Annotated in this window: 218 protein-coding genes, 4 tRNA genes, 2 pseudogenes and 1 riboswitch (1 of these 225 only partly in view); of the genes and pseudogenes, 93 read left to right on the top strand and 131 right to left on the bottom strand. The window is 57.5% G+C overall.

What is annotated here, in order from left to right:
* Positions 1 to 99: 99 nt before the first annotated feature.
* From msrQ to MKI83_RS11655, 6 genes are all read right to left on the bottom strand, one after another.
* A complete protein-coding gene (gene msrQ, locus MKI83_RS11630; RefSeq protein ID WP_241586291.1) occupies positions 100 to 726 on the bottom strand; it encodes a protein-methionine-sulfoxide reductase heme-binding subunit MsrQ in 627 nt (208 codons plus the stop codon).
* Complete coding sequence (msrP, locus tag MKI83_RS11635) at positions 726 to 1,739, bottom strand: protein-methionine-sulfoxide reductase catalytic subunit MsrP (RefSeq protein WP_241586301.1); 1,014 nt, start codon at positions 1,737 to 1,739, stop codon at positions 726 to 728. The genes msrQ and msrP overlap by 1 nt, the downstream gene beginning before the upstream one ends.
* 118 nt (positions 1,740 to 1,857) lie before the next feature.
* Complete coding sequence (gene pssA, locus MKI83_RS11640; protein WP_241586303.1) at positions 1,858 to 2,688, bottom strand: CDP-diacylglycerol--serine O-phosphatidyltransferase; 831 nt, start codon at positions 2,686 to 2,688, stop codon at positions 1,858 to 1,860.
* A 101-nt stretch (positions 2,689 to 2,789) separates the two neighbouring features.
* Positions 2,790 to 3,806, bottom strand: a complete 1,017-nt coding sequence (ilvC, locus tag MKI83_RS11645) for a ketol-acid reductoisomerase (protein WP_241587053.1) — start codon at positions 3,804 to 3,806, stop codon at positions 2,790 to 2,792.
* Positions 3,807 to 3,856: 50 nt separating this feature from the next.
* On the bottom strand, positions 3,857 to 4,348 hold the full coding sequence (gene ilvN / locus MKI83_RS11650; protein ID WP_241586311.1) for an acetolactate synthase small subunit: 492 nt from the start codon (positions 4,346 to 4,348) through the stop codon (positions 3,857 to 3,859).
* Position 4,349: 1 nt separating this feature from the next.
* On the bottom strand, positions 4,350 to 6,074 hold the full coding sequence (locus MKI83_RS11655; RefSeq protein ID WP_241587056.1) for an acetolactate synthase 3 large subunit: 1,725 nt from the start codon (positions 6,072 to 6,074) through the stop codon (positions 4,350 to 4,352).
* Between the two features lie 422 nt (positions 6,075 to 6,496).
* Here MKI83_RS11655 and MKI83_RS11660 point away from each other — a divergent pair, with 422 nt between their 5' ends.
* Entirely contained in the window at positions 6,497 to 7,228 is a 732-nt protein-coding gene (locus MKI83_RS11660) for a hypothetical protein (protein WP_241586319.1), read from the top strand.
* 83 nt (positions 7,229 to 7,311) lie between these two features.
* Positions 7,312 to 7,764, top strand: a complete 453-nt coding sequence (locus MKI83_RS11665; protein ID WP_241586321.1) for a DUF4124 domain-containing protein — start codon at positions 7,312 to 7,314, stop codon at positions 7,762 to 7,764.
* A gap of 211 nt (positions 7,765 to 7,975) precedes the next feature.
* On the opposite strand, the gene putP is transcribed toward MKI83_RS11665, so the two are convergent.
* The 7 genes from putP to MKI83_RS11700 all read right to left on the bottom strand — a co-directional run bounded on the left by putP (position 7,976) and on the right by MKI83_RS11700 (position 16,531).
* Entirely contained in the window at positions 7,976 to 9,466 is a 1,491-nt protein-coding gene (gene putP / locus MKI83_RS11670) for a sodium/proline symporter PutP (protein ID WP_241586323.1), read from the bottom strand.
* 174 nt (positions 9,467 to 9,640) lie between these two features.
* A complete protein-coding gene (putA, locus tag MKI83_RS11675; protein WP_241586325.1) occupies positions 9,641 to 12,793 on the bottom strand; it encodes a bifunctional proline dehydrogenase/L-glutamate gamma-semialdehyde dehydrogenase PutA in 3,153 nt (1,050 codons plus the stop codon).
* A 136-nt stretch (positions 12,794 to 12,929) separates the two neighbouring features.
* Entirely contained in the window at positions 12,930 to 13,943 is a 1,014-nt protein-coding gene (locus tag MKI83_RS11680) for an MBL fold metallo-hydrolase (protein ID WP_241586327.1), read from the bottom strand.
* A gap of 72 nt (positions 13,944 to 14,015) precedes the next feature.
* Complete coding sequence (locus MKI83_RS11685) at positions 14,016 to 14,954, bottom strand: glutathione S-transferase family protein (protein ID WP_241586336.1); 939 nt, start codon at positions 14,952 to 14,954, stop codon at positions 14,016 to 14,018.
* Between the two features lie 68 nt (positions 14,955 to 15,022).
* Positions 15,023 to 15,283, bottom strand: coding sequence for a GIY-YIG nuclease family protein (locus MKI83_RS11690; RefSeq protein ID WP_241586338.1), 261 nt, complete (start codon positions 15,281 to 15,283; stop codon positions 15,023 to 15,025).
* Entirely contained in the window at positions 15,274 to 15,972 is a 699-nt protein-coding gene (locus MKI83_RS11695; RefSeq protein WP_241586340.1) for a glutathione S-transferase family protein, read from the bottom strand. Before MKI83_RS11695 ends, MKI83_RS11690 begins: the two co-directional genes overlap by 10 nt.
* Positions 15,973 to 16,039: 67 nt before the next feature.
* Positions 16,040 to 16,531, bottom strand: coding sequence for a nuclear transport factor 2 family protein (locus MKI83_RS11700; RefSeq protein ID WP_241586342.1), 492 nt, complete (start codon positions 16,529 to 16,531; stop codon positions 16,040 to 16,042).
* 108 nt (positions 16,532 to 16,639) lie between these two features.
* Here MKI83_RS11700 and MKI83_RS11705 point away from each other — a divergent pair, with 108 nt between their 5' ends.
* Positions 16,640 to 17,587, top strand: a complete 948-nt coding sequence (locus MKI83_RS11705; RefSeq protein WP_245399752.1) for a GlxA family transcriptional regulator — start codon at positions 16,640 to 16,642, stop codon at positions 17,585 to 17,587.
* On the opposite strand, the gene MKI83_RS11710 is transcribed toward MKI83_RS11705, so the two are convergent.
* The 4 genes from MKI83_RS11710 to MKI83_RS11725 form a co-directional block, all read right to left on the bottom strand.
* Positions 17,584 to 18,885, bottom strand: coding sequence for a hemolysin family protein (locus MKI83_RS11710; protein ID WP_241586344.1), 1,302 nt, complete (start codon positions 18,883 to 18,885; stop codon positions 17,584 to 17,586). The genes MKI83_RS11705 and MKI83_RS11710 overlap by 4 nt on opposite strands.
* Positions 18,886 to 18,986: 101 nt before the next feature.
* Positions 18,987 to 20,888: a sulfate adenylyltransferase subunit CysN gene (gene cysN, locus MKI83_RS11715; RefSeq protein WP_241586346.1), complete on the bottom strand. Its 1,902-nt coding sequence runs from the start codon at positions 20,886 to 20,888 to the stop codon at positions 18,987 to 18,989.
* Positions 20,889 to 20,900: 12 nt separating this feature from the next.
* Positions 20,901 to 21,818: a sulfate adenylyltransferase subunit CysD gene (gene cysD, locus MKI83_RS11720; protein ID WP_241586348.1), complete on the bottom strand. Its 918-nt coding sequence runs from the start codon at positions 21,816 to 21,818 to the stop codon at positions 20,901 to 20,903.
* Between the two features lie 149 nt (positions 21,819 to 21,967).
* On the bottom strand, positions 21,968 to 22,726 hold the full coding sequence (locus tag MKI83_RS11725) for a Nif3-like dinuclear metal center hexameric protein (protein ID WP_241586358.1): 759 nt from the start codon (positions 22,724 to 22,726) through the stop codon (positions 21,968 to 21,970).
* A 118-nt stretch (positions 22,727 to 22,844) separates the two neighbouring features.
* Between MKI83_RS11725 and MKI83_RS11730 the strand changes: the two genes are divergently transcribed.
* Positions 22,845 to 23,978 (top strand): S1C family serine protease, encoded by a 1,134-nt coding sequence (locus MKI83_RS11730; protein ID WP_241586359.1) that lies wholly within the window; start codon positions 22,845 to 22,847, stop codon positions 23,976 to 23,978.
* Positions 23,979 to 24,025: 47 nt separating this feature from the next.
* Here the strand turns inward: MKI83_RS11730 and hisC are convergent, their stop codons facing one another.
* From hisC to MKI83_RS11780, 10 genes are all read right to left on the bottom strand, one after another.
* A complete protein-coding gene (gene hisC / locus MKI83_RS11735; protein WP_241586361.1) occupies positions 24,026 to 25,084 on the bottom strand; it encodes a histidinol-phosphate transaminase in 1,059 nt (352 codons plus the stop codon).
* A 55-nt stretch (positions 25,085 to 25,139) separates the two neighbouring features.
* Complete coding sequence (gene hisD, locus MKI83_RS11740; RefSeq protein ID WP_241586371.1) at positions 25,140 to 26,450, bottom strand: histidinol dehydrogenase; 1,311 nt, start codon at positions 26,448 to 26,450, stop codon at positions 25,140 to 25,142.
* 33 nt (positions 26,451 to 26,483) lie between these two features.
* Positions 26,484 to 27,110, bottom strand: a complete 627-nt coding sequence (hisG, locus tag MKI83_RS11745) for an ATP phosphoribosyltransferase (RefSeq protein WP_241586373.1) — start codon at positions 27,108 to 27,110, stop codon at positions 26,484 to 26,486.
* A 64-nt stretch (positions 27,111 to 27,174) separates the two neighbouring features.
* Positions 27,175 to 28,440: a UDP-N-acetylglucosamine 1-carboxyvinyltransferase gene (murA, locus tag MKI83_RS11750; protein WP_241586375.1), complete on the bottom strand. Its 1,266-nt coding sequence runs from the start codon at positions 28,438 to 28,440 to the stop codon at positions 27,175 to 27,177.
* Positions 28,441 to 28,450: 10 nt separating this feature from the next.
* The gene (locus MKI83_RS11755) at positions 28,451 to 28,690 is read right to left on the bottom strand and encodes a BolA family protein (protein ID WP_241586377.1); all 240 of its coding nucleotides are present in this window, start codon (positions 28,688 to 28,690) and stop codon (positions 28,451 to 28,453) included.
* Positions 28,691 to 28,779: 89 nt separating this feature from the next.
* The gene (locus tag MKI83_RS11760; RefSeq protein WP_241586379.1) at positions 28,780 to 29,067 is read right to left on the bottom strand and encodes an STAS domain-containing protein; all 288 of its coding nucleotides are present in this window, start codon (positions 29,065 to 29,067) and stop codon (positions 28,780 to 28,782) included.
* Entirely contained in the window at positions 29,067 to 29,699 is a 633-nt protein-coding gene (locus MKI83_RS11765; protein WP_241586381.1) for an MlaC/ttg2D family ABC transporter substrate-binding protein, read from the bottom strand. The genes MKI83_RS11760 and MKI83_RS11765 overlap by 1 nt, the downstream gene beginning before the upstream one ends.
* 27 nt (positions 29,700 to 29,726) lie before the next feature.
* Entirely contained in the window at positions 29,727 to 30,191 is a 465-nt protein-coding gene (gene mlaD, locus MKI83_RS11770; protein ID WP_241586383.1) for an outer membrane lipid asymmetry maintenance protein MlaD, read from the bottom strand.
* Positions 30,191 to 30,970, bottom strand: coding sequence for a lipid asymmetry maintenance ABC transporter permease subunit MlaE (gene mlaE, locus MKI83_RS11775; RefSeq protein ID WP_245399759.1), 780 nt, complete (start codon positions 30,968 to 30,970; stop codon positions 30,191 to 30,193). Before mlaE ends, mlaD begins: the two co-directional genes overlap by 1 nt.
* A gap of 13 nt (positions 30,971 to 30,983) precedes the next feature.
* On the bottom strand, positions 30,984 to 31,799 hold the full coding sequence (locus MKI83_RS11780; RefSeq protein ID WP_241586403.1) for an ATP-binding cassette domain-containing protein: 816 nt from the start codon (positions 31,797 to 31,799) through the stop codon (positions 30,984 to 30,986).
* Between the two features lie 246 nt (positions 31,800 to 32,045).
* Here MKI83_RS11780 and MKI83_RS11785 point away from each other — a divergent pair, with 246 nt between their 5' ends.
* The 11 genes from MKI83_RS11785 (at position 32,046) to mgtE (MKI83_RS11835) (ending at position 40,484) form a co-directional block, all read left to right on the top strand.
* A complete protein-coding gene (locus tag MKI83_RS11785) occupies positions 32,046 to 33,020 on the top strand; it encodes a KpsF/GutQ family sugar-phosphate isomerase (protein WP_241586405.1) in 975 nt (324 codons plus the stop codon).
* Entirely contained in the window at positions 33,020 to 33,550 is a 531-nt protein-coding gene (locus MKI83_RS11790) for a KdsC family phosphatase (RefSeq protein ID WP_241586407.1), read from the top strand. The genes MKI83_RS11785 and MKI83_RS11790 overlap by 1 nt, the downstream gene beginning before the upstream one ends.
* Before the next feature lie 7 nt (positions 33,551 to 33,557).
* A complete protein-coding gene (gene lptC, locus MKI83_RS11795; RefSeq protein WP_241586417.1) occupies positions 33,558 to 34,127 on the top strand; it encodes an LPS export ABC transporter periplasmic protein LptC in 570 nt (189 codons plus the stop codon).
* Positions 34,114 to 34,644, top strand: a complete 531-nt coding sequence (gene lptA, locus MKI83_RS11800; RefSeq protein ID WP_241586419.1) for a lipopolysaccharide transport periplasmic protein LptA — start codon at positions 34,114 to 34,116, stop codon at positions 34,642 to 34,644. The genes lptC and lptA overlap by 14 nt, the downstream gene beginning before the upstream one ends.
* Positions 34,644 to 35,369 (top strand): LPS export ABC transporter ATP-binding protein, encoded by a 726-nt coding sequence (lptB, locus tag MKI83_RS11805; protein ID WP_241586421.1) that lies wholly within the window; start codon positions 34,644 to 34,646, stop codon positions 35,367 to 35,369. The genes lptA and lptB overlap by 1 nt, the downstream gene beginning before the upstream one ends.
* 175 nt (positions 35,370 to 35,544) lie before the next feature.
* Positions 35,545 to 37,050 carry an RNA polymerase factor sigma-54 gene (locus MKI83_RS11810; RefSeq protein WP_241586423.1) on the top strand — a complete coding sequence of 502 codons (1,506 nt, stop codon included), beginning with the start codon at positions 35,545 to 35,547 and terminating at the stop codon, positions 37,048 to 37,050.
* Positions 37,051 to 37,131: 81 nt separating this feature from the next.
* Positions 37,132 to 37,440: a ribosome hibernation-promoting factor, HPF/YfiA family gene (gene hpf / locus MKI83_RS11815; protein ID WP_241586425.1), complete on the top strand. Its 309-nt coding sequence runs from the start codon at positions 37,132 to 37,134 to the stop codon at positions 37,438 to 37,440.
* 19 nt (positions 37,441 to 37,459) lie between these two features.
* Positions 37,460 to 37,924 carry a PTS IIA-like nitrogen regulatory protein PtsN gene (ptsN, locus tag MKI83_RS11820; RefSeq protein WP_241586427.1) on the top strand — a complete coding sequence of 155 codons (465 nt, stop codon included), beginning with the start codon at positions 37,460 to 37,462 and terminating at the stop codon, positions 37,922 to 37,924.
* A 1-nt stretch (position 37,925) separates the two neighbouring features.
* Positions 37,926 to 38,786: an RNase adapter RapZ gene (gene rapZ, locus MKI83_RS11825; protein WP_241586429.1), complete on the top strand. Its 861-nt coding sequence runs from the start codon at positions 37,926 to 37,928 to the stop codon at positions 38,784 to 38,786.
* A gap of 8 nt (positions 38,787 to 38,794) precedes the next feature.
* Positions 38,795 to 39,067: an HPr family phosphocarrier protein gene (locus tag MKI83_RS11830; protein ID WP_241586439.1), complete on the top strand. Its 273-nt coding sequence runs from the start codon at positions 38,795 to 38,797 to the stop codon at positions 39,065 to 39,067.
* Between the two features lie 64 nt (positions 39,068 to 39,131).
* Positions 39,132 to 40,484, top strand: a complete 1,353-nt coding sequence (mgtE, locus tag MKI83_RS11835; RefSeq protein ID WP_241586441.1) for a magnesium transporter — start codon at positions 39,132 to 39,134, stop codon at positions 40,482 to 40,484.
* Positions 40,485 to 40,563: 79 nt separating this feature from the next.
* On the opposite strand, the gene pmbA is transcribed toward mgtE (MKI83_RS11835), so the two are convergent.
* The gene (gene pmbA / locus MKI83_RS11840; RefSeq protein ID WP_241586443.1) at positions 40,564 to 41,955 is read right to left on the bottom strand and encodes a metalloprotease PmbA; all 1,392 of its coding nucleotides are present in this window, start codon (positions 41,953 to 41,955) and stop codon (positions 40,564 to 40,566) included.
* A 70-nt stretch (positions 41,956 to 42,025) separates the two neighbouring features.
* Between pmbA and yjgA the strand changes: the two genes are divergently transcribed.
* The gene (yjgA, locus tag MKI83_RS11845; RefSeq protein WP_241586445.1) at positions 42,026 to 42,544 is read left to right on the top strand and encodes a ribosome biogenesis factor YjgA; all 519 of its coding nucleotides are present in this window, start codon (positions 42,026 to 42,028) and stop codon (positions 42,542 to 42,544) included.
* A gap of 68 nt (positions 42,545 to 42,612) precedes the next feature.
* Here the strand turns inward: yjgA and tldD are convergent, their stop codons facing one another.
* The 8 genes from tldD to mreB all read right to left on the bottom strand — a co-directional run bounded on the left by tldD (position 42,613) and on the right by mreB (position 53,388).
* The gene (gene tldD, locus MKI83_RS11850) at positions 42,613 to 44,055 is read right to left on the bottom strand and encodes a metalloprotease TldD (RefSeq protein ID WP_241586455.1); all 1,443 of its coding nucleotides are present in this window, start codon (positions 44,053 to 44,055) and stop codon (positions 42,613 to 42,615) included.
* 19 nt (positions 44,056 to 44,074) lie between these two features.
* Positions 44,075 to 44,893, bottom strand: a complete 819-nt coding sequence (locus tag MKI83_RS11855; protein ID WP_241586457.1) for a carbon-nitrogen hydrolase family protein — start codon at positions 44,891 to 44,893, stop codon at positions 44,075 to 44,077.
* Complete coding sequence (locus MKI83_RS11860; protein ID WP_241586460.1) at positions 44,890 to 48,717, bottom strand: YhdP family protein; 3,828 nt, start codon at positions 48,715 to 48,717, stop codon at positions 44,890 to 44,892. The genes MKI83_RS11855 and MKI83_RS11860 overlap by 4 nt, the downstream gene beginning before the upstream one ends.
* Before the next feature lie 47 nt (positions 48,718 to 48,764).
* Complete coding sequence (rng, locus tag MKI83_RS11865) at positions 48,765 to 50,222, bottom strand: ribonuclease G (RefSeq protein WP_241586470.1); 1,458 nt, start codon at positions 50,220 to 50,222, stop codon at positions 48,765 to 48,767.
* Entirely contained in the window at positions 50,219 to 50,818 is a 600-nt protein-coding gene (locus MKI83_RS11870; protein ID WP_241586472.1) for a Maf family protein, read from the bottom strand. The genes rng and MKI83_RS11870 overlap by 4 nt, the downstream gene beginning before the upstream one ends.
* Positions 50,818 to 51,306: a rod shape-determining protein MreD gene (mreD, locus tag MKI83_RS11875; protein WP_241586475.1), complete on the bottom strand. Its 489-nt coding sequence runs from the start codon at positions 51,304 to 51,306 to the stop codon at positions 50,818 to 50,820. Before mreD ends, MKI83_RS11870 begins: the two co-directional genes overlap by 1 nt.
* Complete coding sequence (mreC, locus tag MKI83_RS11880; RefSeq protein WP_370867394.1) at positions 51,306 to 52,256, bottom strand: rod shape-determining protein MreC; 951 nt, start codon at positions 52,254 to 52,256, stop codon at positions 51,306 to 51,308. Before mreC ends, mreD begins: the two co-directional genes overlap by 1 nt.
* 94 nt (positions 52,257 to 52,350) lie before the next feature.
* On the bottom strand, positions 52,351 to 53,388 hold the full coding sequence (gene mreB / locus MKI83_RS11885) for a rod shape-determining protein MreB (RefSeq protein ID WP_241587061.1): 1,038 nt from the start codon (positions 53,386 to 53,388) through the stop codon (positions 52,351 to 52,353).
* A 201-nt stretch (positions 53,389 to 53,589) separates the two neighbouring features.
* Between mreB and gatC the strand changes: the two genes are divergently transcribed.
* The 8 genes from gatC (at position 53,590) to MKI83_RS11925 (ending at position 63,076) form a co-directional block, all read left to right on the top strand.
* Positions 53,590 to 53,877 carry an Asp-tRNA(Asn)/Glu-tRNA(Gln) amidotransferase subunit GatC gene (gatC, locus tag MKI83_RS11890; RefSeq protein WP_241586479.1) on the top strand — a complete coding sequence of 96 codons (288 nt, stop codon included), beginning with the start codon at positions 53,590 to 53,592 and terminating at the stop codon, positions 53,875 to 53,877.
* Entirely contained in the window at positions 53,877 to 55,334 is a 1,458-nt protein-coding gene (gene gatA, locus MKI83_RS11895; RefSeq protein ID WP_241586481.1) for an Asp-tRNA(Asn)/Glu-tRNA(Gln) amidotransferase subunit GatA, read from the top strand. Before gatC ends, gatA begins: the two co-directional genes overlap by 1 nt.
* 11 nt (positions 55,335 to 55,345) lie before the next feature.
* Positions 55,346 to 56,791 carry an Asp-tRNA(Asn)/Glu-tRNA(Gln) amidotransferase subunit GatB gene (gene gatB / locus MKI83_RS11900; protein WP_241586483.1) on the top strand — a complete coding sequence of 482 codons (1,446 nt, stop codon included), beginning with the start codon at positions 55,346 to 55,348 and terminating at the stop codon, positions 56,789 to 56,791.
* Between the two features lie 74 nt (positions 56,792 to 56,865).
* Positions 56,866 to 57,711: an undecaprenyl-diphosphate phosphatase gene (locus tag MKI83_RS11905; RefSeq protein ID WP_241586486.1), complete on the top strand. Its 846-nt coding sequence runs from the start codon at positions 56,866 to 56,868 to the stop codon at positions 57,709 to 57,711.
* 315 nt (positions 57,712 to 58,026) lie between these two features.
* Positions 58,027 to 60,216, top strand: coding sequence for a catalase/peroxidase HPI (gene katG, locus MKI83_RS11910; RefSeq protein ID WP_241586500.1), 2,190 nt, complete (start codon positions 58,027 to 58,029; stop codon positions 60,214 to 60,216).
* 127 nt (positions 60,217 to 60,343) lie between these two features.
* Positions 60,344 to 61,432, top strand: a complete 1,089-nt coding sequence (locus MKI83_RS11915; protein WP_241586502.1) for a calcium/sodium antiporter — start codon at positions 60,344 to 60,346, stop codon at positions 61,430 to 61,432.
* A gap of 27 nt (positions 61,433 to 61,459) precedes the next feature.
* The gene (gene pcaC, locus MKI83_RS11920; protein ID WP_241586504.1) at positions 61,460 to 61,834 is read left to right on the top strand and encodes a 4-carboxymuconolactone decarboxylase; all 375 of its coding nucleotides are present in this window, start codon (positions 61,460 to 61,462) and stop codon (positions 61,832 to 61,834) included.
* 9 nt (positions 61,835 to 61,843) lie between these two features.
* Positions 61,844 to 63,076, top strand: a complete 1,233-nt coding sequence (locus MKI83_RS11925) for a diguanylate cyclase (RefSeq protein WP_241586506.1) — start codon at positions 61,844 to 61,846, stop codon at positions 63,074 to 63,076.
* A 40-nt stretch (positions 63,077 to 63,116) separates the two neighbouring features.
* On the opposite strand, the gene MKI83_RS11930 is transcribed toward MKI83_RS11925, so the two are convergent.
* Positions 63,117 to 63,758, bottom strand: coding sequence for a LysE family translocator (locus MKI83_RS11930; RefSeq protein ID WP_241586508.1), 642 nt, complete (start codon positions 63,756 to 63,758; stop codon positions 63,117 to 63,119).
* 86 nt (positions 63,759 to 63,844) lie between these two features.
* Here MKI83_RS11930 and MKI83_RS11935 point away from each other — a divergent pair, with 86 nt between their 5' ends.
* From MKI83_RS11935 to MKI83_RS11950, 4 genes are all read left to right on the top strand, one after another.
* Positions 63,845 to 64,801 carry a 2-hydroxyacid dehydrogenase gene (locus tag MKI83_RS11935; protein WP_241586510.1) on the top strand — a complete coding sequence of 319 codons (957 nt, stop codon included), beginning with the start codon at positions 63,845 to 63,847 and terminating at the stop codon, positions 64,799 to 64,801.
* A gap of 40 nt (positions 64,802 to 64,841) precedes the next feature.
* Positions 64,842 to 65,843 carry a methyltransferase gene (locus MKI83_RS11940; protein ID WP_241586512.1) on the top strand — a complete coding sequence of 334 codons (1,002 nt, stop codon included), beginning with the start codon at positions 64,842 to 64,844 and terminating at the stop codon, positions 65,841 to 65,843.
* 48 nt (positions 65,844 to 65,891) lie between these two features.
* A riboswitch (yybP-ykoY riboswitch) is annotated at positions 65,892 to 66,066 on the top strand.
* An 8-nt stretch (positions 66,067 to 66,074) separates the two neighbouring features.
* A complete protein-coding gene (locus MKI83_RS11945; protein ID WP_241586514.1) occupies positions 66,075 to 66,641 on the top strand; it encodes a TMEM165/GDT1 family protein in 567 nt (188 codons plus the stop codon).
* A 157-nt stretch (positions 66,642 to 66,798) separates the two neighbouring features.
* Positions 66,799 to 67,242: an ester cyclase gene (locus tag MKI83_RS11950; protein ID WP_241586523.1), complete on the top strand. Its 444-nt coding sequence runs from the start codon at positions 66,799 to 66,801 to the stop codon at positions 67,240 to 67,242.
* Positions 67,243 to 67,294: 52 nt separating this feature from the next.
* Here MKI83_RS11950 and MKI83_RS11955 read toward each other — a convergent pair whose 3' ends face one another.
* Entirely contained in the window at positions 67,295 to 68,110 is an 816-nt protein-coding gene (locus MKI83_RS11955; protein WP_241586525.1) for a M48 family metallopeptidase, read from the bottom strand.
* 196 nt (positions 68,111 to 68,306) lie between these two features.
* Between MKI83_RS11955 and MKI83_RS11960 the strand changes: the two genes are divergently transcribed.
* The gene (locus MKI83_RS11960) at positions 68,307 to 70,445 is read left to right on the top strand and encodes a methyl-accepting chemotaxis protein (RefSeq protein ID WP_241586527.1); all 2,139 of its coding nucleotides are present in this window, start codon (positions 68,307 to 68,309) and stop codon (positions 70,443 to 70,445) included.
* Positions 70,446 to 70,522: 77 nt separating this feature from the next.
* Here the strand turns inward: MKI83_RS11960 and MKI83_RS11965 are convergent, their stop codons facing one another.
* Positions 70,523 to 70,798, bottom strand: coding sequence for a putative signal transducing protein (locus MKI83_RS11965; protein WP_241586529.1), 276 nt, complete (start codon positions 70,796 to 70,798; stop codon positions 70,523 to 70,525).
* A 27-nt stretch (positions 70,799 to 70,825) separates the two neighbouring features.
* Entirely contained in the window at positions 70,826 to 71,008 is a 183-nt protein-coding gene (locus tag MKI83_RS11970) for a CPXCG motif-containing cysteine-rich protein (protein ID WP_241586532.1), read from the bottom strand.
* Between the two features lie 86 nt (positions 71,009 to 71,094).
* On the opposite strand from MKI83_RS11970, the gene MKI83_RS11975 reads away from it, so the two are divergent.
* Positions 71,095 to 72,258, top strand: a complete 1,164-nt coding sequence (locus MKI83_RS11975) for a 1-acyl-sn-glycerol-3-phosphate acyltransferase (protein WP_241586535.1) — start codon at positions 71,095 to 71,097, stop codon at positions 72,256 to 72,258.
* Positions 72,259 to 72,323: 65 nt separating this feature from the next.
* Here the strand turns inward: MKI83_RS11975 and MKI83_RS11980 are convergent, their stop codons facing one another.
* Positions 72,324 to 72,599, bottom strand: coding sequence for a hypothetical protein (locus MKI83_RS11980; protein WP_241586537.1), 276 nt, complete (start codon positions 72,597 to 72,599; stop codon positions 72,324 to 72,326).
* Between the two features lie 204 nt (positions 72,600 to 72,803).
* On the opposite strand from MKI83_RS11980, the gene MKI83_RS11985 reads away from it, so the two are divergent.
* Positions 72,804 to 73,010: a hypothetical protein gene (locus MKI83_RS11985; protein ID WP_241586539.1), complete on the top strand. Its 207-nt coding sequence runs from the start codon at positions 72,804 to 72,806 to the stop codon at positions 73,008 to 73,010.
* 62 nt (positions 73,011 to 73,072) lie between these two features.
* Here the strand turns inward: MKI83_RS11985 and MKI83_RS11990 are convergent, their stop codons facing one another.
* The gene (locus MKI83_RS11990; protein ID WP_241586541.1) at positions 73,073 to 73,663 is read right to left on the bottom strand and encodes a YajG family lipoprotein; all 591 of its coding nucleotides are present in this window, start codon (positions 73,661 to 73,663) and stop codon (positions 73,073 to 73,075) included.
* Positions 73,664 to 73,685: 22 nt separating this feature from the next.
* Positions 73,686 to 74,237, bottom strand: coding sequence for a Tll0287-like domain-containing protein (locus MKI83_RS11995; protein WP_241586543.1), 552 nt, complete (start codon positions 74,235 to 74,237; stop codon positions 73,686 to 73,688).
* A gap of 161 nt (positions 74,238 to 74,398) precedes the next feature.
* Here MKI83_RS11995 and MKI83_RS12000 point away from each other — a divergent pair, with 161 nt between their 5' ends.
* Entirely contained in the window at positions 74,399 to 74,560 is a 162-nt protein-coding gene (locus MKI83_RS12000) for a hypothetical protein (protein WP_241586545.1), read from the top strand.
* Between the two features lie 374 nt (positions 74,561 to 74,934).
* Positions 74,935 to 76,422 carry a malate dehydrogenase (quinone) gene (mqo, locus tag MKI83_RS12005; RefSeq protein ID WP_241586548.1) on the top strand — a complete coding sequence of 496 codons (1,488 nt, stop codon included), beginning with the start codon at positions 74,935 to 74,937 and terminating at the stop codon, positions 76,420 to 76,422.
* A 105-nt stretch (positions 76,423 to 76,527) separates the two neighbouring features.
* Here the strand turns inward: mqo and MKI83_RS12010 are convergent, their stop codons facing one another.
* Positions 76,528 to 77,619 carry an alcohol dehydrogenase family protein gene (locus tag MKI83_RS12010; RefSeq protein WP_241586550.1) on the bottom strand — a complete coding sequence of 364 codons (1,092 nt, stop codon included), beginning with the start codon at positions 77,617 to 77,619 and terminating at the stop codon, positions 76,528 to 76,530.
* A 156-nt stretch (positions 77,620 to 77,775) separates the two neighbouring features.
* Between MKI83_RS12010 and MKI83_RS12015 the strand changes: the two genes are divergently transcribed.
* The 6 genes from MKI83_RS12015 to MKI83_RS12040 all read left to right on the top strand — a co-directional run bounded on the left by MKI83_RS12015 (position 77,776) and on the right by MKI83_RS12040 (position 85,524).
* Positions 77,776 to 78,666 carry a LysR family transcriptional regulator gene (locus MKI83_RS12015; RefSeq protein WP_241586552.1) on the top strand — a complete coding sequence of 297 codons (891 nt, stop codon included), beginning with the start codon at positions 77,776 to 77,778 and terminating at the stop codon, positions 78,664 to 78,666.
* Between the two features lie 125 nt (positions 78,667 to 78,791).
* Positions 78,792 to 81,032 carry a TonB-dependent receptor gene (locus MKI83_RS12020; protein WP_241586554.1) on the top strand — a complete coding sequence of 747 codons (2,241 nt, stop codon included), beginning with the start codon at positions 78,792 to 78,794 and terminating at the stop codon, positions 81,030 to 81,032.
* Between the two features lie 34 nt (positions 81,033 to 81,066).
* On the top strand, positions 81,067 to 81,834 hold the full coding sequence (locus MKI83_RS12025; protein ID WP_241586556.1) for an ABC transporter ATP-binding protein: 768 nt from the start codon (positions 81,067 to 81,069) through the stop codon (positions 81,832 to 81,834).
* Positions 81,835 to 81,842: 8 nt separating this feature from the next.
* Positions 81,843 to 82,739, top strand: coding sequence for an iron-siderophore ABC transporter substrate-binding protein (locus MKI83_RS12030; protein ID WP_241586558.1), 897 nt, complete (start codon positions 81,843 to 81,845; stop codon positions 82,737 to 82,739).
* Between the two features lie 5 nt (positions 82,740 to 82,744).
* Positions 82,745 to 84,718 carry a Fe(3+)-hydroxamate ABC transporter permease FhuB gene (gene fhuB / locus MKI83_RS12035; RefSeq protein ID WP_241586560.1) on the top strand — a complete coding sequence of 658 codons (1,974 nt, stop codon included), beginning with the start codon at positions 82,745 to 82,747 and terminating at the stop codon, positions 84,716 to 84,718.
* Positions 84,715 to 85,524, top strand: coding sequence for a hypothetical protein (locus MKI83_RS12040; protein ID WP_241586562.1), 810 nt, complete (start codon positions 84,715 to 84,717; stop codon positions 85,522 to 85,524). Before fhuB ends, MKI83_RS12040 begins: the two co-directional genes overlap by 4 nt.
* A 13-nt stretch (positions 85,525 to 85,537) precedes the next feature.
* On the opposite strand, the gene MKI83_RS12045 is transcribed toward MKI83_RS12040, so the two are convergent.
* From MKI83_RS12045 to MKI83_RS12110, 14 genes are all read right to left on the bottom strand, one after another.
* Positions 85,538 to 86,536: an isocitrate/isopropylmalate dehydrogenase family protein gene (locus MKI83_RS12045; protein WP_241586564.1), complete on the bottom strand. Its 999-nt coding sequence runs from the start codon at positions 86,534 to 86,536 to the stop codon at positions 85,538 to 85,540.
* Positions 86,537 to 86,595: 59 nt separating this feature from the next.
* Positions 86,596 to 87,507, bottom strand: coding sequence for a DMT family transporter (locus tag MKI83_RS12050; RefSeq protein WP_241586566.1), 912 nt, complete (start codon positions 87,505 to 87,507; stop codon positions 86,596 to 86,598).
* Positions 87,508 to 87,511: 4 nt separating this feature from the next.
* Positions 87,512 to 88,153 (bottom strand): carbonate dehydratase, encoded by a 642-nt coding sequence (can, locus tag MKI83_RS12055; protein ID WP_241586568.1) that lies wholly within the window; start codon positions 88,151 to 88,153, stop codon positions 87,512 to 87,514.
* Between the two features lie 87 nt (positions 88,154 to 88,240).
* Complete coding sequence (locus MKI83_RS12060) at positions 88,241 to 90,166, bottom strand: bifunctional metallophosphatase/5'-nucleotidase (RefSeq protein WP_241586570.1); 1,926 nt, start codon at positions 90,164 to 90,166, stop codon at positions 88,241 to 88,243.
* A gap of 114 nt (positions 90,167 to 90,280) precedes the next feature.
* Entirely contained in the window at positions 90,281 to 90,739 is a 459-nt protein-coding gene (gene rimI / locus MKI83_RS12065) for a ribosomal protein S18-alanine N-acetyltransferase (protein WP_241586580.1), read from the bottom strand.
* Positions 90,739 to 91,686 (bottom strand): hypothetical protein, encoded by a 948-nt coding sequence (locus MKI83_RS12070; RefSeq protein WP_241586590.1) that lies wholly within the window; start codon positions 91,684 to 91,686, stop codon positions 90,739 to 90,741. Before MKI83_RS12070 ends, rimI begins: the two co-directional genes overlap by 1 nt.
* Before the next feature lie 2 nt (positions 91,687 to 91,688).
* Entirely contained in the window at positions 91,689 to 93,233 is a 1,545-nt protein-coding gene (locus MKI83_RS12075) for a 2-isopropylmalate synthase (RefSeq protein ID WP_241586592.1), read from the bottom strand.
* A 166-nt stretch (positions 93,234 to 93,399) separates the two neighbouring features.
* On the bottom strand, positions 93,400 to 94,641 hold the full coding sequence (locus tag MKI83_RS12080; protein WP_241586594.1) for a saccharopine dehydrogenase family protein: 1,242 nt from the start codon (positions 94,639 to 94,641) through the stop codon (positions 93,400 to 93,402).
* A 21-nt stretch (positions 94,642 to 94,662) separates the two neighbouring features.
* On the bottom strand, positions 94,663 to 95,760 hold the full coding sequence (locus MKI83_RS12085; protein ID WP_241586596.1) for a carboxynorspermidine decarboxylase: 1,098 nt from the start codon (positions 95,758 to 95,760) through the stop codon (positions 94,663 to 94,665).
* Between the two features lie 298 nt (positions 95,761 to 96,058).
* Positions 96,059 to 98,410 carry a DUF6160 family protein gene (locus MKI83_RS12090; RefSeq protein WP_241586598.1) on the bottom strand — a complete coding sequence of 784 codons (2,352 nt, stop codon included), beginning with the start codon at positions 98,408 to 98,410 and terminating at the stop codon, positions 96,059 to 96,061.
* 12 nt (positions 98,411 to 98,422) lie between these two features.
* On the bottom strand, positions 98,423 to 99,007 hold the full coding sequence (locus MKI83_RS12095) for a DUF6160 family protein (protein ID WP_241586600.1): 585 nt from the start codon (positions 99,005 to 99,007) through the stop codon (positions 98,423 to 98,425).
* Positions 98,997 to 100,043: a DUF6160 family protein gene (locus MKI83_RS12100; RefSeq protein WP_241586602.1), complete on the bottom strand. Its 1,047-nt coding sequence runs from the start codon at positions 100,041 to 100,043 to the stop codon at positions 98,997 to 98,999. The genes MKI83_RS12095 and MKI83_RS12100 overlap by 11 nt, the downstream gene beginning before the upstream one ends.
* Positions 100,044 to 100,045: 2 nt before the next feature.
* Positions 100,046 to 101,023: a hypothetical protein gene (locus MKI83_RS12105; protein ID WP_241586604.1), complete on the bottom strand. Its 978-nt coding sequence runs from the start codon at positions 101,021 to 101,023 to the stop codon at positions 100,046 to 100,048.
* Positions 101,024 to 101,238: 215 nt separating this feature from the next.
* A complete protein-coding gene (locus MKI83_RS12110; protein ID WP_241586607.1) occupies positions 101,239 to 102,288 on the bottom strand; it encodes a hypothetical protein in 1,050 nt (349 codons plus the stop codon).
* A 274-nt stretch (positions 102,289 to 102,562) separates the two neighbouring features.
* Between MKI83_RS12110 and mksB the strand changes: the two genes are divergently transcribed.
* The 3 genes from mksB to MKI83_RS12125 are packed head-to-tail and all read left to right on the top strand — an operon-like array spanning position 102,563 to position 107,395.
* Positions 102,563 to 103,813, top strand: coding sequence for an Mks condensin complex protein MksB (gene mksB, locus MKI83_RS12115; RefSeq protein ID WP_241586609.1), 1,251 nt, complete (start codon positions 102,563 to 102,565; stop codon positions 103,811 to 103,813).
* Positions 103,803 to 104,561 carry an Mks condensin complex protein MksE gene (mksE, locus tag MKI83_RS12120; RefSeq protein WP_241586611.1) on the top strand — a complete coding sequence of 253 codons (759 nt, stop codon included), beginning with the start codon at positions 103,803 to 103,805 and terminating at the stop codon, positions 104,559 to 104,561. The genes mksB and mksE overlap by 11 nt, the downstream gene beginning before the upstream one ends.
* The gene (locus tag MKI83_RS12125) at positions 104,558 to 107,395 is read left to right on the top strand and encodes an Mks condensin complex protein MksF (RefSeq protein ID WP_241586613.1); all 2,838 of its coding nucleotides are present in this window, start codon (positions 104,558 to 104,560) and stop codon (positions 107,393 to 107,395) included. Before mksE ends, MKI83_RS12125 begins: the two co-directional genes overlap by 4 nt.
* Positions 107,396 to 107,402: 7 nt before the next feature.
* Here MKI83_RS12125 and MKI83_RS12130 read toward each other — a convergent pair whose 3' ends face one another.
* The 6 genes from MKI83_RS12130 to MKI83_RS12155 are packed head-to-tail and all read right to left on the bottom strand — an operon-like array spanning position 107,403 to position 114,569.
* Complete coding sequence (locus tag MKI83_RS12130; protein WP_241586615.1) at positions 107,403 to 107,951, bottom strand: cytochrome b; 549 nt, start codon at positions 107,949 to 107,951, stop codon at positions 107,403 to 107,405.
* A gap of 56 nt (positions 107,952 to 108,007) precedes the next feature.
* The gene (locus tag MKI83_RS12135; protein WP_241586617.1) at positions 108,008 to 108,643 is read right to left on the bottom strand and encodes a 2'-5' RNA ligase family protein; all 636 of its coding nucleotides are present in this window, start codon (positions 108,641 to 108,643) and stop codon (positions 108,008 to 108,010) included.
* Complete coding sequence (locus MKI83_RS12140; protein ID WP_241587064.1) at positions 108,636 to 109,418, bottom strand: hydroxypyruvate isomerase family protein; 783 nt, start codon at positions 109,416 to 109,418, stop codon at positions 108,636 to 108,638. The genes MKI83_RS12135 and MKI83_RS12140 overlap by 8 nt, the downstream gene beginning before the upstream one ends.
* A complete protein-coding gene (locus tag MKI83_RS12145) occupies positions 109,414 to 110,376 on the bottom strand; it encodes an NAD(P)-dependent oxidoreductase (protein WP_241587067.1) in 963 nt (320 codons plus the stop codon). Before MKI83_RS12145 ends, MKI83_RS12140 begins: the two co-directional genes overlap by 5 nt.
* A gap of 31 nt (positions 110,377 to 110,407) precedes the next feature.
* The gene (locus MKI83_RS12150) at positions 110,408 to 113,461 is read right to left on the bottom strand and encodes an efflux RND transporter permease subunit (protein ID WP_241586619.1); all 3,054 of its coding nucleotides are present in this window, start codon (positions 113,459 to 113,461) and stop codon (positions 110,408 to 110,410) included.
* 4 nt (positions 113,462 to 113,465) lie between these two features.
* Positions 113,466 to 114,569, bottom strand: coding sequence for an efflux RND transporter periplasmic adaptor subunit (locus MKI83_RS12155; RefSeq protein WP_241586621.1), 1,104 nt, complete (start codon positions 114,567 to 114,569; stop codon positions 113,466 to 113,468).
* A 124-nt stretch (positions 114,570 to 114,693) separates the two neighbouring features.
* Here MKI83_RS12155 and MKI83_RS12160 point away from each other — a divergent pair, with 124 nt between their 5' ends.
* Complete coding sequence (locus tag MKI83_RS12160; protein ID WP_241586623.1) at positions 114,694 to 115,323, top strand: TetR/AcrR family transcriptional regulator; 630 nt, start codon at positions 114,694 to 114,696, stop codon at positions 115,321 to 115,323.
* Between the two features lie 85 nt (positions 115,324 to 115,408).
* Here MKI83_RS12160 and MKI83_RS12165 read toward each other — a convergent pair whose 3' ends face one another.
* Both MKI83_RS12165 and MKI83_RS12170 read right to left on the bottom strand, forming a co-directional pair.
* Positions 115,409 to 116,596 carry a CaiB/BaiF CoA transferase family protein gene (locus MKI83_RS12165; RefSeq protein WP_241586625.1) on the bottom strand — a complete coding sequence of 396 codons (1,188 nt, stop codon included), beginning with the start codon at positions 116,594 to 116,596 and terminating at the stop codon, positions 115,409 to 115,411.
* The gene (locus MKI83_RS12170) at positions 116,593 to 118,263 is read right to left on the bottom strand and encodes an AMP-binding protein (protein WP_241586627.1); all 1,671 of its coding nucleotides are present in this window, start codon (positions 118,261 to 118,263) and stop codon (positions 116,593 to 116,595) included. The genes MKI83_RS12165 and MKI83_RS12170 overlap by 4 nt, the downstream gene beginning before the upstream one ends.
* A gap of 204 nt (positions 118,264 to 118,467) precedes the next feature.
* Between MKI83_RS12170 and MKI83_RS12175 the strand changes: the two genes are divergently transcribed.
* Together MKI83_RS12175 and MKI83_RS12180 are read left to right on the top strand one after the other, a co-directional pair.
* Positions 118,468 to 119,466: an AraC family transcriptional regulator gene (locus tag MKI83_RS12175; protein WP_241586629.1), complete on the top strand. Its 999-nt coding sequence runs from the start codon at positions 118,468 to 118,470 to the stop codon at positions 119,464 to 119,466.
* A gap of 2 nt (positions 119,467 to 119,468) precedes the next feature.
* The gene (locus MKI83_RS12180; protein WP_241586631.1) at positions 119,469 to 120,656 is read left to right on the top strand and encodes a glycerate kinase; all 1,188 of its coding nucleotides are present in this window, start codon (positions 119,469 to 119,471) and stop codon (positions 120,654 to 120,656) included.
* On the opposite strand, the gene MKI83_RS16950 is transcribed toward MKI83_RS12180, so the two are convergent.
* Entirely contained in the window at positions 120,593 to 121,423 is an 831-nt protein-coding gene (locus MKI83_RS16950) for a peroxiredoxin family protein (protein WP_241586633.1), read from the bottom strand. The two genes, MKI83_RS12180 and MKI83_RS16950, sit on opposite strands and share 64 nt — an antisense overlap.
* Positions 121,424 to 121,663: 240 nt before the next feature.
* Between MKI83_RS16950 and MKI83_RS12190 the strand changes: the two genes are divergently transcribed.
* The 4 genes from MKI83_RS12190 (at position 121,664) to MKI83_RS12205 (ending at position 125,531) form a co-directional block, all read left to right on the top strand.
* The gene (locus MKI83_RS12190; RefSeq protein ID WP_241586635.1) at positions 121,664 to 123,253 is read left to right on the top strand and encodes a GMC family oxidoreductase; all 1,590 of its coding nucleotides are present in this window, start codon (positions 121,664 to 121,666) and stop codon (positions 123,251 to 123,253) included.
* A 204-nt stretch (positions 123,254 to 123,457) separates the two neighbouring features.
* A complete protein-coding gene (gene pomA, locus MKI83_RS12195) occupies positions 123,458 to 124,228 on the top strand; it encodes a flagellar motor protein PomA (RefSeq protein ID WP_241586644.1) in 771 nt (256 codons plus the stop codon).
* 9 nt (positions 124,229 to 124,237) lie between these two features.
* Positions 124,238 to 125,119: a MotB family protein gene (locus tag MKI83_RS12200; protein ID WP_241586646.1), complete on the top strand. Its 882-nt coding sequence runs from the start codon at positions 124,238 to 124,240 to the stop codon at positions 125,117 to 125,119.
* Positions 125,120 to 125,129: 10 nt separating this feature from the next.
* Positions 125,130 to 125,531: an anti-virulence regulator CigR family protein gene (locus tag MKI83_RS12205; protein WP_241586648.1), complete on the top strand. Its 402-nt coding sequence runs from the start codon at positions 125,130 to 125,132 to the stop codon at positions 125,529 to 125,531.
* Positions 125,532 to 125,544: 13 nt separating this feature from the next.
* On the opposite strand, the gene MKI83_RS12210 is transcribed toward MKI83_RS12205, so the two are convergent.
* The 26 genes from MKI83_RS12210 to MKI83_RS12335 all read right to left on the bottom strand — a co-directional run bounded on the left by MKI83_RS12210 (position 125,545) and on the right by MKI83_RS12335 (position 153,145).
* Positions 125,545 to 126,150, bottom strand: coding sequence for a hypothetical protein (locus MKI83_RS12210; RefSeq protein ID WP_241586650.1), 606 nt, complete (start codon positions 126,148 to 126,150; stop codon positions 125,545 to 125,547).
* A gap of 135 nt (positions 126,151 to 126,285) precedes the next feature.
* Positions 126,286 to 126,885 carry an FMN-dependent NADH-azoreductase gene (locus MKI83_RS12215; protein WP_241586652.1) on the bottom strand — a complete coding sequence of 200 codons (600 nt, stop codon included), beginning with the start codon at positions 126,883 to 126,885 and terminating at the stop codon, positions 126,286 to 126,288.
* A gap of 165 nt (positions 126,886 to 127,050) precedes the next feature.
* Positions 127,051 to 128,187: a sodium ion-translocating decarboxylase subunit beta gene (locus MKI83_RS12220; RefSeq protein WP_241586654.1), complete on the bottom strand. Its 1,137-nt coding sequence runs from the start codon at positions 128,185 to 128,187 to the stop codon at positions 127,051 to 127,053.
* Positions 128,188 to 128,197: 10 nt separating this feature from the next.
* Positions 128,198 to 129,976: a sodium-extruding oxaloacetate decarboxylase subunit alpha gene (oadA, locus tag MKI83_RS12225; protein WP_241586657.1), complete on the bottom strand. Its 1,779-nt coding sequence runs from the start codon at positions 129,974 to 129,976 to the stop codon at positions 128,198 to 128,200.
* 26 nt (positions 129,977 to 130,002) lie between these two features.
* Positions 130,003 to 130,263, bottom strand: a complete 261-nt coding sequence (locus MKI83_RS12230; protein WP_241586659.1) for an OadG family protein — start codon at positions 130,261 to 130,263, stop codon at positions 130,003 to 130,005.
* 209 nt (positions 130,264 to 130,472) lie between these two features.
* Complete coding sequence (gene mgtE / locus MKI83_RS12235) at positions 130,473 to 131,906, bottom strand: magnesium transporter (RefSeq protein ID WP_241586661.1); 1,434 nt, start codon at positions 131,904 to 131,906, stop codon at positions 130,473 to 130,475.
* 150 nt (positions 131,907 to 132,056) lie between these two features.
* Positions 132,057 to 132,133, bottom strand: a tRNA-Arg gene (locus tag MKI83_RS12240).
* 144 nt (positions 132,134 to 132,277) lie between these two features.
* Positions 132,278 to 132,368, bottom strand: a tRNA-Ser gene (locus MKI83_RS12245).
* 60 nt (positions 132,369 to 132,428) lie between these two features.
* Positions 132,429 to 132,614, bottom strand: a complete 186-nt coding sequence (gene csrA / locus MKI83_RS12250; RefSeq protein WP_241586663.1) for a carbon storage regulator CsrA — start codon at positions 132,612 to 132,614, stop codon at positions 132,429 to 132,431.
* Positions 132,615 to 132,785: 171 nt separating this feature from the next.
* Positions 132,786 to 134,018, bottom strand: coding sequence for an aspartate kinase (locus tag MKI83_RS12255; protein WP_241586665.1), 1,233 nt, complete (start codon positions 134,016 to 134,018; stop codon positions 132,786 to 132,788).
* Positions 134,019 to 134,096: 78 nt separating this feature from the next.
* Entirely contained in the window at positions 134,097 to 136,715 is a 2,619-nt protein-coding gene (gene alaS / locus MKI83_RS12260; protein WP_241586667.1) for an alanine--tRNA ligase, read from the bottom strand.
* A gap of 161 nt (positions 136,716 to 136,876) precedes the next feature.
* Positions 136,877 to 137,881: a succinylglutamate desuccinylase gene (gene astE / locus MKI83_RS12265; RefSeq protein ID WP_241586669.1), complete on the bottom strand. Its 1,005-nt coding sequence runs from the start codon at positions 137,879 to 137,881 to the stop codon at positions 136,877 to 136,879.
* Between the two features lie 116 nt (positions 137,882 to 137,997).
* Positions 137,998 to 138,288, bottom strand: coding sequence for a GTPase (locus MKI83_RS12270; protein ID WP_241586671.1), 291 nt, complete (start codon positions 138,286 to 138,288; stop codon positions 137,998 to 138,000).
* Between the two features lie 17 nt (positions 138,289 to 138,305).
* Positions 138,306 to 139,652, bottom strand: a complete 1,347-nt coding sequence (gene astB, locus MKI83_RS12275; protein ID WP_241586673.1) for an N-succinylarginine dihydrolase — start codon at positions 139,650 to 139,652, stop codon at positions 138,306 to 138,308.
* Entirely contained in the window at positions 139,652 to 141,115 is a 1,464-nt protein-coding gene (gene astD, locus MKI83_RS12280; protein WP_241586675.1) for a succinylglutamate-semialdehyde dehydrogenase, read from the bottom strand. Before astD ends, astB begins: the two co-directional genes overlap by 1 nt.
* Before the next feature lie 2 nt (positions 141,116 to 141,117).
* Positions 141,118 to 142,137 carry an arginine N-succinyltransferase gene (astA, locus tag MKI83_RS12285; RefSeq protein ID WP_241586677.1) on the bottom strand — a complete coding sequence of 340 codons (1,020 nt, stop codon included), beginning with the start codon at positions 142,135 to 142,137 and terminating at the stop codon, positions 141,118 to 141,120.
* 9 nt (positions 142,138 to 142,146) lie between these two features.
* The gene (gene aruF / locus MKI83_RS12290; protein WP_241586679.1) at positions 142,147 to 143,169 is read right to left on the bottom strand and encodes an arginine/ornithine succinyltransferase subunit alpha; all 1,023 of its coding nucleotides are present in this window, start codon (positions 143,167 to 143,169) and stop codon (positions 142,147 to 142,149) included.
* A gap of 57 nt (positions 143,170 to 143,226) precedes the next feature.
* Complete coding sequence (locus MKI83_RS12295; protein ID WP_241586681.1) at positions 143,227 to 144,447, bottom strand: aspartate aminotransferase family protein; 1,221 nt, start codon at positions 144,445 to 144,447, stop codon at positions 143,227 to 143,229.
* Positions 144,448 to 144,713: 266 nt separating this feature from the next.
* Positions 144,714 to 145,700, bottom strand: coding sequence for a GlxA family transcriptional regulator (locus tag MKI83_RS12300; RefSeq protein WP_241586683.1), 987 nt, complete (start codon positions 145,698 to 145,700; stop codon positions 144,714 to 144,716).
* 4 nt (positions 145,701 to 145,704) lie between these two features.
* Entirely contained in the window at positions 145,705 to 146,469 is a 765-nt protein-coding gene (locus MKI83_RS12305) for an ABC transporter ATP-binding protein (protein WP_241586685.1), read from the bottom strand.
* Between the two features lie 14 nt (positions 146,470 to 146,483).
* Positions 146,484 to 147,617: a succinylglutamate desuccinylase/aspartoacylase family protein gene (locus MKI83_RS12310; RefSeq protein ID WP_241586687.1), complete on the bottom strand. Its 1,134-nt coding sequence runs from the start codon at positions 147,615 to 147,617 to the stop codon at positions 146,484 to 146,486.
* Between the two features lie 6 nt (positions 147,618 to 147,623).
* On the bottom strand, positions 147,624 to 148,322 hold the full coding sequence (locus MKI83_RS12315) for an ABC transporter permease (protein WP_241586689.1): 699 nt from the start codon (positions 148,320 to 148,322) through the stop codon (positions 147,624 to 147,626).
* Entirely contained in the window at positions 148,319 to 149,008 is a 690-nt protein-coding gene (locus MKI83_RS12320; protein WP_241586691.1) for an ABC transporter permease, read from the bottom strand. The genes MKI83_RS12315 and MKI83_RS12320 overlap by 4 nt, the downstream gene beginning before the upstream one ends.
* 139 nt (positions 149,009 to 149,147) lie before the next feature.
* Positions 149,148 to 149,924 carry an L-arginine-binding protein AotJ gene (gene aotJ, locus MKI83_RS12325; RefSeq protein WP_241586693.1) on the bottom strand — a complete coding sequence of 259 codons (777 nt, stop codon included), beginning with the start codon at positions 149,922 to 149,924 and terminating at the stop codon, positions 149,148 to 149,150.
* 456 nt (positions 149,925 to 150,380) lie between these two features.
* Complete coding sequence (acs, locus tag MKI83_RS12330; RefSeq protein WP_241586701.1) at positions 150,381 to 152,336, bottom strand: acetate--CoA ligase; 1,956 nt, start codon at positions 152,334 to 152,336, stop codon at positions 150,381 to 150,383.
* A gap of 68 nt (positions 152,337 to 152,404) precedes the next feature.
* Positions 152,405 to 153,145 (bottom strand): substrate-binding periplasmic protein, encoded by a 741-nt coding sequence (locus MKI83_RS12335; RefSeq protein ID WP_241586703.1) that lies wholly within the window; start codon positions 153,143 to 153,145, stop codon positions 152,405 to 152,407.
* Between the two features lie 336 nt (positions 153,146 to 153,481).
* On the opposite strand from MKI83_RS12335, the gene MKI83_RS12340 reads away from it, so the two are divergent.
* Positions 153,482 to 153,979 (top strand): hypothetical protein, encoded by a 498-nt coding sequence (locus MKI83_RS12340; protein ID WP_241586705.1) that lies wholly within the window; start codon positions 153,482 to 153,484, stop codon positions 153,977 to 153,979.
* Here the strand turns inward: MKI83_RS12340 and MKI83_RS12345 are convergent.
* The 10 genes from MKI83_RS12345 to MKI83_RS12395 form a co-directional block, all read right to left on the bottom strand.
* On the bottom strand, positions 153,969 to 155,057 hold the full coding sequence (locus tag MKI83_RS12345) for a protein-glutamate methylesterase/protein-glutamine glutaminase (protein ID WP_245399755.1): 1,089 nt from the start codon (positions 155,055 to 155,057) through the stop codon (positions 153,969 to 153,971). The two genes, MKI83_RS12340 and MKI83_RS12345, sit on opposite strands and share 11 nt — an antisense overlap.
* Positions 155,058 to 155,118: 61 nt before the next feature.
* Positions 155,119 to 155,730 (bottom strand): chemoreceptor glutamine deamidase CheD, encoded by a 612-nt coding sequence (gene cheD, locus MKI83_RS12350; RefSeq protein ID WP_241586714.1) that lies wholly within the window; start codon positions 155,728 to 155,730, stop codon positions 155,119 to 155,121.
* Complete coding sequence (locus tag MKI83_RS12355; RefSeq protein WP_241586716.1) at positions 155,727 to 156,548, bottom strand: CheR family methyltransferase; 822 nt, start codon at positions 156,546 to 156,548, stop codon at positions 155,727 to 155,729. Before MKI83_RS12355 ends, cheD begins: the two co-directional genes overlap by 4 nt.
* 128 nt (positions 156,549 to 156,676) lie before the next feature.
* A complete protein-coding gene (locus tag MKI83_RS16995) occupies positions 156,677 to 159,781 on the bottom strand; it encodes a methyl-accepting chemotaxis protein (protein WP_370867392.1) in 3,105 nt (1,034 codons plus the stop codon).
* 2 nt (positions 159,782 to 159,783) lie between these two features.
* Positions 159,784 to 160,275 carry a chemotaxis protein CheW gene (locus MKI83_RS12370; protein WP_241586718.1) on the bottom strand — a complete coding sequence of 164 codons (492 nt, stop codon included), beginning with the start codon at positions 160,273 to 160,275 and terminating at the stop codon, positions 159,784 to 159,786.
* Entirely contained in the window at positions 160,265 to 162,367 is a 2,103-nt protein-coding gene (locus tag MKI83_RS12375; protein WP_241586720.1) for a chemotaxis protein CheA, read from the bottom strand. The genes MKI83_RS12370 and MKI83_RS12375 overlap by 11 nt, the downstream gene beginning before the upstream one ends.
* Positions 162,368 to 162,411: 44 nt before the next feature.
* Positions 162,412 to 162,777 (bottom strand): response regulator, encoded by a 366-nt coding sequence (locus MKI83_RS12380; protein ID WP_241586722.1) that lies wholly within the window; start codon positions 162,775 to 162,777, stop codon positions 162,412 to 162,414.
* Positions 162,778 to 162,799: 22 nt separating this feature from the next.
* Entirely contained in the window at positions 162,800 to 164,530 is a 1,731-nt protein-coding gene (locus tag MKI83_RS12385; RefSeq protein WP_241586725.1) for an ATP-binding SpoIIE family protein phosphatase, read from the bottom strand.
* A 7-nt stretch (positions 164,531 to 164,537) separates the two neighbouring features.
* On the bottom strand, positions 164,538 to 164,822 hold the full coding sequence (locus MKI83_RS12390; RefSeq protein ID WP_241586726.1) for an STAS domain-containing protein: 285 nt from the start codon (positions 164,820 to 164,822) through the stop codon (positions 164,538 to 164,540).
* Between the two features lie 11 nt (positions 164,823 to 164,833).
* Complete coding sequence (locus tag MKI83_RS12395) at positions 164,834 to 165,991, bottom strand: methyl-accepting chemotaxis protein (protein WP_241586743.1); 1,158 nt, start codon at positions 165,989 to 165,991, stop codon at positions 164,834 to 164,836.
* Between the two features lie 417 nt (positions 165,992 to 166,408).
* Between MKI83_RS12395 and MKI83_RS12400 the strand changes: the two genes are divergently transcribed.
* Positions 166,409 to 167,692 (top strand): alpha/beta fold hydrolase family protein, encoded by a 1,284-nt coding sequence (locus tag MKI83_RS12400; protein WP_241586745.1) that lies wholly within the window; start codon positions 166,409 to 166,411, stop codon positions 167,690 to 167,692.
* Positions 167,685 to 168,467 (top strand): MlaA family lipoprotein, encoded by a 783-nt coding sequence (locus MKI83_RS12405; protein ID WP_241586747.1) that lies wholly within the window; start codon positions 167,685 to 167,687, stop codon positions 168,465 to 168,467. The genes MKI83_RS12400 and MKI83_RS12405 overlap by 8 nt, the downstream gene beginning before the upstream one ends.
* 64 nt (positions 168,468 to 168,531) lie before the next feature.
* Here MKI83_RS12405 and MKI83_RS12410 read toward each other — a convergent pair whose 3' ends face one another.
* A complete protein-coding gene (locus MKI83_RS12410; RefSeq protein WP_241586749.1) occupies positions 168,532 to 169,713 on the bottom strand; it encodes a patatin-like phospholipase family protein in 1,182 nt (393 codons plus the stop codon).
* A gap of 66 nt (positions 169,714 to 169,779) precedes the next feature.
* Positions 169,780 to 170,718, bottom strand: a complete 939-nt coding sequence (locus MKI83_RS12415; protein WP_241586751.1) for a lipid A biosynthesis lauroyl acyltransferase — start codon at positions 170,716 to 170,718, stop codon at positions 169,780 to 169,782.
* 137 nt (positions 170,719 to 170,855) lie between these two features.
* Here MKI83_RS12415 and minC point away from each other — a divergent pair, with 137 nt between their 5' ends.
* From minC to MKI83_RS12445, 6 genes are all read left to right on the top strand, one after another.
* Positions 170,856 to 171,590: a septum site-determining protein MinC gene (gene minC, locus MKI83_RS12420; protein WP_241586753.1), complete on the top strand. Its 735-nt coding sequence runs from the start codon at positions 170,856 to 170,858 to the stop codon at positions 171,588 to 171,590.
* Positions 171,591 to 171,649: 59 nt separating this feature from the next.
* Positions 171,650 to 172,465, top strand: a complete 816-nt coding sequence (gene minD, locus MKI83_RS12425; protein WP_241586762.1) for a septum site-determining protein MinD — start codon at positions 171,650 to 171,652, stop codon at positions 172,463 to 172,465.
* Entirely contained in the window at positions 172,462 to 172,716 is a 255-nt protein-coding gene (minE, locus tag MKI83_RS12430) for a cell division topological specificity factor MinE (RefSeq protein ID WP_241586764.1), read from the top strand. The genes minD and minE overlap by 4 nt, the downstream gene beginning before the upstream one ends.
* A gap of 57 nt (positions 172,717 to 172,773) precedes the next feature.
* Positions 172,774 to 173,409: an RluA family pseudouridine synthase gene (locus tag MKI83_RS12435; RefSeq protein ID WP_241586766.1), complete on the top strand. Its 636-nt coding sequence runs from the start codon at positions 172,774 to 172,776 to the stop codon at positions 173,407 to 173,409.
* Positions 173,410 to 173,519: 110 nt separating this feature from the next.
* Complete coding sequence (locus MKI83_RS12440; RefSeq protein ID WP_241586768.1) at positions 173,520 to 174,812, top strand: M18 family aminopeptidase; 1,293 nt, start codon at positions 173,520 to 173,522, stop codon at positions 174,810 to 174,812.
* 111 nt (positions 174,813 to 174,923) lie between these two features.
* Positions 174,924 to 175,835, top strand: a complete 912-nt coding sequence (locus MKI83_RS12445; protein WP_241586770.1) for an alpha/beta fold hydrolase — start codon at positions 174,924 to 174,926, stop codon at positions 175,833 to 175,835.
* A gap of 3 nt (positions 175,836 to 175,838) precedes the next feature.
* Here MKI83_RS12445 and MKI83_RS12450 read toward each other — a convergent pair whose 3' ends face one another.
* Complete coding sequence (locus MKI83_RS12450) at positions 175,839 to 176,786, bottom strand: NAD(P)H-quinone oxidoreductase (RefSeq protein ID WP_241586772.1); 948 nt, start codon at positions 176,784 to 176,786, stop codon at positions 175,839 to 175,841.
* 94 nt (positions 176,787 to 176,880) lie between these two features.
* On the opposite strand from MKI83_RS12450, the gene MKI83_RS12455 reads away from it, so the two are divergent.
* From MKI83_RS12455 to MKI83_RS12485, 7 genes and pseudogenes are all read left to right on the top strand, one after another.
* Positions 176,881 to 178,989: a carboxy terminal-processing peptidase gene (locus MKI83_RS12455; protein WP_241586774.1), complete on the top strand. Its 2,109-nt coding sequence runs from the start codon at positions 176,881 to 176,883 to the stop codon at positions 178,987 to 178,989.
* A 159-nt stretch (positions 178,990 to 179,148) separates the two neighbouring features.
* A complete protein-coding gene (locus MKI83_RS12460; RefSeq protein WP_241586776.1) occupies positions 179,149 to 180,279 on the top strand; it encodes an ABC transporter substrate-binding protein in 1,131 nt (376 codons plus the stop codon).
* A gap of 178 nt (positions 180,280 to 180,457) precedes the next feature.
* Positions 180,458 to 181,786, top strand: a pseudogene (locus tag MKI83_RS12465) (EAL domain-containing protein); the annotation flags it as partial.
* 270 nt (positions 181,787 to 182,056) lie between these two features.
* A complete protein-coding gene (locus MKI83_RS12470) occupies positions 182,057 to 183,301 on the top strand; it encodes a hypothetical protein (protein WP_241586779.1) in 1,245 nt (414 codons plus the stop codon).
* A complete protein-coding gene (locus MKI83_RS12475) occupies positions 183,298 to 183,822 on the top strand; it encodes a hypothetical protein (protein ID WP_241586781.1) in 525 nt (174 codons plus the stop codon). The genes MKI83_RS12470 and MKI83_RS12475 overlap by 4 nt, the downstream gene beginning before the upstream one ends.
* Positions 183,810 to 185,774 (top strand): hypothetical protein, encoded by a 1,965-nt coding sequence (locus MKI83_RS12480; RefSeq protein WP_241586783.1) that lies wholly within the window; start codon positions 183,810 to 183,812, stop codon positions 185,772 to 185,774. The genes MKI83_RS12475 and MKI83_RS12480 overlap by 13 nt, the downstream gene beginning before the upstream one ends.
* Positions 185,775 to 185,877: 103 nt before the next feature.
* Positions 185,878 to 186,300 (top strand): annotated as a pseudogene (locus MKI83_RS12485) (diguanylate cyclase domain-containing protein); the annotation flags it as partial.
* Here MKI83_RS12485 and MKI83_RS12490 read toward each other — a convergent pair.
* The 5 genes from MKI83_RS12490 to MKI83_RS12510 all read right to left on the bottom strand — a co-directional run bounded on the left by MKI83_RS12490 (position 186,297) and on the right by MKI83_RS12510 (position 189,610).
* Positions 186,297 to 186,662 carry a hypothetical protein gene (locus MKI83_RS12490; RefSeq protein ID WP_241586785.1) on the bottom strand — a complete coding sequence of 122 codons (366 nt, stop codon included), beginning with the start codon at positions 186,660 to 186,662 and terminating at the stop codon, positions 186,297 to 186,299. The pseudogene MKI83_RS12485 and the gene MKI83_RS12490 overlap by 4 nt on opposite strands.
* Positions 186,662 to 186,982, bottom strand: a complete 321-nt coding sequence (locus MKI83_RS12495; RefSeq protein ID WP_241586787.1) for a helix-turn-helix domain-containing protein — start codon at positions 186,980 to 186,982, stop codon at positions 186,662 to 186,664. The genes MKI83_RS12490 and MKI83_RS12495 overlap by 1 nt, the downstream gene beginning before the upstream one ends.
* Positions 186,983 to 187,402: 420 nt before the next feature.
* Positions 187,403 to 188,140: a BamJ family beta-barrel-assembly machinery protein gene (bamJ, locus tag MKI83_RS12500; protein WP_241586788.1), complete on the bottom strand. Its 738-nt coding sequence runs from the start codon at positions 188,138 to 188,140 to the stop codon at positions 187,403 to 187,405.
* Positions 188,141 to 188,259: 119 nt separating this feature from the next.
* Positions 188,260 to 188,853 carry a 2-hydroxychromene-2-carboxylate isomerase gene (locus MKI83_RS12505; protein ID WP_241586791.1) on the bottom strand — a complete coding sequence of 198 codons (594 nt, stop codon included), beginning with the start codon at positions 188,851 to 188,853 and terminating at the stop codon, positions 188,260 to 188,262.
* 22 nt (positions 188,854 to 188,875) lie between these two features.
* Entirely contained in the window at positions 188,876 to 189,610 is a 735-nt protein-coding gene (locus tag MKI83_RS12510; protein WP_241586792.1) for an SDR family oxidoreductase, read from the bottom strand.
* Between the two features lie 110 nt (positions 189,611 to 189,720).
* On the opposite strand from MKI83_RS12510, the gene MKI83_RS12515 reads away from it, so the two are divergent.
* Entirely contained in the window at positions 189,721 to 190,302 is a 582-nt protein-coding gene (locus tag MKI83_RS12515; protein ID WP_241586794.1) for a TetR/AcrR family transcriptional regulator, read from the top strand.
* A gap of 139 nt (positions 190,303 to 190,441) precedes the next feature.
* Here the strand turns inward: MKI83_RS12515 and MKI83_RS12520 are convergent, their stop codons facing one another.
* Positions 190,442 to 191,578 (bottom strand): acyl-CoA dehydrogenase family protein, encoded by a 1,137-nt coding sequence (locus MKI83_RS12520; protein WP_241586801.1) that lies wholly within the window; start codon positions 191,576 to 191,578, stop codon positions 190,442 to 190,444.
* A gap of 137 nt (positions 191,579 to 191,715) precedes the next feature.
* Between MKI83_RS12520 and MKI83_RS12525 the strand changes: the two genes are divergently transcribed.
* From MKI83_RS12525 to MKI83_RS12535, 3 genes are all read left to right on the top strand, one after another.
* Complete coding sequence (locus MKI83_RS12525; protein ID WP_241586803.1) at positions 191,716 to 192,714, top strand: GlxA family transcriptional regulator; 999 nt, start codon at positions 191,716 to 191,718, stop codon at positions 192,712 to 192,714.
* 77 nt (positions 192,715 to 192,791) lie between these two features.
* On the top strand, positions 192,792 to 193,727 hold the full coding sequence (locus tag MKI83_RS12530) for a hypothetical protein (protein ID WP_241586805.1): 936 nt from the start codon (positions 192,792 to 192,794) through the stop codon (positions 193,725 to 193,727).
* A gap of 163 nt (positions 193,728 to 193,890) precedes the next feature.
* Complete coding sequence (locus MKI83_RS12535; protein WP_241586814.1) at positions 193,891 to 194,790, top strand: bile acid:sodium symporter family protein; 900 nt, start codon at positions 193,891 to 193,893, stop codon at positions 194,788 to 194,790.
* A 68-nt stretch (positions 194,791 to 194,858) separates the two neighbouring features.
* Here the strand turns inward: MKI83_RS12535 and MKI83_RS12540 are convergent, their stop codons facing one another.
* On the bottom strand, positions 194,859 to 195,329 hold the full coding sequence (locus MKI83_RS12540) for an outer membrane lipoprotein (protein ID WP_241586825.1): 471 nt from the start codon (positions 195,327 to 195,329) through the stop codon (positions 194,859 to 194,861).
* Positions 195,330 to 195,398: 69 nt separating this feature from the next.
* Here MKI83_RS12540 and MKI83_RS12545 point away from each other — a divergent pair, with 69 nt between their 5' ends.
* A complete protein-coding gene (locus MKI83_RS12545) occupies positions 195,399 to 195,644 on the top strand; it encodes a hypothetical protein (RefSeq protein WP_241586827.1) in 246 nt (81 codons plus the stop codon).
* A complete protein-coding gene (locus MKI83_RS12550) occupies positions 195,645 to 196,034 on the top strand; it encodes a lysozyme inhibitor LprI family protein (protein ID WP_241586829.1) in 390 nt (129 codons plus the stop codon).
* A gap of 22 nt (positions 196,035 to 196,056) precedes the next feature.
* Here the strand turns inward: MKI83_RS12550 and pdxH are convergent, their stop codons facing one another.
* From pdxH to MKI83_RS12565, 3 genes are all read right to left on the bottom strand, one after another.
* Positions 196,057 to 196,704, bottom strand: a complete 648-nt coding sequence (gene pdxH / locus MKI83_RS12555; RefSeq protein ID WP_241586831.1) for a pyridoxamine 5'-phosphate oxidase — start codon at positions 196,702 to 196,704, stop codon at positions 196,057 to 196,059.
* Between the two features lie 69 nt (positions 196,705 to 196,773).
* Positions 196,774 to 197,346 carry an OmpA family protein gene (locus MKI83_RS12560; RefSeq protein WP_241586840.1) on the bottom strand — a complete coding sequence of 191 codons (573 nt, stop codon included), beginning with the start codon at positions 197,344 to 197,346 and terminating at the stop codon, positions 196,774 to 196,776.
* Positions 197,347 to 197,413: 67 nt separating this feature from the next.
* Entirely contained in the window at positions 197,414 to 198,556 is a 1,143-nt protein-coding gene (locus tag MKI83_RS12565) for a serine hydrolase domain-containing protein (RefSeq protein ID WP_241586842.1), read from the bottom strand.
* Positions 198,557 to 198,670: 114 nt separating this feature from the next.
* Here MKI83_RS12565 and MKI83_RS12570 point away from each other — a divergent pair, with 114 nt between their 5' ends.
* The gene (locus MKI83_RS12570; protein ID WP_241586843.1) at positions 198,671 to 199,495 is read left to right on the top strand and encodes an HDOD domain-containing protein; all 825 of its coding nucleotides are present in this window, start codon (positions 198,671 to 198,673) and stop codon (positions 199,493 to 199,495) included.
* A 54-nt stretch (positions 199,496 to 199,549) separates the two neighbouring features.
* Here MKI83_RS12570 and dinG read toward each other — a convergent pair whose 3' ends face one another.
* The 3 genes from dinG to MKI83_RS12585 all read right to left on the bottom strand — a co-directional run bounded on the left by dinG (position 199,550) and on the right by MKI83_RS12585 (position 203,319).
* Entirely contained in the window at positions 199,550 to 201,691 is a 2,142-nt protein-coding gene (gene dinG, locus MKI83_RS12575) for an ATP-dependent DNA helicase DinG (protein ID WP_241586845.1), read from the bottom strand.
* A gap of 39 nt (positions 201,692 to 201,730) precedes the next feature.
* On the bottom strand, positions 201,731 to 202,534 hold the full coding sequence (locus MKI83_RS12580; RefSeq protein ID WP_241586847.1) for a collagen-like protein: 804 nt from the start codon (positions 202,532 to 202,534) through the stop codon (positions 201,731 to 201,733).
* A 92-nt stretch (positions 202,535 to 202,626) separates the two neighbouring features.
* Complete coding sequence (locus MKI83_RS12585; protein ID WP_241586849.1) at positions 202,627 to 203,319, bottom strand: PA1041 family peptidoglycan-binding anchor lipoprotein; 693 nt, start codon at positions 203,317 to 203,319, stop codon at positions 202,627 to 202,629.
* A 101-nt stretch (positions 203,320 to 203,420) separates the two neighbouring features.
* On the opposite strand from MKI83_RS12585, the gene MKI83_RS12590 reads away from it, so the two are divergent.
* Positions 203,421 to 203,888 (top strand): DUF6231 family protein, encoded by a 468-nt coding sequence (locus MKI83_RS12590; RefSeq protein ID WP_241586851.1) that lies wholly within the window; start codon positions 203,421 to 203,423, stop codon positions 203,886 to 203,888.
* 3 nt (positions 203,889 to 203,891) lie between these two features.
* On the top strand, positions 203,892 to 204,377 hold the full coding sequence (locus MKI83_RS12595) for a YchJ family protein (protein ID WP_241586860.1): 486 nt from the start codon (positions 203,892 to 203,894) through the stop codon (positions 204,375 to 204,377).
* Between the two features lie 63 nt (positions 204,378 to 204,440).
* Here the strand turns inward: MKI83_RS12595 and MKI83_RS12600 are convergent, their stop codons facing one another.
* Positions 204,441 to 205,040: a hypothetical protein gene (locus MKI83_RS12600; protein ID WP_241586863.1), complete on the bottom strand. Its 600-nt coding sequence runs from the start codon at positions 205,038 to 205,040 to the stop codon at positions 204,441 to 204,443.
* Between the two features lie 159 nt (positions 205,041 to 205,199).
* Between MKI83_RS12600 and MKI83_RS12605 the strand changes: the two genes are divergently transcribed.
* The 6 genes from MKI83_RS12605 (at position 205,200) to MKI83_RS12630 (ending at position 208,661) form a co-directional block, all read left to right on the top strand.
* Positions 205,200 to 205,643, top strand: a complete 444-nt coding sequence (locus MKI83_RS12605; RefSeq protein ID WP_241586865.1) for an LEA/WHy family protein — start codon at positions 205,200 to 205,202, stop codon at positions 205,641 to 205,643.
* 3 nt (positions 205,644 to 205,646) lie between these two features.
* Positions 205,647 to 205,847: an SEC-C metal-binding domain-containing protein gene (locus MKI83_RS12610; RefSeq protein WP_241586866.1), complete on the top strand. Its 201-nt coding sequence runs from the start codon at positions 205,647 to 205,649 to the stop codon at positions 205,845 to 205,847.
* On the top strand, positions 205,837 to 206,274 hold the full coding sequence (locus MKI83_RS12615) for a DUF2489 domain-containing protein (RefSeq protein ID WP_241586868.1): 438 nt from the start codon (positions 205,837 to 205,839) through the stop codon (positions 206,272 to 206,274). Before MKI83_RS12610 ends, MKI83_RS12615 begins: the two co-directional genes overlap by 11 nt.
* 145 nt (positions 206,275 to 206,419) lie before the next feature.
* A complete protein-coding gene (glyA, locus tag MKI83_RS12620) occupies positions 206,420 to 207,676 on the top strand; it encodes a serine hydroxymethyltransferase (RefSeq protein WP_241586870.1) in 1,257 nt (418 codons plus the stop codon).
* Between the two features lie 124 nt (positions 207,677 to 207,800).
* Positions 207,801 to 208,265 (top strand): methyltransferase family protein, encoded by a 465-nt coding sequence (locus MKI83_RS12625; RefSeq protein WP_241586872.1) that lies wholly within the window; start codon positions 207,801 to 207,803, stop codon positions 208,263 to 208,265.
* Positions 208,266 to 208,292: 27 nt separating this feature from the next.
* Positions 208,293 to 208,661, top strand: a complete 369-nt coding sequence (locus MKI83_RS12630; RefSeq protein ID WP_241586874.1) for a PilZ domain-containing protein — start codon at positions 208,293 to 208,295, stop codon at positions 208,659 to 208,661.
* Between the two features lie 27 nt (positions 208,662 to 208,688).
* Here the strand turns inward: MKI83_RS12630 and radA are convergent, their stop codons facing one another.
* Positions 208,689 to 210,050, bottom strand: a complete 1,362-nt coding sequence (gene radA / locus MKI83_RS12635) for a DNA repair protein RadA (protein WP_241586882.1) — start codon at positions 210,048 to 210,050, stop codon at positions 208,689 to 208,691.
* A 116-nt stretch (positions 210,051 to 210,166) separates the two neighbouring features.
* Between radA and MKI83_RS12640 the strand changes: the two genes are divergently transcribed.
* Entirely contained in the window at positions 210,167 to 210,592 is a 426-nt protein-coding gene (locus MKI83_RS12640; RefSeq protein WP_241586883.1) for a CopD family protein, read from the top strand.
* 21 nt (positions 210,593 to 210,613) lie between these two features.
* Here the strand turns inward: MKI83_RS12640 and MKI83_RS12645 are convergent, their stop codons facing one another.
* Positions 210,614 to 211,168 (bottom strand): DJ-1 family glyoxalase III, encoded by a 555-nt coding sequence (locus tag MKI83_RS12645; protein WP_241586884.1) that lies wholly within the window; start codon positions 211,166 to 211,168, stop codon positions 210,614 to 210,616.
* Positions 211,169 to 211,362: 194 nt separating this feature from the next.
* On the opposite strand from MKI83_RS12645, the gene MKI83_RS12650 reads away from it, so the two are divergent.
* The 5 genes from MKI83_RS12650 (at position 211,363) to MKI83_RS12670 (ending at position 215,709) form a co-directional block, all read left to right on the top strand.
* Positions 211,363 to 212,655 carry an NCS2 family permease gene (locus MKI83_RS12650; RefSeq protein WP_241586885.1) on the top strand — a complete coding sequence of 431 codons (1,293 nt, stop codon included), beginning with the start codon at positions 211,363 to 211,365 and terminating at the stop codon, positions 212,653 to 212,655.
* Positions 212,655 to 213,737: a tRNA (uridine(54)-C5)-methyltransferase TrmA gene (gene trmA / locus MKI83_RS12655; protein ID WP_241586886.1), complete on the top strand. Its 1,083-nt coding sequence runs from the start codon at positions 212,655 to 212,657 to the stop codon at positions 213,735 to 213,737. Before MKI83_RS12650 ends, trmA begins: the two co-directional genes overlap by 1 nt.
* Before the next feature lie 111 nt (positions 213,738 to 213,848).
* A complete protein-coding gene (locus tag MKI83_RS12660) occupies positions 213,849 to 214,361 on the top strand; it encodes a DUF4136 domain-containing protein (RefSeq protein WP_241586887.1) in 513 nt (170 codons plus the stop codon).
* Positions 214,362 to 214,369: 8 nt separating this feature from the next.
* Positions 214,370 to 214,876 (top strand): DUF4136 domain-containing protein, encoded by a 507-nt coding sequence (locus MKI83_RS12665; RefSeq protein WP_241586888.1) that lies wholly within the window; start codon positions 214,370 to 214,372, stop codon positions 214,874 to 214,876.
* A 158-nt stretch (positions 214,877 to 215,034) separates the two neighbouring features.
* On the top strand, positions 215,035 to 215,709 hold the full coding sequence (locus MKI83_RS12670) for an SAM-dependent methyltransferase (protein WP_241586898.1): 675 nt from the start codon (positions 215,035 to 215,037) through the stop codon (positions 215,707 to 215,709).
* A 606-nt stretch (positions 215,710 to 216,315) separates the two neighbouring features.
* Here MKI83_RS12670 and MKI83_RS12675 read toward each other — a convergent pair.
* The gene (locus MKI83_RS12675) at positions 216,316 to 216,693 is read right to left on the bottom strand and encodes a DUF4345 family protein (protein WP_241586900.1); all 378 of its coding nucleotides are present in this window, start codon (positions 216,691 to 216,693) and stop codon (positions 216,316 to 216,318) included.
* Between the two features lie 142 nt (positions 216,694 to 216,835).
* Here MKI83_RS12675 and MKI83_RS12680 point away from each other — a divergent pair, with 142 nt between their 5' ends.
* Positions 216,836 to 217,276 carry a DUF411 domain-containing protein gene (locus tag MKI83_RS12680; RefSeq protein WP_241586901.1) on the top strand — a complete coding sequence of 147 codons (441 nt, stop codon included), beginning with the start codon at positions 216,836 to 216,838 and terminating at the stop codon, positions 217,274 to 217,276.
* An 86-nt stretch (positions 217,277 to 217,362) separates the two neighbouring features.
* On the opposite strand, the gene MKI83_RS12685 is transcribed toward MKI83_RS12680, so the two are convergent.
* A tRNA-Asp gene (locus MKI83_RS12685) sits at positions 217,363 to 217,439 on the bottom strand.
* A gap of 15 nt (positions 217,440 to 217,454) precedes the next feature.
* Positions 217,455 to 217,530, bottom strand: a tRNA-Val gene (locus MKI83_RS12690).
* 158 nt (positions 217,531 to 217,688) lie between these two features.
* On the opposite strand from MKI83_RS12690, the gene rdgC reads away from it, so the two are divergent.
* Positions 217,689 to 218,606: a recombination-associated protein RdgC gene (gene rdgC, locus MKI83_RS12695; RefSeq protein WP_241586904.1), complete on the top strand. Its 918-nt coding sequence runs from the start codon at positions 217,689 to 217,691 to the stop codon at positions 218,604 to 218,606.
* Between the two features lie 22 nt (positions 218,607 to 218,628).
* Here the strand turns inward: rdgC and MKI83_RS12700 are convergent, their stop codons facing one another.
* Complete coding sequence (locus MKI83_RS12700; RefSeq protein WP_241586906.1) at positions 218,629 to 219,039, bottom strand: helix-turn-helix domain-containing protein; 411 nt, start codon at positions 219,037 to 219,039, stop codon at positions 218,629 to 218,631.
* Positions 219,040 to 219,149: 110 nt separating this feature from the next.
* On the opposite strand from MKI83_RS12700, the gene tmpT reads away from it, so the two are divergent.
* A complete protein-coding gene (tmpT, locus tag MKI83_RS12705; protein WP_241586908.1) occupies positions 219,150 to 219,794 on the top strand; it encodes a thiopurine S-methyltransferase in 645 nt (214 codons plus the stop codon).
* Positions 219,795 to 219,835: 41 nt separating this feature from the next.
* Here the strand turns inward: tmpT and MKI83_RS12710 are convergent, their stop codons facing one another.
* Together MKI83_RS12710 and MKI83_RS12715 are read right to left on the bottom strand one after the other, a co-directional pair.
* Positions 219,836 to 220,162, bottom strand: a complete 327-nt coding sequence (locus tag MKI83_RS12710) for an AzlD domain-containing protein (RefSeq protein WP_241586910.1) — start codon at positions 220,160 to 220,162, stop codon at positions 219,836 to 219,838.
* Complete coding sequence (locus MKI83_RS12715; protein ID WP_241587073.1) at positions 220,159 to 220,815, bottom strand: AzlC family ABC transporter permease; 657 nt, start codon at positions 220,813 to 220,815, stop codon at positions 220,159 to 220,161. Before MKI83_RS12715 ends, MKI83_RS12710 begins: the two co-directional genes overlap by 4 nt.
* Before the next feature lie 257 nt (positions 220,816 to 221,072).
* Between MKI83_RS12715 and MKI83_RS12720 the strand changes: the two genes are divergently transcribed.
* The 3 genes from MKI83_RS12720 to MKI83_RS12730 all read left to right on the top strand — a co-directional run bounded on the left by MKI83_RS12720 (position 221,073) and on the right by MKI83_RS12730 (position 226,722).
* A complete protein-coding gene (locus tag MKI83_RS12720; protein WP_241586912.1) occupies positions 221,073 to 221,753 on the top strand; it encodes a DUF4336 domain-containing protein in 681 nt (226 codons plus the stop codon).
* A gap of 121 nt (positions 221,754 to 221,874) precedes the next feature.
* The gene (locus MKI83_RS12725) at positions 221,875 to 225,345 is read left to right on the top strand and encodes a PAS domain-containing hybrid sensor histidine kinase/response regulator (RefSeq protein ID WP_241586914.1); all 3,471 of its coding nucleotides are present in this window, start codon (positions 221,875 to 221,877) and stop codon (positions 225,343 to 225,345) included.
* Positions 225,346 to 225,456: 111 nt separating this feature from the next.
* A complete protein-coding gene (locus tag MKI83_RS12730; RefSeq protein ID WP_241586916.1) occupies positions 225,457 to 226,722 on the top strand; it encodes an MgtC/SapB family protein in 1,266 nt (421 codons plus the stop codon).
* 23 nt (positions 226,723 to 226,745) lie between these two features.
* On the opposite strand, the gene MKI83_RS12735 is transcribed toward MKI83_RS12730, so the two are convergent.
* The 3 genes from MKI83_RS12735 to MKI83_RS12745 form a co-directional block, all read right to left on the bottom strand.
* On the bottom strand, positions 226,746 to 227,150 hold the full coding sequence (locus tag MKI83_RS12735) for a tetratricopeptide repeat protein (RefSeq protein WP_241586918.1): 405 nt from the start codon (positions 227,148 to 227,150) through the stop codon (positions 226,746 to 226,748).
* A gap of 591 nt (positions 227,151 to 227,741) precedes the next feature.
* Positions 227,742 to 228,818, bottom strand: a complete 1,077-nt coding sequence (locus MKI83_RS12740; RefSeq protein ID WP_241586927.1) for an AI-2E family transporter — start codon at positions 228,816 to 228,818, stop codon at positions 227,742 to 227,744.
* Positions 228,819 to 228,833: 15 nt separating this feature from the next.
* A complete protein-coding gene (locus tag MKI83_RS12745) occupies positions 228,834 to 229,097 on the bottom strand; it encodes a sulfurtransferase TusA family protein (protein ID WP_241586929.1) in 264 nt (87 codons plus the stop codon).
* A 119-nt stretch (positions 229,098 to 229,216) separates the two neighbouring features.
* On the opposite strand from MKI83_RS12745, the gene MKI83_RS12750 reads away from it, so the two are divergent.
* Positions 229,217 to 229,821: the 5' portion of a M48 family metalloprotease gene (locus MKI83_RS12750; protein WP_241586939.1), read on the top strand. 829 nt of this gene lie beyond the right edge of the window; the window shows 605 of its 1,434 coding nt (coding positions 1–605); the start codon lies at positions 229,217 to 229,219; its stop codon lies off the right edge, out of view.

Raw genomic sequence — 229,821 nt, forward strand, 5'->3', positions numbered from 1 at the left:
CGCCACCCCACTTCGCTAAAACCGCAAGAGATTCAATCACTTGCCGCTCGCTGCGAAGAGGGGCGCATTATAGGCCCCGCAGTTTTGCCGTCAACTGTTTTATGACACTTTTTGTTTACTGACTGTTCGCAGCCCTGTGACAGCCCTCATTACCGCAGCCTTAGCGGGCAATCGCCATAACAACAAGAGTACGCCGGGCACCGCAAAGAGCAGCCAATCCCACAAATCGCTGCGCACAATCCACAGCATATGCAATAAGCCCAACGGCAAAATGAGGTAAATCAAGCGGTGCAAACTTTTCCAGCGCTTACCCAATGCACGCATGCTGCGCTGATTAGAAGTCAGCGCCAGCGGCAACAAGGCCAGCCAAGCTAAAGCACCGACCAGTACGTAAGGTCTCTCTAGCACCTCTGTCCAAAGTGCCGAAAAGTCCAAGCCCAATATAAACAGCAAAAAAGCCACGATATGCGTGCTCGCGTAAAAAAAGCACCACAAGCCCAGCTGCCGCCTTACCCGCAACCAGCCTGCCCAAGGCCAGAGTTGCTTGGCAGGCGTCATCGCCAGTGTTGCTATTAATAAGCCCAGCGCCGCTTGCCCCAGTAGCAACGTCAGCTCTTTGCCGGGATCCACTCCCAAATCAAGCCAGCCAAACGCCCCTAGTACGCCATAGAGCAAAGGCACTGCCGCCAAAGCCGCCACCAACCAGCGAAAAACAAGTATCGGCATCAGTAGTGCACCGCCAAATCCATACCGCCATACAGACTGGCGACTTCATCGGCATAGCCATTAAAAGGCTGGGTATCCATACGATTAGGGTTAAACAAGCTACTGGGGAGACGCCGCTCGCTGGCTTGACTCCAACGCGGATGACTTACCGCCGGATTTACATTGGCATAAAAGCCGTATTCGTCCGGCGCCAAGCTTTGCCAAGTCGTGCGCGGCGGCTTTTCTAGCAGCGAGATTCGCACAATCGACTTGATGCTCTTGAAACCATACTTCCACGGCACCACCAACCGCAGCGGGGCACCGTTCTGCTTTGGCAACACGCGCCCATACATCCCCACCGCCAAGATTGTTAAAGGATGCATCGCTTCATCTATGCGCAGCCCTTCTACATAGGGCCATTTGATCAAACCGAATGCCGAACGCTGGGCCGGCATTTGTTCGGGGTCGACCAAGGTTTCAAAGCGCACGTATTTGGCTTTCGCGGTTGGCTCGACACGTTTCAAAATATCTGCCAAAGGAATCCCCAGCCACGGAATCACCATTGACCACGCTTCGACACAACGTAAGCGATAAATACGCTCTTGCAGGGCATGCGGTGCCAGCAAATCCTCTAGACCAACTTTACCCGGCTTAGCGACCGCACCATCGATCAGCACAGACCAAGGCTCTGGCTGTAAGCTTTGTGCCAGCCGCGCCGGATCGCCCTTATCCGTACCGAACTCGTAGAAGTTGTTATAGCGCGCGGCATCATTGAAGGGCGTTAACGCCTCATCGGTCGCGACCGCTCGCCATTGGATGGCATCGGCCTTCTGTTGAAACCATGCCGGCGCCACTGACGCTTGCGCACCATCGGCCCGATAAGGATTAGCCAGCACCACACTTGATACCCCCACTAGCGACGCCCCTATCCCTGCCTGCAAAAAAGCACGCCGATTAAGGTAGATTTTCTCGTCGGTGACGTGATGCTCCGGCGCTGACCAACGCAGGGCACTTAAAGACGTTTTCAACAACATGGCGGTCTCCACTAATCGGCAAAGCTGTTATTGCACAGTAGACCGCTGAGACCTGTTGGCGTTACAGAAATGCAAAACGCCGCTTTAGCGCGGCGTTTTGCTGGCACAGCCCAAGGCGTTACTCGGGCTTAGGCACCGGCTTACCCTTTTTCATACCCAGCACGTATTGCACCGGGCCTGAGCAGGCGTAGACCAAGAAGACAAACAACAGCACGCGGGCTGGATCAGTAAAGACCACCGCAAAAACCAATACCGCGATTAGAATGACAAAAAAGGGAACGCGACCTTTCAAGTCGAGATCTTTAAAGCTGTAGTAGCGAATATTGCTGACCATCAACATGCCGGCCAACGCCACGATTACAGCGATCAAGAAGGCAATGTCTTTACCCTGCACATCCCACTCGTGGAAGCCCCAAACCATACCCGCCACCAACGCTGCGGCAGCAGGGCTCGCCAAACCGGTGAAATAACGCTTATCAGCGGTACCGACTTGCGTGTTAAAGCGCGCCAAACGCAGCGCCGCGCCAGCCACGTAGATAAAGGCGACCATCCAGCCCACTTTACCTAGGCTACCGAGCGCCCATTCAAAGGCGACCAAAGCTGGTGCCACACCAAATGCCACCATGTCTGACAACGAGTCGTACTCAGCACCAAAAGCACTCTGTGTATTGGTGAGGCGCGCGACACGGCCGTCCATACCATCGAGAACCATGGCAACAAAAATGGCGATGGCCGCTTGCTCAAAATTCCCGCTCATGGCGTTGATGATGGCGTAGAAACCAGAAAACAGCGCCGCGGTGGTGAACAAGTTAGGTAGCAAGTAGATGCCACGATGGCGAATTTTGCGACCTTCGGCATCGAGCTCTTCTTCGATGTGCTCGTCGATAGGCAGCAAACCTTCTAACTCATCAGGCGAGGTGTTGGGCTGCTCATTAGCACGATCGGTCATGGTGTGTTCCTTAAAAACAAAGTGCAGGCTTTGTACCAGAAAGCCCGACAAAAAAAAACGCGACCCCGAAAGGTCGCGTTATTTGACCAAGACTGGGCGAATCAGTTCTTGGTCTTGTCGACGATCTTGTTCGCCGCAATCCAAGGCATCATGGTGCGCAGCTTCTCGCCCACGACTTCGATGCCGTGTGCCGCGTTGTTACGACGGTAAGCAGTCATCGATGGATAGTTGGTTGCGCCTTCACTGATGAACATCTTGGCGTATTCGCCGTTCTGAATACGCTTGAGGGCATTACGCATGGCTTCACGCGACTGCTCGTTGATCACCTCAGGGCCGGTCACGTACTCGCCGTACTCAGCATTGTTGGAGATCGAGTAGTTCATGTTGGCGATACCGCCTTCGAACATCAGGTCAACGATCAGCTTCAGCTCGTGCAAGCACTCGAAGTAGGCCATTTCTGGCGCGTAACCGGCTTCAACCAGCGTTTCAAAACCGGCTTTAACCAGCTCAACGCAACCACCGCACAGTACAGCTTGCTCGCCGAACAGATCGGTTTCGGTTTCGTCTTTGAACGTGGTTTCGATAATGCCGGTACGACCGCCACCAACGCCAGAAGCGTAAGACAGCGCGACTTCTTTGGCCTTGCCTGAAGCGTCTTGATAGATCGCGATCAGGTCAGGAATACCGCCGCCCTTAACGAATTCAGAACGCACAGTGTGGCCCGGGGCCTTCGGCGCGATCATGATCACGTCAAGGTCTGCACGCGGCACAACTTGGTTGTAATGAATAGAGAAACCGTGAGCGAAGGCCAAGGTGGCGCCTTTCTTCAGATTAGGTTCGATCTCGTCGCGGTACAGCGCGCCCTGGAACTCGTCAGGGGTCAGGATCATCACCACGTCAGCCGAGGCAACAGCTTCAGCGACCGGCTTAACGGTCAGACCGTGTGCTTGCGCCTTAGCCACAGTCGCTGAACCAGTGCGCAGACCAACCACCACATCCACACCTGAGTCTTTCAGGTTGCAGGCGTGGGCATGGCCCTGCGAGCCGTAACCGATGATGGCGACTTTTTTGCCCTGGATAACCGACAGGTTGCAGTCTTTGTCGTAATAAACATTCAAGCCCATGGAAATTCTCCTCTTACTTGGCCATCTGGCCGCTAAATTCGTTATTAAACGCTCAAAACCTTGTCGCCACGGGCTATGCCGGTGACACCGCTGCGCACGACTTCCAAGATAGAAGCGGTGCCCACCGCTTGAATGAAGCTGTCCAGCTTATCGCTGGTGCCGGTCAGCTGCACTGTATACACACTGCTGGTTACATCAACGATCTGGCCGCGGAAGATATCCGTGGTGCGCTTGATTTCAGCTCGCTGCGCGCCGGTGGCCTTAATCTTGATCAGCATCAGTTCGCGCTCAACGTGCGCGCTCTCTGACAAGTTCACCAGCTTGACCACTTCGATCAGCTTGTTGAGCTGTTTGGTGATCTGTTCAATCACCTCATCGTGACCAATGGTGGTCAAAGTCAGACGCGAAAGACTGGGGTCTTCGGTCGGCGCCACGGTCAAAGATTCGATGTTGTAGTTACGCTGCGAGAACAAACCCACCACACGAGACAACGCACCGGGCTCGTTTTCCATCAACAGGGAAATGATATGCCGCATCTTAGGTACGCTCCGTCTTGCTCAGCCACATGTCACGCATGGAGCCGTCTTTGATTTGCATCGGGTACACGTGCTCGCTGGGGTCTACAGCCACGTTAACGAAGACCAAGCGATCTTTCAGCGCAAAGGCTTCTTCCAGCTTGGGTTTCAAATCTTCCAAACGGTCAATCTGAATACCCACGTGACCATACGCCTCGGCCAACTTAACAAAGTTAGGCAGTGACTCCATGTAGGAGTGCGAGTGACGGCTGCCGTACTGCATATCCTGCCACTGGCGCACCATGCCCAAGGTGTTGTTGTTGAGGTTGATGATTTTCACTGGCAGGCCGTACTGCAAGCAGGTCGACAGCTCTTGGATATTCATCTGGATAGAGCCTTCGCCCGTCACACAGGCAACCACTTCATCCGGATAATGCAGCTTGATCCCCATAGCCGCGGGGAACCCGAAGCCCATGGTGCCTAGGCCGCCGGAGTTGATCCAACGATTGGGCTTATCAAAGCGGTAGTACTGAGCAGCAAACATCTGGTGCTGACCCACGTCGGAAGTCACGTAGGCATCGCCTTTAGTCACTTCGTACAGAGCTTCAACCACTGCCTGCGGCTTGATCACACTGCCGTCACCCTCGTCATAGGGGAACATCTTGCGATCGCCACGCCACTCATCGATCTGCTTCCACCAGCTATTGAGCGACTCTTTGGCCGGCTTGTCGCCGGTCTCAGCCAGCACACTGTTGAGTTCGCTCAACACGGCTTCGACTGGGCCAACAATCGGGATATCGGCACGAATGGTTTTGGAAATCGAAGCCGGATCGATATCGATATGAATGATCTTGGCGTTCGGGCAGAACTTACTTGCCCCGTTGATGACACGATCATCAAAGCGCGCGCCCACCGCCACAATCACATCGGCGTGGTGCATGGCCAAGTTGGCTGCGTAGCTACCATGCATACCGAGCATGCCAAGGAACTGGCGATCTGAGCCCGGGAAACCGCCCAAACCCATCAAGGTGTTGGTCACCGGCAAGTTCAAATTTTTTGCCAGTTCAGTCAGTGGGCCTGCAGCTTGCCCCAGAATCACCCCACCGCCGGAGTAAATGATCGGACGCTTGGCGCTAACCAACAACTCAGCTGCTTTACGAATCTGACCGGAGTGGCCACGCGTAGCTGGGTTGTAAGAGCGCAGCTTGACCTTCTTCGGGTACTCGTACTCAAACTTTTGCGTCGGGTCGGTCATATCTTTAGGGATATCGACCACTACAGGACCAGGGCGACCCGACTGAGCGATGTAAAACGCTTTCTTGATCACTTCCGGAATTTCTTTCGGGTCCTTGATCATGAAGCTGTGCTTCACGATCGGCCGCGAAATACCGACCATGTCGGTTTCTTGGAAGGCATCGGTTCCCACCATAGCGCTCGGTACTTGGCCCGAAATCACCACCATGGGAATGGAATCCATATAAGCCGTTGCCACACCGGTAATCGCGTTGGTCGCGCCGGGGCCTGAGGTGACGAGCACCACGCCCGCTTTACCCGAGGCACGCGCATAGCCGTCTGCCATATGGGTGGCGGCTTGTTCATGGCGAACCAGAACGTGAGTAAGGGCTTCTTCTTTGAACAGGGCATCATAGATGTGCAGCAAGGCACCGCCCGGATAACCGTAAATGTACTCTACGCCTTCGTCGCGCAAGGAACGCACAACCATTTCAGCGCCGGATAAAAGCTCCACGTTGTTTACCTCATCTGTGCCGCCGACCATTTCGTTGGCGGCGAGATTCAACAAGTTTTTTTGCCAGACACGACAACAGAACGCTCGACATTCCGTTCGGCGTTCGCAGGCAAGTATTGGGGGAGCTCTGAAGATAACGAGAACCCGTCCAACCTATTCGCGAGGTAACGCTGAAAGGCTACGGTCGTCATGTCGGCGTGGTGTGCGCCTCGTGACCAGCCTGGTTGCGTGCGGTAAGCCCGCGAACCAGTAAGGGCTCGAATTTTGCGCAAAGCGTGCACAGCTCGTCAACCCTTAACCACGAATTAGGCGCAAATAACCCACCCAGCAACCCGGCTAGGCACCCGCCAAGCTGCCTTTGCCCCGCTTTTATGCCACAGTGCCAACCTGCGTTTGATCGCCTAACCGCACAGGACATTGTTATGAGCGCCACCTCTTGGCAAGCGTTGAGCAGCCACCCCGAAGTACACCACGCACGCTATCTTGTGCCCAACTTTGCCTCTAATAGCATTGCCATAAACACCGCTCCCCAGCAGTGGCTGGTCATCAGCCCCGGCGCCAGTGTTTTAGACGAATGGCCCGGCGCAGGCCAAGCCCCAGACCAAGCCCAAGCCCAAACCGAGAACAAGCTCGAACTCAGCATCATCCTGCCCAATAGCTTTCACTACATGGGCGTCAGCGCATGGCAAGCGCGCTACCCACAAGCCAAGCTTTATGCCAGCCGCCATGCCATTGCACGGCTGAGCAGCAAAGGTCTGCATGGCATTCACGCGCTAGAGGAACAGCAACCGCTGCTGCCGGCGAACTACAGCTTTAAAATCCCGCCAGGGCATCGTGGCGGTGACGTCTGGCTGTGCAAAACCGGCGTCGCTGAACCGCTCTGGATCACCTGCGACAGCTTCTTGAACTACGCGCGCTTTTCGCGCCAACCGGTCGCGCGCTTGCTGCAAAAAGCGCTGGATGCCGCGCCTGGTCTGAAAATTAGCCAAGTGGTGAAATGGTTCATCATGGACCAGCGCCAAGACTTCAAAGCATGGGCACTCGCGCAGCTCAGCGCTGACCAACCGCAATGGCTGATCCCCAGCCACGGTGAAGTCGCTCACCAAACGGAGCTGGCACAACACCTGCGCCAACTGTTAGAAACACGCCTGTAAGCGCTTAAAGCCGTGAACTTGCCAGCAGGCGCGCGGCTCATTTTTGGTTATAGTTGTGCCAGCACAACATAAGGAATGCCCCCATGCGTCAATTGACTCTGGCCACCGCCCTCTTCACTGGATTGATTACCGGCCTCAGCGCGAGCGTTTTTGCCGCCCCGGTCTACAAGTGGGTTGATGAGAAAGGTGTTACCCATTTCACCGCCGAGCCGCCGGCTGGACAAAACAGCCAAGAGGTCAACATCAAGGTGGCGCCGGGCAAGCCTTCAACCACCAACAGCGCTGAAGCCATAAAAGAAGCACAAAGCAACGACGACAAGCAGAAAGCCATCGACGATAAGGTCAAAGCTGACGTTGCCAAAAAAGAAAAAGAGCGCGCCGAATACTGCCAGCAAACTCGGGAGAACCTCGCCCAACTGCGCAACAACCCGCGCGTACGGGTCGAGGAAAATGGCGAACAACGTTTCCTGAGTGACGACGAACGCCAGCAGCGTATAAGCCAGGCCGAAGGCAACATCAAAGAGGTTTGCGAGTAAGCGCCAACCGCTTAAACGCAACGAACCACCCAAAGCGACCGACTCAGGTCGCTTTTTTTACGCAAAAAAAAACCGGCACTCGGGAGTGGTGTCCGAGCGCCGGTTAAACAATCGGTTGTCGTGGGGGAGACGGCACGCAACGAGACAACCCGCTCTTGCGTGCCCAGCGCCGCCGCCGTGCTTACCGGCGGCGAGCCTGCATGACGTTTGCTTAACCCAATTGACGCTGCACGCGATCGAACGTGGCGGCGGTTTCACCTTCGGCGCCACCTGTCAGCTTGCTGACCAGCACGATGGTCAGCGTGGCCAAGATGAAGCCTGGAATGATCTCGTACAGCGCAAACACGCCGCCCAAGTCTGCCAATTGCTTCCACACCACCACGGTGATGCCGCCAATCAAGATGCCAGCGACGGCACCGCTACGGTTCATCTCACGCCAGAACAGCGACAACAACACCGCTGGCCCAAACGCAGCGCCGAAGCCTGCCCACGCATAGCTGACCAACCCCAGCACGCTGCTGTCAGGATCCAGCGCCAGCACTAGCGCAATCAAAGCGATGACCACCACCGCCGCGCGCCCAACCCAAACCAACTCGTTTTGACTGGCGTCTTTGCGCAGGATGGCTTTATAGAAGTCTTCGGCCAGCGCCGAGGAACTCACCAGCAACTGTGAGTCAGCGGTGGACATAATCGCGGCCAACACGGCAGCCATCAAAATCCCCGCCACGACGGGATGGAACAAGCTGTTAGCCAGCACCATGAACACGGTTTCGCTATCACCCAAATCGTTGGGCAAATAACCAATCGCCACCCAGCCAATAAACAAAGCCGCCACTAAGGTCACGGCAGTCCAGCTCACGGCAATACGGCGGGCCAACGGCAAATCACGCTCATCCGCCACGGCTTTAAAGCGCGCCAAAATATGCGGCTGACCAAAGTAGCCCAAGCCCCAACCCAGCAACGACAAAATGGCGATCAAACCCAGCGGCTCGCCTTTGGCGTTATTGAAGAACGTCAAAAGCTCTGGATTCTTGGTCAGCATGGCGGCGTGCGCAGCCTCCCAGCCGCCCATGGCGTTGAGGGCAAACACCGGCACCAACACCAACGCCACGGCCATCAACAGGCCCTGCACAACGTCAGTCCATGCCACGGCCAAAAAACCACCGAACAGGGTGTACGAGATCACCGCCAGCGTGCCGACCACCACAGCGATGCGGTAGTCATAACCAAACACGGTCTCGAACAGCTTGCCCGCAGCGACCAAGCCAGAGCTGGCGTAGAACAAGAAGAACAGCAAGATGAAGCAGGCACAAATCACCCGCAGCAAATGGCTGTGGTCATTAAAGCGATTACTAAAGTACGCCGGCAACGTGACCGCATCGCCCGCCACGTGCGAATACACCCGCAAGCGACGTGCCACCAGCAGCCAGTTCAGCCAAGTGCCCACCAGCAAGCCGGCCGCGATCCAAGTAGCTTCGTAACCGGCGGCCAAGGCGTAGCCGGGCAAGCCCAGTAGCAACCAGCCGCTCATGTCGGAAGCGCCAGCCGACAGTGCCGCCGTGGTTGGCCCGATGGAGCGGCCACCCAAAATGTAATCGGATAAGTTAACGGTACGACGGTAGGCAATGATGCCAATGCCGAGCATGACGATCAGGTAAACGACAAAGGTCGACCCGACCACGAACAGGTTGGTCTCTTGCATTTCTTGTTCTCTTTTGTGTGCGACTGCAACGTGCCCTGCTGCCCAAAAGCAGGCAAGGCACCGTGCTGGAGCCAGTGTTTCTCGGTTTTGGCAGGTGCCGTGCACCCACCCCCTGCCCTGTCGCTTGATGGGCGATCAGGCACGCTTGGGCGTCGGATCAACGACGCTAAAGCGTTAAACCTCGCTACCCAGGGAGAGCAGCGTGGCGTTGCCGCCCACGGCCGTGGTGTTGACCGTGGTGGTTCTTTCGCTGGCAAAACGTGGCAAGTAGTTCGGGCCACCGGCCTTAGGGCCCGTGCCGGACAAGCCGCGTCCGCCAAAAGGCTGCACACCGACCACCGCACCAATTTGGTTACGGTTGATGTACAGATTACCGACCCGCGCCTGCGCTTCGATCAGGCTGGCGGTTTGTTCATTACGACTATGCACACCCAGGGTGAGGCCATAACCGGTGGCATTGATCGCTTCGATCAGTGCCGGTAGCTCTTGCGCGCGATAGCTCAACACATGCAGCACCGGGCCGAACTGTTCTTTACCTAACTGCGCCAAGCTGTCCAAGCGCAGCGCCACCGGCGCCATAAAGTGGCCATCCAGCCCTGCAGGCAACTCGGTTTGCGCCAGCACGCGGCCTTCACTGCGCGCGGCTTCAACGTAGCGCTGTAACCCTTGCAACGCCTCGCGATCAATCACCGGCCCAAGGTCACTGGCACGCACACTGGGCATACCTATCTGCAACTGCGCCATGGCACCGGCCAGTAGCGCTTCGATGCGCGGCGCAATGTCAGCCTGCACACACAGCACCCGTAACGCCGAACAACGTTGACCGGCGCTGGTAAAGGCCGACTGCACGGCATCTTTAACCACTTGCTCAGGCAAAGCGGTTGAGTCAACCAGCATGGCGTTTTGCCCGCCGGTTTCGGCAATCAGCGTGGCGATCGGCCCGTCGCGCTCAGCCAGCAAACGGTTAATCACCCGCGCCGTATCGGTCGAACCGGTGAACGCCACGCCCACCAAACGCGGGTCACGACAGAACACGCCCCCTAGCTCGGCACCGTCGCCCGGCAACAAAGCCAGTGCGCTCGTTGGCAGCCCTGCCTCAAATAACAATTCAATCGCCCGCATGGCGATTAAGCTGGTTTGCTCGGCGGGCTTGGCCAACACCGTGTTACCGGCTAACAAAGCCGCGCTGATTTGCCCCAAAAAAATCGCCAGTGGAAAGTTCCATGGGCTCACACAGGCAAACACGCCACGGCCTTCATAAAACAACTCGTTGCGCTCCCCCGTCGGTCCCGGCAGGGTGACGCGCTGCAACCGCTCGCGCGCTTGCTGGGCGTAATAGCGACAAAAATCCACCGCCTCACGCACTTCATCTATCCCGTCTTGCAGGCTCTTGCCGGCTTCGCGACAACACAGCGCCATCAACTCGGCACGGTGTTGTTCGAGCAAATCCGCCAAGCGTTCAAACACCGCCGCGCGCTCTGCCACGGGGGTGGCATTCCACGCTGGCCAAGCCGCACTCAGCGCATCCATGGCCTGCTGAGCTTGCTCGGCGCTGGCCCACTGCGCCTGCCCTGCTTGCTCACCCAAGGCATAGGGTACGGGCACCGGCTGCGCGCGACCGGCCAAGCGTTGACCGTTAATCCACGGCTGCGCTTGCCACTGCTGGAGTAACTGCTGCTCCAACGCCGCTTTTAACGGCTGCCATTGGCTGTGCACATTGAGGTTGATGCCGGCGGAGTTTTTCCGCAAACCGAACAACATCAATGGGTTAGGGATTTTCCCGTTGCCGAGGGTCGCGTGCTTGCGCAATTGCGCCACCGGATGTTGCAGGAGCGACTCGACCGGCACGCGCGGGTCAACCAACTGGTGTACGAAAGAGGAATTAGCGCCGTTTTCCAACAAACGACGCACCAAATACGGCAGCAAATCCTTATGCGCACCCACCGGTGCATAAATGCGCACCGTTTGCCCGGTTTGCTCCAGCACGGTGTCGTACAGCGCATCGCCCATGCCATGTAAACGCTGGAATTCGAAGCGTTTACCGTCACCCATCGCCTGCAAGCAAGTCACCGTGTGGGCGTTGTGAGTGGCAAATTGTGGGTAGATCACCGCTTGCGCTGCGTCGCTAAGCAAGAAGCGCGCGCAAGCCAAATAGGCGGTGTCGGTGCCTTCTTTGCGCGTATACACCGGGTATCCCGGCAGGCCGTGCACTTGCGCGTGCTTCACCTCACTGTCCCAGTACGCGCCCTTCACCAAGCGCACGGGGATTTGTCCCTGTAGCTCGCGCCCCAGCAAGGTCAGCCATTGCAATACCGGCAAGGCACGCTTGGAATACGCCTGCACCACCAAACCAAACTCGCCCCAGCCCGCGATGGCCGGGTCACGCAGGAGTTTTTCAAACAGCTGCAGCGAGATCTCGAGGCGGTCCGCCTCTTCGGCATCGATGGTGATGCCGACCGCTTGCTCGCGGGCGAACTGGGCCAACTCTCGCACGCGGGCAAACAACTCACTCAATACACGCTCTTGTTGCGCGCTTTCATAGCGCGGATGCAGCGCCGACAGCTTGATCGAGATGGATGGCCGTGGCGCTTTGCCCACCTGCGCGGCTGCGCCGACTTCGGCAATCGCGGCGCGGTAGTCAGCCAAGTACTTGTCGGCATCTTCCGCGGTGAGCGCTGCTTCGCCGAGCATATCGAAGGAGTAGGTGTAGCCTTGCTCACGACAAGCACGACCGTTTTTCAACGCCTCAGCAATGCTGCGCCCGAGCACAAACTGACGCCCCATAAGCTTCATCGCTTGGTTCATCGCCGCGCGAATCACCGGCTCGCCGGAGCGCTGCACCAAGCGCGAAATAATCCCCGCCGGCTTGCTTTCACCCACCTTGGGATTAACCACCTTGCCGGTCATCAACAAGCCCCAAGAGGCAAAATTGACCAGCACGTTATCGCTGTTGCCTAAGTGCGCATTCCAATCGGCGGTCGACAATTTATCGCGAATCAGTGCATCGGCGGTGTCGCTGTCGGGAATCCGCAGCAACGCCTCGGCCAAGCACATCAGCAAGATGCCTTCTTGGGTATCGAGGCTGTATTCACGCAACAAGGCGTCGAGGGTATCCACGGCATTGTCTTGCGCCCGCACGCGCTCAATCAGCGCCCGCGCATCGCGCTCAATGCGCAATAACCCTTCGGCACCGGGGTCAGCCAATTGCATTAATTCGGCCAGCAAGGCCTCTTCGTCGACACAATAGTGCGCACTGATCGTGGGAAAAAACGCGGCGGCCGATTGCGATAAGCAATCGCCAGATAGAACGTGAGCGGCGGTTAGCATGGGGGCCATTCCTGCACGGGCTTTATAGTTGTTATAGCCAACGCACAAAATGGCGCCGGCGGTATACCTCGATTCTCAAGGCAGCCGCCGGCTTAGGTCTTGTCAAAAACTCGGATTGTTTTGTCAGAAACTCGGATTATTCGTGGCGTTGCGGCGCGGGCAAGGCCAACTGCGCAAACGGCACCGGCAACTTGAGCGTGGCGCCTGCGGGCAAATTCTCACGCGTTACGCGCACCATGCCTTGGATATCTTGCAAACGCAGCCCTTGCGGATGGCGCGGGTCGTTACCAAAGAAGTCTTCCCAGTGCCCGAGCACCGCCATGCGCGGCTTTAGGCGTTTGAGCAACACCTGGGGGTACGCCGGCACTTGATCCCAAGCCCCAACACAGAGAATGGCCACATCCACCGGTTTGACATCGCCGAGCAATTGCGGCGGCAAGCCCAAAGGCGGTGTGCTGGCGGCATCTTGGTAATGAATGCGGTAACGCACCTCGCCGGTGGCATCCAGCAGATCAATCAAGAAGGCCACCGTCTGCCCTTCTGGCCAGCCCCACACGGTTTTGGGCAGCTCGGTTAAATCTTCATCCACGCTGCCTTGTAAAAACTTAATGCCCATAAAGTGCGGCGCGTGCTCGCTTTTCAGCGCCATGATGCGTACGCGCTTTTGCGGCGAATAAAACCACTGCCCCGCTTGGCGGCCATCGGCCATATGGCTTTGCACATCCACAATGCGCTCGCGCGCCACCGCGGCGGCCAAAATATGGCCGACGGTTTTAGAGCCGTACACCTTGGCCTTGGGCGTGTGCTGATTAAGCACATAGGGCACATCCAGCAGGTGGTCGTAATGCGCGTGCCCGACCAACAGCATGCTGACATCGTCGGCCTTGGGCATCAGCGCGTCGATTTTCGCGGTGTCAGCCTCGACCAACAGCGGCGGCTGGCCCAGCGTGGCAGGGTTGCTGAACGACGGAGCCATGGCGATGGCCTCGCCCTGCCAGCGCAGCAAATAGCCACCCACGCCCAAATATTGCAGCGATGGCGGCGCCAATGACTGCTCATCACTTAATGGCAAGTCCGCCGGATTTTGCGCACAACCGGCCAACCACAACGCACTGATCGACAGTGCCACACGCAACACAACACGCCACATAGGTTTTCTCCTTAAGACCGCCGCACAGCCTACGCAGCCGGTCTTAAGGAAGCTGCCCATCCAATGACGGGCTTAGCTGACCGGCTGTGCCCGATAGTTAAGCCGTGGGAAGTGCACGTGCAGGGTGCCAGCGCGCGGATCCTCGCGGCGTAGGCTGATTTGCTCGTGATCGGCGTGTAACAGCTCGCCGGTAACACCGTCCACGCCGTAGTCGGTCGCCGCCACACACACCTGCTGACCGACGCTGACACCCGGCAACGGCAAGAGCTCGGTCGCCGCTAATGGTGAAGGTGTTGCCTGCTGCGCGATCGTCACCGCCTCTGTCGAGGCCAAGGCCTCTGAGGCACCATGACCAAAGCCTAAAACGCGCTCGAGCCAAGCACTGACGACCTCGTCATCGCTCACCAAGGGCGCGGTAAACGGATTTTGCTTGAGGAACCACAAAGGGTGCGCCACGGCGATGTCAGCCAAGCTGGCTTGAGCAAACAAGTAGTCGCTGTCACTGCGCGCCAATTGTTGGCTAAGGCGCTGGATAAAGGTCGGCCACTGCTGCAACGCCTGCTCAAGCGGGACGCGCTGCGCACTGCCGCCGCTGAACAACCCTTGGCGATCTTTCAAAAACGCCTGCGCCATCTCAGGCGGCATGCTGGCTAAACGCGGGGCAATGGCCTCTGGCTGAAACACCAACGCCACGGCGTGCAAAAACAAGCTGCTGTCGGCCCAGCTGGCTAAGGCACTGACCGCCAGCTCGTGCCCTTCGGGGAACAACGCTGGCGTGTGTTTTTCGGCCTCTAAGCGCCGCGCAATCAACGCGGTATCGCAGTAAATATCCGCCCCTACTTGCAGCACCGGCGTTTTACGGTAGCCGCCCGTCAAGGCGGTTAAATCGGGCTTGGGCATAATCGGTGGGATCGTCACCGAGCGCCAAGAGAGCTGCTTAAAGCCCAACATCAGGCGCGCTTTTTCAGCAAACGGTGACTGTGGGTAGTGATGCAAAATCAACTCGTGCATGGCGGATATCCTTAAGCCAGAGGGCCCTTGAGCATAGCGCGTGAGTGCCCGCTCGCACACCGGCCGCGCTAGCGCGCCGCAAAAGTCTGCACCAAGGCCTCTTTGCTGGGCTTGCTCATGGCTTTAATCGCATGTTCACGCTTGAGCGCCGCCGACTTATCCGCGCAGGCTTCGCGGTACACCAGCGCCTGCGCCGGGCTGGTGGCAAAAAACCGGGCGCCACGCCCAGCTTGATGCTGGGCGAAACGCTTATCAGGATCAGAGCTAATACCGCAATACAGGGCGTTATTGGCCGCCCGGACCAAATACACGTACCACGTCACGGCCATAGGCGCGCCTGCATACGGCGGCAATACGCCACCAAACTGGGGTACTCAGGCGCCAAGGCGCTGAGTGGGGTGTCAAAGGTGCTGATAAACAAGTTGGCCAGATGACCATAAGCACAGGCATCCACGCTGCTGGGCGCGCTGCCACCGAAATACTCTGCCGAGCCTAAGATCGCCGCACAGGCGGTTAAATCGGCCCGCGCAAACTGGATCAACTCGGCGGGGCTATGCCGCCCCAAGCCTTGACCATGCAGATCACGCTTGACTTGCGCCCGTGCCACCTGTGGCACCAGCCACTTGAGCGGCAGCGGTAAATGACCAAAAAACTGCGGACACAAGCGCGACCAGCACTCGTCATCCAGCCACCGAAAGCGCACCACAATCCAATACAAGTGCTCATCCAGCAGGCGGGTTAACGCCATGTCGTGGCCCAGCTGTTCGAGGCTGCGCTGATCATCCAAGGTCAGCTTAAAACGCTCGGTTAAGGCCTGCTGAATCAAGGCCGAGTCAGCCAAGCGCTGCCCCTCGAGGTCGATCATCGGAAACTTGGCTTTAGGGGCAACGCGCGGGTCATGCAGGCTTTTGACCTGATACTCAAGCCCAGCCAACCGTAAAAAGGTTTCTAGCTTTAAGCAAAAGGCACTGGGGTTAGGTAAACCAAAAGCCGCTGGAAATTGATACAGGGTAATCATGCCAAGCTCCTTGCTATGCAGGCAGACGTACTTATCGGGCCCTCAGCCTAACAGAGTTAAACCTCGATTAACCCCTACCCTGCTGCGCCTGCCACTGCTTAAGCCCTACCATGGCCTGTGCGCTGATGGCTTTTTGCACCGGCGGTAACCAACCCAGTAACAGCCCTTTAATACCTAGCGCTTGTGCGCTCCAACGCCACAAGTTGAAGCGGTCACGGTGCTCGATGATTAAACCGTCTTTAAAACGAAACTCAGCGGCGATCCGATTGACCACTTGGTTGCCAGTTTTGCTGAACTGGTAACGCGCCACCCACTGCGCACTACCTTGCTGCGCATCGGCGTCAAGCACCTTGAATTCGAGAGAAAAATCCGCCGCGCGAGCACACAACATGCGCCACATGTCGCTGGCTTGTTGCCCCTGCAAATCAATGAAGGCCGGATCGCTAAAACGCACATCAGGGTGATAACAGCTGGCCATGGTCTCGGCATCTAACTGCGTAAAGGCCGTGTAAAAGCGCTCGATCAAAGCCGCATTAGCGTGGGTAGATGTTGCAGACATGGCAGGTTCACTCAGGCTGATTCGTTAAAGCCAGTGTGGCCTGCTTTAGCGCTGGCCTCTATTGTCGCCATAGACTAACTTGTGTTCTTTAACGCCAAATAAATCATTATGCACATTGCCTTGTGGGTCTCGCCGCACACCTTAAGCGCCAGCATTAGCCTAGTACTTGATGCCTTGCAGCTGGCCAATCAGTGCGCGGGCAAGCGACTGTTTACCTGGCGTCGCGTCAGTATCGATGGCCACCCTGTGCCATTGGACTGGTGTCAGATGGCGGTCGAGGGCGACCTTAACAGTGCGCGGGACGCTGACTTGTTGCTGATCCCCGCCATCGGCAGTCACACCCAAGCGGTGATCGCCCAAGAGCAGGCATTACTGGCGTGGCTACGCGCCAATCCTGCGCAGCCGCCCCTGCGCGCCAGCCTGTGTAGTGGTGCTTTTTTGCTGGCCGCCGCGGGGCAGCTGGATGGCCATCGCGCCACCACGCACTGGCGCTTGGCGCGTCGCTTTGCTGCGCAGTTCCCTGCGGTAGAGCTGTGCCCGCAGGCGCTGTTTTGCGCCGACGGGCAGCGTTTTAGCTCCGGTGGTGCGCAAGCCATGCTGGACCTATGCCTGCACCTGATCGCCCGCGAAGGCGGCAGCGCCTTAGCGCAGCAGGTGGCTGACTTACTGGTGTTTGATTATGGCCGTGGCAGCCAGCAGCGTTTTGATCAGCTGTTGCCCGCTACCGCCCACCAACACCCCGTGTTAGCGCTGGCCCAGCAACACCTGCAACAACATTACGCCAGCGCACTGGACCTCGCCGCGCTGGCAGCCATTTGCCACTGCTCGCCGCGAACCTTACTGCGCCACTTTCGCCAACACTTGCAGATGACGCCCAGTGCCTACCAGCAACGCCTGCGCGTTGCCGCAGCACAAAGCCTGTTGCGCCAAGGCCAGCAAAGTTTGGAACACATCGCCGCAACGGTGGGCTATCAAGAGCGCGCCAGTCTAGCCAAGGTATTCAAGCAACTCACCGGACAAACGCCGGCACAGTATCGACGCCGCGCAGCACCTTAGCTTGGCAGCTCACCGGGTTCTGCCACGACGCTCGCTAGCACCTTATCAATGCGTCGGCCGTCCATATCCACCACTTCAAAGCACCAGCCTTCACAGCGCACGCAATCACCTGTTTGTGGCAAGCGCCCAAGCAAAGCCATCACCAGACCCGCCACGGTTTGGTAATGGCCTTTGTGTTCATCCGGTAAGCTGCGCAGTTGTAAGCAATCTTTCAGCTCGGGAATGGCAATGCCGCCGTCCAGCAGCCATGAGCCATCCTCACGCTGCACGGCCCAAGCATCGTCTTGGTCCAGCGGCGCGAACTCGCCGGTCACTGCCTCAAGCAAATCGCGCAAAGTCACGACACCGATGAAGTTGTCGTACTCGCCCACCACTAAAGCCATCGATAACGAGTCTTGGCGAAAGCGCTGCAACAAGTCCAACGCCGTTTGCGTATGCGCGACCCGCACCGCAGCCCCCGCCAAAGCCCGCAAATCGGGGGTTTGCCCTTGCGCCAAACAGGCCAGCACTTGTTTGCTTTGCACGATGCCAATGATGTTATCGACACCGCCATCACACACGGGAAAGCACACATGCGGTGCCGCCACCAGCAGATTGAGGTTGTCGACTAAGGGCTTCGCTACATCCACCATCACCACATCGGCTTTGGGCACCATCAGCGCGCCGAGTTGCCGCTCGTCGAGGCGAAACACGTTGCGCACCATCGTATGCTGGTGCTGCTCGATATCGCCGCTTTGGCTGCCCTCATCCAGCAAGGCGTGAATTTCTTCCGCAATGGCGTTGGCGTCGTGAGTTTTTTCGACCCCCAACAGGCACAATACCGCCTGCGTTGAAGCGGTCAGCAGCCACACAAAAGGCCGTGTGACAAAAGCCAAACCACGCATGGGAATCGCCACACGTGTGGCAATGCGCTCTGCCTGCATTTGCCCAATGCGCTTAGGCACCAGCTCACCGATCACAATCGACACATAGGTGATGCTCACCACCACCAGCGTGGTCGCCACAATGCTAGCCGTCTTAACCGCCAAGCCTTGCGCGATTAACCACTGCGCTAAAGGCGCAGCCAGCACTGCCTCACCAAAGATGCCGTTAAGCACCCCAATCGAGGTGATGCCAATTTGCACGGTGGACATAAACTGCGTCGGTTGCTCAGCCAATTTCAGCGCGGCACTCGCCCCCGCATCACCGGCCGCGGCTTGCTTCATCAGCCGAGCACGGCGCGCCGCGACCAGCGCGATCTCAGACATCGCAAACACACCGTTGAGCACAATCAACAGCACTAAAATCAGCACTTCCACGCCAGCATTTCCTGTTTTATCTCACTCCATAGAAAAGCCGCAGCTCAGCTGCGGCTTGATCACGACTTGTCCCTGGCCAACCTTGGCCGGCAAGTGGCGCTTTACAACACGCCACGGGCCTTCAGTGCGGCCAGAACCTGCTTAACACTGTCCTCCACCGAGGTGGCTTGGGTGTCAATCACCAAGTCCGCATCCAAGGGGACGTCATATGGGAATGACTCACCGGGGATGTTGTCTTGCGCTGCCGCGTACAAACCTTGCGGATCGCGCTCGCGGCAAGCTTCTGGCGAGGCTTGTACGTACACCGTCAGCAGACGTTCGCCACCGATCACCGCCTTGGCCGCTGCACGCCCTTCAGCGTTGGGCGCAACAAAGGCACACAGGCTGATCATGCCGGCTTCGTTGAACTGCTTGGCGATACGAGCACCACGCTGCCAATTCTCGTTACGGCCGCTACGGTCTTGCTCCAAACCTTTGTTGATGTCTTTACGCAAGTTTTGACCATCCAGCACATACACCGCACGGCCCATGTCGAATAGCTTGCGCTCAACGGCGTAGGCCAGGGTGCTCTTACCGGCGCCAGACAACCCGGAGAACAATACCGTGGCCGGCTGCTGGCCAAAGCGCGCAGCACGCTCGTCTTGCGTCACGTGGGCCAACTTACCGTGATGACCACCGGTATTCTGCTTCGCCAGCGGATCAGCGACGATCATGCCGGCGGCCACGGTGACGTTGGTCAAGCGGTCAATCACGATAAACGCACCGCTGGTGCGATTTTGCGCGTAACCGTCAAAGGCAATCGGCGCATCAAGGCTGATACGCACCTTGCCGATTTCGTTCAAAGCCAGCTCGCTGCTCGGCGCTTCTTCCAGCGTATTCACGTCGACACGGTGAACAATGCTTGGGATCGAGCCCGGCACATAACTGGTGGCACGCTTGAAGTCGTACTTTTTGCCGGGGCGCATGGGTTCTTCCGCCATCCACACCAGCATGGCATCGAAGCTGTCGGCAATTTGCGGGCGATTGTCGCCATGCACCAGCATGTCGCCGCGCGAGACGTCAATTTCGTCTTCCAAGGTCAGGGTAATTGCCTGTCCGGGAATCGCCTGCTCCAGCTCACCATCTTGAGTGACGATGCTCTTGACGCGACTGCTCTTGCCCGAGGGCAGCACCACCACATCATCGCCCTTGTGCACGATGCCCGAAGCCAACGTACCGCAGAAGCCACGGAAGTTGAGGTTAGGACGGTTCACGTACTGCACCGGGAAGCGCATGTCCGTCAGATTGCGGTCGGCGGCGATTTCGACGCTTTCCAGCACTTCCATCAAAGTCGGGCCGGTGTACCACGGCGATTGCTCGCTGCGGTTGACCACGTTGTCGCCCTTGAGCGCCGACATCGGCACAAATTGGATGCCGGCTTTATCCAGCTTCAGCTGATCGGCAAAGGCCAAGTAGTCGGCTTGAATCTTGTCAAACACCGCCTGATCGAAGTTGCACAGGTCCATCTTGTTGATGGCCACAACCAAGTGCTTGATACCTAACAACGAGGCGATAAAGCTGTGGCGGCGGGTTTGGGTCTGCACGCCATAACGTGCATCCACCAGAATAATCGCCAGATCACAAGTTGACGCACCGGTCGCCATGTTGCGCGTGTACTGCTCATGCCCGGGGGTATCAGCAATGATGAACTTGCGCTTGGCCGTCGAGAAATAGCGGTACGCCACGTCGATGGTGATGCCTTGCTCGCGCTCGGCTTGCAGACCGTCGACCAGCAAGGCCAGATCGACCTCCTCGCCCGTGGTGCCGACTTTCTTCGAGTCGCGGGTGATGGCTTCCATGTGATCTTCGTAGATCATTTTGGAGTCATGCAGCAAACGACCGATCAGGGTGCTTTTACCGTCATCCACGTTGCCGCAGGTGAGAAAGCGCAGCAGCTCTTTACGTTCGTGCTGCGCCAAATAGGCAAGGATGTCCTCGCCGATCAAATCAGATTGATGAGACATGCTGAGAAATCCTTAGAAGTAACCCTGACGTTTCTTTTCTTCCATCGAGCCGGCGGCGTCGTGGTCGATCACCCGCCCTTGGCGTTCGGAAGTGCGGGTCAGGAGCATTTCCTGAATGATTTCCGGCAGCGTGGCCGCCGTCGATTCCACAGCGCCGGTCAGCGGGTAGCAACCCAGCGTACGGAAACGCACCATCTTCTTGGTGATGCGGGCTTTTTCTTCGTCCGACAAGTGCTCAAGAATGCGCTCGTCATCGATCATGATCAGCGTGCCGTTCTTCTCGATCACTTCGCGCTCGGCGGCAAAGTACAGCGGCACAATCGGGATTTGCTCCAGATAGATGTACTGCCAAATGTCCAGCTCGGTCCAGTTGGACAACGGGAACACACGGATCGATTCGCCTTTCTTGACCTTGCCGTTGTAGACATTCCACAACTCAGGACGCTGATTTTTCGGGTCCCAGCGGTGCTTGCTGTCGCGGAAGGAATACACGCGCTCTTTGGCACGCGACTTTTCTTCATCGCGGCGCGCGCCACCAAAAGCGGCGTCAAAGCCGTACTTATCCAGCGCTTGCTTCAAACCCTCGGTCTTCATCACGTCGGTGTGCTTGGCACTGCCGTAGGTGAAGGGGTTCATGTCTTGCGCCACGCCATCGGGGTTGATGTGGGTGATCAGATCAAGGCCGTACTCGCTGACCATCTGCTCGCGGAAGCGGTACATCTCTTGAAACTTGAAACGGGTATCCACGTGCATCACCGGGAAGGGCAACTTGCCGGGGAAAAACGCCTTACGCGCTAAGTGCAGCATCACCGCTGAGTCTTTACCGATGGAATACAGCATCACGGGGTTGTCGAACTCAGCCGCCACTTCACGAATGATGTGGATACTTTCGGCTTCTAGCTCTTTGAGGTGCGTCAGTTTGTCGACCATGGCCTTCTCGTTAAGCAAGCAAATTGAAGCAGGCACGCCAGTGCCAGTGTGCTGCGCACTCTAACACAGAGCGTTTCTTCTAATAAGATCGGTTTTAAGAACAAAAAGCTATTGATATATAGCCCAGCTACGGCATTCCGTACTGAGCCTCACACGGGGTTAGCGCAATCAATGAACTGATGCTCGATGGCGAAATGACGCGCTAAATACTCCCCCAGCGCTTGCACGCCATAGCGCTCGGTGGCGTGATGGCCGGCGGCAATAAAGGTCAGGTCATTTTCCCGCGCGATATGCACCGTCGGCTCTGAAATCTCGCCAGTGATAAAGGCATCCACCCCCGCAGCCAGCGCTTTGTCGATATAGCTTTGCGCTGCCCCCGTGCACCATGCCAAGCGGCGAATCGGCTGACTGCCCGCCACCAGCAGTGGCTCGCGCCCCAACACTTGGCTCAATTGCGCCGCCAGCTCGGCAGGCGTTTGCGTGCTGGCCGGCGCACCGACTAAACCGACCGAACGCGGGTTATCGGCCTCTAGCCCACCCTCAATACTCCAGCCCAACAAACGCGCCAACTGCACGTTATTGCCAAGCTCGGCATGCACATCCAACGGCAGGTGATAAGCCAACAAGCTGATGTCGTTATCCAGCAGGGCTTTTATGCGCCGCTGCTTCATGCCGGTAATACACGGATTTTCACCCTTCCAAAAATAGCCGTGGTGCACCAACAGCACATCGGCTTGCGCTGCAATCGCCGCATCGACCAAGGCTTGGCTGGCCGTAACCCCGGAAATAATTCGACTGACGTTGGGCCGACCTTCTACTTGTAAACCATTAGGGCAATAGTCATTAAAGCGTGCCGCTTCCAGCACCCGATCGGCTTCGGCAACCAACTGCGTTAGGGCAATAGCCATGCCTTGTTCCTCTAATAAAGTGTTAGGAAGTCGCGAACAACGCCCTTGGGCGAGCAATTCCGTATAATGCCGCCACCTTAATGGCCTCTGCCCAGCACGACAAGACCAAGGAACTCGCATGAAACCCATGCTTAAGGCGCTCGCCTGGCCCATCGTTTGCGGCCTTCTTACCGCCTTACTGCTCAGCCAATACCTACCGCAGTGGCTCGGCGACGATGAACAGAAAGTCGAAATCCGCCAGGTCAATCCATGGCCTGCGCTGCAAAGCGCGCCCACCAGTTACGCCCAAGCCGTGCAACAGGCCGCGCCTGCGGTGGTGAACCTGTACACCACCAAGCTGGTGGCGCGCTCGCAGCAATCACTGGCACCGATTCAAGAGTTATTCGACCACAACTTGTCGGAGCAAAAACGTCTCGAATCCAGCTTAGGCAGCGGCGTGATCATGAGCCCGCAAGGGCACATTCTCACCAACAATCATGTGATCAGCGGCGCTGAACAGGTTGTGGTCGCACTGCGCGATGGACGCGAAACCGTCGCCAAAGTCATCGGCAGCGACCCAGAGACCGACCTTGCGGTACTGCAGATCGAGCTGGATGATTTGCCCAGCATGACCTTAGGGCAGTCCGATCAGATCCGCATCGGCGATGTCGCGCTGGCCATCGGCAACCCGTTTGGCGTTGGCCAGACTGTGACCATGGGCATCATCAGCGCCACCGGCCGCCACCAACTAGGGCTCAACACTTACGAAGATTTCATCCAGACCGACGCCGCCATCAACCCCGGCAACTCCGGCGGCGCATTGGTGGATGCTTACGGCAATTTGATCGGCATTAACACGGCGATTTTCAGCAAATCCGGCGGCTCGCAAGGCATCGGCTTTGCCATCCCCACCAAACTGGCGCTGTCGGTGATGGCATCGATCGTTGAAAATGGCCGCGTGATTCGCGGCTGGCTGGGGATTGAAGTGCAGCCACTGACGCCAGAGTTGGCCGAATCGTTTGATCTTGAGCAAGCCAACGGTGTGATTGTGGCCGGCGTGTATCGCGGCAGCCCCGCGGCCAAGGCCGGCATGCAACCTGGCGATGTCCTGCTCGCGATTGCCGGCAAGAAAGTCAGCGATGGCCACATAGCCATGAACCAAATCGCCCGCAGCGAACCCGGTGAAGCCGTCACGCTGACCGTACAGCGCAACGGTGCACCATTGGATTTGACCATCACCATCGGCGTGCGGCCGCAGATTAAGCGCGAATAACCCTACGCACAGAAGGCCGCCGCTGAGTTAGCAGCAGCCTTCGCCACTTAAGCGCACAACGGCTTAAGCGCCTCCAACAATGCCTGATTTTGTTCAGGGGTACCGATGGTGATGCGCAGGTATTGATCAATCCGTGCGGCCTTGAAGTGGCGCACTATCACGCCCTGTTCGCGCAGACCTTGCGCCAACGTTGCCGCATCACGCGCGGGGTGGCTGGCAAAGATGAAGTTAGCCGCCGAAGGCACAACGTTAAAACCTAACGCAGCCAGGGCCGTTGTGACCTCATTGCGGCTTTCGATCACCTTGCTGCAGGTGTCGATAAAGTAGTCGTCGTCCGCAAACGCCGCAGCCGCGCCCACAATCGCCATCCGATCCAGCGGATAGGAGTTAAAGCTGTTCTTAACCCGCTCCAACGCTTCGATCAGCTCCGCGTGGCCGACCGCCAAGCCAACACGCAGGCCCGCCAGCGAGCGCGACTTGGACAAGGTCTGGGTGACCAGCAGATTGGGGAAGTCGTTGACCAAGCTGATCGCGCTTTGTCCGCCAAAGTCGATGTAGGCCTCATCAATCACCACCACCGACTCGCGATTAAGCTCCAGCAAACACCGAATCTCATCCAGCGCCAACAAGCGCCCTGTCGGTGCGTTAGGGTTGGCAAAGATGATGCCGCCGTTGGGCTTGGCATAGGCACTGACATCTAGGCTGAAGTCATCCGCCAGTGCCACGGTTTCATACTGAATCCCATACAGGCCGCAGTACACAGGATAAAAGCTGTAGGTGATGTCGGGGAACAGAATCGGCAAATCTTGCTTAAACAGGCCGTAAAACAGGTGTGCCAGCACCTCATCCGAGCCGTTACCGACAAACACTTGCGCAGGCTGCACGCCGTAATAGTTGGCCACAGTCTGCTTGAGCAGGTCGCTGTTTGGGTCAGGGTACAGGCGTAGGCTATCGCCAATCTCAGCCTGCATGGCGGCCAACGCTTTGGGCGATGGGCCGTAGGGGTTTTCATTAGTGTTGAGCTTTACCAGCTTGCTCAGCTTGGGTTGCTCGCCCGGCACGTACGGCACCAGGTCTTTAACCAAGGGACTCCAGAACTTACTCATCTGCCCTTACTCCTCATGATCGCTTCGCGGTAGAGGCTGCGCTCTGCCTGTTCATTCAGTTTTTAATGCGGTATTCGGCGCTGCGCGCGTGCGCGGTTAGCGATTCGCCACGCGCCAATACCGAGGCCACTTGGCCTAGGGTCGAAGCGCCGGCGGCCGAGCAATGAATGATTGAGGAGCGCTTTTGGAAGTCGTAAACCCCCAACGGCGAAGAAAAGCGCGCCGTGCCAGAAGTCGGCAACACGTGGTTAGGGCCAGCACAGTAATCGCCCAGCGCCTCAGCGGTATAACGCCCCATAAAAATGGCGCCAGCGTGACGAATCTGCGACAAGTATTGCTCAGGCTCAGCCACCGACAGCTCAAGGTGCTCTGGCGCAATACGATTAGCGACCTCAATGGCCTGCGCCATATCAGCCACCTGAATCAAGGCGCCACGGCCTTGCAGCGAGGTGCGAATGATCTCAGCACGCTCCATGGTCGGCAGCAGCTTGGCGATGCTGGCGGCGACTCGGTCTAAAAACGCCGCATCGGGGCTGACCAGAATGCTTTGGGCATCTTCGTCGTGCTCCGCTTGCGAGAACAAATCCATGGCAATCCAATCAGGATCGGTTTGCCCATCGCAGACCACTAAAATTTCCGATGGACCGGCGATCATATCGATACCAACTTGGCCAAACACATGGCGTTTAGCCGTGGCCACGTAGATGTTGCCGGGACCGACGATCTTGTCGACTCGTGGCACGCTTTCGGTGCCATAGGCCAGCGCCGCCACGGCTTGCGCGCCACCGACGGTGAACACGCGATCCACACCGGCCACACAGGCGGCGGCGAGCACCAATTCGTTCAACTCGCCGCGTGGCGTCGGCACCACCATCACCACCTCGGGCACGCCGGCCACTTTGGCGGGGATCGCATTCATCAATACTGATGACGGGTACGCCGCCTTGCCGCCAGGCACATACAAACCGGCGCGATCCAGCGGCGTGACTTGCTGCCCCAGCACCGTGCCGTCGGCCTCGGTGTACTGCCACGAATCTTGCTTTTGCTTTTCGTGATAGCTGCGCACACGCTCGGCGGCCTGCTCAAGCGCAGCACGCTGTTCGGCGCTGATGCGGGTCAAGGCCAGTTCTAAACGCTCACGCGGCAGAATCAAATCCGCCATCGCCGTGGCGCTGACGCCATCAAAACGCTGAGTAAACTCAACAACGGCCGCATCGCCGCGACGACGCACGGCATCAATGATATCCAGCACGCGCTGGTTCACATCGGCATCAGAGACACTTTCCCACGCCAGCAGATGATCCAGATGCTGCGCAAAGTCCTGGTCACTGGCATTGAGACGGCGGATAGCGAAGGTCTGGCTCATGGTCTTTCTCTGTGTTGGGACAAACGAAATCGATTACGCGCGGGCCTCAACGGCCTGACGCAAGGCGGTGATCAGGGTATCCAATTCGGCGTGCTTCATTTTCATCGACGCCTTGTTCACCACCAAGCGCGAGCTGATAGTGGCGATGAGTTCTTGCGGCTCAAGGCCGTTGGCACGCAGGGTGTTGCCGGTATCCACCACGTCGATGATCTTATCGGCCAAGCCCACTAAGGGGGCCAGCTCCATCGAGCCGTACAGCTTGATCACCTCAACTTGGCGACCCTGCTCGGCGTAATAACGACGGGCGATGTTGACGAACTTGGTGGCCACGCGCAGACGCCCTTTGGGCTCCGGTGCGCCGACTTTGCCGGCTGTCATCAACTTGCAGCGCGCAATGTTCAAATCCAGCGGCTCGTATAGCTGACCGCCGTACTCCATCAACACGTCTTTACCGGCGACGCCCAAATCGGCAGCACCGTGTTCAACGTAGGTTGGCACATCGGTAGCGCGCACGATCAACAGCTGCACATCGTCGCGCGTGGTCGGGATGATCAACTTGCGGCTTTTTTCCGGATTTTCCGCCGGCACGATGCCGGCCTCGGCCAACAGCGGCAAGGTGTCGTCGAGGATGCGGCCTTTGGATAAGGCGATGGTCAGCATGACGCAGCTCTCTTAATTCAAGCGGGTGGCAGTGTGGGCACGGCATCCCCACACCGCAAAGGAATCAACCCGGTACGCGGCGAATGGTAGCGCCCAGCAGTTGCAGTTTTTCTTCGATGCACTCGTAACCACGGTCGATGTGATAAATGCGATCGACCAAGGTATCGCCTTCAGCCACCAAGCCAGCAATCACCAGCGAGGCCGAGGCACGCAAGTCGGTGGCCATCACCGGCGCGGACTTCAACTGCGGCACACCGGTAACGATGCAAGTATTGCCCTCAACCTGCACCTTAGCGCCCATACGCACCATCTCGTAGACGTGCATAAAGCGATTCTCGAACACGGTCTCGATCACAGTACCGGTGCCTTCGGCCACGGCATTCAAGCTGACGAACTGAGCCTGCATGTCGGTGGGGAACGCAGGGTACGGTGCGGTGCGCAAGTTCACCGCTTTCGGGCGGTTACCTTTCATGTCCAAGCTGATCCAGTCGCTACCGGTATCCACCATGGCACCGGACTCTTCTAGCTTGAGCAGCACGGCCTCAAGAATGGTCGGATCGGTGTCTTTCAGCTTGACCCGTCCGCCCGTTGCGGCAGCGGCCACTAAGTAAGTGCCGGTTTCGATACGGTCAGGCATCACCATGTAGCGTCCGCCTGCCAAGCGCTTAACGCCATCCACGGTAATGGTGGCGGTGCCAGCCCCTTGAATATTGGCGCCCATGGCGATCAGGCAATTGGCCAGATCAACCACTTCAGGCTCACGTGCGGCGTTCTCAATCACGCTGCGACCGTTAGCCAAAGCGGCGGCCATCAGAATATTTTCGGTACCGGTAACGGACACGGTATCGAAGAAGTAATGCGCACCGCGCAAGCCGCCTTCAGGGGCACGGGCTTTGATGTAGCCGTCTTCGACGGAAATATCGGCACCCATGGCTTCAAGGCCACGGATGTGCAGATCCACCGGACGCGAACCAATCGCACAGCCGCCGGGCAATGCCACTTCAGCATAACCAAAGCGCGCCACCATCGGACCCAGCACCAGAATCGACGCGCGCATGGTTTTAACCAACTCATACGGAGCGACCAGCGTGGTGATGCTCGAGGTATCGACTTCGACATTAAGCTTTTCGTCGATGGTCGGCTGCACACCCATGCGACCGAACAACTCGATCATGGTGGTGATGTCGTGCAGGTGCGGCAAGTTACCGATAGTGATCGGGCCATCCGCCAGCAACGTGGCCGCCAGAATCGGCAGAGCGGAGTTCTTGGCACCAGAGATGCGAATCTCGCCGTCTAGGCGCTTACCGCCAGTAATGATCAGTTTGTCCATGCCGGAATGCTCAGTTGCGCTCGGCCCAAGCCGCGCGAGAAAAGAAATTCATGGTGACGGCGTGCATGCTGCCATCCGCGATCCAGTGATTCAGTTGGGCGTACACCCGCTGCTGCCGCTGTACAGGGCGCAAAGCGGCCAGTTCGTCACTGATCAGGTTCAGGGTGAAATTGCAGCCTTCGCCTTCCACTTCAACCTGAGTGTCGGCCAGTTGGCTTTCAAGATGACGTTTAACGTCGAGCGCTTGCATGGCGTTCCTCAACAACTGCGCCCTTGCGGGCCAAAAGAACGCTGGATAATACAGGAAAGCCGGTAGCTTGAGCCACCGGCGCGTCTTACTTAGACCAGAATCTCGCTCACTTCAGAGACGTGCGCCATCTGCTGCAAGTCCTCCGGCAGCTGCTCAATACGCAGCGTTTGCTGGCGTTTAACAGCAGCCCGCTTAAGCACCAACAACAGAGAAAGCCCGACACTGTTGGATTTCTCGATTGCTGAGCAATCCAACACCACCTCTTGGCCTGCCTCAGCGAGCAAGCGCTCAGCCTCTGCGCGCACAGCAATCACGCTGTGATGATCCAGCACACCGCTGAGCTTAAGCACGTTATTGCTTAGGCTCGCTTGTGCCATCACTGCTTGGCCTCGGCTGATTGGCGCGCACGCGACACCGTGTCAGCCCAAGAGTCGATCACCTTGTCGAGGTTATTGTTGTTGCGACGCATAGAGTCGGCGAACTGATCGCGGAACAACTTACCCACGTTAATGCCTTCAATGATCACATTGCGCAGCTTCCACTGCGCACCATCAGCCACCATGGTGTAGCTGACCTTATACAGCGCACCATTGTCGCCCTGCACTTCCATATCGACCGAAGCACGCTGGGCGGTATCACGACCATTACCGGGCAACACACGAATTGCCTGATTGTTGTAGGCCAACAAGGCATTACCGTAGAACTGCACCAAGCTGCGCTTAAACGTTTCTTCAAAACGCTGCATCTGCTCATTGGACGCGCGACCAATAAACTTAGCCGTCATCACACCGCGCGCAATACCAGGGAAATCCGTAACCGGTGACAAAATGGTATTCAGCGACTGATAGAACTGCTCAGGATCTTGCTTAAACTCATCGCGCCGCGTGTTGAGCTCACCCAGCATCTGATCCACTGTGCTTTGCACAACTTGCTGAGCCGTCGAGGCCCACGCAAAAGCAGGCAACAGCAGGGCTAAACCCAAGAAAAAAGGAGCAAAGAACTTTTTCATTATCAACTCTCTTTTACACGCTCACGGTTATTCGTCTTTATTGACCGAATTGAGCAAAAACTTGCCAATCAACTCTTCCAGCACTAACGCCGACTGGGTGTCGCGAATCGTGTCGCCATCGGCGATCAACTCTTCATCACCACCAACACTGATACCAATGTACTTCTCGCCCAACAGACCCGCGGTGAGGATCGAAGCGGTAGAGTCCAGCGGCAGGTTATTCACCTCACCCTGAATATCCATCGCCACGCGCCCCATGTAACTGTCGCGATCCAAGTCGATAGCCACCACCTTACCAATAGTGACGCCAGCCATGGTCACTTTGGCACGCGCAGCCAAACCTGAAATATTGTCGAAATAGGCATAGACCCGATAGGTGTCTTGGGTACTGGCCACGGTCAAGCCACTGACACGCAAGGCCAACAGCACCAATGCCAGCACTCCCGCCAGCAAAAACAGCCCGACACTGATTTCCAAAGTACGGGTTTTCATCAGTAATCTCCGAACATCAGAGCAGTAAGAATAAAGTCCAAGCCCAGCACAGCCAGCGAGGCATGAACCACAGTACGGGTGGTCGCGCGACTGATGCCTTCCGAAGTAGGCTCGCAGTCATAACCTTGGAACACAGCAATCCAAGTCACCACCACGGCGAACACCACACTCTTGATCACGCCGTTAAGCACGTCATCGTAGAAGTCCACCGAATTTTGCATATTGCTCCAAAAGGAGCCTTCAAAGACGCCCAGCCACTCCACAGCCACCATGCTGCCGCCCCAGATGCCGACCACGCTGAAGATGCAGGCCAGCAAAGGCATGGAAATAAAGCCTGCCCACAGGCGCGGGGCAATCACATATTTGAGCGGGTCAACGCCGATCATCTCCAAGCTAGACAGCTGCTCGGTCGATTTCATGTTGCCAATTTCAGCGGTTAACGCCGAACCGGCGCGACCGGCAAATAACAACGCCGTGACCACAGGACCAAGCTCACGCAGCAGCGTTAAAGCCACCATCTGCCCCACGGCTTGTTCTGAGCCGTAATCCGACAAAATGCTGTAGCCCTGCAGCGCCAGCACCATGCCAATAAACACCCCAGACACCACAATAATCGCCAGCGACAGCACACCGACCGAGTAAAGCTGCTGCATGAGCAATTGCAGGCGATTACCGAACGAAGCACGCCCTGCGATAGCCAAAAACAAAAACACCACCGAACGCCCCATGGCGGCCAACACATCGAGACCTGCACGCCCGAGCAAGGCAATGCGATCCAATACCGTTGTTGCTTTAGCCACGGACGCCTCCCAATAAGTCGTCAGCCAGTTTATTGGCCGGAAAATGGAAAGGCACTGGGCCGTCGGGACTGCCCTGCATAAATTGTTTAATGCGCGGATTATCTGAAGCCATCAGCTCATCAGGGGTGCCATGCCCCAACACCTGGCTATCGCCCACCACATAAATGTAGTCAGCAATGCTGGCCGTTTCGGCCAAGTCATGCGATACCACGATACTGGTGATACCCAGTGCATCGTTTAACAGGCGAATCAAGCGCACTAAAACCCCCATCGCAATGGGGTCCTGCCCAACAAAGGGCTCGTCGTACAGCAGAATTTGCGGATCCAGTGCGATCGCACGCGCCAAGGCCACACGGCGCTTCATGCCGCCAGACAGCTCGTCAGGCATTAAATCGATCGCACCACGCAGCCCCACGGCCTGCAATTTAAGCAGTACGATGTCGCGAATCATGTCATCGGGTAACTGTGTGTGCACACGCAGTGGGAAAGCGACGTTTTCAAACACACTCAGATCAGTAAACAAAGCGCCGCTTTGAAACAGCACGCCCATGCGCTTACGCAAATCGAAGAGTTCGGTGCGGGCAAGACTCGGCAGATTGCTGCCATCCACCCAAATTTCGCCGCTTTCAGCGCGCAACTGGGCGCCGATCAAACGTAACAAGGTGGTTTTCCCGCAGCCTGACGGACCCATGATGCCCGTGACTTTGCCGCGCGGAATGGCAATATCCACATTGTTGAAGATAAAACGTTCGCCGCGCCGAAAGGAAACCCCTTTTAGCTCAACCGCGTTGCGTGCGTCAGTAGCCATTCCGACTCCTTGTGAATAACCTCAAAACACCCGCCACATAACTCAACTGCTTCATTTTACTGCCTATTCCCTAGGCGCCTCGGCAGGCGGCGCGCACTATATCACCCGCCCTACTATAGGCCCAAGTCAATCGGCGCGCTTTTTGCCGAATGGCGCGCCGGCCTTGCGCGTTTTAACGCAACCGCATCCCCCTCAGCGCTTTCAAGGTATACTGCGGCGTTTTCAGCCGTGCTCCTTATTAACACCATGAGTAATCTGCACCCGCATCTTGTCTCTGCCGAACGCACCATTGGTTTAGAGCGCAACGCCATCGAACAGCTACAGCGGCAGCTGGATGATCACTTCGTGCGCGCGTGCGACATGATCCTGAATTGCAAAGGCCGTGTTGTGGTGGTCGGCATGGGCAAGTCTGGCCATATTGGCAATAAGATTGCCGCCACGCTCGCCAGCACAGGCACGCCGGCTTTTTTTGTGCACCCAGCAGAAGCCAGTCACGGCGACATGGGCATGATCACCAAAGAAGACGTGGTGATCGCGCTGTCTAATTCTGGCTCCACCAGCGAAATCGTCACCCTACTCCCGTTAATCAAGCGCCTCGGCATTGCCTTGATCAGCATCACCGGCAACCCACAATCAACACTGGCGCGTAGCGCTGACGCCGCGCTGGATGCTCGCGTTGCCGAAGAAGCCTGCCCACTCAACTTGGCCCCCACCTCATCCACAACGGCCGCTTTGGTTCTGGGTGATGCCTTAGCCATTGCGCTTCTAGAGGCGCGCGGCTTTACCGCCGAAGACTTCGCGTTTTCGCACCCTGGTGGCGCACTGGGTCGACGCTTACTGCTAAAAGTGGACGACATCATGCACAGCGGTGCACGTCTGCCTAAAGTCAGCCCGGACACCTCGATAAAAGAAGCACTTTTAGAAATGACCCGCCAAGGCCTTGGCCTGACTGCGATCATTGATGAACATGGCGACCTGCAGGGCATCTTCACCGATGGCGACCTCCGTCGCACGCTGGACAAGCCGTTGGACTTAGCCAACACCGCGATTGCCGAGGTGATGACACGTCAATGCAAAACCGCCCAACTCGGCCACTTAGCTGCCGAGGCGCTTAATATCATGGAGCAAAGCAAAATCGCCGGCCTGATCGTGGTTGATGAGCACAACAAACCCGTCGGCGCCCTCAACATGCACGACTTGCTTCGCGCTGGAGTTGTTTAATGAACCCATCACTGACCCGCCGCGCACAAGCCATTCGCCTAGCCGTTTTCGATGTCGACGGCGTCCTAACCGACGGCAAGCTGTACTTCTTACCCGATGGCAGTGAGTTTAAAACCTTCAACACGCTCGATGGTCACGGCATCAAAATGCTGATGCAGGCCGGCATTCAAACCGCCATCATCACCGGACGCAGCAGCGCCGTGGTGGAGCGTCGCGCTAAAAACCTTGGCATTCAGCACCTGTTTCAAGGGCGCGAAGATAAATTCATTGCGCTCAATGAGCTATTGGGCAGCCTCGAAGAGCCCATCAGCCTTGAGCAAGTCGCCTACCTAGGAGACGACCTGCCCGACCTAACCGCCATCCGCCGTGTAGGCTTAGGCATGGCCGTGGCCAGCGGCGATGCTTTTGTTCGTCAGCACGCCCACGGCGTCACCCAAGCCGCCGGTGGCGCCGGTGCCGCTCGTGAGTTTTGCGAGTTTATTCTTCAAGCACAGGGCAAACTGGAAGCCCTGCAGCACGCTTACCTCTGAGGACGCCATGCCACGTTACGTGCAAATTGCCCTATTAGGTTTAGCCGGTATCGGCTTACTGGCGATCGGCTACTGGAACATCAGCCCCGACAGCTTTAATAAGGCGCCAAAAACCAGCACCACTGAGCAAGACATCGACTACTACGTGGTGGGCGCAACCACGCGCGCCTTTAACGAAGACGGCAGCAAGAAATACTTCATGACCGCCACCCGCCTAGACCACCTCAAAGCCAGCGACGTAACCCTTGTTGAAGTGCCGCACCTCAAGCTATTTCGCAGCAATGAGGCCGAACCGTGGCTGGTGGATGCGCGCAAAGGCGAAGTCAGCCCCGGCGGCAAAGAGGTTGAGCTCATCGAGCAAGTTAAGATCGACCACCTCGATATCAAGCAGCAACGCACAACGCTGACCACCTCGCGTCTGACGGTTATTCCCGATAAGGATTATGCCGAAACCGCACAACCCGTTAGAATCGACGCCGCCAACGGCACCACCACCGCTACCGGCATGCGCGCTTACCTCAAGGAAAGTCGCATGCAATTGCTTTCAAATGTAAGAGGACAGCATGAAGCGCCTTGATTTCTCTGCCGGCCTATTGGGCCTGAGCCTGCTGCTGGGATGCGCACACAGCTGGGCATTACCCGCCGACCGCGAACAACCGATTCGCATCCAAGCTGACGCCGCCGAGCTAGACGACCGTCAGGGCGTTGCCGTGTACACCGGCGCTGTGGTCGTCACCCAGGGCACCCTGCAAATCACCGGCGACAAGGTCACCCTTACCCGCGACGCCACCGGTGAAGTCGACATCGTCACCGCCGTCGGCAACTTAGCGCAGTATCAACAGCAGCCCTCCAGCGACAAACAGCTGGTTAAAGCTTGGGGCCGCACGATCCAATACAAAGCCGCCAGCGAACGCATCATCCTGATCGATCAGGCCAAGGTCGTACAGGAAGGCAACACCTTCGAAGGCGAGAAGATCATTTACGACACAGCACGGCAAATCGTTAACGCCGGCCGCGCTACCGGCAACACCGTCAATACGCCGCGTCCGCGCATTGACATGGTGATTCAACCGAAGAAGAAGCAGGACAACTGATGGCGACCCTCAAAGCCCAACACTTGGCCAAGAGTTACAACAAACGCCAAGTGGTGCGTGACGTCTCAGTGGTCATTGATAGCGGCCAAGTCGTGGGCTTGCTGGGGCCCAACGGCGCCGGCAAAACGACCTGTTTCTACATGATCGTTGGCTTAGTACAGGCCGACCAAGGTCGCGTTTTGATTGATGATTTGGACGTAACGCGCCGCCCCATGCACGGCCGCGCCCGCGCCGGCATTGGCTATCTGCCGCAAGAAGCATCTATTTTTCGCAAGCTGACCGTAGCCGACAACATCATGGGCATTTTAGAAACCCGCAGCGAGCTGTCACGCAGCCAACGTCGCGACATGCTCGAAAGCCTGCTGCAGGAATTTCACATCACCCATATTCGTGACAACCTCGGCATGAGCTTGTCCGGCGGTGAACGCCGTCGTGTGGAAATCGCGCGCGCGTTAGCCACCGAGCCACGCTTCATCCTGCTGGATGAACCCTTTGCCGGCGTTGACCCAATCTCCGTTGGCGACATCAAGCAAATTATTCAGCAATTAAAAGATCGCGGTATCGGCGTTTTGATCACCGACCACAACGTGCGTGAAACCTTAGACATTTGTGAGCACGCCTACATCGTCAGCGAAGGCCGCCTGATCGCTGAAGGCACCGCCGAAGAAGTGCTCGCTAACCAGCAGGTACGCGACGTCTATCTTGGCGAAAGCTTCCGTCTGTAATCAGCGCAACACATGCTCCGCTCGGAGCATGTGAAACTTTCTTCACGTATTCCTCAAGCACGTCTAGGCAAACTGCACCTTATCGGGCATATAATTTGCTAAAGCGCACTCGCGCACGGCTTCCGCAGTTAACGCCCAATACGGCGCATGAAGACAAGGTGCTAAGCTTCCGCTCATGAAACCTACGCTCGTCCTAAAAATGGGGCAGCAGCTGACGATGACCCCGCAGCTGCAGCAAGCCATCCGCCTCCTACAACTTTCCACGCTCGATTTGCGTCAGGAAATCCAAGAAGCGTTGGAAACCAACCCCATGCTGGAAATGCCCGAAGACGGCGACGACGACTACGATCAAAACAGTGACGGTAACGACAGCGACGGTGATGACATCCAGCATCCCGAGCCGGCCAAGATTGAAGCGCTCAACAGCGACAACGCCACGCCCGACGACATCGACACCGATCAATGGGAAGACCGCATCCCCAATGAGCTACCCGTCGATACTGCATGGGAAGACATCTACCAAACCTCTGCCAGCAGCCTACCGGCCTCCAGCGATGACGATGAGTGGGACTTCACCCAGCGCACCGGTGCTGGGGTAAGCCTGCAAGGGCACCTGTTGTGGCAACTTAACCTCGCCCCGATGAATGATCGCGACCGCATGATCGCCATCACCTTGATCGACGCCATCAACAGCGACGGCTACCTCGAAGAAAGTCTGGAAGAAATCCTCAGCGCCTTCGAGCCCGAACTGGACGTTGAGCTTGATGAAGTGGAAATGGTGCTGCACCGCATCCAGCAATTTGAGCCGGTCGGCATTGCGGCGCGCGATCTCGGCGAGTGTCTTCTCCTGCAATTGCGCCAACTGCCCGAAGACACCCCGCTATTGGCCACCACTAGGCGCTTAGTCACGGACTATCTCGACGTACTCGGCAGTCGTGACTACAGCCAGCTGATGCGCCGCATGAAGCTCAGCGAAGACGAGCTCAAGGGCGTCATCACCCTCATACAAACGCTAAACCCGCGCCCAGCCGCACAAATTGCCGCCAGCGAGCCGGAATACGTCACCCCTGATGTCATCGTCACGCGCGACAATGGCCGCTGGCTGGTAGAACTCAATAGCGATGCCATGCCACGCCTGCGCGTTAACCGGCAGTACTCGTCACTGGTCAAGCGCGCCGACAGCAGCGCCGACAACAGCTACATGCGCAACAACCTGCAAGAGGCACGCTGGTTCATTAAAAGCCTGCAAAGCCGCAACGAAACCCTGATGAAAGTCGCCACGCAGATTGTTGAACAACAGCGCGGCTTTCTTGAGTACGGCGAAGAAGCCATGAAGCCCATGGTGCTCGCCGACATCGCCGAGATTGTTGGCATGCATGAATCAACCATCTCGCGCGTGACCACACAAAAGTACATGCACACCCCGCGCGGCATTTTCGAGCTGAAATATTTCTTCTCCAGCCACGTCAGTACCGCAGAAGGCGGCGAGTGTTCCTCCACCGCCATTCGCGCCATGATCAAGAAATTGGTCAGTGCTGAAAACCCGAAAAAGCCGTTGAGCGACAGCAAGATCGCTGGTCTACTGGAAGAGCAAGGCATCCAGGTCGCCCGCCGCACCATTGCCAAGTATCGAGAATCTTTGGGAATTCTCTCCTCCAGCGAGCGCAAACGGCTGGTGTAAATTTGTTGACCTGAAGCAGGCATCCGTACCGCAGTTTGACTAACCTGTTAGTAAAACCACAGGCACCAAGGAGACAGCTGTATGCAAGTCAATATCAGTGGCCACCAGCTTGAAGTTACCGAACCTCTGCGCGAATACATCCAGGAAAAACTCAAAAAACTGGAGCGACATTTCGATAAAATCACCAACGTGCAAGTCACCATGGAAGTCGAAAAACTCCGCCAGAAAGTCGAAGCCACCTTGCATATCACCGGCGGCACCATCGCCGCTAACGCCGAACACGACGACATGTACGCCGCCATCGACCTGTTAACCGACAAGCTCGACAGGCAGCTAATCAAACACAAAGAAAAACATTCCGATCGCTTACAAGGCGTCGGCACTCGTTAACTACACGACCTCATATAGCATGATTCGATTGCAGCAAATCCTGACCCCTGAACGCTCCTTAGTGAACGTTCAGGGTGGCAGCAAAAAACGCGTTCTTGAGCATATCGCCGAGCTGGTCGCCAAAGACCAGCCCGGCCTTAGCGCGGACACCATCTTTGACAGCTTAATCGCGCGCGAGCGTTTGGGCTCGACAGGCTTTGGTAACGGCATCGCCATCCCGCATTGCCGCATCGCCGGCGCGAGCGAGCCCATGAGCATGGTGCTGCACTTAAGCGACGCCATTGACTTTGACGCGCTCGACGGCGCCCCTGTTGATCTTCTGTTCGTGCTTTTAGTCCCAGAAGAAGCCACCGACGAGCACCTTGAGTTACTCAGCCAAGTCGCTGGCCTGCTCGATAAACCGGCGATTCGCCAACAATTACGCGACGCTGACAGTAACCAAGCACTGTATCAAACCATCGTTGATCTGCAGCAGGCCGCCTAATATGCGTTTAATTGTGGTCAGCGGGCGCTCTGGGTCAGGCAAAAGTACTGCCCTCAACGTGCTGGAGGACCACGGCTATTACTGTATCGACAACCTACCGGCCGGCCTGCTGATTGATCTTGCCGAGCGCACGCTGGCCAGCAATGACCTGCTCTACCCCAAAATTGCCGTTTCTATCGATGCTCGCAATCTACCGGGGCAACTGGAGCGCTTCCCAGAGCTGCTGCAAGAAGTCCGCAGTCGCAACATTCGCTGCGACGTCGTGTTTTTAGATGCCGATGATGAAACCCTACTTAAGCGTTTCTCCGAGACGCGCCGCAAGCACCCGCTTACCAGCGAGGAACGCTCCCTCGCCGAAGCCATTGCCGACGAGGGCAAAGTACTGGGCGCCATCAGCGATTTGTGCGACCTCAAAGTCGATACCACGTCACTAAATCTCTACCAGCTCAAAGACTTACTCAAGCTGCGCTTACTGGATGAGCCTGAACCGGGCACCGCTTTTCTGATAGAATCGTTTGGCTTCAAGCGTGGAGTCCCGATCGACGCCGACGTAGTGTTTGATGTGCGTTGCTTGCCTAATCCTTATTGGAAACCAGAAATACGGAGCTTTTCTGGATTAGAGCAACCGGTGATCGACTATCTCAGCGCACAGCCCGAGGTGGACGAAATGTTCACCGACATCTTCACTTATCTAAGCAAGTGGCTACCTCGCTTCGCGGCCAGTAACCGCTCGTACGTGACGGTGGCGATTGGCTGTACCGGCGGACACCACCGCTCAGTGTATTTGGCCGAGAAAACCGCCAACGCACTCAAAAACACATTACGCAATGTGCAGGTCCGTCACCGTGATTTGCACGGCTAAGGACTCGCATGCCAACAACCGACATCACCATCATCAATAAACTGGGCTTACATGCCCGTGCAGCGGCCAAGCTGGTCGGTGTGGCGGCGCAATTTAGTGCCAAGGTGAATGTCGGGCGCACGCAAGATAAATTAGTCGACGCCAAAAGTATTATGTCGGTGATGCTGCTGGCCGCCGCCAAAGGTTCGACCATTCATATCCACACTGAGGGAGACGACGCGGATCAAGCGCTGCAAGCAGTCATTGCGCTGATCAACAATCGCTTTGACGAACCCGAATAGCACTGTGACCTGACCCCATCGTCACCCGTCACATTCGCCGATTCATCACCTGTAGGGAGCTGTCATGGCCGAAGCCGATAACACCCAGCACATCGATTTAAACGCCCTTGAAGCCATGCTTGAAAGCGGCGTTTCACGTCCCGTGCGGCGACAGCTCAATAGCCTCAGCGGTGCCGACTGCGCGCACTTGCTCACTACCCTACCGCAGCGTCAACGTAATCTGTTGTGGCCGCTGATTGACGAAGACTTAAAGCCGGAAGTGCTCGCGCACTTGCCCGAAGACATTCGTCAGTACTACATCGCGCACATGGATGCCGACGAGCTGGCCGAGCTGATTGAAGAGCTCGACACCGACGACTTGGCCGACTTGCTGCAAGAGCTGCCCAAAGCCATCACCGCGCAAGTTTTACAGTCGCTCGAAGAAGAAGACCGTCAACGCGTCGAGCAAGTGATGGCCTTCGAGGAGGACAGCGCTGGCGGTTTGATGAACACCGACGTCATCAGCGTTCGCCCCACGCACACGCTGGACGTAGTACTGCGCTACCTGCGCCGGTTTGACGAGCTGCCACCGATGACCGACAGCCTGATGGTAATTAACCGTCAGGAAGACTTTATTGGCGTGCTGCCTCTGTCGCGGATTTTGATTTCCGACCCTGAGCTCAGTGTCCGCGAATTAATGGATACCGATGTCGAGGCCATCCCCGTCGACATGCCTTCGCACGAAGTAGCCGAGCTTTTCGCCCGTGACGACTTGGTATCGGCACCTGTGGTCAACGAGCACGGCAAGCTACTGGGCCGCATCACCATTGACGATGCCGTCGACGTTATGCGTGACGAAGCCGATCACTCACTGCTCGCCAGTGTTGGTCTGGATGAAGAAGAAGACACCTTCGCACCGGCCCGCAAAGCCGCCAAAGGCCGCGCCGTATGGCTGGGCATCAACCTGATCACCGCTTTTATTGCCTCCGCCGTGATTGGCTTGTTCGACGCCACCATCGAAAAAGTCGTCGCTTTGGCGATCCTAATGCCGGTCGTGGCCAGCATGGGCGGCATTGCCGGCAGTCAAACCCTGACCTTGATTATCCGCGGCATGGCCTTAGGCCAGATCAACCCCGGCAATGCCAGTTGGCTGCTACGCCGCGAGGTTATCGTCAGTTTGCTCAACGGCGTGCTGTGGGCGCTGGTGATTGCCGCCGTGGCGGTGGCTTGGTTTAAAGACCCGCTAATCGGCGTGATTATCGCCGCCGCCATTGTGATCAACCTGCTGGCGGCATCATTGGCCGGCGCATTGATTCCACAACTGCTGAAAAAGATGGATATCGACCCCGCCTTAGCCGGCGGCGTGATCCTAACCACAGTGACGGATGTGGTTGGTTTCATGGCCTTCTTGGGGCTGGCGACCGTTTTCTACGCCTAAGCAGTCAACCGTAACAAGGCGCCCTTGCCAATCACAAGGGCGCCTTTTTCATCGCCGTACAGGCTGAGACCGCGCTGGCTTAGCTCCCTGCCAGGGTCATCTGCTCAATCAAGATAGAGCCTGTGCGAATATTGCCGCGCGTGTCCACATCATTACCAATCGCGGCGACATTAGCGAAGATATCCCGCAAGTTGCCGGCAATGGTCACTTCTTGGACGGGGAACTGAATCTCGCCGTTTTCGACCCAATAGCCACCCGCGCCCCGCGAGTAGTCGCCGGTGACCATATTGACACCCTGCCCCATCAACTCAGTCACCAACAAACCGCGCCCCATTTGCTTGAGCAGCGCCTGCTGATCAGCATCGCCGTGACTAACAAACAAGTTATGCGCGCCACCGGCGTTGGCCGTGCTGGTCATCCCCAGCTTGCGGGCGGAATACACACTTAACAAATAAGACACCAACTCGCCGCCCTGCACAAAAGACTGCGCGCGCGTGGCCAAGCCGTCGTTATCGAAACTACTGCTGCCGAGCAGGCTAGGCAAATGTGGGCGCTCATCGATGTTGAGCCAATCAGGAAACAAGCGCTGCCCCAAAGCCCCTTCTAAAAACGAGCTTTTACGGTACAAATTGCCGCCCGAGATAGCTGCCAGAAAATGCCCTAACAGCCCTGCCGCCACTTCTGGTGCAAACAGCACTGGCACTTGCGCGGTAGGCACCGCACGAGCCCCCAAACGCGCCACGGTACGCTGTGCAGCTTTTTGCCCAATCGCTTGCGCACTTTGCAGGGCTTGCGACTGACGGTTGACGTCGTACCAATAGTCACGCTGCATTTGCCGCTCGCCATTCACATTGGCCTCGGCAATCATCACGCAACTCATACTGTGCCGCGTGCCTGCATAACCGCCAATAAACCCATGGCTGTTGCCATACACGCGGCAGCCTTGGAATAAATTAACGCTGGCGCCGTCAGAGTTGCTCAATCGAGGATCGACGGCAAAGGCTGCCTCCTCCATCTGCTGCGCTAATTCAATGGCTTGATCGGCGTGCAAATCCCACGCGTGGTACAGATCCAGATCCGGCAATTGCTGGGCCATCTGATTGGCATCAGCCAAGCCTGCACAAGGATCTTCTGAGGCATGCTTAGCAATCACCAGCGCCGCCTCAACGGCTTGCTTGATCGCGCTTGCCGAAGTGTCAGAGGTGCTCGCCGAGCCTTTGCGCTGCCCGCTATAAACAGTAATGGCAAAGCCCTGATCGCGGTTAAACTCCAGTGTTTCCACCTCACCTCGGCGCACATTGACCGCCAAACCTTGGTTAACCGACACCCCCACTTCACAGGCGGTGGCGCCTTGCTGCTTGGCCTGCGCCACAATCTCGGCGACCAAGCTTTGCAGGCGCGGTAGATCCTGCGGCCCTACACCCTGCGTCTCGGCAGCGTGTTCGGCGGTTTGTTGCTTATTCGACCCCATGTGTTCTCTCTCCACTGCGCGCGCGGGCTGCCTCGGCTATCATAGGCACCCAGCTTTTGGATTACCGCGCATGACTGACTATTACGACGAAGATTCCCAAGACAGCAAAAGCAAATCTCAGGTGAAACGTGAATTGCACGACCTGCAAGACTTGGGCGCGCGCTTGGTTGAGCTGGGGCCCAACGTGTGGCAGCGCCTGCCGTTGTCTGACGCCTTGCAGCGTGCCTTGGGCGAAGCGCCCAAGCACAAAGCCCACGCGGCGAAAAAACGCCACGTGCAATTTATCGGCAAGTTGCTGCGCGAGCAGGATCTGGACGAGGTATTCGCCACGCTGGAGCAGCTGGACAATGCCAGCCGCAGCTACAACGAACGTTTTCATGCCTTGGAGCGCTGGCGTGAACGCCTGCTCGAAGGCGAGGCTGCCTTGTCTGAGTTTCTCACTCAATACCCTGAGGCCGATCGTCAACAATTGCGCCAGATGATTCGTAACGCGCAAAAAGAAGCCGCCGAAAACAAGCCGCCAGCCACTAGCCGCAAGTTGTTCAAATACCTGCGCGAGCTGGATGAGCAGCAGCGCGGATTGCTCTAAGGCAACGGGGCTCCTGCTGGCGGCGGCACCGCCTGCGGGAGCCCACGGTTGACGATGCGCTAATGCGCTCAAGCCGTGCCGCCCACAGTGATCGCATCGAGCTTCAATGTCGGCTGACCTACACCGACAGGCACTGACTGACCGTCTTTTCCACACGTGCCGACACCGCTGTCCAGCTCAAGATCGGTACCGACCATGCTGATGCGATTCATCGCCTCGGGGCCATTGCCAATCAAGGTCGCGCCTTTGACCGGTGCGGTAATTTTCCCGTTCTCGATCAAATAAGCTTCGCTGGTGGAGAACACAAACTTACCGCTGGTGATATCCACCTGACCGCCACCGAGCGACTTGCAGTAAATCCCGTTTTTCACCGAGGCAATGATTTCTTCTGGATCATGCTCACCTGCAAGCATGTAGGTGTTGGTCATGCGCGGCATGGGCAAACAGGCGTAAGACTCGCGACGACCGTTACCGGTGGCCGCCACCCCCATCAAACGAGCATTCAGCTTGTCTTGCATGTAGCCCTTGAGAATGCCTTTCTCGATCAGCGGCGTGCACTGCGTTGGCGTACCTTCGTCATCACGCGTCAGCGAGCCGCGACGCTGCGCCAAGGTGCCGTCATCGACCACGCTGACCAACGGCGAAGCGACTTGCTGCCCCACGCGGCCACTGAACGCCGAGCTGCCTTTGCGGTTGAAGTCGCCTTCTAAGCCGTGTCCTACTGCTTCGTGCAGCAGCACGCCAGACCAGCCAGGTCCCATCACCACCGGCATACTGCCCGCCGGCGCGGGCTTGGCCTCAAGGTTAACCAACGCCTGACGCAACGCCTCACGGGCGTAACCCATGGCACGGTCTTCGCTCAAAAAGTAGCGGTAATCCACGCGACCGCCGCCGCCATGACCACCGCGTTCACGGCGGCCGTTTTGCTCAACAATCACGCTCACGTTAAAGCGCACCAACGGCCGCACATCGGCGGCCAAGGTGCCGTCGCTGGCCGCAATGAGGATTTGCTCCCACGTGCCGGCCAAGCTCACCGTCACTTGCTGAATACGAGGATCAAGACTGCGCGTGGCTTCATCAATGCGCTTAAGCAAAGCCACCTTATCCGCCTGACTGAGCACCTCTAGCGGATTATCCGCGGCATACAGCGCCGGTACGCTGGCCGCGGCGATCAGTTGCCCACGCGGCGTATCTTGCCCTGCGCGGCTAATGGAGCGCGCCGCATCAACCGCCTGCTCAAGTGCGGGCAAAGCGATGGCGTTGCTGTAAGCGAAGCCGGTTTTTTCACCGCTAATCGCGCGCACCCCGACGCCTTGATCGACGTTAAAGCTGCCCTCTTTGACAATACCGTCTTCCAGCACCCAGCTTTCACTGATGATGTGCTGGAAATACAAATCAGCGCCATCAACCCCCGGCGCCTGCAAACGCGCCAGCAAAGGGTTCAAGCGCTCAACATCCAGCTCACCCGGCGCCAGCAAACGCTCGGCCACGGGTAGCAACATATCCGTCATGGATAACTCCTAGAAAACATCATGAAAGACGACGATGCGTAGCCACCGGCATACGTTGTCGCATTGCCTGCTGCGCGGCCAAGTCAATCTCGGCCAGCAGGACACCGGAGCCTTGATGCTGCTCATTCAGCACCTGCCCCCAAGGATCGATAATGGCCGAGTGGCCAAACGTGTGGCGATTGGCGCTGTGCACGCCGCCCTGATTGGGGGCCAACACATAACATTGGGTTTCAATCGCCCGTGCGCGCGTCAGCACTTGCCAATGCGCGGCCCCCGTCACCGCGGTAAACGCCGACGGAATACAGATCAGCTCTGCGCCAGCCGCAGCCAGTTGGAGGTACAGCTCGGCAAAGCGCAGGTCATAGCACACCGACAACCCGACACGCCCGACCGGCGTTTGCGCCACGACGACACGATCACCGTGGGCATAATCATCGGATTCACGGTAACTACCGTGTTGGTCGGCCACATCGACATCGAACAAATGGATTTTGTCGTAACGCGCCACCACCTCGCCGTCGCTGTCGATCAACAAGCTAGCGGCGCAAGGCTTACCGGAGGTCGCGCCCTCAGGCAGCAGCGGTAACGTTCCTGCCACGAGCCAAATATCCAGCTCACGACAAATGCGTTTGAGCCACGGCACGATCATGCCTTCATCACCCGCTTCGGCAGCGGCGACACTCGCCAAATCACGTCGCCCCATCGTGGCGAAATTCTCGGGCAGCACCATGAGCTTGGCGCCTTGTTCCGCGCCCTGACGGAGCAACACTTCCGCATTGCGAAGGTTGGCCACGGTATCAGCGCCGCTGACCATTTGGATGACCGCGACCTGGCTCATGGCTTGTTCTTATCGATAAAAGGCTTCACAAACTTCACCTCGGGCTCTTGCCACGGCCCTGTGATTTGGTAGTTCACACTGGCTATTTTAGACAAGCGATCGCCCAGCAGTTTGTCGGCGATGTACAGCACGCCACCGATTTGTGGCGCCCCTGCCATCAACGCAGCCAGTGCGAGGTTATTGCTCACAGGCAGGGTGACTTGCATTTGCATGTCGACATGCTCGCGCGGCAGATCGATTTGGCCGTACAGATCCAAAAGCGCCGAGGTGCCATTGACCACCAGCGGTTTATCTTTACTCAGAGTCAGTATGCCGGTGTCGACGGCAATCTCGCCACGCAAGCGATCAAAGGCAAAACCTTTACCGAACAAGTCGCTGAAGTCGAGCTTCAAGCGGCGCGAAATGGAGCTGAAATTAAGCAGGCTAAACACGCGCAAAGCTTGGGTGCCGGACTCCACCTCCAAGAACGCGCCATTGCGCATGTCTAGCTTCAGCGCACCGCTGGAACGCTTCAAAGCCAAGAAGGCGGGTGAACCGGGCCAGGTTAGATTCGTCTCGAGTTTGAAAGACTCGGTGCGTAAGTTTTCGTGGTAATCCCAGTTTTTCAGCACATCGCCTAAGTTTTTACTCTTCAGCGTGCCTCGAAACTGCGTTTGCGTGCGGCCAGCCGCGCCAAGCCAGTCCAACTCGCCACCGACCTGCAGTCCGCGCAGGTCTGCCTTCAACTCACTGATACGTGCACCGCTGGGCACCGCACGTACACGCAGGCTGATCGCCCCTACGGGCTTACCGCCTAAATTCAGCTGTTTAAGGTCGAAATCCAGCGCTGGCAAATCTTCCGGAGACACACTCGCCAGCGGATCCTCCTGCGCCGGTGGTGCGTCGGGGTCTTGGGCCGGCAAATCCAGCCGAGCAATTCGTAGATCGAGCGGTTTATCCGGCTGAATCAGCAGTTCGCCTTGGGCTTGGGCGCTGTCGGCATTGATCGCCCAGCCTGCACCTTGCGCATTGGCCCCCAACTGCAACTGATCGAACTGCATACCACCGGCGAGTAATTGATCAACCCGTAGCTGCACGCGGCGCAACGGGTTTGCGCCAGCGGCAGCCGTGGCATCTTGACCGGCGCGCAAGCGCTCCACCACCGGGGACCACTGCGCCCAATCAATCGTTGCAAGATGACCACTAACCGCTAATCCATCCTGCGCAGGCAATTTGGCGTGCTCGCCACCCAGATTGATTTGGCCTCGTAACGGGCGACCCTCTTGCTGCACCAAGCGGGCGTAGACCTGTTCGGCATATTCCAGCCAAATCTGCCGATCTCGGCCGCCTAAACTCATTTTGAACAGTAGATCGCGCTCTTCGTCAGCGCCTTTGCCAAAGGGCGCAGGCAGCTGAACCGCCATCCCCTTGAGCCTACTTTGCACACTGATAAAGCTGTCTTGATCATTCAGGGCCAAAGTCAGGTGATACGGCAACGTACCTTGCAGCGGCAAAGGCTGCTTAATCCCCAGCCACAACGCCAGACTCTGCCACGGCAAGCTGCCACGGGCTTGCACGATTGAGCTGGCATCCCCTTGCGCGCCGGTGGCTTCGATCTTGGCGCTAAAGGGCTGTTTTAATACGCGCCCCGTTAAGGTGGGGCTACTGATACCGCGCTCGCTGTCGTACACCACCTGCCCGTTGACTGCTTCCAGCGTCAAAACTGGCTGCGGCAACTGCAACTTGGCGTCTTGCAGGTCCAGCCCAACTTTGATTTTGGCTGTCCCCGCGTTTTGAGCCAGCGGTAACGCCAGCTGCAAGTCAGCCTTAAGCGGCCCAAATAATTGCCAGCCTTGTAAGGCCTTGGCTGCTGGCGTAGGCGCTGTTTGCAATACCCGTAGCGCATGGGCCATTTGCCCACTGAGCTGCCCCTGCAACTGCAACACGGCCGATTGACCTGCAGCCGGTGCCAACACCTGCGCTTGCGCATCCTTGATGGCGACCTGAGCCAGTTCGGCCTGAGTCACGGCAACACGGGTATTGCCGTGTTCAAAGCGCACCCAACCCTCGGCTTGCGCCAAGGTGGGCCAGTCCGGGGCAAACGCAAGTTCTGCCTCCTGAACTTGTACTGAGAGCGCCAGTGCTCGCGCAGCAGACTCGCCACCGGCGTTAATGCGTCCTTGATAGGTAAAACCCACCTGCGGCGCGGCGCCGGCTTTCACCGCGCTGCTTAACCACGCACCTAACGTGTCAGAGACAATCGGCGCCTTGGGCACGTACTTCAGCGCCTGCAGCGCATCGCCATCACGCAAACCCACGCGCAAATCCAACCAATCTTCAGCATCCGCAGCCCACGCCAGATGGAGGTTAAGATCGCCGTTTAACTCGCCTTCCTCACCGCGCAACGCTAGGCGCGGACTACTCAGCAGCAAGCGCTCAGCATCCAATTGCCAGTCCAACCGTGCGCGGGCTTGGTGATACTGCCAAGGCTTGGCAAAAACCGTGTTTAGAAACAGGGTGAAATCATCACTTTCTAACCACAGGCTGCCTCCGGCGGCATTGCCAGTGACCAAGCCCGAGACACCCGCCAGCCCCGGCACCCCCTTGTAGGGTTTGAGCGCCACGGATTCGAGATTGGCCGAGAAACGCGCTTTATCGGCGAGCGCTTGGGCGCTGAGATTAAGGTCCAGATTGACGTTACGCAGCTTACCGCTGGGGGCTAACTGCGTGACCCAAGCATCTGCCGCCGCCGGCAAAGGCGCCCACGCGCGCAACAAACGAGCAATCAGATTCAGGTGCACGCGATTGGCTTGCAGGCGAATCAAGGCACTGGCGTCCATGCGATCGCCTTCGGCGCTCACTGCACCGCCGCTCCATACTTCGTCATCCAAGGTGAACGTCAGCGGGGTTATTTGTGCCCGCCAGCCTAGGCCCTGACGCGAGAAATCAGCCGCCAACTGCACGTTCTCAACCCGCCGCGCACTCTTGCCCGGTGCTGCCAAATTGATACTGTCGCCCTGCAGTCGCAAGGCCACACGCTGCGGTTGACCGGCTGCCCAGTCGAGCCAGAGTTCACTACCAAACTGAGCCTCATGCAGCTGCCAATCGCCAAGCAGGCGTTTAGGCACCCAACGTGACCAGTCACTGTTAGGCAGGCTTACATAGGCGCTGGCCGCCAAGCTTTCTAACTTGAGGGCTTTTAAGGAAGTGGATAAGGAAAAGCTCAGCGGCTGGCCATCCGGCAAATTCAAACGACCATGCAGTTGCTGACGACGCAAGCTCAGCTTAAGCCCCAGCGAGATGTTTTCTAACTGCATGGGCTCTGCATCGCGCAAGCGAATCAGTAATCGACTATCGAACACTTGTAGAGACTGCAGCTGATTCATGCGCGCCAGCAGCGCCTCGGTATCTAGATTCCCATTCCCTTTGGGCAACGTTAGCCCAGTCAGCTGCCACTGCCCATCCGGCATTTCTTGCAGGGTTAGATCCAGCTCGGCAATACCGATTTGCGCCAACACCGGCTGACGACTAAGCAGCGAATCCCACACGGCGGGCATAACGCGCAGACGCTTAAAACGCAGTTGCTCGGCACCCTCACCAAAGTGCACATCATTTAAGCGCACCACCGGTGCCCAGCCTTCCCAGTGGCCTGAAACCGCCCCAATGACTACCGGTGTTTTGAGCTGCTGACTGAGTAGCAACTCGAGGTCGTCGCGATACTCCGCCACTAAGGGGATGTATTGCCGGCCGAGGTTGACATACAAAGCCAGCAGCACGACCAACACGGCGGCTAAGGTCAAGCCGACGCGCAGGACACGTAACAGCCACTGCAAGAAACTAGACATGGGGGTCAATCCCGAATCGGTAATGTCGTGCGGTATGCGTGAGGGTATTACAGCAGAATCACGTCGTACTGCTCTTGCGAGTACAAGGTATCGACCTGAAAGGTGATCGTGCCGCCGATAAAGGTTTCAAGGTCGGCGACATTGCCCGACTCCTCATCCAGCAAGCGATCAACCACCCGCTGGCTGGCCAGCACCCGGTAAGCACACGCTTGATAAGCCCGCGATTCACGCATGATCTCGCGGAAGATCTCATAGCACACGGTTTCTGGCGTTTTCAGCATGCCGCGCCCTTGGCAGCTAGGACACGCTTCGCACAGCACTTGTTCCAAACTTTCGCGGGTACGCTTGCGGGTCATCTGCACCAGGCCGAGCTCGGTAATGCCGATGATGTTGGTTTTAGCGTGATCACGCTCGAGCAGCTTTTCCAACGTGCGCTGCACTTGGCGCTGATGCTCTTCATCTTCCATGTCGATGAAGTCAATGATGATGATGCCGCCCAAGTTGCGCAGGCGCAGTTGCCGTGCAATTGATGTAGCCGCTTCAAGATTGGTTTTGAAGATGGTCTCTTCCAGCGTGCGATGACCGACAAAACCACCGGTATTGACGTCGATGGTGGTCATGGCCTCGGTCTGATCGATGATCAAATAGCCACCGGACTTGAGCATGACCTTACGTTCCATGCCCTTTTGGATTTCATCTTCAACCCCGTACAGGTCAAAAATCGGCCGCTCACCGGGGTAATGTTCTAGCCGGTCGGCGGCCTCTGGCATCAACTCATCGACAAACTGGCTGACGCGTTGGAAGGTTTCGCGTGAATCAATGCGGATTTTTTCAATATGGGGATTAACCAAATCACGCAGGGTGCGCAGGGCTAGAGTCAAATCCTCATAAATCACCGATGGCGCAGTCGCCACCAGCATTTGCTGCGAAATTTGCTCCCACAAGCGGCGCAAATAACGAATATCCACCAGCAACTCGTCTTCACCCGCGCCTTCGGCGGCGGTACGCAAAATAAAGCCGCTTTCTTCACCAATGCCTTCTTGGGCCATGCACTGCATGACGACATTTTTCAGCCGCTCGCGCTCGGCTTCATCTTCGATTTTCAGGGAAATGCCAACGTGACTGGTTTGCGGCATATACACCAAGTAGCGCGAGGGGATCGACAAATGCGTGGTCAGGCGTGCGCCTTTAGTGCCGATCGGGTCTTTGGTGACTTGCACCACCAAACTCTGCCCTTCGCTGACCAAAGCGCTGATGTTGTCGCTGGTTTGGCCTTCTTGCGGGGTGATTTCTGAGGCATGAATAAACGCCGCACGCTCAAGCCCGATATCGATAAAGGCCGCCTGCATGCCGGGCAGCACGCGCACCACTTTGCCTTTGTAGATGTTGCCCACAATGCCGCGACGCTGGGTGCGCTCGACCAGCACCTCCTGCAACACGCCGTTTTCCACCACGGCAACCCGCGATTCCATAGGGGTAATGTTGAGGAGGATTTCTTCGCTCATGCTTGTGCTTCCTTGATCTGCCAACACGCGACGCCAAAGGCGCTGAGCATTGCTGCGGTTTCAGCCAACGGTAAACCCACGACGGCCGAGTAACTCCCGTGAATGGCTTGCACGAACACCGCGCCCAAGCCTTGAATAGCATAGCCGCCGGCTTTATCGCACGGCTCGCCAGTGTGCCAATACTGCGCTATTTCTGCCTCGCGCAGGGCTCTAAATTCCACATCACTGCACACTAATTGACTGCGCAGCGTCGTCTGATCGGCCACGGCGATGGCGCTTAGCACTTGGTGCCGCCTACCCGACAAGCGCAACAGCATAGCCCGAGCCTCAGCCTGATCGGCGGGTTTACCCAGGATCAAACCATCGACAATCACCGAGGTATCGGCGGCCAATACGCAGCGTGTGTCACCGGCCGGCAACTGGGCTAACACGGCGCGCGCTTTCTCTTGCGCCATGCGCTCTACGTACTGCTCGGCAGACTCGTTGTGGCGCGGGGTTTCATCGATATGCGGCGCCAATACAGAAAAAGGCACGCCAATTTGCGTCAGCAGCTCCTGACGTCTCGGTGAGCTTGAGGCCAACACCAGTGCCGGCATCAGTTCACCGCAAAACGGCGCTTAACGCCGCTGAGCAAACCGTACACCCATGGCCACACCAACACACTCACGGCAGCCGGCAGTAAGAACAACAATGTCGGCGGACGATTGCCCACCAAGGCATTGAGCCACAGCTGCAGCAATTGACTGATACCGAGCAGCATCAACAAAATCAGCGCCTGCTGCCATACTGGGAACATGCGTAAGCGCTGGTGCAAAAGCAGCACTAAGAAAGCTAACACCACCAAACACAGGGCGCCCTGCCCAAGCAGCTGGCCATACAACACGTCTTCACACAGCCCCAGCAACCAAGCCGTGGTCATGCCGACCTTATGCGGGGTTTGTAGGCACCAAAACACCAACACCAGCGCCGGCCACAACGGGCGCACCAGTTCGAGGCTTTTCGGCATCGGCGCCACGCTAAGCAGCAAGGCAACTGCCAAACTTAGCCACACCACCCAGCCATTGTTTGCTTTAACACCAGCCATCAGTTGTCCTCCGGAGCGGGCGCGGGAGTGGCTTCAGCACTCACAGGCGATGCTGACGCTGACTCGGCCTCATCTTGATCGGCCTTGTGTTGTGCCTCGCCGGCCTTTTCTGCGCGTTCTTCACTGCTCAGGCCGTCGCTAAACACCAACAACAAATAGCGACTGCGGTTTAACTTAGCCGTAGGCTCAGCGCGCACCACCGCAAACGGCTGACCCGAGTCGTGAATCACCTCGGTGACCAGCGCCACTGGATAACCGGCGGGAAAGCGCTGCCCCAAGCCTGAACTGACCAGCAAGTCGCCTTCGCGCACATCGGCGGTATCGGCAATGTGGCGCAACTCTAAGCGCTCGGGATTACCCGTGCCCATGGCAATGGCGCGCAAACTATTCCGGTTCACCTGCACCGGAATGTTGTGACTGCTGTCGGTGATCAGCAGTACTCGGGCGGTGTAAGGCATAACCTCCACCACTTGCCCCATCAAACCGCTGGCATCCAGCACGGGCTGACCAAGAAATACGCCATCTTGACCGCCTTTATTAATCAGCAAGCGGTGGGTAAAGGGGTTCGGGTCGACACCGATCAGCTCAGCCACCAATACGCGCTCGTCGACTAATTCGGCGGAGTTCAACAGCTCACGCAAGCGCACGTTTTGCTCAGTCAGCGAGGCCAGCTTTTGCAAACGCCGCTGCATCAACAGCGCTTCGGCCTTCAAGCGTTCGTTCTCAGCCAGCATTTCGCTGCGGCTATTGAACTGCTCGGTGACGCTATTCCATGTGCGCACGGGCAAATCTGCCAGCCAATAAAACGGGGTCAGTACCAACGCCATTTGTTGACGGGCCGGTTTAAGCGCATCGAAACGAGCATCCACCACCATCAAGGCGACAGACAAAAACGCAAACGCGAGCAATCGCGTGGTGAGCGCTGGCCCTTTGCTGAACAGTGGCTTAATGGCGAAATCTCCACAGGTAAAAAGTCAAAAGCCACAAGGGGCGTGAAGCTAAGTTCACGCGCCGCTTGTGGCTTGTAGAACGGGCGCGGCGCGCTTATTCGGTAGACAGCAAGTCCATCGAGTGCTTGTCCATCAGCTCTAGCGCCTTACCGCCGCCACGCGCAACACAGGTCAGCGGGTCTTCGGCAACGATCACCGGCAGGCCGGTTTCTTGTGCCAACAGCTTGTCCAGGTCACGCAGCAGCGCGCCACCACCGGTCAACACCAAACCGCGCTCGGCGATATCGGAGGCCAGCTCAGGCGGTGATTGCTCCAGCGCACTCTTCACCGCTTGCACGATGGTCGCCAGCGACTCTTGCAGCGCTTCGAGCACTTCATTGGAGTTCAAGGTAAAGCTGCGCGGTACGCCTTCAGCCAAGTTACGGCCACGTACGTCGATTTCACGCACTTCGCCACCGGGGAACGCGGCACCGATTTCTTGCTTGATGCGCTCAGCGGTCGATTCACCGATCAGCGAACCGTAGTTACGGCGCACGTACGTGACGATGGCTTCATCGAAGCGGTCGCCGCCGACGCGGACAGATTCGGCATACACCACGCCGTTCAGCGAGATCAGGGCGATTTCCGTGGTACCACCACCGATATCCACCACCATCGAGCCACGCGCTTCTTCTACCGGCAAGCCGGCACCGATGGCCGCCGCCATGGGCTCTTCAATCAAGAACACTTCACGCGCGCCAGCACCCAGGGCCGATTCACGAATCGCGCGACGCTCGACCTGTGTGCTTTTGCACGGCACGCAGATCAATACGCGCGGCGAAGGCTGCAGAAAGCTGTTTTCATGCACTTTATTGATGAAGTACTGCAGCATTTTCTCGCACACGCTGAAGTCGGCAATAACGCCGTCTTTCATCGGGCGGATAGCAGAAATATTGCCTGGGGTACGGCCCAGCATGCGCTTGGCATCAGTGCCCACGGCGACCACGCTTTTTTGCGTGCCGTGGTTGCGGATCGCCACGACGGACGGCTCATTGAGCACAATACCGCGGTCACGAACATAGATCAGGGTGTTAGCGGTGCCCAAGTCGATCGAGAGATCGCTGGAGAACATGCCGCGAATTTTCTTAAAAATCATGCTGAAGGCTACCGTAGGCGGTGCGAAAAAAAGTGCCGCAAACTCTAACAACGGCGGGGTTTTTGGGCAAGGCACCAATATGTTAAATTCACCGGCTTTGCGGGCTTTGCCCCTTGTCTTTGGCCTTTTTTTGACGGTCTCACCAAAGCTCGGCGGTTGTTAACCATAACCGCCCAGATCGCTGGAGTATCACCCAAGATGGCGCTACAACGCACCGACGTGGAAAAAATCGCCCACTTAGCCCGCCTCGGCTTAGGCGAGGAAGAGCTGGCCTCCACCACCGAAACACTCAATAACATTCTCGGCCTGATTGACGCCATGCAAGCGGTTGATACCACCGGTATCGAGCCCCTGGCGCACCCGCTAGAGGCCACCCAGCGCCTGCGCGAGGATGTGGTGAGCGAGCAAAACCAGCGTGATGCTTACCAAGCTATCGCTCCGGCGGTGGAGCAAGGCCTGTACCTCGTACCGAAGGTGATCGACTGATGGATCTGCATACCTTAACCCTACGCCAGATTGGTGACGGCCTGCGCGACAAGCAGTTCTCTGCCGAAGAACTGACCCGCACCTTGCTCGCCCGCATCAAGCAACAGAACAGTCGCACCAATGCTTTTATTACCGTCACCGGCGAGTCTGCGCTGGAGCAAGCGCGCGCCGCCGATGCCCGCCGCGCCAACGGTGAAAACGGCGCACTGCTTGGCGCGCCAATCGCCCACAAAGACTTGTTCTGCACCCAAGGCGTGCGCACCAGTTGCGGCTCGAAAATGCTCGACAACTTTATCGCCCCCTACAACGCCACCGCAGTCGAAAAACTCGCCAACGCCGGCTGCGTTAGCTTGGGTAAAACCAACATGGACGAGTTCGCCATGGGCTCATCCAACGCCTCCAGTTATTACGGCGCGGTGCACAACCCCTGGCAACTGGACTGCATCCCCGGCGGCTCCTCCGGCGGCTCTGCGGCGGCGATTGCCGCGCGCATGGTGCCCGCGGCCACCGGCACGGACACCGGCGGCTCGATTCGCCAGCCGGCCGCGCTGTGCGGCCTGACTGGCCTTAAGCCAACCTACGGCCGTGTATCGCGCTGGGGCATGGTGGCGTATGCCTCCAGCCTCGACCAAGGTGGCCCGATGGCACGTGACGCCTATGATTGCGCGCTGCTACTGGGCGCCATGGCCGGCTTTGACCCCAAAGACTCCACCTGCGTGGATCAGCCGGTCGACGATTACCTCGCCCAGCTCGATCAGCCCCTCAAAGGTCTGAAAATCGGCTTGCCGAAAGAGTATTTTGGCGGCGGCCTCGACAGCCGTATCGGCACCGCGACCCATGCCGCCGTGGCAGAGCTAGAAAAGCTCGGCGCCAGCGTTAAAGAAATCAGCCTGCCCAACCTGCAGCACGCCATTGCCGCGTACTACGTGATCGCGCCGGCGGAGGCTTCGTCCAACCTGTCGCGCTTTGATGGCGTGCGCTATGGCCACCGCTGCGACAACCCCAGCGACTTGAGCGATCTGTACAAGCGTTCGCGTAGCGAAGGCTTTGGCAGCGAAGTCAAACGCCGCATCATGGTCGGCACCTATGCGCTGTCCGCCGGCTACTACGACGCCTACTACATCAAAGCACAACAAATTCGTCGTCTGATCAAAAACGACTTTATCGCCGCGTTCAAAGAGGTCGATGTGATCATGGGCCCCACCACCCCCAACCCTGCGTGGGCTCTGGGCGCCAAGGGCAACGATCCTGTCGCCGAATATCTGGAAGACATCTACACCATCACCGCCAACCTCGCAGGGCTACCCGGCATTTCCATGCCCGCAGGCTTTGTCGATGGCTTGCCGGTGGGCGTGCAGTTGCTTGCCCCCTACTTCCAAGAAGGCCGCCTGTTGAATATTGCGCACCAATATCAACAAGTGACTGACTGGCACCTACAAGCCCCCACCGGATTCTGAGGAAGCACCACATGCAATGGGAAACCGTGATCGGGCTGGAAATTCACGCACAGCTCGCCACCCAATCGAAGATTTTTTCCGGCAGCGCCACCACCTTTGGTGCCGACGCCAACACCCAAGCCAGCCTGGTTGACTTGGCCATGCCCGGCACCTTGCCGGTGCTGAACAAAACCGCCGTGGAAATGGCGCTGAAGTTTGGCTTGGCCATCGATGCCGAACTGGGCATGACCAACATCTTCGCGCGTAAGAACTACTTCTACCCTGATCTCCCCAAGGGCTACCAGACCAGCCAAATGGACGACCCTGTGGTCGGCAAAGGTCATCTGGACATCACCTTGGAAGATGGCACCGTCAAGCGCATCGGCATCACCCGCGCGCACTTAGAAGAAGACGCCGGCAAAAGCCTGCACGAAGACTTCCACGGCATGAGCGGCATCGACTTAAACCGCGCCGGCACACCGCTGCTAGAAATCGTCTCCGAGCCGGATATCCGCTCGGCCAAAGAGGCGGTCGCCTACGTGAAAGCGATTCACGCACTGGTGCGCTACTTAGGCATTTGCGACGGCAACATGGCCGAAGGCTCGCTGCGCTGCGACTGCAACGTCTCGGTACGCCCCAAAGGCCAAGCCGAGTTCGGCACCCGCGCCGAGATCAAGAACGTTAACTCGTTCCGCTTTATCGAAAAGGCCATCAACCACGAAGTACAACGCCAAATCGAGCTGATCGAAGACGGCGGCAAAGTGGTGCAGGAAACCCGTCTGTACGACCCCAACAAAGACCAGACCCGCTCAATGCGCAGCAAGGAAGAAGCCAACGACTACCGTTACTTCCCCTGCCCTGATTTGCTGCCGGTGGTGCTCGACCCCGCCACGATCGAGCAACTGCGCGGCGAGCTGCCTGAGCTGCCACCACAAAAGTGCGCACGTTTCCAAAGCGCCTATGGCCTCTCGGCTTACGATGCCAGCGTGCTGTCAGCCAGCCGCGAATTGGCTGACTACTTCGAGGCGGTCAATCAGGTGTGTAACGACGCCAAATTAGCGGCCAACTGGGTCATGGGTGAGCTGTCCAGCTTGCTCAATAAAGACAACCTCGACATCGAGCAATCACCGGTTAGCGCCGCGCAACTGGGCGGCATGCTCCTGCGCATCCAAGACAACACCATCAGCGGCAAAATCGCCAAGATGGTGTTTGAAGCGATGGCCGCCGGCGAAGGCGATGCCGACCAGATCATCGAGAGCAAAGGCCTCAAGCAAGTCACTGATAGTGGCGCCATTGAAAGCATGCTCGATGACGTCTTAGCGGCCAATGCCGAGCAAGTACAGCAATACCGCGACAGCGATGAAGCCAAGCGCGGCAAAATGTTTGGCTTCTTCGTGGGCCAAGCCATGCGTGCCTCCAAAGGCAAAGCCAACCCACAACAAGTGAACGAATTACTGAAAAAGAAACTCGAAGGCTGATGCAACAGAGCCCAGCCCACCCGGCTGGGCTCTGAATTTGCGGCCCACCACGCCGCGCCTACTTGAGATTTTCCATGACCGTTGCAAGCAGTATCAGCTGGTTTGAAGCCGCCCTTCTGGGCCTGATTCAAGGCCTGACCGAATTTTTACCGATTTCCTCCAGCGCTCATCTGCGCCTACTAGGCCCTATGCTGCCTTCGGGTGCAGACCCCGGCGCTGCCTTCACCGCCATCACGCAGATTGGTACCGAGTTAGCCGTACTGATCTACTTTCGCCATGATATTTGGCGCATCGCCAACGCGTGGCTGCGCTCTTTAGGGCAACGCCAGCAAGCCCTTGAGCCCGATGCACGCATGGGCTGGCTGGTGATCTTGGGCAGTTTGCCGATCGGCATCTTGGGCCTGTTATTCCAAGACGCCATCGAAACCTATCTGCGCAATCTGTACCTCACCGCGATCATGCTGATTGTGTTCGGCATTCTGCTGGGCATTGCCGATCGCTACGCGCCACAACGCAAGCCTCTCGCCAAGCTGACATGGCGCGACGGCATTGTGTTTGGCTTTGCCCAAGCCATGGCCCTGATACCCGGCGTATCCCGCTCTGGCGGCACCATCACCGCCGGGTTAATCATGGGTTATACCCGTGAGGCTGCCGCACGCTATTCGTTTTTGCTCGCCGTGCCGGCAGTGTTTGCCTCCGGCCTGTACCAGCTTTACAAAAGCTGGGGCGTTGATGGCCCCGTCGCCGCAGGGCCTACCGCGCTGGCCACGGTAATTGCCTTTGCCGTCGGCTACGGCGTGATCGTGCTGTTCTTGCGCATTGTCAGTAGCCGTGGCTTCTGGCCTTTCGTGCTTTATCGCGTGGTCTTAGGCAGCTTCATTTTGGTGCTTCTCAGCGCCGGCGTACTGCAGCCGCTATAGTCATAGCGCCGCGATACTTGCTTGACGACTGGTATTGCGGCGGCACCGGCAAACAAATGCAGGTCATCACGCTGAGCCTGCAACAGCAACAGGTAAAGCCAATAGGCAAAACTAATAGGCGCCATGCAGGCAATCGAATACACACATCAAGCCACTCAGCGCTACCTTAACGACAAGCAGCGGATAACGCGGTCAACGTCGTAGAGCCTTTGGTCAGCCCCCAATAACGGGCCCACCCGGGACTCAGTTGTTTCAAACCTTACCCCGCCTCTCTGCTGCGCCCTGCACCGCAATCTCGCCAGAGAGGAGTCGATCATGTCCAGTAGCTCAAAATGTCCCTTTGCCCATCAGCAAGGCTCACGCACCAGCGCCAAGCCCCAATCCAATGAAGCCTGGTGGCCCGAGCGCTTAAACCTAAAGATGCTGCATCAACACTCGGCCAAATCTAACCCGATGGACGAGCACTTTGATTACGCCGAGGCCTTTAACAGCCTCGACTACACCGCATTGAAGCAAGACTTGTACGCCCTGATGACCGACTCACAAGACTGGTGGCCGGCCGATTGGGGGCACTACGGCGGCTTGTTTATTCGCATGGCATGGCACAGCGCCGGCACCTACCGCAGCTTTGACGGGCGCGGCGGTGCTAACACCGGCAACCAGCGTTTTGCCCCCATCAACAGCTGGCCCGACAACGGCAACCTCGACAAAGCCCGCCGCTTACTGTGGCCAATTAAGCAAAAATACGGCAACCAGATCAGCTGGGCCGACCTGATGATCTTGGCCGGCAACTGCGCGTTGGAGTCCATGGGTTTGAAAACCTTTGGCTTCGGCGGCGGTCGAGTCGACATCTGGGAGCCCGAAGATGACATCTACTGGGGCCAAGAAGCCACCTGGCTGGGCGATCAACGCTATGCCGGCGAGCGCGAACTTGAGCCGTCATTAGCGGCCGTACAAATGGGCCTGATCTACGTCAACCCAGAAGGCCCCAACGGCAACCCTGACCCCGTCGCCTCTGGCCGCGATGTGCGCGATACCTTTGCGCGCATGGGCATGAATGACGAAGAAACCGTGGCGTTAGTCGCCGGTGGTCATACCTTTGGCAAAGCCCACGGCGCGGGCGATCCCGCCTTAGTCGGCCGCGAGCCAGAAGGCGCGGCACTCGAAGAAGCCGGCCTCGGCTGGAAGAACGCCTTCGGCAGCGGCAAAGGCGTGCATACCACCACCAGCGGCATTGAAGGCGCATGGAAACCCAACCCCACCCAGTGGGATAACGGCTACTTCGACATGCTGTTTGGCTATGAGTGGGAGCTGAGCAAAAGCCCCGCCGGCGCGCACCAGTGGACCCCCAAAAACTGCAAGCCCGAACACCTGATCCCAGACGCGCACGACGCCAGCCAACAGCACCCGCCGATGATGACCACCGCAGATTTGTCACTGCGGATGGACCCCGCCTTCGAGGCGATCTCGCGGCGCTTCCATCAAGACCCGCAAGCCTTTGCCGACGCCTTTGCGCGTGCTTGGTTCAAGCTAACGCACCGCGACATGGGGCCGCGAGCGCGCTACTTAGGCCCTGAAGTGCCTAGCGAAGTCTTAGTCTGGCAAGACCCACTGCCGAACGCAGCCAGCACGGCCTTGAGCTCGGATGACATCGCGGCTTTAAAGCGTGAGTTGCTCGCCAGCGGCTTATCCACCGCCGAGTTAGTGCGCACCGCATGGGCATCCGCATCGACCTTCCGTGGCTCGGACATGCGCGGCGGTGCCAACGGCGCGCGCCTTCGCTTAGCGCCGCAAAAAGACTGGGCGGTCAATCGCCCCGCCGAACTGAGCAAGGTCTTAGCCACACTTGAAGCCCTGCAACAGCGCTTTAACCAGCGCGACGCGCAAGCCGCCCAAGTGTCGCTGGCCGACTTGATCGTGCTCGGCGGTGTGGCGGCGATTGAACACGCCGCCCAGCAAGCCGGCCACGTGATCGAAGTGCCCTTCACACCTGGGCGTGTGGATGCCAGCCAAGCGCAAACCGATGCCGAGTCGTTTGCGGTGCTTGAGCCCAAAGCCGATGGCTTCCGCAACTATCAGGCAGCCGCAATGCCCGCACCGGCCGAGCACCTGTTACTGGATCGCGCCCAGCTGCTCACCCTCACCGCGCCGGAAATGACCGTGCTGATCGGCGGTCTGCGCGCTCTCGGCGCCAACAGCGAAGACCACGGCCATGGCCTTCTCACTGCAAGCACCGGCGTGCTGAACAATGCCTTCTTCGTCAACCTGCTGGACATGCGTACCGAATGGCGCGCTAGCAGCACCCCCGGCCTGTACCACGGCGTAGACCGCCACAGCGGTGACACACGCTGGAGCGCCACCCGCGCCGACTTAGTGTTTGCCTCTAACTCGGAGCTGCGCGCGCTAGCCGAGGTGTATGCCAGCCACGGCAACGAAGGCAAGTTTGTCGCCGACTTCATCAAAGCGTGGCACAAGGTCATGCAACTCGATCGCTTCGACCTGTAAGCGACTCACGCAAGCCCCGCGCCGCTGTTTACAACGGCGCGGGGCTTGCGTCTTTGGCCCGACGCTTGAGAAAAGCGCAGCGCCTGCGGACAATGAGCTCCTCATACCGCGTTATCTGAGCTGATTGATGAACTTAACCCTTGTGTTACTGCTGGTCGCTGGCCTGGTGTTGTTGGTTGCCGGTGCCGAGGTATTAGTCCGCGGCGCCGCGCGTTTGGCGGCCACCTTTGGTATTCCACCGCTGGTCATCGGCTTGACTGTTGTCGCCTTCGGCACCAGCGCTCCTGAAACCGCTGTCAGCGTGCAAGCCGCGTGGAATGACAGTGGCGATATCGCCATCGGCAACGTAATCGGCAGCAATATCGCCAACGTGTTGTTGATCTTAGGGGCCACGGCTCTGGTGATTCCCTTGTTGGTATCAAAACAACTCATTCGCATCGATTTGCCGATCATGCTGGCCGCCAGCGTACTGGTTTATCTGTTGGGGCTCGACGGCCAACTAAGCCGCCTAGAAGGTGCCATTTTGTTTGCTGGCGTGGTGGCCTACAGCGCGTTTCAAGTGATCAAAGGCCGGCGCGACAGCGCGGCCGAGCAAGCCAATGACGATGAATTTGCCGAAGAGTTTGGCCAAGTGAGCCAAGGCCGCTGGGGCTGGCTAAAAGACGCACTGTTCATTGTGCTCGGTTTAGTAATGCTGGTCGGCGGCTCACAGTTTTTGGTCGAAGGCGCTGTGCAACTGGCACGCCTGTGGGGCTTGTCCGAGCTGGTCATCGGCCTCACTGTGGTCGCCATCGGCACCTCATTACCGGAGCTGGCCACCTCGATCATGGCTGCGTTCAAAGGCGAGCGCGACATTGCCGTGGGCAATATCGTCGGCAGCAATATTTTTAACCTGTTGTGCGTTTTGGGCTTGGCCAGCTTGGTCGCGCCCTCCCCCATTCCCGTGGCGGCCAATGCTTTATCGTTTGATTTCCCGGTGATGATTGCCGTGGCCTTTGCTTGCCTGCCGATTTTCTTCAGCGGCTACCTGATCAAACGCTGGGAAGGCGCTTTGTTTTTAGCGTTTTACGCACTCTACACCACGTATTTGATCATGCAGGCGGCCAACGCCAGCCAGCTCGAACTGTTCCAACAGAGCATGCTGCTGTTTGTCCTCCCCCTGACCGCCTTAACCCTTGCCATGGTCAGCGTACGCGCTTGGCGCCAGCAAGATTAACCACTGACTCAAACCAGGAGAGCGACGATGAGCGAGCGTGCCGAGCAAGGCCTTAACATCCGCCGCGAAGTAATGGGCGATGCGTTTGTTGAACGCGCCATCGCCAACACCACCGAATTTACTGCACCGCTGCAGCAGCTGGTGAATGAGAATGCTTGGGGCACCGTTTGGGCACGCGACGGTTTACCTCGACAGACTCGCTCGCTGATCACCATTGCCATGCTGGCGGCCCTGAAATGCCCGCAAGAGCTTAAAGGCCATGTGCGCGGCGCTCTGAATAACGGTTGCAGCGTGGAGGAAATCCGCGAAGTGCTGCTGCATGCTGCTATATATGCAGGTGTGCCGGCATCGATTGACGCCTTCCGCGCGGCACAAGAGGTTATCGACCAACACTCTGCCTAAGGACCCGCCATGGCCGCCGTTTTGGTAATCGAAGACAGCCCGCTGATCCTGAAAATTCTCGGGCATATGTTTCGCCGCACACCAGCATACGAGGCCGTGTTCTGCGCCTCGATGCTGGAGGCGGAAATCCTCCTCGATAGCGCCGAGCACTTTGTCGCTGCCGTGGTCGACCTCAACCTGCCCGACGCCCCGCACGGCGAAGCGGTGGACTTAGTACTCAAGCATCGCGTGCCGTGCATCGTGTTGTCAGGCAACCAAGATGAGCAGCGCCGCGAGGAGTTGTTACTTAAGGGCGTGGTCGATTATGTGTTCAAAGAAAGCCAGCAATCCTACGACTACGTGTTTCACCTGCTCGGCCGACTCAGCAAAAACACCCAGATTAAAATCTTGATTGCTGATGATTCCTCCGCCACGCGCACGTTCATCTCGCAATGTCTCAAGGCCCAACGCTACCAACTGCTGCAAGCGGAAAACGGCCAACAAGCTCTCGCTCTGCTGGAGCAGCATCCCGATGTGCGCCTCTTGATCACCGACTACAACATGCCGCAGATGGATGGCATTGAGCTGGTCAAACACCTGCGCCATGAGCAACAACGCAAGAAACTGTCGATCATTGCCCTATCCGCTGAAAACGAAAGCTACATCAGCGCACGCTTTATTAAGCACGGTGCCGACGATTTCCTGCGCAAGCCGTTCTTCCCCGAAGAGTTGCACATCCGCGTGATGCACTGCCTTGAGCGGCAAGAGCTGATTGAGCAGCTGTACCAGTTGGCGCACTGCGACGCGCTCACGGGGCTGTTTAATCGCCGGCATTTTTTCAATCACGCGCCGGCACTGCTCAAGCAGGCGCACGATGCGCAACAAAGCGTGTGCGTGGCCATGCTGGATATCGACTTTTTTAAGCGAGTGAACGACAACTACGGCCATGACGTGGGTGATGTGGTCATCCAACGCTTTGCCAATTTGCTACAGGAGAACTTTCAAGACGCCCTGCTCGCACGCCTTGGCGGCGAAGAGTTCGCTTTGTTAGTGCTCAACCAAAGTGCCTCCAGCCTTGCCGCCGAGCTGGATGATCTGCGCGAACAGTGCGCGTTGATCGAATACGGTCAAAGTGGCGCGCCGGAGCTTTCTTACAGCGCAGGCGTTTGCGCACAAGGCGCGGATATTGATGAGCTGCTTAAAGGCGCCGACGAATTACTCTACGACGCCAAACAAGCGGGGCGCGGTCGCTGCTGCTACTAGCCCGACAAACAACGAAAACCCAGACTGGGAGTACTCCGGCTTATTGCCCACGGGCATCAGCAGCACTGAGCACCAACTGCACACCCAGCCCCACCAGCACGACGCCCATCACCCGATCAAACCAATGCCCCATACGCGCAAAACCGGCGCGCACACGCGTTTGACTGAACAGCATGGCCACCAAGGTAAACCACGCCCCAGTAGCCAGCGCCAGATACACGCCATAAGCGCCTTGCACCAACACGGGGGTGTTGTGGCTGATCACCAAGGTAAACAGCGACAAAAAGAACAATGTCGCCTTAGGGTTTAAGCCGTTGGTGATGAAGCCCAAGCTAAAGCTTTGCCAAGCGCTCATCGCGTGCGCAGGCTGCTGGGCAATGTTGGCGGCCTCTGGATTGGCCTTGGCGCGTAACGCCTTGATGCCAATCCAGACCAAATACGCCGCCGCTAAATACTTCAGCACGTTAAAGGCGACAATCGACTGCGACACAATCAAGCCGATACCGAGCAATGAGTACGCCACGTGCACCAAAATACCGGCGCCCACGCCCCATGCGGTCAACAACCCAGCGCGACGGCCTTGACTGACGCTCTCACGCACCACCACGGCGAAATCCGGGCCGGGGCTGGCCACTGCCAACAAATGAACCAGCGCGACGGTGAAAAATTCTGTCCAGTACATGTTTGGCTTCCTTAACCAATGGCTTTACTGTGCGGCATCAGTCTAAACCGGCGCGCCACGCCATGTAACCCAGTCAAGGAGCCGCCATGTCGCTACCAAACGCCGCTTTTCTCGATCTGGCCAGCCTCGACTTGGGCGATCTGTCGCTTGCGCCATTGCAACAGCAATTTGCCCTGCGCACCTACGCGCAAACCGACCGCGCGCACATCGTCGAACGTTTGCAGGCCATGCACACCGCGATCGTCAACAAGGTCGAACTGGATGCCGCCACACTGGCGCAGCTGCCGGCCCTGCGACAAATCCTGATCAGTGCCACCGGCAGCAACAATGTCGACCTCGCCTATGCGCAGCAACACGGCATCTGCGTGCAAAACTGCCGCGCCTACGGCACCGCATCGGTCGCGCAACACACGCTGATGTTGATGCTCAACTTGGCCACGCGCTTCACCGCCTATCAACGCGACCTACAAGCCGGCCGCTGGCAGCAAGCGACGGGGTTCTGCTTGCTGGAGCACCCGATTGAAGAACTCGCCGGTCAGCGCTTAGGCATTCTTGGCTACGGCGAACTAGGCCAAGCCGTGGCCCGTTTAGCCGAGGCCTTCGGCATGCAAGTTTTGATTGGTGCCTTACCAGGGCGCGAACAACCAGGCCGCTTACCCCTTGCGCAACTGTTGCCGAAGGTCGATATCGTGACCCTGCACTGCCCACTGACCGCCCGTACGGAAAACCTGTTAGGTGCGGCAGAACTGGCCTTACTGCGCCAAGGCGCGCTGGTGATTAACTGCGGACGCGGCGGTCTGGTTAACGAGGCCGCCTTGGTCGCCGCGCTCGACAGCGGTCACCTAGGCGGGGCCGCGTGCGATGTGCTCAGCGTCGAGCCGCCACGCGCGGGTAATCCATTGCTGGACTGCCAACACCCTAATCTGATCATCACCCCGCACAATGCGTGGGGCAGCCGCCAAGCGCGGCAAACCATCGTCAATCAACTGGCCGAAAACGCCGCCGGCTTTTTTCAGGGCGCCGCCCCGCGCGCACTGGTGTAAGCTCGCCGCCTTTTCTGCCACCTGCTTTACGGAGTCAGCCATGGACCCTCGCAGCCAAGTATTGCTGCGCCAGCGCGAGCGCTTTATTGATCAAGACTTGCTGCTGGCCGGCTTGCCCGCCGATGACTTACTCGCCGAGCTACCCCAAGCCCATGGTTGGAGCTGGCACGCCGGCGAAGCCGCAGTGTTAAAACAACGCTTCGACCAGCGTTGCCACTTTGCCAGCACGCTCAGCGACACGCCGTACCACAGCGCCGTGCTATTTCTGCCCAAAGCACGCGAACAAGTGGACTACCTGCTACAGACCATCGCCGCGCGCTTAAACAGCGGTGCCAACCTGTATTTGGTGGGTGAAAAGCGTACCGGCATCGAGCGCGCCGCCAAGCAACTGCAAAACCTTGGCCGCGCCATCAAGCTCGACAGCGCGCGGCACTGTCAGTTGTGGCACGTCGAACTCAGCCAGCCCATCAGCGCACCGCGTGATCCGTGGCAGCAGTGGTCGCTCAGCAACCCGCCGCACACGCTGGCCATCCATAGCTTGCCTGGGGTGTTTAGTCATGGCCGACTGGATAAGGGCAGCGCCCTATTGCTGGAGCATTTAGCCGATCTGCCCGGCCATGCGTGGCTCGATTACGGCTGCGGCGCTGGCGTGATCGGTGCCAGTCTCAAGCAACGTCATCCCGCCGCCACGTTGCAATTACTGGATGTTGACGCGTTTGCCGTGGCCAGCAGTCAACGCACCTTAGAGGCCAATCAGCTTGATGCGCAGGTCATCGCCGCCGACAGCTTGGCGGGCTTCGCCAACGCCAGTTTAGATGCGGTGATCAGTAACCCACCGTTTCATCAAGGGGTCGACACGCAATATCAGGTCAGTCACGACCTGATCCGCGAGGCGCATCGGGTGCTGCGCCCAGGCGGTGAGCTACGCATCGTCGCCAACGACTTCCTGCGCTACCCGCCACTGATCGAGCAGCATTTTGCCCACTGCGAAACCTTGGCCCACGCTAACGGCTTTCGTATCTATCGCGCCATTCGCCGCTAACACAGCGCGGGGGCGCACTTGCCAGCGCGCAAGCCTAACGGCACAATGCGCGCCGTCCTGGGGGAGTAGTCGCTCTTTTGAGGCCCGCGTCAACACACTTGGCCACCTGCCATGGCGCCGGCACCCGCAACCTGTTGCGGCCTGACAAGACCCATGACATAGCAACCTATTACCCGGGGCGGGCAAGGTGGCTGTGTCATGCCGTGTCTGCCCGCCCCGCTTGGAATCGTTATGGACGCTCTGTTTGTCTCCACCGCGCTAGTGGCCCTCGCCGAGATCGGCGATAAAACCCAATTACTCGCACTGTTATTGGCCGCACGCTTTAAAAAGCCGTGGCCGATCATTGCTGGCATTGTGGTCGCTACCATACTGAATCACGCCTTGGCTGGCGTACTGGGGAACTGGCTCGCCGAACAAGTCAGCGTGCTGTGGCTCAATCTAAGCTTGGCGGCGTGCTTTCTTGCGGTGGCGGGCTGGACGTTGATCCCCGACAAGTTGGACGACGAGCCTAGCTTGCTAGATCGCTACGGCGCGTTTCTCGCCACCTTAGTCGCTTTTTTCATTGCCGAAATGGGCGACAAAACCCAAGTCGCCACCGTGATGCTAGCCGCGCAATACAGCGACCTTGTGCTGGTGATCATCGGCACGACTGGCGGCATGCTACTGGCCAACGTACCGGTGATCTGGCTCGGCAATCGCGCCGCCAACAACCTCCCGCTGCACTGGATTCGCCGTGCTGCAGCCGTGTTTTTTCTGCTCATGGCCTGCTACGCCCTGTGGCGGGCATTTAACCCATAAAGCCGACCCAGAGCGCTGCCACCGCAAGCCGTGTAAGCCATTGGCTATAGCGGTGGCAAGTTTTTACACACAGGCCAGCAAAGCGTGAAGCGCATCACAAAACGACTTTTTTAGCGTGATACAGTCCACACCCCGAACACGACACGGAGTGTCTACGATGGATCTGGAAGAACTCAAACGCCTTACTCGCCAGCATATCGACCTGTCATGGAACAAAGGCCACTTGGCGCTGATTGAGCAACGCCACGCGCTGAACTTTCAATACAAAAGCTCATTTGTCGGCCATCCACTCGACACCGCCGGCTATCAAGGCTTGGTCAACGAAATTCGCGATGCCATGACCGATCTGCAAGTTGAGATCGAAGACATCATCGCCGAAGGCCGTACCGTCGTGACGTGGTCAACCTTCATCGGCACCATCACCAAACCGGCGCTCGGCTACCCGGCCAGCGATAAGATTCTCAGTATTTCCGCCATGGCCTTTTGGCGTTACGGCCCCAGCGGCAAGCTAGAAGAGCTGTGCACGCTGTTTGATATGGAAAGCTTCCGCGCGCAATTAGGGCTTAACACCCGCCCCAATGCCGAGATTGCATTGCCCTAAGCTTTAATCGCCACAAACAAAAAACAGGGCGCCGATTGGCGCCCTGTTGCGTTTATTGCCCCCGCGCAGCCTCGTACAAGGGCAGCACTTGCGGTAGCGCTTGTTCAATACCCTGCATCCGCGTGCTGGATGAGGGGTGCGTGCTCATAAACTCCGGCCCCTGTCCGCCGCCCACTTGCCCCATCTTCTGCCACAAGGTCAGTGCGGCGCGCGGGTCAAAACCGGCGCGAGCGGCAAGCTCTAGGCCAATCAAGTCCGCTTCTTTCTCATTGGTGCGGCTATTGGGCAGGGTCAAGGCGTATTGCGCCACGGTATCGGCCAGCGCTCGGGTATCTTGGCCAAGGCCCAATAAAGCCCCGGCGGTATTCTCGGCCATCTCCAGAGCATAAGCCTTAGACATCGCTTCGCGGCCGTGCTCACGCAGCGCGTGGGCGATCTCATGCCCCACCACCGCGGCCAACTCATCGTCGGTAAGGCTCAGCTGATCGAACAACCCCGAATACACCAAAATTTTACCGCCAGGCCCACAGTTGGCATTCACCTCGGGGGCATCCACCAAGTTCACTTCCCACGCCCAGCCAGGTGCGTCGTCGCGAAAATGGCCGACTTGGGCGATTAAACGCTGCGATACGGTGCGTAAACGCTGCACTTGATCAGCACGGGAGTTCAACACGCGCTTCTGCCCTGCTTCGGCCAAGGTCTGCCGATAAGACTGCGCATACATCTGATCCACTTGTTGTGCCGACAGCAAGCCCAGCATGCTTTGCTGGCGCTCAACGCCCACCGCACCGCCACGGGTGGTATTCACCGCTTGGCAGCCCGCCACAACCAGCGCCAGTGCGGCGGGTAATAGATAGTGAAAACGCATGCTGAACTCTCAGTGATGGCAGAAAAGTTGGGCATGTTAGCCAGCGACCGCAAAGCCGGCAACGACTAACACTTGCGTACTGATCAGTTTGTGACTTTGCTTAAACCAAGCTGCCGCCATGAGTGCGGGCTAAGTTTTTCTGCATCGCCGCCGATAAGGAGCACGTCAGCCGCCTGCCCAGCGTGGAGTTCTTCCCATGAAGTTACGTTCCGTCCAGTACAGCATCGCCGCTTTGTCTGGAGTCTTAGTGCTTGCCGTGTGCGCGGCGCTAGTGCTCTTCTCGATTTACGCCAGCCAGCAGACCCAGGCTTTTGTTCAAGAAAACACCGCGCCACTGGTGCAAAAGCAACTCGAAGAGCGCCTTAGCGCCTTAGCCGATGCTCGTGCCCTGTCCATTCAGCGCACCTTAGAAGCCCCTCTGGCCATCGCCCGCGGCTTAGCGCAAGTCAACAGCCTGATGGGCACACTGGATGAGAGCGGCGGCAATGTCTTAGCCATGAGCCGCGAAGAACTAAGCGCCTTGATCAAGCAGACCACTCAAAGTAACCCCAAATTACTGGGCACCTATATCGGCTGGGAGCCAGGCGCATTTGACGGCTTAGACGAAACCTACGCCGGCATTAAAGACAACGGCTATGACGGTACCGGCCGCTTTATCCCCTGGTGGTTTAACAACAGCGACGGCAGTGTAGGCATCGACGCACTGGGCAGCCTTGAAAGCGAAAAGCTCCTCCCCACCGGCGTGCGCGAAGGCGAGTACTACCTCTGCCCTAAAGAGCGCAAAAAAGAATGCGTGATCGACCCGGCCCAATATGATGTAGCCGGCACCATGACCATGCTGGCTTCCTTCACCGTGCCCATCCTCGTCAATGGTGAATTCAAAGGCATGGCTGGCGCGGACATCGCCCTTAACTCCCTGCAAGACTTGCTGGTTAGCACCAACGCCGAACTCTACGACGGCAAAGGCAGCATGATGCTGATCGCCACCAATGGCGGACTGGTGGCCTACACCAAAGACCCGGCCAAGTTAGGCGAAAAAGCCGCCACCGTGATGGACGCCAACGAACTGGCCAACGTACAACAACTTAGCCCCGGCCAATCTTTTATCGATATCGATGAAGAGCACGATCACATCGAAGTATTCCGCCCCTTTCAAGTAGGGCAAAGCGATGCGCGTTGGGTGCTCATGATGCAGCTGCCGCTGTCGGCAGTACTGGGCGATCTGCGCAGCTACCGCGAGCAACTCAGCGACCTGCACGACAAAGACAACGCCTTTATGGTGCTGGTTGGCTTGATCGTCGCCGGAGTCGGCTTGCTGTTTGTATGGTTCGCCGCTCTCGGCATTGCCCAACCACTGCGCAAGATGGTGGATGTGCTCAACACCATGAGCCAAGGCGAAGCGGATCTGACGCAACGCCTCGCCACTGATCGCCGTGATGAACTAGGCAACATGGGACACGGCTTCAACGGTTTCTTGGTGCGCCTGCAAACCTTGATCAAACAAGTCGTCGATGCCTCGCAGCAATTCAGCGATGCCTCCGAACACACCGCCGACAACGCCATTCGCACCAGCCAAGGCGTGCAACGCCAACGCCACGGCATTGAGCAAGTCGCCGCCGCGGTGCATGAAATGGCCGCCACCGCGCAAGAGGTCGCCCGCAACGCGGCTAACGCCGCCAGCGCCGCGACGCGTGCGGATGACGCGGCCAATCAGGGCCGCGGCGTGGTGCAAGGCAACGTGCAAGCCATTCAAAGCTTGGCTGACGAGATGAGCAAAGCGGTGGATGCGGTACAAACACTGGCGAAAGACAGCGAAAACATTAACGCCATCCTCGTCACCATTCGCTCGATCGCGGAACAAACCAACTTGCTGGCGCTCAACGCCGCGATTGAGGCGGCTCGTGCCGGCGAACAAGGCCGAGGCTTTGCGGTGGTTGCTGATGAGGTGCGTAATCTGGCACAAAAGACCCAGCAAGCCACCGAAGAAATCCAGCACATGATCGAGCAGCTGCAAAGCGGCACACGCCAAGTTGTGACCGTCATGGAAAGCGGTCAACAGCGCTCCAACGCCAGTGTTACCCAAGCCAGCAAAGCCGCCGCCGCGTTGGATGAGATTACCGAAGCCGTGTCGGTCATCAGCGAGGTCAACACGCAAATTGCCGCGGCCGCTGAGGAGCAAAGCGCTGTGGCCGAGGAGATTAACCGCAATGTAATGGATATCGGCCAAGTGGCCGAAGAAGTCGCACAAGGCGCAGATGAGGCCACCGAAGCCAGCACCCACCTGACCAAGCTCGCCGAACAGCAGCGCCGTCTGATCAATCAATTCCGCGTTTAAGCCCAAACCCCTCGCTCAACCCTCCAGCTCAATCCTCTAGCTCAGCACTGGCTGAGCTAGGGGTTAAACGCCTTCAGCTAGGCTTGCCACGTCTGCGCCGCCCCTTGATCACCCTCGGTAAAACCCTCATCCGCCCAGTCAGGCGTGGCACTGAGGTATTCATCAATCAACTGCCGCGCTAACCGCGCGTCATCTCCCGGCACAGCCAAGGCCAAGATCCCCAGCGCCGGTAACTCGCCCACACCGCCGAGCAAGTCCGCGCCGTGCAAGCACACATCAAACCCACGCTGCTGCAGCATGCCCAACAACAACTGCGCCTCTAACAGGTCGGCTGGTTCATAGATCCGCTGCATTAGGTCTTCGCCCTCGCCTTCGTCCGCTTATTCATCCTCACGCTTAACCTGCACTTGGTAGCCCTGAGCATCCACCCACAGCGCCACCTCGATCGGCCGACAACACACGGAACAATCTTCAATGTAGCGCTGATCACCGCCACTGGCGTCCACCAGCAACTCAATCTGCTCGCCGCAATACGGGCAAGACAGCGCTTCTACTTCCAGCATAAGGTGCCCCTGTGTGACTTTCAGCTATGATGGCCGGTCTATTGCTGCGCCTACTTAAACTTAGCAAATACACGAGGTCTGTTTGCATGGCGGCCGATTTTGAAGCCATTCGTCCCTATCACGACCACGAAGTGGCCGACGTTCTTCAGCGCCTGCTGCACGACGATGCCTTTCTTAACGCCTTGACCCGCTATCGCTTCCCCAAACTGGCAAGCTATTGCGCACCGCTACTGCGCGCGCTGATTGCTTGGCGCTTAGGCCGTGAACTGCGCGGCATTAACTCCGTTGCCCAGCTACAAACCCGCATCGAACCCTACGTTGACCGAGTGATCGAACACGCCACCGACGGCATCAGTTATAGCGGTCTCGAACATCTGAACGACCAGCAAGCCTATTTATTCTTGGCCAATCATCGCGACATCGTGATGGACCCTGCGTTCGTTAATTACGCGGTGTACCACGCCAACTTGCCAACGCCGCGCATAGCCATTGGCGACAACCTGCTGCAAAAACCTTTTGTTAGCGACCTGATGCGCCTGAACAAGAGCTTTATCGTGCACCGCTCCATTACTGGCCGCCGCGAGAAGCTCAGCGCGTTCCAAACCTTGTCCGCCTACATCAATCATTCGATTGCTGACGGCCACTCGATTTGGATCGCCCAAGCCGAAGGCCGGGCCAAAGACGGTGACGACGCCACTGATGCGGCCATCCTCAAAATGTTTCACATGAGCCGCAAAGACCAAGCCTTTGCCGAGGTGATTGCCAGCCTCAACCTAGTCCCGGTATCGATCAGCTACGAATATGACCCATGCGATGTGGATAAAGCCCGCGAACTAGAAATCCGCGCCCGCACTGGCAGCTACCAAAAACAACCGGGCGAAGACGACCTCAGCATTGCCCGCGGCATTACCGGTCATAAAGGTCGGGTACACATTGCCTTTAGCCGCATCGATGCGCGCCAAAGCCCAGACGCCAAAGCCTTAGCCCAAGCCTGCGATCGCGCTATTTTAGGCAATTACCGCTTATTCCCCGTGCACTACTTAGCGTGGGAGCGTTGGGGCGAACGTGACGACAGCCTGCAGGTGCCCAGTGCCAGCAGCCTGTTCAGCGCGACTGAAATCAGCCGTGCTGAAAGCCAACTCAACCAGCGCCTTGCGCGCTGCTCACCCGCTGAGCAACCCTACCTACTGATGCAATACGCCACGCCCGTGCGTAATCAGTACCGCCTTAAGCTGACCCCTTCGGCATAACCACCAAGGCACAAAAAAGGGCGCCGCATGCGCCCTTTCATTCCAACCTCACCGTCATACGCCTGTCACCAGCGCGTACTGACGCCTGTGCACAACAACGCCAGCAACAAAGCCAACGCGCCGAACAGATAAAAAAAGCGGTTTAAGCGCTCGATATCGGCATCGATCTTAAACACTAAGCCGCGGGCTTCTACCAAACCTTGCAGGCGGGCGGCACGGTATTCCCGCCACTGCGTTGCCAGCCACAACCATGCGCCAGACACGGCAAAAAACAGTGCCAAACTGTTCAGCGCTAAGGCCGGCTGATCATGCAAAAAGGCCCACAACAACTGCAATGACATGATGCCCCCAAGGCATAACAAGACAGGGTGATTCAACGGGCGCGCAGTCTACGCAGTGATTTTAGAAGACTCTACCTAGAACCAGATAATTCCGACGAACGATGACCATAGAGTCAATTGTTCTAAAACCGTCAAAGAAGATTCACGCACGGCGACTATCTTTGTTGTTGGGAACCTTTATCAATCTCGCACGGAGCAGACGTTATGTTGCAAACAACAATAAGTGAACGCGACCACCTCATCGACGATTTAAGTGATGTGGATTATCTGGTGGATGAGCTGTCTTTCAACGTTCAAGACGCCCACTGGTTGGTGTATTGCGCCATGAGTCACCACGAGCACCTCGATTTACCCGAAGTTGATGAGCGCACCGGACAAGTAACACCGCAGATTTACTCGCAAGTCGCTTAAGCCGAGACCGCCGATATAAAAACGCCCAGCACAAGCTGGGCGTTTTTATTGATGAAGCCTTGTTACTGGCTCAAGATTTGACCAATCGTTTGATCCTGAAACATGCGCTCTAACGAGGCATTAAGCACCTCTGTGACCAAGCGGTTGTTGGTCGCCAGATTGGGTGCTGAACCAAAGCGATGGTTGGACGACGCACTGTAACGCCCGCTATAGCGACGCACCGCGTTTTGCACATCTGCTTTAAGCGTGGCGGTAATGTCTGCTTGCGTGACCATCAAACTGCTGTCCTTAGGCGATACATAACGGATATCGGCCAGGGTCACGGTCAACTGCGGCGCGTTATAAGCATTCGCCGACGGGGTGAAGCCCAGCAATCGAACGGCGACTTCAACCTGCTGCTGCAACTTGGGCAGAATGTCAGCCCCCGCCACGCTAATCGTGCTGCTATCTGGGTAAACGCCGCCACGAGTGCCGATTACTGGCGAGGTACGGCCATCCACGACGCGCACCACCACCGCTTGACCTTGCCCAACCGGTGCGATTTGGCTGCCACTGAGTTCTGGCTGCAGCGTCAACTGCTGAGGGCTCAAGGCACAGCCACCCAAAGCCAAAGTGGTCATTACCAGTAGTGCATTAAAAATACGACGTTTCATGCCATCTCCCTTGTCTCAAGTCTTACTCTGGTAGCGCTTTCCACAGCGTAAAAGCGCCGCGCAACTGGCCGGCAGTATACCCACGGGCTTTGTCGTGGGGGTAGCGCGCATCCAGAATCTGCTTAATTTCCGGGGTCAATGACTCGCCATGACAAGCCAAGCACGGTGGCGCAACCATGATGCCCTGCATGTAACGAAAGCGCCCTGGTTCAACCACGCTAGCACTCAAGCTGGCCGGCGCGGCGCCCTCACTCAGCGCCTTGTCAAAGGCAATCAATTGCTCAAGCTCCCAAATATCGGGGGCGTTATCTGGGTTACGCAGCTTCATCGAGGTGCGCGCCACATGCCAACCTTTACGCTGATACTGCTCGGCCAAGGCCGGCGCTAGCTGTTGGCAGTGCTGTACCGCCTCCACCGGTCCACCTTCGGCCAAAGAGGCTTTCAGGCTCGACTTTAGCGACATCATAAACGCCTCGGTGACGTCACGCGCTTCTTCCTCCAGCGCTGCGTTGTTATCAGCCAACAGCGGCAAGCTTAACAGCGCCGCCAACAAGCCCAATCCCACCTTAACCATAGCCACCTCACCGTTAGAGTTACCCACTTCAGCGTGCCTTAGCCCATGCGATGTCAGGCTGACGCAGATCAAGCATCACGGTTTTGTCATGGCCTCGTCATCGTTAGATAACGCCACCGCGCTCAAATACTCCGCAACACGACATGCCCTGAGGAGTTGTTATGTGGTTCTTCTTACGCCTTGCGTTGTTTCCGCCTCGCCAACACTTCACCCTGCACAACCTTGATGGCCGGTGCATTGCCAGCCTGACCGCGCACCAAGCCCCGTCTAGCGGCAACTGGCAGTCTAGCCACACGCCACATCCTGCCCTGCAAGCGCGCTAAACCGCGCCAGCCTCTCCACGGGGTAGCCTACCCGCCAGCACGGGCGCCAAAGCTGATCTCGTGAAAAAGTCGTAGAGGCTAGTTAAATTTCATTAATGTCTCGGTATAATCGCGCCTCGGCTAACAATGAGGACATCTCCTGCCAAGCTTAGCCGCTCGGGTAAGTCATCCAACTGCCCCGCTAGCTGCAGAGAGCTGCTTCCCCACATCCCGTTAGGGATTGCCCACATTTTTTTGCCCACACAATAAGTGCCTACGCAAAATGGATGCGTCACCCACGCTCCGTTGGTCTGTGCACGACACAATTTTGGGCAGCGCGCCCCGACCTCGGGCGTGCATAACGGTTTTTCACCTTCACGAGAGAGTGGCAAGTAATGGCGCAAAACGAGACCCAAACTGTGGATGTGATGCTGGTTGGCGCCGGCATCATGAGTGCCACCTTGGCGGTACTGCTTAAAGAGCTGGACCCCAACATTCAGCTAGAAATCGCTGAACTACGCGAAACGGGCGCGGTAGAAAGCTCCAACCCTTGGAATAACGCCGGCACCGGCCACGCCGGCCTGTGCGAGCTGAATTACACGCCCGACAGCGGCGATAAAATTGATATCAGCAAAGCGCTGCACATCAATACCCAGTTTGAAGTCTCCAAGCAGTTTTGGGCTTACCTCACCGGGCAAGAGGGCTTTGGCGAGCCGCGCAACTTTATCAACCCTGTGCCGCACATCAGTTTTGTGCGTGGCGAAAGCGACATCGACTTTCTTAAGCGCCGCCACGCGGCCTTGATTGAAAGCCATGCCTTTGCCGACATGGTCATCAGCGATGAGCGCGAAACCCTCGCCGAGTGGATGCCGCTGACCATGCCCGGTCGCGCCGCCGATGAAAAAGTCGCCGCGACACGCTACGAAAAAGGCACCGACGTTAACTTTGGCGCGGTGACTCAGCAAATGCTCAGTCATCTGAGCAAGAAAAACGGCACGCTGGTTACCTATAACCAACAAGTGACCGATCTTGAGCGCGATGGCGATGTATGGCGCGTCAGCATTAAACACACCAAGACTGGCGAGCGCCGCAATGTTAACGCCCGCTTTGTCTTTTTAGGTGCCGGTGGCGGCGCCCTGCCGCTGCTGCAAATGTCCGGCATTCCTGAAAGCAAAGGCTTTGGCGGCTTCCCCGTCAGCGGCATGTGGCTGCGCTGCGACAAGCCCGACGTGGTCGAGCAGCATCAGGCCAAGGTTTATAGCCAAGCCGAAGTGGGCGCACCGCCGATGTCGGTACCGCACCTCGATACCCGCGTCGTCGACGGCCAGACTTCACTGCTGTTCGGCCCCTTTGCCGGCTTCTCGACTAAGTTCCTGCGTCACGGCTCGTTCATGGATCTGCCACTGTCGATCCGCATGAACAACCTAAAGCCAATGCTTTCCGTCGCCCGCGACAACATGGACCTGACACGCTACTTGATCAAAGAAGTCATGCAGTCTACCGATGAGCGGCTTGACGCCTTGAAGAAGTTCTACCCGCAAGCCCGCCGCGAAGACTGGCGCCTAGAGCTGGCAGGCCAGCGCGTACAAATCATCAAGAAAGATCCCAAGCAAGGCGGCATCTTGCAGTTTGGCACTGAGCTGGTGTCTTCCCAAGACGGCAGCATTGCGGCACTGCTAGGCGCCTCCCCCGGCGCGTCAGTCACCGTTTCGGTCATGCTGGAGTTGCTGGAGCGCTGCTTTAAAGAGCGCTACGACAGTGCCGAATGGACTGCCAAGCTGGCTGAGATCTTCCCCGCCCGCGAAGAAGCGCTGAAAACCGATGGCGACCTCTATCGCCAAGTGACCGCTAAGACGTGGAGCGCGCTTAAGCTCGACGCTTAACCCGCAACACAACCAGCGGGGTGAGTCTTACCTAAGCTCTCCCGCCACAACGCCCTGCCACAGCCTCGCCTTGGCAGGGCGTTTTTGTTGGTGGCTAGTGCTGAACTACTGACACTCCAACACCAACTTGCCGGTAAAGCGCTTGGCCATGAAGTCTTCTTGGGCACGGGCAATGTCGGCCAATGGGTAACTACGCGCCACCAAAGGACGGATCTCACCGCGCTCGATATAACCGATTAAGTTGCGGAACACCTCTTTAGGCTGATACGTGCAACCGAAAAAGGTCAGATCTTTCAGGTACAGGGTACGTACATCTAACTCCACCAGCGGCCCGGCGATGGCGCCGGACACGGCGTAGCGCCCGCCACGACGAAGCACATCGAGCAAACGCGGCCATTGCCCGCCTGCGACCAAATCAACCACCACGTCAACGCTATCGCGCGGCAGATTGGCCAACGCATGCTCGGTGCGGGCGATCACTTCATCGGCGCCCAAACGCTTTAGCTCGTCAGCTTTCTCGGCGGCACACACTGCCATCACATAAGCGCCTCTGCGCTTAGCCAACTGCACCGCCGCCGAGCCAACACCGCCGGAAGCACCGGTAATCAACACCCGCTCCCCAGCCGCCACCTGAGCTCGGTGCAACAGGTTTTCTGCCGTGGAGTACGCGCAAGGGAATGAGGCAAGCTCAACGTCGCTCAGCGTGCTGTTAATCGCAAACGCCTCACTGGCGCGCACACAGCAATACTGCGCGAAGCTGCCATCAAACTCAGACCCCAAGGTCACCAAGTCAAAGGGTTCACCGCTAGGCGCCTCTTGCATGCTACGCAGCAAGACACGCTCACCTAAACGCGCCGCGCTCACGCCCGCGCCTAGGGCCACGATCTGGCCACAGCAATCGCAGCCTTGTATGCGCGGCAACTGTAGCGGAGTACCGGCCCAACCGGCATCCGCTTGAGCAGCGTCACTTTGTCTCGAATCGATCTCACTGGTAGCCCCGGTGACCGACTTGGAATACCAACCGATGCGCGTATTAATGTCGGTGTTATTCACCCCCGCCGCTGCCACGCGGATCAACACTTCGCCCGGCCCCGGCTGCGGTACGGGCAAGTCTTGGCGGTAGCGCAGGTTTTCTAGGCCGCCATGTCCGACTAGCTGCACGCCGTTCATGTGACTGGGCAAGGTTGGGGTCGTCATGCTGAGCTCCTAGGCTGGCCATCAATTGCATTAGGCCTAACACCTTAAAAGCCCTAGCAAGTTCACTCAAACGAATTTACTTGTCTCAATGATTTACCAAAACAAAATAACTCACCTATTCTGTGCACCTGCCGTTACCTGCAACGAGGCCCGCGCATGGACAGTTTGCTCGATCTAGATTTGCTGAAAACCTTTGCCACGGTGGTGGAGCAAGGTGAGCTGAAAAAAGCCGCAGCGGTACTCTTTCGCTCGCAAGCGGCCATTAGCATGCAGCTCAAACGCCTAGAGCAGCAGACCGGCGTGCGGGTGCTGGAGCGCAGCAACCAAGGCATTCACCTCACCCCCAGTGGCGAAACCCTCCTACGCCATGCGGAAAAACTATTGCGCGCCAATAACGCCGCCTTAGCCGCGCTCAAGCAACAACACTTAACCGGCACCTTGCGCGTGGGCATCCCGACCGATTATGCCCACGATTTTTTGCGCCACTTCATGCCCATCCTAAGTCGCGAACTCCCCAACTTAGAGCCACGTATCACCTGCCAGCGCAGCCGCACACTGCGCCAACTGGTCAACCGTGGCGAGTTGGATATCGCTATTGTCTCAGGCGAGAGTGGCTTTACTGACCACGCCTTACTCTGGCGTGAACAGCTGGTGTGGGCTGTCGGCAAAGAGGCCGACCAAGAGACCCACAACCCGCTACCGCTGGCCACCTTCGACAGTGACTGCATCATGCGCGACCTGACGCAAAGCACCCTCAAGCACGCCAACATCGCCTACCACACCGTGTTCACCAGCCCTGAGCTGGACAACATTGCGGCGGCGGTCAATGCCGGTATTGCGATTGCCTTATTGCCGCAGTCAATGCTGGACCTGTCACAGGCGCGCCCGCTGACCGCCTCGCCCTTTGGCCAAGGGCTTAACCTAGACATGCACATGATCGCCTCGCCCATTGTTGACGCCACACTGCTTCCCAAACTGGCCGATTGCTTGCGCCGTGCCGGCTCGCGACTCAATAACGCACTGCCGGTTATGCCGATGGCCGGCTAAACGCCGGCTCAGGCCACCGCGCCGATGCGCCATTATTTGCACGACAGACTCAACATCGATGTTGATATTCATTATCAATTGCATTAAGTTTCGCATCCTTCTTAAGACCACCAGGGATCGATCTCATGCAGTACCTGTCTGCTGTGCGCAAACCGCCTTTTGCTCTTAGCCTGCTTGCGGGCATTTGTTTGTCATCCGTCGCCAGTGCTGCCACACAACTGGATGAAGTTGTTGTGGTCGGCGCACGTACGCCCACCCAAATCAGCGAACTGCCGGGCACGGTGTGGGTGGTTGAAGAAGAGCAAATTCAGCAACAAGCCAAAGCCGGCGTCCCCCTCAAAGAAGCGTTGGGGCAGTTAATTCCCGGCTTAGACATTGGTGCGCAAGGCCGTACCAACAATGGCCAGAACCTGCGTGGCCGCAGTGTGCTGGTGATGATCGACGGCGTATCGCTGAACAGCGCACGCGGCATCAGCCGCCAGTTCGACTCGATCGACCCGTTCAACATCGCCCGTATCGAGGTGCTGTCCGGCGCTAACGCCCTTTACGGTGGCGGCGCCACCGGCGGCATCATCAATATTGTGACCAAGAAAGGTCAGCCAGGCAGCGCCCAGTATGAAAGCCAAGTCGGCCTGCGTAGCGGCTTTGAGACCAGCGAAGACCTCGACTGGAGCGCCGCCCAAGCCATCTCGGGCGGCACTGATAACGTGTTTGGCCGCTTGTCGGTGGCCTATCAGCAGAACGGCGCCGCCTACGATGGCAGCGGCGATCGCGTGCTGATGGACATCACCCAGACCGACCTGCAGTACAACCGAGCCACCGACATCATGGGCAATCTGGATATTTTGCTGCCCAACGGCCACAGCCTGAACTTAGGCGCGCAAATTTATGACTCTGGCTACAACGGGGATGACGGCCTGTATTTAGGGCAAAACTTTAGCGCCCTGCGCACCGGCCAAGGCTTTGGTGTTGAGGATGGCTGGGATAGCGATCTCGACCCAGAAACCAACCGTCAGATGTACAACGCCACCTACCATATCCCCGAAATCCTCGGCCATAGCGCCTACATCCAGGCGTATTACCGTCGGGAAGAAATGGCCTTTAACCCCTTCCCCAGCGTGCGTTTTTCCGGCACCAACGTGAACCCGTTCCAGTCGTATTACTCGGCCTCGCAGCAAGACACCGATGCCTTCGGCGTCAAGCTGGCGCTAAATAAATCATGGGATCGCTTCGACCTCACCTACGGTGTGGACGCAGACAAAGAAAGCTTTGACTCCAGCCAAACCCTGTTCGACCTGAACAAGGCCGCACAAAGCGGTGGCCTGACCGCCGACAAATACGCCTCGGTGGGCCGCTACCCCGGCATCGACATCAAGAGCGTGTCCGCCTTCTCCCAAGCCAGCTTTAAAGCCACCGACAAGCTGACCCTGTCGGCCGGCATTCGCCACCAGAAGATGGAAACCGAAGTCGATGACTTTATCGGCGCGCAACAACAGGTCGCCATTGCTGCTGGTAAAGCCATGGGCGTTAACTTTTTGGGCCTCAGCGCCGACGCCATCCCCGGTGGTGCAAAAGACTACGACGTTACCCTGTATAACGCCGGCGCGGTGTACAAGCTAAACGACCAACAGCAGACCTGGCTGAACTACTCCGAAGGCTTCGAGCTGCCCGATCCGGCCAAATACTATGGCTTAGGTAGCTACACCCTGGATGGTTCTGGCCACTGGGTACTCAACAAAGGCGTCAGCGTCGACGACTCGCCACTGGACGGCATCAAAACCAAGCAAGTGGAATGGGGCTACCGCTACAACGACGGCACCTTGGATGCGCAAACCGCCCTGTTCTACAGCTGGAGCGACAAGAGCATCACCTACGACAGCACGACCTTGGCGGTGCAGCAGCTGGATGACAAAAAGCGCAACTACGGCGTAGAGGCACAAGTCAGCTATTGGCTCAGCGATGCATGGCAAATCGGCGCTAACGGCTTGGCCATGCGCTCGCAGCAAAAGGTGGATGGCAGCTGGGACAAGCAAGAAGTAACCAGCGCCAGCCCGTCGAAAGCCGGTGCCTTTATTGGCTGGAATAACGACACGCAAAGTGTGCGCTTACAAGGTGTGCGCAGCTTCAACTTGAGCGACGAGAAGAGCAACACCATCGACGGCTACGCCCTGTTCGATCTGCTGGCCACGCAACAGCTACCCGTGGGCAACCTCACCGCCGGCATCCAAAACCTTATGGACAAGGACTACACCACCGTGTGGGGCCAACGTGCGCAGGTGTTCTACGGTGCTTTAGCGCCAGCCGGGTTGTTTGACTACCACGGTCGCGGCCGCACCTACAGCCTGACCTACAACGTGTCGTTCTAAGAGGCCAAGCCCCAGCTTGCTGGGGCTACGCATTATGTTTGAACTGGATCAGGTCTGTTTTCGCGCTGGTCAGCGCACGCTTCTTGCGCCGCTGACCCTAGCGCTGCGCGCAGGGCAAATCACGGGTTTGCTCGGCCACAACGGCTCGGGCAAATCTACTTTGCTCAAGCTGTTGGCGCGCCAGCAATCCGCCCACAGCGGCACCGTGCGCTTTGCGCAGCGACCACTGGACGCTTGGCCGGCGCGCGCCTTTGCCCGCCAAGTGGCGTATTTGCCACAGCACCCCCCCTTAACCGATGGTCTGCGCGTGCATGAGTTAGTCGCCATGGGTCGCTACCCGTGGCACGGCGCGCTCGGGCGCTTTAGTGCCGACGACCGTCAGCATGTCGAGCAAGCCATTGAGCGCACCGGACTGACCGCCTTACGCCAAGCCTCGGTCAATCAGCTGTCTGGCGGCGAACGCCAGCGCGCGTGGCTGGCCATGTTATTGGCGCAAAACAGCCGCTTTTTACTGCTCGACGAACCGACCTCGGCGCTCGACGTGGCGCACCAGCTGCAAGTGCTCGAACTGATTCGCCAACTGTGCGATGAGCGCGAGTTAGGCGTGGTCATCGTCTTGCACGACATCAACCTGGCCAGCCGGATTTGCGATGACATCATCGCCCTGCGTCACGGCCAGCTGGTGTTTCAAGGCAGTCCGCGCGAGCTGTTACAGCCACAACAGCTCACCCAGCTGTATGGCGTACCGATGCAAACCCTACCCGCTCCCGGCTACGCCTTGCCGCTGGCCTATATCGAATGAGAGTGATCATGTTGTCTTTGTTGTATCGCCTTGCCGCCGGTTTCGCCTTGTGCTTGAGCACCAGCGCGCACGCCGCCACCTTTGAGCATGAGGCCGGAGAAGTCACCTTCGAGCAAACGCCCAGCCGCATCGTCACGCTGGAGTGGAGTTTGGCCGAAATCGCCATCGACCTTGGAGTGCCACCCATCGCCATGGCGGAAGTCGAGGGTTATCAGCAGTGGGTGGTGGAGCCGAGCCTACCCGCCAGCGTGCAAGACTTGGGTTCACGTCGCGAGCCCAACCTAGAAAAGCTGCAAGCGCTTAAACCCGAACTGATATTGGTGCCGCACGACTACACCCCTCTGCTGGACAAGCTGCAAGCCATCGCACCGGTGATGGTGCTGTCGATCTACACCGAAGACCGCCAGCCTTGGCAGCGCGCCACCCAGATCACCCGCACCTTAGGTGACGTGTTAGGCAAAAGCGCCGAAGCTAACGCGCTGATCGCCCACACCGAGGCACAGCTAGCCCACTACCGCGAGCAACTAGCGCCCGTGCGCACCCCCGTGGCATTGATCAACATCACCGACGCACGCCATGTGCGCGTGCACGGCGGACAAGGGCTTTATCAAGCAACGCTGGATCAGCTCGGACTAACCAATGCCTGGCAAGGCCAAGCCAATTACTGGGGCTTTGCCACCCAAGGGATTGAACAGCTGCAGGTCAGCGACGGCACGACGCTGTTTTATTTCCAGCCGGTCGCCGATAAAACCTTAGAAATCATGACGCAAAGCCCTCTCTGGCGTGCGCGTGACTTTGCCCGTGACCAGCGCGTGCACAGCCTAGAGCCCGTCTGGGCGTTTGGCGGCCTGCATGCTGGCGAACGCTTGGCACGTTTGCTCACACACGCGTTGACCTCTGAATAACGCCGATGAATACCCGCGCTCGTCTACCGCTGTACGCAGCCACGCTCACGGCGCTGTGCTTCGCCCTCGTCAGTTGGCAACTCAGCCAAACCCTGCCGTGGCAAGAATGGTGGCACAGCGCGCAACAACCCAACCCCGATGACTACCGCCAGCTGCTGCTGTGGTACAGCCTGCTGCCGCGCCTGTGTGCCAGCCTGCTGGCTGGGGCGGGGTTAGCCTTATCCGGAATCGTGTTACAGCAGGTGCTGCGCAACCCGATTGCCTCCCCCAGCACGTTAGGCATCGCCGGTGGCGCGCAGTTAGCCATGGCCGCGGGCGGCCTGTTTTTACCGGCGCAGCTGGCGCCACCTACGGAGTGGCTGGCCATGCTCGGCGGCCTTGCCGCGCTAAGCTTGGTGCTGACGCTGGCGTGGGGTAAGCAGCTATCACCCCTCGCGGTGATTCTGGCCGGTCTGGTGGTGGGGCTGTACTGCGGTGCCTTAAACGGCGCGTTGATTTTGCTGCATGAACAGCGCTTAAGCGGCCTGTTCTTGTGGGGTGCCGGCTCGCTCAATCAGCAAGACTGGCAGGCGGTGCAGTTTCTCTGGCCACGCTTGCTGATCGGCGCGAGCCTGTTGGCACTCTTGGCGCGCCCGCTCAGCCTGCTCAGCCTGCAAGACGCGCAAGCGCAAAGCCTTGGCGTGCCGCTGCTGTGGCTGCGTTTGGCGGCGCTGCTGTGTGCGGTATGGCTCTGCGCCTGCGTCATCAGCAGTCTGGGTGTGTTTGCCTTTATCGGCCTAGCGGGGCCGGCCATGGCCCGTCTACTCGGCGCGCGCAAGCTTTGGCAACAACTGCTGTGGGCGCCGGCCTGCGGCGCACTGCTGCTAACGTTGACCGACCAACTGCTGCAATGGGGCGAACCACGCGGTCTTGGCTGGCTCCCCACTGGCGCGGCCACCGCACTGATCGGTGCCCCGCTGTTGCTGTGGCTGCTGCCTAAGGTGCGCGCCCTGCGCGAAACCGACGAGAACGCCAGCATCAGCCAACGCCAGCACCCCGGTCGCTGGCCGCGTTACATCGGCGTACTGCTGCTACTCAGCGTCGTGGCAGCCCTGCTAATCGGCCGTGGGCAAAGCGAATGGTTAGCGCTCGACCTACCCACCCTGCAACAACTGTTGCCTTGGCGCTTACCCCGCGTACTGGGCGCCTTGGCCGCCGGCATCTTGCTCGCCTTGGCTGGCTGCGTACTGCAACGCTTGGCGCACAACCCACTGGCCAGCCCCGAGGTACTGGGCATCAGCGCCGGTAGCGCGCTGGGCTTAATCGCGTTGGTGTTGCTCGTGCCCAACCCCGCCCGTGGTTGGCAGTTGTTGGCGGCGGCGTGTGGTGCGGCGCTGAGTTTGGCCTTGCTGCTGCACTTATCGCGGCGTGCGCAGTATTCACCCCAACGCCTGCTGCTGGCCGGTATTGCCTTGGCAGCCCTGCTCGACGCCATCCTGCATCTGTTATTAGCCAGTGGCGACCCGCGTTTGATGCCGCTGCTGTATTGGTTGGCCGGCTCGACGTACTACACCAGCATCGGGCAGTCGCTGGCGTTGCTCGCCTTGGCGGGACTGTTAGCGCTGCTGTGCTGGGCCGGCAGCCGCTGGTTAAACCTACTCAGCCTTGGCGCCGAAACGGCGCAAGGGCTGGGGCTTAACCTCGCCAAAGCCCGCCTCGGCCTGTTGACCTTGGCCGCCACCTTGACGGCGGGTGCCACATTACTCATCGGCCCGCTGAGCTTTATCGGCCTGATGGCCCCGCACATGGCGCGCCTGCTTGGCGCGCAACAAGTGCGCGCACAGTTACTGCTCAGCGCCCTGATTGGCGCGCTGTTAATGGTGTTGGCGGACTGGCTAGGGCGCAACCTGCTCTACCCCTTCCAGTTACCGGCGGGTCTGTTGGCCACCTTGGTCGGCGGACTGTACTTTTTATTTGGCTTAAGACGCAGTGGCCAATGATCAACTTCAGTGAACGCTTTCAAGCCTTATTGCCCAACGATGCGCACGTACAAGACGAGCTCAGCGCCCTGCTCACGCCTTGCGCCAAGCCAGTCGACAGCCCCAGCGCAGCTTGGCTTGCACTGCAGCAAGATCACCGCGCCCTGTGGCAGTTTTGTACGCCGCTGCGCGAGGCCTTGGGTATCTCACAGCGCACCGTGCTGGTGAGCTTGCTGCACAAACACTACTGCCAGCAGCAGTTTGGCCCCCGTGCCGCGCAGGCGCTGCTCGATCAGCCATGGCCGGCGTTTGAGGACAACGAACAGGTTCACCTCAGCCACGACCAGCGCCAACTGTGCTGGCACAGCGACCAGCCAATCGCACCGGCCGCCGCCCAAACAAGCCTAAGCGCCTTGATGTCGCAGATCCCTGAACAGCTGAATGTGCAGTACCGCACTTGGCGCGCGCTGGGCATCGGCCCCGGCGTGTATTGGAGCAATGCGGCACTCAGCTTAGTGATGCCGTGGAACCTGCTCTTAGGTCATGTGCGCGAGAGTGAGCAGCTTGGCCAGCTCAGTCAGGCGTTTCTGACCGGCTTTGGTGAGAAGTTAGCCGCACAACTGCAATGGATTGGCGTGCGCCAGCACGGCCTGCGTCACTGGCTGCCCAAGCGCCAAGGTTGCTGCCTGCAATATCAATGCACGCAAGGCGAAGGCCAATGCGGCACGTGTTCGCTGCGCAGCAAAGATGAATTTCTCACATTAATCGCCCAACACTATGGCGCGATTGAAGAGGACAGCAGCCCGCTGGCCACACCGGCGGGCTGACAAAAAACAGCGCTTATTCCAGCGCCGCCAACACCCCCAAGGTGATCTTGCGCGTGGTTTGACCGGCAAAATCGACGCGCCGCTCTTTGCCTAAAAAGCGCTCGACAGCTTGTTCGATGCGCTCAGCCTCATCATTCAAGCCCCAGTGATGGCGCAACAACAACGCGGCGCTCAAGATCGCCGCCAGCGGATTGGCGCGCCCCGTGCCGGCAATATCCGGCGCCGAACCGTGCACCGGCTCGGCCAGCGCGCAACCGTTACCCCAATTCAATGAAGGCGCCAGCCCCAAGCCACCGGCCCAATGCGCGGCTAAGTCCGACAGAATGTCGCCGAACAAATTGGTGGTCAGAATCAGATCAAAGCGCTCAGGCGCTTCAGCCAGCTGCAAGGCCGCCACATCCACCAAACGCTCATCGACGATCGGCGCAAAGCCTGCATCCGCCAGCACCGCTTTACAGGTGTCGCGGAACAAGCCGCACGTCAGCGGCAGCACATTGGCTTTATGCACTAAGGTGATGCGCCACGCGCCGCGCTCTTTGGCCACTTTCACCGCTCGCTCGGCCAACGCCAAGCACGCATCGCGGGTGATGACTCGTTCAGCCACCGCCACGCCATCCCGATCCAAACGCTCACGCCCGCTGTACAGGCACTCGCTGTTCTCGCGCAGAATCAGCAGGTCAACACCGCGCTTGGGCGATACCAACGGACGGCTGCGTACCGGTCTTACGTTCACTGTTAACTGCAAACGCTGACGCAGCGTGACGATGGCACTGCGGTAACCGGCCACGGCGTGCATGGGTGACTGCACAGCACCAAACAACCCAGCGCCACAACGTTTCATGGTTTCAAGCGTTGCTTGCGGCACCGCCTCGCCAGTGCGCTGAAAGCAGCCCCAGCCGGCGTCTGCTTCTTCGAGGACCAACTGCGGCAAGACCGCTTGCAATACCGTGACCGCGGCCTCGGTGACTTCGCTGCCGATGCCGTCACCGGGAATCACACATAAGCGCTGCATGCTACCTCCTGCTGGTTAAGCTGTGACGCTAACAGGCTCAGGCCCATTCAGCCAGCACGCTAGTGAGCAGCGCTGCGCTGCCCCCACCACAAGCCAAACAAGATCAGGCCACCGCCACAGGCGTGCGCCCAGGTGACTTGCTCGTCCAGCAGCCACACGGCCAACACGGCGGTGAACACGGGCATCAGGTAGTTGAACACTGCCGCTGTGTTGGCACCGAGCACGCGCACGCCTTGGTTCCAACCAAAATACGCCAGCAACGAGGCAAACACGGCGGTGTAGGCAATGCCGGCCAGATTACCCACGGTGAGGGCAAAACCGCCTACCTGCTGCCACTCCCACCAATACAAGGGCAACAAGGGCGGCGCACCAATCAATACCAGCGCCGCCAATAACAGCATGGGGCTAAAGCCTTGCAGGTGCGCTGCCCAGCGCTTGAGCAATACGCTGTACAAGCCCCAATCCAGCACAGCGAGCAACATCAACACATCACCCTGATTGAATTGCAGCGCCCATAAACGTTGCCAACTGCCGGCGCTGATTAACCACAGCAAGCCCAGCAAAGCCACCAGCGTGCCCAACACGTTGCGCCGCGTCGGCCAGCTATTGAGCAGCCAGCCGCTCAAGGCAAACACCGCCACCGGCAAGGTGGTGTTGACGAGGGTGATATTGATCGCGGTGGTGGATACCGCCGCGTGATACAGAATGGTGTTAAAGGTGCTGATGCCCAACACGCCCAGCACCACTAAGCGCCAGCCACCTTGGCGCAACCGCGCACGTTCGCGCCACAAAAGCGGTGCGGTCAGCGGGATCAAGATTAGAAAAGCCCCCGCCCAGCGCCAAAACGACATCGCCATGGGTGGCACACTGCCTGCCAGCGCGCGCGCCACCAAGGCATTACCGGCCCAACTTAAAATCGCCAGCAATAGCCACAGCGCCGCACGGTGCTGCGGCGTCAACCCAAGGGGCACGGGGTTATTGGCCTAACGGCAAGACACGGTATTGCGGCGGTAGTTGTTGCTGGCCACTGATGGTGACATTGAGGTTTTTCAGATGACCATCTTTGATGCCATAGATAAAACCGTGGATCGACAGCGACTGCCCACGATGCCACGCGTTTTGCACAATGCTGGTGTGACTAACGTGCGCCACCTGATGGATCACGTTGAGTTCGCACAGGCGATCAACTTGTGCTTCTTCATCAGGCAGATTTTTTAGCTCATCGGTGTGCTCGTAATACACATCGCGAATATTGCGCAGCCAGCAATCGATCAAGCCCAGTTGGCGGTTTTTCATCGCGGCCCGCACACCACCGCAACCGTAGTGGCCGGTGACCATGATGTGTTTGACCTTGAGCACTTCGACGGCAAACTGAATCACCGACAGGCAGTTGATGTCCGTGTGCAGGACCACGTTGGCAACGTTGCGGTGTACAAACAGCTCGCCTGGCAGCAAGCCAACAATTTCATTGGCCGGTACCCGCGAGTCGGAGCAGCCAATCCATAAATACTCTGGCGCTTGCTGGCGAGAGAGCTTTTCAAAAAACTGCGGATCCTCTTCCTTGATCGCTTCGGCCCAACGAAGGTTGTTGTCGAACAGCTCCTGCAGGTCACTCATAGTCTCGCTCCGCCTCAAATTGCCGCCACATTTTGCCGCCCACTCTAGGCAGCTGCTGCGGCTCTGACAAGCCGCAGCAGCGCGAAGTCACACCCGACGCTTACGACGCCACCACCATAGCAGCAACAGCACCACCAGCAACGGCACGCCAAGGGTCACACTCCACTGTAGCGCACCGGCATTACGCAGCAGGCTGGTAGGGTTAAAACTGGCGTGACGAATCATGCGCAGCTCATTGGCCGCGTCATCGTCGGCAATATCCGCCAAGCCATCGCCATTGCTATCGGGCAGCCCGCGAACATGATCAAGCAGCGCTTGCCACTCTTTGTATTCCTGCACACCAGCCCGCTTGGCATCGGCATCAATCAGTGCCGCTTTGACGTCAGCCAGGGGCTGCCCTTGCGCATCTTTGGGCACCACACTGAGTAGCCCCTTGGAGATATCAGGAATCAACCAGGTAAAACTGCCCACGTAGGTGGTGGCGCCAATGCTGTACAACTGCGTATTGGCCGCGCTCAAGTCCAGCGCTTGATAGCCTTGTTGCGGGTTGCCCAGCCACACCTCTTCGACCCGATCAAACGGCACGCGATACGGGTTATAGGTGAACTTAAGGCCGGACAGGCGCGGGTAGTAACTGTCGTCGCGCATTTGATAGGCCACGAGCAGCACTTCCAGCACGCTCTTGATTTCCTGCGCGCTGACGTAGGCTTTCATCAGAGGGTAACCCGGCGCATCGTCGGTCTCGCCAATGCCCAGCGGCGCAATGCGGAATAGATCCGAGACACTTTGCACGCCGTGCGCCCCCTGCATCACATCATCGCGAATGGTGCCGTTACCGGTGAAGGCGATATCGCTCTGCGTGGCGTGGCGAATGGCGTCGGTGACCAAGTTGCCCAGCAACTGATCATCGTAGGCACGGGTTAAGGTGCGCGGTGTTTGCGCTAACGCTTGCTCAAACTGGTAGCCCTTAGGCGCCAACATCTGCTCGGTAACCACTTGCTTGAACTGCTCAACGTCGGCCGTGACAGCCGCCTTACCGGCCAACTTGTCGTTGATCGGGTGCAAGGTGTACGCCTGCACTTGCGGCCCGTTGTCGGTCAGGCGCATGCGCAGCTCGCCCAAGTGCTGAATCTCTGAACCGGCTTGCATCACCGGCGTTTTGCCATTCACCAAAATCGGCCGCGGCAGCGCCGTGTGCGAATGCCCGCCGACCACGATATCGATCCCCGGCACCTGTTCAACCAGCTCCACTTCTTCGCCACGCCAACTGCCATTGGCCTCCTGCTTAACCCCCATGTGCGAGAGCAGAATCACCACGTCGACTTTTTCCACTTCGCGCAGTTGCTGCACCATGGCGCGCGCCACTTCCACCGGCTTGGCAAAGCTCAAAGGCTTGGTCATAGGGCTGACCTGTACCGCCCCTTCGCCGAGCAAACCGAACAGACCAAAACGAATACCACCGCGCTCCAGCACCTTGTACGGCTTGATCAAGCCGGCATCGTAGTGTGCTTTTAAGCGGTCATCGTCGGGGCTTGCCGGATCAAAGCGCATGTTGCTGGAGAGTAACTGCGGCAGGCGATCACCCTGCGCTTTCGCCGCCGCGCTGATCATCGTCGCTAAGCCTTGAGGGCGAAAATCGAACTCGTGATTGCCCAGCACGGCAGCGTCGTAGCCCAGCTCCGCCATCAAGCGCAGCTCGCCACCGAGATCACGGGTAACCGTGTGAAACAGCGTGCCCATGGTGAAGTCGCCGCCATCCAGCAGCAGCACCGGCTCATCACCCATCGCCGCGCGGCGCTCATCGAGTAAGGTTGCCAAGCGCGCGACCCCGCCGACGGTGCTGTCATCGTTGACTGTCGCAGGGGTGAACTCATTATTCGGGCCAAAGCCCAACAAGCGCGACTGCCAATCGTTGGTGTGCAAAATGGTGAAGGTTTTATCGGCGGCGTGCAGCGTAGCGGCCAGTGGTAAACACAGGCTTAGACACAGCGCAGAGAGTGCAGGCAGGCGCATGGGCGATCCTTGTTATAAGAATAAAGCGCCAGTGTACTCAGTGATGCCGCGCGCTGCGCTAGGTAATTCGGTCAGCGCGGGTGGCAAATTCGGCCAAGTGTTGCTGGCCTGCTCTCAGTCGTCGAGCAAGGTGTAGGCCATGACCAAGGCGTCTTCGCGGCCATCCGCGGCGGGGTAATAATCGCGCCGGCGACCAATCTCATTAAAGCCAAAGCGCTCGTACAAACGGTAGGCCGGTGCGTTGGATTCGCGCACTTCGAGATAACAGGTCAGACACTCTTGCGCCTGGGCGCGCGCCATCAGGTGCTCTAACAGTTTCAAGCCAAGGCCCTGGCCTTGGTTCTCGGGCTTGACGGTGATGTTGAGCAAGTGCGCCTCATCCAGCACACGATTGATCACCCCGTGACCAATTTGCTGTGCGCCTAAAAACATCAGCCAGCCTTCGTAGCCGGTTTTTAGGCAGTCGGCAAAGATGCCACGTGTCCAGGGGTGGGAGAACGCCGCAAACTCAATGGCCACCACTGCATCTAAATCCGCCGCAGTCATCGGGCGGAAACTCAGGCCATCGGTCATTACGCGTGTTCCGTGTGAAAGGTCGATAACGCCGCCCAAGTGGCGCGTTTCAGATCGCTGTTACCCAGTAGCTGTTCAAGCTCTGGCAGGCATAACGCCGGCACCGCCAGAATGCTACCAACGCTTAAGTCGTGCACCGGCGCATCCCCGCCCTGCACACAGGCTAGACGCGGGGCTGCACCGATCAACCACAGCCGCGTTAAGGGCTGCCCCAAATGGCGCGACTCGGTAAGGATGGTCAAATAATCACGGGCGGCGCCGGCATCGCGCGGCAAGTTGCCTTGCTTATCCAGCGGCCAATGTACGGTCTCACGATCCCAGTGCGGGGCACTCGCCCCGACGGCCAACAGCAAATCGTTCAACAAGCGATAGGCCGGATCGCGCTGCCCCAAGGGCTCGCCCAGCGGCAAACTAAGCCAAACTCCCAAATCACCACAGCGAGCAAACTGCACAGTAAAACGCGGGTTAGTCGCACTCGCGGTTTGCGCTTGAGCCGAGACAGCGCCTGAACCAGCCGGACTGCTAACCGGCTCAATCAAGGCTTGCGCGTCCAGCTCGCCACTCGCGCTGACCGCAGGTTTAGTCGAGGGTGTTGCCACCACAGGTGCCGCTGACGTGGGCGCCACTGCAGATGGCTTGGCTGATGTGGCAGGCGCAGGGCTTTGTAACTCTTGGCGCACGGCGGCCAACGGGTTAGCACTCGCCTTGGCTGCTGACGCCGCAGGCGTCGTAGCCGATGCGGCTGATTCAGCCGACTCAGCCGTCGATGACGCAGAGGACACAGAAGGCGCAGCCGGCTTGCGCGCGGCTGAGGTAGCCGGCTCAGCCGTGCTGGCCAGCGCCAGCAAGTCAGCTGACGATGGGGCCGCACCCGGAATTACCCCGCGCGGCACCCAACTGGCAATCTGCATGGCCTCAAGGTAGGCCAAACGCTGCGCTTGCTGCATGGTTAAACGTCTGCACCTTGCGGGTGGGCTTTTTCCATGCCGGACTGCATCAGGTTGAGCGCATTGATATAGGCCTTGGCTGACGCCACGACGATGTCGGTGTCGGCACCATTACCATTCACAATGCGCCCGCCTTTCTCCAAACGCACCGTCACTTCGCCTTGCGAGTCGGTGCCTTGGGTGATGGCGTTGACCGAATACAGCTGCAACGTAGCACCGCTGTTGACCAGCGACTCAATCGCGCGGAAGGAGGCATCCACCGGGCCGCTACCTTCGGCATCGGCCTTGCTTTCGTGGCCGTCCACACTCAGCACGATGTGCGCGTGCGGTACTTCGCCGGTTTTTGAGGCCACCTCCAGATAGGCCAGCTTGAAGTGTTCTTCAACCTCGGCCAGCGTGTCAGAAACCAGCGCTTGCAAATCTTCATCGAAGATTTCGTGCTTTTTATCGGCCAGCTCTTTGAAGCGCGCGAAGGCGGCGTTCAATTCAGCTTCACCGGCCAGCTGAATACCAAGCTCTTCAAGGCGCGTGCGGAAAGCGTTACGCCCGGAATGCTTGCCCATGACCATTTTATTGGTGTGCCAGCCGACATCCTGCGCACTCATGATCTCGTAGGTTTCACGGTGCTTGAGTACGCCGTCTTGGTGAATGCCCGACTCATGCGCAAAAGCGTTGGCGCCGACGATGGCCTTGTTCGGCTGCACAGGGAAGCCGGTTATACCGCTGACCAAGCGCGAGGTACTGAGGATATGCGGGGTGTCGATATTGGTGTGCACGTTGAGCAAGTCTTTGCGCGTCTTGATCGCCATGACCACTTCTTCCAACGAGGCATTACCCGCGCGCTCGCCCAAGCCATTGATGGTGCATTCGATCTGCCGCGCACCAGCGACCACCGCCGCCAACGAGTTGGCCACCGCGAGGCCTAAGTCGTTATGGCAGTGCACCGAGAACACCGCCTTATCGGCGTTGGGGATGCGCGCTAAGAGCTGCGCCATGGTCTCGGCGTATTGATGCGGAATCGCGTAGCCGACGGTGTCTGGAATATTGATCGTGGTCGCGCCCGCATCGATAGCGGCTTCAATGATGCGACAGAGAAAATCCAGCTCGCTGCGGCCGGCGTCTTCGCAGGAGAACTCGACGTTATCGGTATGACTGCGCGCGCGCTTGACCGCATGAATCGCTTGGGCAATCACCTGATCAGGCTGCATGCGCAGCTTGTACTGCATGTGAATCGGGCTGGTGGCGATAAAGGTGTGAATGCGCCCGGAGTTGGCGTTTTTCAGCGCTTCGGCGGCACGATCGATATCGGCATCCACGGCGCGAGCCAGCGAGCAAATGGTGCTGTCTTTGATGGTGTCAGCAATCGCCTTGACTGCCTCAAAGTCGCCGGGACTGGCAATCGCAAAGCCGGCTTCGATCACGTCCACGCGCATACGCTCTAGGGCTTTGGCAATGCGCAGCTTTTCTTCCTTGGTCATGGAAGCGCCGGGGCTTTGCTCACCATCACGCAGGGTGGTATCAAAAATAATGACGCGATCGCTGCTCATAGAAGCTCCTCACAGGGCAGGCCTTGCAGCCTGACAAATTGTTATAAACCGATTGTCGCGTGAAATGCCCCACGGGTGAAGCCTGATCTACGCCGCGCCGCCAAGACAGCGACTAAAAGCAAAACGGCTCCACCGAGGGAGCCGTTTGCGTGCGACAGGCCGTTAATCAGAACTGATCCCACGGCAAATCACGAGTGCCTTCTTTAATACGCGTGGGCAAGCCCATGGTATCGAGCAAGGCGAGGAACGGCTTGGCCGGCAGCTGTTCAACGTTTTGCATCTGCTGGGCATCCCACTCGCCACGCGCAACCAACAGCGCCGCGGCAACCGGCGGCACGCCCGCGGTGTAGGAAATCCCTTGGCTCGCTGTTTCAGCATACGCCTCGGCATGATCGGCCACGTTGTAGACCAACAGCTCACGCGGCTGGCCGTCTTTTTGCCCTTTGATCACATCACCAATGCAGGTTTTGCCGCTGTAGGTGGGCGCTAACGAGGCCGGATCCGGCAGCACCGCTTTCACCACTTTCAAAGGCACCACGCTTAAGCCTTCAGCGGTGGTAACCGGCTTTTCAGACAACAGACCGAGGTTTTTCAGCACCGTAAACACGTTGATGTAGTGCTCGCCAAAGCCCATCCAGAAACGCACATTGGGCACGTTGAGGTGCTTGGACAACGAATGCACTTCGTCGTGACCGGTCAGGTACAGGCTTTGCTCGCCCACCACGGGCAAGTCATCGGTACGCTTGACCTCAAACATGCTGTTGGGCGTCCACTGGCTGTTCTGCCAGCTCCATACCGTGCCGGTGAACTCGCGGAAGTTAATTTCCGGGTCAAAATTGGTCGCAAAATATTTACCGTGCGAACCGGCATTCACATCGAGGATGTCGATCGACTCGATGCTGTCAAAATGTTCTTGCTGAGCCAACGCGGCATAGGCGTTGACGACACCCGGATCAAAGCCCACGCCCAAAATGGCGGTGATGCCTTTGTCTTTGCATTCATCCAGATGCTTCCACTCGTAGTTGGCATACCACGGCGGGGTTTCACAAATCTTGCTCGGGTCTTCATGGATGGCGGTGTCGAGGTAAGCCGCACCGGTATCGATGCAAGCGCGCAGCACTGACATGTTCAAGAAGGCGGAGCCAACGTTAATCACGATCTGCGATTGAGTCTCACGGATCAGCGCACTGGTCGCGGCAATATCCAGCGCATCCAAGGCATACGCCTTGATTTCGCCCGGCTGCTTGAGGCTGCCTTTGGCGTTGATACTGTCGATGATGGCCTGGCACTTGGAGATGTTACGCGACGCGATAGCAATACGACCGAGTTCGTCGTTGTGCTGCGCGCACTTATGGGCCACCACCTTGGCGACACCTCCGGCACCAATGATAAGAACGTTCTTCTTCATTTATCTCCCCTGCTGTCAGCGTTAAGACAGGCTGGACAGGTAGTCATTAAAGGTAAATTCACGCACCACTTCGACTGTGCCGTCGAGCTGACGCACTGCAATGGCCGGCATTTTTACGCCGTTAAACCAATTCTTTTTCACCATGGTGTAACCCGCCGCATCAATAAACGACAGGCGATCACCAATGGCCAACGGGCGATCAAAATTGAACTCGCCAAAAATATCGCCCGCCAAGCACGACTTACCGCACACCATATAGCGGTGCTCGCCCTCGCACGGCGCCATCTTGGCGTCTTGGCGGTAAATCAACAGGTCCAGCATGTGCGCTTCGATGGAGCTATCCACCACGGCCAGATGCTTGCCATTGTAGAGGGTGTCGAGCACGGTCACTTCCAGCGAGCTACTCAGGGTGATGGCCGCTTCGCCTGGCTCCAAGTACACCTGCACGCCGTACTGCTCGGAGAACTGTTTTAAGCGTGCACAAAACTGATCGACCGGATAATCGTCGCCGGTAAAGTGAATACCGCCGCCCAAACTCACCCAGCTGACTTTATGCAGCAGATGGCCAAAGCGTTGTTCGATGGTGCCGAGCATTTGGTCAAACAAAGCGAAATCGCCGTTCTCACAATTATTGTGGAACATGAAGCCTGAGACCTTCTCGATCACTGCTTCGATCTTGCTGGCATCCCACTCGCCCAAGCGACTGTATGGCCGCGCCGGGTCGGCAATGATGAACTCGGAGCTGGACACCTGCGGGTTCACCCGCAAACCGCGAATCTTATCGGCGGTGGCGGCTTCGTAACGCTCTAGCTGGCCAATGGTGTTGAAGATGATCTTGTCGCAGTTCTCGACCATTTCGTCGATTTCATCGTCGGCCCACGCCACGCTGTAGGCATGGGTCTCGCCGGCAAACTTCTGGCGCCCCAACTTCAACTCAAACAACGAGCTGGACGTGGTGCCGTCCATGTACTCCTGCATCAGGTCAAACACCGACCACGTGGCAAAGCACTTCAGCGCCAGCAAGGCTTTAGCACCGGATTGTTCGCGCACGTAACGGATCTTTTCCAAGTTGCGCAAAAGCTTTTGCTTATCGATGAGGTAGTAAGGCGTTTTGATCATGACGGTACCCTGTTCGGCCAACCGGTCCGGCCCTGACAGGCCATAAAAAATGAAAGGGGCGAATTGTGCCTATCTCAGCGCAGATGCGTAAGCCTCTTTTCGCTCTTTACGCAGCAAATCGACTGTTTTCGGCGTCTATTTGACCAAGGGCATTCTGCGCAAGACATTGCACTACCCTACCGACTTGCGGCTGAGGATAAAAAACCTAAGTGACAAAATGCACAACGCCCACCATGGCAATGGTAGGCGTTGAAGATCACGCAGCGACGGGTTGCGACGAGCGCAACCGGCTGCACACTCAGTTAATCGGCGTGGCCGTCATATTGGCGCTGATATCGGCGTTTTGCAGCTTCACCCCGTACATGGACGTCACCGCACCACCGGTTGGGTGAACGTGCTGCACACGATCAATGTTGATCTCTTTAAAGTGCACCCGGCCATTGACCGCAAAACCCAGCGGGTCGGGGTTCACGTATTGGCCGGTGGTTTTGTTCTTCACCTTGGTCGGTGCCACGTCGAGGTTTAAATCGACGTTAAAGCCATAGGCGTTGGTGCCGTTAGTACCGCCGGTGTTATTGCCGCCGTTGGCCGTCGAGGCATTGCCGTCGGCGGTGTGCAAGTTATCCACCACCAACTGACTGCCCGTGCCATTACCGCCACTGCGACTGGTTTCCCAGATGATCTGATTGCGCTTCTCATCGCCGACGACAACGTTGGCTGTGGAGCTAGCGCCCTTGACCCAGACGTTTTTCAGCTTAGCGGTAATGCCTTCATTGCCACGATCTTCCCAGCGCCCGCCGCTGGCCGAACACGTGCCAGGATTGGTGCCGGTGCCGCCGACACACAGCGCCCCCGCGCCGCCCGAGCTAACCGCCAATGTCGAGCCAAGCTCATAACGCTTGAGCACCAAACGCCCCAAACTGGTGCCGGTGGTTTTGTTACCCCAGCGCACGTCGTTCACATCCAGTTTGGACCAGTACTCACCTTTATTGAGCTCGATGCCATTGTTGGTCACGTCCACCGAGCCATTACGAAAATGCATCTCATAGTTAGTGCCCGACAACCACAAGCCCTTGCCAGTCTCATCCACCGTTAACGCCGCACGCGCATCGGTGATAAACAAATCAGCGTTGTAACGCACACCATTGCCGCTGGAGCCACCGGCCAATAAGGTGAAGTGGCCGTTTAAGGTGAAGTCATACGCGGGGAAGATTTCCGCCAATACTAGAAGCTCGGTACCGCCTTGCAGCGGCGCGGTGGGCGAGCCCACGCGCAAGCCATCAAAGCTGTAGCTGCCGACCACGTTATTCAAGCCAATCCGCAAACCGTCAAAGTGACCGTTGTAATTACCTTTGCTGGGATCGGTATTGCCACTGGTGCCGGCATAGCAACCACTGCTAACACCGCCCGTGCCGCAACCTTTGGTTAAGTCCAAGGTAAAGGTGCCGGTGCCGTTGGTTTTAAGACCGCTAAACCACATGCTATTGCCGTTGTCGGTCACTACCGCCGAGCTATTGGCCATGTTCCACGACACATCGGCCGTTACCCCTTGCGCCGCTGACGTGGTGGCACCGCCTGGGCGTAATTTGAGCCAGTTTTTCAGGGAGCCCTGATCAACAAAGTTCAAATCCAAACCTAAGCTGCCGAGCTTCTGATTGGTGGGATTACCCATGATCAAACCACCGAAGGTGGTGTTCAAATTAAGATCGGCAAACGCCAGCTGCGCGTAAGGGCCACGCGCATCGCTGGCCAAATCCAAGGTAATCCCGCTGTTACTGATGATGGTGCCGGAGAAGTTCTCCGCGCGCAGAATGCCAGTATCTTGGTACTGGAACAGGCTGTTGCTGAAGCTGATATTGGGCTTGATCCGCAGTCCATCACCGCTGGCACCGCCACCGGCGATGCGAATACTGCCGCCTAGGCTTAAGTCCATGCTCAAGCTACCAAAGCTGCGCGTGGCATTAGGGTCACGGGTATCGGGCGTAGACGGGGTAACGGCGGTGGCAGGGTCGTTCTGCGCCAAATCCATGCGGATACCGTTGATTTGCCCGACAAAACGCGACGTACCCAAGTTGAGCTGTATTTCGCTACCGCTGCCACCGTTGATCACGTCGATATAGGCCGCATTGAGGTAAGCATCCAAGCTCACCCCATCAACAATCAGATCATGGCCATTATCGCGGTAATACAAGGTCGCACTGGTCAAGCTTAAACGGCTGCCATCCAAGTCAATGCCGCTCACCCCACTGGAGCCGCCGCCTTTGACTTTCAGCGTCGAGCCTAAGGTGTAAAACGCATTCACCGCACCAAAGCTATTACTGCTACCGGCCATGGTGATACTCGCCACGCTGGCTTTCTTGGCGGTGGATTGGCTTTGCATCACAACACGACCGTCGACCACATCCACGGTGCGCGTGGTCGTGGTTTGACTGCCAGCACGCGGGTCGCTACCGACACTGACGTTATTCAAGTTCAGACTTTGGCCATCTTGGCTGTAGCTGATCTTGCTCGCCGTTACACCCGAGGACACCGTCTCAAGGCTGATCCCCGCCTGACCACTGACATCAGCCAGCGCGTCATCATCCAACGCCTGCATGGCCAAGGCACTGTTAGCCATCAGCACGGAAATCGTCAGTATCGTTTTACGCATGCTCATAGCCCTTTAGTTTTTCGGGAAGATCAGCACGTTGCCCTGCACTCTCACCGTACCGTCGATCTGGCCGGAGAAAATATTGGTCTGCTGAAAGCTTGGCGCGTAGGTCTTGTTGTTTTGCCAGCCGCCTTGGTTGGCGACCGCCACACTGAAGGTAGTATTTTTAAACTTCATCTCGTTCGGCAGGCCCAGCTCCAGCACGTCTTGATTGAACGCCGCACCATCACCACCGAAACCGCTATTAATCAGGCGGGTACGAAGGGTTAAGCCTTCAAAGCTGAAGATACCCTTGATGTTATCCAGTACGAACCAGCCGCCGTTGGCCTCACTGCGAATACCCAAGCGCAAACCACACACCTCGATTTGCCCATTACGCCCGCAGCTGCGTTGATCGGCCGTCCATTGCGCCTGATTAGCCGTGGTCGGAGTTGACCAAAGCACCCCGCCGTTTTTGTTAACGCTGAACTCACCGGATAAGTACACGCCGCCTTGGCCTTCAACTTGGCTTAAGCCTTCATCATCCAAGGCCTGCATTTCCGCCCATACCGGCAACGCCGCGCAGGCCAAGGCTATCGCGCATAGCTTAGAGATCATGGCTGGATACCTTTAAGTAGTTAAAGCTCAGGCCAGAGATTTCATTGCGACCGAAGTTATAGCCGCCGGTGGGCACCGCCGTCGCCGAGGCGCGGGTGCCGCCAAAGTTCAGGTTATCGATCAAAATATTGGTACGTGGCGCATTGGCATAGAAGTCGGCAGCGACTTGGTTGCGCGTGGTGCTGTTGCTGATGCCGGCCACAGGGTTAGGCAGCTCTAAAACAAATTGGCCGTTGGACGTGACGTCAAACAACAAAGGCTGCGACTTGCCATAACCTAACGCGTACTGGGCGTAGGTATTGGTGAAATAAATCGTGCGCGCGGCCTGCTCTTGCGCACTCGTGCAGCCCGATGTGCCGGTGGCACACGAGAGAATCTCTAGGGTTTTGGCGTATAGATTAATCCGCGCCTCGCCGACTAACTGTTGCCGCGCGGTATCGCCCCACAAGCGCAGATAGGAGCCATCCATGGTCAGCTCGGTGAAATCCATATTGATCACATCGGTACGACTGCCGGTGACGTTAAAGTCAAAACGCACCCCGGCATCGACCTTCTCGGTACTGCGCATGGAGCAGTTATTGCCCGCTGCAGCAAAACCAGACACACACGCCTGGCCGCCCGCACCAAAAATCTTCGACGGCGCGGCAAAACTCAGCACCGACAGATTGGTCGGCAAGGTTTGCACCAACTGGCCGTCATCGCGGAAGGTTTTGAGGTTCTCGCCTTTGACTAAGTCCAGCGTCCACGGGTAGCTCAGGCGCCCGATATCCACCGGATTAAGGTTGCTGCCCTTATTACTACCCGTTGCGCCGACATACAGCTCTTTCACCGAGATCGGTACGTTCTGCCCCGTCGAGTTGGTGATGTCATTGATGGTGATGGTGGCGTTGGTGCCGTCGTACAAAAAATCCTCAATCACCAGACCAAAGCCTGCGCCAGTGACACTGGCGAGGGACTCGTCATCCAGTGCTTTGAGTTCGGCCTGAGCCCACAGCGGCAGCATTAACAGCACTGCCAACGATGTTCGTTTCTGCATCATTAACACCCTTTGGTTGGTGTACCGAGGCAAGTATCCACACGCGGGATACCTTCAAACGCTTCTTGAAAGCTGGTGCGAATTGCCGCGCTACCATCAGCATTGCGCGGCAAATTCATAAAAGCTCCAGCTAAGGCTTGCACAAACTGACTGGTGTCTTGCTGATCACGCCACTGCACATTTTGCGTCTGCATCGACAAAAACACCCCTTTGGCTGCATCGGTAAACAACTGACTATTGGGGTCCAGCTTGCCGACGGGGAATGAGCCGTAATTAGTCAAAGGGAAGCAGGTCCCCGTACCTAACAAGGCACAGTTGCTCGATGAAAACAGCCCTAACAAAAAGTTATCGAAGCCCGAACCCGCTGGAATACTCAGCTTTTGCCCATCAACCATACCGATATACTGGGCACGAACCGGGTCTGGATCACCACCGGGATTGGTGACCAGTTGCGCAGCGGCCGAGAAGTCACTGTTAGCGTAAGCACCGCCGACGATGCCTTTGGCGCCATGACAAATCAGGTCGTACCAGGCGCAGCTAATCTGCGAAGCCAAATAACTGCCCTTACCGTAAATATCCACCGCCACGTTGCCGGTAATACGCTTGATATCGCCAGACAAGTGGCCCTTGGCCTCACCAAACCCCATGCGCACACCCACAACCTTGCTGCCGGAGTAGGCGATCTCAAGATAAGGATCTTTGATCTTGAACGGAGTAATCGCGCCGGTGGCATCATTCACCGAGCCCAACGCAAAGTTATCAATCGCAATATCAGCGGTGCCTGCGGCCTCACCTGAGCGCGAGTAATTTCCCAACTCGAGCTTTTTGATATTGAGCTGCGTATCGACATCCAAACCCAAGTTCAAGCGGGTAAAGGTCAGTCCGTTGTGACTGTCCGTGGTCAAATTCATAAACGCCTGCCCCGTCACCTCCGACAACTTGTCATCTGACAAGGCCACTAGCTCTGCCTGCGCAGACACACATGCACCCAGCAAAACACCAGTAACAACGGACAACAGGGCTGATTTCTTCACTTGGCCACCACTAACATCGGTCAAAGTTTGTTCACCCTGCCACGTTAACGGTCTACAACCTCGCTGACAGCCAACCCTAGGTAGGGCACACCCAATGACCCGCCCCCTCACACCAAAACAGCGCCGGCGAGTGTTACCGCACACCGCGAAGGCGTAACACTTCAACAACCACCCTGTGCCGAGCTGCCGTTGGAGGCACCAAAGCAGGTATCCGCACGGGGGATGCCATTAAGCGCTTGACCAAAATCCAGCTGAATCGGCGCTTTGAGCTGGCCATTGGCATCTAGGTACTTAGGCAAGTTCATAAACGCGCCGACGATCGCATTGACATCCGGCTGACCGCTGCTGCCTTTCCAGGTCACTGCTTCGGTTTGCATAGAGATGAACATGTCGCGCACCGCGCCATCCATGCCGCCACGGGTGAGGTCGCCCACCGGTAACGTTTGGAATTGATTGAGGCCAAAACAGGTCGCGATACCGAGAATGGCGCAATTTTGCGATGAAAACCCGCCTAACAAAGCATCCGTCCAGCCGCCAGCACAGCCGCTCACACACTCCATGCCACTGCCATTGCGAATACCTGAGTGCGTGGCCCGTACCGGATCAACCGCGCCATTGGGCGACACCAGCTCTGCATTGGCCTCAATCACGCTAGAGCGGTACACCCCTGCCAAAAAGAGAAGAAACCGTTGCCCCGCATCCGCCTTGTCATAGATGGCTTGCGCTGTCCCTTTGATGAACACCGGCACATTGCCGGTCAAACGATTGATCTCGCCCGAGAGCTGGCCTTTGGCCTCGCCAAAGCCTACTCGCACACCGATCATCTTGCTGCCGCGATAAGCCACTTCGAGGTAAGGATCTTTAATGCGAAACGGATTTATCTCGCCCGTGGCATCGTTGACGGTACCGAGGGCGAAGGCATTGATGTCCAAGTCGGCGGTATTCGCCGACTCGCCATTGCGCTCATACAAGCCCAACTGCAACTTACGGGTGTTCATTTGGGTCTCGATATCCAGCCCAAAATTGATGCGAGTAAAGTCGGTGCCGCCAGCTGAGTGCGTGCTGAGATTAATAAACGCCTGTCCGTGCACATCAGACAGCTCGTCATCCACCAGCTCGGTCATCGCCGCATAAGAGGGGCTGGTCAGCAGCGTCGCAGATAACAGCGAGACACAACTAAGCGCGAAAAAGCGGGCACGCAGGGGCAACATAAGCAGTTCCTATTGTTGTTCTTGTGTTGTTCTTATTAGTCAGGTTGACCGCACACAGGGAACTGCTTACTTCTCCCGTGACTTCAGACTGCCGCAGTCACCCCGCTGACAGAACCGACCATAAAGCCAGCCCTCAAATACACCGCGCGGTTTACTAATCCGCCAGCCGTTACCGGCGCTACCGAGGGTGACAATGTTCACGCACAGACCAACGCCACTTGGCCCAGCGCGGCTTTGCAGTAGAATCCCCGCTTTGCGTTAACAGGCTGTTGCCATGATTGACCCCAAACGCGTGCTTCGCGCCTTAGCCGAGCACTGGAATATGCTGGAGCCTTTGTGCGACCACTTCGACCAAGGCACCTTGAGCCTGAGCGAGTTGCGCACGCGCCTTGGCGCTCAACTGGGCGACCACGAGCCACAAGCGATCACCGCGCTCATTGACCAGTGGCTCAAGCTCGACATTTTGATTGCGGTGGCCAAAAGCCCCAATCGCTTCGAGCTCAACGCGCAAATCCACGACTTTCTCGCCTACCTACGCAAAGAGCACCGCCTTGGCCTGTGCCTTGAAATCGAGGCCTACCTGCGTCACCTCGAACGTCTAGGGCAGTACATTGAAAGCGCGTTTGCCGCACGCGATGCGCAAGAGCTGGCACGCCAATTACGCCTGCTGGACATGCGCGTGCGTGACGTACTGAAGAAGCTCGGCAACGACGAACAAGCCCTGATCGGCGTGGCCGAGCGCGCCAAAACCAGCGACCGGCAAATCCCCCTGCGCCAGCGCTATGCCGAGGTATTGGCGACGTGGGACGAATACGTCGAGCCGATGATTCACTTGGTCAGCGCCAGTGGCCCGTTTGAAACCGGCATGCGTCAGGTCGAGAACACTTTGCTCAAGCTGTATGGCGAACAACAACGCCTCGGCACCTTGGTAGAAGACGACCTGATTCTGCGCGCCCAAGCACGCATCCTTGAGATGCAAGGCGCCGCCCAGCTCACCCTGCGCAAAGCCCGCGACCTGCTGTTGCCGCTGCGCGAAGAAGCGCGCCGGCACAACGCCGTCACTCGCGGAGCCGCACTGGCGCTATCGGCAATCCGTAAGCGCGGCCTAGACGCCGTACCGCAGGCAGCGCTGCCGCTGTTTACCCGTCCACAAAGCACCTTTTTAGGCAGCAGCAGCCAAGTTGAAAGCTATGTGTTTGCTTTGGCGCGCTTTGAAGCCAAGCCGGCCACCTTCCCCAAGGCAAGCCAGCGCCAGAGCCGCCCTGCCACGCGCGCACCGCTCACCGTCAAGGAAATGCTCGGCCGCGCCGAAGAGGCCTTGCCCGTGCCCGATTTGATGCAGTGGCTGATCGAGCACGAGCGCGAAGCCGGCAGTGATGAGCTGCTGTATTGGTTCTCGCGCTTAGCCCGTGACAGCCGTTTTAAGCGCGAACGCCTGCCCCGCGCCGCCTACCACACCCGTGAGCACCAGATCAGCCTGTGCTCGTACCAGTTGACCGAAAGCGAGACACCGTATGTCCGTTGATATTGCTGAACTGAGCTTGCTCGCGCCGATTTTTCGCGAGCTGTTTAAGGGCTACCACATCAGCCACCGCGACCATGAGCTGTTCGCCCAACTGAACAACCTGCAAGACGATTACCGCGCACTGTTTAAAGCCTTAGGCTTTGAGCTGGTGTGCGACCACCGTGGCTTTTACTACTTTGTGCCCGAACAAAGCGGCGCGCAGGTGAATAAAACCGCGCAACGCCTCGCCCTGTTTACCTTTATCGTGGTCGAGCACTTAGCCGATCAAAACCGTGACCCGCTGGCCGTCCTCGATGGCGGCAGCTTAGGCCGCGATGAGTTACCGGCGCTGTTTGATAAGTACCGCGAGCTGTTCTTGCAGGCGGAAATCATCAGCTTTGAAGAGTTGGACGAAAAAATCCTGCGTCGCTTGATTCAGCTGGGCTTCGCCCGCGAAGACAACGGCGTGTACCACTTCCTGCCGCCCATGCACCGCTTCCTCGATGTTTGCCTGAGCGTGCAACAAGACCGCGACTTGGCCGCCAGTTTAACCAGCGACTTACCCCTGCCTGCGCCCGTCATCAGCGACGACGAAGCGCTCGAGGACGACGCCCTCGATACTGCCAGCGCGGCGAGCGAGCCAGCCCCCACGCCAGCTGCCAGCAACGCAGACAATGCCGATGACGATGACGATGACGACGAATTAGCCCGCGCCATGGCAGAAGAACGTGCAGCCCAAGCGCTCGCCGCTGAGGAGGACAACGCATGAACCCCCGTTACGGCATCCGCCGTTTTGCCCTGCTCAACACCGCCGGCTACAGCCTAGGCGTATTTCCGCTGGAAAAGCCGTTATCGATTTACGGTGCCAACAACTTGGGCAAATCGGCGTCGATCAACGCCTTGCAGTTCCCGATTTTGGCGCGCATGTCCGACATGAGCTTTGGCAAGTACAGCCTTGAGCAGTCGCGCAAGTTCTACTTCGCCAGCGACACCAGCTACATCTTGGTGGAGCTGGAACTAGCCCACGGCCGCCATGTGATTGGTGTGGCCGGGCGCGGCCCCGGTGGCGGCTTTGGCCATCAGTTTTTTGTCTATCAAGGCGATCTGGATCTGGCGCATTACCAGAAAAACGGCACCTGCCTGCGCCAGCGCGAGTTGTTCGCCAACCTTGAGCGCGAAGGCATTGTCGCCCACGAGGTTAAACCTGAAGAGCTGCGCCGCTTGCTGGTCGGCGGCCACACCTCGATTCCGCTCGACCTGACGCTGATCCCGCTGCGCTCAACCAGCGAGCAAAGCCTGAAAACCTTCCGCGCGCTGTTTATCAACCTGCTGCACATGCGTGAAATCACCGCCGCCAAGCTCAAGCAACTGTTTCTGGATGCCTTTGAGCACAGCCTGCGCTCCGGCAGCGTCGACTACATTGCCGCCTGCGAAGAGGCTTTTCGCGATGTGCGCCGCATGGAGCAGGACTACCACGCACTGGTCACCGCCGGCCCCTTGATTGATGCACTCGCCGCCGGCGTGACTCAGCGCGACGTGCTGCGTGGGCGACTGCACAAGCTATCGCCCCTGCTCGATGTGTTGCTATCGAGCTGGCACGACTACGCCGACGCACGCAAAGAAGAACTGCTTGGCCTGCACGATCACCACCGCCAACAGCAAGACAGTCTGCAACAAGAACAACGCGGCACCACCGCCGAGCTGATGCGTTTGGAGCGCGATATTGCCGTGCTTGAACAGTGGCACGGCGACTATGAAGCACTGCAACAGCGCTTTGCCCTCGTCAACGACACCGCACAACTTGAACAGCAATTGCTCGCTGCCAAAGATGTTCACGATGACTTGGCTGGCGCCATTGCCCAGTCGCGTCAGTTCACCAGCGCCGACCTCGACGCCCGCGTGCGCGAGCTGGATAAACGCTTGAAAGAAGTCCGCGGCAAGCTCGAGCATGCCGACAACAACATCTATTCACGACTGCGCGAGGAGTTCACCCAAGCCGATGTCGAGCGTTTGATGCGCCTGTTCAACGGCGAGCTGTTCAGCCTGCCGCTGGCAGAAAAAGGCATCACCCTCGCGGGCGACGACTGGGTCCATAACCTTGAGCAGCTGCTCACACACTTCAGCGGCAACACCCTAACCTTGCCGGGCTTGAGCATCGATCTGTCGAGCATTGAGCCGCCGCAGCTGCAAGCTCTCTCCGACCGCACGGCGCTGCGCGACCAGAAAGATCGCCTCGAGCGCGAACTCAAACAACTGAAAACCCAGCAAGCGGTTGCCGCCGACATTGCCGCCAGCCGCGCTGAGGTCGAGCGCCTGTACCAAGCGGTACTCGAAGCGCAAAAAGCGCTGGAAGACTATCGCCGCCTGCAAAGCTTGCAGCAGCAAGCCGCCGAGCAAAGCGCGCAACTGGAGCAACTGTCTGCCGCGCGTGACGAGCGGGCGCGCACCAGCGACGCCTTTACCGAGCGCGTGCAACAGCTATCGGGCAAGATTCAGCTACTCAGTCGTCAGCTGGCGGACCTTGAGGCCAAAGAACGCACCCTCGAAGACGCCCTGCGCCGTCGGCAGATGCTACCGGCAGACTTACCGCTAGGGATTCGCTGTATCGACCCGGTGGATGACTCGCTCGACAACCTCTTGCCGCTGCTTAACGACTACCAAGACACCTGGCAGCAGCTGATGCGCATCGACCAACAAATCGATGCCCTGTACGCACAAGTGCGGCTCAAAGGTGTGGCTAAATTCGATAACGAAGAAGACCCCGAGCGCCGCCTAAAACTGCTGGTCAACGCCTACGCGCACCGCCAAGAAGAAGCCACCACGCTGGCCAAAGCGCGGCGCGCCGCGGTGACCGACATTGCCCGTACGCTGCGCAATATTCGTAACGACTACGACAACCTTGAGCACCAGCTGGGCCTGTTTAACCGCGAGATCAACCGGCGTCAGGTCTCCAACCTCGAAAGCTTCCGCATTGTGCTGGCCCCGCACCGCGAGGCGCTCAAGCACATCGACCAGATCATCCACAGCGCCAGCCAATACGAAGAAGGCGAAACCCTGTCGGTGTTCGACTTAAAAGCCAACCCCGATGAAGACGCGCGCAACGATGCCGCGCGCGACTTCCTCGCGCAGCTGGTCGCCGCCAATAACAACCAGCTTGGCCTGAAGGATTTGTTTGAGTTGGCGTTTGAGATCACCAAAGTCGGTGGCCAACCGGTGCTGCACACGGATATCGACGGCGCAGCGTCCAACGGCACCACCATGACCATCAAGGCGCTGACCAACATGTACCTGTTGCTGCACCTGATGGACCGCGAACAAGCCAGCCGTATTCGCCTGCCGTATTACTTGGATGAGGCCGCCGACATCGACGAGCGCAACCAACAAGCGCTGATCGAAACCAGCCAGCAGCTCGGCTTTGTGCCGATTCTGGCCTCGGTCAAGCCGCAAGTCTCTGCCGCCGTGGCGATCGATCTAGAGGGTGGCAGCACGCCGCAGGGGATTTATCTGGATGAGGCGGACTGGAAGTTTATCGAACGCCGCGAAGCCGCCCTCTCAGCACACACATCCGATACCACTGAACAGGCTGATTCCAGCATCACTTAACCAAGGTTTATCCGCGCAGGGGCAACATCCGCTTGAGGGTGTTGTCCTTGCGGATGGCGTGGTGCCATAGCGCAATCAGCGCATGTGCACCGATTAGCCAATAGCCCAATTTGGCCACGGTTTCGTGCCATTCGATCACCGTCTTAGCCAGCGCCTTATCCTCCCCAATCAGCACAGGAATGGCTAGGCCAAACGGCTCAATCGGCTTACCCCAACCGCTTAATGCCACCCACCCTGCCAACGGCAAGCCCAGCAAGATGGCATACAAAACCAAATGCCCGAGCTTAGCCAGCACCTGCATGCGGGGCTGCAAAGCCGGTTCAATCGCGGGGTGGGGTTGGCTAAAACGCCAGCTCATACGTAAGAGCGTCAGCGCCAAAATAGAAAAGCCGGCAAGAAAATGTGCTTGCTTCATTAAATCGCGTTCTACAGAGCCCTTAGGCCACAGGCCACGGTATTCCATCGTGAAATAAGCCACCATGACTAACAGAACGGTCAGCCAGTGCATGGCCATGCTGACACTGCCATAGCGTTTAAAGGTGTTATTGATCGACATTGCGCACTGCTCCAAAAAAGATAGCCACAGCCTATATGTACAACCTTAAATGAACCTTAAACCAAGCGCGTCAGCGGCCCACAAAACTGCCCTGGCCGATAGCCCATTAGAGCTAAATCGGTCATGAAACTCAGCGGCGCTTGGCTATCCAAAGCTTGCAAACGCCGCTCAAGCGCGGCAATGGGTAAGCGATAGCGATAAACACCTAAGGTCAGATGCGGGGTAAAGCGAAACTGATGCGCCGCCTCGCTATGCTGCGCTTTTAACTGCGTGCGCCATTGACTCACAACCTCCGGCACCTCCACCGCCACAAAGGGTGCATGAGCGAAGCTGCTTAGGTGACGCGTGCGGCACAGCACAGGCGCGTTATTCAGGCGTTTAAGCTGCTGCATTTGCTGACGCAGCTGTGCCCAGCTGCGTTCGTCCGCGTGATGCGCGCAGCGGGCGGGAAACCCCGCCACCGCTAAGGTGACATGCGCTTGACGGCGATAATGCGGGGCTAACCAAGGCGCTAAACCCGCTTGCAAACGCGCCAGATACGCCGCCACGGCTGGCTCGCGCGGCACTAACGCCCACACCGCAAACCAGCGCCGGCCTTGGTGCCAAGCGGCGGTGGGTTGCGGCCGCCACGGCGTGACCTGTCCTTCTACTAAGCGGCGCTGCCAATGCAGGCAGTCAGTCCGCTCAAGCATCGGCCCGCCATGCTGCCAGCCAGCCCAATGAATCTAAGGTAGCGCCTTGCGGGCGATACTCGGCGCTCAGCCAGCCGGTGTAGCCCACGGCATTCAAGGCCGCTTTGGCCGCAGCAAAGTCCAGTTTGCCAGTGCCGGGCTGACCACGACCGGGGTAATCGGCAAACTGTACATGGCCAATCTGCGCCCCCAATTGCTTGATGCACGCGGCGACGTCGAGCTTTTGTCGCGCCATGTGGTACAGGTCCAGCTGCGCTTTCACGTTCGGGTGTGCGGTGTGCTGCAACAGCGCTTGCAGATCATCGGGGGTGCTAACAGCAAAGCCTGGCAGGTCCAGCGGATTGATCGCCTCGGTGACCACGGCGATATCCAGCACGGCAAAGGCGGTGGCGGTTGTGTGCAGGTTGGCGGCCAAACAGGCCAGCGCGTCAGCCTCGCTGACATTGGCGACAAAACGGCCGGGCAACACGTTGACCCGTTCGGGTTTAACCACCTGCGCGTAGGCCAAAGCTTCGGCCAAGGCGGCAGCAAACGCCACTTGCTGATCCGGCACACAGGCCAACCCTGCGCCACCGGCTAACAAATCACCGGCCGGCACGTTGATCAACACCAAGGGCAGCTGCGCCGCCTGTAACGCCGCGCGCAATTCGGCAGCGGGTACGTCATAGGGGAACTGGATTTCCACCCCGTCAAAGCCTGCTTGCTTAGCGGCGGCCACACGCTCCAGCAACGGCAGCTCGGTAAACAATAGCGAGAGGTTGGCGCACAGCTTAATCATGCTCAGGGCTCCGGTGCAGGTACAGCAAAGTCGCGGGGTCTTGCTCGGCGTAGCCGTTGTCGCTGTGCCGGCGCATCAGGGTAGCGGCGGTATCTGCCATCGGCGCGCTGCTACCCTGCTCCAGACTCAGTTTTACCGCGGTATCTAAGTCTTTGCGCAAGGTGCGCACATGCCATTTAATCGGCTCAAACTCGCGCGCGGCCATTTGCGGGGCGAGGATTTGCAGCGGCTTGCTATCAGCAAACCCACCGGCTAATGCCGGCGCCAGCTGGGCGGCGTCGACACCGCAGCGCTCGGCCAGCGCCACCACTTCGGCAATCACCAAGGCATTGCAGGCCACCAGCATTTGGTTGCACACCTTGGTAACCTGCCCGGCCCCGACCTCGCCCATGCGCGTGACACGCTGGCTGAGGTGCGCAAGCAAGGGCCTGAGTGCGTCGATATCCGCCGCGGCACCACCGGCCATGACCACCAAACTGCCAGCCGCCGCGCCTTGCACGCCACCTGACACTGGCGCGTCGATCCACGGCACACCGCGCTCAGCCCACAAACGGGCAGCCATCTCGCACGTGGCGGTGGGCTCTAAACTGGAGAAATCCACCAGCCGCTGACCCGCGCGCAAATGCTGCGCTAAACCGTGCTCGGCAAACATCAACTCGCGCACGGCGTGCGTGTCCGCCAGGCACAGCATCAGCACATCACTGTGCTCGGCCAGCTCAGCCAAGCTTTGCGCATGCCGTGCGCCGGCTTGGCGCAGGGGTTCACACTTGCTGGGTGTGCGGTTAAATACCGTCAACGGCACGCCCGCAGCCAGTAACCGCTGGCACAGGGGTAAGCCCATCAGGCCGATTCCCGCAAAGCCTACTCGTAGCGTCATCGCTTGCTCTCTTGCCGTGCAACATGGCGCCCATGTTAAACGACAAACCCCAGCCTGCGCGGCTGGGGTTTGTCTGATTGCTTAAGGCAGTGACGCTATCGCAGCAGCCTTAGTGCTCCGGCTTAACGCGGAACCATGCGGCATACAGCGCTGGCAAGAACAGCAAGGTCAGCGCCGTGGCGACGATCAAGCCCCCCATGATCGCCACCGCCATCGGGCCAAAGAACACGCTGCGCGACAGCGGAATCATCGCCAGCACCGCCGCCAATGCGGTCAGCACGATGGGACGGAAGCGCCGCACGGTGGCCTCGATCGTGGCTTGATAACGGCTCAAACCGTCTTTCACATCCTGCTCGATCTGGTCGACCAGAATCACCGAGTTACGCATGATCATGCCCGACAAAGCGATGGTGCCCAGCATGGCCACAAAGCCAAACGGCTGCTGGAACAACAGCAAGAACAAGGTCACGCCGATCAAGCCCAGCGGCGCGGTGAGGAACACCATCAGCACGCGAGAGAAGCTCTTGAGCTGCATCATCAGCAAGGTCAGCACCACCACGATGAACAACGGGATCCCCGCCGCCACCGAGCCTTGGCCACGCGCGGAGTCTTCCACGGTACCACCGACACTCAGCAGATAGCCCTCCGGCAGCTTGGCTTGAATATCGCCCAAGCGACCGAGGATTTCCTTGGCCACTGTCGGCGGCTGCACATCGCTGTAGATATCGCCCCGCACGGTGACCGCCGGCAGACGATTACGACGCCAAATGATGCCTTCTTCGAAGCCGTATTCGAGCGTGGCAATTTGCGACAACGCCACGCTGCGGTTGGTCTCAGTCGGCACCGCCAAGCTCGATAACAGCTCCAGCTCACGGCGTTCTTTTTCAGGGCCGCGCAGCACGATATCGATCAGCTCGTTATCCTCACGATACTGGCTGACCGCCGCACCGGTGATGGCGCTTTGCAAGAAGTTAGACAAGCCCTGCGTACTCACGCCCAAGGCGCGCGCACGGTCTTGATCGACGTTCAGGCGAATCACCTTGCTGGGTTCTTCCCAGTCTAGGTGCACGTTGCTGACATGCGGGTTTTCCCGCACCTTGTCGGCCACTTCTCGTGCCAACGCCCGTACGGTAGCAATATGCTCGCCGGAAACTCGGAACTGCACCGGATAGCCTACCGGCGGGCCGTTCTCCAAGCGCGTCACACGGGTGCGCACATCGGGGAACTCTTCACGCAACGCATCAATCAACCACTTACGCAAACGCTCGCGGCTCTTGAGCGAGTCGGTCAGCACCACCACTTGGGCGAAGCTGGCGGCCGGCAACTGTTGATCCAACGGCAGGTAGAAGCGCGGTGAACCGGTGCCGACGTAAGCCACGTAGTTATCCACGCCTTTTTGCTCTTTGAGCATGGCTTCAAGCTTGGTTACTTGGGCTTGCGTGGCTTTCAGCGAGCTACCCTCGCTGAGTTTTAAGTCCACCATCAGCTCTAAACGCGCCGAGGCGGGGAAGAACTGTTGCTGCACAAAACGGAAGCCCACCACCGACAGCACGAACAGCACGAGGGTGATCAAGATGACCTTAAAGCGGTTCTCCACGCACCACGCCACCAAGCGGCGGAAGCGTTGGTAGAAGCCTGACGCATACGGATCGTGCTCTTTGCCATCGTGCAGCTTGGCCATATCCGGCAGCAGGCGGTCACCCAGATACGGGACAAACACCACCGCCGCGACCCACGACACCAACAGCGCAATGGTCACCACTTGGAAGATCGAGCGGGTGTATTCACCCGTGCCGGACTGCGCCGTGGCAATCGGCAAGAAGCCCGCCGCGGTGATCAAGGTGCCGGTCAGCATCGGGAACGCGGTACTGCTCCACGCGTAGCTAGCCGCCTTCATCCGACTGAAGCCTTGCTCCATTTTGATCGACATCATCTCCACCGCGATGATGGCGTCATCCACCAGCAGGCCCAGCGCCAACACCAAGGCGCCTAGCGAGATTTTGTGCAAACCGATGTTGAAGTAGTACATCAGCGCAAAGGTCATCGCCAATACCAGCGGGATGGACAACGCCACCACCAGACCGGCGCGCTTACCCAGCGAGAAGAAACTCACCAGCAAAACAATCGCCACGGCTTCGAACAACACGCGGACAAACTCACCGACGCCGGTTTTAACCGCCGCAGGCTGGTCCGACACCTTGTTCAGCGCCATCCCCACCGGCAAAGACTCTTGCAGACGGGCAAACTCGCTTTCTAGCTCAGCTCCGAGGCGCAGGATGTCGCCACCGTCTTTCATCGACACGGCAATCGCCAACGCATCCTCGCCCATAAAGCGCACGCGCGGGGCCGGCGGATCAGCAAAGCCGCGATAGACCTTGGCCACATCGGCAATGCGGAAGGTGCGCTCGCCAAAGCGGATCGGGAACTGCTCGATCTCTTCAACCGTGGAAAAACGCCCCGACACGCGCAAATGAATGCGGTCGCTGGGCGTTTCAAAATAACCCGACGAAGCCACCGCGTTTTGCTGTTCCAGCGCTTGCTGCACGGCGGTTAATGGCAAGCCAAGGGTGGCCATTTTGGTGTTGGACAGTTCAATCCAAATCTTCTCGTCTTGCAGACCGAGGATTTCCACCTTGCCAACGTTTTGCACGCGTTGCAGGTGCAGCTGCAAGCGGTCGGCGTAATCTTTCAGCACCGCGTAGTCAAAACCTTCGCCGGTCAGCGCGTAGATGTTGCCGTAGGTGGTGCCGAACTCGTCATTAAAAAACGGCCCAATCGCCTCGCTCGGCAAGGTATGGCGAATGTCATTCACCTTCTTGCGAATCTGGTACCACAGATTGGGAATGTCTTTAGAGTGCATGCTGTCGCGCGCCACAAAGGTGACTTGCGACTCGCCCGGGCGCGAGAACGAGATGATCTTGTCGAACTCGCCGGTTTCCATCAGTTTCTTTTCGATGCGCTCGGTCACTTGACGCGAGACATCTTCGGCACTGGCGCCCGGCCAAATGGTGCGCACCACCATGGCTTTAAAGGTGAAAGGCGGGTCTTCACTCTGGCCTAAGCGGTCGTAAGCAAACACGCCGGCCAAGGCCAACAGCAGCATCATGTAGCGCACCAGCTCGCGGTTACGCAGTGCCCATGCAGACAAGTTAAAACGCGACATGGACTTATTCCTCCGCTACGACAGACAGCGGGCGGTTGGCACGATCAACCGGCTTAACTTTTTGCCCGTCACGCAGCAGTTGAACGCCAGCGGCGACGACAAAGTCAGCGGCGCTTAAACCTTCCAACACTGGCACTTGGCGCTCACCAAATATGCCGACGCGCACCGCCGTCTTCTTCACCGTCGACGTCGCTTGATCCAGCACATAAACGAAAGCGGCACCGTCTTCAGCGCTCACCGCCGATAACGGCACGCCAATGCTCGCGTCATCGCCAACCAAAAAGTACACCCGCGCGCTCTGGCCTAATTCAACCGGCACCTTGTTATCAAGAAAAGCCACTCGCGCGGCGTAAGTGCGCGTGACCGGGTCTGCCGCCGGGGCCAACTCGCGCAGTTTGCCGATAAAGCGCACGCCGGGTTTAGTCCACAGTTCTACGCCCACTTCTTGGCCTAGCTTGAACGCTTCAATACCTTGTTCGGGCAGGTTAATCGCCACCTCACGTTCGCCATCGGTGGCTAGGGTGAACACCGTCTGACCGGCATTGACCACCTGACCCGACTCAACCAAGCGGCGCGCAATCACACCGTCGCTGCCGGCACGCAGCACGGCGTAATCACTCTGATTTTTGGCCACATCCAGCTCGGCGCGCATTTGCTTGGCGCGAGCGGCGGCGGCTTTATAGATGTTTTCAGCGTTCTCAAACTGCGAACGGCTGACTAACTGACGCGACACCAGCTTGCCGTAACGATCGCGCTCGGAGCGCGCCAAGTTTAAGTCAGCCTCGGCGGCCGCCAGTTGCGCCTGCGCGGCCTGCAAGCGCAGGCTGACGTCTTCGGCGTTCAACTCGGCCAGCGGTTGATCTTTCTTAACCCGCTCACCGACTTCGACCAAACGACGCGCCACTTTGCCGGCAATGCGGAAGGCCAGCTCAGGCTCATAACGCGCGCGCACTTCACCGGGATAGGTTTCCTGCACGCCACCCACCGGCTCAGGCTGCACAAACATGGCAGGGCGCACGGCTTTCTCGACCGGCTCTTGCTGACCACAGGCCGCCAGCAAAGCCCCTAGGCTAACCAGCAGCGTGAGTTTTGCGAGGGGCTGTAACATGGGCTTCAACATAAGTTCGGCTTCCCACCAATCTATCGATACCCCAGCGCACTGGGATTATTTATACTGACGAGTATACTAAGATTACGAAACTTATCAGTCCAGTATTAAAAAGCGCATGAGCATGACAAAAAAGCCACGTCAGAAGCCAGGACGGCCAAAAGATCTTGAGAAGAAGCAAGCCGTATTGGACGCGGCCAAATCGCTATTTCTCAGCCAAGGCTACGATGCCACCAGTATGGACGCTATTGCGCAAGCGGCCGGGGTTTCTAAGCTCACGCTGTACAGTCACTTCAGTGATAAAGACAACTTGTTCAGCCAGTCGGTGCGCTCGCACTGCGAAGCACAAATGCCGTCGGAGTTGTTTCGCCTCAAGCCCGATCAAGATATCGCCGAGCAGCTTGGCAGCATCGCCAAGGCCCTGGTCGCCCTCATCTACGATCCGGAAGCCGTTGCCCTGCACCGCTTAATCATTGCCGCGTCACAAAAAGACAACCGCCTTGCCCATCTGTTTTTTGATGCCGGCCCCAAGCGCATGCTGGGTGAGCTAAACAGCCTGCTGCGCGCTGCCTGCGACGCCGGTTATTTGGTGATCCCCGATACCGAGCAAGCTGCGGATGAGTTTTTTTGCTTGGTGAAAGGTTTGCGGCACATGCGCATTCTCACCGGTTGCAGCGAAGTCCCTGCCTCGCTGCACGAACTGACTCACCTTGAGAGTGCTCTGGCGTTATTTCTCAAGGCCTATCGCGCCTAACACCCATCGTTTAACGCATCGCTGTTTAACGTAACAAAGCCGCTTAAAGGCGGCTTTGTTACGTTAAGGCACCCTCAAAAGGCGTCTAACCGAACACTTTCGCCTGCTGCAAAGCGGTGATTTGCGCCGTTGAAAGCCCCAGCTCGCCAAGCACCTCTTGGCTATGCGCGCCGACGTTGACCCCGGCAAACCGCGCCGCTGGTAACGGTTCGGCAAAACGGATAGGGCAAGCCACTTGCGCTTGCGCCCCTTGCGCCTCTTGCGCCAAAGGCACTGACTGCACCAAACCGCGCGCCTTGATCTGTGGATGCTCGCAAGCCTCGGCCAGACTCAGCACCGGCTCTACACAGGCATCTATTTCGGCAAACACGCGCTGCCAGTGTGCGCCGTCTTGCTCAGCAAAGGCTTGAGCCAAGGCAATTTTAAGCTGCTGTTGCACCTCCGGCCGCTGATCCAAGCCTTGCTTGGCCAGCTCGGGCTTACCGAGGGCCGCGCACAACGGCTGCATAAACTGTGGCTCTAAGCTGCCCACGGCAAACCACTGACCGTCGCGGGCTTGGTAATAGTCGTAAAAGCTGCCGCCGTTTAACGCATGGCTTTCACGCGCAGGCTCGACGCCGGCCGCCAAGTAACCGGCGGCGCTCATGGCATTCAAACTAAAGGCGCAGTCGGTCATGCTGATATCGACAAAATCGCCTTGGCCCGTCGCTTGTCGCTTAATCACGGCCGCCAAAATGCCAACCACGCCGTGCAGCGAGCCGCCGGCCACATCCGCCACCTGCAACCCCAACGGTAACGGCCCTTGCTCGGCGCGGCCGGTATAACTACTGCTGCCAGACAAAGCGAGATAGTTAATGTCATGCCCTGCACGATCTTTATACGGCCCGGTTTGCCCGTAGCCGGTGATGGCGCAGTAGATCAGCTGCGGATTGACCACCTTGAGGGCGGCATAACCGACGCCCAACTTATCCATCACACCGGGGCGAAATTGATCCAGCACGATGTCGTAGTCTTGCACCAACCGTTTGACCAACTCGATCGCCTCGGGCTTTTTTAGGTCCAGCGCCAGTGAGCGTTTATTCCGATTCAGATAGGCATGACTGGCAGAAATCCCGCGATCATGTGGCGGCAACAGGCGCAGCAAATCCATGCGCGTGGGCGACTCAATACGCAGCACCTCAGCGCCCATATCGGCCAACATCATCGAGGCAAACGGCCCCGGTAGCAGGGTCGAGAAATCCAGTACTTTTAATCCTGCAAGCGGTGCACTCATGCCGGCTCTCCCATGCGTTGTGTGTGTTTGGCCTGCCAAAGTACCGGCTGCTCAGGCTTTAGCTCAGCGAGCGATTCGGCAAACAGGCTTTCCAGATGATTACGGCGAATTTTCAAGGTTGGCGTCATGCAACCGTTGTCGATCGTCCACGGTTGACTCACCACATAAACAAATCGTACCCGTTCATGCGCCAGCAACTGACGATTCGCATGCGCTAAATGCTCGCCCAAGCGCTGCTCAATCTCTGCCTGCGATAGTTCAGCACTGACCGGCGACAGCTCCAGCAACGCGACAGGTTGATCCATACCGCTGCCCAGCACACACACTTGTTCGACCAGCTCGCAGGCGGCAAACCACCCCTCAATGGGCGCAGGGGCCACATATTTGCCTTTGCTGGTTTTGAAGATGTCTTTAACCCGACCGGTGATTTTCAAGTAGCCGTCACTATCGAGCTCACCCTTATCGCCGGTGTGCAGCCAGCCATCGATAAGGGTTTCGGCGGTTTTTTCCGGCTCAAGGTAATAGCCCTGCATGAGCGAGCGACTGCGGAACAAAATCTCGCCAGCCTCGCTGATGCGCACTTCATTATTGGGCATGGCCTTCCCCACCGTGCCATGGCGAATATGCCCCGGCAGATTAAAGCAGCCATAGGCCATGTTCTCACTCATGCCGTAGCCCTCATTAAGGTGCAGACCTAAACGGGCGTACCACTCAAGCAAGCTCCGCGAGATCGGCGCTGCGCCGGTGACCATAATGCGCGCTGCATTCAAGCCCAGCGCCAAGCGAATCTTGCGCGCCACTAAACGCTTAATCAGTGGCAACTTAAGCAATCTATCCAACTTAGCGGGCGGCATTTTTTCCAGCACACCCTGTTGAAAGCGCGTCCAGAGGCGCGGCACGGAGAAAAACACCGTGGGCTGCACGGCACGCAAATTATCGGCAAAGGTCTCCAACGACTCAGCAAAGCTCACCGGCGCGCCACTGTAGAGACTGTTCATTTCCACCATAAAGCGCTCAGCCACGTGACTTAACGGCAGATATGAGAAAAAACGGTCATCGCCCGTGATCTGCATATGCGCCACCGCTTGCGTTGCAGCAAACGCCATGGTGCGTGGACTGTGCATTACCCCCTTCGGACTGCCTGTGGTACCCGAGGTATACACAATGGTGGCCAACGCCTCCGCTTGCTGCACGTGCAGCTGTTCCAGCGGCAACGGCGCATGTGCCTGCAGGGCACTCCAGCTGTGCGCGCAGGGTAAATCATGCTGGATAAAGCCAAGGCGCAGTACCGACTCAGGAATACCTTGCTCAATGCCTGGCTGCTCATCCAAGCGCCCCACAAAGAGCGCTTTGCACTGCGCGTGCGCCAACACATACCGCAAACCATCGGCTGATTGTGCCGGATACAAGGGCACACTGACCAAACCCGCCATCATCACGGCCAAATCGCTTATAAACCACTCGGCACAGTTTTTACCCCAAATCGCGACCCGATCACCCGGCGCGCAACCGAGCGCTAGCAACCCCGCCGCTACACGCCGAGCTTGCTGATCTACCTCAGCCCAAGTGAGTTCGTGCCACGCGCTGCCGTGCGCTTGGCGCAACCACGTTCGCTCTGGGTGTTGGGTAACTTGCTGGCGAAACTTCGCCAGGGGTAAGGTTTCCATACGGTGCCCGCCTGCGTTGCTGTGTTGTTTTTGTTCTAATGGGTTTCACGCTAAAAACACCCTGAGCCGGCCTTGCAATGTTTGAAAGGCCCGCGCTTAGGTCCATGACGTGAATCGTGATTCAGACTATGAAGCCCACGCCGTCGGCTCAATGACAGCAACGCTCAACCCCATTGACCCAATCGGTCAACCACGAGATTCGTTATGCCTGAAGCTACTGTGCCACTGCATTTTGTTCGCGCCGCCTTACGTGGCGCCGAACGTCGTGGTGTCGACAGCCATAGCCTGTTGCAACGCGCCGGCATTCGCCCGGCGCTGTTGAATGATGAGCGCTCACGCATTGCGCCCAAGCCCTACACGCGCTTGATTCAACTGCTGTGGGAGGTACTGGACGACGAATACATGGGCTTTGGCCAAAGCCTTAGTAAGCGCGGCACCTTTGGCATGATGTGTTTGACCATCATCCACTGCCGCACGTTAGAGCGTGCCCTGCTACGCGGCAGCCGCTTCTACGCGCTGTTCCCAGAAGCACCGCGCATCAGCTTACGGCTTGAGGGCGAGTTGGCGTACTTAAGCTACGAAGACACTGGCCACTTCGATCCCGATCACTTTCTCTGCGAATCCCTTCTGGTGATCTGGCACCGTTTGGGCAGCTGGTTGATTGGCCAACGTATTCCCTTACAAGCGGCGCACTTTGCCTATCCAAAGCCTGCGCACGGCGATGAATATCGCCTGCTGTTCCCCTGCCCCACTCATTTTGACCAAACCCACACCAGCTTGGTGTTTCACCGCCGTTATCTCGACATGCCGCTGCTACAAGACGAGCGCACGCTGAAGGAGTTTCTCAAACACTCGCCCGCAGACTTGCTGTCGCGCCCCGATGACGGTAGTAGCCTTCACGGCAAACTCCGGCGCTTACTGGGCCGCGACTGCCGCCATTGGCCCGACCTTGAACAAGCCGCCGAGCAGCTGCACATGAGCCCGCAAACCTTGCGCCGCCATCTGCGCGAAGAAGGCGCCAGCTTTCAGGAACTCAAAGACCAATTACGCCGCGACCTAGCCATCTACCTGCTGGAGCGCGCCGAACTCAGCCTGCAAGACATCAGCGCGCAATTGGGCTTTTCTGAACCCTCGGCCTTTCATCGCGCCTTCAAAAAATGGACCGGACAAACCCCCGGCACCTACCGCGACAGCGAGCATTAAGCATGCGCGTATTGATCGCACCGGACGCCTTCAAAGACAGCCTAAGTGCGGAGCAAGCAGCCCAAGCGATTGCCGAAGGCTGGCAGAGAGCCAGGCCTTGCGACCCACTCATCTTGCAGCCGATGGCCGACGGTGGCGAAGGCAGCCTTGAGGTATTGCTCAGCGCCTGCGGCGGCACCCGCTTACAGCACCGCGTCTGCGGGCCGCTCGGCGAGCCGGTGATGGCGCAGTGGGCGCTACTCAACGATGGCTGCGCGGTGATTGAACTGGCCCAAGCCAGTGGTATTCAGCACTTAAGCCAAGCACAGCGCGATGCATTGCACACGACCAGCTTTGGCACCGGCGAGCTGATCGCCCAGGCTTTAAACCACGGCGCCCGTTCGCTCTTGATGACCTTAGGGGGCAGCGCCTGCAACGATGGCGGCGCTGGGCTGTTGCAAGCACTCGGCGCTCGGCTACTCGATCACAACGGCGCCGAGCTGCCCCGCGGCGGTGCGGCATTAAGCGCACTGGCCAGCATTGATCTCGCGGCGGTGCCGGCAACGCTACGACACATCCCGATCCACCTCGCGTGTGATGTCGATAACCCCTTGTGTGGGCCGCGCGGTGCCAGCACGGTCTTCGGTCCACAAAAAGGCGCCAGCCCTGCGCAAGTTCAACAGCTGGAACAAGCACTGAGTCAATTTGCCCACGTGCTCAGCCACGCTTGCGGGCGTGATCTGCGTGACCACCCCGGTGCCGGCGCGGCAGGGGACAGCGCTTTTGCCTTGCTCAGCCTTTGCCCGCAAGCCAAGTTAAGCCCAGGCTTGAACCTGATTGCCGAGCGCGTTGGCTTTGCCCAGCACTTGCGTCAGTGTGACCTGCTCATCACCGGCGAAGGTCGCTTAGACGGACAAAGTTTGGCCGGCAAAACGCCGGTCGCGCTAGCACGCCTTGCGCAAGCGCAGAACATCCCCTGCATTGCGTTGTGCGGTAGCGTGGATGATGCGCAGAACGCGCTGGGCAACCACGGCATCAGCGCCGCTTTTAGCCTGTGCCAGCAGCCGCTGACCTTGGCGCAGGCGATTGCCAAGGCCGCACCGCTGCTCAGCCAACTCGCCAGCCAAGTGGCGCAGGTGTATTCCCTTCACACCACGCCCAAGCGATCAAACACCTGCAAAAACACCTCAGGCTCTGGGCGCACTCGGTAGTTATCGGTTAAGTCGAGATAGCGCACCACGCCCGCCGCATCGGTAATGATCACCGTCGGCAGCACCGTATCGCTGTCATAACCCAAGGCCTCTAAACCAGCGGGCGTACCGGCTTGGGCAAAAATATCCAACTGTTTGGCTGCCGCGCCGCCTTCATCCAGCAAAAACTGCATGGGAGCCTCAAAGCGGGCCGCCAGCTGCGCCGTGTGCGCTTGTGCTTGCGGGCTAATCAGCCGCACCTTGACCCCGCGCCGTTCTAGCTCACGGTATTGCGCAGCCACTTCTTGGATTTGCGCCATGCACAAGGGGCACCAATTACCGCGAAAGAACAGCAGCAAGTTGGCCTGCCCTTGCCAATCGGCACTGCTGATCAGCGACCCATCCACTGTGCGCAGCGAAAACGCCGGCAACGCTCGGCCAACCACCAGATGAGCATTATCCCCACGCCCTAACCATGAATACCAAAAAACGTAACCCGCCCACCCCAACAGCGCACCCACACTGACCAGTAACGGCGGCCACACGGGCAGCGCCAAGGCACTCAACACCACCCCTGCACCAATCGCCAACCAGTACCCCGGCAACAGCGCCGAAGTCCGCGCCGTTGGCTGCAAAAATAAACGCAGGAAAAAAACCAGACCCGAAGCGCACGTCAGCGCGGCCCCCAGCCAAGCTAAACCGCCGCTGAGCGACCACTGCCAGCCACTGAACAACAGCGCGAGTGGCAACACGCTCAAATACGCAGAAATATACAAACGCTTTAACACAGACCCGACTCCTTAAGCGTCATGCGCTTAGCGCAGACTCATACACAACCAACAATAATTTGATTGTTATCGAACTATAAAAACAAAGCAGCCCACCTTAAGCACGGAACACCGCCTACCCAACGGTTAAACGCCTCATCTGACATTTCGTTACATTAAGCTAGGAATTTCTGCGCTATGTTCAGTGTCGTCCTAGCTCACAGTGCAACTCATAACGCATAACAACAATCGGAGGGGAACATGGAGTTTGATTACATCATCGTCGGCGGTGGCTCTGCCGGTTGCGCACTCGCCGCCCGACTCAGTGAAGACGCCAGCGTGAATGTTCTGCTGCTGGAGGCCGGCAAAGCCGACAAATCGCCACTGATTCATTGGCCCGTTGGTGTGGTCGCCATGCTCCCGCGCCCTTTGTACAACTGGGCCTATGAAACCGTACCGCAGCCCGGCCTCAACGGTCGCCGCGGCTATCAGCCGCGCGGCAAAGCCCTCGGTGGTAGCAGCTCGCTCAATGCGATGATTTACATTCGCGGCCATCAAACCGATTACGACGACTGGGCCGCCGCCGGCAACCCAGGCTGGGGCTGGAACGATGTACTGCCCTACTTTATTAAGTCCGAAGGCAATGAACGCGGCGCTAATGCACTGCACGGTGGCGACGGCCCGCTCTCGGTATGCGACGGCCGCTCGGGTTTAGCCGTCTCCGACCGCTTCGTCGAGGCCGGCCAGCAAGCTGGCTATGCCTTCAATCCAGACTTCAACGGTGCCGAACAAGAAGGCGTCGGTCTGTACCAACTCACGCAAAAAAATGGCCGCCGCTGGAGTGCCGCACGCGCCTACCTTGGCCCCGCCGAAGCAGAAAAACGCAGCAACTTAAAGGTGATGCCAGAAAGCCACGCCATGCGCCTAGTGCTAGACGGCAAAACCTGCACCGGTGTCGAAGTGTTACAACGCGGCCGCCCTGTCACCATGAAGGCCCGCAAAGAAGTCATCCTTAGCGCCGGCGCTTTTGGCTCACCGCAATTGCTGTTGCTATCAGGCATTGGCGCCGAAGAAGAACTCACACGCCATCAGATCGCCGTGCAGCACGAGCTGCCGGGCGTGGGCCAAGGCCTGTACGACCACATCGACTACATCTTGGGCTACCAGTGCCCACGCCCCGATGTGTTTGGCATCACTGCTGGCAGCGTGTTAAAAGTCGCCAGCGAGGCCCCCAAATTCTTTGCCGGCGGCCGCGGCATGATGAGTTCCAACTTTGCCGAAGCCGGCGCGTTTCTCCGTACCGACAAGCGCTTTAAGCGCCCCGATATCCAACTGCATTTTGGCGCCGCACTGGTCGAAGATCACGCGCGCAACCTGTACCACGACTACGGCATCTCTTGCCATGTCTGCGTACTGCGGCCCAAAAGCTCGGGCAGCCTCAAACTGGCCTCCGCCAACCCGCTGGATGCACCCCTGATCGACCCCGGTTTTCTCAATGAAGAAGCCGACCTCGACGTGCTCCTCAAAGGCACGCGCATGACGCAAGAAATCATGGAGCAATCGGCACTGCGCGAATACCGCGGCCGCTCGCTGCACAAAGAGGCCTATCTCACCGACGATCAGCTGCGCGAGCGCATCCGCCAGCGCGCCGATACCGTTTATCACCCCATCGGCACCTGTCGCATGGGCAAAGACGAGCTGGCGGTGGTCGATCACGAGCTGCGCGTCAAAGGCATCAACAACCTGCGCGTGGTGGACGCCTCGATCATGCCCACCTTGATCGGCGGCAACACCAACGCGCCATCAATCATGATCGGCGAAAAAGCCGCCGACCTGATCAAAGCCAGCTAAGCACCCTTGGTGTGGCGTGCCCAGCACGCCACACAATTTCTTTATGCAAAGCGCAACGCACGCTTCTATCCTTGTAAAGAAATCAGCACCTCGACCGAAACAAGCACAGTCGGAGTGCAGCGCAACCGTTGAGCCATTACACTTGGCTCAGTCGGGCGTTGATCAACCCAGCAGATCAGCCCCTTTTCGCGTTAAGGAGTAAGTGTGGATCTCGCAACCATCGTTGGCCTTATTGGCGCCTTGGGGATCATCCTCGCCGCCATTGTTTTGGGCGGTGACCCTAATTCATTCATCGATGTCCCCTCCGTACTGATCGTTTTGGTCGGCTCACTGTTTGTGGTGATGGCCAAGTTCAGCCTTGGGCAGTTCTTGGGCGCGGTCAAAGTAGCCGCTCGCGCGTTTGCCTTTAAGCTGCCCAGCACCGAAGACACCATTGCCGAACTGGTAGAAATCGCTGGCATTGCGCGCAAAGAAGGCGTGTTGGCGCTGGAGTCCCGCGAATTCAGCTCACCGTTCTTAAAGAAAGGCATGCAGCTATTGATCGACGGTCAAAGCGCAGAAACCGTGCAAGAACTACTCAACAAAGAGCGCATGCTGACCAACCAAGAGAACAAACTCGGCGCCAAAATCTTCCGCGCGCTGGGCGACGTCGCCCCAGCCATGGGCATGATCGGTACCCTGGTCGGCCTGGTACAGATGCTGGCCAACATGTCTGACCCTGCCGCGATTGGCCCGGCGATGGCCGTAGCACTGCTGACCACCCTCTACGGTGCCATGATCGCTAACATGTTTGCCCTGCCGGTTGCCGACAAGCTTGATCTGCGTGCTGGCGATGAGTCACAAAACCAAGCCCTGTTGATCGACGCTATTTTGTCGATTCAAGAAGGCCGCAACCCACGCATCATCGAACAAATGCTGCGCGCCTACTTACCGACAGCTAAGCGCGATCTACCCGCGCCCGACGCTGGAGCCTAAGGAGCCACCATGGAAGAGCCGCAAGACGATCCACCAGCAGGCGCCCCCCTGTGGCTGGCCACCTTTGCCGACTTGATGTCGCTTTTGATGTGCTTCTTCGTCTTGCTTTTGTCGTTTGCCGAAATCGACGCGAAGAAATTCAAGCAAATCGCCGGCTCACTGCAAGTAGCCTTCGGCGTGCAGCGCGATGTTTACGCGCTGGACGTCCCGATGGGCACCAGTGCCATCTTCGATAAGTTCTCGCCAGGTAAGCCGGAAGAAACGCCGCTTGAAATCGTGCGTCAGGTCACCAGCCCCGAAGACCCCAATCTGGAGACCAACACCAGCCAAATCTTGAAAGAAAAAGAGCAACAAGAAACCGAAGAAATCACCAAGCAGATTGAGCAGCTCACCGCCAGCCTGCAGGAAGAAGTTGCCCAAGGCCGCATCACCATCGAGCAAGAGCCCAAGCGCATCATTGTACGCGTCGAGGAGAAAGGCTCGTTTCAATCGGGTTCGTCTTACGTCACCGATGCCTTCTTCGACATGCTGCTGCGCATGGCCGATGTTTTAAGTGAAATTGAAGGCACGATCACCATCGAAGGACACAGCGACAACATTCCAATCAGTACGGCCATGTTCCAATCTAACTGGGACTTATCCGCCTCGCGGGCCGCCGCTGTGGCCAACGTGCTGCTGTCGAGCGAGAAGCTCGAAGCCACGCAGTTTCGCGTGTCCGGCTTTGCCGACACCAAGCCACGCGTAGATAACGACACACCAGAAAATCGAGCGCTGAACCGCCGGGTTGAGATCATCATCGATAAAACCAACGGCGAAGGTCACGACGAAAGCAAGCAAGCACTGGGCGATGCGATTCCGGATGACTTCCGTGACAGCATCGACATGCAATAAGGAGCGCGGAATGAAACGCACCGTTATCGCCGCGCTCAGCCTTTGCCTTAGCCTTGGCGCCTATGCCGGCAACCACAAAGACAAAGAAAAAGGCAAAGACAAGCACACCGAATACACCGAGCAAACTAGCTCAACGCAACTGCCCAGCATCAACCATGAGCAGATCCGCGATATCTTGCTCGGTCAGCGCGAAGCTATTGGCCCGACCAAGGCATTGCCGCCTGGCATGCAAAAGCGCTTAAGCAAAGGCAAACCGCTGCCACCCGGCATCGCAAAACGCTTTTCACCGGATGTGTTAAGCAAACTGCCGCGCTACCCCGGCTACGACTGGGAAATGGCCGGCACTGATGTCGTCCTCGTCGAAACCGCCAGCCGCGTGATTAGCGATGTACTGTACGGTGTGTTGCAGTAGCACCAATAACGCTTTAGCTGTTGTCACGAAACAAAGCGATCAAGTGGTCAGCGATAGCGCCCTTGATCGTTTGCCGACTCAACACCGATAAGTGCTCTAAACGATCGAGTCGGATGCGGTGCAAATGCAATGACGGCAAACGCGATTCGTACTCTCGCAGATCGCCCTTGATCAGCACAGGTAAAAAAGTGTCACCGGCAGCCCGGTAACGCGCCACCAGCTCTTTTAACCCCTCGCGAAAGGGCAACTCCTTAGAACCGGCCAGACGATTCAAGCCGGGCACTTTCAAGTACAAGCCCGCATGCCCCATGGTTTCGCCGGGCATGATATGAATCCCGGTTTCCTCGACCGCCTCTTCTGGAATGTCATGCAGGGTGTCATGCCAATTTCGCTCATCCGGCAAAATGGTCAGACTGCCTCGATCCTCATCCGGCACTACAAAGCTGTATGAGGTATACAGCTTTTCAACAAAACCCGAGTAAATGCACAGCCTGTTCTCAAAACGCAGCAGAAACTCAATAGCTTCGCGACGATTGCTGATAGAGCCCAAGTCCCACTCTAAGTGCGACTCAGTCTCCAGCGCGGCCCAATCATTGGGCAGGGTTAATACAGCAGTCATAGCCTAGATTCCGGTCAGCGATATCGCTAACTGGCAATAATTGCGCCAAGCCGCTTAGGCAGCATATATAGCTAATCGCGATTAATAGCACAGCGCCACCCTGCCCCAAAATGTCACATCTCGTCCCTAACCCGCTTATATCAAGCTGGCGAGTTCAGCCTGTGCTTGGCGCACCCCCTGCGCAGCGGCCTGTTCGCCCATGCTTTGGCCTTCAGCATGGATAAACTGCACATCGTGAATACCGAGAAAGCCCAAGACAAACTTCAAGTAACCCTCTTGGTGATCGCTTGCCTGGCCCGCATGCACACCACCACGCGCCGTCAGCACCACGGCACGCTTACCGGTCAACAAGCCGACAGGGCCTTGCTCGGTGTATTTAAACGTCACCCCTGCCCGCGCCACGTGATCTAGCCACGCTTTTAAGGTGCTCGGAATACCGAAGTTGTACATCGGCACGGCCAACAGCAACACATCGGCGGCTTGTAATTCTGCGATCGCCGCATCCGAGCGTGCCAAGGCATGCTGTTGCGTGTCGCTAAGCGTGTCGCGCGGCTGAGTCCAGGCGGCTAACAGGTCTAAATCCAAGTGCGGCAGCGGCTCTTGTGCCAAATCACGCACCACCACTTGCGCATGCGGCTGCTGTGTCAACCATTGATCGGTGAAGCGCTGAGTCAACTCCCGTGACACGGAACCTTCTTGGCGGGCACTGGATTGGACAATCAGTAATTTTGACATCGGTTAATCCTCACATTGTTGGCTGTCGTGAGCAGACAATAGAGGGGGAAAAGCCGATTAAAAAGCGCAATTAATGCAATGTAACTATCAACAAAAACGATAACTCGCGTTAGTCAGAAAAAAAACAGGGCGCACAAGGCGCCCTGCTTTATGCAGCAATGAAACTTAAGAAGCGAAGGTCAATAGCACCCCTGCCGCCACCGCTGAACCAATCACACCGGCCACGTTAGGGCCCATGGCGTGCATCAGCAGGAAGTTCTGCGGGTTTGCCTCAAGACCGACCTTGTTCGACACCCGCGCCGCCATGGGCACCGCTGAAACACCGGCCGAACCAATCAGCGGGTTGATCGGCGTCTTGCTGAACTTGTTCATGATCTTCGCCATGATCACACCCGCTGCCGTGCCGCCACAGAAAGCCACCATACCCAGCACCAAGATGCCGAGGGTCTTCATGTGCAAGAACGCTTCTGCAGACAGCTTAGCGCCAACGGTTAAGCCTAAGGCAATGGTCACAATGTTGATCAAGGCATTGCGTGCGGTGTCAGCTAAACGCTCAACCACGCCAGACTCACGCAGTAAGTTACCGAAGCAGAACATACCCACCAGCGGCGCAGCATCTGGCAGTAACAAGCCAATCAGCAGACACAGCGCGATCGGGAAGATGATCTTCTCGGTTTGCGTGACGGGGCGCAGCTGCGTCATTACGATCGCGCGCTCTTCCTTCGTGGTCAGCGCGCGCATGATCGGCGGCTGCAGCAAGGGCACCAACGCCATGTAGGAGTAAGCAGCCACGGCAATCGGGCCTAGTAGGTGATCCGCCAATTTCGATGTCACGAAGATCGACGTCGGACCATCTGCACCACCGATGATTGCAATGGATGCTGCTTCCTGTAGGGTGAAGTCCATACCTGGAATGCCCAAGGATGCCAGCGCCAACGCACCCAGCAAGGTACCAAAGATGCCAAACTGCGCCGCTGCACCCAGCAATAGCGTTTTGGGGTTAGCCAACATCGGACCGAAATCCGTCATCGCTCCCACACCCATAAAGATCAGCAGCGGGAATACGCTGGTCGGCAAGCCGACTTCATACAACAAGTGCAAAAAGCCCACGCCCTCAGCCATATGGGCGCCGGGAATGTTAGCCAGCACGCCACCAAAACCGATGGGGATCAGCAGCAAAGGCTCAAAGCCCTTTTTAATCGCCAGATAAATCAAGCCCGAGCAAATGCAGAGCATGACGAGCTGGCCCCACTCGAGCTGATACAGCCCCGTGCCATGCCATAACTGTAGCAACCTATCCATACAGCCCCCCTTAAGCGATGGTCAGCAGGGTATCGCCAACGGACACGGCATCGCCGACCTTGACGTTTACACTGGCCACACTGCCGGCCTTGAAGGCACGGATTTCGGTTTCCATCTTCATCGCCTCGAGGATCATCACCAACTCACCCTCTTCGACTTCTTGGTTTGGCTGTACCAACACCTTAAAGATATTGCCGGCCAAAGGTGCAGCCTGCGGCTCACCGTCAGCGGAGGCAGCGGCTACCGGTGCAGGCGCACTGTCCGTGGTAACGCCCACGGCCTTAATGCCGCTGACATCGCCACCTTCGGCGACTTCCACCACATAGCTCTTACCGCTCACATTAACCGTGTAAACCTCGGGCTTACCGGCTTCGCGAGCAACCGTTTCTAGGCCTGTCGGCACCGGCTCGAAGGCGTCGGGGTTACCGCGATTCTCTAGGAACTTCATCCCGATCTGTGGGAACAGCGCCACGGTCAGTACGTCGTCGATGACGTCGTCAGCCAGCTTGATGCCCTTGGCCTTGGCTTCGGCGGTCACTTCTGCGGTTAGCTTATCCATTTCTGGTTCAAGCAAATCTGCAGGACGGCACGTGACGGCCTCTGCACCATCCAGCACCCGCGCTTGCAGCTCAGCGTTGTAAGGCGCAGGCGCGGCACCGTATTCGCCTTTAAGTACACCGGCGGTTTCTTTAGTGATCGACTTGTAACGCTCGCCCGTTAACACGTTGATCACCGCTTGTGTGCCAACGATCTGGGAGGTTGGTGTCACCAACGGAATAAAGCCCAGATCCTCACGCACACGAGGAATCTCGAGCAGCACTTCATCAAACTTGTCTGAAGCGCCCTGCTCACGCAGCTGGTTTTCCATATTGGTCAGCATGCCGCCAGGCACTTGCGCAACCAAAATGCGTGAATCAACACCACGCAAATTGCCTTCAAATTTGGCGTACTTCTTCCGCACATCGCGGAAATACGCGGCAACTTCTTCAAGCAGGTTGAGATCGAGACCAGTGTCGCGATCGGTACCTTGCAGCATCGCGACCACCGACTCGGTTGGCGAGTGGCCATAGGTCATCGACATCGACGAAATCGCGCTATCCACGGTATCTACACCCGCTTCAACGGCCTTCAATATAGCGGCGGTGGAGAGACCGGCGGTGGCATGGCAATGCAGCTGTACCGGAATCGACAAGCTGCCCTTCAAGCGGGATACCAACTCAAAGGCCAAGTACGGGGTCAGGATGCCCGCCATGTCTTTAATGGCCACGGAATCCGCGCCCATGTCTTCAATCTTCTTGCCCAGATCAACCCACATATCCAGCGTATGCACAGGGCTGGTGGTGTAAGAAATGGTGCCTTGGGCGTGTTTGCCCTGCTGCTTAACCGCTTTAAGCGCGGTCTCGAGGTTGCGCGGATCGTTCATGGCGTCAAATACGCGGAACACATCCACACCATTGATCGCGGCACGCTCAACAAACTTGGCCACGACGTCATCGGCATAGTGGCGGTAGCCCAGCAGGTTTTGGCCGCGCAGCAGCATTTGCTGACGCGTATTGGGCATGGCTTTTTTCAGCTGACGGATGCGATCCCATGGATCTTCGCCGAGGTAACGGATGCACGAGTCAAACGTCGCACCGCCCCAAGACTCCACCGACCAAAAGCCGATTTTATCGAGCTTGCCAGCAATCGGCAGCATGTCAGCCAAACGCATACGCGTGGCCAGAATCGATTGATGCGCGTCGCGCAGTACTAAATCCGTGATGCCAAGCGGCTTTTTCGCTTGAGTCATGAACACTTCCCCCTCAATAAAAACGATCAGCCGCGGCGAGCGCGGTGTTGGCTTACGGCAGACTGAATAACGGCAAGCAATTCAGCATCTTGTTCTGGTGCCTTGGCCGTGGCGCTGCGCATCTTTGGCGCCGCTTTAACCACAGGTGCCGGAGCGGGCAAAAAGCGCGTCACCAACAGAGACATCAGGCGGGTGGTGAAAATCAGCAGAATCAGGAAGGCAAACACAATCCCCATGCCCAATAGCATGAGTTCAAAGCCTACCAAGAGAAGCTCATTGTCAGACATGAACAGCCCCCAACGGTGACGGTGTTACAACCGCACTTCATTATTAGGTCGTGACCAAAACACACGCTTCAGTCACTCAAGAAAAACGTCAGAACCTTACCCCAGCCCCCCGCCAGTGGCAAACCTCACCGATCAATTTCCGACGTATTTGTGCAAAAAAACGACACCACCGCCCTCGAAGCGTCACTCACAGGCACTAACCCTATGATTTATAACAACATCACACTGGCTAATCCGAGGAAGATAAAAAAGCCGCCACTGTCGGTAATCGCCGTAATGATCACACTGGAGCCGATCGCTGGGTCACGCCCAAAGCGCACCTGCAGCATAGGAATCACCACGCCCATCAAGGCCGCCAGCAACAGGTTCAGGGTCATGGCCGCCGTCATCACCAGACCCAGCCAGGCACTGTCATACAGTAGCCACGCCGCCAACCCCAGCACACTGCCCCAGATCAAGCCATTGGCCAAGCTAACGCCCAATTCCTTAAACAGCAGGCGTCGTGTATGGCCCGTATCCACCTGATCCAACGCCAAGGCACGCACGATCATTGTGATCGTTTGATTACCGGAGTTACCGCCAATACCCGCGACAATCGGCATCAAGGCGGCCAACGCCACTAACTGTTCAATCGTGCCCTCGAAGGCGTCAATCACACGTGATGCGATAAAGGCGGTGACTAAATTGACAGCCAACCACGCCCAGCGGTTACGCACTGAGCGCCAGACACCCGCAAAGATATCTTCTTCTTCACGCAAACCGGCGCGATGCAGCGCTTCTTGCTGGCTTTCTTCACGAATATGGTCGAGCACATCATCGATCACCAAACGCCCCACCAAGCGCTGCTGATGATCTAGCACCGGCGCGGTAATCAGGTCATAACGTTCAAAGGCCTCAGCCGCATCGTCAGCTGCATCTTCGGGATGAAAGGTGACGGGCTCTCGCGCCATCACCTGACTGACCAACTGCTCAGGCGCACTGAGCAGTAAACGACGCAGCGGCAACACGCCAGTGAGCTGGCCCTGTTGATTGACCACAAACAGCTTATCGGTCGGCTCGGGCAAGGCCTGACTGCGGCGCAAGTCTTCGAGCACGCTCGCAAGACTCACATCCTCGCGAACGCTAGGCAGCTCAAAGTCCATCAACGCGCCCACTTGATCCTCTCGATAGGCCAATACCGAGCGCAAGCGTGCGCGGCGCTGCACATCGAGCGTTTCAAACAATTCGCGCAGCGCGGCACGCGACATGTCTTGCGCTAAGTCAGCCAAATCATCCGGCGCCAGATGTTCCGCGACCTGCTGAAGGACGGCGGTATCGACATTTTCCAGCAAGTGCTCACGCACCGCATCGGACACCTCCAACAGCACTTCGCCGTACAGCGCAGGCTGCACGTGCTGCCAAACTAACAGACGCTCATCCAATGGCAGGGCCTCAAGCACATCAGCCACGTCAGCGGGATGCAGCGGCGCTAAACGGCGCTCAAGGTCGACCAACGCCTGCCGGTGACTCAGCAGTTCGACACGATCGGTCTGCAAACCTTGTTGCCGCTGGGCGAGATCGTCTAATCGATGCAAGCGCGCCAAAGCGTCACGCACTTCATCAACTCGACTTTGTTGCGAGGGAGATACCGCAGGCTTGCTCATGCCCTGCTCCTAATCACGTAAACCCGAAAGGCGAGCAGTTTAGCGAGATGATGCTAAACCAACGCTGAATAGCTCGTATCGTGACGTGTGCAGCATGACAAAAACAGCAGACAAAGAAAAAGGCCTGCATTTCTGCAGGCCTTTCCTATTTGGTGCACCAGAGAGGATTCGAACCTCTGACCGCTCGGTTCGTAGCCGAGTACTCTATCCAGCTGAGCTACTGGTGCATTTCGTGGTGCGCATTATAGAGTGTTACGCTTCACTGTCAAGCAAATTTTTCTAGTTTTTTCAGTAACCTACGTGATTCCTGAACACTCTAAAAACTTACTCACTTTTTCACTTTAGACCTAAGCCTAAAACGAGAAAAGGGATGGCGGTGAGGGAGGGATTCGAACCCTCGACACCCTTTTGAGGTGTACTCCCTTAGCAGGGGAGCGCCTTCGGCCTCTCGGCCACCTCACCGCAACAGGGGCGCATTCTACCCATGTTTATCCCGATTGCAAAGCAAAAAAACCAACAAAATTAGTGGTTTGGTTCGCCTTCCTTTTCTTTCTGGATGCGCTGATAAATTTCTTCACGATGCACCGCAACTTCTTTCGGGGCATTAACGCCGATACGCACCTGATTGCCCTTCACGCCGAGGACAGTAATGGTGACTTCGTCACCAACCATGAGCGTTTCGCCAACTCGACGAGTCAGAATTAGCATTTCCTTATCTCCTTTCCTTTTCAGGAATATTTAGTCTGCAAAAAGTAAGTCACTCAGGTGGGCAGTTATCCCTGCCTCTTAGGAGTATTGTCTAGCCTGCGCAAAAGGAAAGCCGGCGGCCGACAAACAAAAAAGGCGCGAGCTCAATGCATCGCGCCTTTTAGGGTTGAGTTAGCCAGCCTGAACAGGGCTATCCAACTCAAAAGCAGAGTGCAGTGCACGCACGGCTAACTCTAAATATTTCTCTTCAATGACGACCGAGACTTTGATTTCAGAGGTCGAAATCAGTTGGATATTGATGCTTTCTTTAGCCAGCGCTTCAAACATCTTGCTCGCCACACCCGCATGCGAACGCATGCCAACACCCACGATCGACACCTTAGCAATGTTGGTATCGCCCACGCACTCACGCGCACCGATCTCACCTGCAGTTTTCTTTAAGATTTCCAACGCGTTGTTGTAATCATTGCGATGCACGGTGAAGGTGAAGTCGGTGGTGCCGTCTTGCGAGACGTTCTGCACAATCATGTCGACTTCAATATTAGCTGCACTCACAGGGCCCAAAATCTTAAAGGCCACGCCCGGAATATCCGGCACGCCACGAATAGTCAGCTTGGCTTCGTCGCGATTGAAAGCGATACCGGAAATGATCGGCTGTTCCATGGATTCCTCGTCATCAAGGGTAATGAGGGTGCCCAGACCCTCCTTGAAGCTGTGCAGCACGCGCAGCGGGACATTGTATTTGCCGGCGAATTCCACCGAACGAATTTGCAGCACCTTTGAACCTAAGCTGGCCATTTCCAGCATTTCTTCAAAGGTGATTTTTTCTAGGCGACGAGCTTGCGGCACGACGCGCGGATCGGTGGTGTAGACACCATCAACATCGGTGTAGATCTGGCATTCGTCGGCTTTCAACGCTGCCGCCAACGCTACGCCTGTAGTGTCCGAACCGCCACGCCCCAGCGTGGTGATGTTGCCTTGCTCGTCGACACCTTGGAAGCCAGCCACTACCACAACACGGCCTTGCGCCAGATCGGCACGAATACGCTCGTCATCAATCTTTTGGATGCGCGCTTTGGTGTGCGCACTGTCGGTCAAAATACGCACCTGATTACCGGTGTACGACACCGCCGGCACGCCACGCTTTTTCAGCGCCATCGCCAACAGACCAATAGTGACCTGCTCGCCTGTCGAGACCATGACATCCAGCTCACGCGGATCTGGTTGTTCCATCACCGATTTAGCCAATTCGATCAGGCGGTTGGTTTCGCCACTCATGGCAGAGACCACGACCACCAGATCATCGCCGGCTTCACGGAACTTCTTTAGTTTTTCAGCCACAGCTTCGATGCGATCTACCGAACCCACCGAGGTGCCGCCAAACTTCTGTACGATCAGTGCCACTGCGTATCCCCTTGCAACACGCGCCCTCCCCAGCCTTTTACAGGCGCGCTCGGCGGGCGTGGGCCGAGCGCCAGAAAATCAACCGGCGACGAACGCCGCAGCCAACGCCAAGGCGCTGGGCAACGCAGCGATATCGGTACCGCCACCTTGCGCCATGTCTGGACGGCCGCCGCCTTTACCACCAACAGCCGCCGCCGCTTGTTTCATCAAGTCGCCGGCTTTGTACTGCTTCGCTAAATCTTGCGTCACACCAGCCACCAGCACGACTTTGTCATCCAGCACGCTGCCCAACAAAATCACCGCGCTGCCCAGCTTGTTTTTGAGCTGATCAACCAAGGCCAGCAAGGCTTTGCCGTCTAGACCATCAAGCTGAGTCGCCAGCACGTTAACGCCATTAATTTGCTGGGCTTCAGCGGCCAGGTCATTACCGGCTGCGCTGGCTGCTTTGGCCTTGAGCTGCTCGAGCTCTTTTTCCAGCGCGCGGTTACGCTCCAGCAACGCAGCCAGCTTATTCAGCACGTTATCGCGCGAGCCTTTAACCAAGCTCGCCGCTTCTTTGAGCTGCTCATCGGCATTATTCAGGTAGATCAACGCCGCCGCGCCGGTGACCGCTTCAATACGGCGCACGCCAGCCGCCACGCCGCCTTCGCTCACAATCTTCAATAAGCCGATATCGCCGGTACGCTGCGCATGAATACCGCCGCACAATTCCACCGAGTAACCGCCACCCATGGTCAGTACACGCACGCTGTCACCATACTTTTCACCGAACAACGCCATAGCGCCTTTGGCTTTGGCGGTGTCGATATCGGTGACTTCGGTTTCAACCGCGCTGTTTTTGCGAATCTCAGCGTTGACCTGATCTTCCAGCGCTTTAATCTGCTCAGGCTTGATCGCCTCAAAGTGGCTGAAATCAAAGCGCAGACGCTGACTATCGACCAAGGAGCCCTTCTGCTGCACGTGCTCGCCGAGCACATTGCGTAGCGCCGCATGCAGCAAGTGGGTGGCCGAGTGGTTGAGTGCTGTCGCGCCGCGCACGCCAGCATCCACATTAGCTTTAATGCTCGCGCCAACCGCAAGGCTGCCCTGCGCGACCACGCCATGGTGCAGGTGCGCACCACCGGCTTTGGTGGTGTCGCGCACATCAAAACGCACGCCAGCACCTTGCAAGCTACCGCAGTCGCCCACTTGACCGCCTGATTCGGCATAGAACGGCGTGGCATCGAGCACCACCACCGCGTGATCGCCTTCACTCAGCTGCTCGACGGCTTGGCCGTCTTTGAACAGGGCGACAATCGTGCCGCTGCCTTCCATCGCGCTATAGCCATCAAAGCGGGTATCGGCATCGACCTTTACTAAACTGTTGTAATCCAAACCAAAGTTGCTGGCCGAACGGGCACGCTCACGCTGAGCGTCCATTTCTCGCTCAAAGCCGGCTTCGTCAATCGACAGCTCGCGCTCACGGGCGATGTCTGCGGTTAAGTCCATCGGGAAGCCGTAGGTGTCATACAGCTTGAACACCACGTCACCGGGAATGACGGCGCCTTGCAGCTCAGCCAAATCTTGCTCAAGAATCTTCAAGCCTTGCTCAAGCGTCTTGGCGAATTGCTCTTCTTCATTCTTAAGCACGCGCTCGATTTGCGCTTGTTGTTGACGCAACTCAGGGAAGGCTTCGCCCATCTCAGCCACCAACGCAGCGACGATCTGGTGGAAGAACGCACCTTTAGCGCCCAGCTTGTTACCGTGACGACACGCGCGGCGAATGATGCGGCGCAGCACATAACCACGCCCTTCGTTGGACGGAGTCACGCCATCGGCAATCAAGAAACTGCACGAGCGGATATGGTCGGCGACCACTTTCAACGAGGCCTGACTGTCATTGGCACAGCCAATCGCCTTGGCCGCGGCGCTGAGCAAGCTTTGGAACAAGTCGATCTCGTAGTTAGAGTTCACGTGCTGCAACACAGCACTGATCCGCTCCAAACCCATGCCGGTATCCACCGACGGCGCGGGCAACGGGTGCATCACGCCATCAGCCGTGCGGTTGAACTGCATGAACACGTTGTTCCAGATTTCGATATAGCGGTCGCCATCTTCTTCTGGCGAACCGGGCGGGCCGCCCCAAATGTGTTCACCGTGATCAAAGAAGATCTCAGTACACGGACCACACGGACCGGTATCACCCATAGCCCAGAAGTTATCCGAGGCATACGGCGCGCCCTTGTTGTCACCGATACGCACCATGCGTTCAGCCGGTACGCCGACTTGTTGCGTCCAGATGTCGTAGGCTTCGTCATCGCTGGCGTACACCGTGACCCACAATTTTTCTTGCGGCAGGTTTAGCCATTGGGCGCTGGTGAGAAACTCCCACGCATAGTGAATCGCGTCGCGCTTGAAATAGTCGCCGAAGCTGAAGTTGCCCAGCATTTCAAAGAAGGTGTGGTGACGGGCGGTGTAGCCGACGTTTTCCAAATCGTTGTGCTTACCGCCGGCGCGCACGCACTTCTGGCTGGTGGTGGCGCGGGTGTACGCGCGCTTTTCAAGCCCTAAGAAACAGTCTTTAAACTGATTCATCCCTGCGTTGGTGAACAGCAAGGTCGGGTCGTTAGCCGGAATCAACGAGCTGGAGGCAACGCGGGCATGGCCCTTTTCTTCAAAGAAACGCAAGAAGGCTTCGCGAATTTCAGCGCTTTTCATAAATCCTTTCCAGACAGGCACGCGCCAACGGCGGCGAAAAAACAAAGACGCGCATTATAGGCGTACTTTTACCGCCCATGCACGAGAGCCACGGGGATAACCGCTGGGTTTTACCGGCTTTTCGTCGCCTAAAGGCCAAGAAAACGGACTGAGCGGCCGCCTTACAGCGGCACGATCAACAGCCCCGCGCGCAGGCCGTTTTTAACCTTGGGGTTGGGGAAGATAATTCGCGCGCCCGGCTCTTCCACCACAAAACGCTCACCACAGTCTTCGGCCAACAAATAGCCTTCGGCCAGTTCAGTGAAGTTTTCCACGTTGTCCGCCAAGTGCAGGCGGAAAGACTCGCTGTGTTTGATCACTTCGCGCGCCACGGTATACAGCTGCATGGCTTCGCTGTCATAGCCATCAGCATCCACCTCGGCGCCACTGATCAAGGTGCGCAGCATCTGCTCCATCGCCGTCAGGTCAACGTCTTGGTTGTGGCCAAATGGACGGGCCTTGCCCAGTTCGATGGTGAACGACTCAGCCTGCAAGTGAGCTGCCGTAAAAGCAGAGAAGGTATTGGCGTGGCGGTTTTGCAGCAGCACCGTCTCGACCGCGCCGGCTTGCAAGCGCGCCAAGGCGGATGTGCGCACCGGGCGGTTTTCAACGAAAGGATACAGGGCGAATTTTTCTACGCGTGAACCACGAATCGCCGTGTGCAGGTCGTAGTGCATACGCTCGCGCTCTGCGATTTCTTCGGGTTCGGGCTGGTAAAACGCCGTGCAGTACTTTTCCAGCGCATCGGCGCGCAGCGCTTCGCTGCCTTCGGCCATCTCGTGACGACCGCTGAACAAGCGGTTTAAGTCTTCACTTAAATAGCGCTCGCCTTTGCGCATGGCGTCTAGATTGCCGAGCACGAACAACACCCGCGTGCCGACTTTGAGTTGGTTGCTGGCAATCGCCACCAAGAGGCGATCGAGCAGTTCGATGGGCGCCGTTTCGTTACCGTGAATGCCGGCCGACAGAATCAGGTCGCGACCACAGTCATCGGCCGCTGGCGGATCAACTTCCAGCACACCTTCAGCGCGCCAGATTAAGCGGGCGCCTTGGGCGTTAATTTGGATTTTTTCGCAGGGCTCGCGCCCGCCTAGGGATAGTTCGAGAAACTTGCCCAGAGACAGCATGGGGCATCCTCCTTAACGAGCGGTCAAAGCCGCCGCCGGTGGCCGCCTGCTGACGGCTAGCACCGCGCAGTGAACGCTGGGCGAGCCACGCTCAACCCAGCAGGGATAGCATGAGTTTAGTGGCTATGCGCCGGATCGTCACAGCCGCAGCCAGGCAAACAGTCGTCGCCGTCATCGGCGGCTTCCATCGCTACTTGCAAATTCAGCTGATTGACGGCTTGCGGGCGCACCACCAACACGGGGATTTGCTCTTCGCTCTCGTGGGCTTCGGCGTAAATAATCACCCCGCCTTTGCCGTCAGACTCCAACCACACGTCACGATCGTTCAGGCGTACACCTAAGCGGGCGGTATGGGTGGCTTGTTGTTCACCGTTTTGGTTTTCAAGAATAATCGGCAGGCTTTCCATGGTGGGGCTCACTTGGGTCATACGCGCTGGAAGGAATAAACCGATCCGAGGGCCAAAATCTGGGTTAGCTCATCCAGTGCACTGCGGCACTCAACCAGCAACTGCGGATCGGCAAGGTCGGCTTCACTAAGGCGGTCACGGTAATGTTTGTCGACCCACGCGACAAGGGTGTCGTGCAGCGAATCGCTCATCAGTACGTTCGGGTTAACCGCGGCTAACTCTTGCTCGTTCAGCGCCACGCGCAAACGCAGGCAAGCAGGGCCGCCGCCGTTTTGCATGCTTTGCTTGAGTTCAAACACTTTTACTTCGGCGATCGGGCCGTTGCTCGCCATTTGCGCCTGCAAATAAGCCCACACATTGGCGTTCTGACGGCACTCATCGGGCACCACCAAGAGCATGCGGCCATCCGGGCGCGACAACAGCTGGCTGTTGAACAGGTACGACTGCACCGCATCCTGCACGCTCACCTCGGCAGACGGCACGCACAGACTGGCGAATTGCCCACCGACAGCGGCCAATTTATTGCGCAGCTCGTCGAGCACCTTGTCAGTATCGAGGAAGGCTTCTTCGTGATGGAACAACAGCTCTGCATTACCCACCGCGATAACATCGTTGTGGAACACGCCTTGGTCGATCACGGCTGGATTTTGCTGGGCGTAGACCACGCCGCCTTCATTGAGCCCATGCAGACGAGCGACCGCTTGCGAGGCCTCTAAGGTTTGCCGGGCTGGATAACGCTGCGGCGCGGGGTAGCGCGGATCAAACGCGCTGCGACCGAAGACAAAAAACTCAACGCCTGCGTTGCCGTAGCCGTTGCAAAAGCGCGTGTGATTCGCTGCGCCTTCATCACCAAACTGCGCCACCGCCGGCAAAGCGGCGTGATGGGCAAAGTGGCTATCGTTGGCGAACATCGCCTGCAAAATCCGCGAGGTCAGCGGGTGCTCGATAGAACGGTGAAACTTGCAATTCAAGTTGGCTGCAGTGAAGTGCACCTTGCCGTCCGCGGTATCGGCACTGGGGCTGACGGTGGCAGCGTTGGCTGTCCACATACTGGAGGCCGACGAGCACGCCACCAACAGCGGCATAGCTTCTTTGGCCGCCTTGCTGATCACCTGTGCGTCGGTACCGCCAAAGCCTAGGGCACGCAGCGCGTTCACATCGGGGCGCTCTTGCGGCGCCAGCACGCCTTGCTGAAAACCAAGGTCTTTCAAGGCCTTCATCTTGGCCAGACCTTGCTTAGCCGCCTCACGCGGGTTGGAGGCGACTTGCGAGTTGCTTTGCGAGGCCACGTTGCCGTACGACAAACCACCGTAATTGTGCGTTGGCCCGACCAGACCATCGAAATTCACTTCAAAAGCATTCATCACAACGTCACTCCGGGAGTTAAGGTCGCAGGCAGGCTGACACTGTCAGCCTCTAACGAGGCCACGGGATAGGCGCAATAATCGGCGGCGTAATAGGCACTGGCGCGGTGATTACCCGAGGCGCCAATGCCACCAAACGGCGCGCTGCTGGCCGCGCCGGTCAGTTGTTTGTTCCAGTTCACAATGCCAGCGCGGCTTTCCAGCAAAAACTGCTCATAGCGCTCACGCGAAGGTGACAGCAAGCCAGCCGCCAAGCCAAAGCGGGTGTTGTTGGCTTCGGCAATGGCCGCATCGAAATCGGCATAGCGAATCACTTGCAGCAGCGGGCCGAAGAACTCTTCGTCTTCACGCCCTGCCACGGCGGTCACATCAATAATGCCCGGGGTCAGCAGCGCGGCGTTGACCTCTGGCTGCGTCATCGCCAGCAGGCTCGTGGCACCAGCTGCCTGCAAACGCTGCTGGGCGCTGATTAAGTCAGCCGCGGCCTTAAGCGAAATCACCGAGCCCATAAACGGGGCCGGCTCAGCGTCAAACGCGCCCACCTGGATCTGCTGCGCAACCTCAACCAAACGCGCCAACAAGCGATCGCCCCAAGCGCCTTGCGGCACCAACAAACGCCGCGCACACGTGCAGCGTTGGCCGGCCGAAATAAACGCCGACTGCACGATGGTGTAGACGGTGGCGTCTAAGTCGGGCATTTCTTCGACAATCAGCGGGTTATTGCCGCCCATCTCCAACGCGAGGATTTTTTGCGGCGCGCCGGCAAATTGCTGATGCAGGATATTGCCGGTGGTGCTGGAGCCGGTGAAGAACAAACCATCAATATCGGCATGCGCCGCTAACGCCACGCCGGTATCGCGTGCGCCTTGCACCAAGTTCAGCACGCCGTTTGGCAAGCCGGCTTCGGCCCAGCAGCGCACGGTTAACTCAGCAAAGCGCGGGGTCAACTCGCTGGGTTTAAACACCACGCAGTTACCCGCCAGCAAGGCCGGCACAATATGGCCATTCGGTAAGTGGCCAGGAAAGTTATACGGCCCAAACACCGCCACCACGCCGTGCGGTTTATGCCGCAGCACGCTTTGCGCATCGCCCAAGGGAGCGGCACGTTCACCGGTGCGCTCGCGGTAGGCGGTGATCGAAATCGCCACCTTATTGACCATGCTGGTCACTTCAGTGGCGGATTCCCACAGCGGCTTGCCGGTTTCTTCGCCAATGGCTTGGGCTAATTCGCTGGTGCGACTTTTCAACAGCTCGGCAAAACGTTCTAGATAAACAATGCGCGCCTCAACACTCAAACGAGCCCAAGCTGGGAACGCCGCACGCGCGGCTTTAACCGCCGCATCCACTTGCCCAGCACTGGCTTGCAGGCCTTGCCACAACAGGGCTTGGCTTACTGGGTTGAGCGACTGCAACGGTGCACCCTGCCCAGCCAGCCATTGGCCGGCGATGAAATGAGTCGACATGCTTAAACCTCCCGAGCGGACAGCGGTACAGCGCGTACCTGACTGCCAGCAGACAGCTGTAAACGACGGGCCGTAGCGGCATCCACCACCAAGGCCCCCGCAGCCACTTTGGCCGCTGCCGCGGTGATGCGGCAGCCCGCGCGACTGCGGTTAGAAATCAAATAAGGCTTGGCATCGGCACTTAACGAGCCCACCTGCAAGACCAACACTTGCGAGTCGCGCACGGCACGAATCTGGCTGCGCTCGCACTCAATCGCCGGGCCTGCGTCAAAAATATCGATGTAGCCCTGATAGCGGAAACCTTCGCCACGCAGCATGGCCAAGGCCGGCTCTGTCTGCGGGTGCACCTTGCCCAGCACATCGCGCGCGGCCTCGGTTAAGAAGCAGGTGTACAGCGGGAACTTGGGCATTAGCTCAGCAATAAAAGCTTTATTGCCGACGCCGGTGAGGTAATCCGCCTGCGAGAATTCCATCTTGAAGAAGTGCCGACCGAGGCTTTCCCAGAACGGTGACTTGCCTTGCTCGTCAGACATGCCGCGCATTTCTGCGATCACCTTGTCGCCGAACAACTCAGGGAACTCGGCCATAAACAAGAAGCGCGACTTAGAGATCAGTCGACCATTGAGACCAGTGCGCGCCTCCGGATGAACAAACAGCGAGCACAGCTCACTGTGGCCGGTCAGGTCGTTGGCCAGAAACAGGGTTGGAATCTGGCGATGAATGTTCAGCTCTTGCGAGGCACTCACCGTCAACCCGACCCGAAAGTTGTACCAAGGCTCGCGCAGGCCTACGGCGGCCATCAAACCACTGATACCGAGCACCTTGCCGCTGTCGTCTTCGAGCACAAACAGGTAATCGCAATCGGCTTGCTCGGCTTCGCCGGCGAAGGCTTTTTCTGCCCACGTCAGGCGCGAGCGCAAACGTTCTTCGTTGGCAGGCAGGCTGGTGACGCCAACGCCGGTGCTTTTGGCCAGCTCAATCAAGGCTGGCAGGTCGCTCATTTTGGCAGGACGAACAATCATAACTACCCCTTACACCGCGACCAGGCGAACGTTTGAGCCTTTTTCCACGCCCAAGGCTTCGGCCTCTGCGACCGACAGCGTCACTGGGCGACCCGGTGCCCAATCCAGCGTGGCAACAATGGCGCGAAAATCTTGCAAGCGCCCGTGAGAAACCAAGTACGGCCGCCCGTTGGCGCCGTGCTCGGCGATATTCACCGCCGCCAAGCGGCTCTGTGCGATCGAGCGAATGCTATCGCAGCGCGCATGCAAGGTAGGGCCGCCGTCAAAAATATCGATGTAGTGATCGGTCTCAAACCCTTCGCGCATCAAGATATCGAAATTGATCTCGGCCCCCGGATGCACTTGCCCCATGGACTCTTGCGCGGCGTCCGACAACAACGGCACGTAGATGGGGTAGCTCGGCATCAATTCGGCCAAGAAGGTGCGGCTTTTTTGCCCGCAGAGAATCTCTGCTTCTTCGTAGCTCATGTCGAAGAAGTTGCGGCCAATGGCATCCCAAAAAGGCGACTGCCCGGTTTCATCGCTGTAGCCCACGATCTCGACCACCACCGCATCGGCAAAGCGCTCGGGGTGGGTCGCGATAAACAGCAAGCGAGCGCGCGAGTTAAGCTCGGCGGCGCTGTCATCACGCTGCGCCAGTGCCGGATCGACATAAAACGAGGTCAGCAGGCTATTGCCTGTGAGGTCATGACAAATCGACAACACGTGACTTTTGTTATGAATCTTCAACTCACGCGAGGCGTGCACGAAGGTTTCATTACGAAAGCTGTAAAAGGGTTCGGAATAGCCGGCAGCGGCAACCACACCGCTGCAGCCGAGCAACTCGCCGCTATCGCTATCCTCGAGCACGAAGAAATAGCTTTCTTCGCCATTGAAGCTAACGTCCGAGGTGTACGACGCCTCAGAGGCCGCGATCTTTTCCCGCAGGCGCTCATCGTCATCCGGCAGCGACGTCACGCCGATCAAGCTGGCAGCCGCCAACTTACGGACTTGCGCCAGATCGGACAGTTGCGCAGGGCGCATTACCAGCATTGGCATTCCTCCCAAGGTGGGCAGAAGCGCACTGGCCCCTGCCCGATTAAAGCCAAATCAACCAGCGACGACCTTGGCCACCGCACGCTCTAAGCGCGCTAAGCCTTCGTCGATCTCTTCGTTTGTAATGACCAAGCTCGGCGCCAAACGCACGACGTCTGGGCTGGCTTGCAGAATCATCAAGCCTTCGGCTTCGGCGGCGTTCATAAAGTCTTTGGCGCGGCCTTGGTAAGCCGCAACCAGCGGACAGCCGATCAACAAACCCAAACCACGCACAGTGTCGAACACCGCGTACTTGGCATTGATCGCCTCAAGCCCTGCTTTAAAGCGCGCATGGCGCTCGGCAACACCGGCCAAGCACTCAGGCGTACTGACCACATCAAACACCGCCTCAGCCACGGCGCAGCCCAGCGGGTTACCGCCGTAAGTGCTGCCATGAGTGCCTACGCCAAAGTGCGCGGCAACCTCATTGGTGGTGAGGATGGCGCCAATCGGAAAACCACCGCCCAAGCTCTTAGCGCTGGAGAGGATGTCCGGCGTCACGCCGTAATGCTGGTAGGCATACAGATGGCCGCTGCGGCCCATGCCGGTTTGTACTTCATCGAACACCAGCAGCGCGTTGTGCTGATCACACAGGGCGCGGACGCCTTCCAGATACGCTTGATCGGCTGGCAGGATGCCGCTTTCGCCTTGTACAGGCTCCAGCACCACGGCGCAGGTTTTGTCCGAAATTTGTGCTTTGAGGGCGTCCAAATCATTGAACGGCACATGGCTGATGCCTTCGAGCTTAGGGCCGAAACCATCGGAATACTTAGGCTGACCACCGACTGTGACGGTAAACAAGGTACGACCGTGGAAACTGTTGGTCGCTGCGATGATCTCGCACTTCTCAGGGCCAAACTTGTCGTGCGCGTAGCGACGCGCCAGCTTGAAGGCCGCTTCGTTGGCCTCAGCCCCGGAGTTGGCAAAAAACACCTTGTCCGCAAAGGTCGCGCTGGTGAGTTTTTTCGCCAAACGCAGCGCAGGCTCGTTAGTCAGTACATTGGAAACGTGCCAAATCTTTTTCGCTTGCTCGGTCAGGGCATGCACTAAGGCGGGGTGATTGTGGCCCAGCACCGTGACGGCGATACCGCCGGCAAAGTCGATCAGTTCGCGACCGCTCTGATCCCATACTCGCGAGCCATCGCCACGCACGGGAATGAACGCCGCGGGGGCGTAATTAGGCACCATGACTTGGTCAAAATCGGCGCGTTGCACCGGCATCTCTGATACGGACATTGCTAGCTCCTGTCGCAAGCGTTGACAGTGGATTTAAAGATTGTAGGGGCTGCTCAGCGGGGGGCCTTGCCGCTATGCGACAACTTGTTACACCGCACATTTGACCCGCGCTTGGCCGCTTAATACGCACAGCCGCGCGCCATTTAACCGCAGTTCTGCCGCGCGCTGGTGTTTTTCTGCCAACGACAACAAAACGCACGTTAATGGTGCGCATTTAACTGAAAACCGCGCCCTAGGCACAGGCACGACACCGACCGAAGACCGGGTTAGCGCTCTGGCGCGACCGCTGCTACACCTTCAACGGCACCACTGGCGCGACGCTGATTGCGGTCGTCACGCGGGGTCACCCCAAAGAAGTTGCGGTAAGCACTGGAAAAGTGCGGCCCCGAGGAAAAACCACACGACAAACCAATCTGAATAATCGATTTACTGGTTTGCAGCAGCAACTTGCGCGCGCGATTCAGGCGCAGCTCCAAGTAATACTGGCTCGGCACACGGTTGAGGTATTGCTTGAAGATGCGCTCCAGCTGGCGGCGTGAGACACACACGTGCTGGGCAATTTCGTCGGTGGTCAGCGGCTCTTCAATATTGGCTTCCATCAGCATCACCGCTTGGGTGAGCTTAGGGTGCGAGGAGCCCAAACGGTTACGCAGCGGAATACGCTGACGCTCGCCGCCATCACGAATACGCTCGACCACTAATTCTTCCGACACCGAACCGGCGAGCTCGCCGCCGTATTCACGCCCCAGCAGTGCCAAGGCCACATCCAAGGTGGCCAAGCCGCCACAGGCGGTCACGCGTTGTTTTTCCCATTCAAACAAATGGGTGGTGGCAATCACCTTGGGGAAGCGCTCGGCAAAGTCATCTTGCCAGCGCCAGTGCACAGCGGTGCGCACCCCATCGAGCAAGCCCAGCTGTGCCAGCACGTAGACCCCGGCCGACACCGCGGTCAGCGGAATAGACGCCCGCGCCGCCTGACGCAGCGCATTGGCGGCCGCGCTGGCGACCTGCGCCATGGGCTCGTCGGCCAGCACGATGATGCGATCGAAGTCATCGATATTGGCTGGGATCGCCGCGAATTCGATACCGGGGAAGCTCAGCGGCGTATCCCCGCCTTCTACGGCCCACCAACTGCAATGCAGCATGGATTCCTTGCTCAGACGACCAGCCACGCGCAGCGCTTCATCGAGAAGCGCCAGCGTCAGTGGCCGCGTTGAAGGCCAAACGAGAAATCCAATACGTTTTGCAGGCATGTGCTTACTTTAGGCTACCGGAGAGAAATTGTTGCAGTCGTTCAGAACTGGGGTTGGCCAACACTTCACGCGGGCAGCCTTGTTCTTCAACGCGGCCCTGATGCAAGAAGATCAGCTGGTTCGACACTTCACGGGCAAAGCCCATTTCATGCGTAACCACCACCATGGTACGCCCCTCTTCGGCCAAGTCGCGCATCACTTTGAGCACTTCGCCAACCAGTTCCGGGTCTAGGGCTGAGGTTGGCTCGTCGAACAACATCACTTCCGGCTCAACCGCCAAGGCGCGGGCAATCGCCACCCGCTGCTGCTCGCCACCGGACATGTGCGAAGGGTAGGCGTCTTTGCGATGCGCCACGCCGACTTTGTTGAGGTAGTACTCGGCCTTTTCTAGCGCGTCTTTCTTCGACACCCCAAGCACATGCACGGGTGCTTCAATGACGTTTTCCAGCGCACTCATGTGCGACCACAAGTTGAAGTGCTGGAACACCATGGCCAAGCGCGAACGAATGCGCGCCAACTGCTTGGCATCGGCGGCTTTGAGTTCGCCGTGTTTGTTTTTGACCAGCTTGAGCTCTTCACCGTTGAGCACGATGCGCCCTTGGTAAGGCTGCTCCAGCAGATTAATACAGCGCAAGAAGGTGCTCTTGCCCGAACCACTGGAGCCGATGATGCTGGTCACATCGCCGGCTTTGGCCGTCAGGGTGACGCCCTTCAGCACCTCATGGCTGCCGTAACGCTTGTGCAGATCGTGAACTTCAAGTTTGTACATGGTCATTTCTCGCATTAATCGCTGAGCAGACGTCCGTGACGCAGCGTTGTTTCACCGGCCACTTTGGCCAACCATAAACCCGGTAAGGCATAGCGCAGACGCTCGCGGGCGTAGAGCACGCCATCGGTATGACAACACACCACACTGACGCGATCATTCACTGGGTCCACCACTTCAAAGACCGCTTCGCCGGCCTTTAGCACAGCGCCCAGCGGCTTAAGAAAACTCACCACCCCAGCATGCGGGGCAGATAAATAATCAGCACCGGCAAACGGCCGTGCTGGCGCTGCACCTGCGGCTAAAGCCGGCCACTGTCCGGCGAGCAAACCTTGCTCGGCCAGATAAGCCAATATCGCTTCGGCATCGGCCGCCGCTTGTGCAGGATCGGTATCGAGCATGCCGCGCAGCTCAAGGGTGCTGGCCACACACGCCATGTCGATAGGCTTATCGGCAAAGCGCTGCGCCAAGCGCGACCACGGCAGCGAGCAAGCCTCGTCGAATGATCCACCGCCGGAGTCCTCTGCCAGTAAGCTCATGCCGGCGCCCAAGCGGCGCGCCAGCGGCTCTACCTGCGGCCACAATGCTGGCAAGGTGTAGAGCAATAAAATCGACTCAAAATCGCAATGCAGGTCGAGCACCACATCGGCATCACAAGCGTGCGTCAGCAACAGCCGACGCAAGCCTGCTAACTCCGAACCTGCGGCGGGCAAATCGGCCAGCGCTTGGCGCATGGCTTGGCGGATCAGCGCCGTGTTGGCGGCGGCATCGCTGCTTAATTGCGGCGCGACACGCTCACCGACCAGCGCGGCCAAATCGCTAAATTCACGATTGAAATTGGCCCCACTGTGCAGCTCAAAACGCCCTTGCTGGGTGGCGTACACGGCCTGCGCCAAGCCAATCGGATTGGCCACCGGCACCAGCTCGATCGTGCCCAGCAATTGGCCGGCCGCTTCCAGCTCACGCAAGCGCTGCTTAAGCGCCCACGCCACACGCATCCCCGGCAGCTCGTCGGCATGCAGACTGGCTTGGATATAAGCCTTGCGCACGCCACTGCCGTCGCCGTCAGCCGCGGGGCCAAAGCGAAACACGCTCAGCGTGCGCTCACTGCCCAAGCTGCCCCACGGCAAGGTGTGGTCAATCCGCTGCATCGCTGCTTAGCCCCGACGCGGCGCTAAGTAGGCCAGATAGCGACCTTCTAAATATTTGAACAACCGCACCAAGCAGAACGTCAGGCACAGGTAGAACACGGCGGCGGTAATAAACGCCTCAAACGGCAAGTAATACTGCGAACTCACGGTGCGCGCGGCGCCGGTGATATCCACCAAGGTCACCAGCGAGGCCAGCGAGGTGGTGTGCAGCATCATGATCACTTCGTTGCTGTATTGCGGCAGCGCACGGCGCAGCGCCGACGGCAGCACAATCCGCCGATACATCATCATGCGTGGCATGCCGATGGCTTTAGCCGCCTCAATTTCGCCGCCTGGGGTCGCCTTCAGGCTGCCGGCCAAGATTTCCGCGGTATACGCACTGGTGTTGATGGCAAACGCTAACCAAGCACAAAAGCTGGCCTGCGATAGCCACGGCCACAAAACACTCTCGCGCACGGCTTCAAACTGCCCCAAGCCGTAGTAAATCAAAAACAGCTGCACCAGCATCGGCGTGCCGCGAATCACGTAGGTGTAGAGCCACGCGGGGAAGTTCACCGCCGGGTTCTTCGACACCCGCATCAACGCCAGCGGCACGGCCAACAGCAGGCCAATGCCCAGCGCAATCAGCAGCAGCTCAACGGTAACTTTTAAGCCACTGAAAAACAGCGGCAAGCTAGACCAGATAACATCGAAGTCGAGGATCATAGCTCTGCCGCCTTAACGCCCACGCTGTAGCGTTTTTCCAGATAGCGCAGCGCCAGCAACGACACACTGGTCAGCACCAGATAGGCCGCCGCCACCGCCAAATAAAAGGTGAAGGGCTCGCGCAGGGCATCTGCCGCTTGCTTGGCCTTGAACATCACATCCTGCAAACCCACCACCGACACCAGCGCGGTGGCCTTGGTCAGCACCAGCCAGTTATTGGTGAAACCGGGGATGGCGAAACGAATCATCTGCGGCACCAAAATACGGAAGAACACTTGCGTACCGCTTAAGCCATAAGCGACGCCTGCTTCCGCCTGCCCTTTGGGAATGGCCATGAAGGCACCCCGAAAGGTTTCCGACAGGTAGGCACCAAAAATAAAACCTAGCGTGCCAACGCCTGAGATAAACGGATTGAGGTCGATGTAGTCCTCATACCCCACCGCATAGGCCAGCTGATTGACCACCTGCTGACCGCCGTAAAACAACAGCAGAATCAACACCAGATCAGGAATGCCGCGCACCACGGTGGCGTACACCTCGCCCAAGAAGGCCACCCAACGCACCGGCGACAAACGAAACGCCGCGCCAATCAAACCCAGCACAATCGCCAAGGCGATCGACGACAAGGCCAATTGCAAGGTAAGCCAGGCGCCATCAAGCAGGCTTGCGCCATAACCATGCAGCATGGGAATGCACCTCTAGAACGGGATCGGAGAACGGGAGAAAACCCACCCTGCAAGGCTTAGCGCTCCGCTAAGACACAGGCCGACTTGGAACAAAGGATGACCGGGCGCAGCCTGCGCCCGGTATCAGATCACGTGAGGCTTATTCGCCGTACACGTTGAAGTTGAAGTACTTGTTTTGCACTTCTTGGTACTTGCCGTTAGCGCGGATACCTTCGATCGCCTTGTTGATCTTGGCCGCTAACGCTTGGTCGCCTTTACGCACGGCGATACCTGCGCCATTACCGAAGTAAGCTTCTTCGGTGAAGTCCGGACCAGCAAACGCAAAGCCTTTACCAGCGTCGGTCTTGAAGAAACCATCATCAATGTTCACCGAATCCGCCAAGGTGCCGTCCAAACGCTTGGCGGTCATGTCGAGGAAGATCTCGTTCTGGGTGCTGTAGCGCACCACTTCAACGCCGGCAGGGATGAATTTATCGGTCGCGTAACGGTCGTAGATCGAGCCGCGCTGCACGCCAATTTTCTTGCCCTTAAGGTCGACGACGGGGTCATTGACCACCACGCCTTCGGCCATCGCTAGCTTGGCGGGGGTGTGGTAGTACTTGCTGGTGAAGTCCACAGACTTGGCGCGCTCGGGCGTGATGCTCATCGATGACAGCACGGCGTCAAACTTACGCACTTTTAGCGCGGGGATCAGGCCGTCGAACTCCTGCTCGATCCACTGACACTCTACCTTCATCTCCGCACACAGCGCGTTGCCGATGTCGTAATCAAAGCCGCTGATGGCACCTTCTGGGGTCTTGAACGCAAACGGCGGGTAAGCCGCTTCGATACCAATGCGCAGAGGCTTTTCAGCCACCGCTGGCAAACTGGCTAAGGCAGACAGGGCCAAAGCGCCCAGCAACATGATTTTCTTCATCGCAACTCTCCTATTAGCTTTTATCGAATCAGGAGCGGGCTGACCAAGCGACATCAGTGAGCCCGGTCAGCAGGCACGCCTAAACAGGCACTCGGGCCTTTAGGCAGTTGCGGGGCATTTTAGCGGCGCGCTGAACAAGCGAGTTTCGTCAAAGCGACATGTATATAACTGGCAACAGAATTGTCATGACAATGCATTGACAGCCAAGCACGCCAATGCATAAGCGCGCAAGACAAGCAAACCAGAAGCTATAGCAGCATCAGTGCCAGCTTTGCGCACGCCCAGCCAATGCAAGCCTAAGCGCCAGTCACGCCGTTGTACCGCGACCTGCTCTGCGACTGGCACAGCGCGTTCGGTAACGTCTGGCGTTACCCTCCAACTGCCGCTGAAGCAGCGTGGTAACAGAAACGCAAAAGCCCAGCCGGTGATGGCTGGGCTTTTGTACTGACGCCTAATTTACGCGACTTGCATGCCTTGATGGCTATCCACCAACTGCTGCACCACCGCAGGATCAGCCAAGGTGGAAATATCCCCCAGCGCGTTGTACTCGCCGACGGCAATCTTGCGCAAAATGCGCCGCATGATTTTGCCCGAGCGGGTCTTGGGCAGCCCCGGCGCCCACTGGATCACATCCGGCGAGGCAATCGGGCCAATCTCTTTACGCACCCATTGGCGCAGCGCTTGACGCAGCGCCTCGCTGGCTTCAACCCCAGCATTCAACGTGACATAGACATAAATGCCCTGCCCCTTGATGTCATGCGGGAAGCCGACCACGGCGGCCTCGGCAACCTCCGGATGCGCCACCATGGCGCTTTCGATTTCAGCGGTGCCCATGCGGTGACCGGAGACGTTCAGCACGTCGTCCACGCGACCGGTGATCCAGTAATAGCCATCCTCGTCACGGCGCGCCCCGTCACCGGTGAAGTACATGCCCTTGAACGTCTTGAAGTAAGTCTGCACAAAACGGTCGTGATCGCCGTACACGCTACGCATTTGCCCCGGCCACGAATCGAGAATCACCAAGTTACCTTCGGCCGGCCCTTCAATCAGGTTGCCGAGGTTATCCACCAACGCGGGCTGCACGCCAAAGAATGGCCGCGTGGCCGAGCCCGGCTTGAGCGCCGTGGCCCCCGGCAGCGGGGTAATCAGAATGCCGCCGGTTTCGGTTTGCCACCACGTATCCACAATCGGGCAGCGACCTTGGCCGACCGTATCGTGATACCAGTGCCACGCCTCGGGGTTGATAGGCTCCCCCACCGAGCCGAGCAAGCGCAGACTTTTCGCACTGGCGCCTTCCACGGCCTTCTTGCCCTCGGCCATCATGGCGCGAATCGCAGTCGGTGCGGTGTAGAGAATATTGACCTGATGCTTGTCGATGATCTGGCCAATGCGCGACACATCCGGATAGTTAGGAATGCCCTCGTACAACAGCGTGGTAGCGCCGTTGGCCAGCGGGCCGTAGATCATGTAGCTGTGACCGGTAATCCAGCCGATATCCGCAGTGCACCAGTACACCTCGCCCGGTTTGTAGTCGAACACGTATTCGTGGGTCATGGCGGCGTACACCAAGTAACCGCCTGTGGTGTGCAATACGCCCTTGGGCTTACCGGTCGAACCGGAGGTATAGAGGATGAACAACGGGGCTTCGGCGTCCATTTCTTTGGGCTGACAGAAGCTGGAGGCCACCTTCATCACATCGTGGTACCAAACATCGCGATGGTTATGCCACGACACCTCACCGCCGGTGCGCTGCACCACCAGCACTTGCTTAACGCAATGGGTGCTCGGATTGGTCAGTGCCTCATCCACGTTGGACTTCATCGGCACACGCTTGCCGCCACGCACGCCTTCGTCGGCGGTGATCACCACCTTGGATTGGCTGTCGGCAATGCGACCGGCCAGTGCCTCCGGCGAGAAGCCACCAAACACCACGGTATGAATCGCACCAATGCGGGTACAAGCCAGCATCGCCACCGCGGCCTCAGGAATCATCGGCATGTAGATGGTCACCACATCGCCGCGATTCACCCCTTGGCCACGCAGCGCGTTGGCAAACTTGCACACTTGCTCGTGCAATTCTTTATAGGTGATGTGGCGATGCTCTTCGGGGTTGTCGCCCTCCCAAATAATCGCCACCTGATCACCACGGGTTTCAAGGTGACGGTCCAAGCAGTTTTGCGACACGTTTAAAGTGCCGCCCAAGTACCACTTGATATCCACATGCAAATCATCAAAAGAGGTTTGCTTAACGCGGGTAAACGGCTGAATCCAATCCAACCGCTGCGCCTGCTCGCGCCAAAAGCCTTCGGGGTTGATCACCGACTGCTGGTACATTTCCTTGTACTTATCTTGAGTGACCAGCGCTTGGGCCGCGAACTCATCACTAACGGGAAACAGGTTTGCCACGCTCATAAACACCTCGCCTTGAAGCTTTTGTTATTGCTTACTGAGTCGAGTGTGGTCGTTACCTGCGTTGCGAACTATTGGACGTTGGTCGGACTCGCCTTCGAGGCTGGCTGTGTCGGCTCACTGTAAGCGCCCTGCAAAAGGCCATCCCATAACTGCTCATAGCGGCCGTTATCATGTAACGCCTGCAGCCCCACGTTAAAAGCACGCAAAAGCTCCTCAGCACGCGGGCTCTTACGGCTAATTAACAGGTGGCCCGTCATTTCCGCCACTGGCCGCGGATTGAACTCTAAAAGGTGGCCTGCACCGGGGGCGAAGTGTCTGGCCAATAAGTCGTAGGCGACGACAGGGTCGAGCAACAAGGCATCAATACGGCCTTTCAGGAGCTTGCCGATGTTCTGCTCGTCTTCCTGCACTAACTCAACCGTTAGCACGCCGCTTTCAGTCGCCTGCCAAAAAGCCTCGGAGTAGGAGTAGCCGGCGGTTGCTCCAATTCTTAGACCGCGCAGGTCTGCCAGCTCCTGCCAATCGGGCAAGGGGTTAACTTTGCGATAAAACAACACGTACTGTTCACGCTTAAGCGCATCACTGCACAAAAAGCTCTTACTCACCTCGGCATTACATTGCCAATAAGAAGCCGCTTCGACTCGCCCTTTCAGCGCCTCGCGCTTGCCACGCTGCCACGGCATAAAGCGAAACTCGACCCAATACCCCTGTTGGGCAAAGGCCTCTTGCACCACTTGATTGACAAAGCCACCACCTAACAAATGCGCGGCAGTAAACGGCGGAAACTCTCCGGTGCTAATCTGGACCACATTGCGCTGCTGCGCTTAAGCACACACGGCGCTTAGCGCAAGAACAATCGTCAGGAGTAAACGCATCACGGCCTCCGCCACTGACCTATTACTCTAGGTATAGCAACAGAAGCTTAGCGACGAAAAAAAAGGCGACACACAAAGGTGCCGCCTGCCTCAAAGGTCATCCAGGGAATGGACAGAAACGCTTGCATCCGATGGTCAACACCACAAGATGAGCACAGTGTGCCCTCACCAGTACGTACTCACTATTGCACCTTGGTCTAAGGCAACATGCTGAAAAAAATGATCGTAGCCACGTTGGCTATTACTGCGCTGGCTTGGTGGTTTAGACCCATGCCCACCTTGCCCGCCGCCGTAGCACAGGCTGATGGCAGCTTTGAGTTAGCCGAGCACCGCATCATTCCACTGCAACCTTTCACCATCGAGGCCCGCGTACTGGGCCGCGAAGACTATCGCTTTGATCGCGGCGCGGCGCTTTCACCGACTGATCTTGCCTTGGGCTGGGGGCCGATGAGCCAGCCAGACGTGGTGGCTAATATTCGCATCCGCCAGAGCAATCGCTGGTATTACTGGTCGGTGGATAGCTTCCCCATCCCGCGCCGCGAGATAGAAACCCACAGCGCCAACATGCACATGATCCCAGCCTCAGCGCAGGTCGCCGAGCAACTGGCCAAGGTCAAATCTGGGCAAACGATTGCGCTACAAGGTCAGCTGGTGCGCGTTGAAGGGCGTGATGGGTATCGCTGGGTCAGCTCACTGACCCGCGATGATGTCGGCGATGGTGCCTGCGAGCTGGTTTACCTGCAGTCGCTACACATTGTTACTCCGTAGCCGACCCCGTTTGATGCTGCCTTAGCGCCACTTGGCGGATCAACTGCTTGGCCATTTGCCCTAGGCTGTGTTGCTCTTTCACGCCGCCCAGCGCCATGGCCTCACGCGGCATGCCATAGACCACGCAGCTGGCTTCATCCTGTGCCATGGTAAAACCGCCGCCTTGATAAATATCCAACATACCTTGCGCGCCGTCTTTACCCATGCCGGTAAACAAGGCTGCGATAGCGTGGCTGCCGGCGCTATTGGCCACCGAACGAAACAGCACATCGACCGATGGCTTGTGGCGGAATACCGGCGGCGCATCCGATAACTTGGTGACATAGAACTTACCAAAGCGCTCGACCATTAAGTGCTGGTCACCCGGGGCAATAAACACATGACCGGGCAGGATGCGTTCATCGCCCTTAGCCTCAACCACCGTGAGTTGCGTTAGGCGATTCATCCGGTCGGCGAATGAAGCGGTAAACCCCGGTGGCATATGCTGGGTAATCACCACCCCGGGGAAGTTGGGCGGCAAGGCCATCAGCACAAGTTTTAGCGCTTCTGGCCCGCCGGTGGAGGCGCCCAACGCTACCAACAGATCAGCATCCTGTCGCAGGCCGCCAGGCTTGGTTGCCTTGGGCATGACGGCTTCAACATTTAGGCTCTGCCTTACGGTAGGCAGGCGCTTGAGCAGCTTGGCCTGCGCGGCGGTGCGAATCTTATCCAGAATCAGCTCGCGATAAGCTTGCATCCCCTCGACCACGCCGAGTTTTGGCTTAGGCACAAAGTCGATAGCGCCTAGCTCCATGGCTTTAAACGTTGCCTCAGAGCCTTGCTCGGTCAAGGTTGAAATCATCACGACCGGCGTCGGCCGTGCGCGCATCAGCTTATCGAGGAAGGTCAGCCCGTCCATGCGCGGCATCTCGATATCCAACGTGATCACATCCGGCGCGTACTCATTGACCATGCTGCGTGCTTCGAACGGGTCTTTGGCGGCACCAACGAGCAGCATGTCCGGCTCTTCATTGATCATTTCGCCCAATAAGCTACGGATCAACGCCGAGTCATCGACCACTAATACTTTGATCGTCAAGATGACCTCCTCACACGTGGCGCCACACAATTTAAAGCGCCTTTAAACAATTTTCGCATCATCAAAACAAATCGATATCGCCGGCCACCGGGACCTTGCGAATGCGCATGCTGTACTCCATTTCCCGATCCAGCAAGGTCGTGTTGTTAAGGCTTTTCAGCTTTTTAACCAACACACGCCCCGTGGCCGGGAAAAAATAGACTTTGCGCGGATAGACATCGAGCATGTCCTCCGCCAGCACCGGAATGCGCTCGGTGTGCAAATACTCTTGCACAAAATCCGCATTACGCTGGCCCACATGGTTCTTGGTGATGCCGCGTAATACGTTGCCACCACCAAACACTTTAGCCTCAAAATTGTGTCGCTTGCCGCCCATTTTCAATACATGGTTAATCAGCATTTCCATGGCGTACACACCATAGCGCGCCGAGGACGACACCGGGCTTAAACCTTCATCCGTGCCGGGCAACATAAAGTGATTCATGCCGCCCACACCGGTGACGCGATCACGCAAGCACACCGATATACACGAGCCCAGCACGGTCACAATCAGCACATCGCGCTGAGTCACGTAATACTCACCGGGCAGAATCTTGACCGCGTCGGATTCAAAAAAGCGGTCAAAGTAGCTGCGCTCCGACAGTGGGCCGTTATGTTGTTCGTGCTGGCTCATCGGCGGGCCACTGGCTGATAAATAGTGCGACCAATCAAACGCACCACATCATTGGCGTGAACAAAACTCTCGGAATGCCCAGCAAAAAAACGGCCCTGCGGGGATAGCAACTGCGCCATCCGCCCTAACACTTTGTGCTGCGTGGCTTTATCAAAATAGATCATCACATTGCGGCAAAAGATCACATCAACTCCGGGCTTTATTCGCCAGTCAGTGTCGAGCAGGTTGATCTGGCGAAACTCGATCATTTGCCGCAACTCCTTCACCACGCGTACACGCCCAGCGTTGCTTTGTTTGCCGCGCAAGAAAAAAGCTTTACGTCGCTCAGCACTGACCGACTCTAAACGTGACTCGGGATATACCCCTTCACGCGCAGTCGCCAATACCTTGGTATCGATGTCTGAGGCCAATAGCTCAACCGGCACATCAAAGCGACCGAACGCTTCGGCTAAGGTCATGGCGATGGAATAAGGCTCTTCGCCGGTACTGGCCGCTGAACACCAAATACGCCACTTCTTACCCGGCTGATGGTGCTCACGCAGATATTGCGCCAGATAGTCAAAGTGGTGCTCCTCTCGAAAGAACGAGGTCAAATTGGTGGTGAGCGCATTGATAAAGTGCTCAGCCTCTTCGGCGTGACGATCGAGGTAATGAAAGTAGCTGGGGAAATCCAGCAATCTCAGCGTGCGCAAGCGCCGCACCAAACGGCTGTAGACCAGTTGATCTTTACTGGGCGCTAGGCTGATGCCAGCCATCTGATACACGCGCTGGCGCACCTGTTCAAAGTCGGCGTGGGTATAGCGAAATTCCCGTTCCATGCCTGTCTAAGATCACCTGTTTGAGGGCAATTGCGCGGTGCTACAGCACCAATAAAGGCCGTGCGCTAGGCTCAGCTCATTCCGCTGAGCCTAGCGTCAGGTCAACGCTGCGTTAGCAGCGGGGTCAATTAGAACTCCTCCCACTCATCCTCGGCGTTGCGGTTGACTTTAGGCAGCGCCCGCGACGCCGGCATAGGTTTGGCTGCATGCGCGGGCTTGGCATGAGCAAGGCTTGGCGCCGCTGCGACACGGTTATCCAGCTTAAACACACTGACGGCTTGCGACAGCATATTGGATTGCCCCTGCAGAGCCTCGGCGGAAGCCGCAGCCTGCTCAACCAAGGCGGCGTTTTGCTGAGTCATTTCATCCATCTGACTCACCGCACGGTTAACCTCCTCAATACCTGTGCTTTGCTCGGCAGAAGCCGCGGCAATGTCGGCCATGATGTCGGTCACTTTTTGAATCGACTGCACGATATCGCTCATGGTGTTACCGGCTTTGGCCACCAGTTCGTTGCCGCTTTCAACCTTCTCAACCGAGTTTTCAATCAGTGACTTAATCTCTTTTGCGGCACCGGCTGAGCGCTGCGCCAAGTTGCGTACTTCAGCCGCCACCACGGCAAAACCGCGGCCTTGCTCACCGGCACGCGCGGCTTCTACCGCGGCGTTAAGAGCCAAGATATTGGTCTGGAAGGCAATGCCGTCGATCACACCAATAATGTCGGCAATCTTGCGTGCCGATTCATTAATGGCGCTCATGGTGAGCACGACCTTCTGCACCACGTCACCACCGGCCACCGCTACTTGCGAGGCGTTCATGGCGAGAGCATTGGCCTGGCGCGCGTTATCGGCGTTGTTACGCACTGTCGAGGTCAGCTCTTCCATGCTGGAAGCGGTTTCTTCCAGGCTGGAAGCCTGCTGTTCAGTACGCGATGACAAGTCGGCGTTGCCTTGGGCAATCTCGCTGGCTGCGGTAAAGATGGTGTCTACCGCCTCGCGGATTTGCCCCAGCATGTCAGACAGGCTTTCACTGCTTTGGTTGGAGTACGTCTTTAAGTCAGCAAAGATGCCGGCGTAATCTTTGCTGATTCTGGCCGTCATATCGCCTTTGGCGGTGGCTTCCAACATCCGCTGCAGGTCTTCTAACCCTTCTGCCACGCTGCCCATCAAGCGATTTAAGTCTTCACTCAAACGCTTAAAGAAGCCCTCTTTACCCGCCATATCTAAGCGCTGTTTGAAGTCGCCGGACGCCGCGGCGTTAACCAAGTCGCCGACTTCTTTTTCAACCCGCACTTCATTGGTGCGATCCGTCCACTGCACTGCCGTGCCTAAACGATCGCCCTCTTCATCGAACACTGGGGAGGCATCTAAAAGGAAGGTGCGCCCGCCCAGCAAGACTTGTTCACGATGATTGCCTGACAGCTGATCATACACTCGCGCTTGATGATCCGCATTTTTATGAAGCCCTTCAATCTTAGCACCCATCAGTTTGCTGGCATTGAAATTGGGCAGGTCTATGCGGATGTCTTTTTCGCTATCACTTAATAAACTTTGTACGGCGCGGTTCATGTAAGTGATTTCGCGCTTCGTGTTGGCAATCATCACGTTGGCTGAAACGTTATCCAGCGCGCTCTTAATCTGCGCGTTGTAATCGGCGATCTTTTCCAGCTCTTCTTGTCTTAGCTGTTCCGCCTCAAGCGCAGCTAACTCTTCGGTACGATCGCGCCACTCGACGACGGTGCCCAAGCGAGTGTTGTCTTGATCAAATACAGGCGTGGCAATAAAGGCCATGGTGCGCGGGCCAATATTGATTTGTGCGTGATGCGGCGCCGTCATCTTGCTCAACATGCCTTGCTGATAAGCCGGGTTTTTATGGAACTGATCGACACTGCCGCCCACCACGTTATCGGCATTGAACTGCGGTAGGTCTTGGCGAATATCACGCTCAGCCACTTTAAACATTTGCTGCACGGCTTGGTTGGCATAAATGATGACGTTCTGCTCATCGGCCAACATGATGTTGGTACTGGCGCTGTCGAGGGCGCGGCGTAGGCGCATGGCTTCCTGCAAGCGCCCGCGCAACTGCTGTTGCATTTGCTGGATATTCGTCAGCAAAGCGATGGTGTCGCGATCGCCCGCCATCTTGATTTGATGGGTTAAATTGCCGCTAGCCAGCGCATTAGCCGCCGCCGAGGTTTCACGGTAAGCCTGCAGAATTGAGCGGCCAATCCACCACAGCACCACAATCATCAGCACCACCGCCAGTACACTTAAAGCGAGACTGCGGGTAAAGCGTGCAGAGTAATCAGCGCGCTGCTGGACCAACTGTTCATCCAGCGTCTGCAAGGCTTCGGCGTTAAACGCCAACACCCGATCTAAAACACTGGTGTATGCATTAAAGAAAGCTTCAGGTTGCATGGTGTAAAACTCAGCTTCCAAAACTTCTTTAAAACTCAGGGCACGCAACTGCACGGTATCAGCCACCACAGCTTGCGCCTTGCTATCCAACCGAGCCTTCATCGTTGCGCTATGACTGTACGCACGCGCCAAGTCACGCAGCATGAAGAAGGTTATGCGGTCGCTATCACCCAGCATGCCGCGCATCTGTCCACGCTTTTCACCGCTACCCACCCCCTCACTCAACGCGGAGATACCCAGACCGCGAGTTTGCGCCAGCTTTTGCACCAGATCCGGCACGTGGGTAACGGTCACCAGCATCAAGTAATACGTGGCTTGTTCTGGGTCGAGCGACAGTCCTGATACTTCAGCGAAGTCATCAATAAAACCCCGCACATGCATGACCATTTCGGTGTGCTTTTCAAAAGTCTCACGTCCGCTCAAACGCTCTGCCAAAGTATCGGCACTGGTTTTATCAAGCTCTGTTTTAAGCTCTTTAAGGTCGGCACTTAATTTACTGGAGTCATCTAACAACGTTGATTGAGCAATGTAATCGAGGTTCTTATGAACCTCAGCCAGCAAGACTTGATAGGCATTGCCATCGGCTTTATCGGCAGCAATCAACTGTGCTTGGCCACGCATTTCTTGGATGCTTGCCATGCTTTGCAGCAGCTTATCGATAGGTTTAATGGATAACCGCTCACGGTCCAGACGCTCAATATTGGCGTACAAGCCTTTATCCAACTGATACACCGGCACTACCAAGCCCAGAATGGCCAGCACGGCAATCAGCAGCACCTTCCAGCTGACGCGGATTCGACTATGCAATCCTGACATTTTTAGTTCTCCCCTTCTGCCGAAGCGCCGACCAAGGCCATTTCTTGGCTGGTCATTAATTGTTCGATATCCACCAAAATCAGCATGCGCTCATCCACCGTGCCCAAGCCCAACAGATATTGCGTATCAAACGCGCCGCCAAACTCCGGCGGTGGCTTGATCGCACCTTCAGCTAAACCAATCACGTCGGAGACAGAGTCCACCACCACACCGACCACGCGATCAGCCACATTGAGGATGATCACGACGGTGAACTGGTTGTAGACCGGCTCAGACAGTTTGAATTTGATCCGCAAATCGACAATCGGCACGATGGCGCCGCGCAGGTTGATCACCCCCTTGATGAACTTGGGGGTATTAGCGATGGCTGTGACTTGGTCATAGCCGCGAATTTCCTGCACCCGGAGGATGTCGATGGCGTACTCCTCAGGCCCCAAGGTGAAGGTCAGGTACTCCCGAATGGGCCCGGCTTGGGCCTCGTTTTCATGACTCATACGCAAGCTCGTGTTGTCCGGCTAATTGGGGAAGCGCGTCGGCGTCGAGAATCAGAGCGACGCTGCCATCGCCCATGATGGTGGCGCCCGCCACGCCGTGGATGCGGTGAAAATTTTGTTCGAGGCTTTTGATAACCACTTGCTGCTGGCCGACTAAATAGTCGATCAGCAAGGCAAACTTGCGCCCTTCGGCCTCAAGAATAATGACGATGGCTTGCTCAGGCTCTGGCGGTTTGGCCGCCATGCCGAGCAGTTCATGCAGGCTGTACAAGGGCATGTATTCACCGCGCACGCGGATGACTTGGCCTTCGTTATTGACGCTACGAATGTCCTCACGCAATGGCTGCATAGACTCGACGATATAGGTCAGCGGGATCACGTAGTTGACGCCGCCGGCACTCAAAATCATGCCGTCGAGAATCGCCAACGTTAAGGGCAGACGAATCGTGATGCGCGTACCGACCCCTAAGGCCGAATCGATATCGACGCGCCCACCAATACTTTGAATATTGCGCTTAACCACATCCATGCCGACCCCACGGCCAGACAAGTCCGTGACTTGTTCGGCGGTGGAGAAACCCGGCATAAAGATCAGCTGCCAGACATCGCTATCGCTCATGTTGTCATTCACGCTGAGGCCTTTTTCCGCAGCCTTGGCGAGAATTTTTTGCCGCGACAAGCCTTTGCCGTCATCGGCGATGGTGACCACAATGCTGCCGCCTTGGTGAAAGGCCGACAGGCGAATGGTGCCTTGCTCGGGCTTACCTGCGGCAACACGATCGGCCGGCAGCTCAATGCCGTGATCGACGCTGTTGCGCACAATATGGGTCAGCGGATCGGCGAGTTTCTCAATCACGCCTTTATCCAACTCGGTGTGTTCGCCCTGCAGAATCAGCTCGACTTTTTTGTTCAGCTTGCCCGAGGTATCGCGCACCAACCGTGGAAAACGGCTGAACACAAAGCTGATCGGCAGCATGCGAATCGACATGACCTGCTCTTGCAAGTCGCGGGTGTTGTGTTCGAGCTGCCCTAGGGCATGAAAGATGCGTTCGTATTCGCTGGGATCCAAAACCCCAGTGAGCTGATTGAGCATGGACTGGGTGATGACCAACTCGCCAACCAAGTTCACTAAGGTGTCGATTTTCTCCACACTCACGCGGATCGAGCTGGACTCGCTGTCGACCTTTACTGCCGGTGCTTTAGCCACGGCAGCCGGTTTGTTGTCGGCGTCGGCTTTAGGTTCAGTCTCTGCAACGGCTGCCGCAGCTTGCGGTGGCTTTGTGGGCACAGAGTCAGGCGCGGGGTTCGGGGCGACTGGCGCGGCTGTTGATGGTTCTGCTGATGATGACTGGGTTGCCGCTTGTTCTGCCTCAGGCGAGGGAGCGCCGGGCGCATCATCAAAGAAGCCAAAAGCCTCGGCGTCCGCTTTTTTCTCTTGTTTGGGGTCAGGCAGGTCCACAAAAAAACCGTAGCCTAAATCGTCCTCCGCACTCGCGGCTGGCTCAGCCTTTGGCGCACCTGGCGCATCGCTAAAAAAGCCAAAGACTTGCGGGGCCTCCACCTCATCAGCGAATGACTCAGCCAGCACAATCGGGGCATCAATATCCGGCAAGCCCGGGGCATCAGCAAAGAAGCCAAACCCTGCGTCAGCATCGTCTTCTAGCTGTGCAGCGGCTGGTGTTTCACCATTGGCCGCCGCCATTGCCGCCGCGGTTAACGCTTGTAAGCGCTGCAGCATTTCAGCGCCCAGCGCAGGCGCCGCCGGCGCACCATTACGGTGGCCATCCATTAGCTGCCACAGCACATCGCGCGCCTGCAGGAAAACGTCAATCATCTCGGCCTGCAGCGTCACTTCATGGCTACGCAGCTTGTCGAGCAGGGTTTCGAGCACGTGAGTCACCGACGTTAAATCGTCGAAACCAAACATGCCGCTGGAGCCCTTGATCGAATGCGCCGCGCGGAAAATCGCATTCAGCGCTTCAGCATCTGGGCTGGCCACATCGATGGTCAGCAGCTGCTGCTCAAGCGCGGCCAAATGCTCTTCGGTTTCTTCGAAGAACACTTGCAGAAACTGACTCATGTCCAGGCTCATGGGCGCTCCCTAGGACGTTGTTGTTATGGCGAGCACAGGCAAAATCAAGGCAATACTTTGCGCAACACTTCGAGCAGCTTTGGTGGATCAAACGGCTTCACCAGCCAGCCTGTAGCGCCGGCCGCCCGGCCTTGCTGCTTCATGGCATCACTGGATTCTGTGGTGAGCATCAGAATCGGCGTCGCTTTGTACGGCGGCAGCTCACGCAGCGAACGGATCAGGGTTAAGCCATCCATGTTGGGCATGTTCTGGTCAGTAAAGACCAGTTGGTAGGTTTTGCCCTGCGCCTTACCCAAGCCATCTTTGCCATCGACGGCTTCATCGACTTGATAGCCGGCCGAACGCAAGGTGAACCCCAGCATTTGGCGGATCGACGCCGAGTCATCGACGATTAGAATGTTTTTGCTCATAGCTCTCTCGTTCCGTGATGGGTCACATCGACTGCGTATTAGTATCGGGGGCGCCGGCCGTACTGCCTGGGCAGTGCAGCTCGACAAAAACTTCATTACCGCGACCGCGTATTTCTAGTGTTTGGCTAAGGGCTTTAATCAACTGTAGGCCACGGCCGTGATAGGCCAAGCTGGCCGGGTCTGGCGGCGTCAGCGTTTGCAGATCAAAGCCCTTACCGGAGTCGCATACGGTCACTTGCAACAGGCGGCCATCGCGCACTTCTTTCTGCTCAACTTCCACTTCAATTTGTCCGTGCTGCAGTGCCTGCAAGCGGCGACCACGTTCATCCATGTAACGCTCAAAACCGTCAACCTCACCCTTGATGCTAGAGGCCAGCTCAAGCACGCCGTGATCTAAGGCATTGCTGATCAACTCCGACAACACCAAGTTGAAGGTGCTGCGCATACGCTGATCCAACCCCAGCGCCTGCCCCCAGCTCACCAGCAAGGGCACGATGTCTAAATGCTTGAGCTGCTCAAACCCCAAGCTGACGCTGAAATGCCATTGACCAAACGCGGCCACCACACCCTGTCGTTCTAGCTCTGGGCCGGTGCTGTGCAGGTCCATCGGGCAATCGAGCAGCAAGCAGGACAAGTCATCTTGTATCGGCTGTCCATCGAGATAACTGAAGGCTTTACGGCGCAAATGCTCTAAGCGCTGTTTAGGCGCCACCCCCTTGAACACGTCGAGCAAACGTTGCTTGCCAAACTGTTCTCCTGCGGGGTTACAGCCTTCAATCAGCCCATCGGAATACAGAATGAGCTGGGCGTCTTCGCGGATCTGACACAGCTCGGTTTCATTAATAAATTCTTCGGCGGGCAGCACGCCCAAAGGCACATTGCGCGAAGCAAACGTGCGCAGCACTTGCCCATCCTCACTGAGCAGCAGCGCCGGCGGGATACCGCCATTCCAGACTTCTAAGATGTGCTCGCGCGGCCGAAATACGGCCAGCGCCGCCGCCACAAAGCGATCAACCGGGTTGTACTGACGGTTTTGCTGGTTGAGCTCAGCGGCAATACTGGCCAACTGAAAACCTTTGCCCGCCATGGCGTAAAAGGTTTGGCTTAACGGGATTAAGGTAATCGCCGCCGGCAGGCCGTGCCCAGTCGCATCGGCCAGCATCACGTAGGTATCGCCATTGTGTGAGGGGCAGACCAGCAACAAGTCACCCGACAGCAAGCTGGCGGGATAAATCATGTGCTGTACACCGGGGTAGTTCAGGTATTCGTTGCGTACCAAGCGCGCCATTAAGTGCTGGGCGATCCGCTTTTCTTCTTCTTGCGCCTCGCGTAGACGAATGAGCTCGCGGTTTTTACGGCTAATTTGCGCCTGCAGATCGGCGGTGCGGCGAAAGGCATGAATCTTGGCCTCGAGCACATGAAAGTTGATTGGCTTGGCTAAGAAGTCATCGCAACCGGCGTTAAGCGCCTCAATCTGTTCGTCGACCTCACTAAAACCCGACAACATAATCAGCGGACACCACGCGCCGCCTTGCTGTAAGCGCCGTAGTTTGCCCGCCAATTCCAAGCCATCCATGCCGGGCATCACGCGGTCCAGCAAGACCAAATCAAACTCTTGCTTGGAAAACTGCGTCAGCGCTTCACTGCCGCCGTTAACGTACACCGCCGTGTGACCTAGGCTGGCAGCGAACTCCTGAATGGCCTCGCCAATCAGGCGATCGTCATCCACGACCAGTAAGCGCAGTGACTTCATCTAAGCCTCAGCTGATCTTGAAGACTTTGGGAAAGTTTGCGATCTCAAGCACTTCGCGCACGGCCCCTGAGGTGTTGACCAGCTCGACTTCTTTACCCGCTGCTTTGGCGCGATCGCGCAACAGCAGCAAAATGCCCAAGGCTGCGGAGTCCATGTACTGGACTTCTTTTAAATCCACCATGACACGCTTGACGTCTTTGCTTTCTAGCGCGGGTTCGTAAGCATCTCGAAAGGCGCGGTAGCAGTTAAAGTCAAACCGGCTTGGTGGCCGCACTACAAAATCGTTGCTCATCCATAACACTCCTAAAACAACTCAACGTCTCCGGCGGCAATACTGCTTTGCGCCACAGGGCTGGTAAGCGATTGTTCTAATGCCCGCGCTTGCTGACTGAGGTAGTCGTTCCATTGCGCACGGGGCTGGTTCGACATGGTTTGTAACGCCTGGCCCAACGCCCCCAATTTCTGCTGGTGCTTGCGTATCTGCTGCAGTAATTGCCCTGCCATGTCTTGAAACTGTAGCGCAGTAATTGCCCGACCCACGCCGCGATCAATTTCTAATGAAATTACATCCAACTCACCGACCACACTGACCGTGCGCTGATTCAGCGCCTCTAAGTCACCGAGCATGACGCCAATTTCTTTTTTCGCGCTCAAGGCAAAGCTCATGTCCTTGGCCGCCAACTGGCTGACCTCAGTTTCTGCTTGCGTGAGTTCTTGATGGACCTCGTCTACGTGCTCGCGAATCGCTTGGGAAAACTCCGTGGAGCGGCTCGACAACGCGCGCACTTCATCGGCCACGACGGCAAAGCCACGGCCAGCCTCACCAGCGCGTGCAGCTTCAATCGCGGCGTTTAACGCCAATAAGTTGGTTTGCTTGGCGATGCTGTCCATGTCACTGGTGGATTTAAGAATGTCGCTGATCTTGGCGCTGATCTTGTCCATACGGTCTACCAGCATCATCGAGGTATGACTGGTTTCCACCGTTGCCGTAACAAACATGCTCATGGTTTTTTGCGTTGCGGTGACAAAATCTTGAAAGCTGGCGCTGTGGCCTTCTTCATCATGCCCATAGCTGGCCACTAAGGAGGCCGCCTGTTGATGCTGCACGTGCGTGCGCTCGGCTAAATGCTGAAAGCTGGTCGATAGCTCCTCAATGGCGTGATGCAGGATGTTTTCCACACGTTTGAGCTGGTCTTCCACAACCGCTACTTCGGCCACCAATGCATGGCCCAGCGGTTGCCAAGCCTGCACAGGCTCATTCGCCGAGGTGGGTGCCGCCTGTGCCACCTTGGGCTCAGGTGCCAACCAGGCAAACCACAGCAAAGCCACTAAAACGCTTAATAGCACAGCCCAAACGACAGGCAGCAGCCACAACCAAACGGCCAGTAACAACCATGGCGGCAACACTGCTTTGAGCCAAAGCGGGGTGTGCAATGACAACCGTGACAACAACTCCTGCATAGATACTCCCTTAAACAGCAGGTCTGTGAAGCAGATCACTGTTATCGACCCGCTTCGCGGGAACCTTAGTAAGGTCAAATTCCCTGTATAAAACCTAGTGGCCGCCGGCCAGCTGTCAAATTTTTACCAGTGCGCGCTACACCAAAAGCACACTACCAAGACATGTGATTTCTTTATAAATCAGGCTGTTAATCGCTTTTATGGCCAAAAACACGTCACACAAGGGGCTTAATAGGCCGCACCTTGGCCCCCCTCAATAGGCGGCAGAAAAAACCCAACCCTTAAAAATCAACACGTTACAGAACCGACAGCCGGCTAGAGGCCTACTTAACAATAAGACGCCCCCCCGCCGGCCGATTTGCCCTAGCATTAGCCCACTTTGCAATCGATTCACGGTCTGCCACAGAAGGACTCTTCATGTTTCTGCGCGCCCTCACTGTCTGCCTAGCACTGCTCCCCAGCCTGACTAGCGCCAGCAGCTTATCCAGCACTGAATATGCGTACCCCATTGCGAATCCATTCATTGCAACCATTGCCGGCACCCCGTCAGCCGCCGCTATCACGCTGCCCGCCGAGCATCAGATTAAGCAAAGCGATCACGCGCTCAGGCTCAAAAAGCGCGGCGAGCTGCCCGGCGTGTTCTATCAAAGTCATCAACTTAAATATCGGCTCGCCGAGCAAGACGGCGCCGCGCCTTTGATGTTCATCATTGCCGGTACGGGCGCGCATTACGCCAGTGGCACACCGGAGCTGTTGAAGAAAATCTTCTATCAAGGCGGTTTTCATGTGGTGCAGCTGTCTTCGCCCACCAGCTGGGACTTCATGGCTGCCGCTTCGCGCAGCGCCACTCCGGGCTTTAGCCCCGACGATGCCGACGATCTCTATCGCGTGATGCAGGCGGTACTGGCTAACCACCCTTCACTCCAATCCAGCAGCATTAACCTGACCGGCTATAGCTTGGGCGGGTTACAGGCTGCCTTTGTCGGGGCGCTCGACAAACAACGGCGCGCATTGAACTTTAAGCGCATCCTGATGCTCAATCCGCCGGTCAACTTGTATACCTCGGTACGCAACCTTGACCGCTTGGTGCAGACCAAGGTGCCCGGCATCAGCAATCAACAGACGTTTATCGACGATTTGATGCAGCGTCTAACACGCTTCTTTGAACGCCAAGGCCGCATTGAAGTGAACGAAGCCATGCTGGCTGAATTTCAGACCTCGGACGAGGCGCTAAGCAACGAGCAGCTCGCCATGCTCATTGGTAGCGCTTTTCGACTGAGCGTCGCCGACATCGTCTACACCTCAGACTTGCTCAACCAGCGCGGGCTGATTACGCCCAAAGACTACCCCTTGGGGTTTAACAGTGACTTGGCGCCCTTTCTCAAACGCTCATTGCTGTGTGATTTTGACTGCTACATCACACAACAACTGATCCCTTGGTGGCGCAAAAAACACAACGGCGGCAGCTTGCTGCAGATGATGAACCAAGTCAGTTTGTATGCCCTTGAGCCCTACCTCAAAGACAACCCACAGATTGGCGTTATGCATAACGCCGACGACCTTATTCTTGGGCCCGGCGATTTAGGCTGGCTGCGCCGCACTATGGGCGCACAAATGACGCTGTACCCTCGTGGCGGCCACTGCGGCAACTTCGCTTATCCCACCAATGCGCACAACATGCTGGAGTTCTTCCATGACTAAGCCCTTCGCCTGTTTGAGCCTCAGCCTTTGCTTGAGCGCCACACTGCCGACCTTAGCCCATGCCAATCCAGAGGCTGACAGCGATGGCTTTACCCATCCGCTAAGCCAGCTGCAGTTCAATCCCTTCATGGATCAACAAGCCTTTGAGCGCGCTGGCTTTGAAGTGCTCGACGTCTACGACCCGTGGACAGGGCCAAACCGCCGCATTTACCAATTCAATCAGCGCGCTGATGAGTGGATCATCATGCCGGTGGTGCGCGGCTATCGCTATGTCACGCCCGATCTGGCCCAACAAGGCATCAGCAACTTCTTTAGCAACGTAGGTGATATCGGCAACTTGCTGAACAGTGCCTTTCAGCTCAAGGGCCAGCGCAGCATGGAAATCACTGCGCGCCTACTGATCAACACCACCCTTGGCGCCTTCGGCCTGTGGGACCCCGCCAGCAAAATGGGCGCCCCCAAACACCATGAAGACTTTGGCCAAACCCTAGGCCACTACGGTGTGGGCGCAGGGCCTTATGTGGTGCTGCCGTTCTTAGGCCCCTCCAATCTACGAGACGCCGGCGGCACCGTGGTCGACTTTGCCAGCGAGCAAGGCGTCGACTTCCTCAATGTCGCCACCGCCAGCAGCGCCAATCCGGCTATTTCGGTGCTGCGCGCGGTGGACTTACGCAGCGGCCTGCCGTTTGAGTACGGACAAACCAACTCACCGTTTGAGTACGAAAAAGTGCGCTTTCTGTACAACGCCGCGCGCAAGATTCAAATCGCCGACTAAATCGGCGGGAATAAAAAACGCGCAGATCGAAACCTGCGCGTTTTTTTGTTTCCGCAGCCAGCACTTAGACGCGGCAGACGAGCCCTAAGAACTCCATCAGTTTATCGCGCTGCGCCATGGCGTCCTGATAGCCCAGCTCGATCAGCTCACGGCAAAAGCCTTGCTCAAACAACAGATAACTCAACGCACTACCGCCTGAGGAACGGGTCGCCCCTGAGCCACCCAGAAAAAACCGCAAGCTAGCGGGCAACTCACGGCGGTGCCGGGCGGCAATCACATCAATCGGCTTGCTCGGCGAAATCACCAGCACATCCACCGGCTTAAAGCCGCGCGCCGCACCGCCTGTCGGCGCTGCATTGGGCAGCAGCAGGGCCATGCGATTGATTTTGTCGAGCAGCTCAATATCGCCCTCAAGCGAGTCAACAAAGGTGCTATTGAGCATATGCCCCACAATCTGCGCCAAAGACGGCGGCTCACCACGCGGTCGAGACTCGCGCGCTTCTTGCTGCGCCAAATTACTGCTGACCCCCACCACTAAGACTTTATCGGCCCCCAAATGCAGCGCAGGGCTAATCGGCGCCTGCTGCCGCACGGCGCCATCACCAAAAAACTCGCGATGGATTTTTACCGGCGGAAAAATCAGCGGAATCGCCGACGAGGCCAGTAAATGCTCCACGCCTAAGCGCGTCGGCACCCCCACGCGGCGATGGCGCATCCACGGGTCAATCGAGCCGCGGCCTTGATAGAAGCTCACCGCATGGCCGCTTTCATAACCGAAGGCGGTAATCGATACCGCGCGTAAACGGCGCCGCGCAATCGCCGCCGCAATGCCGTTGAAATTAATCTTCTCGCTCAGCAACGCTTTAAGCGGACTGTTATCGAGCAGCGATACCGGTGAGTCGCGGTTAAGGCCTAAAAACTGGCTACCGGCAAAGCGCACCGCTGAGCGCAGCAGCGCGTGCCATTCCGTGCGATAGATGGCATCGCACGAGAACGCCTCCCACACCTCGGTCAAGCGCAGAATGGCTTCACGAAAATGCAAAGCACCGCCGGCGAGCGCTATCGCATTGATCGCACCGGCGGACGTTCCGCAAATAATCGGGAACGGATTAATCGAATCATTGGGCAATAAATCAGCGATCGCTGACAAAACGCCGACTTGATAGGCCGCCCGCGAACCGCCGCCGGAAAGCACCAGCGCGGCACGGTCATTGTTGGCGAGGCCAGAACTGGCAAACGCGGTCACGCCTCCCCCCTTATTGTTCGTGCGTGCTGTTTAATCAAGCTAGAGCCCCGCCCTGTGATGTGCAAGTTAACGGCGTTTTTTGCTGCTTTTGCGATAGGGCCGTGCTTCGCCTTGCGGCCGCGTTTTAAAGCGCCGGTGTGCCCACAAATATTGCTCCGGGTGTTGATTGATCGCCTGCTCAATCCATTGATTGATGCGCAAGCAATCTTCTTCCTCGCTCGCGCCCGGAAAGTTATCTAACGGCGGATGCACCACCACGCGATACCCCTGACCGTCGGCTAAACGTTGCTGCGTGAACGGAATCACCTTGGCCCGGCCTAGGCGAGCAAACTTGCTGGTCGCGGTGACCGTAGCCGCCTGCACTCCATACAAAGGAACAAACACGCTGTTCTGCGCGCCATAATCTTGATCGGGCGCATACCACACCACGTCACCCGCCCGTAACAAGCGCAGCATGCCGCGCAGATCATCACGACCGATCACGCCCAGTAAACGCTGCTCACGGCCACGGCGCTGCACATAATCAAACAGCGGATTTTTATGCGGCCGATACATGCCATAAGCACCATGCTCTAACCCAAGCAGCCCACCGCCCATTTCCAAGGTGGTGAAATGCAGCGCCATCAAGATCACGCCCTGGCCATCGGCGGCGGCCTGCTGCAAATGCTCTAAGCCCTCCACCTGCCCTAATCGGCGTAAGCGTGCCGCCGGCCACCACCAGCTAATCGCCATCTCAAAAAAAGTAATTCCGGTGGAGGCAAAGTTTTCTTTGGCCAACTGCTCGCGCTCACGCGCGCTCAGATGGGGAAAACACAGCTGCAAATTACACTCGACAATATCGCGGCGCGAACTGGCCACACGATACATAAGCCAGCCCAAGGCACGACCAAAGCGCAGCAGCAACGGATAAGGCAGTTGCGCCACCAACCACAACACCCCCAAACCCAACCACAACAACCAAAAGCGCGGGTGGAGGAAATAGGCACGAAACTGCGGGCGATCCATAGAGCATTCTCAAAGCAATAACCAAGGCGCTGATTCTACATCAAGCCCACGCTATAGCCCGAAGCCAAGCCACTAGAACTTGCGACAACCCCCGCTTCTGGTTATAAGTCGAGGCCTTCCCAGTCTGCGATTCGACCATGAGCCAAGCCGACCTTCTCGATCAAGACCCCGTTTTCCAACTCAAGGGCAGCATGCTGGCTGTCACCATCCTTGAGCTAGTGCACAACGACCTCGAGCGCCTTGATCGACAGCTCGCTGAAAAAGTCGCGCAGGCCCCGGGGTTATTTCAGAACACTCCTCTGGTACTCGGCCTAGACAAACTGCCCGCCGTCGAAACCGCCTTTGACCTGACCGAGCTGATGGCCGTTTGCCGCCGTCATGGCTTACGCACCCTGGCCGTGCGCACAGCACGCGAACAAGACGTCGCCGCCGCCAATGCCCTGGATTTACCGATCCTGCCCCCTTCAGGCGCGCGTGAACGGGCGATCGAGTTAGCGCCCGCACAAAGCAAGCCCGCCGCAAAGCCGCCCGAGCCGGCGCGCGCCACCAGTAAAATCATTCGCACACCGGTGCGCGGCGGCCAACAAATCTATGCCGCCGGCGGTGACTTGATTGTTTTGGCCCCCGTCAGTGCCGGCGCCGAACTGCTTGCCGATGGCAACATTCATGTTTACGGCCCGCTGCGTGGCCGCGCCCTCGCTGGCGTTAAGGGCGACAGCGCTGCGGCGGTGTTTTGTCAGAGCCTCAACGCCGAGTTGGTATCCATTGCCGGCGTGTATAAAGTCGCCGAAGATCTGCGCCGGCTGCCTCATTGGGGCAAGTCTGTGCATGTCAGCCTGTCGGATGAGATGTTGAACATCCACCTGCTTTAAGAAATACTCCCGCGCAATTCAGGGATTTGAACCGCATAAACATATTAGGGTGAAGCACCTTGGCAAAAATACTCGTTGTCACCTCCGGTAAAGGTGGCGTTGGCAAAACCACGACCAGCGCGGCCATCGGTACCGGCCTGGCCATGCGCGGCTACAAGACAGTGATCGTCGACTTCGACGTGGGCCTGCGTAACCTCGACCTGATCATGGGTTGTGAACGTCGCGTGGTGTACGACTTCGTCAACGTCATCAATGGCGAAGCCAGCCTTAATCAGGCACTGATCAAAGACAAGCGCATCGAAAACCTGTCGATTTTGGCCGCCAGCCAAACCCGCGACAAAGACGCCCTGACCACCGAAGGCGTGGAAAAGGTGCTCGATGAATTGCGCCAAAACTTTGATTACATCGTCTGCGACTCACCGGCCGGCATTGAAAAAGGCGCTTACTTGGCCATGTACTTCGCCGATGAGGCGATTGTCGTGACCAACCCCGAGGTATCCTCGGTACGCGACTCTGACCGCATGCTGGGCCTGCTGGCCAGCAAATCGCGCCGCGCAGAAAAAGGCGAAGAGTCGGTTAAAGAACACTTGCTGCTGACTCGCTACAACCCCGAGCGTGTGATCAAAGGCGAAATGCTTTCGGTGACCGACGTGGAAGAAATTCTTGCTATCCGCCTGTTAGGGGTCATCCCTGAATCGCAAGCGGTGTTGAAGGCGTCCAACCAAGGCATCCCCGTAATCCTCGACGACATCAGCGATGCTGGTCAGGCTTACAGCGACGCGGTTGATCGCCTGCTAGGCAAAGACGTTGCGCACCGTTTCCTTGAGGTGCAAAAGAAAGGACTCTTACAACGATTTTTTGGAGGCCGTGAATGAGCTTGATCGACTTCTTTCGTAACCGTAATAAGCCCGCTACGGCCTCGGTTGCGAAAGAGCGTTTGCAAATTATCGTCGCCCACGAACGCGGCCAGCGCAGCCAACCCGATTACTTGCCGCAGCTGCAGCAAGATTTGGTGGATGTGATCCGCAAATACGTGAAAATTGAGCAGACCGATGTTCAAGTTGCCCTGGAAAACCAAGGCAGCTGCTCGATTCTTGAGCTGAACATCACCCTACCCGATCGTTAAGTTCGCCAGCCTGCAGTGGCCGTGCCTGCGCACGGCCTAGGCCTACGGAAATCCCCCATGCCGTTATCTCAGGTGCGTTTCATCCACCAGGATGAGCACATCCTTCTCGTCAGCAAGCCCAGCATGCTGTTGTCTGTGCCGGGTCGTGCTGAGGATAACCGCGACTGCCTGATTACCCGTCTGCAAGAAAACGGCTACCCCGAAGCCCGTATCGTGCACCGACTTGACTGGGAAACCTCAGGCCTGATCATTCTCGCCCGCGACGCTGATACGCATCGTGAACTCTCGCGCCAGTTCCATGATCGCGAAACCGAGAAAGCCTACACCGCCCTGTGTTGGGGCCAGCCCGAGCTCGACAGCGGCCGAATCGAGTTACCGCTGCGCTACGATCCGCCCACCAAGCCACGGCATGTGGTTGATCACGAGCAAGGCAAACACGCGTTAACCTTCTGGCGCGTGCTGGAGCGGCATGCCGAGCATTGCCGCGTTGAACTCACGCCCATCACCGGCCGCTCGCATCAACTGCGCGTGCACATGCTGGCCATCGGACACCCGCTGCTCGGCGACGGCTTATACGCCCACGAACAAGCCCTCAAGGCTTACCCGCGTCTGTGTTTGCACGCCTGCATGCTGGCCTTCACCCACCCGGCCAGCGGTGAGCGTCTGCGTTTTGAAGATCCGGCACCGTTTTAATATCGGTTACACTTTGCCTCATTCGCGCTGACCCTCAAGCCCTGACGCCCCCTGCGACGTGGCCTTGAGCGCCTGTTCAGCATTGCCTGATCTGATTGTCCGGAGTTCGCATGACCGCCACCTTGCAGCAAGGTTTGATCGACTACCTGCGCCTGTCACCCTCGCCCTTCCACGCCACCAAAAGCTTGGCGCAGTTACTCGAAGCGCAGGGCTATCAGCGTTTGCTGGAGCGTGACACTTGGCAGCTCAAACGCGGCGGGCGCTACTTCGTCACCCGCAACGACTCGGCGTTAATCGCGTGGCAAATGGGCGAGCAAGACCCCAGCGAAAGCGGTATCCGCTTGGTCGGCGCGCACACCGACAGCCCGTGCTTGAAGGTCAAACCCAACCCTGAGCTGCTCAACCAAGGCTATTGGCAGCTGGGCGTTGAAGTGTATGGCGGCGTGTTGTTAGCGCCGTGGTTTGACCGTGATCTTTCGCTGGCCGGCCGCGTGACCTTCCGTAAAGACGGCGCGATCGACAGTCGCTTGGTGGATTTCCAGCGCGCCATCGCGGTGGTGCCGAACTTGGCCATTCACCTCAACCGTGAAGCCAACGATAGCCAAAGCATCAACAAGCAAACCGATCTCCCGCCATTGCTGGCCTGCATCAGCGGCGGCGAAGCACCGGATTTTCGCAGCCTATTGGCCGAGCGTATCGAGCAAGAACACGGGCTCACCGTCGATCAAGTGCTCGACTACGAGATGAATTTCTACGACACACACAATGCCGCGGTGATTGGCCTTGAGAACGACTTCATTGCCGGCGCCCGACTCGACAACCTATTGTCGTGCTTTGCCGGTGCCCAAGCGCTGATCAATGCTGCCGACGCCCAGCAATGGAGCATGTTGGTGTGCACCGACCACGAAGAAGTCGGCTCATCATCGCACTGCGGTGCCGACGGCCCCATGCTTGAGCAAGTCCTGCGCCGCGTGCTCGGCGACGACGAAAACTTTACCCGTGCGATCCAGCGCTCCATCCTGATCAGCGCCGACAACGCCCACGGCATTCACCCCAACTACCCTGATCGCCATGACGGCAACCACGGCCCGCGCCTCAACCAAGGCCCCGTGATCAAGATTAACCACAACCAGCGCTACGCCAGCACCAGCGAAACCAGCGGCTTGTTCCGCCAGCTGTGCCTAGAGGCTGAAGTCCCAGTGCAAAGCTTTGTAGTACGCAGCGACATGGCCTGCGGCTCAACCATCGGCCCGATCACCTCCAGCCAAGTGGGCGTGCGTACGGTGGACATCGGCGTACCGACCTTTGCCATGCACTCGATTCGCGAGTTAGCCGGCAGTCACGATCTCGACTTTTTGGTCAAAGTACTGAGCCATTTCTACCGCTTGGAGCAGTTGCCGTAAGCCGATAACACTGTCCACCGCCTGACAGTTAGCGACACCCGCACCCACTACACTGCACCGACAACACGGTAACGCGGCGCCCCTAGGCGCCGCCATCTACAAGGTGCACGCATGCCCCCTTCCCCGACCGGCCTACAGACGATTGATTATGCCGAGCACAAAACGCTCAACATCAATGGCACTGACTACGTTTATCTAGAAGCCGGAAGCGGGGAAACCTTATTACTGCTGCATGGCTACCCGGACAACGCCTATTCATGGGAAGCGCAAATCCGCCACTTTAGCCAGCAAGGCTATCGGGTGATCGCACCCTTCTTGCGTGGCTATGCTCCCACCCAAAAACCCGCGAACAGCTACTTCGACCGCGCCACGCTGGCTAACGATATCGCCAGCCTGATTGATCAATTAAATGACGGGCAACCGGTGTTATTAGTCGGTCAAGATTGGGGCGCGGCCGTGAGTTACGGCGTGCTCGGCGCCTTCGGCGAGAAAGTCCGCAAGGCCATGCTGCTTGCCGTACCGCACCCAGTGGAAATCAACCGCACCCTTAAGCGCTCGCCCAAGCATGTCATTCGCTCGTTCCACTGGTTTCTCTTTCAATTGCCGTGGCTGCCAGAGATCCTGATTCGCGCCAGCGGCGGGCGTTTTTTGCGCTTTCTCTGGCGGATCTGGTCGCCGAACTTTAACGACCACGCGCACGTTGAGCACATTGTCCAAACCCAACTGCAGGGCACTGTGATTGAAGACACCCTGGCCTACTACCGTGCGGCAGTGCAAAGCGCTTATCGCGACCCCAAGCTCAGCGACATCTTTGCTCGCCTCAACAACCCTATCAGCACGCCGACCAAAGTGCTGTGCGGCAGCTGTGACATGCGCAAAGAAATGCTGCCTCGCCAAGGCGATTTGTTTTTACCCAGCGCGAACTACCAGTTCGCCTTGATTGACAGCGCTGGGCACTTCCTGCACCGCGAAAAGCCCGAGGCCGTCAATCAAGCGATGAGTGCGTGGTTTAACCCGCACTAATCGCTACACCTGCAGCAGCAATTTGCCCTGCACCTGATTGCTTTCCAGTAACGCAAAGGCCCGCTCGGCCTCGGTGATGGGCAACACCTCGGCCACACAAGGCTGTAGTTGGCCGCTGGCAAACAGCGGCCAAACTTCGCTGTGCAGTGCACTGATCAGTTCGGCTTTGTCTTCGGCGCTGCGGCTACGCAGCGTCGAGCCGAGCAGCTGAAGGCGTTTTTGCAGCACCGTGGCCAAATCCAGCTCGACTTTGCGCCCGCCTAGCAAGCCAATCAGCAGCCAGCGGCCACCGTCTGCCAACAGCCGGCTATTAAGCCCTGCATAGGCCGCGCCGACCGGATCTAGGATCACATCAAAGGGCGCCCAGTCCGCCAAGGACTCAAGATTGTCGCCACGCACCACCCCGCCTTGCGCCCCCAGTGATTGACAGTAAGCCAACCGCTCAGCGCTGCCCACGCTGACCCAACACGGATTACCCAACGCTTTGCACAATTGAATAGCCGCCGAGCCCACGCCACTGGCACCGGCATGCAGCAACACCCGCTCACCAGGCTTAAGGCGCGCCAAGTGATATAGATTGAGCCACGCTGTGGCGTAAACCTCTGGCAGGCCTGCCGCCTCAAGCAGACTGACGCCCTCCGGCACCGGCAGCACGTGCTGGCTATCCACCACCACTTCTTGCGCCATGCCGCCCCCGGCCAATAAAGCGCACACCTGATCGCCCACCCGCCACGGGCTACCGGCGCCGACCTCAGTCACCACGCCACTGCACTCCAGCCCTAAGGTAGCCGTCACCCCAGCAGGCGGTGGGTACAAGCCGCGACGCTGCAATAAATCCGCGCGATTTAACCCCGCCGCTGCCACCTGCAGGCGAATTTGCCCAACGCCACAGGCTGGCTGTTCAGTCGTCTGCCAGTACAGCTCACCGGCGTTGGCTTGCAATGCTTTCATCCAGTCCCCATAGTTAATTGAACAAGGCAGAATTGTGGGTGTCATACCCACGTGCCACGACGGCAGACACCCGACCTCAGAGTACCCGCGCCCCATGACCGCTTTCACGACCCTTTTGGCCAAAACCCGCAGCCCATTGCGTGGCGCACTGACCTTAGCGCTGGTTGGCTGTATCAGCCTGCCTGCCTGGAGTGCCGCTTGGCAAGACATCAAGCCCACCCGTGAACAGCAATTAGCGAGTCTCAATGTGGTCGAGTTGCTGCGCCGCTACCACTATAACAAGCCGCCGTTGGACGATGCCCGCTCCGCCAAAATCTACGACAGCTACCTTAAGCTGCTCGATCCTAACCGCAGCTATTTTTTAGCCAGTGATATCGCCGGTTTTGAACGCTACCGTCTGCGCTTTGACGAGCTACTGCAGCAGGCCGACCTGCAACCAGGCTTCGACATCTATTTGCTGCACTTACAGCGTCTCAACGAACGCTTGGATTTTGCCATCGACCAACTGCAAAACCATTTCGACAGCTTTAAGTTCGACACCGACGCCACGCTGGAGCTAGATCGTGAAGGTGCCGCCTGGGCCAATACCGCCGCCGAACTGGATGACTTGTGGCGCCTGCGCTTAAAAGACGAAATTTTGCGCTTAAAGCTCGCAGGTAAAGACGCCAAGGGCATCCAAGAGCTGTTGCTTAAGCGCTATCAAAACCAGCTCAAGCGCCTCAAACAAACTCGCGACGAAGACGTCTTTCAGGCTTACATCAACGCCTTCGCGATGACTTACGACCCGCACACGCAATACTTGTCGCCGGATAACGCGGAAAATTTCGACATCAACATGAGCCTGTCGCTCGAAGGCATTGGCGCAGTGCTGCAAACCGACAATGACTACGTCAAAGTCGTGCGCCTAGTGCCCGCCGGCCCTGCCGACAAAGCCAAGCAACTGCAACCGGCAGACCGTATCGTCAGTGTTGGCCAAGGCGCCGACGGCGAATTGGTCGATGTGATCGGCTGGCGCTTGGATGAAGTGGTCAAGCTGATTCGCGGCCCCAAAGGCTCCAACGTGCGCCTAGAGATCATTCCTGCGCGCAACGGCGCTAATGATCTGACCACCAAAACCATCCAAATCACCCGCGATGCGGTGAAGCTCGAAGAGCAAGCCGCGAAAAAATCGATTCTTAACCTCACCGAAGACGGCAAGCCGGTGAAAATTGGCGTGATCGAAATTCCCGCCTTCTACATGGACTTCAAGGCCTACCGCGAAGGCGATGCCAACTACAAAAGCACCACGCGCGATGTCAAACGCCTGCTCAAAGAGCTGCAAGCCGACAAGATCGACGGCTTAGTGATTGACCTGCGCAATAACGGCGGCGGCTCGCTGCAAGAGGCCAACGAACTGACCGGCCTGTTTATCGGCCAAGGGCCTACCGTACTGGTGCGCAACAGCGATGGCCGCGTCGATGTGATGTCCGATGACCGCAGCCAGCCGATGTACCAAGGCCCGATGGCCGTTCTGGTTAACCGCTTGTCCGCCTCTGCTTCAGAAATTTTTGCCGGTGCCATGCAGGACTACCACCGGGCCCTGATTGTCGGCGGCCAAACCTTCGGCAAAGGCACCGTGCAGACGGTGCAGCCGCTTAATCATGGCGAACTTAAGCTCACGCTGGCCAAGTTCTACCGCGTTTCGGGCAAGAGCACACAGCATCAGGGTGTCATTCCTGATGTTAGCTACCCCTCCGTGGTGGATGTCAAAGAGATCGGCGAAAGCGCCCTGCCTGAGGCCCTGCCCTACGACAGCATCAAGCCGGCGATTGAGGTCAGTAAAAACCTCTACGCACCTTATCTGCAGCAGCTCAATGATCGTCATCTGCTGCGCGCCGCCAACGATCCGGACTTTGTGTTCACCCGCGACAACCTGCTACTGGCTCAAAAGCTGGCCAAGGAAACCCATCTAACGCTGAACGAAAAGGGCCGCCGCGCCTTTAAGGACCAGGTCGAACAGCAACGCTTAGTGCTGGAAAACACCCGCCGCAAAGCCAAAGGCGAAGAACTGCTGAGCAAGCTCGATGACGAGGAGTTGGACGGCGAAGACGAAACGCCGCACGAAGCGGAAAAAACCAAGCCAGAAGACGACGCCTACTTAGTCGAAAGTGGTCGCGTGCTGGCCGACTTCTTGACGCTGCAGCAACGCGTAGCCAAGCAGTAAGCTCCCCCCCCGGTGCGCAATACGCCGCACCGGGGTTTTCCCCCTCTTACTTCCCACGCATCACGCACCTGTCGCGGCGAGCGTTCCCAAGCATCTGCCACCCTCAGCGCTCCGTGCACTACTATGAGTGATAAGCCCTGCGCTCTGGACACTCACGCTATGCCAACACCCTTGCTGTTTTTACGCAGCGTCATGCACTGCGTCGCCTGCTTGGTTTTGTGCGCCGTTTTCAATCTGAGTCACGCGGGCAGCGTCAAAGTCGCCTTTATCAACCCAGATCGCCCCGGCAACCCGTTTTGGGATCAGGTCAACACCGTCATGCAAGCCGCGGCTGACGATCTCGATCTAGAGCTGCAGATTGTTTTCGCCGAAGAAGATCGCTATCAATCCATCCACTTGCTAAAAGAGCTGATCACCTCGGGCAACAAGCCTGACTACCTAGTGTTCATGTTCCAGCACGGCGCCGGCCTTAAGCTGCTACGCCTCGCGGAACAGGAGCAGATTCGCTCGATCATGATCAACACTGATATCCCCAGCGAATGGCAAGATAAAGTCGGCGCGCCACGGCAGCACTTCAAACACTGGCTAGGTCACTTGCACCCGGATGACCAACTCGCCGGACAGCTGCTCATGGACACCCTAGCGGAACAGGCCGCCAGCGCCCTGCCAGCAAAGCCGCAACGTGGCGTGGTGGCGCTGAGCGGCTCACACGACTCCTCCGCCGCACAGAAGCGCAATCAAGGGCTACAAGAGAGCCTGCAAAACCAGCCTAACCTGACCCTTAACCAATTGGTTTTTTCCCAATGGCGTGCCGATTTAGCCAGCCAACAAGCCGCCCGCCTGTTAACTCGCTACCCGCAAAGCCAAATTCTTTGGGCGGCCAGTGATCAAATGGCGCTAGCTGCCGCGCATGAATTACAGCTAGACGGCATCCAGCCGGGTAAGGACATCCTACTGGGCGGCATTGACTGGACACCCGCAGGCATCAAGGCCATGCGTGAGGGCTTGCTCCACGCCTCGGTAGGCGGCCACTTTGCCGAAGGCGCTTGGGCTTTGGTGCTCATCCACGACTACCACCACGGACACGACTTTGCCGACCTTGGGTTGGAGTTTCTTACCCCTATGGCGGTCATGACACCCGCCAACCAAGATCTATTCGAACCCACCCTGAGCACCGGCAATTGGCAACCATTCCACTTCCGCCAACTGCTACGCAGTCACCACCCCAAGCGGCGCTATGAATTTAGCTTGCAGGCGATTCTCGCCACCGCTGCCGCTAGCGCGCCTTAACGCCGGGCAACTCTAGCCTTCATCGTCTTCATGACCGTCTAGACACGTGTCAGAGATGTCGCATTGACGGGGCATCAAATAAGCGATTGCGTGGTCCCTACCTGTCATACCCATGTCACAGAAAATCCGTTGAATGCGCTCATTAACCGCGCACTGCGTCAACGCATACAGGTGATGTATGACAGTCAACGAGCAACGTGCCGCCTTGGAAAGCATTCTGCAACACGGACGTTTAAGCACGTTATTTCAACCGATTTTCTCGCTCAGCGAGCAACGGATTCTCGGCTACGAAGCCCTAACCCGTGGCCCCAGCAATAGCCCGCTGCACGCGCCCAACACATTGTTCAGCATTGCCCGCCAACAAGGCTGCTTGAGCGAGCTGGAGCAGGCCGCCAGACAAAGCGCTGTGCAGCGCTTTAGCGAGCACCAGCTACCCGGCAAACTGTTCCTCAATATTTGCCCAGAAACTTTGCTGGAGCCGCAGCACCGCAGCGGCCGCACTTTGCAGCTGCTGCAAAAGCTCAACATCGCCCCGTCAGACGTGGTGATTGAGCTCACCGAACAGAGCCCCATCGAGGATGTTGCGCTGCTAGACACCGCCCTCAACCACTACCGCAACATGGGCTTCTCCATTGCGCTGGATGACTTAGGCGCCGGTTACGCCAGCCTGCGGTTGTGGTCGGAGCTACGCCCGGACTACGTGAAAATCGACCGGCACTTTATCGAAGGTATTCATTACGATGCCTTAAAGCGCGAGTTTGTCAGTTCCATCTTGCAGATGGCCAAGGCGGCGCAAGCGCGGGTGATTGCTGAAGGGATCGAGCGACCTGAAGAGCTGAGCATCCTGCGCGAGATGGGCGTTGATCTCGTGCAAGGCTACCTGCTGGCCAGGCCGCTTGAGCAGCCACCACTGAGCCTAGTGGCGCCTCACAGCGCCCCCAGCAGCATGACCGTCGGCCCTAGCCTGCATGCGTTACTGCAAGCTCAGCCGGGCGTTTTGCACAGCGCCACCACCTGCGACGTACTGGAGCGCTTTCAGCGCCAGCCGGCGCTTAACTCGCTGGCGGTGATCGATGAAGCCAACAGGCCCGTCGGCATCATTCACCGTCATGCGCTGTCTGAAGTGCTGATCAAGCCCTACGCCAGTGATCTATTCGCGCGCAAACCCATCAGCCGCTTGATGCAAGAAGACGTTCTGCAAGTCGATTGTCAGCAAAGCCTGCAGCAGGTCAGCCGCCTGCTCACCAGCCGCGCACGGCAACGGATTGAAGAAGACTTCATCATCACCCAAGACGGCGCCTATGCTGGGCTTGGCCGCATTATGGATGTGTTACGCCTGCTCACCGAAGAGCGCCTACAACAAGCCCGCCACGCTAACCCGCTCACCCAGCTGCCCGGCAACCTGCCGATTCAACAATGCCTAGAGCGCCTCTTGGAGCAACGCCAAGCGGCGGTGGTGTGTTACGTCGATCTCGACAGCTTTAAGCCGTTCAATGACTTGGATGGGCTTCGCTGTGGCATGAAAGGAATCAATCCTCCTGTATGGGTATGCAAAAGCTGCGGAGGTGCTAACAGAGCAGAGTTGGCTCCGTATGGAGATTCAGCTAAATCTGCACGGGCAAGAGTTGACCTTACCCTTCAGTGCTACCCCCTGCCCCCAACCGGGAAGGTGTAAGCCAGGCAAGGCATAGCAGCATATCGACAGCATGGTCAGCTTTCAGTTAGGGTTCGGTCATAGAAATATCCGAAAAACCTAAGTAACGGATTACACGTCGATATGACGCAGATAATAAACCGGGATGCTGCTGACAAAACAAAAGGCTTCCGGCTCCAAAAGCTCCGAGCAGCAACACTTCTGCTGAAAGCAGCAAATGACTTATCGCATGTAAATTTCTACTACGCAGCCATTGAAGCAGAAGAAGATGTAACAATAATAAAAACTACAAATCTAAGCACAGAGCAGATAATTGAAGAAGACAAAAATTACAGCTCTGATAGCAACTTCACCATACACTCAGAAGCCGTACTAAATACCCTAGTAAGCTTTTTTGACATCTATATAGGCAAGTGGCATAAAAGCCAATCCACAGTATTCACATTTAGTTTTTACACTACGACGAATTTCGGAAAAGAAAAAAAGAAAGAACTTGCAGACGGAACAATAATAGAGCTTCCAGATAAGCCGATTCTTGAAATCCTTCAAAACTCCTCTGACATCCCCGACAACATAGCCAATACTGTCAAAACCATTCTGCTTGCTGAATACAAAAAGCAATATGAAAAGATCCCCGGCAATGGCTACCTCAAAGCTCTCGAAGAAATCCCCCTGGAAGACTTCAAGACTTTTCTTAAGAAAATAAACTGGCTATCTGGGCAAGAAGACGAGTCAGAACTCCAAGACAGTGCAGAGAAACTAATAAAGAGCTGCAAATATTATCAACTCAGCATGAGCGGAAAGGAGCAGCTAATTCTCGCAAAAATTCTTGACAAGATTGATGAGAAACAACACTTCGCAGACTTCGCAGAGAGATTTATAAACTCTGCCGAGGTAGAACTAATTTTCAAAATGGCAGAATCCGAAGTCAGTGAACAGCTGCTTGACCCCATATGGAAAGAACTTCAAGAGCTATCAGTCAAAATCACCGACAAACGCAATTTAGAAGAAAAAATACTGGATAGCTGCCCAGAATATCCAAAATCAAAAATTGCCACCCTTGCAAGAAAAGCCTGTAGCTCGAAAACAGAAGAAGAAGCAAACAACAAGAGCTTTCTGTCATTGAAATACAGAGTTTTTGAAGCCTGTGAAGACTATTTTTTCGACAACAACAAATTCAGCGAAACCGTTAACCAAACCTCAATCGACACCACAATAAAATCATTACAACAAAAAGCAGCAGACACTATTGAAGAATTGAAAAAAGACTACACATACACCGTATCAAACAAAGAAACCATCAACGGCATAGTAGTCAACCTAATAGATTCATGTTTCATATGCTTCGACGAGGAGAAATCCGAATGAACGAGGCAGCAAAAAAGAACTTAATGTTCATATCATCTGATGACTTCTACCTACTCACATATGCAACAATAATTATCCTTGACTGCCTTAACTGCACCAAGGGACGAGTCTTTAAAGACTACAGAAAAATTCCGTTCATAATAGAATTAATAACCAACAATAGAAGCATCCTAATATTAGAATCCTCGACCACAGAGAAACCACGCAAAGGCGACAGAGATTTTATCTTCCACAGCTATACAAATGGCCTTGCGAAAAGAAGCGAAACATTGAAAATTTTATTCACACTTGAAAAGAAGGGATATGTATCTCTCCACAAGGGTGATACAGAATCACTGGTCAACATAACTCTAAACAAAGAAAAACTGCCCCCAAATTTTCTATCCAAGGAAGTATTCAAGAACGAGTACAAAAATTGCGAGAAATTTAAGAGGGCAATTCAGAGAAGCACAGCCATTACTCTTGACACATTTCTTAGCAAGGTATACAGGGACAGAGGTATAAAAATATGGGAAGTTTAAGAATTCAGAAGGTAGTTTATGAGGGAACGAACTACCATTTCGAATCCCCCCTATTTGATGAAAACCTCATTCTCATAGAAGGCGACAACGGAACGGGGAAGAGCACCTTCTGCAACTTGATTTATTACGGACTTGGCGGGCGAGTTAGCGAGTTCAGCCGTAAAGAGAAGCAAGAGCAGCACAAACAAATCACAGAAGACAAAGATAATCGCGTCGAACTTTACATAAAAATAAACAATGAAAACTACAAATTAACTCGTCATATAGACGACAACGATATAACTATATCGTCCATTCTAGAAGCCAGCGACATCAGCACCAAATCAAAAATATTAATACACAACAACGATGAACCCACCTCCATATTTCAGGTATTTCGCTCCCCTGAAGTTGAGTACATATTTTCCGACTGGATTCTCTCGAAGCTTGGAATAACCGTTGTAGAGCTATACCAAGGTTATAGAAATTTTAAAATCAATTTCACCGACCTTATGCGGCTTATCTATCATGACCAGCAGCCCGACCCTAAAGGGGTGTACAAAAAGATAGATACCCAAAGCAACTTCATGAATGACTCAGAGCTTCTGAGAAAAGCAATATTTGAGCTTCTAGTCGGAAAAACATTCTCGGAGTACTACGAATCCCTTTCCAAGTCAAAAGCACTAGAGAAAGATAAGAATATCGCAGCAGGTCTTTTGAAGGAATACTCCAGAATAATTGAAGAACTGTCAGGAAGTTCAGAGCCACTAAATATTTCCTTTCTTCAGGCATCACTGCAAGAAAAAGAAAATCAATTAGAGCGCCTGCACAACGCCAGGAATAAATTCAAAAGCAATAGAGAAGTCAAAGGAACAGTAGTAGACAATGCACTGATAGACATCAAAAACCAAATCACAGAGAAGCAGCTAAATTTAAGCAAATTAAATCAAGACCTGATCTCAACCCTAGGTGAAAAGCAACAACTAAACATCGTTAAAGAAAATACTTTAAGAGAAATCTCTCAAATCGTAAAAATTATTCACTCGCATGATCAACTGAATTTATTCTCAGCAGACACATGCCCTTACTGCTTAGGAAAGGTTGAGCGAGCAACAGGTCATTGTGTTTGCGGCTCAGAGATACAGGAGGAACAATATCAACGTTTCTTCTATACATCGAAAGAATACAAAGAAATCTATAAAGCAAAAATCAAGACAACCCAAACCATTGAGATAGCAATAACTGATTGCAACCAAGACCTCAAGGCCATTCAGGATAATATTCACAGACTGGAAACAGAAATCCCCGAGCTAATTCGAAAAATAGAAGAGCGGGTTGATAATCTAGACGCCCCAGTAGATCTAGACACAATCAACGATATTGACGATGAAATTCTCAACACTCGTCAAGATATAGAAAAAATACGCCAGCAAATTGAAGCAGAAAGCAAAAATGTTCGCCTAACAAACGACTATGAGCAAAAAAGAAGTGAACATGAAAGCTCAAAACTACAAACAGATGCGTTAGAAAAACAAGCAAAAATAGATATTCAAGGTAAGGTAGGAAAACTCAGCTCCATATACAACAAGTTAATGACCGATTCCCTACCTGATTGCAATACTGCTCGCATAAATTTAGATGACTACCTCCCAATAGTTGGTAGTGGTGAATATAGAGAGGCCAGCTCAGCCGTATCAAGGCGGCTTATGTATTATCTCGCCCTCATGAATTTATCCCTATCACAAGAAGACGCACCTTTCCCTAGATTCTTGCTTATCGACACTCCTGAAACATCAGGGATTGAACTAGACAAACTTAAACGTTGTCTTGAAAAAATCGGTGAGCTTGGTAGCTATGGAAAATCTTACCAAGTCATACTCACTACCGGCCTTAAAAAATACCCTGACAGCTTTAAAGATTATAGGGAAATATATCTTCCAGATAAGCAGAATCGCTTATTAGTCAAAAACTAAAAAGCACAGTAAAGGGCTACAACTTTCACAAATTGCGGCCCTCAATGTCTTGTAGAGATTTGCTAGTGTCGCAGGGGATAAAATTTCTCGAACTGAGCCGCTGACCGATCTGTACGGCTACGCGATGGGCGATGAAGTGCTGCTGACGCTGGCCACCTGCTTACAAAAGCGCCTTAATCCCCTGTGCGATTTTGTCGGTCATATTGGTGGTGATGACTTCATGTTGGTGCTCGGCCAGCCCGACTGGCGCGGCGTATTGCAGAAGATTTTGCAGGACTTTCAAGCGCAAAGCCGGCGCTTCTATTTGCCGGAGCACTTGCACGCGGGCGCCTTTATCAGCACCAACCGCGAAGGCAAGGTACAGACTTTCCCACTGCTATCGTTGTCGATTGGCGTGGTTGAGCTCACCCCGGAGCGCTGCACCGAACTGGATGCCGGACAATTGGCTGCATTGGCGTCAAAAGCCAAACATCAGGCCAAGGCGCTACCCGGTTACAGCCTGCACGTGTTGCCGCACACCGCTTAAGGTGTGCTGGCGTAGTCGTAGGCGTAAACCCGCGCGATTTCTGCGGAGTGCCAGCTGGCCGCTTCTAATCCATCCGGCTCGCCTTCCAGCAATCCCAACTCACTGACGTGCTGAAAAAAGCCGATACGTGGCAAACGGCTCGCGCCTTGACTGACCACCAAGGCGCTACGCAGCGGCCGCTCGGCGTCGGCATCCAGCTTGGCCAAATGCTCGAGAGCCGCGGTCAATACCTTCATGGCAGGCCGTGGCAGGCCAACACGCTCAATCACCGCGCGATAGGTCAAGACATGTTGCTGGCTACGCGCATCGGCTAACACCTGCAGGAGTTTTTCCCAGTCGGTTTTTAGAATTTGAATAGACATTAGGGCAGGCTCTCCTCGCTAACGTTGAGCTTGCGCGCCAAGCTGCTCCGGATAGCGCCTTCTAGGGGGCGCTCGCCGGACTCAAACATCTGCAAATACAGCGGACTAATACCGACCTCGCGCGCTAATGCTTCAATACTTAAGCCCAGCGCCTCGCGCAGCTGCGTCAGGCTCTGGCCCTGCGCACTCGGCGCGGCGGGCTTGCTCGCTGGTGCTGCGGGCAGCTGACCTGCGGCCTGTAACAACGCTTGATACTGCGCCCACGGCAGCACCGCATACTCTGGCACACCATCGCGCGCAATGATTTGAACTTCCTGCATAGCACCGCTCCCCGCTTGCACTCTAGCTTTTGCCAGCTACTACTTATTAGTAAGACCATGGTACACCCCTTAGCCTTAGTACAAACAAGTATAGGAAATCGCCTCTTACCACCTCGGTAACACTCGCCGGCGCCTTGCCCAACACCGCCGGATTGCATGGCCACATCGTGCAACCGCGCTAGTCTCGGGGCTGGCGCTGGTTATCCACTGCATCTGTGGATAACTCTGTGCACAGTCGTGGGATCAATCCCACCAAGCCGCGTAGCATCAGGCTTTGCGTTAGACTGCACAAAAAACAGACAACGCAAAAACTCCAATAAAATCAATGCATTAAAAAAGCCACTCAGTTTTCACTAAGTGGCTTGACAGGTGTTGCGTAAGCTGTTTCCGCGTTGTGTATAAGGGTAACAGCCTAATGCCTTAACCGGCTTCTTTGCTTGGCTCTGCTGCTTTTTCAGCGCCTTCTTGGTCTTGAATGCTCAGCAGCTCTAGTTCAAACACCAGTACCGAGTTGGCAGGAATCTTCGGGCTTGGGCTTTGTGCGCCGTAGGCCAGCTCAGACGGAATGTACAGTTTCCACTGATCGCCCACCTTCATCAGTTGTAACGCCTCAACCCAACCGGGAATAACGCCACCCACCGGCAGATCAATCGGACTACCACGCTCACGCGAGCTGTCGAATACACTGCCGTCAACCAGCTTACCTTCGTAATGCACGGTAACGACGTCGCTGGCCTTAGGCTGTGCGCCTTCGCCAGCCTTGATCACTTCGTACTGCAGGCCTGATTCGGTGGTGACCACGCCATCACGCTTGCCGTTTTCAGCCAAGAACTCAGCGCCCTTCTTTGCGGCTTCGTCGTTCAAGGCCTTCATGCGGTCTTCGCTGCGCTTTTGCAGGAACTCAAAAGCAGCCATCACTTCGTCGTCTTTCAGGCGCTGTTCTTTCTTGCCCAAAGCGTCACTGATACCCAGGGCAACGGCTTGCGGGTCTAAGTCTTCCAGACCATCTTCAGCCAAGCTGCGGCCCATATTAAGACCCAAGCCGTAAGAGGCTTTCTGCGCTGGGGTTTTCAGATCTGCGGCGGCTTCCTGCTCTCCACAGCCGGCCAGCGTCAGGGTTGCTACAGCCACAGCAGCGGCAAGGGCGATTCGTTTCATCTCAGTTCCTTATGCACAGCCCGTTTGGGCAGAAAGCGCCGAGCTTAGCAGCTTGACGGGCGTTACTGAATGCACGAACCACGGATGCCGCATGCAGAACTGCAAACTTATTGGCAGTTTCAGCCCGCCAGCGCCTCACGCACGAAGTCCAAGCGGTCTTGGCCAAAGTACATTTGCCCATTAACAAAGAAGGTGGGCGCACCGAACGCACCGCGCTTAACCGCTTCGGCGGTGTTTTGCTTCAGCGTTTCTTTAATCGTTTCGTCCGCCGCCAAGGCTTGCAGCTTCTCGGGATCAAAACCCGCGGTACTCAGTACCTCAGCCACGACCTTGGCATCGCCCATGTTCTTAGCGTCCACCCAAAACGCGGTAAACACCGCCGCAGCAAACTCGCCGAAACGCTCAGGCATGTGCGCTTGCACGCCTACCGCCATGCGCATCAGGCCAAGGGTGTTAATCGGGAAATGCGGATTGAATGCCATCGGCACGCCGTAACGCGCGGCAAAGCGGTTCAGGTCCTGCATCATGTAACGACCTTTGGCCGGCACCATCACCGGCGAGCTATTGCCCGTGGCTTGAAATAAGCCCCCCAGCAACACGGGCTGGTACACCAGCTGCGCACCGGCTGCCGCACAGATTGCTGGCAACTGGGTATGGGCGAGGTAGGTGGTGGGGCTACCGAAATCAAAGACAAACTCAACGCGCTTAGTCATCAGTTTTGCTCCAGAGAAGGAATTACCAGCGTTCTTGCCACGGACGCAGGTCCAGCTCGAACGTCCACGCATCGCGTGGCTGGGTGTGCAGGTGCCAATAGTTGTCGGCTATGTGATCGGGATTGAGGATGCCGTCTTGGTCTTTTTTCGCGTACATGTCCGGCACGTGGGTGCGAATAAAATCAGTGTCGATACAGCCATCGACAACCACATGCGCCACGTGAATATTATTCGGGCCTAACTCACGCGCCATGCTTTGCGCTAAGGCGCGCAGCGCATGTTTAGCGCCAGCAAAGGCAGCAAAGTTGGCCGAGCCTCGAAGTGCCGCCGTTGCCCCTGTAAACAACAAGGTGCCGCGACCACGGCTAACCATCCGCCGCGCCACGGCCTGCGCGGTCAGGAAGGCGCTGAAGCAGGCCATCTCCCAAATCTTGAAATACTTACGCGCGGTTTCATCCAAGATGCTGCACGGCACATTGGCGCCGATATTAAAGACATACACTTCGATCGGACCGATATCGCGCTCGATTTGTTCGACCAGCGCGGCGACCTCGTCTTCTTTGCGCGCATCGGAGGCAAAGCCATGTGCCTGCCCACCGCTGGCGACAATTTCATCAATCAAAGGCTGTAATTTGTCGGCGCTGCGCCGCGTGGCGCAAACCGTGTAGCCCTCACGCGCAAAGCGTTTGGCGATCACGCCGCCAGTAGCGTCGCCAGCGCCTATTACTAAAGCCACCTTGTTGCTTTGTTCAGCCATGTCGCGCCTCTTTTAGTTAACTGACTGCATCAACGCCTTTTGCTAAACGATCATTTAGCAAACGAACGTTATGCTACGCTACGCACAAATGCAAGCCATGTGAGTTCGCCATGCGTTACAGCAACGAGCACAAAGCCCAAACCCGCCAGAAATTACTCGACAGCAGCGCCAGCCTCGCCAAAGAAGGCGGTTTTGCCAGCACCGGGGTTGATGCGTTGATGAAGGCCATTGGCCTAACCGGCGGGGCCTTTTACAGCCACTTCAGCAGCAAAGAAGACTTGTTTGCCCACCTCGTGGCGCAAGAATTAGCCCGCAGCGTGGCCTTGCTCTCAGAACTGCCCGGCCAAGGCACCGAGAAACTGCGCCACGCCTTTGCCCTGTATTTAAACCCCAAGCACGTCGCCGCGTTGGGCCAAGGCTGCATGCTGCCGAGCCTTGGCAGCGAGATCAGCCGCGCTACGCCTGAAGTGCGCCAAAACGTTGAGCAGGCGCTACAAACGTTAGTCAGCCGCTGGGCCAATGAGCACCCGCAACCCGAGCTAGCCTGGGGCATGCTGGCACAATGTGTCGGCAGCATTGTGCTAGCGCGCATGCTGGCCACAGAGGCCGCGCAACAAGCGGTGCTCGCCTCCAGCCAGCAATTGTTAGAACAACTGTTAACCGTGCAGGCAGAAAAAACCCCGGCCAAATGACCGGGGCTAAAAGAGGCTGCGGGACCCGCCAGGGAAACCGCAACTTACTCGCACGCCAAAACGTGCGAACCCGTGCAGCTTAGCCTATTACGCAGCCGCTTTATATTGCCACCACGGCTACCTGGCTAGCCCTGCGCGCTTACAGTGAGCGCGAAATGATTTCTTTCATAATCTCGTTAGTGCCGGCATAGATGCGCTGCACACGCGCATCCGCCCAAGCTCGCGCCACGGGGTATTCCCACATGTAGCCGTAGCCGCCGTGCAGCTGCACACACTCATCCAGCACCTTGCACTGCAAATCCGTACACCAGTACTTGGCCATGGCCGCGGTCGGCACATCGAGCTTTTTGTTCATGTGCAGTTCAAGGCAGCGGTCGACAAACACTCGCGCCACTTGCAGCTCGGTGGCGATTTCGGCCAGCTTGAAGCGGGTGTTTTGGAAGTCAAAAACCCGCTTACCAAAGGCTTTACGTTCACGGGTGTAGTCTAGCGTCCACTTCAGCGCCGCTTCGGCATTAGCAATGGCCCCTAGAGCCACACTCAAACGCTCCTGCGGCAACTCTTGCATCAAGTAAATAAAGCCCATGCCCTCTTGGCCGAGCAGGTTTTCCTTAGGCACGCGCACGTCTTGGAAAAACAGCTCGGAGGTGTCCTGCGCCTTCATCCCCACCTTGTGCAGATTTTGGCCCTTGGTAAAGCCTGGGGTGCCGGCTTCAACTAGCAACAAGCTGGTGCCCTTGGCGCCATCCTTAGGATCAGTTTTGGCCACCACAATCACCAGATCAGCCATTTGACCATTGGTGATAAACGTCTTCGAGCCGTTCAGCACATAGTGATCGCCATCCAGCACGGCAGTGGTTTTGACGTTTTGCAGATCAGAGCCGGTGCCAGGCTCGGTCATGGCGATCGCGGTGATGATTTCGCCGCTGGTGCATCTAGGAATGAAGCGCTGTTTTTGTTCAGCATTGCCGTAGCGTTGGATGTACGGCACGGCGATATCTGAGTGCAGCGAAAAGCCCACCCCCGATAAACCCAGCCGCGCCACTTCTTCAATCACAACAGCGCTGTAAAGAAAATCAGCCCCTAAGCCGCCATCGGCTTCGGGAATCGGCGCGCACAACAAGCCTTGCTCGCCGGCTTTGCTCCACAGGGCACGATCAACCTGACCGTCCTCTTCCCACTGGGCATGAAATGGCACGGCCTCGGCTTCAAAAAACTTGCGCACGCTGTCGCGGAATATTTCATGGTCGGAGCTGAATACGGTTCTTGGGATCATGACAACACACTCTAAAAAATGAGAAGGAAAACACTGACCCCACGAATATAAACAAGCGCTTGCTCAGTTAGCGCTGGACATAGTCGCCAAAAATAAGGACGATCCAGCCATCACTTGACCACTATCGCGTTAAAACTATGACTGCAATGCCTGCCAACCTCACCCGCGTCAGCATCTTGGTTATCGACGGCGTGTTTGCCTCCACCGCGATGCAGGCCATGGACCAGTTCCAAATGGCCAGCCAGCGCATCAATCGCCATCAAAGCCCCGACGCCTCATTTCTCACCCGTTTGGTCAGCCCTGACGGTGAAACGGTGCAAGGCTTTGGTGACGTTCCGGTAGCGGTGCACAGCGGCTTAGACGATGAGGCCGAAGTGATCGTACTGCCAGCCTTTTGGGGTGACTTTGACCAACTGAGCCTTAAATACCCGCAAATTATCCCTTGGCTACAGCGCCGCCACGCTGCCGGAGCCATTTTGTGCGGCGTAGCGACGGGCGTATTTTGGATGGCGGCCAGCGGCCTGATGCACGGCAAAGAAGCCACCACGTACTGGCGTTTCTACCAAGAATTTCGCCAGCGTTTTCCGCAAGTGTTGCTCAACGAAGACAAGCACCTCACCGATGCGGATCAGCTCTACTGTGCCAGCGGCGTGACCTCTGGCTGCGATTTGTACCTGTACGTGATCGAGCAGCTGTGCGGCCTGCCTGTTGCCCAAGCGGTGGCCCGCGATAGCTTGTACGAAGTGCAGCGCAGCTACACGCCAGGCCGCCTCGGCTTTGGCGGACAAAAACTGCACCAAGATCCCTTGATCCTGCAAATCCAGCAGTGGCTGGAGGAGCACTTTGCCGACAAGTTCCGCTTTGAAGATGTCGCGCGACTACACGGCATGAGCATTCGCAACTTTATGCGCCGCTTCCAAGGTGCTACCGGCGAAAAACCGCTGCACTACTTACAACGGTTACGCATCGAAACCGCCAAAACCCTACTGAGCAGCACGCGCAAAAGCATTAAAACCATCAGCTATGAAGTGGGCTACGACGACGCCAGCTTCTTTGCGCGACTCTTCCGCCAGCACACCGAGCTCTCGCCGCACCAATACCGCCGGCAACATTTGCCCGGCGATAACCGCAGCTAATCCTTGGATGGGCGCGAGCTCCGCGCCCGACCTCTAGCATGGCAAGCCTGCACCCATAACAACAAAGGCAGACCACCATGCGCTCTCTCCTCCTCGCTTTGTGCGGCGCGCTCGCGCTGACCGCGCACGCCGACGACAACTGGCAAGCTTTCCCGCTGGATCAATCCGCTTACGATTTTTCCGGTGACAAACTCAAGCAACAATGGCCCACGCTGACCCGCGGCTTTCACTACCCCTTCCCTGATGCGGCCAAGGTGCGTGAAATGGCCACGCGCTACCCTGAGCTGCGCGAGCAAACCGCCTTTACTGGCGATGCCGAAGCCTACAGCCAAGCATTACAAGATGTGTGGCGTTCAATGTTCCGCGGCGATTACGCCAAAGCCAAAGCTGATGGTCTAAAGCTTGGCCCAGCGGGGCAAGTACCCGCCATGTTTGCGCAAGTTACCTACGCGCTGTATCTCGAGCCAAACCCGGCGCGTAAACACGCCCTGCTGGAAGAGGTCATCGAGCGCACCGACGCCGCCGGTGCGTTGGTACAAGCCGATACCTTGGCGCAGTTTGGCCGCGCTTACGCCAAGGCCCGTCTCGGCGAAGAACTGCCCATTGGCACGGTGCTCAAGCGCGGCTACACCTCGCAAATCCCCAACGAGCTTGAGGCGTTGCTCAAGCAAGACCCGCAGCATGCCTTTGCCCTAGCCACTTTGGGCGGCTACCACGCCGGGGTGATTCGTAAGGTCGGCAGCATGATGGCGCGCATGACTTACGGCGCCAACAAAGGGGATATGGAGAAGTACTTTGCGCGCTCGATGTCGGTGGTGGAAGACATCCCCATCAGCCACGTCGAATACGCCAATGCTCTGGTCTATGTGTATGACGATGACGAGGCCGCCAAAGCCCTCGCCCATCTGCGCCGTGCCGCCGCGCTCAAGCCCACCTACGCCATGGAAGCGCTGGAAGTCGAGCTGGCCAAAAAGCTACTGCAACAACAAGAACAGCAAGTCGCCGCGCGTTAACCCCCTCCTTCTGTAGCCCACAGCAACAACCCCGCACAGGCAACTGTCGCGGGGTTGACGGTATTCAGCAAACTTAACCAAGATCATTTTGACCGCAGCAGTCATGTGCAAGCGAAGGCGAAGCACTGCACAATGCTTTTAAACAACGACAAAAGAATGCCCCATGACAAATGATCCGGTTTTAACCCTCGCGCTACCCATGGCCCTCGGCATCATCATGCTGGGCTTGGGGATGTCGCTCACGCTAGACGACTTCAAGCGCGTGGTGCGCTTTCCCAAGCCGGTATTGATTGGTCTGATTTGCCAGATCTTATTACTGCCCGTGGGCTGCTTCGCCATTGCCCACGCATTCGACTTGGCACCCGCCTTAGCGGTTGGCTTGATGCTGTTGGCCGCTTCGCCTGGCGGCACCAGCGCTAACCTGTACAGTCATCTCGCCCACGGCGACGTTGCGCTGAACATCACCCTCACGGCGGTGAACTCGGTCATCGCCATTTTGACCATGCCGTTTATCGTCAACCTGTCATTGATGTACTTCATGCAGGGTGACCAAGCGATTCCATTGCAATTCACCAAAGTGGTGCAAGTCTTCGCCATCGTGTTGGGCCCTGTGGCCATCGGCATGCTGCTGCGCCGCTTCACACCGAACTTTGCCCAGCGCATGGAAAAACCCGTGAAGATCATGTCGGCGCTGTTCTTAGCCGCCATCGTGATTCTCGCCATGATCAAAGACTGGCAAACCTTTGTTGATTACGCACCACTGGTTGGCGGTGCCGCGCTGGCATTCAACCTGTTGAGTATGGGTGTCGGTTACTTTGTGCCGCAGTTACTCAAACTGAACAAGCGCCAAGCGATCGCTATCGGCATGGAAATCGGCATCCACAACGGCACCCTAGCCATCGCCTTGGCCTTAAGCCCAATGTTGCTGAACAACGCCACCATGGCCATTCCCGCCGCGATTTACAGCATCATCATGTTCTTTACTGCCGCCCTGTTTGGCCTTTGGGTTAACTGGCGCCACGGTGATGAACTGAAAGAGCCCGGCGTGCAAAACCCGGCATAACGGCCTTAACAAGCAAAAAGCCCGCAGATCACACTGCGGGCTTTTTGCTTTAGCGCCAAGCTGAACGCTTAGTTCACGCCCACCACGCGGCTCACACCGTTTACGGTATTGATGCGCACACGCTGTCCCACACGGAACACCTCGCCTTCGTTCACTTGCTGAACGTAAGCGCGGGTTTGGCCTTCGTCTTCACGCACGGTGACTTCAACACCTTGGGTACGGGTAATGCCTTCTTCGGCAGCCGCACCTAACAGCCCGCCGGCTACCGCGCCAATAACAGCCGCCACGTAGCTACCCTTACCACCGCCGACGGTGCTGCCGGCAATACCGCCCACCGCTGCGCCGGCACCGGCCCCAATCGGCGATTTCGTGCCTTCAATTTGCACCGGACGCAGCGCTTCAATCGTGCCCATCCGCACCACTTGCGCCACGCGGGCCTCATCACGACTGTAGCTATCGCCGGTCAAGTTGGATGCGCAGCCTGACAACAGTAGCGATGCACCGATCATTACCGCGCCAAGAAACTTTGCCGCTACCATGGTTGTCTCCTCATTATCGAAAAATGCCATTGTGCATTGGACCTGCAACCAGCCCAAGCGTTCAAAATCATGTACTTAGACTACTTTATCATTGCTATCACTACCGCCGCCGGCTTGTATTTTCACTGGTGGCTGTATGTCCGTATTCAACGCTGGATTGCCCGCGACACTGTCAAAGCGCTGGCTGCTGGTGATCCAGAAAAGCTCACTTTCCTTGAGCAACAGCTAGCGGATGCTCAACAGCAAGGCTTACGCGGCAAACACTTGCATGCACGCCTTGAGCAAGCCGCTACTCGCTACGCAACGGAGCACTAAATGAGCCCCCGTCTAGCCTTACTCGCACTGTTCATTATAGGTCTACCCGCTGCACATGCCGGCGCACTGGAGGATTGCTACCAGCAAAATGCCACGCGCCCCTTAGTCAGCCAGTGTTTAACCCAGCGCTTAAAGCAGGCGGAGCAAGCACACCTTGCCTTTGTACAAGCCGCCGTCGCCGAGGCGCGCTCACTGGATGGCGTGACCGATGACCGCTATCGCGCCGCACAGCATTTTGCCGCCGCCGAAAAAGCCTTCAATCAATACCGCCAGAGCCAATGCGACTACCAACGTGCCATGTTTGCTTCGGGTACCGGCGCCGACCAAGCGGCCTTAGCCTGCTTGATCGACCTTACCGAGGCGCATACCGAACGCCTGCGCCGCCGCTAGCAGACAAAGCACCCGCCGACGATTACGGTGCTAACCGCTCGCGCAGCCACACCTCACCGACCTGCCGATAACGCAGGCGGTCGTGCAGGCGACTGGCACGGCCCTGCCAAAATTCAATCGCTTGCGGTACTAAACGGTATCCCCCCCAAAACTCCGGTCGGGTGGGCGTTTGCTCTTGCCAGCGCGCCTGCGCCTCGGCCAAGCGCTGATCGAGTTCTTCTCGCCCGCTGATCACATGGCTTTGTGGCGACGCCCACGCGCCAATCCGGCTGCCCAGCGGCCGCACGTTGTAATACGCATCGGACTCACTCGCGCTAATACGCTCAACTAACCCCGTGATACGTACTTGGCGCTCCATCGCCGGCCAAAAGAAGGTCATCGCGGCCTTGGGGTTTAGCGCCAGCTGCTGGCCTTTGGCGCTCTCGTAGTTACCGAAGAACACAAAGCCATGCTCATCCAAGCCCTTGAGCAGCAATACCCGACTGTGCGGCTGCCCATCAACGTCGCAGGTTGCCAACTGCATGGCATTGGCTTCAACGGGCGGCTGTTCAATTTCCACCGCCTCTGCCAGCCACTGCCGAAACAAGGTCAACGGCTCTTGAGGGGCTTGCTGCTCACTTAAACCGTCGCGCAGGTAGTCACGGCGCATACCGGCCAATTTATCGCTCATAAGACATCTCCCGACGTAGAGTCTTTAGTGTGCATCGTGACGCATGCGGCGCGATGACACAGGACAACATTACGGCTGCTGCGCCATCAACTCAGCCTCACGCGGACGCAGCCATAGCTCGACACGGCGATTAGCCGAACGTCCTTCAAGGGTTTCATTGCTGTGGCGTGGCTGGCTTTCACCCACTGCGTGCAGGCCCACTTTGCCGCGCGCGCCGGCCAAATAAAACAGCGAAGCAATCGCCTTGGCGCGCTCCTCACTGAGTTGCTGGTTCAGCGCGACCGAGCCGCTGGAGTCGGTATGGCTTTGGATCAACAGCAGCGCATCATCATCTTCTTGCAGTAACTTCGCCATCCGCCCCAACGGGCCAAGGGTGACTGGCAGCAACATGACACGCTCACGCTTAAACGAGGCATCGACAGGGGCGGTGATAAGCAGTTGATCATCACGGCGTTCCAGCGTTAGCCGGCTGCCGGCTAACGCTTCGCGCAGCACGGCTTCGCGAGTGTCCAGCCAGGCATTGAGCTGCGCCTGACGTTGCTCCGCCAACGCCTGTTCACTGAGTTTGGCCGGCGCTTGTCCGGGGAGTAATGCACACCCGCACAGCATCAACATCGCCCAACATAACAGCGCCTTTTTCATGCAAAAATCCTGTAAAAACAAACCATTAACGGGCGCGCAGTGTACGCCGGCCTTGGCTTGCAAGAAACTACAAGCAAGCGGCCACCGCTCGCGATAAACGCTGCGCGCGCGGGTCCATCAACACGTAGGGACCCATGACATTGGTGACAAAACCAAACGCCACCTCACGTTCAGGATCGGCAAAGCCCAGTGTGCCACCCGCTCCCGGATGACCAAATGCGCGGGCGCCCATGCCAAACGTCGCATTAGCCAGCGGCTGATCCAGCATAAAGCCCAGACCAAAACGTGTGGACGTCAGCAAGGTGCGATCTTCACCCACGCTGTGTTCACGCGTTGCCTCGGCCAACAGATCCGCCGGTAACAACTCGCCCGACAACAACCCTTGGTAAAAACCCGCCACTGAACGCGCATGACCTTGGCCATTAGCCGCTGGCTGCTGCATACGTCGCCATGCTGGCTTGTTGGTGCTGGTCATCACCGAAGGCGGATTAGTAAAGGCGATGGTCGACAGGTGCTTGGGCTGAGTAAAGGTGACTTTCAACAAGCGCTGCGCGGCCTCGTCGCCCATATCCCCCTTACCACGGCTAACGTGCGCCACGCGATGATCTTCGCTGGCGGGCAAGCCAATATAAAAATCTAAGCCCAGTGCCTTGGCGGTGCGTGCCACGATGGCGTCACCGGCACTGCGCCCGTCCACGCGGCGCAACACCTCGCCCACTAGCCAGCCGTAGGTGATCGGCGCATAACCATGCGCCGCGCCCGCAGGCCACGCTGGCGCGCAGTCGGCCATCGCCGCGCACATGCGTGTCCAGTCAAACAAGTCCTCGGCGGCCACCGCGGTCGTCACTGCGGGCAAGCCTGCTTGATGACACAACAGGTGGCGCACGCTGATCGTGTGTTTGCCGTGAGCGGCAAACTCCGGCCAATACTCGGCCACCGGGGCATCCAGCTGTAGCCGACCCTCAGCCACCAACTGCAACAACGCCACCGCAGCGAAGGGTTTGGTGCAGGAAAACAAGTTCACCAGCGTGTCTTGCTGCCACGGGGCTTGATTGTCTTTATCCGCCACGCCGCCCCACAAGTCGATCACGGTTTCTCCGCCGACTTGCACGCACAGTGCCAAACCGCGTGCTTGCGGCGCCTGTAACAGCTCAGCAAAAGCCTGCTCGACCGCTGCAAACTGGGCATTACAAAAGCCTTGAGGGGTCATGCTCTGATTCCTAATGATTTTTTCTTGAGTTTGCCACGTTTGGCCTACCAAGCGGAAAAACGCCAACTATGCTCAAAGAAAACACCAACACCCCGATGACCTTGGAGTTGCCTTATGACCCTGGATGAGCTGTTTAACAAGATTCATGACCTGCCAACCATTCCCAAAGTGGTGCAGGAGCTCATACAAATGTTCAATGATCCAAACGCCGATCTGGATAAAATCGCGGACAAAATCAGCCTCGAGCAAGTGATCAGCGCCAAAGTGCTGCGCTTGGCTAACTCCCCGCGCTTTCGTGGCTCGCAAGAGATTACCTCCATCGGCGATGCCAGCAGTCGTTTGGGCATGAACACCTTACGCACCCTTGTAATGGCCTCGGCCGTGACGGGCGCGTTTAAAACCGGCCCAAGCTTTGACATCAAAGCCTTTTGGCTTCAGAGCTTTCAGGTCGGCACCATTGCTCGACTGGTTGCCAGACAGCTCAAGCAAAACACCGAAACGGCCTTTACCTGCGGCATGCTGCATGACATTGGCGAACTACTGATCCAAGTAGCGCTGCCCGATGTTGCCGAGTCGATCAACAAAGCTTCTGGCGGCACCGAAGAAGGACGGCGCGAACAAGAGAATCTGCAACTGGGCTTCAGCTTCACCCACGTCGGCGCTGAACTAGCAAAACGCTGGAAGTTTCCAACAGCCATGCAAGAAGCCATTGAGTTCCAGTTCCGGCACCGCGAAGCCCCCGAAGGCAACGCCATGCCGAAAATTCTCGCCATCGCCAACCAAGTTCAGCGCGGCGTTGTCGCCAACGGCTTAAACGATGAATGCAAAGCCATGCTCGGCGACCTGCCCGTGATGCGCGAGCTCGACATGGACAAGTTGTTTGAAGACTTACCCGCAGCCCTTGAGGCGGACAAGTCCTTTGCAGAGATGCTGTCTTAACGAAAAGACTCGCACCTGAACGTAAAACGCCAGCCCTTGCGGCTGGCGTTTTATTTAATCTATTTGCCGCTTAAACGGCGGCAAGCCATTAAGAATGGCTTTGCCGTAACGCTTAGTCACCACGCGCCGATCCAGCAGGCTAATCACCCCCGTATCGCTCTCGCTACGCAGCAAACGCCCACAAGCCTGCACCAGTTTTAGCGCCGCATCCGGCACGGTGATTTCCATAAACGGGTTACCGCCACGCGCCTCGATCCATTCAGCCAACGCGGCTTCGACGGGATCATCTGGCACCGCAAACGGCAGTTTGGCGATCACCACATGCTCACAGTAGGCCCCCGGCAAATCGACGCCTTCGGCAAAGCTAGCCAGCCCGAACAGCACGCTGGGCTCGTCGTCATCGACGCGCGCTTTGTGCCGATTAAGGGTTTCTTGCTTGGACAAGTTGCCTTGGATCAGCACCCGCTTACGCCAATCGCGCTCTAGGCCATCGAACACTTCCTGCATTTGCCGACGCGAGGAGAACAGCACCAAAGCGCCGCGCACATCCTGCAACAGCTCAGGCAACAGGCGAATAATCTCACGGCTATGGCCTTGATTATCGCTCGGCTCACACGCCATCGCCGGCACCCTTAGCACCCCCGCCTCGGCATGTTGAAAGGGGCTGGGCACCACACTGGTGGTGCTGCTACGCGGCAAGCCCGCCCTCTGGCTAAAGCGATCAAAACGCCCCAGCGCAGTCAACGTGGCAGAGGTCACCAAGGCACCGTGGGCACGTAGCCACAAATGTTGGCGCAGTGTTTCGGCAGCCAAGATGGGGCTGGCGTGCACTTCAATATCAAACAACGAGCCGCTGTCAGCCAAGCTCAACCAGCGCGCGGTTGGCGGCGCTTCGGCGGGGTCTTCGCTGGTAAAGAGCAGCCACAACGCCCAGTTAGCTTCGGCGCGCCCTTGCAAGCTGCCAAATAAGGGGTACCACTGCTCCGCTTGCTGGGCGCTAATCCCAATCGCCTCGCCTTCCATGCCTTCCTTAAGCAGATCGGTAATTTTGCTCAACTGGTCGTTAAGGCGGGAAAAACCTTTTTTAAGCTCCTGACCCATTTCGCGCAGCTCGCTGGGGATAACCCCACCGGGAAAGCGATGACGAGGACGCTCGCGACCTTGTTCATCTTCGCCAAGATGAAACTCAGCCAAGCTTTCACAGGCAGAAAAAACGAACTGCTGCTGGCTTTTGATCTCACGCGCCAACTCCGGCAGCGGCTCGATCAAGCGCCCCAGATCGCCCGGCAAAGGGTTCTGCGCCAGCAACTTAGTCAGATTGCGCGCCAATTGCTCTAACCAGTCAGCGGTGCTCCGCAAGCGCGTGCTGTAGGCAAAGTGATTGATGGCCTTATCGGGCAGGTGATGCCCTTCGTCAAAGATATACAGCGTGTCGCTCGGGTCCGGCAAAATGGCGCCGCCACCTAAGGCCAAATCGGCCAGCACCAAGTCATGGTTCGTGACGATCACTTCGCTCTGGTTCAGCCCTTCACGGGCCTTGAAAAAAGCGCACTGCTGAAAGTTCGGGCAGTATCGATTGGTGCACTGGGTATGGTCGGTGGTGAGGCGGCTCCATTGCTCGTCCTCAATCGCCTCAGGCCAGCTGTCGCGATCACCGTTCCAACGATTGCCCGCTAGCTTATCGATCATGCTTTGGTACAGCGCCAGCGCCCCTTCATCCACATCAATACGAAAGCCTTCTTCGGCAAACATTTGTGCGGTGGAGTTATTCGCCGAGCTGTCTTGCAGCAAGGTATCCAGCTTGGACAAGCACAGATAACGGCCACGCCCTTTGGCCAAGGTAAAGGAAAACTTCAGCGCCGCATGACGGGCGATATCCGGTAGATCTTTGTTAACGATTTGCTCTTGCAGGGCCACCGTCGCCGTGGCGATCACCAACTTCTTCCCGCTGGCCTTGGCGATGGGCAACGCGGCCAAGCAATACGCCACGGTTTTCCCCGTGCCGGTGCCAGCCTCTACCGCACACACCGCTGGCTCACCAAGGCGCTTACCTTCGTCATCGACGCTGATACTACCCAGCGTGCGCGCCACCTCGGCGATCATCAGCCGCTGGCCATAGCGCGGTTTTAACTCGCGGCTTTCCAGAAAGGTGCGATAAGCGTCTTGGATCTGGGTTTTCAGTTGATCGGTGAGCATGGCGGTCCTCAGTCAGAGGCGCATGATACCCCAGCCAGATCAGGATGCCTTGGCCGCGCGCGGCGGCTGCACTTGTTTGATCAGCTTCAGCAGGCCAGCAGCGCCGTCTGAGCCGGGCTGTCCAGCTTGACCGGCGCGACCAGCACGACCACCAGGCTTGCCGTATACACCACAGAATTTAATTTTTCCGCCACGACCGCCCGCGCCCGGCAAGCCACCTTCGCCGCCTGCGCCGCCTTGCAGCTGAACCTGCAGCGTATTGTCTGGCGCCGTGTCTGGCAGATAAATAATCACTTCTGCCCCGTTACCGCCATTACCACCTTGGCCGCCATGACCGCCATCGGCACCATTTGTGGCGGAGCGGAACCAGCAGTTACCACGATAGCCGTGCGCCCCGGCAATGCCGGCGTCACCTTGGCCACCCTCACCGCCACGGGCATCAATAATCAAACCGCGCCCCTGAATCGAGGCCAAATGCAGCACCAAAGGCCGCGCCGAAGCGCCAGCTTGACCGACATCGCCGGCACGACCGCTGGCATCAATCACGCTACCCGGCGCGACAATGGCTTCTTGTACGGTTAATTCGAAACGTTGATGCCCTGGGGGGAGCTTTAACCGTGCCTGCTCAGCCAACAGCAAGCGCCCCACATCAAGCGCTTTCACGCCTCGCGGAACGACCAAACGCTCGCCGGCATCCACTTCTAGGTAATCAAGCTGCAAGCGCCCTTCGCTTTGCCCAAGGCGGTACACAGGAAAGTCCGCCTGCGCCAATGGCGACAACAAACCGCTAAGCAAAGCCGCCGAGCCTAAAGTACTGAGCAAACGGTAACGCGCTAACAACACAACATTCCCCAAAAAATAAAGGGCGGCCCCGAAGAGCCGCCGATTCTAGCCGAAAAGCCTACGCAACCGAGTAGGCTGATCCGGTCTTACGATTAATTATCGACGAACAGCTCAACGCGGCGGTTTTGTGCGCGCCCTTCGCGAGTTGCGTTATCCGCCATCGGGCGACTTTCGCCGTAACCCATCGGGTTTAGCTGGTCATCATTAACGCCTTGGCTGACCAAGTAATCATGCGCTGATTGCGCACGGCGCTCCGACAAACCTTGGTTGTAGCTATCAGCACCCACGCTGTCGGTGTGACCACCGACGGTAATCACCGCATTGGGGAATTGCTTCAAGCGCAGCGCCACTTCTGCCAAGCGCGCTTTGGCGCCTTCGGTTAGCTCGGCCGAGTCAAAGGCAAACAGCACCTCATCAACATCGCTAAGTACAATGGTTTCATCCGCTGGCATCGGCGCTGGCTCAGGCTCGGCCATAATCGGGCAGCCGACTTCATCCACTGGCGTGCCCATGGGGGTATCTGGACACTCATCGCGGCTGTCCAGCACACCATCGCCATCGCTGTCCTTATCGCCATGCACCCAGCAATACGCCGCGGCCGTCACACCCACTGCCGCGCCCACGGCGCCAGCCATGGTACTGCTTTCAATGGCGCCCAAACCGGCACCGGTGGCACCACCAATCAGCCCGCAGATAGGCCAATCAGTGCGCATTAATCCTTGGCTGGAACAACCTGCAAGCGCAGTACTCAGCACCAACACGCCCATTACTTTTTTCGTTGACATGGTTTCGCCTCCTTTCGGCGTTGTTCCATAAACAAGTCCCGAACAAGTAAAGTAGATAAACGCCCATCCTGCCGGCAAAACGGCCATTTTTTGGATATTGCATGAGCGATTTATTACAACAAGCGCTGCTCACCCGCATCGCACAACACCGCCCCAAGCAGCTGTTATGGCTGGGCCAACCTTCCGCAGATCTCCAAGCATGGCTGAGCAAAGCGCTGCCGGACTGTCACCTGCACTGCCACCCTGAATTGCCCCCAGCCCAACGCTTTGATCTGTGCGTCATCGACGGCCCGTTGGAGCAACTCAGCAAAAGCGCCGGCCAAGCGCTGATCGGCCAGGTGCGCAACCTTTACAGCAGCCAATTACTGATTGCTCTGCGCCCTGCGGCGCAGCAATGGCTAGAAACCGATCTGTACGCCCACGCCGTGGTGCTGGACGAACGCTTCAATGACTGTGCGCAACCGGCGTGGCTAGCCAGCTATAACCTGCTGCACTACAAGCCCGCTCCAGACTGGCTGAACGCACGTTTTTGGGCCAACCCTGAGATGTTCGACAAGTTCAGGTGGTAGCCAATGAACCCTAATGAGCCATGCCCTTGCGGATCGCAGAAGTCATTTGCGCAGTGCTGCGCAAGCGTGCAACAGCAAGGGGCCGCCACCCCAGAAGCGCTGATGCGCTCACGCTACAGCGCCTATGCGTTGGGCATGCTGGATTACTTGGTCGCCACCACGTTGCCCGCCCAGCAAGCAGGGCTAGATCAACCGGCCATGCAACAGTGGAGCACACAAAGCCAGTGGCTTGGCCTTACGGTGCTCGCCAGTGGCGATCAAGCAGACAGTACGCCGGCTCGCGGCTGGGTGCGCTTTCAAGTGCGCTGGCAAGAGCCACAAGGCGAGGCACAGAGCCATGAGGAGCTATCGCACTTTGTCCGCGGCGCAGATCAGCGCTGGTACTTCATTGACCCCACTGTTCCACTGAAGCTTGAGCGCAATGCACATTGCCCCTGCGGCAGTGCGCGCAAAGTAAAAAAGTGTTGCGGTCCGTATCTCGGGGCGTAACGCCCCTACAGCAACCAATACAGCAGCCAATACACGCGGCGCCCTTGAGCGCCGCCGTCGGTATTAGCCATTCTCCAGCTTAAGATGACTGGTATCCGGTGCTGGCGGTGGCGGTGGTGCTTTCGCCTGCCCCATATCGCTGCCCACCGGTGCCAGCTGCATGCCCGACAAATCCAGCGCCGGTGCTTGTGGCTCCGGCTTGGCATCGGCCAAATCCGCACCTAATGGCGCCAAAGGCAAGTCTGGGGCATCTACCTCAGCAAAGGCGGCCATATACTCATCGCGCGGGGCTACTTTTAAGCGTGCGCCCGTGGCAGTGGCCACCGCCTGCGCCACCGCGCTGGGCACGTTAGCCGGCACATCAGTCACTGGCGCTGCAGTTTGCGCAGGGGCTTGAACTGGTGCAGGGGCTGGGGCCGTCTCAGCCATGCTGCCGGCCATCGGGCTGACCTCTACGTGCGCCCCAGCACGCGCCAAGGTTTGTTGGTAGCGCTGGGCCGTCTCAGCATCCAAGTTGTTTTTAATCACCGTGCGCCGGCCGGAAAACAACAAGGCGATACGCTGCGCATCCGCTTGAAACAACTTCGTCAGATTAGCCTTAACCTGCGCCTCATCGGCACCGGGGACTAACGCCCCTGAAAACGCCACTTCAAACAGACTCATGCCTTCGCGCTCCAGTACTTATTGGTTTCATCTTAACCGCTCACACTTGAATCACAACCGCTTGCGCCACTTCGCGCGCTTGTTACACTGCCCGCGTCACAGATGGAGCCCGCGATGTTAAGAACGGCACTACCAATAATAAAAATAAGCCTGCTGCTGATGCTGCTTCTGCAAAGCGGTTGCGCCCTGTTCTCGGGCAGTCAGTACCGTGAACCTGAAATCAGCCTTGAGCAGGTGGAGGTAGAAAAAGCCAGCCTGTGGGAACAGCGCCTTGCGCTAACCATTCGCGTGGACAACCCTAACAGTGTCAGCCTGCCGATCAACAAGTTGATTTACAGCGTGGATCTGGATGGTGTGCTATTGGCCAGCGGACAATCCAACTCCAGCTTTACCGTGCCCGCCAACGGGCACCGACGCGTCACGCTGCCGGTACGCACGAACCTGTGGCGACACATTAAACGCATCGTCAAAATGCTCGAAAAGCCGGATAATCCTGTCCCTTACCGTCTGCGCGGCGAAGTCAAAACAGGCATGCTGTTTGGCCAAACGCTCACCGTTGATCGCAGCGGTCACTTATTACCCAACCAGTTCATTCCGGATTAACTGATGTCCCAGCAGCAACCCCACGTACACGACGAACACTGCAATCACGATCATGACCACACGCATGACCACGGCCACGTGCACGGCCCGCACTGCAACCACGGCCATCACGAGCCGGTGCGCAACCCGCTAAAAGAAGTCGGCCGCAACGACCCTTGCCCTTGCGGCAGTGGCAGCAAATTCAAAAAGTGCCATGGCCGTTAATCTGCTGTGGTGGCTTGCCGGCGCACTGGTTATTGCCGCGCTGGCGGGCTACGCGCTGTGGTTATGGCGCCGCGTTTGGGCACAACAAAAAGCCCAGCAAAAACAAGTGACCGAGCAACAGCACGTCGTAAGTCAGGATCTGCGTTTCTTGGCTGAAAGCCTGTTAAACGGCCAATTACCGTTTATTGAGGGCTGCCTGCGGATCAAGGTGCTACTCGATCACCACAGCCCAGATGCCAGCCTCAACGCCGACTGGGCGGTATTTCAGCAAGTCTACGCCGCCACCGCTCACATCCCCACGCATGCTGCCTGGAAAGCGCTGAGCAAAAATGAGCGCCGCGCCTTTGAGCAGGTGTTTAGCCAGCTTGAGCAACAACACCTCGAAGCCGCCAAGCGCGCCGCACAAACCCTGCTCCAACAGCACTGAGTCTTCGCGCGCCGCAAGCCCGCGCGCATGAATGCCATTTATCGAACAACTGACCGCCGTTCATGTGCCTAACGCGCCGGCATCAGGTAGAATGCAGCTCTTTTTTCGGCGCCAGCCGCCATGACTTTGAACTTAGGGGAACGCCATGTTCAGCCGTGATTTGACCCTCGCCCGCTACGATGCCGACCTCGCGGCCGCCATGGGCCAAGAAGCCCAGCGCCAAGAAGAGCACATCGAGCTGATTGCCTCGGAAAACTACACCAGCCCAGCGGTGATGGAAGCCCAAGGCAGCGTTCTGACCAACAAGTACGCCGAAGGCTATCCGCACAAGCGTTACTACGGCGGCTGCGAATACGTCGACATCGTTGAGCAACTGGCCATTGATCGCGCGAAAGAGCTGTTTGGCGCCGACTACGCCAACGTACAACCGCACTCAGGCAGCCAAGCCAACGGCGCGGTGTTCCAAGCGCTGGTTAAGCCGGGCGACACCATTTTAGGCATGAGCCTGGCCCACGGCGGCCACCTGACTCACGGCGCTAGCGTTAACTTCTCCGGCAAGCACTACAACGCCGTGCAGTACGGCATCGACACCACCACCGGCCTGATCAACTACGACGAAGTCGAAGCGTTGGCCGTTGAGCACCAGCCCAAGATGATCATTGCGGGCTTCTCTGCCTACTCACAGGTGTTGGACTTCGCGCGCTTCCGCGCCATCGCAGACAAAGTCGGTGCCTACCTGTTTGTCGACATGGCTCACGTAGCCGGCTTGGTTGCCGCTGGCGTGTACCCCAACCCCGTGCCGTTTGCCGACGTTGTCACCACCACCACGCACAAAACCCTGCGCGGCCCGCGTGGCGGCTTGATTCTGGCCAAAGCCAACGAAGAGATTGAGAAGAAGCTCAACTCCGCCGTATTCCCAGGCGGCCAAGGTGGCCCGCTGATGCACGTGATTGCCGCCAAGGCCGTGTGCTTCAAAGAAGCCCTGCAAGACGACTTCAAGACCTATCAACAGCAAGTGGTGAAAAACGCCCAGGCCATGGCCAAAGTGTTTATCGAGCGTGGCTTTGATGTGGTTTCCGGCGGCACCCAAAACCACTTGTTCCTGCTCTCGCTGATCAAGCAAGACATCACCGGTAAAGATGCCGACGCGGCGCTTGGCCGTGCCTTCATCACCGTGAACAAGAACGCCGTCCCCAACGACCCACGTTCGCCCTTTGTGACCTCGGGTCTGCGTATCGGCACCCCCGCCGTGACCACTCGCGGCTTCGGCGAAGCCGAGTGCAGCCAGTTGGCCACGTGGATTTGCGACATCCTCGACAACATGGGCGATGAGTCCGTGGTCGATGCCGTACGCGAAAAAGTCAAAGCGGTGTGCGCTAAGCTGCCTGTTTACGGCGCTTAAGTCACCCAGCGGTAACACTCAGCCCAGCCTTTGCTGGGCTGAGTCGTTTCTGTCAGCCGCATTTCTCTGCATTAATTGATCAGGCGGCGTAAGCTCAATCTATCTCTATTGAGCGAGCCTGCGTATGCGCCCCAACGAAAGCCATATCACCCTTGCCCCACCACTTATCTACCTGCTGTTTATCGGCCTGAGCAGCTTGTTAAGCGTTCACCTACCCACCTGGCCAGACGGCCAAAACGTCTGGGCGCGCTACATCGGCTGGGGGCTCATCGATCTAGGCGTGCTGCTCATTGGTTGGGCCGCTATCTTGATGTATCGCTACAAAACCACCATCAACCCGTTCAAAAAGCCTTCCGCACTCTTACTTGAAGGCCCCTACCGCTTTAGCCGCAACCCGATCTATTTAGGCGACAGCCTGATCTACCTCGGCATCGGCTTGCTGCTCGGCAGCCTCTGGAGCCTCGCGCTACTGCCCGCGCTAATCATCTGTATGAACGAAGGGGTGATCCGCCGCGAAGAGCGCCTGCTCAACACGCTATTCAACGAACCCTACGCCGCCTACTGCAGACAAGTGCGCCGTTGGCTATAGTGACTAACAACTGACTGGGAGACTGCCATGAGCAATGAAGAACGCCGCCGCTTTGCCCGCGTGCATTTCGATGCCGAAGCCGATCTGCGCCAAGGCAGCCAACTATGGCGCGTGCCGGTGATCGACCTATCGCTGCACGGCCTCTTGCTACAACGCCCCGATGATTGGACCGGCAGTACCGATGACACCTTCCAAGCCACGATTGAGTTAGGCAGCGATATCGAGATGGTCTTGGAAGTGCGCCTAGCGCGCGCCGGCCAGCAACACTTGGCCTTCAGTTGTGAGCACTTGGACGTCGACTCCATGAGCCACCTGCGTCGCCTGCTTGAACTCAACCTCGGCGACGCCAGCCTGCTCGAACGCGAACTGGCAACCCTGATTGAGGTGCACGGCTAGGTCGAATCACAGCGCAGCGCGCAAACCCTAAGCAAACAACGCATCCAACGCTTGATCGAGCCGCGTCACCTTCACCACTTCAAGCCCTGCTGGCGCCTGCTTCGGGGCGTTGCCGGCAGGTACGATGGCACGCTTAAAGCCGTGCTTGGCGGCCTCTTTTAAGCGCTCTTGGCCGCTTGGTACGGGGCGGATTTCACCGGACAAACCCACCTCGCCAAACACCAGCAGATCTGCCTCTAACGGGCGATTACGCAAGCTCGACATCACCGCAGCCAGCAAGGCCAAATCCGAAGCAGTCTCCAGCACTTTGACCCCGCCGACCACGTTTAAGAACACGTCTTGGTCATAGGTGGGGATACCACCGTGGCGATGCAATACCGCCAGCAGCATGGCCAAGCGGTTTTGATCCAAGCCCAAGGTCACGCGGCGCGGGTTGCCTAAGTGACTGGTATCCACCAACGCTTGCACCTCAACCAGCATCGGCCGCGAGCCCTCCCACGTGGCCATGACCACGCTGCCGGGCACCGCCTCTTGCGCGCGGTTGAGGAAGATTGCCGAAGGATTGCTCACCTCCTTCAGGCCTTTGTCGGTCATGCCAAATACGCCCAACTCATTAACCGCGCCAAAGCGATTTTTCACCGCGCGCAGCAGCCGCATACGGCCGTCAGACTCCCCCTCAAAATACAGCACGGTATCCACCATGTGCTCCAGCACACGCGGCCCCGCCAGCGAACCCTCTTTGGTGACATGGCCAACCAAGAACACCGCTGTGCCACTTTGTTTGGCAAAACGCACCAACAGTGCGGTGCTCTCGCGCACTTGCGCCACGCCACCCGGTGCGGACTGCAACTGCTCGGTGTAGATGGTTTGGATCGAGTCGAGCACCATCACCTTGGGCCGCTCATGTCGCGCCGTGGCCAATACGGTTTCGATGCAGGTTTCGGTCATCACCTTGAGCTTGTCTTCCGGCAGGCCTAGGCGCCGTGCCCGCATGGCGACTTGCTGCTGCGACTCCTCGCCCGTCACATACAACGCCGGAACTTGCTCGGCCAAGCGGCACAAGGTCTGTAGCAAAATCGTGGATTTGCCGATCCCCGGATCGCCGCCGATCAACACCACCGAGCCTTCGACCAAGCCGCCACCGAGCACACGATCCAGCTCCGACGAGCCACTGCCAAGGCGTGGCATATCCACCACACTCACCTCGGCCAAGGTTTGCACCTGCGCCTGTCCACCGGCCCAGTTGGCCGAGCGCGACGGCGTTGCCGAGCCTTCCACCACAGTCTCCACCATGGTGTTCCACGCGCCACACTCGCCGCACTGCCCCGCCCATTTGGCAAAGGTCGCGCCGCAGTCGGTGCAGCCGTAGAGTCGTTTTTGCTTGGCCATGTCGGCATCCTGGGCGAATTCAGAAAGCACGCATGATACGCACAGCCTTGATATGGATCAGCCCCATTACGCGTTGTGCGCGCCACACTGCACGCAAGTAACCATGAGGACGCACCATGCGCTGGTTAGTGTTTCTGCACCTGTTAGGCGCCAGTGTTTGGGTGGGCGGACATTTACTGTTGGCGCTGCGCGTGCTGCCGCAGGCTTGGCCCCAGCGCGATGTCGCCGTGATTCGAGCCTTTGAGCAAAGCTATGAAAAACTTGGCATCCCCGCCTTGCTGCTGCAAATCATCAGCGGTCTGTGGCTGGCCACCTTGTGGCTGCCGCTCGAGCAATGGCTGAGCGACAACCCTTACGCGGCGCTGATCCGCATGAAGCTGGCCTGTCTTGCCGCCACCGCAGCGCTGGGCGTGCATGCGCGGGTGCAACTGATTCCGCGACTGAGCCAAGACACCCTTGGGCAACTGGGCCTGCACATTCTGGCCATCACCGCGGTGAGCTTAATCTTTGTGTGGCTGGGCTTAAGTTTTCGTGTGATGTAGCGGCGCCCGCTAACGCCTTACTCATCGATACAGCATTGCCTGCGCAATGCTCTGCGCCGTATCGGCATCCCGCAGGCGCGCCACCACCGCCAGCGCGAAGGCCATGGCCGTAGCCGGCCCTTGACTGGTGATGCAGGGGCCATCCTCCACCACCGGCGCATCAACAAAAGTGCAGCCGGTGAGCCGCTCGGCAAACGCGGGATAACAGGTGACCTGGCGCCCATCCAGCACGCCAAACGCGTGCAGGGCCAACGCCGGCGCGGCGCAAATAGCCCCGAACACGCCACCACGCTGCGCCTGCTGCTGCACCAGTGCGGCAAGATCGGCTGAAGCCGCCAAATGCTCAGCACCGGGCAAGCCGCCCGGCAGTAACACCGCAGCAAACTCACGCGCTTGCACTTCAACCAACATCGCATCGGCGATTAAGCGTGTGCCACGCGCGCAAGTGAGCTGGCGTTGCGGGCCGACGCTGGCCACGCACACCTCAAGTTCGGCGCGGCGCAGCACGTCGATCAAGGTCACGGTTTCGATATCTTCTACGCCATCCGCCACGGCGATCAGTACTTGAGTCGTCATGCTGTGCTCCTGTTGTTTGCCTAGGCCTTACCGTTAAGCGTCTCAGTGTGATCGGTAACGGTTAAAAATTCACCAAAGCGTGTCCGAGTGGTAAGCTGCGCGGTTTTTCGGGCAGGCGTATCGGCTCATTGCCGGGACAGGTAAAACCCGCGCGCCTCGCACCCTGCAGCCCGAACCATCTTGGGGATCACACGATGCTGGAAAGACTGTTCCAACTCAGCGCACACCAAACCACCGTGCGCACCGAAGTGCTGGCAGGTGTCACCACCTTCCTGACCATGGCCTACATCCTGTTTGTTAACCCCAACATGCTGGCCGAAACCGGCATGGATAAAGGCGCGGTGTTTGTTGCGACCTGTTTAGCCGCCGCCATTGGCTCGCTGATCATGGGCCTGCTGGCCAACTACCCCATCGCCCTCGCTCCGGGCATGGGCTTGAACGCCTTCTTCACCTACACCGTGGTCTTAACCATGGGCTACAAGTGGCAAGTGGCCTTGGGTGCGGTGTTTATTTCCGGCGCGCTGTTCTTTTTATTGTCGATTTTCAAAGTGCGCGAATGGATCATCAACAGCATCCCCATGGCGCTGCGCTCGGCGATTGCCGCCGGTATCGGCCTATTCTTGGCGCTGATTGCGCTGAAAAACGCCGGCATCGTGGTGGATCACCCCGCCACCTTGGTCACCTTGGGTGACATGACCGCCGCCGGCCCGATTCTGGCCACCTTAGGCTTCTTCATCATCGTGGCGCTGGCGCATCGTCAGGTCACCGGCGCGGTGATGATCGGCATCCTGATCATCACTGGCTTATCCATCGCCTTGGGTCAGTCGAGCATCGACGGCGTGTTCTCTATGCCCCCCAGCCTGATGCCCACCCTGCTGGAGCTAGACATCGCCGGTGCGCTGGATATCGGCCTACTCAGCGTGATCTTCGCCTTCCTGTTTGTGGATTTGTTTGACACCTCCGGCACCCTGATTGGCGTGGCGCAAAAAGCCAAGCTGGTCGATGTCGACGGCAAAATGCCCAAGCTAGGCCGCGCCCTGCTGGCAGACAGCACCGCCACCATGGCTGGCGCCGCACTGGGTACCTCAACCACCACCAGCTACATCGAGTCTGCTGCGGGCATCAGTGCCGGCGGCCGTACCGGCTTGACGGCTTGCGTCGTCGCGGCGCTGTTTTTGGCTAGCCTGTTTATTTCGCCCCTAGCGGGTGCCGTGCCGGCATACGCCACCGCCCCTGCGCTGTTCTTTGTTGCCGTGCTGATGGCCGGCGGCTTGACCCAAGTGCATTGGGACGACATCACCGACGCCGCGCCGGTAGTGGTCACCACACTGGCCATGCCGCTGACCTTCTCGATCGCCAACGGCATCGCGTTTGGCTTCATTGCCTGGTGCGCCATCAAGCTGCTGGCTGGTCGCCACAAAGAACTGAACCCTGCCCTGCTGGTTTTGGGTGGCCTGTTCATCGTTAAACTGGGTTTCTTCGCCTAATGACCACTGCGTTTAATCCTGCCGGCTACGACACCCAGCTCAACGCCAAAGCCGAGCGCCTGCGCGAGCTGCTGGCGCCGTTTGCCGCCCCCGAGCTGGAAATCTTCGACTCCCCGCGCGAGCACTACCGCTTGCGTGCGGAGTTTCGCCTCTGGCGCGAAGACGGCGAGCGTCACTACGCCATGTTTGATGGCGACAAGCGCAAACCCGTGTTCATTGACGATTTCCCGATCGCCAGTCAGCGCATCAATGCACTGATGCCCGCACTGAAAGCCGCGTGGCAAGCCAGCGATGCGCTGTCGTTTAAGCTGTTTCAAGTGGAGTTTCTCACCACACTGGCCGGCGATGCGCTGATTACCCTGTGCTACCACCGCCCGTTGGATGCCGCTTGGGAGGCCGCCGCCCAAGCCCTGGCCGCGCAGTTAAACGTTAGCGTTATTGGCCGCGCACGCGGCCAGCGCGTGGTGTTTGGCCGCGATTATGCGGAAGAAGCCTTAACCGTGGCCGGTCGCAGCTTTCGCTATCGCCAGCCGGAAGGAGCCTTCACCCAGCCTAACGGCGCGGTGTGCCAGAAGATGCTCAACTGGGCCTACGACGTCATGGGCTCGCGTGAGGATGACCTGCTCGAGCTGTATTGCGGCAACGGCAACTTCACCCTGCCGCTGGCCAGCCGTGCGCGCCGCGCCTTGGCCACCGAAATCAGCAAAACCTCGGTGAATGCCGCGCTGCATAACCTGGCAGATAACGACATCAACAACACCACGCTCGTGCGTCTCTCCGCCGAAGAACTGACCCAAGCACTCAACGGCGTGCGGCCGTTTCGGCGTCTGGCCGGCATTGATTTGTCCAGCTATGACTTTGGCACTGTGTTTGTCGACCCACCACGCGCAGGCATGGACCCGGACACCTGTGCGCTGACGCAACGCTTTGCCCGCATCCTGTACATTTCGTGCAATCCGCAAACGCTGGCCAGCAACTTAGAGCAACTCAGCACCACGCACCGCATCACCCGTGCCGCATTGTTCGACCAGTTCCCGTACACCCACCATATGGAAAGCGGCGTATTGCTGGAGCGACGCTAAACGGTTGCCGGTACGCCGGTAACGCCAAGCCCCGATCGCCATACCAAGGCAGGGCGACATTAGCGGTGGAATGCACTAGGGTGAGGCCAATAACAACAAGGAGCCTCACCCATGCGCCGTCTTATTCTCAGCGTTCTGTTTAGCCTCGTTGCCTTGGCCGGCTGCAGCAGCGATCCAGTCCCCACGGATGCGCTGATGCCGTCTCTACTGGGCCCTGAACGCTGGCATGACTTACGCACCTTTAGCCTCAGCCCTCTGCGCACCAAAGGCCATCGCCTCGACCTAGAGCCCAAGGTTAACCAAGCACTGCGCCAAGCGCTGGAAGCCAAAGGCTATCGCTACCAAGCCGACGACGCCGACATTCGTGTGCTGTACGCCTTCGGCCTCAGCAGCCAAGCGGGCATCAATCAGCGCCCGGTGATCACCAGCCAAGGCACCTACACCCGCACCGAAATCATTCAAGAAGAACAGGTCCGCCTGGCGCTGCGCCTGCTCGACCGCAGTGACAATATTCTTTTGGATGTCGCCGGCAGTCGTACCCTGCAACACCCTGATCTGTCGCAGAAGGCTTTTGACCAAGCCGCCACGCGCTTGTTTAATGAGGTACCCCGCGCCACCCCTTGAGCCTGTTCATGCGCCTACTAACCGCCGCCCTGCTCTTATTCCCCTTCTTGCTCGGCGGCTGTGCGCAACAGCCCAGCTCAGAAAGCCCCAGCGCTGCCCAAGCACCGGCGAAAACCTACCGCATTGAGGCCGTGCTCACCCGCGGCCACCAGCAATCGCAAGAGCACTTGCTAGAACCCGCCTTGCACCGCGCCATGCAAGCCAAAGGCTATGTCGCCCTGCCACCACAACAACAAGCCGACTTGCTACTGCGCTACAGCGCCGAGCTACGCAATAAAACCCTGAAGCAAGTCGTCTTAAAACAAGACGCCCACGGCAGCCTTTACGAAGAGCTAGTCGCCGTGCCAGAGCAAGTGGGCGAGCTCATGCTGAATATTGAAGACACCCGCGATAACCAAGGGGTGTTTAGTGTGCAACTGCGCAATGACATCAAGCCCTCGGCGCAGGATGCGCAAAGTCGTTATAACGGTTTTGCTGAGCGGATTTTGCGGGGGTTTCCAGAGTATCGACCCTAACCCTCATTCACCAAGCGCAACACACTGAGGATAAATGGACACCATTCTCGCCTTCGCCATAAGCCGTCTCGGCGACTTCATAGCAGAAGTTCTACTCAGAAAATAATAGCTGTAGCACCTCGATTGCAGGCCTAGAAAAATCAATAAGGAAAGATCAAATGGAATTGAAAAACGCAGTGCCGTGGGGCCGATCATTGGCAGAATATAAAAAGATGTTCTGCCTTTCTGAACACGATCTAACCAAGTCGATCCTAGGCTGCGGTGACGGCCCGGCATCGTTCAATGCTGAATTGACCAAGCTTGGTGGCTCTGTCACCTCCATTGATCCGGTTTACTCCTTCTCGCACGATCAATTAAAGAGCCGAATCGACGAGGTTTATGATGAAGTCATGCCACAAATGGAGCGCACGAAAAGCAACTACCTATGGAGCACCATAGCCTCCGTCGAAGAGCTTGGAAAAATAAGAATGGCTGCTATGGGGACTTTCCTAGCGGACTACGAACAAGGTAAACAAGAAAACCGCTATATAGACGCGGCTCTACCAAAACTGCCTTTCGAGGCTCAGCAGTTTGATCTTGCCGTTTGCTCGCACTTCCTATTCCTCTACAGCGAGCAACTGAGCCTTCAACAACATTTAGACGCAATCCTCGAACTAAACCGCGTCGCAAAAGAAGTGCGGATTTACCCGTTAACCACTCTTAAAGGCGAACAGTCAGAGTATGTAGAGCCGCTTCTCATGCACCTTGCTGCACGAAATATGAAATGCACAGTTTCACGAAGCGATTATCGATTCCAGAAAAATGCAGTCAACATTCTGACAATCACGCCTTAAAGCGCCTTGGCTCCAGTATCAAAAAACATCAGCGCCTAGCTAGTTAGGCGCGCTTAATTACGAGCGCTGATTTCGCCTCCCGGCGACTTACTATTCTTTGCGAAAGAATAGTAAGCACAAGAAACAGGCCCCCGCCATTGGCCCGGCTGCGCCGGGTTCCCTCACTCCAGGCTTCTTCCAGAGGCCCAGCCCGAAGGGGGCGTTGGTGCAGGTCGATGGCTTGGCGGTTTCAATGTGTTAGCTGTTGTTGAGCTGACGTATTTCAATTGTTGATGTTTTGAAAACGCATTTCGTGCGAAGGCGACAACCCCTTGGTGTTCGGCTGAGCAGAGGGTTTGCGCAGCGGGGCGCGAGACAGGGATGTCGAGCGAGTGGCGATGGGCCAGGATGGCCATTCGCCGCGACCCGTGGAGCAGGCCCGGCGCGAAGGGAGTTTGGCCGCAGGCCAAACCCGGACACAGGGTGCCCTTCTTCTTTGGTTACTTTCTTCTTGGGCACGCAAGAAGAAAGTGACGCGCCGGGAGGGCGCAATGAAATGCATCAACTCACGCGGGAATCAGCTTGCCGCAAAAGCTAAGTCAAACAAACCGCAGCAACTAACCTCGCTTACCCACGACGCCCCATCAAAAACACCGCCAACACCAAGCTCACGCCCTCTAGACCCAGCGCAATGTAATTGAACTGTTGCTCACCACCGTCGATAAAAATCCCCGCCAAACGCGCGCCAAACATCGCAAAGTAAGCGATACCCAACAGACGCAAGGCGTTAAAACGATCCGCCTCACTCTTTAGGCTCAACAGCAAATACACGGCCAAACCAATCTCTAAGCCGCCGTAGTAAGCGCGCACATCGGTCACCGCGGCGGAGGTCAACAACCCCATGCCCGACAGTTCGGCCATCTGCAGCGGCACAATCAAGTAGGCCAAGCCAAAGCCCAGCAAAGCCACCGCCTGCAGAATCAAAAACGCTTGTTTCACTCGCATACATCACTCCTCAAAACGCCCCAGCCGGAACGTAGACAAAAACAGGCCGCCAGCATACCCATGCGCTGACAAAGGTCAAAGCCAAGCGCATCTGCCGTACCATAGACTGACACCTTACTCGCCAGCATCTTACGGAGTCTGCATGTTGTTAATCCGCGCCAGCCTTATCGCCGCCCTAAGCCTTTCAAGCTTCGCCAGCATGGCCGCTGAAGTGATCGACGTGTACCGCAATGAAAGCTGTGGCTGCTGCAAAGCGTGGATTGAGCACTTAGAAGACAACGGCTTCACCGTACAAGACCACGTAGAAAACGACATGAGCGCGATCAAACAACGCCTTGGCGTGCCGTATGCCATGGGCTCGTGCCACACCGGCGTATACCAAGGCAAATTCGTTGAAGGCCATGTGCCTGCCAGCGATATCTTGGCGCTCAAACAGCGCAATGACTTGCTCGGCCTTGCCGTGCCCGGCATGCCCCTAGGCTCGCCCGGTATGGAGATGGGCGCCCGCAAAGAGGCCTACGACGTGGTTGGCCTGCATAAAGACGGCCAGAGCGAAGTGATCCAACACTATGCCGGCGAATAACCGACTGCGCCGCTGTACTGCGGCGGCGCACTATTTTTTTCGCGCAACGAAAAAAGCCTGAGTCTTGCGACTCAGGCTTTTTAATATGGCGCAGCGGACGGGACTCGAACCCGCGACCCCCGGCGTGACAGGCCGGTATTCTAACCGACTGAACTACCGCTGCGCGTTACCTCAAGAGTGGTGGGTGGTGACGGGATCGAACCGCCGACCCGCTGCTTGTAAGGCAGCTGCTCTCCCAGCTGAGCTAACCACCCGTTTGCTCTCGAAGTGGGGCGCATTCTAGGGAGCAGAACTGCGCTTGGCAACCCCTGTTTTTAAATTTTTTTATGTAATAGCAATAAGTTACGACTTGCCCTTGGCCTTGTGCCGCTGACACGGGAATAATGCCCTTTTGCGCCGAGAGTGATGTTTTATGTGGTTTCGTAACCTGCTGGTTTATCGCCTGACTCAAGACCTGCCCCTCACCGAAGACGGTTTAAATGAAGCCCTTGCGCAAAAGCCTGCGCGCGCCTGCGGCTCGCAAGAGCTCGCCACCTACGGTTTCACTCCAGCACTGGGCAAACACAGCGACGCGCTGGCCCATGTCAGCGGCGACTTTTTCTTAATTGCTGCGCGCAAAGAAGAACGCATCCTGCCCTCCAGCGTGGTGCGTGATGCGGTAAAAGAGAAAGTCGACGAGATCGAAGCGCGCGACCATCGCAAGGTCTACAAAAAAGAGCGCGACCAGATCAAAGACGAGATCACCCAAACCCTGTTGCCGCGCGCTTTCTTGCGCCGCTCCACCACGTGGGCGGCCATTGCCCCGAAGCAAGGCTGGGTATTGGTCGACGCTTCCAGCGCCAAGCGAGCTGAAGACTTGCTCAGCACCCTGCGCGAAGCACTGGGCAGTCTGCCTGTGCGTCCGCTGTCGGTAAAAATCGCCCCGGCGGCCACGCTGACCCAGTGGGTCAGCGAACAAGCCGCCAGCCATGATTTGGTGATTGGTGATGAGTGCGAGCTGCGCGACAGCCACGAAGACGGCGGCATCATCCGCGCCAAACGCCAAGACCTTACCAGCGAAGAAATCCAGCAACACCTCACCGCCGGCAAGCAAGTGGTGCGCTTGAGCCTCGCGTGGCAAGAAAAACTGAGCTTCTTGCTCGACGACAAGCTCGGCATCAAACGCCTGCGCTTTGAGGACTTACTGCAAGACCAAGCCGCCGAAGAAGGTGGCGACGACGCAGCCGCACAAATGGACGCCAGCTTCACCCTGATGATGCTGACCTTCAAAGAGTGCCTGCCGCAACTGATCGAAGCCCTCGGCGGCGAAGAAGTCCCCAGCGGCATTTAACCGCTCAGGCCATAGCCCGTACTCAGCGCGCTATGGCCTGACTCTTGGGGGCTGGCCGTTTACCGGCCAACTTAAGTATCCGCAAAAAATTAGGGCACTCTAAGTGACTGGGCGCTTGGCACTCAGCCGCGTGCAGCAAGCCCTCGCGCATCCTTGTTAACTGCCGAATATGCGCACTGAGCTGTGCGGCTTTATCGCGCAGCAATTGCCGATCAATCTCGCCCTTGGACGACTGAAACAAGCCGGCAATTTCTTCCAGCGAAAACCCCACCTGCCGCGCCAACGTAATCAACGCCAAGCGCTGCACCACTTGCGCATCAAACTGACGCCGCAGGCCGTTGCGCCCATTGGAGCGAATCAGGCCTTTTTCCTCATAAAACCTAAGCGTTGACGCTGGCAACCCTGAAGCCTGTGCCACCTCACCGATATCCATAACACCTGCCTCCTAATTCCGCTTGACCTCAAGTTAACTTGAAGAAGCAGGATAGCGCATCGCCCGCCAGACAAATGCTGCAGCGGGCACTCAATGCACAGGAGAAGATCATGAACGCAGACTTTTGGCACCAGCGCTGGACACAAAACGAAATTGGCTTTCACGAAGGCCACGTCAATCAGCAGCTGTTTCGTCACCATCAGCAGCTAGGGCTGGCGCAAGGTTGTTGGGTCTTTGTACCGCTATGCGGCAAAACCAACGATATCGCTTGGCTGCTCAGCCAAGGCTATCAAGTTAAAGGCATCGAGCTGCATGAAGCCGCCGTTATTGAGCTTTTTGAGCAGCTGCAGATCAGCGCTGAAGTCAGCACTCAAGGCTCGCTCAAGCGCTATAGCGCGCAAGGCATTAGTATTTTTAGCGGCGATGTTTTTGCCCTAACTCAAGCGCTGCTCGGCCCAGTGGATGCGGTGTATGACCGCGCTGCCTTGATTGCTTTGCCCGACGAGATGCGCCAGCGCTACGCCCCACACCTACTGGCCATCACGCAGCATGCCGCGCAACTGCTTATTTGCTACGAATTTGATAAGCAACAGCGCCAAGGCCCGCCCTTTTCCGTTGAACTCGACGAGATTCAACTCTTATACGGCCAGGCCTTTGCTTTTAATCGACTCGAGCGCCAAGTGTTGCCGCAGTTTTTAGAAGGTGTTGATGCCACAGCCGTGGCGTGGCTACTCAGCCCCAAGCCGCAACTGTAAAGCCGCTACACCTTGCCCAGCCTATGCCGGGCAAGGTGCCTTTAGCTCAACCACCATTTCATGCTGCCAAACACGGCAAACCCTGCCATTAAGGTCAACAAGAGGTTCCCGGTGCGCACGGCCAATACACCTGCAGCCAGCGCGCCCAGCAAATACGGGTTGCTCAGGCTAAGCTGCACCGCTCCGCCCTGTGGGGCCAGCACCATCGGCACGATAATCGCGGCAAATACGCTCACCGGCACATAACCCAAAGCCCGCTGCCAGCGCGGCGAAAACTGCACGCCGGGCAAGGCAAACAAACTAAAACGCGTCGCGAACGTCACCAACGCCATCGCCACCACGAGCAGCCACACCGATTGATCGCTCATGACGGCTCCTTGGCAGTGCTGCGCATCTCGAACAACACGCCGCAGGCAATGCCCGCCGCCGTCGCCAATAACAAACCGGTGTTGTAAGGCCAATGACGCGTCAACACGGCGACACCACCGGCCACTAACGCCGCCAACCACTGCGGCTTGTGCTTGAGCATGGGCAACAAAATGCCAATAAAGCTGGCGACCAGGGCGAACTCCAACCCCCACTGGTTGACATTCGGCAGCGCTTGGCCAAACAGCGCGCCTAACAAGCTACACAGCTGCCAACTGCTGAACATGGCCAACACCGTGCCGGCAAAATACCAATGCCCATGCTCGCCCAGCTCGCCTTGTTCTAGCCTACGCAGCATCACGGCGTAGCATTCATCGGTTAAGCCGAAGGCCAACCCCATACGCCACGGCAGCGCTAAATGCTTAATCACGGGCTGCAAACTGGCGCTGTACAGCGCATGCCGGGCGTTCACAATCAACGTCGTCAACACAATGACCGCCACACCAGCCCCCGCGCCGAGTAAGCCCACCGCAATAAACTGCGCGGCACCCGCAAACACCAGCAGCGACATACCCAATGCCTGCCACACGCTAAGCCCGGCCCCCACGGCCAATGCGCCAAACAGTAAACCAAAGGGAATGGCACCGATAATCATCGGCAGCGTATCGCGCGCGCCTTGGGCCAGCAGGCGCCACGGCGTATCGGTGGAAGAAGGGCAATAATCGCCAGCAGGGGCGCAGCGCGGCAGGTTTTCCATGATGAGTTATTCCGAATAACCCCATCAACACCATGTCAACGGCAGGTCACGCTAACAAGCCACGCGCAGCGCTGACAAGCACAGCCGAACACACAAAGCCCTGAACAGTTAGCGCAGCTGGTTATACTCAAACCAACAACAATAAGGGAGTCACCATGCCGCGCCTTATCCCCCTTGCCGACAACCTGTGGGTCGCCAGTGCGCCCAATCGTTTTTTATGCTTTGAAGTCGGTACCCGCATGACGCTCGTACGCCTAAGCAGCGGAGCGCTATGGCTGCACTCACCGATTGCCTTAGATGCGGCGCTAAAAGCTGAAATTGACGCCTTGGGCGAGGTGCAATTTATTGTTTGCCCCAATGATTTCCATCACCTGTTTGCCCAAGATGCCGTCGCCGCCTACCCCAGCGCGCAGCTGTTTGGGCCAGCGACACTGGCGAAAAAGCGCCCTGATCTGCGCTTTGCCTCGTTATTCGATGGTGACACGCCCACGGCATGGCGCAGTGATCTCTGCGCCATCAGCATCCACGGCAGCCTGCTGCACGAAACCGTGTTCTATCACGGCGCCAGCCAAACGCTGATCTCCAGTGACTTGCTTGAGAACTTCCACCACTGCGATCACACGCCGACACGCTGGTGGTTAAAGCTCGGCGGCTGCTACGGCAAAGCCACTTGGCACCGCGTGCTGCGCCTGACGTACACCGGCCGCAAAGCCGCACGCGCCAGCATTGACCAACTGCTCGCCTTGCCGCTTAAACGCATCATCTTGGCCCACGGTGAGATCATTGAAGACAACGCCAACACCGTGCTGCGCGAGGGCATGGCATGGCTCAAATAAGCGCCGTTCTACGACCAAGGTCGTAAGCGGCTGTGCCTGACGCCTAACGCGCAACCTGTAACACTGCGGCTATTGATGGCTCTGCGCAGGCAACGCCTGCTTCGCTGCACAAGGATTGAGGATGGTTATTTCCAGCGGGCTGATCGCCTTGGTCGCTCTGGCCTACATGGCCGTGTTGTTTGTGATCGCCTTTTATGGCGACCGCAGCCGCAAGCCCATGTCGGCCAAAATGCGGGCTTGGGTGTACAGCTTGTCGCTGGCGGTGTACTGCACCAGTTGGACTTTTTTTGGTGCGGTGGGCCAAGCCGCCGATCAGCTGTGGTCGTTTATTCCGATTTATCTCGGCCCTGTGCTGCTGTTGCTGCTTGCGCCCAAACTGCTGACCAAGATGCTGCTGATCAGCAAGCAAGAAAACATCACCTCCATCGCTGACTTCATTGCCGCGCGCTATGGCAAATCACCGCTGTTAGCCGTGATGGTGACCTTGATTTGCTTGGTCGGCATCCTGCCCTACATTGCCTTGCAACTGAAAGGGATCGTCATGGGCGTCAGCCTGCTGCAAGGCCAAGCCCCCAACGACGCCGGCACATTTGGCCAAGACACCGCCTTGGTGATCAGCCTGATTCTGGCGTTATTTGCCATCCTCTTCGGCACCCGCAGCTTGGATGTCACCGAGCACCACCGCGGTCTAGTGCTGGCGATTGCCTTTGAATCGCTGATCAAGCTGGTGGCGTTTTTGATTATTGGCGTGTTCGTCACCTACGGCCTGTACAACGGCTTCAACCACCTCATCGATGAAGCGCAAGCGCAGCCAGCGCTGCGTTATTACTGGCAAGAAACCCACAGCTGGCCGGCGATGCTGGTGCAAACACTAGTGGCGATGATGGCCATCGTCTGCCTACCGCGACAGTTTCAAGTCACGGTGGTGGAAAACACCGAAGTACGCGACCTGCGCCTGGCGCGCTGGGTATTCCCCGCGTACTTAATTTTGGCCGCCTTGTTTGTCGTGCCTTTGGCGCTGGCCGGTGCGCTGCGCTTGCCGCTTTCCGTACTGCCAGATTCTTACGTCATCAGCCTGCCGCTGGCCGAAGGCCACCCGTGGCTGGCGTTGATCGCCTTTATCGGCGGTGCTTCCGCCGCCACTAGCATGGTGATTGTCTCCACCGTGGCGCTATCGACCATGGTCAGTAACGACATGCTGCTGCCGGCGCTGCTGAGCCGTCAGCGCACCGAGCGCCCGTTCGAGGCCTTCCGTCACTGGCTGCAAACCGTGCGCCGTTTAAGCATTGTCGCCATTATCCTGCTCGGTTACGTGTGCTATCGCCTGCTCGATAGCGCTGCCTCGTTGGCCACCATTGGCCAAGTGGCATTTGCCGCGATCACCCAGCTGGCCCCGGCCATGCTCGGCGCGCTGTATTGGAAAACCGCCAACCGCCGGGGTGTGTTTGCCGGTTTAGCCACCGGCGCCGCCTTATGGTTTTACAGCTTGGTGATGCCGCTGATTGCACGCAGCCTCGGTTGGCCACTGCACAGTTTGCCCGGCCTTAACTTAGGTGACAGCCAATGGCTGGGCATCACCCTAGACCCCCTCACACGCGGCACCTTGTTGTCGCTGGCCGGTAACTTTGCCGTGTTTGCCGTGGTATCGCTGCTAACCCGCACGCGCGTCACCGAACACTGGCAGGCCAGCCGTTTTATCGGTCAAGAGTTACTCGGCCGCAGCGGCGAGTCACGCCTGCCACTGGCCGCCCAAGTACAAGACCTGCTCGCTCTGGCCGCGCGCTTTGTCGGCGAGCAACGCGCGCGCGACAGCTTCCGCCGCTACGCCGCGCGGCACGGCGAACAACTGGACCAACAACAAGCCGCCGACAACGGCTGGCTGGCGCACACTGAACGCTTGCTGGCCGGCGTGCTCGGCGCATCGTCGGCGCGCGTGGTGCTCAAGGCGGCGATCGAAGGCCGTGAAATGGGCGTCGAAGACGTGGTCGCCATCGCCGGTGAAGCCTCTGAAGTGCTGGCCTTCAACCGTGCGCTGCTGCAAGGCGCGATTGAAAACATCGACCAAGGCTTGTCGGTGGTGGACAAAGATCTGCGCTTAGTCGCGTGGAATCGCCGCTATATCGAACTGTTCGAATACCCCGAAGGGCTGGTGCAGGTCGGCCGCCCGATTGCCGACATCATCCGCTTTAACGCCCAACGTGGCTTATGCGGTGAGGGTGATATCGAGCTGCACGTCGAGAAGCGTCTGACATGGATGCGTCAAGGCACGGCGCATACCTCCGAGCGACAGTTACCCAATGGTGCGGTGATTGAGCTAATCGGCAACCCAATGCCCGGCGGCGGCTTTGTCATGAGCTTCACCGACATCAGTGCCTATCGCGCCGCCGAACAAGCGCTCAAAGAAGCCAACGAGGGCTTGGAGCTACGCGTCAGCGAGCGCACTCACGCGCTGTCTAAACTCAACAGCGAGCTGCGCCAAGCCACCGCGCACGCCGACGCCGCCAACAGCTCAAAAAGTCGCTTTCTCGCCACCGTCAGCCATGATCTGATGCAACCCCTCAACGCCGCGCGCTTATTTGCCGCCGCGCTCAATCAAAGCGATCTGGATCGCGATGCCGCCGACTTAGCCCGCAACCTCGATTCCTCGCTCCGTTCGGCAGAGGATTTGATCGCGGACCTGCTGGATATTTCCCGCCTAGAAAGCGGGCGCATCACCCCAGACAAGCACGCGGTCAGCATCGCCCGTTTGTTTGAGCCACTGCGCGTAGAGTTTGGCGCGCTCGCGCATGAGCAAGGCGTCGACTTGCGCATCATCAGCAGCCAATTGCGCCTGCACACCGACCCCAAATTGCTACGCCGCGTGCTACAGAACTTCCTGACCAATGCTTTTCGCTATGCCCGTGGCCGCGTGTTGCTCGGCGTACGCCGAGAAGGCCAAGGAGTGCGACTTGAGGTGTGGGACAAGGGCCCAGGCATCCCCGAAGACAAGCGCAAAGTCATCTTCGAAGAATTCAAACGCCTAGACAGCCATCAAACCCGCGCTGAAAAAGGTTTAGGCCTAGGACTGGCCATTGCTGACGGCCTGTGCCGCATCCTCGACCATCGCCTAGAGGTAAACTCGTGGCCCGGCAAAGGCAGCGTGTTTTGCGTGCATGTCCCGCTGTCCACCCACCAAGACGCCCCTGAACCCAGCGTAAAAAGCAAGGAGCCCAGCGGCAGCCTCGGCGGCCTACAAGTGCTGTGTATCGACAACGAAGACAGCATTTTAAGCGGCATGCACAGCCTGCTATCGCGCTGGGGCTGCCAAGTGTGGACCGCGCGCAACCGCTTAGAGTGCGAGCACTTACTCGACGAAGGCGTGCAACCGCACATTGCCTTGGTCGACTATCACTTGGATGAAGGGGAAACCGGCACCGCCTTGATGGGCTGGCTGCGCGCACGCCTGCAAACGCCGCTACCCGGCATTGTGATCAGTGCCGACGGCCGCGCTGAGCTGACCAACGAGGTACACGCACAAGGTTTGGGTTATCTCGCCAAACCGGTCAAACCGGCGGCCTTGCGCGCCCTGCTGAACCGTCACATCCAGCATTGAGCCGACGCGAACAAGCTGCTGTAATCCCTTTAGCCGCTTCGCGCCCGCTGAGCGCGGTCATTACTCAGCGGCATTGCGCCTGCGTGCCCGCCCCATCGCACTGGAGCCCACATGCCTGAAACCCTCGACTGGCTAACGCAACTCGCCCTCGCTCTCGGCATTGGTCTGCTGATTGGCACCGAGCGCGGCTGGCAAGCCCGCAATGAAGACGACTTACGTGTCAGCGCTGGCATTCGCACTTTTGGTTTAACCGGCTTGCTCGGTGGTTTAAGCGCCTTGCTGAGCCATACCCCGCTGGGCCTGCCGGCATGGCTGGGCTTATTTTTAGCCTTCGCCAGCTTGGTCGCCTTAGCCTATTACGGCGACTTACAGCGCAATGGCCAACAAGGCCTCACCAGCGAGGTCGCCCTGCTGCTGACGTATTTGCTCGGCAGCCTCGCGCTGTTTGGCTACCCCATCATCGCCGCCGCCGGGGCCGTGGTAACCGCGCTGCTGCTTAGCCTCAAGCCTATGCTGCACAACGCGCTCAAACGCCTCGACGAGCAAGAGCTAACCGGCGCGCTAAAACTGCTGTTTATCTCGGTGGTCTTGTTACCGGCGCTGCCCAACCAAGGCTACGGCCCGTGGCAGGTGTTTAACCCTTATGCCATTTGGTGGATGGTGGTACTGATCGCCGCCTTGGGCTTTGCCGCCTATGTAGCCGTGCGTTGGATTGGCGAGCGGCGTGGCCTGTTGCTGACCGCCGCCCTCGGCGGGATCGTATCCTCCACCGCCATGACCCTTACCCTCGCCCGCCTGGGTAAAAGTAAGCACCTTACCCAGACCTTGGCCTGCGGGTTATTGATCACCTCGTGCCTGATGTTTCCGCGCGTACTGCTGGAAGTCGCCTTCATCAACCCCGCGTTATTAGCGGGTTTGAGCGTACCGCTGGGGCTTGCCGCGGCGAGCTACTTGGTCGGTGCGCTGTACTGTTTTTATCAGCGTGACGATGGACAGCGCACCCCCGACTCTGACTCAAGCCTGCGCAACCCCTTCGAGTTGGGGCCCGCCCTGCGTTTTGCCGCTTTGTTGGTGGCGATTTTGCTGGCGGTGGAAGTCGGCAGGCGCTATTTGGGCGATGCTGGGGTGTATTTGGTCGCGGCGTTATCTGGCAGCACCGATGTCGATGCGATCACCCTGTCGCTGGCCTCCAGCGCCAAAGGCGAGCTCAGCGCTAGCGTGGCCGAACGCGCCATTTTGCTCGCCGTGGTGGTCAACTCATTGGTCAAAGGCGCGCTGATCGCCGCCATTGCACCGCAGGCGCTGAGTCGCAAGGTCTTGCCGGCCATGCTGGCGGGCTTAACGCTGGCCCTGCTGTGGGCCTGGTTAGCGATTTAGCGGGCTTATTCGATCGCTACCGCTTATTCGCCCAACGTGGCCAACAGTTCCAGCGCGGGGGCATGGCCTTGGGCGCCTGCGGCCTCCAGCCACTGACGAGCTTGGCCTTTGTCCATCGCCACATCTGCCTGCCCTGACAACAGCAACACGCCTAAGCGAAACTGCGCATCTTGGTCACCACGCTGCGCTGCATCTCGCAGCATCTGTATGCCCGCCAAGCGATCACGCCCAGAGCAGCCGCACTCCGACAACAAGCCGCCCAAACGGCGTTGCGCCTCCACCATGCCCAAACGTGCCGGCCGCTTAAGCAGTTGGCTGGCCAAGCGGCGAGCCTGCATGCCAGCGCCTAAGCGCGGGTGATCTAACAGCCAGCGGGCGCAAGTCATCGATACTTGAAAGCGCAGCGGCGCTTTATCCGTCAACAACATACTTTCGGTGCTTTTCATCGGCAAAAAAGGCGGCATTGGTTGTGTGATAAGGCGCGCACTTTACGCCTTTTTCACGCAAGGTAAAGCCCCTACCTTAGGCAAACGCCCGTTCCAGAGCGCCTGCTTGGGACAATCCACAGAAGCTGTGGATAACTCAGTGGAAAAGTTGCCCATAACCACGGCAAAGCCCTATGAACCCGCCCTTCAAGTCAAATTGGTTACTTTTTGATCAATATTAAAAGTCATTTAAAAACAACAACTTACAAAACAAAGCAAGCAAAACAAGGGCTTATACAAAAGATTGACAGGCTTGTGAACGGCATGCTTGCCAATGTGCACAAGTGCACAAACAAAGTGCAAAAAAAATGCAATGAAGGCCCTGTTTTGGCTCACTCCTTGCCGCGTAAGCAGGGCTTGAGCCCACCGCCAGTCAGCGGCGCCACAGGCACACAGACGCCGCCGACGGCACGCTACGCGGTGCGCGCTCAGCGACACGCGATAAAAAGAGTTAAACGAGGGCGTTGCCCGTCGACAGCCGCGCCACCGCAGCTGCCTACCTAGCCTCTGAAGGCGTAACCGAATACAGCGAGATCAATCCGCTGCGAGCGGCGCATCTTGATTATCTTGACGCGGCCACGCGTACAGCACCGCTTTGAACAGGGTGGCCAAGGGAATGGCAAAGAACACCCCCCAAAAGCCCCACAAACCACCAAACAACAACACAGCACAGATGATCGCCACGGGGTGCAGGTTGACGGCCTCGGAGAACAACAGTGGCACCAAGACATTGCCATCCAGCGCCTGAATCACCCCGTACACCACCATCATCCAGATGAACTGATCACCCCAGCCCCATTGGAACAAGCCAATCAGAGCCACCGGCACCGTCACCACCACGGCACCGATATACGGCACCACCACCGACAAACCGACCAGCAAAGCCAGCAGCGCGGCGTAATTAAGCCCGAATGCCACAAAGCCGACGTAGGTGACGCCACCAACAATCACGATCTCGATGAACTTGCCGCGAATGTAGTTGGCAATTTGCTGGTTCATCTCAACCCAGACGCGGTTCATCAAACCGCGCTGACGCGGCAAATAGCCGGCGAACCAGCGCCCCATGGCTTGGCGGTCTTTCAAAAAGAAGAACACCAAGATTGGCACCAGCACCAAATAGATCATCGCGTTGACCAAGAACGGCACGCTCGATAACGAATAGCTCAGCGCCAACTGCCCGACTTGTCCCAGCTCGCCGCGCGCGGCTTCCAAGGCGCCCAGCACTTGATCCTCACTGAGCATGGTCGGATAGCGCTCCGGCAGCAGTAGCAGCTGTGCTTGCAGCTCGCTCATCATGCGCGGCAGCTCATTAAATAAGTTGCTCAGCTGTCGCCCTGTCAGCGGCAACACCACCAACAGGAACACCGTAAGCAAGCCCATAAACAAGGCAAACACCGACCACACCGCGAGCATATGCGGCACCTTGCGGCGCTCTAAAAAGTTAACCAGGCCTTGCAGCAAAAACGCCAACACCAAGCCAATCAAGGCCGGCGCCAACATGCCGCCCAACGTCAGCACCACGGTGAAGCCCAACACCAAGATGACGGCCATGACCACCGCCTCTTCATCGGAGAAGTAGCGGTGCATCCAATCATTAATGATTTTTAACATGAGCAGTCGGTGTCCTTAGGCTTTGCGTAGCCAATAACAAAACAGTGCATCATTACGCTCAGCGCGTTGCATGGCATGCCCTGCCCGCTCAGCAAAGGCATGCATATCACGCCACGAGCCGGCATCGGTGGCCACAACCCGCAACGTTTGCCCGGCGCTCATCTGACTCAGCGCCAGCTTGGCTTTTAATAAAGGTAGCGGGCAGCTCAAGCCAAGCGCGTCCACCTCCTGATCAAACAGCTCAGTTTGCCAATCGATTGGCAATTCAACGGAACTCATCAGCCTATTCCCAGCCCAATACAGCGCACAGGATACCCAGTGCACCGGCAAGCGGCTAGGCAGAGCCACGCCGGCACGGCTAAAGTAGACCGCGACATTACTTGGAGGTTGCCCACGCTATGCGTTTTTTACGCCCCACCCTGCTTGCTCTCGCTATTGCTGTCACGCCGGCGTTGGCCTCCAACGACTTACCGGGCTTGGGTGATGCGAGCTCAGGGCTGATCTCCCCCGAACAAGAGCACCAACTAGGGCGTGCGTGGCTCAACATTGTGCGCGGGCAAATTCCCTCGCTGTCGGACCCGCTGCTCAAAGACTTTATCGAACACAGCGTCTACCGGCTGGCCGAAAGCAGCCAGTTGAGTGATCGCCGACTGGAGTTTGTCCTGCTCGATAGCCCGCAGCTCAACGCTTTTGCCGCGCCCGGCGGCATTATTGGTGTCAACGGCGGCTTGATCTTGTCCGCCGAAACCGAGGCCGAATACGCCTCGGTCATGGCCCACGAATTGGCGCACTTGTCGCAGCGCCACTTTGCCCGTGGCCTACAAGCGCAAAAGAACATGCAACTGCCGGTGATGGCCGCCATGTTAGCCGGCGTGGTCGCCGCTGCGGCCGGCGCGGCGGATGCCGGCATCGCCACCATTGCCTCGGCGCAAGCGGCGGCGATGCAAGAAAGCCGGCGTTTTTCACGACAAAACGAAGCCGAAGCCGACCGCATTGGCTTGGT

It is taken from the genome of Atopomonas sediminilitoris (assembly GCF_022601735.1).
GTDB classification, from domain to species: Bacteria; Pseudomonadota; Gammaproteobacteria; order Pseudomonadales; family Pseudomonadaceae; genus Atopomonas; species Atopomonas sediminilitoris.

Coding starts and splice junctions, on each gene's coding strand:
- dinG (WP_241586845.1), bottom strand. CDS start 201,691: ATGCTCACCGATCAACTGAAAACCCAGATCCAAGACGCTTATCGCACC.
- MKI83_RS12210 (WP_241586650.1), bottom strand. CDS start 126,150: ATGACTGCTGTATTAACCCTGCCCAATGATTGGGCCGCGCTGGAGACT.
- MKI83_RS12045 (WP_241586564.1), bottom strand. CDS start 86,536: ATGCAGCGCTTATGTGTGATTCCCGGTGACGGCATCGGCAGCGAAGTC.
- MKI83_RS11760 (WP_241586379.1), bottom strand. CDS start 29,067: ATGGCACAAGCGAGCCTAAGCAATAACGTGCTTAAGCTCAGCGGTGTG.
- yjgA (WP_241586445.1), top strand. CDS start 42,026: ATGACTGACTATTACGACGAAGATTCCCAAGACAGCAAAAGCAAATCT.
- MKI83_RS12000 (WP_241586545.1), top strand. CDS start 74,399: ATGTGGTTCTTCTTACGCCTTGCGTTGTTTCCGCCTCGCCAACACTTC.
- murA (WP_241586375.1), bottom strand. CDS start 28,440: ATGGACAAACTGATCATTACTGGCGGTAAGCGCCTAGACGGCGAGATT.
- MKI83_RS11965 (WP_241586529.1), bottom strand. CDS start 70,798: ATGCAGCGGATCTATGAACCAGCCGACCTGTTAGAGGCGCAGTTGTTG.
- MKI83_RS12100 (WP_241586602.1), bottom strand. CDS start 100,043: ATGCAGAAACGAACATCGTTGGCAGTGCTGTTAATGCTGCCGCTGTGG.
- rimI (WP_241586580.1), bottom strand. CDS start 90,739: ATGACCGATGGCCTGAGTTTCCGCCCGATGACTGCGGCGGATTTAGAT.
- MKI83_RS12700 (WP_241586906.1), bottom strand. CDS start 219,039: ATGGATATCGGTGAGGTGGCACAGGCTTCAGGGTTGCCAGCGTCAACG.
- MKI83_RS11950 (WP_241586523.1), top strand. CDS start 66,799: ATGGATCTGGAAGAACTCAAACGCCTTACTCGCCAGCATATCGACCTG.
- MKI83_RS12570 (WP_241586843.1), top strand. CDS start 198,671: ATGACCCTGGATGAGCTGTTTAACAAGATTCATGACCTGCCAACCATT.
- csrA (WP_241586663.1), bottom strand. CDS start 132,614: ATGCTAATTCTGACTCGTCGAGTTGGCGAAACGCTCATGGTTGGTGAC.
- fhuB (WP_241586560.1), top strand. CDS start 82,745: ATGAATACCCGCGCTCGTCTACCGCTGTACGCAGCCACGCTCACGGCG.
- MKI83_RS12060 (WP_241586570.1), bottom strand. CDS start 90,166: ATGCGCCTGCCTGCACTCTCTGCGCTGTGTCTAAGCCTGTGTTTACCA.
- MKI83_RS12645 (WP_241586884.1), bottom strand. CDS start 211,168: ATGACGACTCAAGTACTGATCGCCGTGGCGGATGGCGTAGAAGATATC.
- oadA (WP_241586657.1), bottom strand. CDS start 129,976: ATGACTCAAGCGAAAAAGCCGCTTGGCATCACGGATTTAGTACTGCGC.
- putP (WP_241586323.1), bottom strand. CDS start 9,466: ATGCAAGAGACCAACCTGTTCGTGGTCGGGTCGACCTTTGTCGTTTAC.
- cysN (WP_241586346.1), bottom strand. CDS start 20,888: ATGTCTCATCAATCTGATTTGATCGGCGAGGACATCCTTGCCTATTTG.
- MKI83_RS12395 (WP_241586743.1), bottom strand. CDS start 165,991: ATGCAGGAGTTGTTGTCACGGTTGTCATTGCACACCCCGCTTTGGCTC.
- MKI83_RS12075 (WP_241586592.1), bottom strand. CDS start 93,233: ATGAGCAGCGATCGCGTCATTATTTTTGATACCACCCTGCGTGATGGT.
- MKI83_RS12605 (WP_241586865.1), top strand. CDS start 205,200: ATGCTGCTTCTGCAAAGCGGTTGCGCCCTGTTCTCGGGCAGTCAGTAC.
- MKI83_RS11990 (WP_241586541.1), bottom strand. CDS start 73,663: ATGAAACGTCGTATTTTTAATGCACTACTGGTAATGACCACTTTGGCT.
- mqo (WP_241586548.1), top strand. CDS start 74,935: ATGGCGCAAAACGAGACCCAAACTGTGGATGTGATGCTGGTTGGCGCC.
- MKI83_RS12660 (WP_241586887.1), top strand. CDS start 213,849: ATGCGCCGTCTTATTCTCAGCGTTCTGTTTAGCCTCGTTGCCTTGGCC.
- astE (WP_241586669.1), bottom strand. CDS start 137,881: ATGCTGTCTCTGGGCAAGTTTCTCGAACTATCCCTAGGCGGGCGCGAG.
- MKI83_RS12560 (WP_241586840.1), bottom strand. CDS start 197,346: ATGAAAAAGGCGCTGTTATGTTGGGCGATGTTGATGCTGTGCGGGTGT.
- MKI83_RS11960 (WP_241586527.1), top strand. CDS start 68,307: ATGAAGTTACGTTCCGTCCAGTACAGCATCGCCGCTTTGTCTGGAGTC.
- astD (WP_241586675.1), bottom strand. CDS start 141,115: ATGTCGACTCATTTCATCGCCGGCCAATGGCTGGCTGGGCAGGGTGCA.
- MKI83_RS11695 (WP_241586340.1), bottom strand. CDS start 15,972: ATGATTACCCTGTATCAATTTCCAGCGGCTTTTGGTTTACCTAACCCC.
- MKI83_RS12470 (WP_241586779.1), top strand. CDS start 182,057: ATGACGCAGATAATAAACCGGGATGCTGCTGACAAAACAAAAGGCTTC.
- MKI83_RS12155 (WP_241586621.1), bottom strand. CDS start 114,569: ATGTTACAGCCCCTCGCAAAACTCACGCTGCTGGTTAGCCTAGGGGCT.
- MKI83_RS12400 (WP_241586745.1), top strand. CDS start 166,409: ATGTTTCTGCGCGCCCTCACTGTCTGCCTAGCACTGCTCCCCAGCCTG.
- lptB (WP_241586421.1), top strand. CDS start 34,644: ATGGCGACCCTCAAAGCCCAACACTTGGCCAAGAGTTACAACAAACGC.
- MKI83_RS11955 (WP_241586525.1), bottom strand. CDS start 68,110: ATGCGTTTTCACTATCTATTACCCGCCGCACTGGCGCTGGTTGTGGCG.
- cheD (WP_241586714.1), bottom strand. CDS start 155,730: ATGAGCCAGCACGAACAACATAACGGCCCACTGTCGGAGCGCAGCTAC.
- MKI83_RS11975 (WP_241586535.1), top strand. CDS start 71,095: ATGGCGGCCGATTTTGAAGCCATTCGTCCCTATCACGACCACGAAGTG.
- MKI83_RS12540 (WP_241586825.1), bottom strand. CDS start 195,329: ATGGTAGCGGCAAAGTTTCTTGGCGCGGTAATGATCGGTGCATCGCTA.
- MKI83_RS11915 (WP_241586502.1), top strand. CDS start 60,344: ATGAACTTAACCCTTGTGTTACTGCTGGTCGCTGGCCTGGTGTTGTTG.
- MKI83_RS12385 (WP_241586725.1), bottom strand. CDS start 164,530: ATGAAGTCACTGCGCTTACTGGTCGTGGATGACGATCGCCTGATTGGC.
- MKI83_RS12315 (WP_241586689.1), bottom strand. CDS start 148,322: ATGATCCTCGACTTCGATGTTATCTGGTCTAGCTTGCCGCTGTTTTTC.
- MKI83_RS12650 (WP_241586885.1), top strand. CDS start 211,363: ATGCTGGAAAGACTGTTCCAACTCAGCGCACACCAAACCACCGTGCGC.
- aotJ (WP_241586693.1), bottom strand. CDS start 149,924: ATGAAGAAAATCATGTTGCTGGGCGCTTTGGCCCTGTCTGCCTTAGCC.
- MKI83_RS12175 (WP_241586629.1), top strand. CDS start 118,468: ATGCCTGAAGCTACTGTGCCACTGCATTTTGTTCGCGCCGCCTTACGT.
- MKI83_RS12475 (WP_241586781.1), top strand. CDS start 183,298: ATGAACGAGGCAGCAAAAAAGAACTTAATGTTCATATCATCTGATGAC.
- mlaD (WP_241586383.1), bottom strand. CDS start 30,191: ATGAAAACCCGTACTTTGGAAATCAGTGTCGGGCTGTTTTTGCTGGCG.
- MKI83_RS11785 (WP_241586405.1), top strand. CDS start 32,046: ATGAGTAATCTGCACCCGCATCTTGTCTCTGCCGAACGCACCATTGGT.
- MKI83_RS12600 (WP_241586863.1), bottom strand. CDS start 205,040: ATGAGTCTGTTTGAAGTGGCGTTTTCAGGGGCGTTAGTCCCCGGTGCC.
- MKI83_RS12135 (WP_241586617.1), bottom strand. CDS start 108,643: ATGCTTGAGCGGACTGACTGCCTGCATTGGCAGCGCCGCTTAGTAGAA.
- MKI83_RS12370 (WP_241586718.1), bottom strand. CDS start 160,275: ATGAGTCATGAAAACGAGGCCCAAGCCGGGCCCATTCGGGAGTACCTG.
- MKI83_RS11870 (WP_241586472.1), bottom strand. CDS start 50,818: ATGCCGGCACTGGTGTTGGCCTCAAGCTCACCGAGACGTCAGGAGCTG.
- acs (WP_241586701.1), bottom strand. CDS start 152,336: ATGAGCGTGGCAAACCTGTTTCCCGTTAGTGATGAGTTCGCGGCCCAA.
- trmA (WP_241586886.1), top strand. CDS start 212,655: ATGACCACTGCGTTTAATCCTGCCGGCTACGACACCCAGCTCAACGCC.
- katG (WP_241586500.1), top strand. CDS start 58,027: ATGTCCAGTAGCTCAAAATGTCCCTTTGCCCATCAGCAAGGCTCACGC.
- MKI83_RS12085 (WP_241586596.1), bottom strand. CDS start 95,760: ATGATCAAAACGCCTTACTACCTCATCGATAAGCAAAAGCTTTTGCGC.
- MKI83_RS12505 (WP_241586791.1), bottom strand. CDS start 188,853: ATGACTAAGCGCGTTGAGTTTGTCTTTGATTTCGGTAGCCCCACCACC.
- MKI83_RS11980 (WP_241586537.1), bottom strand. CDS start 72,599: ATGTCATTGCAGTTGTTGTGGGCCTTTTTGCATGATCAGCCGGCCTTA.
- MKI83_RS12715 (WP_241587073.1), bottom strand. CDS start 220,815: ATGATTATCGGTGCCATTCCCTTTGGTTTACTGTTTGGCGCATTGGCC.
- MKI83_RS12545 (WP_241586827.1), top strand. CDS start 195,399: ATGTACTTAGACTACTTTATCATTGCTATCACTACCGCCGCCGGCTTG.
- MKI83_RS12320 (WP_241586691.1), bottom strand. CDS start 149,008: ATGCTGCATGGTTATGGCGCAAGCCTGCTTGATGGCGCCTGGCTTACC.
- msrP (WP_241586301.1), bottom strand. CDS start 1,739: ATGTTGTTGAAAACGTCTTTAAGTGCCCTGCGTTGGTCAGCGCCGGAG.
- MKI83_RS12080 (WP_241586594.1), bottom strand. CDS start 94,641: ATGAAGAAGAACGTTCTTATCATTGGTGCCGGAGGTGTCGCCAAGGTG.
- MKI83_RS12015 (WP_241586552.1), top strand. CDS start 77,776: ATGGACAGTTTGCTCGATCTAGATTTGCTGAAAACCTTTGCCACGGTG.
- aruF (WP_241586679.1), bottom strand. CDS start 143,169: ATGCTGGTAATGCGCCCTGCGCAACTGTCCGATCTGGCGCAAGTCCGT.
- MKI83_RS12355 (WP_241586716.1), bottom strand. CDS start 156,548: ATGGAACGGGAATTTCGCTATACCCACGCCGACTTTGAACAGGTGCGC.
- bamJ (WP_241586788.1), bottom strand. CDS start 188,140: ATGAAACGAATCGCCCTTGCCGCTGCTGTGGCTGTAGCAACCCTGACG.
- MKI83_RS12585 (WP_241586849.1), bottom strand. CDS start 203,319: ATGTCAACGAAAAAAGTAATGGGCGTGTTGGTGCTGAGTACTGCGCTT.
- minC (WP_241586753.1), top strand. CDS start 170,856: ATGAGCCAAGCCGACCTTCTCGATCAAGACCCCGTTTTCCAACTCAAG.
- mksE (WP_241586611.1), top strand. CDS start 103,803: ATGTCCGTTGATATTGCTGAACTGAGCTTGCTCGCGCCGATTTTTCGC.
- MKI83_RS12010 (WP_241586550.1), bottom strand. CDS start 77,619: ATGACGACCCCAACCTTGCCCAGTCACATGAACGGCGTGCAGCTAGTC.
- MKI83_RS12310 (WP_241586687.1), bottom strand. CDS start 147,617: ATGCAGCGGATTGACCACACCTTGCCGTGGGGCAGCTTGGGCAGTGAG.
- MKI83_RS11905 (WP_241586486.1), top strand. CDS start 56,866: ATGACCGTTGCAAGCAGTATCAGCTGGTTTGAAGCCGCCCTTCTGGGC.
- MKI83_RS12150 (WP_241586619.1), bottom strand. CDS start 113,461: ATGTCGCGTTTTAACTTGTCTGCATGGGCACTGCGTAACCGCGAGCTG.
- lptC (WP_241586417.1), top strand. CDS start 33,558: ATGCCACGTTACGTGCAAATTGCCCTATTAGGTTTAGCCGGTATCGGC.
- MKI83_RS12460 (WP_241586776.1), top strand. CDS start 179,149: ATGCCAACACCCTTGCTGTTTTTACGCAGCGTCATGCACTGCGTCGCC.
- alaS (WP_241586667.1), bottom strand. CDS start 136,715: ATGAAAAGCGCTGAAATTCGCGAAGCCTTCTTGCGTTTCTTTGAAGAA.
- MKI83_RS12380 (WP_241586722.1), bottom strand. CDS start 162,777: ATGAGCAAAAACATTCTAATCGTCGATGACTCGGCGTCGATCCGCCAA.
- MKI83_RS12625 (WP_241586872.1), top strand. CDS start 207,801: ATGCGCCCCAACGAAAGCCATATCACCCTTGCCCCACCACTTATCTAC.
- radA (WP_241586882.1), bottom strand. CDS start 210,050: ATGGCCAAGCAAAAACGACTCTACGGCTGCACCGACTGCGGCGCGACC.
- ilvN (WP_241586311.1), bottom strand. CDS start 4,348: ATGCGGCATATCATTTCCCTGTTGATGGAAAACGAGCCCGGTGCGTTG.
- MKI83_RS12495 (WP_241586787.1), bottom strand. CDS start 186,982: ATGCAGGAAGTTCAAATCATTGCGCGCGATGGTGTGCCAGAGTATGCG.
- MKI83_RS12270 (WP_241586671.1), bottom strand. CDS start 138,288: ATGGAAAGCCTGCCGATTATTCTTGAAAACCAAAACGGTGAACAACAA.
- MKI83_RS12160 (WP_241586623.1), top strand. CDS start 114,694: ATGACAAAAAAGCCACGTCAGAAGCCAGGACGGCCAAAAGATCTTGAG.
- MKI83_RS11940 (WP_241586512.1), top strand. CDS start 64,842: ATGGACCCTCGCAGCCAAGTATTGCTGCGCCAGCGCGAGCGCTTTATT.
- MKI83_RS12530 (WP_241586805.1), top strand. CDS start 192,792: ATGCGCTCTCTCCTCCTCGCTTTGTGCGGCGCGCTCGCGCTGACCGCG.
- MKI83_RS12095 (WP_241586600.1), bottom strand. CDS start 99,007: ATGATCTCTAAGCTATGCGCGATAGCCTTGGCCTGCGCGGCGTTGCCG.
- MKI83_RS12205 (WP_241586648.1), top strand. CDS start 125,130: ATGAAACGCACCGTTATCGCCGCGCTCAGCCTTTGCCTTAGCCTTGGC.
- MKI83_RS12640 (WP_241586883.1), top strand. CDS start 210,167: ATGCGCTGGTTAGTGTTTCTGCACCTGTTAGGCGCCAGTGTTTGGGTG.
- MKI83_RS11790 (WP_241586407.1), top strand. CDS start 33,020: ATGAACCCATCACTGACCCGCCGCGCACAAGCCATTCGCCTAGCCGTT.
- rng (WP_241586470.1), bottom strand. CDS start 50,222: ATGAGCGAAGAAATCCTCCTCAACATTACCCCTATGGAATCGCGGGTT.
- MKI83_RS12670 (WP_241586898.1), top strand. CDS start 215,035: ATGGAATTGAAAAACGCAGTGCCGTGGGGCCGATCATTGGCAGAATAT.
- hpf (WP_241586425.1), top strand. CDS start 37,132: ATGCAAGTCAATATCAGTGGCCACCAGCTTGAAGTTACCGAACCTCTG.
- MKI83_RS12615 (WP_241586868.1), top strand. CDS start 205,837: ATGGCCGTTAATCTGCTGTGGTGGCTTGCCGGCGCACTGGTTATTGCC.
- hisG (WP_241586373.1), bottom strand. CDS start 27,110: ATGCTGACCATCGCCTTATCCAAAGGCCGCATCCTCGACGACACCTTG.
- MKI83_RS12590 (WP_241586851.1), top strand. CDS start 203,421: ATGAGCGATTTATTACAACAAGCGCTGCTCACCCGCATCGCACAACAC.
- MKI83_RS12390 (WP_241586726.1), bottom strand. CDS start 164,822: ATGAGCAACGATTTTGTAGTGCGGCCACCAAGCCGGTTTGACTTTAAC.
- ptsN (WP_241586427.1), top strand. CDS start 37,460: ATGATTCGATTGCAGCAAATCCTGACCCCTGAACGCTCCTTAGTGAAC.
- MKI83_RS12020 (WP_241586554.1), top strand. CDS start 78,792: ATGCAGTACCTGTCTGCTGTGCGCAAACCGCCTTTTGCTCTTAGCCTG.
- MKI83_RS11700 (WP_241586342.1), bottom strand. CDS start 16,531: ATGTCTGCAACATCTACCCACGCTAATGCGGCTTTGATCGAGCGCTTT.
- rapZ (WP_241586429.1), top strand. CDS start 37,926: ATGCGTTTAATTGTGGTCAGCGGGCGCTCTGGGTCAGGCAAAAGTACT.
- pcaC (WP_241586504.1), top strand. CDS start 61,460: ATGAGCGAGCGTGCCGAGCAAGGCCTTAACATCCGCCGCGAAGTAATG.
- MKI83_RS11970 (WP_241586532.1), bottom strand. CDS start 71,008: ATGCTGGAAGTAGAAGCGCTGTCTTGCCCGTATTGCGGCGAGCAGATT.
- glyA (WP_241586870.1), top strand. CDS start 206,420: ATGTTCAGCCGTGATTTGACCCTCGCCCGCTACGATGCCGACCTCGCG.
- MKI83_RS11730 (WP_241586359.1), top strand. CDS start 22,845: ATGAAACCCATGCTTAAGGCGCTCGCCTGGCCCATCGTTTGCGGCCTT.
- MKI83_RS12070 (WP_241586590.1), bottom strand. CDS start 91,686: ATGCAGCAAGCGCAGCGTTTGGCCTACCTTGAGGCCATGCAGATTGCC.
- mreD (WP_241586475.1), bottom strand. CDS start 51,306: ATGGCTGGTGTTAAAGCAAACAATGGCTGGGTGGTGTGGCTAAGTTTG.
- mgtE (WP_241586661.1), bottom strand. CDS start 131,906: ATGAGCAAGCCTGCGGTATCTCCCTCGCAACAAAGTCGAGTTGATGAA.
- MKI83_RS12170 (WP_241586627.1), bottom strand. CDS start 118,263: ATGGAAACCTTACCCCTGGCGAAGTTTCGCCAGCAAGTTACCCAACAC.
- MKI83_RS12295 (WP_241586681.1), bottom strand. CDS start 144,447: ATGTCCGTATCAGAGATGCCGGTGCAACGCGCCGATTTTGACCAAGTC.
- MKI83_RS11925 (WP_241586506.1), top strand. CDS start 61,844: ATGGCCGCCGTTTTGGTAATCGAAGACAGCCCGCTGATCCTGAAAATT.
- MKI83_RS12450 (WP_241586772.1), bottom strand. CDS start 176,786: ATGAAAGCATTGCAAGCCAACGCCGGTGAGCTGTACTGGCAGACGACT.
- hisD (WP_241586371.1), bottom strand. CDS start 26,450: ATGAGCCAGACCTTCGCTATCCGCCGTCTCAATGCCAGTGACCAGGAC.
- can (WP_241586568.1), bottom strand. CDS start 88,153: ATGAGTGACCTGCAGGAGCTGTTCGACAACAACCTTCGTTGGGCCGAA.
- MKI83_RS12480 (WP_241586783.1), top strand. CDS start 183,810: ATGGGAAGTTTAAGAATTCAGAAGGTAGTTTATGAGGGAACGAACTAC.
- rdgC (WP_241586904.1), top strand. CDS start 217,689: ATGTGGTTTCGTAACCTGCTGGTTTATCGCCTGACTCAAGACCTGCCC.
- pssA (WP_241586303.1), bottom strand. CDS start 2,688: ATGACCGATCGTGCTAATGAGCAGCCCAACACCTCGCCTGATGAGTTA.
- MKI83_RS12415 (WP_241586751.1), bottom strand. CDS start 170,718: ATGGATCGCCCGCAGTTTCGTGCCTATTTCCTCCACCCGCGCTTTTGG.
- msrQ (WP_241586291.1), bottom strand. CDS start 726: ATGCCGATACTTGTTTTTCGCTGGTTGGTGGCGGCTTTGGCGGCAGTG.
- MKI83_RS12405 (WP_241586747.1), top strand. CDS start 167,685: ATGACTAAGCCCTTCGCCTGTTTGAGCCTCAGCCTTTGCTTGAGCGCC.
- MKI83_RS12435 (WP_241586766.1), top strand. CDS start 172,774: ATGCCGTTATCTCAGGTGCGTTTCATCCACCAGGATGAGCACATCCTT.
- MKI83_RS11690 (WP_241586338.1), bottom strand. CDS start 15,283: ATGGCCGTGACGTGGTACGTGTATTTGGTCCGGGCGGCCAATAACGCC.
- MKI83_RS12565 (WP_241586842.1), bottom strand. CDS start 198,556: ATGACCCCTCAAGGCTTTTGTAATGCCCAGTTTGCAGCGGTCGAGCAG.
- MKI83_RS12025 (WP_241586556.1), top strand. CDS start 81,067: ATGTTTGAACTGGATCAGGTCTGTTTTCGCGCTGGTCAGCGCACGCTT.
- MKI83_RS12230 (WP_241586659.1), bottom strand. CDS start 130,263: ATGTCTGACAATGAGCTTCTCTTGGTAGGCTTTGAACTCATGCTATTG.
- MKI83_RS11660 (WP_241586319.1), top strand. CDS start 6,497: ATGAGCGCCACCTCTTGGCAAGCGTTGAGCAGCCACCCCGAAGTACAC.
- MKI83_RS12710 (WP_241586910.1), bottom strand. CDS start 220,162: ATGAGCGATCAATCGGTGTGGCTGCTCGTGGTGGCGATGGCGTTGGTG.
- MKI83_RS12595 (WP_241586860.1), top strand. CDS start 203,892: ATGAACCCTAATGAGCCATGCCCTTGCGGATCGCAGAAGTCATTTGCG.
- MKI83_RS11930 (WP_241586508.1), bottom strand. CDS start 63,758: ATGTACTGGACAGAATTTTTCACCGTCGCGCTGGTTCATTTGTTGGCA.
- MKI83_RS11765 (WP_241586381.1), bottom strand. CDS start 29,699: ATGAAAAAGTTCTTTGCTCCTTTTTTCTTGGGTTTAGCCCTGCTGTTG.
- MKI83_RS12675 (WP_241586900.1), bottom strand. CDS start 216,693: ATGCGAGTGAAACAAGCGTTTTTGATTCTGCAGGCGGTGGCTTTGCTG.
- MKI83_RS12610 (WP_241586866.1), top strand. CDS start 205,647: ATGTCCCAGCAGCAACCCCACGTACACGACGAACACTGCAATCACGAT.
- MKI83_RS12030 (WP_241586558.1), top strand. CDS start 81,843: ATGTTGTCTTTGTTGTATCGCCTTGCCGCCGGTTTCGCCTTGTGCTTG.
- MKI83_RS12725 (WP_241586914.1), top strand. CDS start 221,875: ATGGTTATTTCCAGCGGGCTGATCGCCTTGGTCGCTCTGGCCTACATG.
- MKI83_RS11995 (WP_241586543.1), bottom strand. CDS start 74,237: ATGGTTAAGGTGGGATTGGGCTTGTTGGCGGCGCTGTTAAGCTTGCCG.
- gatA (WP_241586481.1), top strand. CDS start 53,877: ATGGATCTGCATACCTTAACCCTACGCCAGATTGGTGACGGCCTGCGC.
- MKI83_RS12520 (WP_241586801.1), bottom strand. CDS start 191,578: ATGATCCCAAGAACCGTATTCAGCTCCGACCATGAAATATTCCGCGAC.
- lptA (WP_241586419.1), top strand. CDS start 34,114: ATGAAGCGCCTTGATTTCTCTGCCGGCCTATTGGGCCTGAGCCTGCTG.
- MKI83_RS12130 (WP_241586615.1), bottom strand. CDS start 107,951: ATGTCGATCAATAACACCTTTAAACGCTATGGCAGTGTCAGCATGGCC.
- MKI83_RS12125 (WP_241586613.1), top strand. CDS start 104,558: ATGAACCCCCGTTACGGCATCCGCCGTTTTGCCCTGCTCAACACCGCC.
- mgtE (WP_241586441.1), top strand. CDS start 39,132: ATGGCCGAAGCCGATAACACCCAGCACATCGATTTAAACGCCCTTGAA.
- MKI83_RS12740 (WP_241586927.1), bottom strand. CDS start 228,818: ATGTTAAAAATCATTAATGATTGGATGCACCGCTACTTCTCCGATGAA.
- MKI83_RS11665 (WP_241586321.1), top strand. CDS start 7,312: ATGCGTCAATTGACTCTGGCCACCGCCCTCTTCACTGGATTGATTACC.
- MKI83_RS12040 (WP_241586562.1), top strand. CDS start 84,715: ATGATCAACTTCAGTGAACGCTTTCAAGCCTTATTGCCCAACGATGCG.
- MKI83_RS12180 (WP_241586631.1), top strand. CDS start 119,469: ATGCGCGTATTGATCGCACCGGACGCCTTCAAAGACAGCCTAAGTGCG.
- MKI83_RS12665 (WP_241586888.1), top strand. CDS start 214,370: ATGCGCCTACTAACCGCCGCCCTGCTCTTATTCCCCTTCTTGCTCGGC.
- MKI83_RS11680 (WP_241586327.1), bottom strand. CDS start 13,943: ATGTGGCGTGTTGTGTTGCGTGTGGCACTGTCGATCAGTGCGTTGTGG.
- MKI83_RS12305 (WP_241586685.1), bottom strand. CDS start 146,469: ATGTACAAACTTGAAGTTCACGATCTGCACAAGCGTTACGGCAGCCAT.
- MKI83_RS12220 (WP_241586654.1), bottom strand. CDS start 128,187: ATGGATAGGTTGCTACAGTTATGGCATGGCACGGGGCTGTATCAGCTC.
- MKI83_RS11755 (WP_241586377.1), bottom strand. CDS start 28,690: ATGCAAGCGCTCGACGTTAAACGTCATCTTGAAAGCCAACTGGCCGAC.
- MKI83_RS12535 (WP_241586814.1), top strand. CDS start 193,891: ATGACAAATGATCCGGTTTTAACCCTCGCGCTACCCATGGCCCTCGGC.
- MKI83_RS12720 (WP_241586912.1), top strand. CDS start 221,073: ATGCCGCGCCTTATCCCCCTTGCCGACAACCTGTGGGTCGCCAGTGCG.
- MKI83_RS11810 (WP_241586423.1), top strand. CDS start 35,545: ATGAAACCTACGCTCGTCCTAAAAATGGGGCAGCAGCTGACGATGACC.
- MKI83_RS12190 (WP_241586635.1), top strand. CDS start 121,664: ATGGAGTTTGATTACATCATCGTCGGCGGTGGCTCTGCCGGTTGCGCA.
- MKI83_RS12300 (WP_241586683.1), bottom strand. CDS start 145,700: ATGCCTGCAAAACGTATTGGATTTCTCGTTTGGCCTTCAACGCGGCCA.
- putA (WP_241586325.1), bottom strand. CDS start 12,793: ATGCTAACCGCCGCTCACGTTCTATCTGGCGATTGCTTATCGCAATCG.
- mksB (WP_241586609.1), top strand. CDS start 102,563: ATGATTGACCCCAAACGCGTGCTTCGCGCCTTAGCCGAGCACTGGAAT.
- MKI83_RS12375 (WP_241586720.1), bottom strand. CDS start 162,367: ATGAGCCTGGACATGAGTCAGTTTCTGCAAGTGTTCTTCGAAGAAACC.
- minE (WP_241586764.1), top strand. CDS start 172,462: ATGAGCTTGATCGACTTCTTTCGTAACCGTAATAAGCCCGCTACGGCC.
- pmbA (WP_241586443.1), bottom strand. CDS start 41,955: ATGGGGTCGAATAAGCAACAAACCGCCGAACACGCTGCCGAGACGCAG.
- MKI83_RS12110 (WP_241586607.1), bottom strand. CDS start 102,288: ATGTTGCCCCTGCGTGCCCGCTTTTTCGCGCTTAGTTGTGTCTCGCTG.
- MKI83_RS12525 (WP_241586803.1), top strand. CDS start 191,716: ATGACTGCAATGCCTGCCAACCTCACCCGCGTCAGCATCTTGGTTATC.
- MKI83_RS12735 (WP_241586918.1), bottom strand. CDS start 227,150: ATGTTGTTGACGGATAAAGCGCCGCTGCGCTTTCAAGTATCGATGACT.
- MKI83_RS11945 (WP_241586514.1), top strand. CDS start 66,075: ATGGACGCTCTGTTTGTCTCCACCGCGCTAGTGGCCCTCGCCGAGATC.
- gatB (WP_241586483.1), top strand. CDS start 55,346: ATGCAATGGGAAACCGTGATCGGGCTGGAAATTCACGCACAGCTCGCC.
- MKI83_RS12630 (WP_241586874.1), top strand. CDS start 208,293: ATGAGCAATGAAGAACGCCGCCGCTTTGCCCGCGTGCATTTCGATGCC.
- MKI83_RS11860 (WP_241586460.1), bottom strand. CDS start 48,717: ATGTCTAGTTTCTTGCAGTGGCTGTTACGTGTCCTGCGCGTCGGCTTG.
- MKI83_RS11855 (WP_241586457.1), bottom strand. CDS start 44,893: ATGAGCCAGGTCGCGGTCATCCAAATGGTCAGCGGCGCTGATACCGTG.
- MKI83_RS12515 (WP_241586794.1), top strand. CDS start 189,721: ATGCGTTACAGCAACGAGCACAAAGCCCAAACCCGCCAGAAATTACTC.
- MKI83_RS12550 (WP_241586829.1), top strand. CDS start 195,645: ATGAGCCCCCGTCTAGCCTTACTCGCACTGTTCATTATAGGTCTACCC.
- hisC (WP_241586361.1), bottom strand. CDS start 25,084: ATGAGTAAGTTCTGGAGTCCCTTGGTTAAAGACCTGGTGCCGTACGTG.
- MKI83_RS11935 (WP_241586510.1), top strand. CDS start 63,845: ATGTCGCTACCAAACGCCGCTTTTCTCGATCTGGCCAGCCTCGACTTG.
- MKI83_RS11685 (WP_241586336.1), bottom strand. CDS start 14,954: ATGCACGAGTTGATTTTGCATCACTACCCACAGTCACCGTTTGCTGAA.
- MKI83_RS12745 (WP_241586929.1), bottom strand. CDS start 229,097: ATGAGTTCCGTTGAATTGCCAATCGATTGGCAAACTGAGCTGTTTGAT.
- MKI83_RS12510 (WP_241586792.1), bottom strand. CDS start 189,610: ATGGCTGAACAAAGCAACAAGGTGGCTTTAGTAATAGGCGCTGGCGAC.
- MKI83_RS16995 (WP_370867392.1), bottom strand. CDS start 159,781: ATGTCAGGATTGCATAGTCGAATCCGCGTCAGCTGGAAGGTGCTGCTG.
- MKI83_RS12165 (WP_241586625.1), bottom strand. CDS start 116,596: ATGAGTGCACCGCTTGCAGGATTAAAAGTACTGGATTTCTCGACCCTG.
- MKI83_RS12200 (WP_241586646.1), top strand. CDS start 124,238: ATGGAAGAGCCGCAAGACGATCCACCAGCAGGCGCCCCCCTGTGGCTG.
- MKI83_RS12730 (WP_241586916.1), top strand. CDS start 225,457: ATGCCTGAAACCCTCGACTGGCTAACGCAACTCGCCCTCGCTCTCGGC.
- MKI83_RS12445 (WP_241586770.1), top strand. CDS start 174,924: ATGCCCCCTTCCCCGACCGGCCTACAGACGATTGATTATGCCGAGCAC.
- tmpT (WP_241586908.1), top strand. CDS start 219,150: ATGAACGCAGACTTTTGGCACCAGCGCTGGACACAAAACGAAATTGGC.
- gatC (WP_241586479.1), top strand. CDS start 53,590: ATGGCGCTACAACGCACCGACGTGGAAAAAATCGCCCACTTAGCCCGC.
- MKI83_RS11725 (WP_241586358.1), bottom strand. CDS start 22,726: ATGGCTATTGCCCTAACGCAGTTGGTTGCCGAAGCCGATCGGGTGCTG.
- MKI83_RS11985 (WP_241586539.1), top strand. CDS start 72,804: ATGTTGCAAACAACAATAAGTGAACGCGACCACCTCATCGACGATTTA.
- MKI83_RS12490 (WP_241586785.1), bottom strand. CDS start 186,662: ATGTCTATTCAAATTCTAAAAACCGACTGGGAAAAACTCCTGCAGGTG.
- astA (WP_241586677.1), bottom strand. CDS start 142,137: ATGATTGTTCGTCCTGCCAAAATGAGCGACCTGCCAGCCTTGATTGAG.
- MKI83_RS11830 (WP_241586439.1), top strand. CDS start 38,795: ATGCCAACAACCGACATCACCATCATCAATAAACTGGGCTTACATGCC.
- pdxH (WP_241586831.1), bottom strand. CDS start 196,704: ATGAGCGATAAATTGGCCGGTATGCGCCGTGACTACCTGCGCGACGGT.
- tldD (WP_241586455.1), bottom strand. CDS start 44,055: ATGACGGATATGTTGCTACCCGTGGCCGAGCGTTTGCTGGCGCCGGGT.
- MKI83_RS12680 (WP_241586901.1), top strand. CDS start 216,836: ATGTTGTTAATCCGCGCCAGCCTTATCGCCGCCCTAAGCCTTTCAAGC.
- MKI83_RS11780 (WP_241586403.1), bottom strand. CDS start 31,799: ATGGCTACTGACGCACGCAACGCGGTTGAGCTAAAAGGGGTTTCCTTT.
- MKI83_RS12090 (WP_241586598.1), bottom strand. CDS start 98,410: ATGCGTAAAACGATACTGACGATTTCCGTGCTGATGGCTAACAGTGCC.
- MKI83_RS12440 (WP_241586768.1), top strand. CDS start 173,520: ATGACCGCCACCTTGCAGCAAGGTTTGATCGACTACCTGCGCCTGTCA.
- MKI83_RS12215 (WP_241586652.1), bottom strand. CDS start 126,885: ATGTCAAAATTACTGATTGTCCAATCCAGTGCCCGCCAAGAAGGTTCC.
- MKI83_RS11705 (WP_245399752.1), top strand. CDS start 16,640: ATGCACATTGCCTTGTGGGTCTCGCCGCACACCTTAAGCGCCAGCATT.
- MKI83_RS12455 (WP_241586774.1), top strand. CDS start 176,881: ATGACCGCTTTCACGACCCTTTTGGCCAAAACCCGCAGCCCATTGCGT.
- cysD (WP_241586348.1), bottom strand. CDS start 21,818: ATGGTCGACAAACTGACGCACCTCAAAGAGCTAGAAGCCGAAAGTATC.
- MKI83_RS12340 (WP_241586705.1), top strand. CDS start 153,482: ATGCCCACCTTGCCCGCCGCCGTAGCACAGGCTGATGGCAGCTTTGAG.
- astB (WP_241586673.1), bottom strand. CDS start 139,652: ATGAATGCTTTTGAAGTGAATTTCGATGGTCTGGTCGGGCCAACGCAC.